Annotated in this window: 185 protein-coding genes, 1 tRNA gene and 1 pseudogene; 86 read left to right on the forward strand and 101 right to left on the reverse strand. The window is 67.3% G+C overall.

Features of this window, described 5'->3' with window-relative positions:
* Positions 1 to 265 precede the first annotated feature (265 nt).
* Positions 266 to 1,003 (reverse strand): outer membrane protein, encoded by a 738-nt coding sequence (locus ACJ4V0_RS14210; RefSeq protein ID WP_448300246.1) that lies wholly within the window; start codon positions 1,001 to 1,003, stop codon positions 266 to 268.
* A gap of 391 nt (positions 1,004 to 1,394) precedes the next feature.
* Here ACJ4V0_RS14210 and ACJ4V0_RS14215 point away from each other — a divergent pair, with 391 nt between their 5' ends.
* Positions 1,395 to 3,017 (forward strand): acyl-CoA synthetase, encoded by a 1,623-nt coding sequence (locus ACJ4V0_RS14215; RefSeq protein WP_448300247.1) that lies wholly within the window; start codon positions 1,395 to 1,397, stop codon positions 3,015 to 3,017.
* 6 nt (positions 3,018 to 3,023) lie between these two features.
* Here the strand turns inward: ACJ4V0_RS14215 and ACJ4V0_RS14220 are convergent, their stop codons facing one another.
* Complete coding sequence (locus ACJ4V0_RS14220) at positions 3,024 to 4,073, reverse strand: CobW family GTP-binding protein (protein WP_448300248.1); 1,050 nt, start codon at positions 4,071 to 4,073, stop codon at positions 3,024 to 3,026.
* Between the two features lie 201 nt (positions 4,074 to 4,274).
* On the opposite strand from ACJ4V0_RS14220, the gene ACJ4V0_RS14225 reads away from it, so the two are divergent.
* From ACJ4V0_RS14225 to ACJ4V0_RS14235, 3 genes are all read left to right on the forward strand, one after another.
* Complete coding sequence (locus ACJ4V0_RS14225) at positions 4,275 to 5,336, forward strand: cyclase family protein (RefSeq protein WP_448300249.1); 1,062 nt, start codon at positions 4,275 to 4,277, stop codon at positions 5,334 to 5,336.
* Positions 5,337 to 5,440: 104 nt separating this feature from the next.
* Positions 5,441 to 7,090, forward strand: coding sequence for an FAD-binding dehydrogenase (locus tag ACJ4V0_RS14230; RefSeq protein WP_448300250.1), 1,650 nt, complete (start codon positions 5,441 to 5,443; stop codon positions 7,088 to 7,090).
* A 39-nt stretch (positions 7,091 to 7,129) separates the two neighbouring features.
* A complete protein-coding gene (locus ACJ4V0_RS14235) occupies positions 7,130 to 7,759 on the forward strand; it encodes a LysE family translocator (protein ID WP_448300251.1) in 630 nt (209 codons plus the stop codon).
* Positions 7,760 to 7,817: 58 nt separating this feature from the next.
* Here the strand turns inward: ACJ4V0_RS14235 and ACJ4V0_RS14240 are convergent, their stop codons facing one another.
* On the reverse strand, positions 7,818 to 9,524 hold the full coding sequence (locus ACJ4V0_RS14240) for a methyl-accepting chemotaxis protein (RefSeq protein ID WP_448300252.1): 1,707 nt from the start codon (positions 9,522 to 9,524) through the stop codon (positions 7,818 to 7,820).
* A 332-nt stretch (positions 9,525 to 9,856) separates the two neighbouring features.
* Between ACJ4V0_RS14240 and ACJ4V0_RS14245 the strand changes: the two genes are divergently transcribed.
* The gene (locus ACJ4V0_RS14245; protein WP_448300253.1) at positions 9,857 to 11,767 is read left to right on the forward strand and encodes a propionyl-CoA synthetase; all 1,911 of its coding nucleotides are present in this window, start codon (positions 9,857 to 9,859) and stop codon (positions 11,765 to 11,767) included.
* A gap of 80 nt (positions 11,768 to 11,847) precedes the next feature.
* Positions 11,848 to 12,489 (forward strand): hypothetical protein, encoded by a 642-nt coding sequence (locus tag ACJ4V0_RS14250; RefSeq protein ID WP_448300254.1) that lies wholly within the window; start codon positions 11,848 to 11,850, stop codon positions 12,487 to 12,489.
* 37 nt (positions 12,490 to 12,526) lie between these two features.
* Here the strand turns inward: ACJ4V0_RS14250 and cysK are convergent, their stop codons facing one another.
* Entirely contained in the window at positions 12,527 to 13,504 is a 978-nt protein-coding gene (cysK, locus tag ACJ4V0_RS14255; protein WP_448300255.1) for a cysteine synthase A, read from the reverse strand.
* A 246-nt stretch (positions 13,505 to 13,750) separates the two neighbouring features.
* Between cysK and ACJ4V0_RS14260 the strand changes: the two genes are divergently transcribed.
* Together ACJ4V0_RS14260 and ACJ4V0_RS14265 are read left to right on the forward strand one after the other, a co-directional pair.
* Entirely contained in the window at positions 13,751 to 14,233 is a 483-nt protein-coding gene (locus ACJ4V0_RS14260) for a cupin domain-containing protein (protein WP_448300256.1), read from the forward strand.
* A gap of 62 nt (positions 14,234 to 14,295) precedes the next feature.
* Positions 14,296 to 15,510, forward strand: coding sequence for a baeRF11 domain-containing protein (locus ACJ4V0_RS14265; RefSeq protein ID WP_448300257.1), 1,215 nt, complete (start codon positions 14,296 to 14,298; stop codon positions 15,508 to 15,510).
* 201 nt (positions 15,511 to 15,711) lie between these two features.
* Here ACJ4V0_RS14265 and ctrA read toward each other — a convergent pair whose 3' ends face one another.
* A complete protein-coding gene (gene ctrA / locus ACJ4V0_RS14270) occupies positions 15,712 to 16,413 on the reverse strand; it encodes a response regulator transcription factor CtrA (protein WP_296577187.1) in 702 nt (233 codons plus the stop codon).
* A 717-nt stretch (positions 16,414 to 17,130) separates the two neighbouring features.
* Between ctrA and fliI the strand changes: the two genes are divergently transcribed.
* On the forward strand, positions 17,131 to 18,447 hold the full coding sequence (gene fliI / locus ACJ4V0_RS14275) for a flagellar protein export ATPase FliI (RefSeq protein WP_448300258.1): 1,317 nt from the start codon (positions 17,131 to 17,133) through the stop codon (positions 18,445 to 18,447).
* 204 nt (positions 18,448 to 18,651) lie between these two features.
* Positions 18,652 to 19,071, forward strand: coding sequence for a flagellar export protein FliJ (gene fliJ, locus ACJ4V0_RS14280; protein ID WP_448300259.1), 420 nt, complete (start codon positions 18,652 to 18,654; stop codon positions 19,069 to 19,071).
* A gap of 65 nt (positions 19,072 to 19,136) precedes the next feature.
* Here the strand turns inward: fliJ and ACJ4V0_RS14285 are convergent, their stop codons facing one another.
* Positions 19,137 to 19,985 (reverse strand): metallophosphoesterase family protein, encoded by an 849-nt coding sequence (locus ACJ4V0_RS14285; RefSeq protein WP_448300260.1) that lies wholly within the window; start codon positions 19,983 to 19,985, stop codon positions 19,137 to 19,139.
* Positions 19,986 to 20,453: 468 nt separating this feature from the next.
* On the opposite strand from ACJ4V0_RS14285, the gene ACJ4V0_RS14290 reads away from it, so the two are divergent.
* Positions 20,454 to 20,930: an NUDIX domain-containing protein gene (locus ACJ4V0_RS14290; RefSeq protein WP_448300261.1), complete on the forward strand. Its 477-nt coding sequence runs from the start codon at positions 20,454 to 20,456 to the stop codon at positions 20,928 to 20,930.
* Between the two features lie 3 nt (positions 20,931 to 20,933).
* Here ACJ4V0_RS14290 and ACJ4V0_RS14295 read toward each other — a convergent pair whose 3' ends face one another.
* Positions 20,934 to 22,172 carry an MFS transporter gene (locus ACJ4V0_RS14295; RefSeq protein WP_448300262.1) on the reverse strand — a complete coding sequence of 413 codons (1,239 nt, stop codon included), beginning with the start codon at positions 22,170 to 22,172 and terminating at the stop codon, positions 20,934 to 20,936.
* A 257-nt stretch (positions 22,173 to 22,429) separates the two neighbouring features.
* Here ACJ4V0_RS14295 and ACJ4V0_RS14300 point away from each other — a divergent pair, with 257 nt between their 5' ends.
* On the forward strand, positions 22,430 to 22,942 hold the full coding sequence (locus ACJ4V0_RS14300) for a GNAT family N-acetyltransferase (RefSeq protein ID WP_448300263.1): 513 nt from the start codon (positions 22,430 to 22,432) through the stop codon (positions 22,940 to 22,942).
* 84 nt (positions 22,943 to 23,026) lie between these two features.
* On the forward strand, positions 23,027 to 23,311 hold the full coding sequence (locus ACJ4V0_RS14305; RefSeq protein ID WP_448300264.1) for a peptide-binding protein: 285 nt from the start codon (positions 23,027 to 23,029) through the stop codon (positions 23,309 to 23,311).
* Between the two features lie 485 nt (positions 23,312 to 23,796).
* On the opposite strand, the gene ACJ4V0_RS14310 is transcribed toward ACJ4V0_RS14305, so the two are convergent.
* The 4 genes from ACJ4V0_RS14310 to ACJ4V0_RS14325 are packed head-to-tail and all read right to left on the reverse strand — an operon-like array spanning position 23,797 to position 30,672.
* A complete protein-coding gene (locus ACJ4V0_RS14310) occupies positions 23,797 to 25,878 on the reverse strand; it encodes a hypothetical protein (protein WP_448300265.1) in 2,082 nt (693 codons plus the stop codon).
* A gap of 3 nt (positions 25,879 to 25,881) precedes the next feature.
* Positions 25,882 to 28,734 carry a DUF4159 domain-containing protein gene (locus ACJ4V0_RS14315; protein ID WP_448300266.1) on the reverse strand — a complete coding sequence of 951 codons (2,853 nt, stop codon included), beginning with the start codon at positions 28,732 to 28,734 and terminating at the stop codon, positions 25,882 to 25,884.
* Positions 28,731 to 29,663, reverse strand: a complete 933-nt coding sequence (locus ACJ4V0_RS14320; RefSeq protein ID WP_448300267.1) for a DUF58 domain-containing protein — start codon at positions 29,661 to 29,663, stop codon at positions 28,731 to 28,733. The genes ACJ4V0_RS14315 and ACJ4V0_RS14320 overlap by 4 nt, the downstream gene beginning before the upstream one ends.
* A 7-nt stretch (positions 29,664 to 29,670) precedes the next feature.
* Positions 29,671 to 30,672, reverse strand: a complete 1,002-nt coding sequence (locus tag ACJ4V0_RS14325) for an AAA family ATPase (protein WP_448300268.1) — start codon at positions 30,670 to 30,672, stop codon at positions 29,671 to 29,673.
* 152 nt (positions 30,673 to 30,824) lie between these two features.
* Between ACJ4V0_RS14325 and ACJ4V0_RS14330 the strand changes: the two genes are divergently transcribed.
* From ACJ4V0_RS14330 to ACJ4V0_RS14360, 7 genes are all read left to right on the forward strand, one after another.
* Positions 30,825 to 31,412, forward strand: a complete 588-nt coding sequence (locus tag ACJ4V0_RS14330) for a DUF1285 domain-containing protein (protein WP_448300269.1) — start codon at positions 30,825 to 30,827, stop codon at positions 31,410 to 31,412.
* A gap of 65 nt (positions 31,413 to 31,477) precedes the next feature.
* Positions 31,478 to 32,071, forward strand: coding sequence for a CoA pyrophosphatase (locus ACJ4V0_RS14335; RefSeq protein WP_448300423.1), 594 nt, complete (start codon positions 31,478 to 31,480; stop codon positions 32,069 to 32,071).
* Positions 32,068 to 32,349, forward strand: a complete 282-nt coding sequence (locus ACJ4V0_RS14340; protein ID WP_448300270.1) for a DUF6111 family protein — start codon at positions 32,068 to 32,070, stop codon at positions 32,347 to 32,349. Before ACJ4V0_RS14335 ends, ACJ4V0_RS14340 begins: the two co-directional genes overlap by 4 nt.
* A complete protein-coding gene (locus ACJ4V0_RS14345; RefSeq protein ID WP_448300271.1) occupies positions 32,346 to 33,602 on the forward strand; it encodes a CCA tRNA nucleotidyltransferase in 1,257 nt (418 codons plus the stop codon). Before ACJ4V0_RS14340 ends, ACJ4V0_RS14345 begins: the two co-directional genes overlap by 4 nt.
* Positions 33,603 to 33,781: 179 nt before the next feature.
* Positions 33,782 to 36,025 (forward strand): putative bifunctional diguanylate cyclase/phosphodiesterase, encoded by a 2,244-nt coding sequence (locus ACJ4V0_RS14350; RefSeq protein WP_448300272.1) that lies wholly within the window; start codon positions 33,782 to 33,784, stop codon positions 36,023 to 36,025.
* A gap of 450 nt (positions 36,026 to 36,475) precedes the next feature.
* Positions 36,476 to 37,210, forward strand: a complete 735-nt coding sequence (locus ACJ4V0_RS14355) for an N-acyl amino acid synthase FeeM domain-containing protein (protein ID WP_448300273.1) — start codon at positions 36,476 to 36,478, stop codon at positions 37,208 to 37,210.
* Between the two features lie 19 nt (positions 37,211 to 37,229).
* On the forward strand, positions 37,230 to 37,472 hold the full coding sequence (locus ACJ4V0_RS14360) for a hypothetical protein (protein ID WP_448300274.1): 243 nt from the start codon (positions 37,230 to 37,232) through the stop codon (positions 37,470 to 37,472).
* 7 nt (positions 37,473 to 37,479) lie between these two features.
* Here the strand turns inward: ACJ4V0_RS14360 and ACJ4V0_RS14365 are convergent, their stop codons facing one another.
* From ACJ4V0_RS14365 to ACJ4V0_RS14385, 5 genes are all read right to left on the reverse strand, one after another.
* Complete coding sequence (locus ACJ4V0_RS14365; protein WP_448300275.1) at positions 37,480 to 37,719, reverse strand: YodC family protein; 240 nt, start codon at positions 37,717 to 37,719, stop codon at positions 37,480 to 37,482.
* 126 nt (positions 37,720 to 37,845) lie between these two features.
* Positions 37,846 to 39,018, reverse strand: coding sequence for a fumarylacetoacetate hydrolase family protein (locus ACJ4V0_RS14370; protein WP_448300276.1), 1,173 nt, complete (start codon positions 39,016 to 39,018; stop codon positions 37,846 to 37,848).
* Positions 39,015 to 39,761: an SDR family oxidoreductase gene (locus tag ACJ4V0_RS14375; protein WP_448300277.1), complete on the reverse strand. Its 747-nt coding sequence runs from the start codon at positions 39,759 to 39,761 to the stop codon at positions 39,015 to 39,017. The genes ACJ4V0_RS14370 and ACJ4V0_RS14375 overlap by 4 nt, the downstream gene beginning before the upstream one ends.
* Before the next feature lie 96 nt (positions 39,762 to 39,857).
* Positions 39,858 to 41,336 carry an aldehyde dehydrogenase family protein gene (locus ACJ4V0_RS14380; RefSeq protein ID WP_448300278.1) on the reverse strand — a complete coding sequence of 493 codons (1,479 nt, stop codon included), beginning with the start codon at positions 41,334 to 41,336 and terminating at the stop codon, positions 39,858 to 39,860.
* 144 nt (positions 41,337 to 41,480) lie between these two features.
* Positions 41,481 to 42,152, reverse strand: a complete 672-nt coding sequence (locus tag ACJ4V0_RS14385; RefSeq protein ID WP_448300279.1) for a hypothetical protein — start codon at positions 42,150 to 42,152, stop codon at positions 41,481 to 41,483.
* Between the two features lie 364 nt (positions 42,153 to 42,516).
* Between ACJ4V0_RS14385 and ACJ4V0_RS14390 the strand changes: the two genes are divergently transcribed.
* The 3 genes from ACJ4V0_RS14390 (at position 42,517) to ACJ4V0_RS14400 (ending at position 45,243) form a co-directional block, all read left to right on the forward strand.
* Positions 42,517 to 43,239, forward strand: a complete 723-nt coding sequence (locus ACJ4V0_RS14390) for an outer membrane protein (RefSeq protein ID WP_448300280.1) — start codon at positions 42,517 to 42,519, stop codon at positions 43,237 to 43,239.
* Positions 43,240 to 43,508: 269 nt separating this feature from the next.
* Positions 43,509 to 44,186 (forward strand): outer membrane protein, encoded by a 678-nt coding sequence (locus ACJ4V0_RS14395; RefSeq protein WP_448300281.1) that lies wholly within the window; start codon positions 43,509 to 43,511, stop codon positions 44,184 to 44,186.
* A 364-nt stretch (positions 44,187 to 44,550) separates the two neighbouring features.
* Positions 44,551 to 45,243 carry an outer membrane protein gene (locus ACJ4V0_RS14400; RefSeq protein WP_448300282.1) on the forward strand — a complete coding sequence of 231 codons (693 nt, stop codon included), beginning with the start codon at positions 44,551 to 44,553 and terminating at the stop codon, positions 45,241 to 45,243.
* A gap of 66 nt (positions 45,244 to 45,309) precedes the next feature.
* On the opposite strand, the gene ACJ4V0_RS14405 is transcribed toward ACJ4V0_RS14400, so the two are convergent.
* Positions 45,310 to 45,777 (reverse strand): tRNA (cytidine(34)-2'-O)-methyltransferase, encoded by a 468-nt coding sequence (locus ACJ4V0_RS14405; protein WP_448300283.1) that lies wholly within the window; start codon positions 45,775 to 45,777, stop codon positions 45,310 to 45,312.
* A gap of 314 nt (positions 45,778 to 46,091) precedes the next feature.
* Here ACJ4V0_RS14405 and petA point away from each other — a divergent pair, with 314 nt between their 5' ends.
* The 4 genes from petA (at position 46,092) to ACJ4V0_RS14425 (ending at position 49,857) form a co-directional block, all read left to right on the forward strand.
* Positions 46,092 to 46,637 carry a ubiquinol-cytochrome c reductase iron-sulfur subunit gene (gene petA, locus ACJ4V0_RS14410; protein ID WP_448300284.1) on the forward strand — a complete coding sequence of 182 codons (546 nt, stop codon included), beginning with the start codon at positions 46,092 to 46,094 and terminating at the stop codon, positions 46,635 to 46,637.
* Between the two features lie 26 nt (positions 46,638 to 46,663).
* A complete protein-coding gene (locus tag ACJ4V0_RS14415; protein ID WP_448300285.1) occupies positions 46,664 to 47,980 on the forward strand; it encodes a cytochrome b in 1,317 nt (438 codons plus the stop codon).
* 27 nt (positions 47,981 to 48,007) lie between these two features.
* Complete coding sequence (locus tag ACJ4V0_RS14420; RefSeq protein ID WP_448300286.1) at positions 48,008 to 48,844, forward strand: cytochrome c1; 837 nt, start codon at positions 48,008 to 48,010, stop codon at positions 48,842 to 48,844.
* Between the two features lie 137 nt (positions 48,845 to 48,981).
* Positions 48,982 to 49,857: an S-methyl-5'-thioadenosine phosphorylase gene (locus tag ACJ4V0_RS14425; protein ID WP_448300287.1), complete on the forward strand. Its 876-nt coding sequence runs from the start codon at positions 48,982 to 48,984 to the stop codon at positions 49,855 to 49,857.
* Positions 49,858 to 49,861: 4 nt separating this feature from the next.
* On the opposite strand, the gene ACJ4V0_RS14430 is transcribed toward ACJ4V0_RS14425, so the two are convergent.
* Complete coding sequence (locus ACJ4V0_RS14430) at positions 49,862 to 50,098, reverse strand: hypothetical protein (protein WP_448300288.1); 237 nt, start codon at positions 50,096 to 50,098, stop codon at positions 49,862 to 49,864.
* A 146-nt stretch (positions 50,099 to 50,244) separates the two neighbouring features.
* Here ACJ4V0_RS14430 and ACJ4V0_RS14435 point away from each other — a divergent pair, with 146 nt between their 5' ends.
* On the forward strand, positions 50,245 to 50,784 hold the full coding sequence (locus tag ACJ4V0_RS14435; protein WP_448300289.1) for an adenine phosphoribosyltransferase: 540 nt from the start codon (positions 50,245 to 50,247) through the stop codon (positions 50,782 to 50,784).
* A gap of 114 nt (positions 50,785 to 50,898) precedes the next feature.
* Here ACJ4V0_RS14435 and ACJ4V0_RS14440 read toward each other — a convergent pair whose 3' ends face one another.
* The 7 genes from ACJ4V0_RS14440 to ACJ4V0_RS14470 all read right to left on the reverse strand — a co-directional run bounded on the left by ACJ4V0_RS14440 (position 50,899) and on the right by ACJ4V0_RS14470 (position 56,202).
* Complete coding sequence (locus ACJ4V0_RS14440) at positions 50,899 to 51,801, reverse strand: LysR family transcriptional regulator (RefSeq protein WP_448300290.1); 903 nt, start codon at positions 51,799 to 51,801, stop codon at positions 50,899 to 50,901.
* A 250-nt stretch (positions 51,802 to 52,051) separates the two neighbouring features.
* A complete protein-coding gene (locus ACJ4V0_RS14445; RefSeq protein ID WP_448300291.1) occupies positions 52,052 to 52,519 on the reverse strand; it encodes a MaoC family dehydratase in 468 nt (155 codons plus the stop codon).
* Between the two features lie 2 nt (positions 52,520 to 52,521).
* The gene (locus tag ACJ4V0_RS14450; protein ID WP_448300292.1) at positions 52,522 to 52,992 is read right to left on the reverse strand and encodes a MaoC family dehydratase; all 471 of its coding nucleotides are present in this window, start codon (positions 52,990 to 52,992) and stop codon (positions 52,522 to 52,524) included.
* Positions 52,993 to 53,091: 99 nt separating this feature from the next.
* Positions 53,092 to 54,189 carry a redox-regulated ATPase YchF gene (gene ychF / locus ACJ4V0_RS14455; RefSeq protein WP_448300293.1) on the reverse strand — a complete coding sequence of 366 codons (1,098 nt, stop codon included), beginning with the start codon at positions 54,187 to 54,189 and terminating at the stop codon, positions 53,092 to 53,094.
* A gap of 64 nt (positions 54,190 to 54,253) precedes the next feature.
* The gene (pth, locus tag ACJ4V0_RS14460; protein WP_448300294.1) at positions 54,254 to 54,877 is read right to left on the reverse strand and encodes an aminoacyl-tRNA hydrolase; all 624 of its coding nucleotides are present in this window, start codon (positions 54,875 to 54,877) and stop codon (positions 54,254 to 54,256) included.
* Between the two features lie 107 nt (positions 54,878 to 54,984).
* Positions 54,985 to 55,608 carry a 50S ribosomal protein L25/general stress protein Ctc gene (locus tag ACJ4V0_RS14465; RefSeq protein ID WP_448300295.1) on the reverse strand — a complete coding sequence of 208 codons (624 nt, stop codon included), beginning with the start codon at positions 55,606 to 55,608 and terminating at the stop codon, positions 54,985 to 54,987.
* 180 nt (positions 55,609 to 55,788) lie between these two features.
* Positions 55,789 to 56,202, reverse strand: coding sequence for a YybH family protein (locus tag ACJ4V0_RS14470; protein ID WP_448300296.1), 414 nt, complete (start codon positions 56,200 to 56,202; stop codon positions 55,789 to 55,791).
* A 168-nt stretch (positions 56,203 to 56,370) separates the two neighbouring features.
* On the opposite strand from ACJ4V0_RS14470, the gene ACJ4V0_RS14475 reads away from it, so the two are divergent.
* Positions 56,371 to 56,862 (forward strand): hypothetical protein, encoded by a 492-nt coding sequence (locus tag ACJ4V0_RS14475; RefSeq protein WP_448300297.1) that lies wholly within the window; start codon positions 56,371 to 56,373, stop codon positions 56,860 to 56,862.
* 6 nt (positions 56,863 to 56,868) lie between these two features.
* Here the strand turns inward: ACJ4V0_RS14475 and ACJ4V0_RS14480 are convergent, their stop codons facing one another.
* Positions 56,869 to 59,262, reverse strand: coding sequence for a YfhO family protein (locus ACJ4V0_RS14480; RefSeq protein WP_448300298.1), 2,394 nt, complete (start codon positions 59,260 to 59,262; stop codon positions 56,869 to 56,871).
* A 340-nt stretch (positions 59,263 to 59,602) separates the two neighbouring features.
* On the opposite strand from ACJ4V0_RS14480, the gene ACJ4V0_RS14485 reads away from it, so the two are divergent.
* A complete protein-coding gene (locus ACJ4V0_RS14485; protein WP_448300424.1) occupies positions 59,603 to 60,964 on the forward strand; it encodes an ATP-binding protein in 1,362 nt (453 codons plus the stop codon).
* Positions 60,965 to 60,979: 15 nt separating this feature from the next.
* Here the strand turns inward: ACJ4V0_RS14485 and ACJ4V0_RS14490 are convergent, their stop codons facing one another.
* Positions 60,980 to 61,525 carry a hypothetical protein gene (locus tag ACJ4V0_RS14490; RefSeq protein ID WP_448300299.1) on the reverse strand — a complete coding sequence of 182 codons (546 nt, stop codon included), beginning with the start codon at positions 61,523 to 61,525 and terminating at the stop codon, positions 60,980 to 60,982.
* A gap of 162 nt (positions 61,526 to 61,687) precedes the next feature.
* Here ACJ4V0_RS14490 and ACJ4V0_RS14495 point away from each other — a divergent pair, with 162 nt between their 5' ends.
* Positions 61,688 to 62,092, forward strand: a complete 405-nt coding sequence (locus tag ACJ4V0_RS14495; RefSeq protein WP_448300300.1) for a nuclear transport factor 2 family protein — start codon at positions 61,688 to 61,690, stop codon at positions 62,090 to 62,092.
* Between the two features lie 302 nt (positions 62,093 to 62,394).
* Positions 62,395 to 63,060, forward strand: coding sequence for an outer membrane protein (locus ACJ4V0_RS14500; protein WP_448300301.1), 666 nt, complete (start codon positions 62,395 to 62,397; stop codon positions 63,058 to 63,060).
* A gap of 103 nt (positions 63,061 to 63,163) precedes the next feature.
* On the opposite strand, the gene ACJ4V0_RS14505 is transcribed toward ACJ4V0_RS14500, so the two are convergent.
* From ACJ4V0_RS14505 to ACJ4V0_RS14520, 4 genes are all read right to left on the reverse strand, one after another.
* A complete protein-coding gene (locus ACJ4V0_RS14505) occupies positions 63,164 to 63,454 on the reverse strand; it encodes an ArsR/SmtB family transcription factor (protein WP_448300302.1) in 291 nt (96 codons plus the stop codon).
* A 138-nt stretch (positions 63,455 to 63,592) separates the two neighbouring features.
* A complete protein-coding gene (locus ACJ4V0_RS14510) occupies positions 63,593 to 63,859 on the reverse strand; it encodes a hypothetical protein (RefSeq protein WP_448300303.1) in 267 nt (88 codons plus the stop codon).
* Between the two features lie 102 nt (positions 63,860 to 63,961).
* Complete coding sequence (locus ACJ4V0_RS14515) at positions 63,962 to 64,231, reverse strand: hypothetical protein (protein WP_448300304.1); 270 nt, start codon at positions 64,229 to 64,231, stop codon at positions 63,962 to 63,964.
* Positions 64,232 to 64,462: 231 nt separating this feature from the next.
* Complete coding sequence (locus tag ACJ4V0_RS14520; RefSeq protein ID WP_448300305.1) at positions 64,463 to 65,665, reverse strand: pyridoxal phosphate-dependent aminotransferase; 1,203 nt, start codon at positions 65,663 to 65,665, stop codon at positions 64,463 to 64,465.
* 158 nt (positions 65,666 to 65,823) lie between these two features.
* Between ACJ4V0_RS14520 and ACJ4V0_RS14525 the strand changes: the two genes are divergently transcribed.
* The 6 genes from ACJ4V0_RS14525 to rpoD all read left to right on the forward strand — a co-directional run bounded on the left by ACJ4V0_RS14525 (position 65,824) and on the right by rpoD (position 73,306).
* Positions 65,824 to 66,825, forward strand: coding sequence for a Bug family tripartite tricarboxylate transporter substrate binding protein (locus tag ACJ4V0_RS14525; RefSeq protein ID WP_448300306.1), 1,002 nt, complete (start codon positions 65,824 to 65,826; stop codon positions 66,823 to 66,825).
* Positions 66,826 to 66,923: 98 nt separating this feature from the next.
* Complete coding sequence (locus ACJ4V0_RS14530; protein WP_448300307.1) at positions 66,924 to 67,928, forward strand: phosphatase PAP2 family protein; 1,005 nt, start codon at positions 66,924 to 66,926, stop codon at positions 67,926 to 67,928.
* 32 nt (positions 67,929 to 67,960) lie between these two features.
* Entirely contained in the window at positions 67,961 to 68,590 is a 630-nt protein-coding gene (locus tag ACJ4V0_RS14535) for a glutathione S-transferase family protein (protein ID WP_448300308.1), read from the forward strand.
* A gap of 9 nt (positions 68,591 to 68,599) precedes the next feature.
* Complete coding sequence (locus ACJ4V0_RS14540) at positions 68,600 to 69,058, forward strand: molybdenum cofactor biosynthesis protein MoaE (protein ID WP_448300309.1); 459 nt, start codon at positions 68,600 to 68,602, stop codon at positions 69,056 to 69,058.
* A gap of 117 nt (positions 69,059 to 69,175) precedes the next feature.
* Complete coding sequence (dnaG, locus tag ACJ4V0_RS14545) at positions 69,176 to 71,083, forward strand: DNA primase (protein WP_448300310.1); 1,908 nt, start codon at positions 69,176 to 69,178, stop codon at positions 71,081 to 71,083.
* 228 nt (positions 71,084 to 71,311) lie between these two features.
* A complete protein-coding gene (rpoD, locus tag ACJ4V0_RS14550; RefSeq protein WP_448300311.1) occupies positions 71,312 to 73,306 on the forward strand; it encodes an RNA polymerase sigma factor RpoD in 1,995 nt (664 codons plus the stop codon).
* 79 nt (positions 73,307 to 73,385) lie between these two features.
* Here the strand turns inward: rpoD and ACJ4V0_RS14555 are convergent, their stop codons facing one another.
* The 3 genes from ACJ4V0_RS14555 to ACJ4V0_RS14565 form a co-directional block, all read right to left on the reverse strand.
* Positions 73,386 to 74,294 carry a hypothetical protein gene (locus ACJ4V0_RS14555; RefSeq protein WP_448300312.1) on the reverse strand — a complete coding sequence of 303 codons (909 nt, stop codon included), beginning with the start codon at positions 74,292 to 74,294 and terminating at the stop codon, positions 73,386 to 73,388.
* Between the two features lie 132 nt (positions 74,295 to 74,426).
* A complete protein-coding gene (locus ACJ4V0_RS14560) occupies positions 74,427 to 74,909 on the reverse strand; it encodes an SRPBCC family protein (protein ID WP_448300313.1) in 483 nt (160 codons plus the stop codon).
* On the reverse strand, positions 74,906 to 75,286 hold the full coding sequence (locus ACJ4V0_RS14565) for an ArsR/SmtB family transcription factor (protein ID WP_448300314.1): 381 nt from the start codon (positions 75,284 to 75,286) through the stop codon (positions 74,906 to 74,908). The genes ACJ4V0_RS14560 and ACJ4V0_RS14565 overlap by 4 nt, the downstream gene beginning before the upstream one ends.
* A 123-nt stretch (positions 75,287 to 75,409) precedes the next feature.
* Between ACJ4V0_RS14565 and ACJ4V0_RS14570 the strand changes: the two genes are divergently transcribed.
* Complete coding sequence (locus ACJ4V0_RS14570; RefSeq protein ID WP_448300315.1) at positions 75,410 to 76,021, forward strand: LysE family translocator; 612 nt, start codon at positions 75,410 to 75,412, stop codon at positions 76,019 to 76,021.
* A gap of 72 nt (positions 76,022 to 76,093) precedes the next feature.
* Here the strand turns inward: ACJ4V0_RS14570 and ACJ4V0_RS14575 are convergent, their stop codons facing one another.
* Positions 76,094 to 76,723, reverse strand: coding sequence for an SH3 domain-containing protein (locus ACJ4V0_RS14575; RefSeq protein ID WP_448300316.1), 630 nt, complete (start codon positions 76,721 to 76,723; stop codon positions 76,094 to 76,096).
* 278 nt (positions 76,724 to 77,001) lie between these two features.
* Here ACJ4V0_RS14575 and ACJ4V0_RS14580 point away from each other — a divergent pair, with 278 nt between their 5' ends.
* Positions 77,002 to 77,292, forward strand: a complete 291-nt coding sequence (locus ACJ4V0_RS14580) for an HlyU family transcriptional regulator (RefSeq protein ID WP_448300317.1) — start codon at positions 77,002 to 77,004, stop codon at positions 77,290 to 77,292.
* 102 nt (positions 77,293 to 77,394) lie between these two features.
* A complete protein-coding gene (locus ACJ4V0_RS14585; RefSeq protein ID WP_448300318.1) occupies positions 77,395 to 78,090 on the forward strand; it encodes a hypothetical protein in 696 nt (231 codons plus the stop codon).
* 78 nt (positions 78,091 to 78,168) lie between these two features.
* Here ACJ4V0_RS14585 and rpsU read toward each other — a convergent pair whose 3' ends face one another.
* The 3 genes from rpsU to ACJ4V0_RS14600 form a co-directional block, all read right to left on the reverse strand.
* The gene (rpsU, locus tag ACJ4V0_RS14590) at positions 78,169 to 78,486 is read right to left on the reverse strand and encodes a 30S ribosomal protein S21 (protein WP_448300319.1); all 318 of its coding nucleotides are present in this window, start codon (positions 78,484 to 78,486) and stop codon (positions 78,169 to 78,171) included.
* A 35-nt stretch (positions 78,487 to 78,521) separates the two neighbouring features.
* Positions 78,522 to 78,740 carry a hypothetical protein gene (locus ACJ4V0_RS14595; RefSeq protein WP_448300320.1) on the reverse strand — a complete coding sequence of 73 codons (219 nt, stop codon included), beginning with the start codon at positions 78,738 to 78,740 and terminating at the stop codon, positions 78,522 to 78,524.
* Between the two features lie 227 nt (positions 78,741 to 78,967).
* The gene (locus ACJ4V0_RS14600; RefSeq protein WP_448300321.1) at positions 78,968 to 79,180 is read right to left on the reverse strand and encodes a cold-shock protein; all 213 of its coding nucleotides are present in this window, start codon (positions 79,178 to 79,180) and stop codon (positions 78,968 to 78,970) included.
* A gap of 373 nt (positions 79,181 to 79,553) precedes the next feature.
* Here ACJ4V0_RS14600 and ACJ4V0_RS14605 point away from each other — a divergent pair, with 373 nt between their 5' ends.
* The gene (locus tag ACJ4V0_RS14605; RefSeq protein ID WP_448300322.1) at positions 79,554 to 79,961 is read left to right on the forward strand and encodes an acyl-CoA thioesterase; all 408 of its coding nucleotides are present in this window, start codon (positions 79,554 to 79,556) and stop codon (positions 79,959 to 79,961) included.
* A gap of 11 nt (positions 79,962 to 79,972) precedes the next feature.
* Here the strand turns inward: ACJ4V0_RS14605 and ACJ4V0_RS14610 are convergent, their stop codons facing one another.
* The gene (locus ACJ4V0_RS14610; RefSeq protein WP_448300323.1) at positions 79,973 to 80,587 is read right to left on the reverse strand and encodes a TIGR02466 family protein; all 615 of its coding nucleotides are present in this window, start codon (positions 80,585 to 80,587) and stop codon (positions 79,973 to 79,975) included.
* Between the two features lie 154 nt (positions 80,588 to 80,741).
* On the opposite strand from ACJ4V0_RS14610, the gene ACJ4V0_RS14615 reads away from it, so the two are divergent.
* Positions 80,742 to 82,526 carry an ABC transporter ATP-binding protein gene (locus ACJ4V0_RS14615; RefSeq protein WP_448300324.1) on the forward strand — a complete coding sequence of 595 codons (1,785 nt, stop codon included), beginning with the start codon at positions 80,742 to 80,744 and terminating at the stop codon, positions 82,524 to 82,526.
* 27 nt (positions 82,527 to 82,553) lie between these two features.
* Here ACJ4V0_RS14615 and ACJ4V0_RS14620 read toward each other — a convergent pair whose 3' ends face one another.
* Positions 82,554 to 83,363 carry an SIMPL domain-containing protein gene (locus ACJ4V0_RS14620; RefSeq protein WP_448300325.1) on the reverse strand — a complete coding sequence of 270 codons (810 nt, stop codon included), beginning with the start codon at positions 83,361 to 83,363 and terminating at the stop codon, positions 82,554 to 82,556.
* A 134-nt stretch (positions 83,364 to 83,497) separates the two neighbouring features.
* Here ACJ4V0_RS14620 and ACJ4V0_RS14625 point away from each other — a divergent pair.
* The 7 genes from ACJ4V0_RS14625 (at position 83,498) to ACJ4V0_RS14655 (ending at position 89,796) form a co-directional block, all read left to right on the forward strand.
* Positions 83,498 to 83,573, forward strand: a tRNA-Ile gene (locus tag ACJ4V0_RS14625).
* Between the two features lie 152 nt (positions 83,574 to 83,725).
* A complete protein-coding gene (phnF, locus tag ACJ4V0_RS14630) occupies positions 83,726 to 84,442 on the forward strand; it encodes a phosphonate metabolism transcriptional regulator PhnF (protein WP_448300326.1) in 717 nt (238 codons plus the stop codon).
* Between the two features lie 112 nt (positions 84,443 to 84,554).
* Positions 84,555 to 85,742 carry an ABC transporter ATP-binding protein gene (locus ACJ4V0_RS14635; protein WP_448300327.1) on the forward strand — a complete coding sequence of 396 codons (1,188 nt, stop codon included), beginning with the start codon at positions 84,555 to 84,557 and terminating at the stop codon, positions 85,740 to 85,742.
* The gene (locus tag ACJ4V0_RS14640; protein ID WP_448300328.1) at positions 85,735 to 86,670 is read left to right on the forward strand and encodes a carbohydrate ABC transporter permease; all 936 of its coding nucleotides are present in this window, start codon (positions 85,735 to 85,737) and stop codon (positions 86,668 to 86,670) included. Before ACJ4V0_RS14635 ends, ACJ4V0_RS14640 begins: the two co-directional genes overlap by 8 nt.
* An 8-nt stretch (positions 86,671 to 86,678) precedes the next feature.
* On the forward strand, positions 86,679 to 87,524 hold the full coding sequence (locus ACJ4V0_RS14645) for a carbohydrate ABC transporter permease (RefSeq protein WP_448300329.1): 846 nt from the start codon (positions 86,679 to 86,681) through the stop codon (positions 87,522 to 87,524).
* Positions 87,525 to 87,561: 37 nt separating this feature from the next.
* Entirely contained in the window at positions 87,562 to 88,845 is a 1,284-nt protein-coding gene (locus ACJ4V0_RS14650) for an ABC transporter substrate-binding protein (RefSeq protein WP_448300330.1), read from the forward strand.
* 81 nt (positions 88,846 to 88,926) lie between these two features.
* Complete coding sequence (locus ACJ4V0_RS14655; RefSeq protein WP_448300331.1) at positions 88,927 to 89,796, forward strand: metallophosphoesterase family protein; 870 nt, start codon at positions 88,927 to 88,929, stop codon at positions 89,794 to 89,796.
* Between the two features lie 37 nt (positions 89,797 to 89,833).
* On the opposite strand, the gene ACJ4V0_RS14660 is transcribed toward ACJ4V0_RS14655, so the two are convergent.
* Positions 89,834 to 90,661 (reverse strand): phosphodiesterase, encoded by an 828-nt coding sequence (locus ACJ4V0_RS14660; RefSeq protein ID WP_448300332.1) that lies wholly within the window; start codon positions 90,659 to 90,661, stop codon positions 89,834 to 89,836.
* A 184-nt stretch (positions 90,662 to 90,845) separates the two neighbouring features.
* Here ACJ4V0_RS14660 and ACJ4V0_RS14665 point away from each other — a divergent pair, with 184 nt between their 5' ends.
* The 5 genes from ACJ4V0_RS14665 (at position 90,846) to ACJ4V0_RS14685 (ending at position 96,497) form a co-directional block, all read left to right on the forward strand.
* The gene (locus ACJ4V0_RS14665; RefSeq protein WP_448300333.1) at positions 90,846 to 92,030 is read left to right on the forward strand and encodes an ABC transporter ATP-binding protein; all 1,185 of its coding nucleotides are present in this window, start codon (positions 90,846 to 90,848) and stop codon (positions 92,028 to 92,030) included.
* Positions 92,023 to 92,955: a carbohydrate ABC transporter permease gene (locus ACJ4V0_RS14670; RefSeq protein WP_448300334.1), complete on the forward strand. Its 933-nt coding sequence runs from the start codon at positions 92,023 to 92,025 to the stop codon at positions 92,953 to 92,955. Before ACJ4V0_RS14665 ends, ACJ4V0_RS14670 begins: the two co-directional genes overlap by 8 nt.
* 7 nt (positions 92,956 to 92,962) lie before the next feature.
* Positions 92,963 to 93,814 carry a carbohydrate ABC transporter permease gene (locus ACJ4V0_RS14675; RefSeq protein ID WP_448300335.1) on the forward strand — a complete coding sequence of 284 codons (852 nt, stop codon included), beginning with the start codon at positions 92,963 to 92,965 and terminating at the stop codon, positions 93,812 to 93,814.
* A 38-nt stretch (positions 93,815 to 93,852) separates the two neighbouring features.
* Positions 93,853 to 95,127 carry an ABC transporter substrate-binding protein gene (locus ACJ4V0_RS14680; RefSeq protein ID WP_448300336.1) on the forward strand — a complete coding sequence of 425 codons (1,275 nt, stop codon included), beginning with the start codon at positions 93,853 to 93,855 and terminating at the stop codon, positions 95,125 to 95,127.
* Between the two features lie 80 nt (positions 95,128 to 95,207).
* Positions 95,208 to 96,497 (forward strand): ABC transporter substrate-binding protein, encoded by a 1,290-nt coding sequence (locus tag ACJ4V0_RS14685; protein WP_448300337.1) that lies wholly within the window; start codon positions 95,208 to 95,210, stop codon positions 96,495 to 96,497.
* A 220-nt stretch (positions 96,498 to 96,717) separates the two neighbouring features.
* On the opposite strand, the gene ACJ4V0_RS14690 is transcribed toward ACJ4V0_RS14685, so the two are convergent.
* Positions 96,718 to 98,502 (reverse strand): ABC transporter ATP-binding protein/permease, encoded by a 1,785-nt coding sequence (locus tag ACJ4V0_RS14690; protein ID WP_448300338.1) that lies wholly within the window; start codon positions 98,500 to 98,502, stop codon positions 96,718 to 96,720.
* 250 nt (positions 98,503 to 98,752) lie between these two features.
* Here ACJ4V0_RS14690 and ACJ4V0_RS14695 point away from each other — a divergent pair, with 250 nt between their 5' ends.
* From ACJ4V0_RS14695 to ACJ4V0_RS14710, 4 genes are all read left to right on the forward strand, one after another.
* A complete protein-coding gene (locus ACJ4V0_RS14695; RefSeq protein WP_448300339.1) occupies positions 98,753 to 98,917 on the forward strand; it encodes a DUF3309 family protein in 165 nt (54 codons plus the stop codon).
* Positions 98,918 to 99,283: 366 nt separating this feature from the next.
* Positions 99,284 to 100,267 (forward strand): glycosyltransferase family 2 protein, encoded by a 984-nt coding sequence (locus ACJ4V0_RS14700; RefSeq protein ID WP_448300340.1) that lies wholly within the window; start codon positions 99,284 to 99,286, stop codon positions 100,265 to 100,267.
* Entirely contained in the window at positions 100,264 to 100,644 is a 381-nt protein-coding gene (locus tag ACJ4V0_RS14705; RefSeq protein WP_448300341.1) for a GtrA family protein, read from the forward strand. Before ACJ4V0_RS14700 ends, ACJ4V0_RS14705 begins: the two co-directional genes overlap by 4 nt.
* Positions 100,645 to 100,744: 100 nt before the next feature.
* Complete coding sequence (locus tag ACJ4V0_RS14710; protein WP_448300342.1) at positions 100,745 to 102,319, forward strand: hypothetical protein; 1,575 nt, start codon at positions 100,745 to 100,747, stop codon at positions 102,317 to 102,319.
* A gap of 41 nt (positions 102,320 to 102,360) precedes the next feature.
* Here ACJ4V0_RS14710 and ACJ4V0_RS14715 read toward each other — a convergent pair whose 3' ends face one another.
* A complete protein-coding gene (locus ACJ4V0_RS14715; RefSeq protein ID WP_448300343.1) occupies positions 102,361 to 103,923 on the reverse strand; it encodes a GMC family oxidoreductase in 1,563 nt (520 codons plus the stop codon).
* Between the two features lie 92 nt (positions 103,924 to 104,015).
* Between ACJ4V0_RS14715 and ACJ4V0_RS14720 the strand changes: the two genes are divergently transcribed.
* Positions 104,016 to 105,530, forward strand: a complete 1,515-nt coding sequence (locus ACJ4V0_RS14720) for a bifunctional aminoglycoside phosphotransferase/ATP-binding protein (protein ID WP_448300344.1) — start codon at positions 104,016 to 104,018, stop codon at positions 105,528 to 105,530.
* Here ACJ4V0_RS14720 and ACJ4V0_RS14725 read toward each other — a convergent pair.
* From ACJ4V0_RS14725 to ACJ4V0_RS14795, 15 genes are all read right to left on the reverse strand, one after another.
* Positions 105,521 to 106,393, reverse strand: a complete 873-nt coding sequence (locus ACJ4V0_RS14725) for an ABC transporter permease (protein ID WP_448300345.1) — start codon at positions 106,391 to 106,393, stop codon at positions 105,521 to 105,523. The genes ACJ4V0_RS14720 and ACJ4V0_RS14725 overlap by 10 nt on opposite strands.
* Positions 106,394 to 106,412: 19 nt before the next feature.
* Positions 106,413 to 107,477, reverse strand: coding sequence for an ABC transporter substrate-binding protein (locus ACJ4V0_RS14730; RefSeq protein WP_448300346.1), 1,065 nt, complete (start codon positions 107,475 to 107,477; stop codon positions 106,413 to 106,415).
* 51 nt (positions 107,478 to 107,528) lie between these two features.
* Positions 107,529 to 108,590, reverse strand: coding sequence for an ABC transporter ATP-binding protein (locus ACJ4V0_RS14735; RefSeq protein ID WP_448300347.1), 1,062 nt, complete (start codon positions 108,588 to 108,590; stop codon positions 107,529 to 107,531).
* 3 nt (positions 108,591 to 108,593) lie between these two features.
* Positions 108,594 to 109,409, reverse strand: coding sequence for an ABC transporter permease (locus ACJ4V0_RS14740; protein WP_448300348.1), 816 nt, complete (start codon positions 109,407 to 109,409; stop codon positions 108,594 to 108,596).
* A 31-nt stretch (positions 109,410 to 109,440) separates the two neighbouring features.
* Positions 109,441 to 110,679 (reverse strand): metal-dependent hydrolase family protein, encoded by a 1,239-nt coding sequence (locus ACJ4V0_RS14745; RefSeq protein WP_448300349.1) that lies wholly within the window; start codon positions 110,677 to 110,679, stop codon positions 109,441 to 109,443.
* A gap of 170 nt (positions 110,680 to 110,849) precedes the next feature.
* The gene (locus ACJ4V0_RS14750; RefSeq protein ID WP_448300350.1) at positions 110,850 to 111,245 is read right to left on the reverse strand and encodes a RidA family protein; all 396 of its coding nucleotides are present in this window, start codon (positions 111,243 to 111,245) and stop codon (positions 110,850 to 110,852) included.
* A 94-nt stretch (positions 111,246 to 111,339) separates the two neighbouring features.
* Positions 111,340 to 112,890 (reverse strand): AMP-binding protein, encoded by a 1,551-nt coding sequence (locus ACJ4V0_RS14755; protein WP_448300351.1) that lies wholly within the window; start codon positions 112,888 to 112,890, stop codon positions 111,340 to 111,342.
* A 75-nt stretch (positions 112,891 to 112,965) separates the two neighbouring features.
* Complete coding sequence (locus ACJ4V0_RS14760; protein ID WP_448300352.1) at positions 112,966 to 114,195, reverse strand: ABC transporter substrate-binding protein; 1,230 nt, start codon at positions 114,193 to 114,195, stop codon at positions 112,966 to 112,968.
* Between the two features lie 90 nt (positions 114,196 to 114,285).
* Entirely contained in the window at positions 114,286 to 115,293 is a 1,008-nt protein-coding gene (locus ACJ4V0_RS14765; protein ID WP_448300425.1) for a branched-chain amino acid ABC transporter permease, read from the reverse strand.
* A 46-nt stretch (positions 115,294 to 115,339) separates the two neighbouring features.
* The gene (locus ACJ4V0_RS14770; protein ID WP_448300353.1) at positions 115,340 to 116,245 is read right to left on the reverse strand and encodes a branched-chain amino acid ABC transporter permease; all 906 of its coding nucleotides are present in this window, start codon (positions 116,243 to 116,245) and stop codon (positions 115,340 to 115,342) included.
* A gap of 31 nt (positions 116,246 to 116,276) precedes the next feature.
* On the reverse strand, positions 116,277 to 116,990 hold the full coding sequence (locus ACJ4V0_RS14775) for an ABC transporter ATP-binding protein (RefSeq protein ID WP_448300354.1): 714 nt from the start codon (positions 116,988 to 116,990) through the stop codon (positions 116,277 to 116,279).
* 3 nt (positions 116,991 to 116,993) lie between these two features.
* Entirely contained in the window at positions 116,994 to 117,803 is an 810-nt protein-coding gene (locus ACJ4V0_RS14780) for an ABC transporter ATP-binding protein (protein ID WP_448300355.1), read from the reverse strand.
* Between the two features lie 304 nt (positions 117,804 to 118,107).
* Positions 118,108 to 119,100, reverse strand: coding sequence for a fumarylacetoacetate hydrolase family protein (locus ACJ4V0_RS14785; protein ID WP_448300356.1), 993 nt, complete (start codon positions 119,098 to 119,100; stop codon positions 118,108 to 118,110).
* 5 nt (positions 119,101 to 119,105) lie between these two features.
* Positions 119,106 to 119,882 carry a cyclase family protein gene (locus ACJ4V0_RS14790; RefSeq protein WP_448300357.1) on the reverse strand — a complete coding sequence of 259 codons (777 nt, stop codon included), beginning with the start codon at positions 119,880 to 119,882 and terminating at the stop codon, positions 119,106 to 119,108.
* A 10-nt stretch (positions 119,883 to 119,892) separates the two neighbouring features.
* Positions 119,893 to 120,582 (reverse strand): TetR/AcrR family transcriptional regulator, encoded by a 690-nt coding sequence (locus ACJ4V0_RS14795; protein WP_448300358.1) that lies wholly within the window; start codon positions 120,580 to 120,582, stop codon positions 119,893 to 119,895.
* 178 nt (positions 120,583 to 120,760) lie between these two features.
* On the opposite strand from ACJ4V0_RS14795, the gene ACJ4V0_RS14800 reads away from it, so the two are divergent.
* Positions 120,761 to 121,744, forward strand: coding sequence for an alpha/beta fold hydrolase (locus ACJ4V0_RS14800; RefSeq protein ID WP_448300359.1), 984 nt, complete (start codon positions 120,761 to 120,763; stop codon positions 121,742 to 121,744).
* A gap of 166 nt (positions 121,745 to 121,910) precedes the next feature.
* On the opposite strand, the gene ACJ4V0_RS14805 is transcribed toward ACJ4V0_RS14800, so the two are convergent.
* On the reverse strand, positions 121,911 to 122,279 hold the full coding sequence (locus tag ACJ4V0_RS14805) for a hypothetical protein (protein WP_448300360.1): 369 nt from the start codon (positions 122,277 to 122,279) through the stop codon (positions 121,911 to 121,913).
* A gap of 220 nt (positions 122,280 to 122,499) precedes the next feature.
* On the opposite strand from ACJ4V0_RS14805, the gene ettA reads away from it, so the two are divergent.
* Complete coding sequence (gene ettA, locus ACJ4V0_RS14810; RefSeq protein ID WP_448300361.1) at positions 122,500 to 124,152, forward strand: energy-dependent translational throttle protein EttA; 1,653 nt, start codon at positions 122,500 to 122,502, stop codon at positions 124,150 to 124,152.
* A 52-nt stretch (positions 124,153 to 124,204) separates the two neighbouring features.
* On the opposite strand, the gene prmB is transcribed toward ettA, so the two are convergent.
* Complete coding sequence (prmB, locus tag ACJ4V0_RS14815; RefSeq protein ID WP_448300362.1) at positions 124,205 to 125,122, reverse strand: 50S ribosomal protein L3 N(5)-glutamine methyltransferase; 918 nt, start codon at positions 125,120 to 125,122, stop codon at positions 124,205 to 124,207.
* Between the two features lie 278 nt (positions 125,123 to 125,400).
* Here prmB and ACJ4V0_RS14820 point away from each other — a divergent pair, with 278 nt between their 5' ends.
* Positions 125,401 to 127,191: a tetratricopeptide repeat protein gene (locus ACJ4V0_RS14820; RefSeq protein WP_448300363.1), complete on the forward strand. Its 1,791-nt coding sequence runs from the start codon at positions 125,401 to 125,403 to the stop codon at positions 127,189 to 127,191.
* A 22-nt stretch (positions 127,192 to 127,213) separates the two neighbouring features.
* Positions 127,214 to 128,098: a 4-(cytidine 5'-diphospho)-2-C-methyl-D-erythritol kinase gene (locus tag ACJ4V0_RS14825; protein ID WP_448300364.1), complete on the forward strand. Its 885-nt coding sequence runs from the start codon at positions 127,214 to 127,216 to the stop codon at positions 128,096 to 128,098.
* A 261-nt stretch (positions 128,099 to 128,359) separates the two neighbouring features.
* On the opposite strand, the gene queC is transcribed toward ACJ4V0_RS14825, so the two are convergent.
* Positions 128,360 to 129,070 carry a 7-cyano-7-deazaguanine synthase QueC gene (queC, locus tag ACJ4V0_RS14830; protein WP_448300365.1) on the reverse strand — a complete coding sequence of 237 codons (711 nt, stop codon included), beginning with the start codon at positions 129,068 to 129,070 and terminating at the stop codon, positions 128,360 to 128,362.
* Positions 129,071 to 129,080: 10 nt separating this feature from the next.
* Positions 129,081 to 130,088 (reverse strand): polyprenyl synthetase family protein, encoded by a 1,008-nt coding sequence (locus tag ACJ4V0_RS14835; RefSeq protein ID WP_448300366.1) that lies wholly within the window; start codon positions 130,086 to 130,088, stop codon positions 129,081 to 129,083.
* Positions 130,089 to 130,223: 135 nt separating this feature from the next.
* Here ACJ4V0_RS14835 and ACJ4V0_RS14840 point away from each other — a divergent pair, with 135 nt between their 5' ends.
* The 3 genes from ACJ4V0_RS14840 (at position 130,224) to ACJ4V0_RS14850 (ending at position 131,718) form a co-directional block, all read left to right on the forward strand.
* The gene (locus tag ACJ4V0_RS14840) at positions 130,224 to 130,454 is read left to right on the forward strand and encodes a putative signal transducing protein (protein WP_448300367.1); all 231 of its coding nucleotides are present in this window, start codon (positions 130,224 to 130,226) and stop codon (positions 130,452 to 130,454) included.
* A 67-nt stretch (positions 130,455 to 130,521) separates the two neighbouring features.
* On the forward strand, positions 130,522 to 131,289 hold the full coding sequence (locus tag ACJ4V0_RS14845; RefSeq protein ID WP_448300368.1) for a tRNA1(Val) (adenine(37)-N6)-methyltransferase: 768 nt from the start codon (positions 130,522 to 130,524) through the stop codon (positions 131,287 to 131,289).
* A gap of 3 nt (positions 131,290 to 131,292) precedes the next feature.
* A complete protein-coding gene (locus tag ACJ4V0_RS14850) occupies positions 131,293 to 131,718 on the forward strand; it encodes an Ivy family c-type lysozyme inhibitor (RefSeq protein ID WP_448300369.1) in 426 nt (141 codons plus the stop codon).
* Positions 131,719 to 131,727: 9 nt separating this feature from the next.
* On the opposite strand, the gene glyS is transcribed toward ACJ4V0_RS14850, so the two are convergent.
* The 7 genes from glyS to ACJ4V0_RS14885 all read right to left on the reverse strand — a co-directional run bounded on the left by glyS (position 131,728) and on the right by ACJ4V0_RS14885 (position 138,036).
* Positions 131,728 to 134,151, reverse strand: coding sequence for a glycine--tRNA ligase subunit beta (glyS, locus tag ACJ4V0_RS14855; RefSeq protein WP_448300370.1), 2,424 nt, complete (start codon positions 134,149 to 134,151; stop codon positions 131,728 to 131,730).
* Position 134,152: 1 nt separating this feature from the next.
* Complete coding sequence (locus tag ACJ4V0_RS14860) at positions 134,153 to 134,629, reverse strand: YqhG/Tai3 family protein (RefSeq protein ID WP_448300371.1); 477 nt, start codon at positions 134,627 to 134,629, stop codon at positions 134,153 to 134,155.
* The gene (locus tag ACJ4V0_RS14865; RefSeq protein WP_448300372.1) at positions 134,626 to 135,558 is read right to left on the reverse strand and encodes a glycine--tRNA ligase subunit alpha; all 933 of its coding nucleotides are present in this window, start codon (positions 135,556 to 135,558) and stop codon (positions 134,626 to 134,628) included. The genes ACJ4V0_RS14860 and ACJ4V0_RS14865 overlap by 4 nt, the downstream gene beginning before the upstream one ends.
* Positions 135,559 to 135,626: 68 nt before the next feature.
* A complete protein-coding gene (locus ACJ4V0_RS14870; protein ID WP_448300373.1) occupies positions 135,627 to 135,788 on the reverse strand; it encodes a hypothetical protein in 162 nt (53 codons plus the stop codon).
* Between the two features lie 84 nt (positions 135,789 to 135,872).
* Entirely contained in the window at positions 135,873 to 136,622 is a 750-nt protein-coding gene (locus ACJ4V0_RS14875) for a hypothetical protein (protein ID WP_448300374.1), read from the reverse strand.
* 162 nt (positions 136,623 to 136,784) lie between these two features.
* A complete protein-coding gene (locus ACJ4V0_RS14880; RefSeq protein WP_448300375.1) occupies positions 136,785 to 137,207 on the reverse strand; it encodes an OsmC family protein in 423 nt (140 codons plus the stop codon).
* A gap of 115 nt (positions 137,208 to 137,322) precedes the next feature.
* Entirely contained in the window at positions 137,323 to 138,036 is a 714-nt protein-coding gene (locus ACJ4V0_RS14885; protein WP_448300376.1) for a B3/B4 domain-containing protein, read from the reverse strand.
* A gap of 146 nt (positions 138,037 to 138,182) precedes the next feature.
* Here ACJ4V0_RS14885 and ACJ4V0_RS14890 point away from each other — a divergent pair, with 146 nt between their 5' ends.
* The gene (locus ACJ4V0_RS14890) at positions 138,183 to 138,599 is read left to right on the forward strand and encodes a hypothetical protein (protein WP_448300377.1); all 417 of its coding nucleotides are present in this window, start codon (positions 138,183 to 138,185) and stop codon (positions 138,597 to 138,599) included.
* A 109-nt stretch (positions 138,600 to 138,708) separates the two neighbouring features.
* Positions 138,709 to 139,119 (forward strand): GFA family protein, encoded by a 411-nt coding sequence (locus ACJ4V0_RS14895; RefSeq protein WP_448300378.1) that lies wholly within the window; start codon positions 138,709 to 138,711, stop codon positions 139,117 to 139,119.
* Between the two features lie 326 nt (positions 139,120 to 139,445).
* On the opposite strand, the gene ACJ4V0_RS14900 is transcribed toward ACJ4V0_RS14895, so the two are convergent.
* Positions 139,446 to 141,122, reverse strand: a complete 1,677-nt coding sequence (locus ACJ4V0_RS14900; protein WP_448300379.1) for an electron transfer flavoprotein-ubiquinone oxidoreductase — start codon at positions 141,120 to 141,122, stop codon at positions 139,446 to 139,448.
* Between the two features lie 244 nt (positions 141,123 to 141,366).
* On the opposite strand from ACJ4V0_RS14900, the gene ACJ4V0_RS14905 reads away from it, so the two are divergent.
* On the forward strand, positions 141,367 to 141,993 hold the full coding sequence (locus tag ACJ4V0_RS14905; RefSeq protein ID WP_448300380.1) for a transglutaminase-like cysteine peptidase: 627 nt from the start codon (positions 141,367 to 141,369) through the stop codon (positions 141,991 to 141,993).
* Between the two features lie 90 nt (positions 141,994 to 142,083).
* The gene (locus ACJ4V0_RS14910; RefSeq protein WP_448300426.1) at positions 142,084 to 142,926 is read left to right on the forward strand and encodes a uracil-DNA glycosylase; all 843 of its coding nucleotides are present in this window, start codon (positions 142,084 to 142,086) and stop codon (positions 142,924 to 142,926) included.
* Positions 142,927 to 143,117: 191 nt separating this feature from the next.
* Here ACJ4V0_RS14910 and rnhB read toward each other — a convergent pair whose 3' ends face one another.
* The 3 genes from rnhB to ACJ4V0_RS14925 form a co-directional block, all read right to left on the reverse strand.
* Positions 143,118 to 143,741: a ribonuclease HII gene (rnhB, locus tag ACJ4V0_RS14915; RefSeq protein WP_448300381.1), complete on the reverse strand. Its 624-nt coding sequence runs from the start codon at positions 143,739 to 143,741 to the stop codon at positions 143,118 to 143,120.
* Between the two features lie 301 nt (positions 143,742 to 144,042).
* Positions 144,043 to 144,486, reverse strand: coding sequence for a VOC family protein (locus ACJ4V0_RS14920; RefSeq protein WP_448300382.1), 444 nt, complete (start codon positions 144,484 to 144,486; stop codon positions 144,043 to 144,045).
* Between the two features lie 49 nt (positions 144,487 to 144,535).
* On the reverse strand, positions 144,536 to 145,744 hold the full coding sequence (locus ACJ4V0_RS14925) for a PA0069 family radical SAM protein (RefSeq protein WP_448300383.1): 1,209 nt from the start codon (positions 145,742 to 145,744) through the stop codon (positions 144,536 to 144,538).
* A gap of 144 nt (positions 145,745 to 145,888) precedes the next feature.
* On the opposite strand from ACJ4V0_RS14925, the gene ACJ4V0_RS14930 reads away from it, so the two are divergent.
* The 5 genes and pseudogenes from ACJ4V0_RS14930 (at position 145,889) to metH (ending at position 152,355) form a co-directional block, all read left to right on the forward strand.
* Positions 145,889 to 146,929 (forward strand): ArsR/SmtB family transcription factor, encoded by a 1,041-nt coding sequence (locus tag ACJ4V0_RS14930; protein ID WP_448300427.1) that lies wholly within the window; start codon positions 145,889 to 145,891, stop codon positions 146,927 to 146,929.
* The gene (gene metF / locus ACJ4V0_RS14935; protein ID WP_448300384.1) at positions 146,929 to 147,843 is read left to right on the forward strand and encodes a methylenetetrahydrofolate reductase [NAD(P)H]; all 915 of its coding nucleotides are present in this window, start codon (positions 146,929 to 146,931) and stop codon (positions 147,841 to 147,843) included. The genes ACJ4V0_RS14930 and metF overlap by 1 nt, the downstream gene beginning before the upstream one ends.
* Before the next feature lie 35 nt (positions 147,844 to 147,878).
* Positions 147,879 to 148,952 (forward strand): annotated as a pseudogene (locus ACJ4V0_RS14940) (homocysteine S-methyltransferase family protein); the annotation flags it as partial.
* Between the two features lie 8 nt (positions 148,953 to 148,960).
* Positions 148,961 to 149,647, forward strand: coding sequence for a class I SAM-dependent methyltransferase (locus tag ACJ4V0_RS14945; protein WP_448300385.1), 687 nt, complete (start codon positions 148,961 to 148,963; stop codon positions 149,645 to 149,647).
* A 2-nt stretch (positions 149,648 to 149,649) separates the two neighbouring features.
* A complete protein-coding gene (metH, locus tag ACJ4V0_RS14950) occupies positions 149,650 to 152,355 on the forward strand; it encodes a methionine synthase (protein WP_448300428.1) in 2,706 nt (901 codons plus the stop codon).
* A gap of 42 nt (positions 152,356 to 152,397) precedes the next feature.
* Here metH and ACJ4V0_RS14955 read toward each other — a convergent pair whose 3' ends face one another.
* Together ACJ4V0_RS14955 and ACJ4V0_RS14960 are read right to left on the reverse strand one after the other, a co-directional pair.
* A complete protein-coding gene (locus tag ACJ4V0_RS14955) occupies positions 152,398 to 154,374 on the reverse strand; it encodes a potassium transporter Kup (protein ID WP_448300386.1) in 1,977 nt (658 codons plus the stop codon).
* Between the two features lie 259 nt (positions 154,375 to 154,633).
* Positions 154,634 to 155,599, reverse strand: coding sequence for a DUF2865 domain-containing protein (locus ACJ4V0_RS14960; protein WP_448300387.1), 966 nt, complete (start codon positions 155,597 to 155,599; stop codon positions 154,634 to 154,636).
* A 689-nt stretch (positions 155,600 to 156,288) separates the two neighbouring features.
* On the opposite strand from ACJ4V0_RS14960, the gene ACJ4V0_RS14965 reads away from it, so the two are divergent.
* Together ACJ4V0_RS14965 and ACJ4V0_RS14970 are read left to right on the forward strand one after the other, a co-directional pair.
* Positions 156,289 to 156,894 (forward strand): TetR/AcrR family transcriptional regulator, encoded by a 606-nt coding sequence (locus ACJ4V0_RS14965; protein WP_448300388.1) that lies wholly within the window; start codon positions 156,289 to 156,291, stop codon positions 156,892 to 156,894.
* A 125-nt stretch (positions 156,895 to 157,019) separates the two neighbouring features.
* Positions 157,020 to 157,439, forward strand: a complete 420-nt coding sequence (locus tag ACJ4V0_RS14970) for a DUF2852 domain-containing protein (RefSeq protein WP_448300389.1) — start codon at positions 157,020 to 157,022, stop codon at positions 157,437 to 157,439.
* Positions 157,440 to 157,442: 3 nt separating this feature from the next.
* On the opposite strand, the gene ACJ4V0_RS14975 is transcribed toward ACJ4V0_RS14970, so the two are convergent.
* The 19 genes from ACJ4V0_RS14975 to ACJ4V0_RS15065 form a co-directional block, all read right to left on the reverse strand.
* Entirely contained in the window at positions 157,443 to 158,021 is a 579-nt protein-coding gene (locus ACJ4V0_RS14975) for a hypothetical protein (protein WP_448300390.1), read from the reverse strand.
* Complete coding sequence (locus tag ACJ4V0_RS14980; RefSeq protein WP_448300391.1) at positions 157,997 to 158,233, reverse strand: DUF2798 domain-containing protein; 237 nt, start codon at positions 158,231 to 158,233, stop codon at positions 157,997 to 157,999. Before ACJ4V0_RS14980 ends, ACJ4V0_RS14975 begins: the two co-directional genes overlap by 25 nt.
* Before the next feature lie 86 nt (positions 158,234 to 158,319).
* The gene (locus ACJ4V0_RS14985) at positions 158,320 to 158,682 is read right to left on the reverse strand and encodes a hypothetical protein (protein ID WP_448300392.1); all 363 of its coding nucleotides are present in this window, start codon (positions 158,680 to 158,682) and stop codon (positions 158,320 to 158,322) included.
* Between the two features lie 53 nt (positions 158,683 to 158,735).
* Entirely contained in the window at positions 158,736 to 159,473 is a 738-nt protein-coding gene (locus ACJ4V0_RS14990) for an aspartate/glutamate racemase family protein (RefSeq protein WP_448300393.1), read from the reverse strand.
* Between the two features lie 17 nt (positions 159,474 to 159,490).
* Positions 159,491 to 159,850, reverse strand: coding sequence for a type II toxin-antitoxin system RelB family anti-toxin transcriptional regulator (gene relB, locus ACJ4V0_RS14995; protein WP_448300394.1), 360 nt, complete (start codon positions 159,848 to 159,850; stop codon positions 159,491 to 159,493).
* A complete protein-coding gene (locus ACJ4V0_RS15000) occupies positions 159,847 to 160,179 on the reverse strand; it encodes a type II toxin-antitoxin system RelE/ParE family toxin (protein WP_448300395.1) in 333 nt (110 codons plus the stop codon). Before ACJ4V0_RS15000 ends, relB begins: the two co-directional genes overlap by 4 nt.
* Before the next feature lie 60 nt (positions 160,180 to 160,239).
* A complete protein-coding gene (locus ACJ4V0_RS15005; RefSeq protein WP_448300396.1) occupies positions 160,240 to 161,235 on the reverse strand; it encodes an ABC transporter ATP-binding protein in 996 nt (331 codons plus the stop codon).
* A gap of 13 nt (positions 161,236 to 161,248) precedes the next feature.
* Positions 161,249 to 162,256, reverse strand: a complete 1,008-nt coding sequence (locus ACJ4V0_RS15010; RefSeq protein WP_448300397.1) for an ABC transporter ATP-binding protein — start codon at positions 162,254 to 162,256, stop codon at positions 161,249 to 161,251.
* Positions 162,253 to 163,155 (reverse strand): ABC transporter permease, encoded by a 903-nt coding sequence (locus tag ACJ4V0_RS15015; protein WP_448300398.1) that lies wholly within the window; start codon positions 163,153 to 163,155, stop codon positions 162,253 to 162,255. Before ACJ4V0_RS15015 ends, ACJ4V0_RS15010 begins: the two co-directional genes overlap by 4 nt.
* Positions 163,156 to 163,159: 4 nt before the next feature.
* A complete protein-coding gene (locus ACJ4V0_RS15020) occupies positions 163,160 to 164,113 on the reverse strand; it encodes an ABC transporter permease (protein ID WP_448300399.1) in 954 nt (317 codons plus the stop codon).
* Positions 164,114 to 164,135: 22 nt separating this feature from the next.
* The gene (locus ACJ4V0_RS15025; protein ID WP_448300400.1) at positions 164,136 to 165,755 is read right to left on the reverse strand and encodes an ABC transporter substrate-binding protein; all 1,620 of its coding nucleotides are present in this window, start codon (positions 165,753 to 165,755) and stop codon (positions 164,136 to 164,138) included.
* Positions 165,756 to 165,825: 70 nt separating this feature from the next.
* Entirely contained in the window at positions 165,826 to 167,493 is a 1,668-nt protein-coding gene (locus tag ACJ4V0_RS15030; protein ID WP_448300401.1) for an ABC transporter substrate-binding protein, read from the reverse strand.
* A gap of 207 nt (positions 167,494 to 167,700) precedes the next feature.
* The gene (locus tag ACJ4V0_RS15035) at positions 167,701 to 168,654 is read right to left on the reverse strand and encodes a DUF3592 domain-containing protein (RefSeq protein ID WP_448300402.1); all 954 of its coding nucleotides are present in this window, start codon (positions 168,652 to 168,654) and stop codon (positions 167,701 to 167,703) included.
* 68 nt (positions 168,655 to 168,722) lie between these two features.
* Entirely contained in the window at positions 168,723 to 170,126 is a 1,404-nt protein-coding gene (locus ACJ4V0_RS15040) for an amidase (RefSeq protein WP_448300403.1), read from the reverse strand.
* Complete coding sequence (locus ACJ4V0_RS15045) at positions 170,123 to 171,256, reverse strand: NAD(P)/FAD-dependent oxidoreductase (protein WP_448300404.1); 1,134 nt, start codon at positions 171,254 to 171,256, stop codon at positions 170,123 to 170,125. The genes ACJ4V0_RS15040 and ACJ4V0_RS15045 overlap by 4 nt, the downstream gene beginning before the upstream one ends.
* A gap of 112 nt (positions 171,257 to 171,368) precedes the next feature.
* Entirely contained in the window at positions 171,369 to 172,442 is a 1,074-nt protein-coding gene (locus tag ACJ4V0_RS15050) for a TadE/TadG family type IV pilus assembly protein (RefSeq protein WP_448300405.1), read from the reverse strand.
* A gap of 128 nt (positions 172,443 to 172,570) precedes the next feature.
* Entirely contained in the window at positions 172,571 to 172,696 is a 126-nt protein-coding gene (locus ACJ4V0_RS15055) for a hypothetical protein (protein WP_448300406.1), read from the reverse strand.
* Positions 172,697 to 172,831: 135 nt separating this feature from the next.
* On the reverse strand, positions 172,832 to 173,746 hold the full coding sequence (locus ACJ4V0_RS15060) for a lipid A biosynthesis lauroyl acyltransferase (RefSeq protein WP_448300407.1): 915 nt from the start codon (positions 173,744 to 173,746) through the stop codon (positions 172,832 to 172,834).
* 12 nt (positions 173,747 to 173,758) lie between these two features.
* Positions 173,759 to 174,781, reverse strand: a complete 1,023-nt coding sequence (locus tag ACJ4V0_RS15065) for a zinc-binding dehydrogenase (RefSeq protein WP_448300408.1) — start codon at positions 174,779 to 174,781, stop codon at positions 173,759 to 173,761.
* A 332-nt stretch (positions 174,782 to 175,113) separates the two neighbouring features.
* On the opposite strand from ACJ4V0_RS15065, the gene ACJ4V0_RS15070 reads away from it, so the two are divergent.
* The 7 genes from ACJ4V0_RS15070 (at position 175,114) to ACJ4V0_RS15100 (ending at position 182,142) form a co-directional block, all read left to right on the forward strand.
* A complete protein-coding gene (locus ACJ4V0_RS15070; protein ID WP_106748888.1) occupies positions 175,114 to 175,395 on the forward strand; it encodes an acyl carrier protein in 282 nt (93 codons plus the stop codon).
* Between the two features lie 128 nt (positions 175,396 to 175,523).
* Positions 175,524 to 175,997, forward strand: a complete 474-nt coding sequence (locus ACJ4V0_RS15075) for a 3-hydroxyacyl-ACP dehydratase FabZ family protein (protein WP_448300409.1) — start codon at positions 175,524 to 175,526, stop codon at positions 175,995 to 175,997.
* A gap of 9 nt (positions 175,998 to 176,006) precedes the next feature.
* Entirely contained in the window at positions 176,007 to 177,212 is a 1,206-nt protein-coding gene (locus ACJ4V0_RS15080; protein WP_448300410.1) for a beta-ketoacyl-ACP synthase, read from the forward strand.
* A 10-nt stretch (positions 177,213 to 177,222) separates the two neighbouring features.
* Positions 177,223 to 178,497, forward strand: coding sequence for a beta-ketoacyl-ACP synthase (locus tag ACJ4V0_RS15085; RefSeq protein ID WP_448300411.1), 1,275 nt, complete (start codon positions 177,223 to 177,225; stop codon positions 178,495 to 178,497).
* Positions 178,497 to 179,246 carry an SDR family NAD(P)-dependent oxidoreductase gene (locus ACJ4V0_RS15090; protein ID WP_448300412.1) on the forward strand — a complete coding sequence of 250 codons (750 nt, stop codon included), beginning with the start codon at positions 178,497 to 178,499 and terminating at the stop codon, positions 179,244 to 179,246. Before ACJ4V0_RS15085 ends, ACJ4V0_RS15090 begins: the two co-directional genes overlap by 1 nt.
* A 23-nt stretch (positions 179,247 to 179,269) precedes the next feature.
* On the forward strand, positions 179,270 to 180,595 hold the full coding sequence (locus tag ACJ4V0_RS15095) for an O-antigen ligase family protein (protein ID WP_448300413.1): 1,326 nt from the start codon (positions 179,270 to 179,272) through the stop codon (positions 180,593 to 180,595).
* A 107-nt stretch (positions 180,596 to 180,702) separates the two neighbouring features.
* Entirely contained in the window at positions 180,703 to 182,142 is a 1,440-nt protein-coding gene (locus ACJ4V0_RS15100; RefSeq protein ID WP_448300414.1) for a mannose-1-phosphate guanylyltransferase/mannose-6-phosphate isomerase, read from the forward strand.
* Here ACJ4V0_RS15100 and ACJ4V0_RS15105 read toward each other — a convergent pair.
* From ACJ4V0_RS15105 to ACJ4V0_RS15120, 4 genes are all read right to left on the reverse strand, one after another.
* Complete coding sequence (locus ACJ4V0_RS15105; protein ID WP_448300415.1) at positions 182,127 to 183,065, reverse strand: NAD-dependent epimerase/dehydratase family protein; 939 nt, start codon at positions 183,063 to 183,065, stop codon at positions 182,127 to 182,129. The two genes, ACJ4V0_RS15100 and ACJ4V0_RS15105, sit on opposite strands and share 16 nt — an antisense overlap.
* Complete coding sequence (locus ACJ4V0_RS15110) at positions 183,062 to 184,075, reverse strand: MraY family glycosyltransferase (protein WP_448300416.1); 1,014 nt, start codon at positions 184,073 to 184,075, stop codon at positions 183,062 to 183,064. The genes ACJ4V0_RS15105 and ACJ4V0_RS15110 overlap by 4 nt, the downstream gene beginning before the upstream one ends.
* A gap of 83 nt (positions 184,076 to 184,158) precedes the next feature.
* Positions 184,159 to 185,307, reverse strand: coding sequence for a DegT/DnrJ/EryC1/StrS family aminotransferase (locus ACJ4V0_RS15115; RefSeq protein WP_448300417.1), 1,149 nt, complete (start codon positions 185,305 to 185,307; stop codon positions 184,159 to 184,161).
* Between the two features lie 161 nt (positions 185,308 to 185,468).
* A complete protein-coding gene (locus ACJ4V0_RS15120; RefSeq protein WP_448300418.1) occupies positions 185,469 to 185,657 on the reverse strand; it encodes a hypothetical protein in 189 nt (62 codons plus the stop codon).
* 299 nt (positions 185,658 to 185,956) lie between these two features.
* Between ACJ4V0_RS15120 and ACJ4V0_RS15125 the strand changes: the two genes are divergently transcribed.
* Complete coding sequence (locus ACJ4V0_RS15125; RefSeq protein ID WP_448300419.1) at positions 185,957 to 188,356, forward strand: M10 family metallopeptidase; 2,400 nt, start codon at positions 185,957 to 185,959, stop codon at positions 188,354 to 188,356.
* Between the two features lie 146 nt (positions 188,357 to 188,502).
* On the opposite strand, the gene ACJ4V0_RS15130 is transcribed toward ACJ4V0_RS15125, so the two are convergent.
* From ACJ4V0_RS15130 to ACJ4V0_RS15140, 3 genes are all read right to left on the reverse strand, one after another.
* Positions 188,503 to 190,002 carry a hypothetical protein gene (locus ACJ4V0_RS15130; RefSeq protein WP_448300420.1) on the reverse strand — a complete coding sequence of 500 codons (1,500 nt, stop codon included), beginning with the start codon at positions 190,000 to 190,002 and terminating at the stop codon, positions 188,503 to 188,505.
* A gap of 180 nt (positions 190,003 to 190,182) precedes the next feature.
* A complete protein-coding gene (locus tag ACJ4V0_RS15135) occupies positions 190,183 to 191,514 on the reverse strand; it encodes a hypothetical protein (RefSeq protein ID WP_448300421.1) in 1,332 nt (443 codons plus the stop codon).
* Positions 191,515 to 191,564: 50 nt separating this feature from the next.
* On the reverse strand, positions 191,565 to 191,795 hold the full coding sequence (locus ACJ4V0_RS15140; protein WP_448300422.1) for a hypothetical protein: 231 nt from the start codon (positions 191,793 to 191,795) through the stop codon (positions 191,565 to 191,567).
* Positions 191,796 to 191,954 lie beyond the last annotated feature (159 nt).

Raw genomic sequence — 191,954 nt, forward strand, 5'->3', positions numbered from 1 at the left:
CTCCACACCCGTCATCCCTGGACCCTTCCCGAAAACGGAAAGGATCGTGCGCTATGGCCTCAGCAGGGGTGGTTATTGGACGCGAAACCAGCCCAGCAGGGGGTGGTTCTTGCACGCGATTTCACAGGATCATCTATGTGCTGACCTTCATTGTCGGGTGCGTCCTGCTCGTCGGCGCTATTCCCGCGATGCTGTAGCGCCCAACGCAAAAGGGCCGCCCGAAGGCGGCCCTTTCCGTGATCGACCCCGAAGGATCGATGCAAGCTCAGTAGCGGGCGACGACAGCCGACGGACCCGTCGAGAACAGGTAGCTGACGCCAGCGCGCACGGCGTGCGTGGTCGTCTTGAACGTCGTCGAGCCGAGGAAGACCGGGTTGAGGTCGACGTTGCGCGAACCGAAGTCGGTGTAGCGGTACTCGAGGCTCGCAACGAAGTTCGGGGTGAAGGCGTACTCGACGCCGGCGCCGACGGTCCAGCCGAGACGGGTGCCGGTGCTGCCGATGCGGGTCGCCGTGGCGAAGTCGAATGCCGAATGGTTCAGGCCGGCATAGGCCAGACCGCCGGTGGCGTAGACATGGACGCGATCGATCGCGACGCCGAGACGGGCGCGGGTCGAACCCTGCCAGTTCAGGCGGGTGCGATAGTCGTCGCCGTTCGGGAACACGCCCGTGCCGCCGATGCCGGAGGCTTCGATGTCCGTCACGACACCGAGGACGATGTTGTTCATCTGCCAGTTGTAGCCGAGGTGAACACCGCCGGTCACGCCGTTGATGTTGTACGAGCCGCTCGACGCCGGGACGAACAGGCCGCCGTTGTCGAAGAAGCGCGCCTGGGTGGTGCCCCAGCCGTAGCCGACCTGGGCACCGACGAAGACGCCCGACCAGTTGAAGACGGGAGCGTAGACGGCAGCGGCGACCGGAGCGCGCGGGGCGCCGAGGTCGGCAGCCTGGGCGCCGGTGGCGAGGGCGGCAACCGCGGCGCTCGCAAGGAGGAGTTTCTTCATGAGGTACGTCCTTGTTGTATGCGGCTGTGGCCATGCCACCGCCGTGCCTCTCGATGTCCGATCCTGACGATGCCAGGAGACCCCCTCCTTCACCCCGGCACCGTTGGAACGAGGGGCCGGGATACAGGGCGAGGGTTACAAATCAACTCCCAAGAGCGTGAAGGGTCCCGCATTGCCGTGCCACGTCATCACGAAGGCTGGCCGCTGTGTCTGAAGGGCCACAAGTGCCGCAACGGAAGACGGTATCATGGTGCAAGTGATTGAAAATACGACGAAAATGCGGCGGAAACGTGCCAGCGGTAACGGGGTGCCCGAACGGCGGCGTTGAACGGCGAGCGGCGCCCGCCTACCGTTGGCGGCGGAAACGCACCCCCGCAGCAGGGACGCCGCCATGAGCGCCTATGACGCCGACCTCGACAAGAACCCGGCCAACTACCAGCCGCTGACGCCGGTCACCTTTCTTGAGCGTGCGGCCCGCGTCTTTCCCGGCCACCCCGCGATCATCCATGGCAGGATCAGGCGGAGCTATCGGGACTTCTATGCGCGCTCGCGCAAGCTCGCCTCGGCGCTGGCCAGGGCAGGGGTCGGCAAGAACGACACGGTCGCCGTCATCTGCGCCAACACGCCCGCCATGCTCGAGGCGCACTACGGCGTGCCGATGTGCGGCGGCGTGCTGAATACGCTGAACACGCGCCTCGACGCGCCGATCATCGCCTTCTCGCTCGACCATGGCGAGGCCAAGGTCTTCATCGTCGACCGCGAGTTCTCCAGGCTGGCGAAGGAGGCGCTCGCTCTCTGCAAGGCAAAGCCGCTCGTCATCGACTACGACGACCCCGAATATGACGGTCCGGGCGAGCGCATCGGCACGGTCGAGTACGAGGACTTCATCGCGGGGGGAGAGGTCGACTACGCGTGGCAAAGGCCGGGCGACGAGTGGGACGCCATCGCGCTGAACTACACGTCGGGGACGACGGGCAACCCGAAGGGGGTCGTCTATCACCACCGCGGCGCCTATCTGCTGGCGCTCGGCAACGTGGTGACCTGCGGCATGACCAAGCACCCCGTCTATCTGTGGACGCTGCCGATGTTCCACTGCAACGGCTGGTGCTTCCCCTGGTCGGTCTCGGCGGTCGCGGGCACCCATGTCTGCCTGCGCTGGGTCCGGGCCAGGGCCATGTACGACGCCATCGCCGACCATGGAGTCACGCATCTGTGCGGCGCGCCCATCGTCATGAGCCTGCTCTTGAACGCGCCGGCGGAAGAGAAACGCGACATCGGCCGCACCATCTCCTTCTTCACCGCCGCGGCGCCGCCGCCCGAGGCGGTGCTGGCCGCGATGAAGGCCGCCGGCTTCGACGTGACCCATCTCTATGGCCTGACCGAGACCTACGGCCCTTCTGTCATCAACGACTGGAACCGCGACTGGGACAGCCTGTCCAGCGCCGACTATGCGGCAAAGAAGGCGCGCCAGGGCGTGCCCTATGTGGTGCTGGAGGACATGACGGTGCTCGATCCCGAGACCATGGAGCCGGTGCCGGCCGACGGCGTCACCCTCGGCGAGGTGATGATGCGCGGCAACGTGGTGATGAGGGGCTACCTGAAGAACCGCAAGGCCTCCGACGAGGCCTTTGCCGGCGGCTGGTTCCATTCCGGCGACCTGGGCGTGCTCTATCCGGACGGCTACATTCAGTTGAAGGACCGCTCCAAGGACATCATCATCTCCGGCGGCGAGAACATCTCCTCCATCGAGGTGGAGGACGTGCTGTTCAAGCATCCCGCCGTGCAGGCGGCGGCCGTGGTGGCCAAACCAGACGACCGGTGGGGCGAGACACCCTGCGCCTTCGTCGAGCTGAAGCCGGGCACAAGCGCGACGGCCGAGGAGATCATGGCCTGGTGCCGGCAGAACCTCGCCGCCTTCAAGTGCCCGCGCACGGTGGTGTTCACGGAACTGCCGAAGACATCAACGGGCAAGATCCAGAAGTTCGTACTCAGGGAGATGGCGAAGCGGGCGTGAGAGGGATCAGGCCGCCGGGAGAGGCTGGTTCACCGTCTCGTGGAAGCTCGCGACGACGGCCGCCGGATCGACATCCTTGAGGATGAGAACGATGCGCGTGCGATGGTCCGCGTCGGGCCAGTCGGCCAGTTCCACCGGCGGGTGGAAGGTGGTGTGTACGCCATGGACGATCAGCGGTCCGGCCGCCTCCTCGACCGCGATCAGCCCCTTCAGGCGCAGGAGTTCCTCGCCCCAGGTGGCGCGCAGACCGCGGAACCACTGGTTCAGCGAATCCCATGGCAAGGGGCGATCGTGGATGATCGTGACGGTGCGGATGCCGGCGCCGTGGCGCGAGCCGTGGTCGGGATGGCCGCAGGCGGGGTCCTCGCAGCCGGCGGCGTGGCCGGAGGTGGCAGTTTTCTCGACAGTCATCAGCCGATGTGGCGGGCCGCCGAACAGGAGGTCCGGCGAGATCGCCCCCGCGACGGCCCGTTCGCGCCGGGCGCCTGGCGCGAGGCGTGTCAGGCGGGTGTCGAGTTCCGTCACCGCCTCCGCCGCCGCGATGTCCGTCTTGCTCACCACGATCAGGTCGGCGATCGCCACCTGGGCCGATGCCTCGGGCTGTGCTTCGAGCTGGTGCGATCCGTTGACGGCATCGACCAGGGTGATGATCCGGTCCAGCCGGAAATCGTGCATCACCATGGGATTGCTGAAGAACAGGGCGGCGATCGGCGCCGGATCGGCAAGTCCGGTGGTCTCGATCAGCACGCGATCGAACGGCGGCAGTTCTCCTGTCTGGCGTCGTGCGGCCATGTCGCGCAGCGTCAGTTCGAGGTCGCCACGCACGGTGCAGCAGATGCATCCCGACGACAGCATGACGAGGTCGGCGTCGCGGCTCTCGATGAACAGGTGGTCGAGCGCGATGGTGCCGAACTCGTTGACGATGACCAGCGAGCGTTCCATGCCCGGGTGGGCCAGCAAGCGGTTGATGAGCGTCGTCTTGCCGGCGCCGAGGAAGCCGGTGACCAGCGTCACCGGCACGCGTTGGGCAGATTTGTCGGTATCGAAGAGGCTCATCCGTCTTCATTAGTCCGCGTTGCTGCTGCGAGCCAAGTCCATTTTAGGACATCGAGTCTGTCGTTATTGAATTACGTGACGAACGCTGACCTTTATTCGGCCGTTCGGCTATCTGTCGATTGACCGGTGCTTGACTAGACTTGCGCGCGCGGCGCCTGCGACAGCCGCCGAGTCAGAACGATCAGCATGGAGGACACCCCGATGACAGTGCGTGATCCCAAGGACCTTGCTCAACATCCCGAGGCGCCGGAACGCCGCGACTTCCTCAAGGGGGCAGCGGTCGGCGGCGTCGTGGCGGCCGCGACGGCGCATGTGGCGCAGGTCGCCATCTCCCCAGCCCAGGCCCAGACGCCCGCCGTCCAGCCCTGGTGGCCCTCGCGCTGGGGCGCCGAGGATCAGGCCGGTGCCTCCAACCACATCACGCCGGCCAAGGTGCTGGAAGCGGCCAAGTGGATTCGCGACGGAAAGATTCATCGCATCGGGCGGGTCTCGGAATCCGCCATGCCCAAATTCGGCGACCGTGCCTTCACCCTGCGCATTCCCGGCAATCCGACCGGCGGTCCGTTCGCGAGCAACAAGCTCGTCTATAACGACGAATATCTGGCGACCGAGATCGGCCAGACAGGCACGCAGTTCGACGGTCTCGCCCATATCGGACTTCAGGTCGGCAAGGATGGCGATACGACGGAGCACATCTACTACAACGGCGTGCGCGGCTCGGAGATGGTCAGCGGCACCGGCGTCAAGAAACTGGGTGTCGAGAACGTCAAGCCGATCTTCACACGAGGCCATCTCATCGACGTCATGGCCCAGCGCGGCGCCATGATGGATGCCGGCCAGGAGGTGACCATGGCCGACGTGCGCGGCGCGCTCGCCAAACAGAACATGAGCGAGGCCGACGTGCAGCCGGGAGACGCGGTATTCTTCCACACAGGCTGGGGCTCGCTGTGGATGCGCAACAACGAGCGCTATGCCTCCGGCGAGCCGGGGCCGGGCCTGGAAGTCGCACGCTGGCTGATCGAGAAGCAGATCGTCGTCATGGGCGGCGACAGCTGGGGCGTCGAGTGCGTGCCGAACCCGGACCGCAACCTCGCCTTCCCGGTCCATGCCGAACTGCTCACCAAGAACGGCATCTTCATCCACGAGAACCTGCAGTTCGACAGCCTGCTGGCCGATCGCAAGTATCAGTTCGTCTATGTGATGTGCCCGGTCCCGATCAAGGGCGCCACCGGGTCCCCCGGCGGTCCGATCGCCATCACCTGAACCGGCGCACCTGTTGCGCGAACCGGCCGCGGCGGTGACAATCGCCGCGGTCATTGCGTGGCCGCGCCGCAGCCGACGACGCTGCCGCGACAGGGGGACGCGACATGGACGCCGACGTGATCGTCATCGGCGCGGGGCTGGCGGGCCTCGTCGCCACCGTCGAGCTGGCCGAGGCCGGCCGGCGGGTGATCCTCCTCGACCAGGAGGGCGAGCAGACCATCGGCGGCCAGGCCTTCTGGTCCTTCGGCGGTCTGTTCTTCGTCGACAGTCCCGAGCAGCGGCGGATGGGCATCCGCGACAGTTTCGATCTCGCCTGGCAGGACTGGCAGGGCACCGCCGGTTTCGACCGCGCCGAGGACGACTGGGCGCAGCGCTGGGCCGAGGCTTATGTCCACTTTGCCCATGGCGAGAAGCGCGCCTGGCTGCATGAGCGCGGGGTGCGCTGGTTTCCCCTCGTCGGTTGGGCGGAGCGGGGCGGGGGGCTCGCCACGGGGCACGGCAATTCGGTGCCGCGCTTCCACGTCACCTGGGGCACCGGCCCCGGCCTGATCGCGCCATTCGTCGCGCGGGTGAAGGCAGCGGCGGAGCGCGGCCTCGTCTCTTTCCGCTTTCGCCACCGGGTGAACGGCCTGACCACATCGGCCGGAACCATCGACGGCGTCGAGGGCGACATCCTCGAGCCGACGACGGTCGCGCGCGGCGCCGAGAGCTCGCGCATCGCAACCGGTTCCTTCGCGCTGAAGGCGCAGGCGGTGGTTGTCACGTCGGGCGGCATCGGCGGCAATTTCGACCTCGTCCGCAAGAACTGGCCGGAACGTCTCGGCACGCTGCCGGATTTTCTCGTCTCCGGCGTGCCGGCGCATGTCGACGGGCGCATGCAGGTCATCACGGAGGAGGCGGGCGGGCGCGTCGTCAATCGCGACCGCATGTGGCACTACGTCGAGGGCATCCGGAACTTTAATCCGATCTGGCCGCACCACGGCATCCGCATCCTGCCCGGCCCCTCCTCCCTCTGGCTTGACGCGACGGGCAAGCGGCTGCCGGCGCCGAACTTCCCCGGTTTCGACACGCTGTCCAGCCTCGAACACATCGTGAAGTCCGGCCACGGCTATTCGTGGTTCGTTCTCTCGCGCGCCATCATCAAGAAGGAATTCGCGCTGTCGGGCTCGGAGCAGAACCCGGATCTCACCAACAAGTCGATACCCGGCATCCTGTCGCGGCTCGGGAAGGGGCTGCCGCCACCGGTGCAGGCCTTCATGGACAAGGGCGCCGACTTCATCGTCGATACCGACATCCGTTCGCTCGGCCGGCGCATGAACGAACTGGTCGGCACCAGTCTCATCGACCCGTTGGCGCTGGAGCGCGAGGTCGTGGCGCGCGATCGGCAGATCGACAATCCTTTCTGCAAGGACATGCAGATCCTCGCCCTGCGCGCCATGCGCAACTACCGCGGCGACAAGCTCATGCGCACCGCCGCGCCGCACAGGATTCTCGATCCGAAGAACGGGCCGCTGATCGCGGTCAAGCTCAACATCCTGACCCGCAAGACGCTCGGCGGGTTGCAGACCGATCTCGACGGACGGGTGCTGACGGCGGACGGCTCGCCGCTCGCCAATGTCTATGCGGCGGGCGAGGTGGCGGGTTTCGGCGGCGGAGGCCTGCACGGCTACCGCGCGCTGGAAGGCACCTTCCTCGGCGGCTGCATCTTCTCGGGCCGCACGGCGGGGCGCGCGGTCGCGAAGGCGGTCGGATAGGATCGCTCATCCGCTGATTCCTCGCGCCCGGACACGCCCATGCTCGGCATCCACGACTTCTGGCTCTTCGTGCTCGCCGGATTCCTGCTCAACGTCACGCCGGGGCCGGACATGGCGCTGGTGATGGGGCGCGCGATGCGCGACGGCACGCGCGCCGGAGCGGTGGCGGCCTTCGGCATCGGGGCGGGGGCCTTCGTCCACATCGCCGCGGCGGCGGTCGGCCTGTCGGTGCTGATCGCCAGTTCGGCGCTCGCCTTCACTGTCATCAAATGGGTGGGCGCGGCCTATCTCGTCATCGTCGGCTTGCGGCTTCTGCTGGCTCCTGCGGGAGGTGGTGCGGGGGATTGCGCGCCTCTGCCGCCGGCTTCGCTCAGATCGGTCTTCCTCCAGGGCTTCCTGACCAACGTGCTCAATCCGAAGGTTGCCCTGTTCTTCCTCGCCTTCCTGCCGCAGTTCATCGACCCGGCCGCACCGTCCAAGGCCTTGGCCTTCGTCGTCCTCGGGCTCGTCTTCAACCTGACTGGCACGGCGTGGAACCTGATGGTCGCCTGGGCGGCGTCCCGCATGGCGCGGCTTCCGGCCTTCGCCGTGGTCCGCACCTGGCTCGACCGGATATTGGGCGCCCTGTTCCTCGGGCTCGGTATCCGGCTGGCGCTGGCCGAACGCTGACACGAAGAAGGCCCTCCTTGCGGGAGGGCCTCGTCGTTTGCGCCACTCACCGACGGTGTCAGGCGGCGCGGATCGTCGACAGGAATTTGTCGAGTTCGGTGTTGAGCGAGCCGGCCTGGGCGGACAACGTCTCGGCGGAGGCCAGCACCTGCGTCGCGGCGGCGCCCGTCTCGGACACGGCCTGCGAGACCCCGACGATGTTGGTGGAGACCTCGCCGGTGCCGGCGGAGGCCTGCTGGACGTTGCGGGCAATCTCCTGCGTCGCGGCGTTCTGCTCTTCCACCGCGCTGGCAATGCTGGCCGACACCGCGCTGATCTCGCGGATGACCGCGGCAATGCCGTTCATCGCCTCAGCCGACTGGCCGGTGGCCTGCTGGATGCCGCTGATCTGCGAGGCGATCTCGGTGGTCGCCTTGGCGGTCTGGTCGGCGAGGCTCTTCACCTCGGCGGCGACGACGGCAAAGCCCTTGCCGGCCTCGCCCGCCCGTGCCGCCTCGATCGTGGCGTTGAGGGCGAGGAGATTGGTCTGCGAGGCGATGGAGTTGATGAGCTCGACGATCTCGCCGATCTTCTGCGCCTTGGCGGCCAGTTCCTGGATGGTCTGGGCGGAACTGTCGGCCTTGGCGACGGCCTCGTTGGCCATGGCGGCCGACTGCTCGACCCGGCCGCCGATCTCGCGCACCGAGGCGGAGAGCTCCTCGGTGGCGGAGGCGACCGTCTGAACGTTGGTGGAGGCTTCCTCGGACGCTGCCGCCACAGCGCCGGCCTGAACCGAGGCCTCTTCCGCGGCGCTGGACAGGGTCTGGGCCGCGCCCTTGAGCTGGGCCGAGGCCGACGAGACATGGGTGACGATGCCGCCGACCGCACGGTCGAAGTCATCGGCCATGCGGTGCATCAGGGCCTTCTGCTGCTCCGCGCTGCGCGCCTTGGCGGTCTCCTGCTCCTCACGGAGCCGGATGGCCTCAAGACCGTTGGCCTTGAAGGTCTCGGCGGCGCGCGCGATGTCGCCGACCTCGTCGCGGCGCTGGGTGCCGGGAATGGCCACGTCGAAGCGCGCATTGGCGAGATGATCGAGGCAGGCGGTGAGCAGCCGGATCGGCGAGGATATGCCGAGGCGGCCGATGACGAAGCCGAGCACGATGCCGAGCACCAGCGCGCCGGCGGCGAAGCCGATCAGCAGCGTCTGCATGGAGGCGGCCATGGCGTCGGCGGCCTTCGATGTGTCCTCGGCGCGCTTCTGCTGGACCACCGTCAGGTCGCGAAGAGCCATGCGCGCGTCCATGTAGGGACCGGCCGAAGCGAGGGCCGCTCGGGCGATTTCGTCCTGCTGCTCGATGGTCGGCATGCCCGTCACTTTTCTCGCCAGCGCGACGGTCTGCTGCATCAGGGGGAGGTACTTCTGAAGCGCAGCCTCTGACCTTGCGAGTGCCTCCCGCACCTCCGGCACCGCGGTCTGGCGCAAGGCGACGAGGCGACTCTCGATCGCCTTCAGGTCCTCCTCGACGATCGTCAGGTTGGCAGCGATCGTCTCCGGCTTGGGATCGGTCGCCATGATGAACTCGGCACGGGACAGCGCGGCGAGCGCCCGGTTGACCACCACGGCGTCGAAGGCGCGGCTGCTCACGCGCGCCGCCTGCTCGTTCTCGGTCTGTAATTGATCGAGGCCGTAGTATCCGATGCCGCCGATCGCCAATGAGATGACGTTAAGTAACATGACGAGGCCGAGGACTTTGGCCGAAATGCTGAAGCGTCCGAGTAATGACATCGAAATGGTCCCGGGAGGGCAGGGTGATTACATGTTTTCAGTGGGGCCGGCACGGTTAACGAAGGGCTAAGCGATGGTGCGCTGCGGCATGTCGCGCCCGCATGGCTCGATTCCGCAATCGCCGTGACTCAACGTCAGGTTGAGTGCCAAGGGTCCCGAAAGTGATCGCTTCGGGGCCGTCCAACTAAAGTTTCCCGCCGACCGGCCGATTGGTCGAGGCCGGGACGGTTGCACTCCTGCGCTGCAGGGAGACAATGCCGGCCATTGAACAGGCATGCGCCGCAGAGCGCGACGGGTGGGTCGTCCAGGCGAGGCGACCCCGGGGGGACAGGATGACGGATCGGCGCAGCATCTCGCGGTATGATGACGTCTACGGCGCCTGGAAGGCCGACCCGGCCGGCTTCTGGGCTGAGCAGGCGAAGGCGATCGACTGGATCGTGCCGCCCAAGACCGCATTCGATCCTGCCCTGGGGGTCTATGGCCGCTGGTTTCCGGACGGTGTCTGCAACACCTGCTTCAACGCGGTCGACCGGCACGCGGCGTCGCGGCCCGATCAGGCCGCCATCATCTACGATTCCCCCGTCACGGGCGCCAAGCGCACCATCTCCTTCGCCGAATTGAAGGAGGAGGTCGCGACCTTTGCCGCCGTCCTGCAGGGCCTGGGCGTCGGCAAGGGCGACCGGGTCATCGTCTACATGCCGATGGTGCCGGAGGCGGCGATCGCCATGCTCGCCTGCGCCCGCATCGGCGCCATCCATTCGGTGGTCTTCGGCGGCTTCGCAGCCAAGGAACTGGCGACCCGCATCGACGACTGTCATCCGAAGGTCATCGTCTCGGCCTCCTGCGGCATCGAGGGCACCAAGGTGGTGGCCTACAAGCCGCTGCTCGACGGAGCGATCGAGCTGTCGCTGGCCAAGCCCGAGGCCTGCATCGTACTGCAGCGGCCGCAGGCGGAGGCGTCGATGATCGCCGGCCGCGATCACGACTGGGCGGGCCTCGTCGCCCATGCCCGCGCCGAGGGCCGGCAGTCGGAGTGCGTGCCGGTTGCCGCGACCGATCCGCTCTACGTGCTCTACACCTCCGGCACGACCGGCAAGCCCAAGGGCGTGGTGCGCGACAATGGCGGCCACTTGGTCGCGCTCAACTGGTCGATGGCGAACCTCTACGGCGTGAAGCCCGGCGAGGTCTTCTGGGCAGCCTCCGACGTCGGCTGGGTCGTCGGACATTCCTACATCGTCTATGCGCCGCTGATCGCCGGCGTCACCTCGATCCTCTACGAGGGCAAGCCGGTGGGCACCCCGGACCCCGGCGCCTACTGGCGCGTGATCGCGGAGCACGGGGTTGCGGCCCTGTTCACCGCGCCAACCGCCTTTCGCGCCATCAAGAAGGAGGACCCCAACGCCGAGCATCTGAAGCGCTACCAGTTGCCGACATTCCGCACCCTGTTCCTCGCCGGCGAACGCGCCGATCCCGACACCGTGCTCTGGGCCGAGAAAATCCTCGGCGTGCCGGTGGTCGACCACTGGTGGCAGACCGAGACAGGCTGGTGCATCGTCGGAAATCCCGTGGGCCTCGGCATGCTGCCGGTGAAGCCCGGCTCGCCGACCGTGCCGATGCCCGGCTACGACGTCAGGATCGTCGACGAGGCCGGCAAGGACCTGCCGCCCAAGACCATGGGCTCGATCGTGGTGAAGCTGCCGCTGCCGCCGGGCTCGTTCCCGACGCTCTGGCAGCAGGACGACCGGTTCCGCGAGAGCTATCTCGACGCCTTTCCAGGCTTCTACTCGACCTCGGATGCGGGGTTCGTCGACGAGGACGGCTACCTCTACATCATGGGTCGCACCGACGACATCATCAACGTCGCCGGCCACCGCCTGTCCACCGGCGGCATGGAGGAGGTGCTCTCCTCCCATCCGGACGTCGCCGAATGCGCAGTCATCGGCATGGCCGACCAGCTCAAGGGCGAGGTGCCCTGCGGCTTCGTCGTGCTGAAGGCGGGCGTCAACAAGCAGCCCGACGAGGTCGAGAAGGAACTCGTGGCGCTGGTGCGCGAGAAGATCGGACCGGTGGCGGCCTTCAAGCTCGCCATCGCCGTGTCGCGCCTGCCCAAGACGCGGTCGGGCAAGATTCTGCGCGGCACGATGAAGAAGATCGCCGACGGCAGCGAATGGTCGATGCCGGCGACCATCGACGATCCGGCCGTGCTGGCGGAGATCGAGGAGGCGCTGAAGGACAGGCGTTGAGCCCTATCCGGGTAACGCGTTCCGCGTGACAAATACCGGTGGTTGCGGCACGCTTTCCGAATCGGGTCGGGGAGGGCTGGATGGTCGCACCTATGCGCCGGGCGCTTCGCTCCGGCATGCTGAAGACGCTCGTCGCCGTCAGCCTTCTCTCATCGCCTGGTCTCCTCGCTTCGGCCCGTTCGTCGTCGGGCAGCATCGCCTTCGATCGGCTCGACCTCCGGTCGCCGGAGGCGGCGCTGCGGCAGTTCCTGAGCGCCTACCGCCGGGGCGACTACGTCACGGCTTACTGGATCATGACGCCGGCCAGCCAGAGCGCGTTTGCCCGGCACCTGGCGCGGTTCGAGTTCAACCGGATCGCACGCCTGCCGGCCAGCAGCGCCGTGCTGCATGCGGCCGAGATGATGCCCGCCGTCAGCCAGATGGAGCAGACGGATACGAGCTTCTACTTCGCCCATGCCATGACGGTGGCCCATCGGCTCGGCGTCATGCCGCTCAACCTGACCGGCCTGCCCGAGGATGTCTCGCCCGCCAATGTCCCGCGCCTCGGCAGCCGGAACCAGCTCACTGACGGCCGGGTCGAGTTCTCGGTGCCGCTGCGCGCCTACCGGGCGCCCGTCGTCTTCCGCATGGTGGCGGCGCATGGCGGCCGCTGGCGGCTGGAGCAGGTCCTGCCGCCGGGCGGCACGGTCGATTCCGTGCCGTTCGGATTGCCGACCGACTGACCCTGACGCGGAGCCGGCCCGTCCCGTCCGTCTCTGCTCAGAGACCCTCGAACAGGGCGGTCGAGAGATAGCGCTCGGCGAAGCTCGGGATGATGACCACGATGGTCTTGCCGGCGTTTTCCTCGCGCTTGCCCAGTTCCAGCGCCGCATGGACGGCGGCGCCCGCCGAGATGCCTGTGGGGATGCCCTCCGAGCGAGCGAGTTCCCGCGCCAGCGCGAAGGCCTGGTCGTTCGAGACCTGAACGACCTCGTCGATCACCGACCGGTCGAGGATGTCCGGGACGAAGCCCGCGCCGATGCCCTGGATCTTGTGCGGGCCGGGCGCGCCGCCCGACAGGACCGGCGAGTCCGTCGGCTCGACGGCAACGATCTTCACGCCGGGCTTGCGGCTCTTCAGCACCTGGCCGACGCCGGTGATGGTGCCGCCGGTGCCGACGCCGGAGACGAAGATGTCGACCGTGCCGTTCGTGTCGTTCCAGATCTCCTCCGCCGTGGTGTGGCGGTGGATCTCCGGGTTGGCGGGGTTCTTGAACTGCTGCGGGATGATGGCGTTGGGGTTCTCCGCCACCAGTTCTTCCGCCTTGGCCACGGCGCCCTTCATGCCCTTGGGACCTTCGGTCAGCACGAGTTCGGCGCCGAGGAGGGCGAGCATCTTGCGCCGCTCGATCGACATCGTCTCCGGCATGACCAGGATCAGGCGGATGCCGCGCGCGGCGGCGACGAAGGCAAGGGCAATGCCGGTGTTGCCCGAGGTCGGCTCGATGAGAACGGTGTCCGGGGTCAGCTTGCCGGCGGCTTCGATGGCGTCGATCATCGCCACGCCGATGCGGTCCTTCACGCTGGCGATGGGGTTGAAGAACTCGAGCTTGGCGAGGATCGTCGCCTTGGAACCGTGTGCCTTGGCGAGCTTGTCCAGCCTGACCAGGGGCGTGTCGCCGACCGTCTCGGTGATGGAGTCGTAGATCCGGCCGCGACCGGGCTTGCGGGTCTTGTCGGGCGAAACATGTGCGGTCATGGCTGGGTCCTCTCAGTGTCGCGCCAGTCTAGGCGCAATCGGGAGAAAGTTCTACCAATGGCCATCAACTCAAACGAAAAAGTCACAGCATTCTTCCGTAATCAATGAATGAAGAAAAATGTCCTCCTATGTTGGGAGGCAGAGAGAGGCCGCCGCTCCCGCGTCCCGGGATGGGGGGCATCGTTGCGGAGAGCAGTCTGGACCGGCGCGCCATCCGCTCGCATCATCGGCCGCAGGAGAGCGACCATGACCGATTCATCCTCCCGCCCTGCCGCCATCGTCGCGCGGGATGTCGCGCCCCGGGCGAAGGCCTCCAATTATCCCGAGCCTTTCGCCTCACGCATGGCCGCGCGCACGAAGCGCCAGCTCGGCGAGGTGTTCGGCCTGGCCAATTTCGGCGTCAACCTGACCACCATCGACCCCGGCGGCCTGTCGGCGCTTCATCACCGGCACACGACGCAGGACGAGTTCGTCTTCGTGCTGGAGGGGGAACTGGTGCTGGTCACGGATGCCGGAGAGACGGTTCTGACACCCGGCATGTGCGCGGGCTTCCCCAGGGGCGGAACGGCGCATCATCTGCTCAACCGTTCTCCTGCGCCGGCGACCTATCTCGAGATCGGCGACCGCAGCCCGGGTGACAGCGTGACCTATCCCGCCGACGATATCGCGGCGGCGCTCGGACCCGATGGCCGGTGGGTCTTCACCCGCAAGGACGGCACGCCCTACTGACAGTGACGTCGGCGCAACCGCCGCGACGATCTCACGCATTGCGGAATTGATCCCTCGCAACCATGTCGGGCACGGCGGGTGCTATCAGTTATCCGCCAGTTTCAATTCAGGCCGGGTCTTGGATCCGGCGACCAATTTTGGAGAAGATCAGAGCCATGCTGTACGTGGACATTCCGACGCGCCCGGATATTCGCTCGCTGATCGAGGAGCGAGCCGATGCCTGTGTTTCCCTCTACTTGTCCACGACACCGGAAACCCAGCATGTCGGAGCATCCCGGATCGCTTTCGGCAATCTCGTCAAGCAGGCACTGGAGCAGCTCGATGCGGTGGATTTCGACAAGCGGCGGCGTGCGCTTCTGGCGGAACAGTTCGACGATTTGATCGACGACGGCAGCTTCTGGACGTTCCAGGCGCACAGCCTCGCGGTGCTGGCGACGCCGGACTCCATCCGGACCTTCCGCCTTCCCAACCGCCTCCACGACATGGCGCAGGTCTCCGACCGCTTCCACCTGAAGCCGCTGCTGCGCGCCGTGACCTTCCCGCATCGCGCCTTCGTTCTGGCGCTTGCCGAGAAGGGGCCGCGACTGATTGAGGTCTCCGCCGACCTGCCGGCGGCAGAGGTCAACGTCAAGGACATGCCGAAGGATGCGGGCTCCGCAACCGGACGGGCCTCGGTCAACGACCGTTCGCCATCAGGACGCATTCACGGGTCGGAAGGCCAGAAGGTGCTGCTGCGCCAGTATGCCCGCCAGATCGACGCCGTCCTGCGGCCCTTCCTCTCCGGACGCGACGAGCCGCTGATCCTCGCAGCCACCGAGCCGCTTCTGTCCACCTACCGGTCGGTCAATACCTATCCGGGGCTCGCCGGCGATGCCATCTCCGCAAGTCCCGTGGAAAAGACCCCGAGCCAGATCGCCGAGGCGGCCCGGCCGGTCATCGACGGGCTCAATGCGGCCCGGATTGCCGCCTTCGCTGAGCTTTACGAAAGCCGCGCCCAGCAGGGACGCGCGACAAGCGACCTGTCGCAGGCAGCGCGTGCCGCCACGTTCGGCGCCATCGACACCCTGCTGGTCGATATGGACGAGGTTGTGCCCGGCACGGTCGATGAGGCCGACGGCACCGTGCATCTGTCCAAGGACGAAGGCGCGAAGACCTACGGCGTCGTCGACGAAATCGCCGGCCGTGCGCTGGTGGCGGGGGCAACCGTGCTGGCGGTGCGGCGCGACGACATTCCGGGCGGGGCTTCGCTCGCTGCGATCCTGCGCTACGCGCTCTGAACGGGTGAGGGGGCAGCCGGCAGTCGGTGTCGGCTGCCCCCCCGTACGGAAGCAACAAAAAGCCCCGCGCGGTTTCCCGGCGGGGCCCTCGTCGTCTGGCGGCATTTCATCCGTACTCGCCAGACTATTGGAATTCTGTTTGCCAGCCGTCGGTGACGGCCTTGTGACGCGGTTATGGCGGAATTGTTTCCGCCGATCCGGTCAGGCGGGAATGCGCTCCTCGGCCTCGGTCGGCTCGCGCAGCACGTAGCCGCGGCCCCAGACCGTCTCGATGTAGTTCTTGCCGTCGGAGGCGTTGGCGAGCTTCTTGCGCAGCTTGCAGATGAAGACGTCGATGATCTTCAGCTCGGGCTCGTCCATGCCGCCATAGAGGTGGTTCAGGAACATTTCCTTGGTGAGGGTCGTGCCCTTGCGGAGCGAGAGAAGCTCCAGCATCTGGTATTCCTTGCCCGTCAGGTGGACGCGCTGGCCCGAGACCTCGACCGTCTTCTGGTCCAGGTTGACCAGCAGGTCGCCCGTGGTGATGACCGACTGGGCGTGGCCCTTCGAGCGGCGCACGATGGCATGGATGCGGGCGACGAGCTCGTCCTTGTGGAAGGGCTTGGTCAGATAGTCGTCGGCGCCGAAGCCGAGGCCGCGCACCTTGTCCTCGATGCCGGCGAGGCCGGAGAGGATCAGGATCGGCGTCTTGACCTTGGCGACCCGAAGCGACTTCAGCACCTCGTAGCCCGACATGTCGGGCAGGTTCAGGTCAAGAAGAATGATGTCGTAGTCGTAGAGCTTGCCGAGGTCGATGCCTTCCTCGCCCAGGTCCGTCGTATAGACGTTGAAGCTCTCGGACTTGAGCATCAGCTCGATGCTCTTCGCAGTGGCGCTGTCATCTTCGATCAACAGAACGCGCATGCCCATCCCCTTCCGCTGACCCACAACCGGCCATTCCGTCCACACAGACGAAACAGTCGCTCGGCATAGCGATCCCGTGCCTCCGCCGCCGCGCGGAGGGCGCCTGGGATCCGTCCCCGTTCACTGATTCGACGCTACGCCCTAATGGTTAACAAACTGTGATTCGGGGGAGCAAGAGTCTTCGCGAAATATTTCTGCGACTCACTCCAACCCCCTGCCGAATCGACCATTTCGGTCGCCTCGTCGAAGAGCGGTTCCTGCCTGTCCGCGACCAGGGCTCGCAGTGGGTCGTTCCAAACGAACCCCTAACGGCCACGGATGCCTTTAATCGGCTGATAGGGATCATTAACGGGCCGGGTTAAGGAAGGGTTACCCGACCGGGCGCAATGCGGGCGTCCGTTGCCTTTACTTTGAATCGGATTGGCCCAAGCTCGTTAAACTTCGACCGTTTTGGGGGCCCGCCGCGGCGGCAGCGGGCTGAAATCGGCGACCGTCCGGGGAAGGGGTGGGCGCCGCCGATGGGCAGGTTCTACCGGGCTCATGGTTAATGGTGGGTAAACGTTGCCGGCCGTGCCGTGCAAAATGCATCGCTTTGACCTGAAGGGCATGCTGCAGACCGGCAAAATCTGCCGTGTCGCGTTTACCAGGCGCCACGCGTTAACCCTTCGTTGACCATGCCGGCAGGAATGTGGGCCGACAGTTACGGATCCCTCACTCATGCGCGCGCTCGCCGACCAGATTCTCGATATCGATCCCGTCACGATCTACGGTCGTGTCTCGGGGGTCCGGGGCCTGATGATCGAGGCGGCCGGTCCCATCCACGCCATGTCGGTCGGGGCGCGGGTCACGGTGGAGACAGGCGCGCGGCCCATTCCCTGCGAGGTCGTGGGCTTTGCCGGCGACCAGGCGCTGCTCATGCCCTTCGCGGGCCTCTCGGGGGTGCGGCGCGGCTGCAAGGCTCTCGTCTCTCTGGCCCCGGCCGCGGTCAGGCCGACATCGGCCTGGCTCGGGCGCGTGGTCAATGCGCTCGGCGAGCCGATCGACGGCAAGGGACCGCTGCCGCAGGGCGGCGATCCCATGCCGTTCCGGGCCGATCCGCCGGCGGCCCATACCCGTCGCCGTGTCGGCGCGCCGCTCGATCTCGGCGTCCGGACCCTCAACAGCTTCCTCACCTGCTGCCGCGGCCAGCGCATGGGCATCTTCGCAGGATCCGGCGTCGGCAAGTCGGTGCTTCTGTCGATGATCGCCCGGAATGTCGACGCCGATGTCTCGGTCATCGGCCTGATCGGCGAACGCGGCCGCGAGGTTCAGGAGTTCCTGCAGGAGGATCTCGGCGAGGAGGGCCTCGCCCGCTCGGTCGTCGTGGTCGCGACCTCCGACGAACCCGCGCTCATGCGCAAGCAGGCGGCCTATCTCACCCTCTCCATCGCCGAGTATTTCCGCGACCTCGACCAGCAGGTCATGCTGATGATGGATTCCGTCACGCGCTTCGCCATGGCGCAGCGCGAGATCGGCCTGTCCGCCGGCGAGCCGCCGACCGCCAAGGGCTATACGCCGACCGTCTTCTCCGAGCTGCCGCGGCTGCTCGAGCGGGCAGGCCCCGGTCCGGGCGAGGGCGCCATCACCGCGATCTTCACGGTGCTGGTCGACGGAGACGATCATAACGAACCGGTGGCGGACGCCGTCCGCGGCATCCTCGATGGCCATATCGTCATGGAACGGTCGATCGCCGAGCGCGGGCGCTACCCAGCCATCAACGTGCTGAAGAGCGTGTCGCGCACCATGCCGCGCTCGGCCGATCCGCAGTTCTGGCCGGTGATCCAGAAGGCCAAGCAGGTGCTGGCGACCTACTCCGACATGGAGGAACTGATCCGCCTCGGGGCCTATCGCCAGGGCTCGTCGGCGGAAGTGGACGAGGCGATCCGCCTGCAGCCGGCGCTCGAGGCGTTTCTCGGCCAGCGCAAGGACGAGGTCGCGCATATCGGAGAGGGCTACCGGCAGCTCGCCGCGATCCTGGAGGGCGGCGGAGATTGAGAAGCCGCTGAATTCCCCAATGAATGGCGAGACTTATGAACGGCCGTTTACCACGAATCACGCTTTCCGGAAACGGAATCTCAACCTCGTGGGGCTAGGTTCAGCTTTCATTAGGGGTAAGGCTCCCGTGTTTCGGGGGTTGAGGACGACCGCGGGGCGTGTGTGTGCCGCGCGGATCGAGGGGACTTCTGGGAGTACGAGTCGATGAAGTCGCGAGAGACGTTGATCCGCCTGAAGCGCTTTCAGGTCGACGAGAAGCGCCGTCAGGTGGCGCAGATCGAAATGATGATCGCCGAGTTCGAGCGCATGGCGAACGAGCTCGACCGCGAGATCGTGGCCGAGCAGACCCGGGCGAACGTCCATGACCCGGCGCATTATGCCTATCCGACCTATGCCAAGGCGGCGCGCCAGCGGCGCGACAACCTCATGGGCTCGGCCGGTGAACTGAAGGGCCAGCTCGACGATGCCAAGGCGGCATTGGCCGAGGCCTTCGAGGAACTTAAGAAGGTCGAAATTCTCGACGAGCGCGAGAGCGCCCGCGACCGGGCCGCCGATGCGGTGCGCGAGCAGGCTGAAATGGACCGCATCGGTCTTTCTCGACGTGGCGCCTATCTCGGCGTCTGAAGCGTCGGGACAGGGCGCAACCGACCAGGGCGCGGTGAAAGCCGCGCCCTATTCGTTGGGCGGCGTCAGGTGACCGGCCGCCGCTCCACCGCGACACGCCAGGCTCCCGGCTCGCCGTCGACGGTGACGAGGTTCCAGGCCGCGGACTCGTGACGCCCGCCCGGCGCGGCGGACGCCGAGGGCACGCCGATGACCGGAATGGGGCCGTTCGGCCCGCGGATCTCGCGCAGCGTGCCCTTGTGGGTATGGCCGTGCAGCACCGCTTCGGCGCCGACCTTCGCCAGCATCGCCGCGAGTTCCTGATGGTCGCCCAGCCGCTTCTGGAAGCCGATGTCGAAGGGCGGGTGATGGATCAGCACGAGGCGCGCCAGGCCCTGCCGGCCGAACGCCTCCAGTTCATCGGCCAGGGCCGCGATCTGCCGGCTGCCGAGGAAACCGGTGGCGAGGAAGGGGGCGGTCGGCACGCCGCTGTTGAGGCCGATCAGGGCCGCCCGCCCGCGCACGCGCGTGAAGGGGAAGGCATAGCCGCCATCGTTCTCCGCCACTCCGTCGCTGAGGAACCAGGGGCGCCAGTGGTGGACGATGCCCGGCACGGTCTCGCGCATATAGGCATCGTGGTTGCCGGGCACGAAGCTGACGCGGTCGGGCGGACCGACGCGCCAGAGGAAGCTGCGGGCTGCCTTGTACTCGTCGGCGAGGCCGATGTTGATGAGGTCGCCGGTCACCGCGACATGGTCGACCTCGGCGCGGGCGATGTCGTCCAGCAGCCGGTCGAGGACGTCCATGCGATGGTGTTCGGCCCGGCCGCGGCGCCAGTTGAGGTATCCGGTCAGGCGCTTGCCGATCAGGTCGCGCCAGTGCGGGTTCGGCAGCGGACCGAGATGCGGATCGGAGAAATGGGCGATGCGGACCATGGCGTCACGCTATGCGCGAGGTGCGCGGCGGCTGTCCAGCGGGTCGGATGTCGCGCGGAACGAAAAACGGACGCCCGCGACCCGGGAGGGGGTCGGCGGAGCGTCCGTTTCGGCGCGCGGACGGAGTGGAGGGGGACTCGGTCGCGCGTGCAACTCTGTCGCGCGGAAAACTCAGCCGCGCGTATAGATGCCGAGGGCGGCGGCGGTGGCGCCGTCGCGGATTTCGATGGCGGGCTGCCAGCGGAAGGCCGGGCGGCGCTTCAGGAAGGACGTGAACAGGGCGATGAGCATCGGGGCGCTCCTTGATTGGGCGCGCTGCTCAATATTGCAGCGCAACATGACGCTCATTTAGGCTTGCGACGGGTCCGGCGGAAGCACTTGCTTCGCCGGGGCAGCCATGCATTTTTGATCGCCATCGTTCATGAATCCGCAATGTGTCATTCGCGAAGCTGATGAAAGGCGAGCGCCATGATCTTCCTCGGTCCGGACCGCCGGTCCTGGCTCTCGCCGCTGCTCCATCTCTACTGGCGCGTCTCGCGCGGCATGACGCTCGGCGTCAGGGCCTGTGTCGTCGATGCCGACGGACGGATCCTGCTGGTCCGCCACAGCTATACGCCCGGCTGGCATTTCCCCGGCGGCGGTGTCGAGGTCGGGCAGACGCTGGAGGAGGCCCTCGCCGACGAACTCCGGCAGGAGGCCCATGTCGAACTGGCGGCCCCGCCACGCTTCGAGGGCATGTACCTGAATGCCCGCACCTCCCGGCGCGACCATGTGGCGCTCTTCCGCGTCGAGGCCTGGACACAGCCGACGCCCTTCGTGCCGACCCGCGAGATCCTCGAGGCGCGGTTCTTTGCCCGCAGCGAGATGCCCGAAGGAACCACCCGCGGCACGCGCGAGCGCCTCGCCGAACTGTTCGAGGGTCGCCCGCGCAGTCCGCACTGGTAGCGATCAGCGCCGGCCGGTCATGAGCGTGACGATGGCGGCGAGGAAGAACGCGGCCGCCATGGCATGCACGAAGCGCGCATCGCCTGACGCGCCAGCGCGGGGCGCGAGTTCACGCACGAGGCCGAACAGCGCCGGCGCGAAGGCATAGAGCCCCTGTCCCACCGCCACGGTCAGCGCCACCACACGCCCCACGTCGGCCCGGGCGAACTCGATCTGGGCGATCAGCGGCGGCAGATACACGAGGTTGCCGATGCCTAGGCCGAAGAGGACGACGCCGGCCCAGATGAGCGGCAGATCCTCGCCGCGCGACAGGGCCAGCGCCAGGCAACCGAGGATCTGGATCGCGTAGCTGGCCGCCGCGATCAGCCTGCGGTCGGCACGGTCCGGCATGAGCCAGGCGAGCAGCGTCCGGCCTGCGACGGCGGCCAGCGTCGCCGCAGCCATGGCGATGCCCGCCCAGGCCTCTCCCAGGGCCGGAACGATGAGGGAGAACAGATGAGCCAGCAGTCCCGCCTGCGCAAACAGGCCGAGGGCGGTAGCCGCGACGAGGGTGACGAAGCTGCGGTTGCGCCACAGGGCTCCTGCGGGGAGGGACGGAGAGCCCTGAGGATCGGTCGTCGCATCGGGAGAACCTGGCGCGTCGCCGTCGGGCTGCTGGCCGAGCGAGGCGGGCGAATGGGCGAAGACGCGGTCGGCGAGCAGCCACATGCCGATGACGACCGCGATGCCGATGGCCGCCGCGGCGGCCGGAAAGCCGGCGAGGCCAATGGCGAAGACCCAAAGCGGCGACATCAGGATGCCGCCGACGCTGGCCCCGTTATAGGCCCAAGCGAGCGCCGCGGGCCGGCCGCGGACGAACCACGGCGCCACGATGGCGTTGACGGCGGCGGCTCCCAGCGTGACCCAGCCCATGCCACTGATCGCGGCTGCCAGGAACAATTGCCAGGGGGCGGCGGCAAGGCTCCAGCCGAGGACGCCGAGGCTCAGGGCGAGGGCGCCGGCCTTGGTGGCGCGGGCAATGCCCCAGCGCGCATAGATGGCCGGCAAGTTGGCGACCGTCAGCGCGCCGACGAGATAGTGGGTGGTCACCGCCGCCGAGACCAGGGCCAGCGGCCAGCCGCGGGTCTGGTGGATGACGTGGAGGTAGATCGGCGGGCCGTAGAAGCCGAGGCCCCAGCCGCAGACGGCGAGGGCGGAAGCCGCCCACACCACCGTCCATCCGAAGAAGCCTGTTCGTGTCATGCCATGTGCGCCGTTGCTCGCGAGCCCGTCGAGTGGATCATGGTGGCGCTGGGGATGGAATGGTTCGGCGCCGCCCGAACCGTGGCAACCGGGCAAGGTGAGGATGCGCGGGGCGCGGGATGACGCCTGCGGTCCGGCATGCTATGCGCGCTGTCATGTTGGGCAGCGCACCTCTTCGGATCGAGCGACGATGACGGCCGGCCTGATGGCCTGAGCCCCTGATTTCGTACGCCTTCTGCCGATGGACCCCGTGTGCCATGCCTGACCTGACGCTCGACCTGCATCCCGAGAACCCCACTGACCATGCGGCGATCGAGCGCCTGCACGAACGCGCCTTCGGTCCCGGCCGCTTCTCGCGCACCGCCTTCCGCTTGCGAGAAGGGGTCGCGCCCTATGCCGCGCTCTGCTTCACCGCCCGCGTCGGCACGCTGCTGGTCGGCTCCATCCGGCTCTCGCCCGTCGATATCGGTCCCGGCACGCCCGCGGTGCTGCTCGGTCCCATCACCATCGACCCGGCCTTCCAGAGCAAGGGCATCGGCGGGGCCCTCATGCGCCGGTCGATGGAAGCGGCGCGCGCGCGCGGCCATCGCCTGATCGTGCTGGTGGGCGATGCCCCTTACTACGAACGCTTCGGCTTCAAGGTCGTGCCCCCCGGCCGGCTCGTCCTGCCGGGCCCGGTCGACCCCGGTCGGCTTCTGGTGGCGGAACTGGTGGCGGGCGCCTTCGACGGCGTTTCGGGGCTGGTGCGCGGCGCGCCGGACGTCGCCTGAAACACGGGTCGGGCGAGGGCGACACACGCCCTTGCCTGAAGGACCCTAAGGTTTCCACCTCACAACGTGCGACGGGAGGCGATGATGGTCAGGATTTTCGGGATCGGCCTTGCACTCGGTCTGGCCCTGGTGGCGTCGGGCGCGGATGCCCAGTCGACGCGCTGCCGTGTCATGGACCCGACGGGCACGCCGCTCAACCTGCGGGACAGCCCCAATGGCGTCATCGTCGGCCGGGTGCGCAACGGCACGCTCGTCACCCGTGTCAGGTCGAGCGAGGACGAGCGCGGCCGCCCGTGGTCCTATGTGGTGGACCGCGAGACCGGCGAGCCTCTCGGCTGGGTCTACCGCGAGTTCATCGCCTGCTTCTGACGACGACCGTAGTCAGCGCTGCGCGCCGGCCTCGGCGGTCCAAGGGGCAGGCCTGCACTTGCCTTGTCGCCAAGCTCGGCCCAGGGTCCGCTCTGCAAGGCTCGTGGCCGAATATATCGCTCACGGCCCGTGCTTCATGGGAGGATCGACGGATGATGATGATGCGACGCAGTTTCCTGATGGCTCTTTTCGCGCTGCCGGCCGCGACGCTGGCTGCACCCGCCGAAGCGTCCTGGCTCACGCAGGGCGCTCGCCGGACCGGCCGGGCGGTGACCCGCGCTGGCCGCAGCGCCAACCGGGGTGTGACGCGTGCCGGCCGCAGCATCGGCCTCGGATCGCGTCGGTCACGCCGTAGCGCGGAGCGCGGCGAGCGCGCCGTCGGACGGCGCGTGTTCGGTCGGCCCCGCCGCCGGCGCAACTGACAGGTTTCGCGGCCAGTCGCGTGATGTGAGCGCGGGCATTGTCGCCGGGCATCGCGGGGGGGCTTATCGCCCCTCGCGGACCCAGACCATCGTCAGCGCGCCGAGCAGCAGCACCAGGCCGAGAATGCCGGCGAAGGCCGGCAGGATGCCGATGCCGCGCACGACCGAGGCGTCGCGCTGGCGGATGCCCATCCAGTCCTCGCCGCGGAGCGAACTGGCCGAGCGTGTCGGCACGATGCGCGGGATGCTGAGCGTTCCCTGCTCGGAGATGCGCCACAGGCCGCCGCCGGTGGCGCGCACCAGCGGCTCCAGCAGGCGCAGCGTCGAGGTCACGTCGGTGAACTCACGCGGATTGGGCGGGCCGACATTGATGAGACGGGTCAGGCGGCCGGCCTGGGCGCGCCAGAGGCCGAGCTCGGTGATGTCGACCTGCCCGCGCCACAGACCGGGCTCGGCGTCCTGCATGGTCACCGTCAGCGTGTCGCCGGACGGCCGCGTCAGCGTCACCGTCTCGGGGCGCTCGGCCATGGTCTGGAGTTCGACGGCAAGCTGGCGGCCTCGGACGGCGAGGCGCAGGCTCTCCTCCTCCAGCTCCGGCTCCTTCATCAGCCAGTGCGACAGGCGGCGCAGCAGCTCCAGATGCGGTCCGCCGCCCTCGAAGCCGCGCGCCCACAGCCAGATATGATCCGACAGGAGCAGGGCGACGCGGCCCTCTCCCTGCCGCGACAGCAGCAGCACGGGGCGCCGGTCCGGGCCGTCCATGACGGTCGTCGCCCCTTGCGCCGGCTGGCGGCTCTCGATCAGGCGGAACCAGCGGCTCCACTGCGGATTGCCCTCGGCGGCCATGCCGGGCAGGGCGCGCGTCACCGGATGCCGGCGGCCCTGGTCCGAGACGCGGGCATGGAAGGGCCGCTCCATGACGTCGCCTGTCGGGGCGGCCGGCAGGATGCTCTCCAGCGGCGTGTCGTTGATCGAGGCGGAACTCGCATGTTCGGGGCCGGCCGCAATCAGCAGGGCGCCGCCGCTGCGCACATAGCGGGCGATGTTGTCGAAATAGATCAGCGGCAGCACGCCCTGCTGGGCGTAGCGGTCGAAGATGATGAGGTCGAATTCGCGGATCTTGATCTGGAACAGCTCGCGGGTCGGGAAAGCAATCAGCGACAGTTCGTTGATCGGCGTGCCGTCCTGCTTCTCGGGCGGGCGCAGGATGGTGAAGTGGACGAGGTCGACGCCGGCGTCGGACTTCAGGAGGTTGCGCCAGGTGCGCTCGCCGGCATGCGGCTCGCCGGAGACCAGCAACACGCGCAGCTTCTCGCGGATGCCGTCGATGACGACGACGGCGCGGTTGTTGATGGGCGTCAGCTCGCCCTCGAGGCCATCCACCTCGATCTCGACGATGTTGGCGCCGGCATGGGTGATCTGGACCGGGACGGCGGTGGCGGCGCCGGTGGTCACCGTGCGCCGTTCGATCACCTCGCCGTCGCGGCGGATGGTCACCACGGCCTGTGCCACGGCGCCGCCGGTGCCGTTGTCCTCGACGCGGAAGCCAACCGTCTGGCTCTGCTGGACGATGCCGAAGCGCGGCGTCTGGGTCAGCACGACGCGCCGGTCGCGGTCGGTGGAGCGGCCCGTGATGAGGGCATGCACCGGCGCGGTGAAACCGATGGCGGCGGCCTGCGCCGGGACGTCGTGAACCTGGCCGTCGGTGACGAGGATGGCGCCGCCGACGCGCTCGGCTGGCACGTCCGAGAGCGCGGAGCGCAGCGCCTCGAACAGGTGCGTGCCATCGGTCTGGCCGTCGGATGCCCCGGCGTCGATCCAGCGCACCTCGAAGCCGGGCGAGCGGGCGAAGCTGCGCTCGATGGCGGCCTTCGCCTCGTCGGTGATGCGGGCGCGGTCGGCGAGGCTCTGGCTGGCGGAGCGGTCGATGACGACGGCGACGACCGATTGCAGCGGGTCGCGGTCCTCCTGCGTGAAAACCGGGTTGGCGAGGGCCAGAAGCGCCAGCGTCATGGCGGCGATGCGCCACCAGGAGCCGCGCGTCCGTGACAGGAGCAGCAGGCCGGCGACGAGCGCGGCGGCGAGCGCCGCGAGCGCCAGCGCCCAGAGCGGCAGGATCGGAGACCAGACGACGCCGAGGGTCATCGCTCAGTTCCCCAGCCGTTCGAGCAGGGCCGGAACGTGGACCTGGTCCGTCTTGTAGTTGCCGGTGAGGGCATACATGACGAGGTTGACGCCGAAGCGGAACGACAGCTCGCGCTGGCGCGCCTCGCCCTGGACCGGCAGCGTCGGATTGCCCTGCCGGTCGATGGCCCAGGCGGCGGCGAGATCGTTCGACGTGATGATAATCGGCGAGACCGAATCCGAGGCGCGGGCGGGCCTGGCGGCCTCCTCCTCGGTGGCCGGCGGGATGGCCTCGACCCAGGTGACGCCCTCGGCGTAGCGTCCGGGGAATTCGCGCAGGATGAAGAAGGCGCGGGCCAGCACGTGGTCGCGCGGCACGGCCTCGAGTTCGGGGATGTCGAGGCCTGCGAGGATGCGGCGCAGCGTCGCCTGCGCCGGGCTCTGCTGGCCGGGGCGGGCGGTGAGCGCGTCGCGGGTGTCGAAGATCACCATGCCGCCCTGCTTCATGTAGGCGTCGAGCTTGAGCAGCGCTTGCGGCGAGGGCTCCTCGGCGCCGGCCACCACCGGCCAGTAGAGCAGGGGGAAGAAGGCGAGCTCGTCGCGGGCGATATCGACGCCCTGCGGCTGCGCCGGCTCCAGCGCCGTGCGGGCCGAGAGGAAGCGGGTCAGGCCCTCGAGCCCGGCGCGGCTGACGTCGTCGACGTCGCGCGCTCCGGTGACGACATAGGCGAGGCGCGTCGACTGGGTGGCGCGGATGGCCGCGTCGTCGGCGGCATTGCCGGTGGAGATGACCGGCCGGTCCTGGCTGCGCCGCGTCTGCGCGTCGGCCGTTCCGGGAGTGAGCGCCAGCCCGGCCATCGCTGCGAGCAGCAGGGCGGCCGCGGCGCCGCGTCGCCGGAAGGGCAGGCGGGCGAGGCCCCCGGCGATCAGGAAGACGATGAGGCCGTCGACGAGGAGCAGGATGAGCGCGGCAGCCACCAGGGGGGACCTCAGGTCGACGGGTTCACCCAGACGGTAGCGTTCGATCGTGGCGTTGAGAGGACCGAATTCGGCCGGCTTCAGGCGCTCCGCGGGTCCCAGCACGTTCACCGCGATGGTGCCTTCCTGCGGCCCGTAGAAACCGGGCGGGAAATCGAAGGTCGCGGGCTCGCGCCAGTCGGCGGCGATGGGCTTGGCGGTCGCCGGCGGCCGGACGAAGGCGCCGAAGCCGTCGAGCACGCGCGTCGGCGCGACGCGCTCGGTCGCACGTGGCTGTCCGGGCACCGCGGCGAGGCCCTCGGCCGCCGGCCGGCCGGCTGCCGACAGCCCGGCGATGCGCTTCAGCATGTCGACGAAGGCGCCGGAGATCGGCAGGTCCGACCAGGCGGTGTCGGCGGTGATGTGGAACAGGATCAGCAGGCCCTGGCCGCGTTTCTCGGCGGTGACCAGCGGCGTGCCGTCGGCGAGCTGCGCCCAGGTCTTGTCGGCGAGCAGCCCGTCCGGTTCGGCGAGGACCTGACGCCTGACGCGCACGTCGGCCGGCACGGGAATGTCGGCGAAGGGACTCTCCCGGCTGAAGGGGCTGAGCGCCTGCGGCGTTTCCCATGACAGGGCGCCGCCGAGCTGGCGGCCGCCCCGGCGCAGCCGGACCGGGACGAGGTCGTCGTTCTGCGCGCCTGCGAGGCGGGTGCCGGCGAAGCGCAGCAGGATGCCACCATTGTCGATGAAGCGGTTCAGCGCGTCGCGCGCCACCGGCGTGACGGTGCCGACGTCGGTCAGCACGATCATCGGCACGCGGCCCTCGATGAAGCGCACGATGGCTTCGGAGGGCGAAGCGCCCTCCACCGTGCGGATGTCGGCGAAGGGTTCGAGAGCGCGGCCGAGATAGTAGGTCGGCGAGAGCAGCGGCTGGGCCGTGTCGGCGGTGGCGCCGGAGACAACGCCGATGGTGCGCCGCGCCCAGCGGGCGTCGATCAACTGGACCGCGCCGGCCGAACGCTCCGACAGGATGTCCATCCGGGTGATCTCGTTGCGGATCTCGACCGGCAGCTCGAAGCGAACATCGGCCTCGTTCCTGCCGTCCTCGAAAGCGAAGGCCACTTCGCCGAGTGGCAGGCCGCGGCTGTCGAGCGCCCTGACGCGGCCGGCCATGGCGCGCCCGGCATCGGCGCGCAGCACCTTGGCGGAGAAGCCGCCGGCGCTGTTCGCAGCTCCCGTGAGGGCGAGCGGCGAGGCGGTGCCGCCGTTGAAGATGGTCATGGCGCGGCCGGTGACGAGCGGCGCCATGAGGTCGACGAAGGCCTTGCTACGGCCGGTGTCGACGCCGTCGGTGAGCCAGACGATCTCGGCCTCGGGCTGGGCCGTCAAGAACTTCTGGATCGCCGGCATGATCGCGGCGCGATCCGGCGTATGCGGCATCGGCTCGAGCGAACGCAGCCGCTCGCGGACTGAGGACGGGGTCTCCAGCGGAATATCGATGACCGGCCGCGCCATCGGCACCAGCGCGACGGCGCGACCGGCGCTCTCGGCCGAGGCGACGATGTCGGCAGCCACCCGCAGCCTCTGCTCGAAGGAGGCGGCCGAGGGCCAGCCGTCATCCAGCATCAGCAGGACCGGGCCACGCGATCCGGAGGTGGCGGCCGGCGGGTTCCACATCGGGCCGGCCATGGCGATGATGATGATGGCGGCCAGCAGCAGGCGCAGCAGGGTGAGCCACCACGGGCTGTTGGAGGGCGTCTCCTCCTTCGGCGCGATGTCCATCAGGATGCGCGTCGGCGGGAAGCGCACGCGGCGCGGCCGGGGCGGGACGAGCCGCAGGAGCCACCACAGCGCCGGCAGGGCGGCGAGCGCGAAGAGCACGAGGGGCGAGGCGAAGGCGAGGGGCAGGCCAAGCATCATGCGCCCCCGATCCTGGGGCCGATGTCGCGGGAGCCGGGTCCCATCCGCTGGTGCAGGGCGAGAATCGCGGTGGCCGGCGGGTTGTCGGTGCGGTGAATGCCGAAGCTCCAGCCGCGCCCGTCACATTCCTGGCGCAGCGCCGCACGGTGGGCCGTGAGCCGGGCGACATAATCGTCGCGCCAGGTCTCCGCGCGGCCTGCGGTGATCGTCAGCTTGTCCTCGAGTTCCTCAAACTCGATGCGGCCCTTGTAGGGGAAGGTCTCCTCGATGGGGTCGTTGATCTGCAGCACGTGGCCGCGCGACCCCGCCGAGGCGAGGCTCTTCAACTCCTCGCGGAACTCGTCGACCGGCACCAGGCAGTCGGACAGGATCACCACCTCCGACAGGCGCGACACCGGAGCCTTGGGCGGCAGGCTGGCATCGGCAAGATCGGGGGTCGCCAGCAGCGCCTCGGCCATGCGGTCGATGATGGCGCGGCTCGCCGTCGGCCGCATGATTCCGGGAATGCCGACCCGCTCGCCGCCGCGCACCATGATCTCGGCCAGGGCGAAGGCGAGGACGATGCAGCGGTCCCGCTTGGTCTCCCAGGCGAGCGGCGAGACGAACTGCATGGAGGCCGAGCAGTCGGGCCAGATCCACACCGTGTGGGCGGCCTCCCACTCCCGTTCGCGGACGTAGAGATGCTGGTCGCGGGCCGACCGGCGCCAGTCGACGCGGCTCGCCGGCTCGCCATCCGAGAAGCGGCGGAACTGCCAGAAATTCTCGCCCGAGCCGGCGCGGCGGCGGCCGTGCAGGCCATGGACCACGGTGGATGCGACGCGGCGCGCCTCCAGCACCAGCCGCGGCAGGGCGGCGGCCAGCTGCTCGCTGTCGCGCATCAGCCGTCTGGCCTGGTCCTCGCGACTCTCCGTCTGGGCGAGGTCGAACATGGCGCTCTCAGCCGATCGGCTTGACCAGGGACGCGATCACCGTCTCGACCGTCATGCCGTCGGCGCGGGCCGAGAAGGACAGCGCCATGCGGTGCTTCAGCACGGGTTCGGCGAGGACGACAACATCGTCGATGGAGGGGGCGAGCCGGCCATCGAGCAGGGCGCGGGCGCGAACCGCCAGCATCAGCGCCTGCGAGGCGCGCGGTCCCGGACCCCAGGCGATGGCATTGGCGAGATCCCCCTTGGCCGCGCCGGGCCTTGCCGAGCGCACCAGCGTCAGGATGGCGTCGACAACGGAATCGCCGACGGGCAACCGCCGCACCAGCCGCTGCGCCGCCTGGAGGTCTTCGGCGCTCAGCGCCTGTCGCGCATGGCTTTCCTGGGCTCCGGTCGTGTCGAACAGGATCTTCCGCTCGGCCTCCAGGTCGGGATAGTCGACGTCGATCTGCATCAGGAAGCGATCGAGCTGGGCCTCGGGCAGCGGATAGGTGCCCTCCTGCTCCAGCGGGTTCTGGGTGGCGAGGACGTGGAAGGGCTTCGGAAGCTCGTAGGTCTCGCCGGCCACCGTCACGTGATGCTCCTGCATCGACTGCAGCAGGGCGGACTGGGTGCGCGGCGAGGCGCGGTTGATCTCGTCGGCCATCAGGAGCTGGGCGAAGACCGGCCCCTTGACGAAGCGGAAGGCGCGCCGGCCGTCGGCGGCCTCCTCAAGGACCTCCGAGCCGAGAATGTCGGAAGGCATGAGATCCGGCGTGAACTGGATGCGGCGGGCGTCGAGCCCGAGGACCGTGCCCATGGTCTCGACCAGCTTGGTCTTGGCGAGGCCGGGAAGGCCGACCAGCAGGGCGTGTCCGCCCGACAGCACGGTGATGATCGCCTTGTCGATGACGGGCTGCTGGCCGAAGATCACGGTCGAGATGTTCGCCCGTGCCGACCGCACCTGGGCGGCCGTGGCTTCGGCGGCGCGAACGATCGCGTCTTCCATTCGTTCGGCTGTCTCGGCGGTCATGGGGACTCCCTTCGAGGCTGCGCGTTGCTTCGCAGTGCATCATGGCCCATGCGTTGCGACGCGGATAGTCGAGTCTTACGTTCGTCACAGGCATCGGCCCACCATCCGACCTTTTTTGGGCGGCCGGTTCACCGAAACGTGAGGCATGGAACGTGACTCAGGAAGCGACTGCGCCGGCAGGGCTGGACGGTATTGCGGCGCGGGTGAAATCGGCGGGCGGCGCGCCCGTCCACCTGTGGAACCCGCCCTATTGCGGCGATCTCGACATCCGGATCGCCGCGGACGGCACCTGGTACTACATGAAGTCGCCGATCGGCCGACTGCCGCTCGTGAAGCTGTTTTCCTCGGTTCTGAAGCGGGAAGAGGGCCGTTTTTTCCTCGTCACCCCCGTCGAGAAGATCGGCATCACCGTCGACGACGCGCCCTTCACGGCGGTCGAGATGCGGGTCGAGGGCGAGGGGCGGTCACGGCAGATCGCCTTCCGCACGCAGGTCGAGCAATGGGTCGATGTCGGTCCCGACCACCCCCTGCGGTTCGAAAAGGAGGCGGGCACCGACGGCGTCAAGCCCTATGTCCATGTCCGGCGCGACCTTTGGGCGCGGGTCTCTCGCGCGCTCTTTCACGATCTCGCGAGCCTTGGGGAAATCGCCGCGCAGGATGGCCGTGACTGGTTCGGGGTTTACGTGGCGGGCGTCTTCTACCCCATGGTCGCGGCATCCGAGATCGAGGGCCTGATGTGATTCCCGAGACGTCCGAACAGTTCAGCCTTGCCGTGACGCGCCGGCTCTCCCTCGAAGTGCCGAGCATGCGGCAGGAGATTTTCGGCCGCCGCGGGCGCACCTCTCCCGGCGACGAGGGCGATCACACGATCAACGAGGGGCTGCCGGCCAAGCCCGCCGCCGTGCTGGTGCCGGTGGTGGCCCGCGCGGAGCCGATGGTGCTTCTCACCCTGCGCTCCAGCGACATGCCCGACCATTCCGGCCAGATCGCCTTTCCCGGCGGCAAGATCGAGCCGGGCGACGCCACGCCGCTGGATGCCGCCCTGCGCGAGGCGGAAGAGGAGATCGGCCTTTCGCGCGCCCATGTGCGCCCGCTCGGCTATCTCCTGCCGTTCCTGTCGCGCACCGGCTACCTCATCACGCCGGTCGTCGGCCTGGTGTCGCCGCCGTTCGATCTGACGATCAATCCGCGCGAGGTGAGCGATGCCTTCGAAGTGCCGCTCGCCTTCCTCATGGACCCGCGCAACCACCAGAAGCAGTTTCGCGAGTTCAACGGCGAGCAGCGCCACTTCTACGCCATGCCGTTTGAGAACCGGTACATCTGGGGCATCACCGCGGGGATCATCCGCAACCTGTGGGAACGGCTGACGGATCACGAGATCGTCGAGGAGGTCGGATGAGGATTGCGATCAACCTGGCGCTCTTCGTTCTGCCTTTCGCGCTGTATTTCATCTGGCTGCACGTGAAGGAGAAGAGCCCGTTCCTGAAGGAGCACTGGGACCGCCAGCCCGTCATCTGGCTGGGGCTGTTCGGAATCGTGCTCGGAGGGGGCTATTTCCTCTATCACCTCGCCTATCAGGTTCGTGATCCCAACGTCGTCTACCGGCCGGCGCAGGTGGAGAACGGCGTCTATTCGCCGGCCCGCATGGAGCGCCGCGCTCCGCCGGACCCGCGATGACGCCCGTGCCGCCCCTGCCGCCCCTGCCGGACTGGCTGACCTCGGGTCCTGTTCCGCACCTGATCGCCCTCGTCGGTGTCGATGGCGACGAGGTGCGCCCGATCGGCGGCGCGGTGAGGAACTGGCTGCTGGGCCTGCCGCCCGGCGATGTCGATCTGGCGACGACCGCTGCTCCGGCCGTGGTCGCAGACCGGGCGCGGGCGGCCGGGCTGAAGGTGGTGCCGACCGGCATCGAACATGGCACGGTCACGGTCGTCGCGGAGGGCACGGGATACGAGATCACGACGCTCAGAGAGGACGTCGAGACCGACGGACGCCGGGCGGTCGTGCGCTTCGGCCACGACTGGCGGTCGGACGCCGAGCGGCGCGACTTCACCATCAACGCCATGAGCCTGTCGCGCGACGGGGAGCTGTTCGACTATTTCGGCGGCCGGCAGGATCTCGCCGCGCGCCGGGTCCGCTTCATCGGCGATGCGGCGGCGCGGATCCGCGAGGATCGTCTGCGCATCCTCCGGCTGTTCCGCTTCCACGCGATCTACGGCGCGGGCGAGGTGGACCGGGCGGCGCTCGCAGCCTGCATCGCGGAGCGGGAGGGGATTGCGGAGCTCTCGCGCGAGCGCCTGCGCGCGGAACTGATGAAGCTCGTGGTCGCCCCCGAAGCTGCCGAGACCCTGCAGGTCATGACAGATGCCGGATTGCTCGGGCCGATCCTCGGCGGTGTGCCGCTCTGCCGTGATCTTGGCCGCCTCGCCCGGATCGAGGCGGAGATGGGGCTGCCGGCCGAGCCGGCGCGGCGGCTGGGTGCGCTGGCGGTGCTCGTGCGCGAGGACGCACAGCGCCTGCGCGAGCGGCTCGCGCTCTCCAACGAGGAACTGCGCCGCGTCGACGGCATCGGTCACGGCTGGCATGGAATCGATCCCCTTGCCGGGCTGGTGGCCGCCAAAGGCGTTCTCTATGCGGTGGGCAAGCGCGGCTATCGCGACCGGGTGCTGGTGGCCTTCGCCCGGTCGGGAGCCGGGACCAGCGATGCGGACTGGCGCGACCTCGTCACGCTGCCCGACCGCTGGGCACCGCCATCCTTCCCCCTGACGGGGGATCATCTGACGCGGCGGGGGATCGCGCCGGGGCCGCAGATCGGGGCGATCCTCGCCGAGGTGAGGCGGCGGTGGATGGCGGCCGACTTTCCGACCTCGACACCTGTTCTGGCCGGTCTCGTGGACGCGGTCGTTGCTTCGCCGCCCCGCGCGACGTGACCAATTGTTTGCAACCATCTTCCTGCAATTAATTGATAGGCAAGTTTTTTTTGTTTGTCTCTGGTTGAGAGCGATCTGTTTTGGATCGCCGTCTGTGGTCCTTTGACGGCATGGCGCGTAACCAGGGGCGAAGCCCGAGCGACTCGAAGCGGGAGCTACCCACCGAGATCTACGTCTCGATGGTCGATGCCCTGTACGAGGACGTGCGCTCGCTGCTGCTCGGTGCCGCCGCCGCGCTCGCCGGCAGCGGCTACGTCGCCTATCTGACCAGGCATCCCCTGCTCATGGTCTTTCCCGTCGCCATGTTCCTGATCGCGGCGATCCGGACGGCGCGTATGAAACAGTACCAGCGGGTTCGCTCGCAGGTCGTGACCTACGAGCAGGCCCGTCACTGGGAATGGGAATACACTCTCGGCGCCAATGCGCTGGTCTTCACCATCGGCGTGTGGTGCTTCGCGACCTTTACCCTGTCGACAAGCATGGCTGCGCATCTCTTCTGCATCTCCGTGGCCCTGTCCTACATGGTCGGGGTCACCGGGCGGAATTTCGCCAACGGCCGGTTCGTCGACGACCAGATCGCCCTTCTCTGCACGCCGCTGGTCCTCGGCATGGTCATGACCGGGGTGTGGGACTATCTGATCCTCGCCTGCTTCGCGCTGCCCTTCTTCGGCAGCGTCAGGAACATCGCGCGGCGCCTGCGCGACATCCTCCTCAACGCCATCATCGCGCAGCGCGAAGTCTCGCTGCTGGCGGACCGGTTCGACACGGCGCTGAACAACATGCCGCATGGCCTCGCCATGTTCGACGCCGACGGCCGCCTCGTCGTCGTCAACCGGCGCTGGTTCGAGATCATGCCCATCGACGGCGACAGCATGGCCTCGGGCGCGCGCGCGGAAGCCATCGTCGCCGCCTATGTCGACCTGGACGTGATGAGCGAGCGCGATGCGGGGCGGGTGCTCGACGTGATCGGGCGGCGGGGGCAAGGCCTGTCGACGGAGCAGATGGAGCTTCAGGCCAATGACCGGAATGTCGACCTGACGTTCCAGCCGATGGAATCGGGTGGCCTCGTGGTGGCGATCGAGGACATCACCGAGAAGCGGCGCACGGAGGCCCGTCTGGCGCACATGGCCAGGCACGACGCGCTGACCGGCCTGCCGAACCGGCTGCTTTTCCAGGAAAGGCTGGACGCGGCCCTCGCGATGGTGGGCGGCGACGACCTTCTCGCGGTCCTGTTCGTGGATCTCGACAATTTCCAGCAGATCAACGATACGCTGAGCCACGCGACGGGCGATGCTGTCCTCGTGGAAGTCGCGGATCGCCTGCGCTTCGCGGTCGGCGACAACGACGTCGTGGCGCGCTTCAGCGCCGACGAGTTCGTGGTGCTTCAGAATGGGGGCCGGAATGTCAACGACGTGACGAGCCTCGCGACGCGGATCATCGAGTCCATTGCGGGGATCACGCAGGTCGACGACAAGGCGATCGTCTGCGGCGCGTCGATCGGCATCGCCCTGGCGCCGCGCGATGGCAGCGATTCCGACCAGTTGCTGAAGAGCGCCGACATGGCGCTCGGGCGCGCCAAGGCCGGCGGCAAGGGCATCCTTCATTTCTACGAAGAGGAAATGGACCGCCGGGCCCAGGCGCGCCGCGCCATCGAGATGGACCTGCGTCACGCACTCCAGAACGACGAACTCGCCGTCTATTTCCAGCCGCTGCTCAACCTCAAGACGCTGGCTATCACCACCTGCGAGGCGCTGGTGCGCTGGCCTCATCCCGTCAGGGGCATGGTGTCGCCCGCGGAGTTCATCCCGGTGGCCGAAGAGACGGGCCTGGTCATTGAACTGGGGCGCCAGGTCCTGCGCAAGGCTTGCCTCGCCTGCGCCGGCTGGCCGGACTCGGTGCGCGTCGCGGTCAATCTGTCATCCGTCCAGTTCGAGCGGGACGACGTGGTGAAGCTGGTCGGCGAGACGCTGAAGGCGACGGGTCTTGCTCCCGACCGCCTCGAACTCGAGATCACGGAAACCCTGCTGCTGCAGGATTCGGCCGCCATCCTCGATGTGCTTCATGAACTGCGCGCCATGGGCGTACGTCTGTCGCTCGATGATTTCGGCACCGGCTATTCCAGCCTGAGCTATCTGCACAAGTTCCCGCTGCACAAGGTGAAGATCGATCGTTCCTTCGTCCGCAACATCACCACCGACAAGAAATCCGCGAAGCTCCTGCGCGGTGTGACGCGGCTCGGGGCCGAACTGGGCCTGTCCGTTGTCGTCGAAGGCGTCGAGACACATGAGCAACTCAAGCTGATAGACGCGCCGGGCGTGGTCAGCGAGGTGCAGGGCTTCATTCTGAGCCCGGCCATTCCAAACGATCAGATACGGCTCATGATGGCGCGTTCCGGCAAGGATCTGCTGGCCCACGCGGCCTGAGACTTCCCAATACCTTCCCTAACGGCACACACATCTTTGTGAATGCCAGGCGCTGCCACAGGCCCGGGCCGATTTCCCATGGCCGCGACGGCGTCGGCCGGGGTCCAGGGACCATGGGTCGGCGGGAGAGGGTGGTCAGGCTGTCGAATATTTCAATCAAGAGTTGATCCGAGTCGTGCTTGTTCAATTCATGATAGAGAATATGCGCTCGAATGGGCCTTGCATCGCAATGTTTTCTGGATTGTCATATGCAAAACAACCATGGCAGGCGGCTCGCCAGTAATTGGCTCGCGCAGCGAGAGGTATCTCGGTAACGAGCACCGTATTTAACCAATTTTCACGAGTCGCGTTAACGATGATTTAACCACGTGCTTTCCATCCGTTAAAAAATCATTAACATCATCCCTACTGAGACGGACGAGTAGCGGCGTTCCTCGTGGGGCATTTCAGATGAATTCGGTTAACGTGGTCAGTTCTTTTGCCAGGAATGTTTCCGATCTCGTCGGCCGGATCGAATACCGGCGCGTCGTGTCTTCGGGAGACAGACAAGCGGTTTTCCGGCTTCGCTACGAATGCTATCTGCGTGAGGGAGCCATCACGGCGAATGAAACGGGTGCATTCGAAGACGACTTCGACAGCTCTCCGAATGTGTGGATCTTCGGCGTCTATCTCGACGGTATTCTTGCCAGCTCCATCCGTGTTCACATCGCGAGCCCGCAGCATCCGATCGCGCCGGCCCTGTCGGTCTTCGGTGACATCCTGGGAGCGCGGATCGCCCGTGGCGAGACCATCGTCGACCCGACCCGCTTCGTCGTCGATCAGGAGTTGTCGCGCCAGTATCCGGCTCTGGCCTATGCGACCGTCCGCATGGGCATGCTGGCCGCCGAATGGGCCGAGGCGGACTATGCGCTCGCGACGGTTCGCACCGAACACCGCGCCTTCTATCGCCGATTGCTCTTCATGGAGCCGGTCGGTGAACCCCGGATCTATCCGAGCCTGAAGAACCCGATCAATCTGATGGGGGTGTCCTTCCCGCTGATGCGGCAGAGGGTCTATGATCGCTATCCGTTCATGATGTCGACCCGCGCCGAGCAGGAGAGTCTCTTCGGTCCGCGCGTCGTCGAGCGGACGGCCGAGGAGAATGCACTGGCTCCGGTGGCGGGACGGACTGCCGCCGCGGCCTGAAACCCCGGAAGGGACGCCCATGCGATCGGGCAGCCGCAGGCCCTTCGATGCCTTTCGCCGCGCTCCGGGCGGCGAGGGCCGCACCACCGACAGCTGGAAGCGCGAGACCTTCGTGCTGCCGCGGGAGGCGGCACGGATCAAGGCGCGCGAGATCCTCGACCGGTTTCCCCGCGCCGCCTATCTGACCGAGGTCGAATTCTGGCGTGAACTGGAGGACGGACGCATCGAGTTCACGATGCGCCGTCTTCCGACATCAGACTGAACAGACCTCAGCCGGCCTCTTCCTCGTCTTCACCTTCGTCGGCAGAGGCTTCTTCGTCCTCGCCCTCCTCCTCGTCTTCTTCGTCGAGTTCCACCGCCTCGAGGGCGATGATCGGGATCGTCTCGCGAAAGAGGTCGCCCTCCTCACCGAGCCAGATGCAGTTGGCGTCCTCGGCATCGACCGAGGCGATGGTCAGGGCCTGTCCGCCCGATTTCAGGGTGACGATGTCGCCGGCACGAAAGGTCATGGGAGCCTCCTTTGAGTACCGGGAGAGGCTAGCCAGGACCCGTGACGCGCCGATCACAGGCAGATGTCAGCGGACCGAAGCGACCGGGGCGGCACGGCTGCCGCCCCGGCGGGTGTCGGAACGTGGTCAGCCGCGCCGCGCTGCGAGGCTCGCTATCAGGGCGCGGATTCCCTCCGTCCATGGCGGGCATTCGGTCGACAGGCGGACGCGGTTCGTCAGGCTTCCGAGGCTGTCGCTGGCGATGGTGACGATGTCGCCGAGCTTGTGGGTGAAGCCCTTGCCCTTGTCGCCGCGGTCCTGGATCGGTGCGAACAGCGTGCCGCAATAGAGGACGAGGCCGTCCGGATACTGGTGGTGCGGGCCGATCGCCTGACGGGCGAGGTCCTCGACATCGCGGGAGATGGCCGCCATGTCGCTCCTGCCGTCGAGCACGAAGCCGTCCTCGCCGGTCACCTTCAGCGACACCTTCATTCTCCTGACGGCGTCTATGCCGAAGGTCGCGTCGAAGAGGCGCACGAACGGTCCGAGCGCGGCCGAGGCGTTGTTGTCCTTGGCCTTGCCGAGGAGAAGGGCCGAGCGGCCTTCGACGTCGCGCAGGTTGACGTCGTTGCCGAGGGTCGCCCCGACGATGCGACCGGCCGAGGAGATGACCAGCACCACCTCGGGCTCCGGGTTATTCCATGTCGAGATCGGGTGGATGCCGACATCGGCCCCGGTGCCCACCGAGGAGAGGACGGGCGCCTTGGTGAAAATCTCGGCGTCGGGTCCGATGCCGACCTCGAGGTACTGCGACCAGAGTCCCCGCTCCTGCAGGTGCTTCTTCAGCGCGGCAGCCTCCGGCGAGCCGGGCTTCAGGCCCTTCAGTTCGCCGCCGATGATGGCGCCGATCTCGCCGCGGATGGCGGAGGCGCGCTCCGGCACGCCCTTGGCCTGTTCCTCGATGACCCGCTCCACCATGGAGAGAGCAAAGGTGACGCCGGCCGCCTTCACTGCCTGCAGGTCGATGGGGGACAGGAAGAAGGGCCTTGACGCGTCACGGCCATCCGGCGGGGTATTGGCCAGGATCGCGTCGAGGTCGCCGACATGCTCTCCCCTCACACCCGCGAGAGAGGTTGCGGGCTCGGCGGTGTCGAACAGGTCGGAGGTCGTCGGGAAGGCCGCCGTGACGTCGAAGACGCCATCGGTGCGGATGACGACGACCGATGGGCCAAGGTCCGGCCTGAAGACGCGGCCGACCAGCGTGCCCGCGGTGCCGTCGGCCGGCAGGGTGGAAGCGGAGGCGAGGGCGATGGCGGTCATATGCAGCGCCCTCCATCCACTTCCAGCACCACGCCCGTGAGGAAATCGCCGGGGTCGGCCGCCAGGAACAGCGCCGCGTCGGCGATGTCCTTCGGTGTCGAGAGGCGACCCATGGGAATGGAGGCGATGAACTTCTTGCGCATCTCCGGGGTGTCCTCGCCCATGAAGGTGCCCAGCAGCGGCGTGTCGCCCGCGACGGGCGCGAGCGCGCAGACGCGGATCCGGTCGGGAGCGAGTTCAACGGCCATGGACTTGGTGAGCAGGTTCACCGCGCCTTTGGAGGCGTTGTACCAGGCAAGGCCGGGGCGCGGCCGGATGCCGGCGGTGGAGCCGACATTGATGATGGCGCCGCCGCCGTTCGTCCGCATGACCGGGACGACCGCGTGGGCGAAGTGGAAGATCGACTTCACGTTGACGTCGAAGACGCGGTCGAAGGTCTCCTCGTCGACCTCCAGCATCGGGCGGTTGCGGTGCGAGGTGCCGGCGTTGTTGATGAGCACGTCGACAGTCCCGAAGCGCTCGACGGTCTTTGCCACTGCGCGCTGCACGTCCTTGGCCTTGGAGACGTCGCACTTCATGCCGAAGGCCTTGCGGCCGAAGGGCTTGGCGGCAGCCTTCGCGCCTTCCTCGTTGAGGTCGAGGACGACGACCTTCGCGCCCTCCCTGGCGAAGGTCTCGACGATGCCGAGGCCGAAGCCCTGTGCGCCGCCGGTGACGATGGCGACCTTGTCCTTGAGACGCATGGTTTCCCCCTGATGCGCGGATGTTTGTTGGTTCAGTTCCATCGCATTTTCGTCACGCGAACCGGTATCCACTTCGCCTGAAAATGCGTTCGGCACTCAGCCGTGGTTGATGACGACGGTCTTGGAGGCGGAGAATTCGTAGAGCGCCTCGAAGCCCTTCTCGCGGCCGTGGCCGGATTTCTTGACGCCGCCGAAGGGCAGCTCGATGCCGCCGCCGGCGCCGTAGCCGTTGACGAAGACCTGGCCGCAACGCATGGCGCGGGCGACCCGCATCGAGCGCTTGGCATCGCGGCTCCAGACGCCGGCGACGAGGCCGAAGTCGGTGCCGTTGGCGAGGCGGATGGCGTCATCCTCGTCGTCGAAGGGAATGGCCGAGAGGACGGGGCCGAAGACCTCGTCGCAGGCGAGGCGGTTCGACCGCGGCACGGGGCCGAAGAGGGTCGGCGAGACATAGTAGCCGTTGGGCGGCAGGTTCGGCGCAAGCTGCCCTTCCGCAAGCACCGGGATGCCATCGGCGCGGGCGCGGGCGACGAAGTCCTCGACCCGCTTCTTCTGGCCGGGGGTGATCATCGGGCCGCAGTCGAGGTCCATGTCCCAGGCGCCGACGCGCACGGTCCGGAAGCGCTCGGCGACCCGCTCGACCAGTTCGTCATAGGCGGCGCGCTCGACCAGCATGCGCGAGCCGGCCGAGCAGGTCTGGCCGCCGTTCTGGATGATGGCGTTGACGAGGGAGGGCACCGCCGCGTCGAAATCGGCGTCGGCGAACACCACCTGCGGCGACTTGCCGCCGAGCTCCAGCGTGCAGCCGATGTGGTTCTTCGCCGCCGCCGACTGGATCAGCGTGCCGACCTCCGGCGAACCGGTGAAGGAGATGAAGTCGATGCCGCGATGGGAGGAGAGCGCCGCGCCCGCCTCCTCGCCGAGGCCGGTGACGAGGTTGAGCACACCGGGGGGGAAGCCGACCTCCAGCGCCAGTTCGCAGATGCGGATGAGTGACAGGCAGGCATCCTCTGCCGGCTTCACCACGCAGGTGTTGCCGCAGGCGAGCGAGGCCGCGACCGAACGGCCGAAGATCTGCGCCGGATAGTTCCACGGCACGATATGGCCGGTGACGCCGTGCGGGTCGCGCACCACGGCCACCGTGTAGCCGTTGAGGAAGGGGATGGTCTCGCCGTGCACCTTGTCGGCGGCGGTGCCGTAGAACTCGAAATAACGGGCCGCGGCTGTGATGTCGGCCTTGCCCTGGCGGGCCGGCTTGCCGGTGTCGATGCCCTCGAGGAAGGACAGTTCGTCGTGGTTGGCGAGGATGGCCTCACCGAGCTTGCAGAGGAGGCGTCCGCGCTCTGTTGCAGTCATGCGGCCCCAGGGACCCTCCTCGAAGGCCTTGCGGGCAGCGGAGACCGCCCGATCGATGTCCTCGGCTCCGGAGCGCGGCATATGGGTGAGGATCGCGCCGTCCGACGGGCCGATGACGTCGAGCGTCGCGCCACTCAGCGCCACGGTGGACCTGCCGTCGACGACGTTGAGGAAGGTGTGGGCGATGCCGCGCGGGGCAGCGGTGGTGGCGGTGCTCATGGTCTTCCCTTGGTCGGGCGGTTCTCGGCCTCGGGCCGCGGCAAATCGGGCGCGCACGCTAGCCCCAGACGGCCATCCTCCGAAAGGGGGGACCCGCATGGGAGCCCTTCCGCATGGCGATACGGGAGGGCCGGTGGAGCGGCGTCAGAAGCGCGTGGCGAGATGGGCGAAGGCGATGACGCCGCCGATCCCGACGCCAATGCCGAGCAGGAACAGCACGAAGGCGCCGATGCCGGAGAAGCGGACGCCTCCGCGCGGCGGCGACGCGGCCATCGCGGGCAGGGGGGCGGGAGCGGACGTCGCGACTGATTGCGGCTGCGAAGGCACCTCCGCGGCCGGGGGAACACCGGCGACGGTGAAGACCGGCGGCAGGTCGGCCCGGGGCAGGGCAGTCGCGGGTTCGGTCGCGGCCGGCGGCAGCGCCAGGAGCCGCTCGCGCTCGATCAGCCGGCGGGCGACATAGGCGGTGACGCGATCGGCGACCGCGCCGGCGTCGTCGCTCTCGATCATCACGCGCCGGCCGTTGCGGGTGTCCTGCAGGAAGCGGTAGGTGCGCCGGTCGCGCCCGACCTCGACGAAGGCGATCATGTCGATCCACAGCCGCGGCGTCGCGCCCGGCGTGATCCCCACGTCGAACAGGTCGAGCCCCTGCGGCACCTCGGCGAGAACCGGCTTCAGCCGGTCGTGCAGCATCTCGAGGCGCGCCAGATCAGCCTCGCGCAGGGCGACGACCACGCCGGTGCGCTCGGCCTCGTCGATGCGGATGGCGCGCATGGCGTCTGTCAGCGGCCGCGGCGCCTTGCCGGCATTGTCCATGGTTCGATCCTCGACAGGGCCGCCGCCCGCGGCCTCATGGTGAAGGCATCGTAAATGGAATGGCCCCCAAGCCCAAGCGGAGTCATCCGCCGAGCGATTTCTTGTGCACGGTTTTTGACACAACGTTCAGGTGCCCTGATCATCGGGTCGTTCGAAGACCGGCCCGAGAGGCATGACGTGACGCAGGAGAGTGTTCGTACTGCAACACCTTGCCGCCAACTGGCGTTCCGCTGGGCAAAATCGCTGCTGGAAACATGCCGATACATTGCGTCTGACGCAGAGTCGTGCGCAACGTGTCCGGGAATTCAATCAGCGACGCGTCGAACGGAGTCTTGCTCGCCGCGTAGCAATCAGGATGGTCCCCATGAAGAAGCTGCTTCTCGCCACCACCGCCCTCGTGGCCTTCGCCGCCGGTGCCCATGCCGCCGACCTCGGCTCGCCGCGCATGCCGATTGCTGCGGCTGTCGTCGCGCCGGCCTATAACTGGACCGGCTTCTTCGTCGGCGCTCAGGTCGGCTACGAGTGGGCGCGATTCGCCCGTGTCACCTCCGGCGGCTTCGCCAATGCCTACAACGGTAGCGGGCTGATGGGCGGTCTCCATGCCGGCTATAACTGGCAGGGTGCGTCGCCTCTCGTCGTCGGTGTGATCGCCGACATCGAGGCGGCCGGTGTCAGCGGCAACGACGCGGGCGTCGGCGGCACGTTCGATCGCGGCCGGATCAACTGGCAGGGCTCGCTGCGTGCCCGTCTGGGCTTCGCCGCGGACCGGGCTCTGTTCTACGCCACGGGCGGTCTGGCGTTCGGCGGCCTGTCCTTCACGAACGACGTGGGCGCCCTGGCCAACACGTTCAGCCAGACCCGTGTGGGTTGGACCGCGGGCGCAGGCATCGAATATGCCGTCAATCCCAACTGGTCGGTCGGCCTCGAGTATCGCTACACGGATTTCGGCCGCACCTCGTCACCCGGCTTCCCGGCCGCTCTCCCCAACGGCAATGCCGGTTTCCGGACCACGACGACTTCGCACGCGGTCCGCGCTACCCTGTCCTATCACTTCGTGACCGGTGGCCCGGTCGTCGCGCGCTACTGATCCCGACGCTCAAACGTCGGAGGGACGAACGGGCCGCCTTCGGGCGGCCCGTTTGCGTTCAACGGCGGCGATGTCTCTGGGGAAGCCAAGTATCGACCCTGATGGCGATCCGTGTCCTCTGGGTCACATCCTGTATCGGAATCAGCATATCATGGTCGGGCGAGGGGCGCCGAGTCCGTGAATCACTTCCGCCTTACGCAGAGTCATGCGCAGTCATTGGTTGTGAATGCGCATGTGTCGTTTATCCCGACCGCCCCGAAAGGCTCCCCATGAAAAAGCTCCTCCTCGCCGTTGTCGCTGCTGTGACCCTCGGCACGGGTGCCAAGGCGGCCGATCTCGGTTCGCCGCGCATGCCAATCGCGGCGGCTGTCGTGGCTCAGGCCTTCCCGTGGTCGGGCTTCTATCTCGGCGCCCATGTCGGGTATGGCTTCGGCAACTCCCGCTTCGTCAACGGCATTGCGTTTCCGACGTCGGTGAACGGTCCGCTCGTCGGTGGCCAGATCGGCTTCAACTACCAGATCAACCAGATCGTCCTCGGAGCCGAGGCGGATCTCGCCTTCGCGGCGATCACCGGTCGCGCCAGCAACGTTCCCGCAATCTCGCACCGCACCAGCATGCTCGGGTCGCTTCGCGTCCGCGGCGGCTTTGCCGTTGACCGGGCCCTGTTCTATGTGGCGGGCGGTATGGGTTTCCAGGGCGCTTCGACGAACCAGAACCCCGGCCCGGCCGAAAGGTATAACCGCACCGGATGGACGGTCGGCGCGGGCATTGAATACGCCATGACCCCGAACTGGACGGTCAAGGCCGAGTATTCCTACTACAATTTCGGCACCCGGACCCTCGGCCCCACCTACGTTGGCACGGTTCGATCGGATGTCCACACCGTGAAGCTCGGCGTGAACTACCTCTTCTCGACCGGCCCGTCGGCCGTCGTCGCGCGCTACTGATATCTGACGCTCTTCGCGTCAGGACTACCCACGGGCCGCCTTCGGGCGGCCCGTTTGCGTTCGAGTCGGCTGACGGAGGGAAAGTCGGGCATTGGCGGTGTCGCTGGCCACCGCGGACACCCGATCGTCATCGCGCGGTCGCCCACGCAAACCTCTACGCCGGGATGCGACATGGCTCGTCGCCAAGCGTGCTCTTCGAGCAACAGTTGGTGGCGGTCTCGAGGTCCAGGCGAGACATCACGCCGAAGCGCGCCTCTCAGGACTTGTGCCTTCCGCAGAGTCATGACTTTGGTTTCGTCGCGAAATCATTCAACGTGGATCGCCGGGCACGAACCTGGGTCCTGTTGCCCCAAGGGACGCCGTCATGAAGAAGTTGCTCCTCGCCTCCACCGCGCTCGCGGCCTTCGTTGCCGGCGCCCAGGCTGCGGACCTCGGCTCGCCGCGCATGCCAATCGCCGCGGCGGTTGTCGCGCCTGCCTTCTCATGGACCGGCTTCTACATCGGCGCGCATGTCGGCTACGGCTTCGGCCGGACGACCCCCGTGGACATTGTCTTCGGTGCGTTCCCCATGAACACATCCGGCGGATTGGTCGGCGGCCAGATTGGCTTCAATTATCAGATCAACCAGATCGTTCTCGGCGCCGAGGCTGATCTTGCGTATGCCGGGATTTCCGGCAGCCGTGTGTCGGTTGCACCTCAGGTCGTGTTCGCCCGGACCAATATGCTGGGCTCGGTCCGTGCCCGCGCGGGCTTCGCTGTCGATCGCGCGCTCTTCTACGTGACTGGCGGTCTCGGCATCCAGGGCGGTTCCTTCGCCACCAACACCGGCCCCGGGGCCGAGCGCTACACCCGCACCGGGTGGACGGTTGGTGCCGGCGTCGAATACGCCATGACCCCCAACTGGACGGTCAAGGCCGAGTATTCCTATTACAATTTCGGCACCCGGACCCTCGGTCCCATCTACACTGGAACGATCCGCGCCGACGTTCACACCGTGAAGCTCGGCGTGAACTACCTCTTCTCGACCGGCCCGTCGGCCGTCGTCGCGCGCTACTGATTTCGGCGCACCAGCGTCGGAGGGACGAACGGGCCGCCTTGGGGCGGCCCGTTTGCGTTGGGCGCTTCAGGCGGGATCGGGAAAGGCGCCGAGCTGGCGCAGCGCCTCGCCGGCGACCATGGCGACCGAGACCGCGACGTTGAGCGAGCGCAGGCCGGGGCGCATGGGGATGAGGATGCGGGCATCGGCCGCCGCGTGGACCCCGTCCGGAACGCCGGCCGATTCGCGTCCGGCCATCACCACGTCGCCAGCGCGGAAGGCGTAGCCGGCATAGGGCAGGGCAGCGCGGGTGGTCATCAGCACCAGGCGGCGCCCCTCTGCCGCCCGCCAGCGTTCGAAGGCGGCGAAGTCGTCGTGCCGTTTCCAGGCGACGTGATCGAGATAGTCCATGCCGGAGCGGCGGAACGATTTGTCCGACACCGGGAATCCCGCCGGCTCGACAATGTCGACGGTGAGGCCGAGGCAGGCGGCGAGCCTGAGGATGGTGCCCGTGTTCTGGGCGATGTCAGGCTGGAACAGGGCGATGCGGATCATGGGGCATTCTGAAGCCCCAGGATCAATTTACGGAAGCCCCCCGGCCGCGGTTCATGTGATCCGACGAAGGTGCCATGCGGCGCAATGCCATGTTCACACCGGCGCACTGGACATCACCTTATAACGGTGCGAATAAGCGACGCCGATCAAGGTTTCCGCTTGGATTCCGCAGGGCCCGCACCGGGCCGGTCGGCGCTGCGGCGCCACCCCCGGGCAGCTGCGCGCCGAAGTGGATGTCCTGCGGCTGCGCCCTTTGCGCTGTCGGCGCGATTGGGTCCCTTGCGACGGACTGACGAGCGAAAGGACGACGAGAAGTGGCAAGCGTTCAACATGCCGAGGGCGACCGCCGCGATTTCCTGTTCCTGGCGACGGGGGCGACTGCGGCCGTCGGCGTCGCCGCAGCGGTCTGGCCCTTCATCAGCCAGCTGGCGCCCGACGCGGGCACGGTGGCGGCCGGCGCCCCGGTCGAACTGGATCTCGCCGCGATCCCGGACGGCGGGCAGATCAAGATCCTGTGGCGCGGCAAACCCTATTTCGTGCGCAACCGCACCGAGGCCGAGATCAAGGCGGCCGTCGACGTGGACGTCGCCACGCTGCGCGACCCGCAGCCGGATTCGGCCCGTGTCAAGGAGGGCCACGCCAAGTGGCTGATCACCGCCGCCAACTGCACCCATCTCGGCTGCGTGCCGCTGGGCAACCAGGGTGAGTACGGCGGCTGGTTCTGCCCCTGCCACGGCTCGCATTTCGACACGTCGGGCCGCATCCGCAAGGGGCCTGCCCCGACCAATCTGCCCGTTCCGCAGTACACTTTCCTGAGCGACACGCGCATCCGCATCACGGGTGCGGCGGCGTCCGTCTGACGCCCGGATCCAGAGGTATCTCGACCATGCAGGGTCATTCGCACTACGTACCGAAGTCTGGCATCGGCAAGTGGATGGACGCGCGCCTGCCGCTGCCGCGTCTCGTCTATGACAGCTTCATCGCCTATCCGGTCCCCAAGAACCTCACCTATTTCTGGGCCTTCGGCGGCATTCTCTCCGTCATGCTTGTGGCGCAGATCATCACCGGCGTCGTGCTGGCGATGCACTACACCGCCCATGTCGACCTCGCGTTCAACTCGATCGAGAAGATCATGCGCGACGTCAACTACGGCTGGATGATGCGCTACCTGCACTCCAACGGCGCGTCGATGTTCTTCATCGCGGTCTACATCCACATGTTCCGCGGCCTCTACTACGGGTCCTACAAGGCGCCGCGCGAGGTGCTGTGGATCCTCGGCGTCATCATCTATCTCCTGATGATGGCCACCGCCTTCCTCGGCTACGTGCTGCCCTGGGGCCAGATGTCCCTGTGGGGTGCGGTCGTCATCACCAACCTGTTCTCGGCCGTCCCCGTAGTCGGACCGACGATCGTCGAGTTCCTGTGGGGCGGCTATTCGGTCGACAACCCGACGCTGAACCGCTTCTTCTCGCTGCACTACCTTCTGCCGTTCATGATCGCCGGCGTCGTCGTGCTGCACGTGTGGGCGCTGCATGTCACCGGCCAGAACAACCCGACCGGCGTCGAGGTGAAGGACGTCAAGAAGGACACCGTGCCCTTCACGCCCTACGCGACCATCAAGGATGCAGTCGGGCTGATCTTCTTCTTCATCCTGTTCATGTGGTTCGCCTTCTTCCAGCCGAACTATCTCGGCCATGCCGTGAACTACGTCCCGGCCGACCCGCTGGTGACGCCGCCGCACATCGTGCCGGAGTGGTATTTCCTGCCCTTCTACGCGATCCTCCGCGCCATCACCTTCGACATCAACCTGCTCATCTTCACGATCCCCTCGAAGCTCGGCGGCGTGCTGGCCATGTTCGCGGCCATCGCCGTGCTGGCCTTCCTGCCCTGGCTCGACACCTCCAAGGTGAAGTCCTCGGCCTACCGCCCGCTGCACAAGCAGTTCTTCTGGGCCTTCGTGGTGGTCTGCGTGATCCTCGGCTGGCTTGGTTCGAAGCCCGCCGAGTACCCCTACACGGTGCTGTCGCTGATCTTCACCGGGCTCTACTTCGCCTATTTCCTGATCGTGCTGCCGCTGCTCGGCCTGTTCGAGACGCCAAAGGCGCTGCCGGCATCCATTGCCGACTCCGTCCTGCCCAAGCACAAGAAGGGCGGAGCCCCCGTCACGGCCGGCGCCACCGCCGCGCCGCAGACCCAGGGCTGAGGCGAGAGAAACCAAGGATCCATGACGATGAAGCGTTTCTCTCTCCGCATGGCGACGGCCGGCCTCGCCGGTCTGGTCATGGCCTCGCTCGCCCCGGCGCAGGCCGCCGAGCAGCTCAACCCGCCCCGTGCCGTCTGGTCGTTTTCCGGCATCTTCGGGACCTTCGACCGGGCACAGCTGCAGCGCGGCTTCCAGGTCTACAAGGAAGTCTGCGCGTCCTGCCACGGCCTCAGCCTGATGTCGTTCCGCAACCTGTCGCAGCCCGGAGGGCCGGAGTTTACCGCAGCGCAGGCCGCGGCGATCGCCGCCGACTGGCAGCACAAGGTCCGCGAGATCGGCGACGACGGCCAGCCGGCCGAGCGCGCGCCGCGCCTCGCCGACCGCATTCCCGGTCCGTTCCCGAACCTGAAGGCGGCCGAGGCGGCCAATGGCGGCAAGGCGCCGCCGGACCTGACGCTGATGCCCAAGGCGCGTTCCTACGAGCGCGGCTTCCCCTGGTTCCTCATCGACATCGTCACGCTCTATCAGGAGCATGGCGCCGACTATGTGAAGGCGTTCCTGGTGGGTTACGAGCAGGGTCACGAGACGCCGCCCGGCACGCACTACAACAAGTATTTCCCGGGCAACTTCGTCGGCATGCCGAACATGCTGCAGGACGGTCAGGTCACCTATTCGGACGGCTCGCCGCAAACCGCGCAGCAGTACGCCGCCGACGTGACGGCCTTCCTGATGTGGACGGCCGAGCCGCACATGGAACAGCGCAAGCGCATCGGCTTCCAGGTCATCCTGTTCCTGCTCGTGCTCGGTGGCCTCGCCTACTTCACCAAGAAGAAGGTGTGGAAGAATGTCGAAGGCCACGCCTGAACGGCGGATGCCTGACCGGACTTGACGAAGGGCCGCGCGAGCGGCCCTTTTTCGTGGGAGCGGGCGGTGGTGTCACATCACTGTCGCGGGAATCCGGCGGCTGATCGACCGGAACCTGACGTGGATGGGTGGTGGCGATGATGAAGGCAGTTCTCGGCGTGATGGGCGGATCGGGCATCTACGATCTCCCGGGGCTCGAGGGCCTGGAGGAGGTCGCCGTCGCCTCGCCCTGGGGCGAGCCGTCCGACGTCCTGCGCCGCGGACGCATCGGGTCGACCGAGATTGTCTTCCTGCCGCGGCACGGCCGGGGCCACCGCTACAGTCCCTCGGAGATCAACTATCGCGCCAATATCGACGTGCTGAAGCGGGTGGGGGTCACCGATCTCGTCTCGCTCTCGGCGGTGGGCTCGTTCAAGGGTGAACTGCCACCCGGTCATTTCGTGCTGGCGGACCAGTTTATCGACAAGACCTATCTCCGGCCGTCGAGCTTCTTCGGTCGCGGCTGCGTCGCCCATGTCGCCTTTTCGCATCCCGTCGCGCCGCTGTTGCAGAAGCGGCTGGCGGCGGCCGCCGAGGCGGAGGCGATCCCCCATCAGGTCGGCGGCACCGCTGTCTGCATGGAGGGTCCGGCCTTCTCGACGCTGGCCGAGAGCCTGTTCCACAAGGGACAGGGCTTGGACCTCATCGGCATGACCTCGATGCCGGAGGCCAAGCTCGCCCGCGAGGCCGAGATCTCCTACGCCTTCGTCGGCATGGTGACGGATTTCGACGCCTGGCACGAGGAGGTGGGGCCCGTGGACGTGTCGCAGGTCATCCACCACCTGCATTCCAACGCCGACAAGGCGCGCCGCCTGGTGGCACGGCTCGCGCGCGACTTGCCCGCCACGCACGAGCCCTGTCCGATCCACTCCGACCGGGCGCTGGAACACGCCATCATCACGGCGAAGGAACACCGCGACCCCGAACTCGTGGCGAAGCTCGATGCGGTCGCCGGCCGCGTGATCGGCCGTTGAGGCGTCAGAGCCAGCCGAAGGGGCCGCCCATGTAGCCGTAGCGCCAGGCGCCGACGCCCCAGAACAGCAGGCCGCCGATGATCTTGACGACCAGAGCGACGGCGATGACGGCGGGGATCGCGGCGAGCGCGGCCTTGAAGAAGAAGCCGACCAGCCGGGTGAAGGGCACGTCGATGGCGGTGACGGTGATCGGGGTCGGCTGGTAGGTGGCCGGTGCGGCCGGTGTCTGCGGCATGGTCATGATGTCTCTCCGTGGTGGGGAAGCCTTTCCGCCCGCAGGCGGCGGCTTTCCCTGGTGGTCGCTCCCTCGCTAGAGTTATGCGGCGGCCCGGACGGGCGCCAATGAATTCGCGGTAAGGTTCTGCCGCTTCAACGAAGGCATGACGGATGACGACGGACGAGGATCTGCGGAACGCGGTCAGGACCATCCCGGACTATCCGAAGCCCGGGATCATGTTCCGCGACATCACCACGCTGCTCGGCAATGCGCGGGCTTTCCGCCGCGCAGTCGACCAACTCGTCCACCCCTATGCCGGCGGCAAGATCGACAAGGTCGCGGGGATCGAGGCGCGCGGCTTCATCCTCGGCGGCGCCGTGGCGCATCAGCTCTCCGCTGGCTTCATCCCGATCCGCAAGAAGGGCAAGCTGCCGCACCAGACGGTGCGCATGGCCTATGCGCTGGAATATGGCACCGACGAGATGGAGATCCATGTCGACGCCATCCGGCCGGGCGAGAAGGTCATCCTCGTCGACGACCTCATCGCCACCGGCGGCACGGCGGAGGGCGCGGTGAAGCTCTTGCGCCAGATCGGCGCCGAGGTCGTCGCCGCCTGCTTCATCATCGACCTGCCGGCACTCGGCGGAGCGGCGAAGCTCAGGGCCATGGGCGTGCCGGTGCGGGCGCTGATGGCATTTGACGGGCATTGAGCGGCGCATCCTGAACGGGATCGGATAGCTTCGTTCGACCCTGTCCGCGCTGTGCTGGGCGCGTGACGCGGCTGGCAGGCGCGCCGCGGGAGTTGTTCGTCTGCTGCCGGATCCTCACAACCTCCAGGGGCTTTCGGCGAACCTGGCGCTGACGAAGTCGAGGAAGGCCCGCACTTTGGGAAGCCTCTGGCGTCCTGGCGGAAAGACGAGGTGTATAGGGATCGGATCGTCGACGTGAGTCCCGGCGAGAAGGCGGATCAAGCGACCCGCGTGGATTGCCGGGGCGGCCAGCATGTCGCCGACGCGCGCGATGCCGACATCGGCGAGAGCAAGGGCGAGGGCGCCTTCCGCCGTGCCGATGCGGACCGGTCCCTGGACGGCGATCTGGGTGAGCTGCCCGTCCTCGCGGAAGGGCCATCGCGCCATATCGGGGGTGGTGGTGATCGCCAGGCAGGCATGACGGGCGAGGTCGGCCGGTCTTTTCGGAATACCATGGCGGCCGAGATAGGCGGGGGAGGCGACAATGACGCGGCGAACCTCGGCAAAGCGCCTGGCGGCGAGGCGATCGTCGCCGACCGGACCCGTGCGGATGGCAACGTCCAGTTCCTCGCCGACGACGTCACAGATGCGGTCCTCCACCGTCAGGTCAAGACGGACGTCCGGGTAGGCCTCGCCGAAGGCCACGAGTGCAGGGGCGAGCTGGCGCATCGCGAAGCTGATTCCGGAATTGATGCGGAGCCGGCCCTGGGGACGGCCGCTGCCTTCCATTGCCGTGGCTTCGGCATCGTCGATGGCCCCGAGGATCAGGCGGGAGGCGGCGATGTAATCCTGGCCGGCGGGGGTCGGGACGATGCGCCGGGTCGTGCGTTCCAGAAGGCGGACGCCGAGCCGCTGCTCCAGCCGTGTGACAGCCTTGGAGACGGCCGATGGCGTCACGCCCAGGTGCTCGGCGGCGGCAGTGAAGCCGCCGCGATCGACCGCGGCAACCAGAATTTCCATCGCGGCGGCGCGATCCATTCGTGCCTCCAGTTCCACAAAGAACGGAATTGTAACCAGATTATCGAAAATGCGGAAAAGAATAAACCTTCTCATGTCGACACGACGTCGGCGCGGGAGAGTTCGCCATGGCCCATCATGTCGATCATCGGGATGTCTTCAGCTACGCTGACGTACGGCGCCGGGCAGAGCGCGAGCGCGCGCTGGCCTTGCGCTCCGGATGGCGTCTGCTGATGTCGACTGTCCGGCGATGGACGAAGGGTGACGCCCGTCAGCCCGTCATCGGCACGAAGACCGATCCGTCGAACGAGAACACCAGTTCGCCGTGCTGGTTCTCGCCGGTGTTGAGCGAGAAGGCGATGCCCCAGCCGGGCCGCGAGGCGAGCGGGCGCTTGTCGACGAATTCGGTGTAGTAGGTGACCGAGTCGCCCGCCCGGACCGGCTTCAGCCATTTGAGGTTCCTGAAACCGCCGGAGGGGCCGGTGTTGCGCGGCGGAAGGCCTTTGGCCGCCCGATCGGCGGCGATGCGCTGGAGGCTCTCGACGCGCATGCGCATCCAGACGCTGCCGGTATGCCAGCCGGACGCCACCAGGCCGCCGAAGTGGGTCTTCGCGCCCTCTTCCGCCGAGAGGTGGAAGGGCTGGGGGTCGAACTTGCGGGCGAAGGCGATGATCGCCTCGGCCGTGAAGGTGTAGGAGCCCAGCGTCTGGCGTTCGCCGATGACGATCTCGTCATACATGGTCAGGCCGCTCCCGCCATGCGCCGGGCGAAGAAGATCGGGTTGGTCTGCACCACCACCACCTCGCCCTTCTGGTTCATGAGGTCGAAGCGGAACCGCACCATGCCGCGATCGGGCTTGGAGGCGGAGGGCTTCACCTCAAGGATTTCACAGCGCGCCGAGAGCACGTCGCCTGGAAAGACCGGCTTCAGCCATTTCACCTCGTCGATCCCCGGCGAACCGATGGACGTCGAGCCATGGATGAAGTGGTCGAACATCAGACGCATGAGGATCGAGCAGGTGTGCCATCCCGAGGCCGCGAGGCCACCGAGCAGCGAGGCCTTGCCCGCCTCCTCGTCCAGATGGAACGGCTGCGGGTCGAACTCGGCGGCGAAGGCGATCACATCCTCCCGCGTCACCTCGTAGGCGCCGAAGGTGGTGACCGTGCCGGGGACGAAATCCTCGAAGGCGGGATAGGGCGTCGCTGTCGTCATGGGGGCCGGGCCAGGTGAAAGGGTTTCGCCCTTATGCCGCAAACGGACGGGCTCGTCCGTCCGCCGTTCGGCAGGCTGCCATGCGGACGAGCCCGGTCTTCAGTTGGCGAAGCGGAAATGCAGCACGTCGCCGTCGGCGACCACGTATTCCTTGCCCTCGAGGCGCAGCTTGCCGGCGTCGCGGGCGCCGGCCTCGCCACCGAGCGCCGTGTAGTCGGCGAAGGCGATGGTCTCGGCGCGGATGAAGCCCTTCTCGAAATCGGTATGGATCACGCCTGCCGCCTGGGGAGCCTTGGTGCCCTGGGTGATGGTCCAGGCGCGCGCTTCCTTTGGGCCCACGGTGAAGTAGGTGACGAGGGAGAGCAGTTCGTAGCCGGCGCGGATGACGCGGTTGAGGCCGGGCTCCGCGAGACCGACCGCCTCGAGGAAGTCCTTCTGGTCCTCAATCGCCATGACCGCGATCTCGCTCTCGATCTTGGCCGAGACGACGACGGCCCTGGCGCCCTCTGCCTTCGCCCGCTCGAAGACGCGGGCCGAGAAGGTGTTGCCCTTGTCGGCGGAGGCTTCCTCGACGTTGCAGACGTAGAGCACCGGCTTGGTGGTGAGGAGGTTCAGCATGGCGAAGGCCTTCTCCTCCTCCGCCTTCACCTCTGTCATGCGGGCAGGACGCCCGTCGCGCAGGTGGACCAGGGCGCGGTTGATCAGGTCGACCTGCTCCTTGACCTCCTTGTCGCCGCCCTTGGCCTTCTTCTCGAGGCTGACAACCCGCTTCTCAAGGCTTTCGAGGTCCGCGAGCATCAGTTCGGTCTCGATGGTCTCGATGTCGGCAATCGGGTCGACCTTGCCCTCGACATGGGTGATGTCACCGTCCTCGAAGCAGCGCACGACATGGGCGATGGCGTCCACCTCGCGGATATTGGCGAGGAACTGGTTGCCGAGGCCCTCGCCCTTCGACGCGCCGCGCACGATGCCGGCGATGTCGACGAAGGTGATGCGGGTCGGGATGGTCTGCTGCGACTTGCCGATGGTGGCGAGCTGGTCGAGGCGGGGATCGGGCACCGCGACGTCGCCGACATTCGGTTCGATCGTGCAGAACGGATAGTTCGCCGCCTGCGCCGCAGCCGTCTGCGTCAGGGCGTTGAAGAGGGTCGACTTGCCGACGTTCGGCAGGCCGACGATGCCGCATTTGAAGCCCATGGGAGGTCCGATCTGAAGCTGTGGCGCCTTGTCGAATGCAAGGCGGGGGGTGTCAAGGGCGGGGTCAGGGTTTCGGCGCGTCCTTCGCCTCGCCGGGACGCTTCACCTCGCCCCAGCCGCGGCCCTCCATGGCGAGGTGGATGCGGTTCTGGAAGGCGGCGTCGTCGCCGGCGGCAAGCAGTTCGGCCTGGTCGGCGCATGCGTCGCACAGATCCTCGACCCAGGGCATCTCCGCCTTGGCGAAGTCGTTGAGCACGTAGGCATGGACCAGCGCCTTGTCGCCGGGATGGCCGATGCCCATCCGCACGCGGCGATAATCATTGCCGCACTGGGCTGTGATGGAGCGCAGGCCGTTGTGGCCGGCATTGCCGCCGCCGGTCTTCACGCGCAGCTTGGCAGGCGGCAGGTCGAGTTCGTCGTGGAACACCACGACCTTGTCGAGCGGGATCTTGAAGAAGCGCATGGCCTCCCCGACGGCGCGTCCGCTCTCGTTCATGAAGGTGCCGGGCATCAGCAGAAGCACCTTCTCGCTGCCGATGGCGCCTTCCGCGCACAGTCCCTGGAAGCGCTGGCGCCAGGGCGCAAAGCGGTGGCGGCGATGGATTGCCGCGGCCGCCATGAAGCCGATGTTATGCCGGTTGTTCTGGTATTTCGCCCCGGGATTGCCGAGGCCCGCCATCAGGATCATGGGCCGGGATCCGCCATGTGCCGCGCAAGGGCTTCAAACGACAAGGGGCGCCCCGCTTGAGGGCGCCCCGATGCGGGAAGGCTGCGGGGCGCAAGGACCCCGAAGGCTCACTTCTTGGCGGCAGGGGCCGCGGCGGGAGCCGCCTCGGCGGTCGGCTCGTCCTCGGCTACCGTCGGAGCGACGATCGACAGGATCGTGACGTTCTCCTTGGAGGCGGGGCGCGCACCAGCCGGCAGCTTGATGTCCTCGATGTGGACCGACGAGCCGATCGCCAGCTCCGAGATGTCGATGTCGATGCTCTCCGGAATGCTGTCCGCGTTGCAGAGCAGGGTCAGCGCGTGGAGAACGAGGTTCACCGAACCGCCCAGCTTCACGCCCGGCGACGTCTCGGCGCCCTTCACGTGGATCGGGATGTCGACGCTGATCTCGGCACCCGCGCCAAGGCGCAGGAAGTCGACGTGGAGCGGGGTGTCCCGCACCGGATCGAGCTGGTAGTCGCGCGGAATCACGCGGTGCTTCTGGCCCTCGACCTCGAGGTCGAAGACGGTCGACTTGAAGTGTCCGGCGTAAATGCGCAGGTAAAGGGTCTTGTAGTCGAGCGAAATCAGCACGGGGGGCTTCTTGTCCCCGTAGATGACGCCGGGCACGCGGCCCAGACGACGTTCGGCGCGTGCGGCCCCCTTGCCGCCCTTCGCGCGGACCGTCGCCGACAACGTTTCGTTGGCAGCCATGGTCGTGTTCTCCAAAAGAAAGACCCGTGGCGGGAGCCTCCAGGGGTGCGGAGAATGCCACGGGACGCGCGGCCTATAGCGGAAAAGGGGGGGAGGGGCAAGCGGGAGAGCCCGCGCCTCATCCGGCAGGGACCACCTGGTAGAGGTCGAAGGCGATCTGCCAGCCCGCCGGCGTGTTCTTCAGGTGCAGGAGGGCACGGACGCGGCGGCGGACCGGATCACGGCCCGGCGGGTGATCTCGGCGTTCCAGATCCAGAGGATCACCGCATGGGCCGCGTCGCCGTCGGCGCGGGTCTCGGCCGGAGTCATCCGCACCGTGCCGGAGGCGAAGTTGCGGGCATAGACGGCGCGGATCTGGTCCCGGCCCGCGGCGATGGGGCCTTCGGGCATCAGCAGCAGGGCCCGCTCGCCATAGAGGGCGGCGACGCTGTCGGCGTCGCGCGCCTCCATGGCGGCGTGGAAGCGACGGACGAAATCCTCGATGCCCGGAGGGGCGCCCTGCGCCTCAACCGGGCCGGCGGCTGCGGCCATCATGGCCATGCCGGCGGCGAGAGGGGCCAAACCGCGTCTGGACGTCGATCCTGCAATGTCCATGATGGTGTCTCCCGCAACACGGTGGCCCGTCCCGCGGCGTCGACCGGACAAAGCCAGCCGCGAGACTGTTGCCGGACAAGATCCGGCTATTGTGAACCCGCAGGATGGGGGTGTCATGTTTCGGATCGGCGCCGGCCCCCGCGACCGGCGATGACGAAGGAGAACAGGATGCGTGTGGCAGTTCCCCTTGCTCTGGCCCTGCTGTGGTCGCCGGCCGCCGGGGCCGGTCCCGTGTTCGAGCGGCTCTCGGGTGCGGGTGCCGGCAGCGATCCTTGCTTTGTGCGCGACTATGACGTCGCCCATCTGCGCCGGAACCCGCGGCAGAAGGTCATCCATTTCCACCTCGTGCGGGAGCGGGTGGACGTGGCGGACGAGAACGGACCGCAGCGCTTCACGGTCCGCCTCGGCTTCCGCCTGCGCAACGACCGCGACGTCTATGCGACCAATGCCGTCTGCACCCCGGCGGGGGATGCGGCGGACTGCGCGGGCGAGGGGGACACCGGCGCCTTCCGCATCACGCTCGCGGGGGATGCGCTCCGGCTCGCGGTGGCGCGGCTCGAGGTTGAGGGCAGCCGCGGCTCCAGCCCGGATCTGGCGCGGAGCGATGATCGCGTGTTCCTTCTGCAGCCCGGCCGGGCCGCGGCCTGTGCAGCGCCCTGATCCGGCCTATTCGTCGCGGCCGAGGAGGCCGTCCAGCGCCGCCCGGAGGTTCTCCCGCGACAGCGGGCGATAGGTGAAGACGACCTTGCTCTTTCCGGCCGGCACCTCGACGCCGCGGAACAGCACGTCGGAGCGCAGCATGGGTTTGCGCACGCCGTCGACCTCGACTTCCCATCCCGGGTACCAGGGTTCGTGCAGCGTGAGGACGGTCGAGGTGCGTGCATCCACCGCGATCTCGACGCGGTCCGGTCGCCAGGCGGTGATTTCTGCCTTGCCGGGCGAGCGCACCAGCGCCTGCATGACCGGCGTCAGGACGGCGGGCGATGAGGGCTTTGCGCCCGCTCCGGCGCCCGCCGGCAGTTGGGTCGCCGGACGTTGGGGCGGGGTCGCCCGCGAATAGGACGGGCTGAGGTCGTCATCGTCGTCGATCATGACTTCCGAGGTGCCGTCGAGGCGCGGGAAGTTGCCAGCGTCGACGAAGGCGTCGGCATCTGCGACGCGGACGACGCTGGCCAGCGCGACGCGCGGGGCGGGATCGGGCAGGCGGTAGATCCAGGCCGTGGGTCCGGCCATGATCGTCTCGACCGTCGACCATTGCGCCAGATGCGGCATCAGTTCGATCGGCCGGTCGAGAACGATGTATTCGAGGCCGAGGAGCTTGCCGAGATCGCAGCTATAGCCCGGGAACGAGGACGGGAACCGCCGGTGGAAGACGGTGTAGGGGCTCTCGCCGGGCTGCACGAGCCGGTCATAGGCGCCGATGCGCAGCGGGTTGTAGCCGTTGGTCGCCTCGAGGCCATAGACCATGGCGGCATTCTGCCAGGGGCCGCCGAGGCCGACGATCTCAACGCGCGGACGCACTGCGCCGATGCCGCGCCGCTTCATCTCGCGCGTCAGGGTGGCGATGATGCTGGCGTCGCGGCCGGAGGGCTTCTCGAGGAAGGCGTAGTAGGCGCGCGGCTCGGCATTCATCGAGGAGCCGGCATTGAGGGCGACGAGCTCGCCGGCCGTAAACGCCACCGCGATGCTCGCCGCGGCGAGCCTCACGCGCGGCGTCTTCGGCCAGGCGAGCAACAGGGCCAGCGCGACATAGATCGGCACGACCTTGGCGATGGCGAGGGCGGAGTCCCAGCTCTTACCAAGGATGGACGAGAAGCTGATTGCCCAGGCGAAGACGGCGACGATCATCAGCATCAGCGGAATAGCGATCGCCCAGTGGATGCGGGGCAGCCCCTTCCTGACATAGTCCGTCAGGAGATGGCCGCTGAGATAGGCGAGGGCCAGGACCACGATGAACAGGCCGCCGACTGGACGGCGGAACTGCGAGACCCCAGGCGCATATTTGAACAGAAGCGGGAACAGCGGCGTGTAGCGGCCGAGCGCATAGCACAGGGCGATGAACGCGATGGCGGCGAAGACGCGGCGGCCTGAGGCGACGATGCGCCCGCCGGCGAGACCATGCCACAGGACGATGAGGGCGGTCAGCGAGCCTGCGAAGAGGTAGTTGAAGGCGCGGTCGGTGCTGTCGAGACCTGGACGGGTGCCGTGACCCGGCCCCCAGTCGCCGCGCGAACTCGGCTGCAGCGAGCCCAGCACGTCCGGCGCGATGAAGTTGGCGAAGTTGACCGGATACCAGGACGAGGTCAGCGCATATTCGAGGTCGATGTGCGGGCGGTTGGAGAAGGCGGCGAACTGCGCGGTCAGCAGCAGCGGGACCGCCATCAGCGCGGCGCCGAGCAGCGCCATCAGGATGAGGATGTGCAGGCGGCTGGCGAGGAAGCGCAGCGGCTGCGGCTGGACGACGATCTGGCGGACCGCCATCACAGCGAGGATCGCGCAGAGCAGCATCGGCGTCTGCGTCCGGCCGAGCGCGATGATCACCGCCGTCAGGGTGAAGCCGATGGCGGCGAGGATCGAGCGCCGGTCGAGCGCCACCTCGAGCAGCAGCAAGGCCAGCGGGAACAGTCCGAAGGCCGTGATGATGCCGACATGGTTCATGCGACCGGCGACGACGCCGCCCAGCATGAAGATGCTGGCGGCGAGAACGGAAGCGGCGGCCGGCCAGCCGAGCCGGTGGCCGTGGACGGCGAGCGCAAGTCCGCCGACGAGCAGGTGGGCATAGACGAGGAAGTCGAAGGCGAACATCGTCGGTTCGGCGTCGAACCAGGCCCAGATCAGGAAGGGCGGCGAGAAGATCAGCGACTGCGGGTCGGCGATGCTGGGATGGCCCGCGTAATGGTAGGGGTTCCAGAACGGCGTGGAACTGGAGTGGAGGGACGAGGCGAGGAACCGGAAGAAGGCGTAGAACTGATTCTTGGAATCCCAGGGAACGACAAGGTCGTTCAGCCACCATTGCATCCAGGCCGCCGTCCAGACAGCGGTGACCGCAGCAAGCGCCACGATGAGGCTCGCACGGCGCGAGGCCTGGAGCGAGTGAAGCGTGGATGAGAGACGCGACCAGGGCACACTGGGGGAGTGCGCGCCCGAACCGGTGGCACGAACCGACATTTCCGACGACACTGCAGAACCCCCCGGACCGCTTGCGGCCACGCGAATCACTGAAACGTGATCGATCGCGAGATTCAAGTGATTTGTTCTCGCTTCTCCCTCTTTTGCTCACATCCGACATTTACGGCACATGAACGGCGCCGGCTTGCTGCGAGCGGCTCCGGCCGTGATAGGGTTCGGCATGTCCACCATCGAACGCGCCCGATCGACCCATGGCGGCCTGCGCGGCCTGATGGCCAACGCGCTCGGCCGCCTGTCCGGCTTCGGCGACAGGGCGGGACGCCGGTTCAACGAGCTCATGCCGAAGGGGCTCTACGCCCGCTCGCTGATCATCGTCATCGCGCCGATCGTCATCCTCCAGTCGGTGGTGGCCTATGTCTTCATGGAGCGGCACTGGCAACTGGTGACCCACCGGCTCTCGGCCGCGGTGACGCAGGACATCGCCGCGCTCATCGATGTCCAGCGGACCTACCCGCAGGACCGCGACTTCGCAACGCTGAAGCGCATCGCCCAGGAGCGGCTGACTCTCATGGTCGAGATCCTGCCGCCCGAGCCGCTGCCGCTGCCGGGGCCTCGGCCCTTCTTCGACGTGCTGGATGCCGCTCTGTCCCGCGAACTGGCGCTGCAGGTCGGCCGGCCCTTCTGGGTCGATACGGTCGGCAACTCGGCCCTGATCGAGATCCGCATCCAGCTCGAGGACGGCAAGATCATGAAGGTCTTTGCCCGGCGCGGCATGGCCTACGCCTCCAACAGCCACATCTTCCTCGTCTGGATGGTGATCGCCTCGCTGGTGCTGATCGCTATCGCCATCCTGTTCCTGCGCAACCAAATCCGTCCCATCCAGGCGCTGGCCGCGGCTGCGGAGGATTTCGGCAAGGGCCGCGAGGTTGCGGGTTTTCGGCCGCGCGGAGCGAGCGAGGTGCGGCAGGCGGCGCTCGCCTTCATCGAGATGCGCCGGCGCATCGAGCGGCAGATCGACCAGCGCACCACCATGCTCGCGGGGGTCAGCCACGATCTGAGAACCATCCTGACGCGGTTCAAGCTGGAGCTTGCTCTCCTGCCCGAGGGGCCGGAGACCGAGGCGCTGCGGCGCGATGTCGACGAGATGGGCCGCATGGTGGAGGGCTATCTGTCCTTCGCGCGGGGCGATGCCGGCGAGGCGCCAGCCGTGACCGATATCGACAGCTTTCTGAAGGAGATCGGCGCCGATGCCGAGAGGACAGGCGCCAACACGACGGTCACCTTCCACGGCGAGCCCACGGTGAAGGTGCGGCCCGATGCGTTCCGCCGCTGCATCGCCAATCTCGTCGCCAACGCCGCCCGCTTCGCCGACACCATCGCCATCGCGGGCCATCGCGACCATCGCTGGCTGACCGTGACGGTCGACGACGACGGACCGGGTATTCCCGCCGACCAGCGGGAGGATGTCTTCAAGCCGTTCTTCAGGCTCGATGACGCCCGCAACGTCGACGAGGGAGGATCGGGGCTCGGCCTCGCCATCGCCCGCGACATCGCGCGCTCCCACGGCGGCGAGATCACGCTGGCTGACAGCCCGCTTGGCGGCCTGAGGGCGACGATCCGCGTTCCGGTTTGACGCTGGCAGCCGGCGTCAGGCGGCGGCCGTCAGCTCCTCGCCGAGCCAGCGGCGTTTCGCTACCAGGACGAGGTCGTGCACGAACAGCGACAGATGGCCGGCCGTGATGGCCGCCGACAGCGCCATGCCGAAGAGCCAGTAGCCGGGCATGGAGGAGAGTGACGTCGAGGGCGAGGGAATGCGCGAGGCCTCGTCCAGGATCGGCTGGGCAAGAACCGACAGCAGGACCAGGCCGGCAAGGCCGCCCATGACGATGGCGGTGGAGCGCAGATTGGCGAGGGGCACGCTGGGGCCGACCAGCGGCCTGAGCGCGCCGAGGAGGACCAGCGTCAGGATGACGGCCCAGGAGGCCGCGTGCATGCCGGCATAGACCTGCGCCTCGAAGATGCGGTGGGCTGCCAGCAGGGCTTCGACGCGCGCCGCGAGCGTGTCCGGCGACATCCAGAAGAGCGACAGCCGATAGGCGGGCACGGGTTCGATCAGTCCGTAGCCGGTGGTTGCCGCGGCAAGCGTCGCCGCTGCGAGATAGATCCCGCAGAAGGTGATGACGATCCGTCGCATGCCGTCTCTCCCGATATACCCATTGGACCGTAGGAGGCGAGGCGGCGGGCGGCAACGATAAGGTTAAGAAATGGTTAATTCGGCGTGCCGCACCGGCAGTTCGGGGGAGTTGCGCGGCGGGGGCGCCCGTCTAGGGTCTGGCGTCAAACCGGGAGATCCGCCATGACCGAAGCCATGCCCGCCGCCATCCATCGCTGGCACGACATCGCCGAGGCGCGCGACGTTGAAGGCCTCGACGCGCTGCTGGCGGAGGAGGCGGTGTTCGAGAGCCCGGTCGTGCACACGCCGCAGGTCGGCAAGGCGATCACGACTCGGTATCTGGCCGCCGCCTTCAAGGTGCTGAACAACGAGGCCTTCCACTATCCGAACCAGTGGTTCGGCGAGCGGTCGGCGGTGCTGGAATTCGCCACTGAGATCGACGGGATCACCGTCAACGGCATCGACATGATCACCTGGGACGATCAGGACAGGATCACCCGTTTCAAGGTGATGATCCGGCCGCTGAAGGCGATCAATCTCGTTTACGAGAAGATGCGCGAGACGCTGGCGGCTGCTGGCAAGGTCTAAATGCGTATGCGCTGCTTCAGTCCTATGGTTTGTATTCAAGATGATCCTGCGGTGACATCGCCTTCATGACAGTTTGCAAAATCTAGAACAATTGAAGTGTGGTGGAGTCACAACAACCGCTTGCGATTGTTTCCAGATGTTGCGGTGAATCGTTGCCTGGCTTCGAAGCGCAGGTATAGGAATGCTCCATAGCCACTGGGATTGGGCTGAGGAGGATAATGATGCGTCGGGTTCTGGGTGGAGTTTTCGCTGCGCTGTGCGTCGCCGGTTCGGCGTCCGCAGCCGATCTGGGCAGCCCGCGCATGCCCGTTGCGGCCGTGGCGGTTGCCCCGGCCGGTTTCAACTGGACCGGTTTCTATATCGGCGGCCATCTCGGCGTCGCCTCGGTTTCGAGCGGCTATGATGCCTTCACGCCGTGGAACGCCTTTGCCGGCTTCGACATGCAGCGCATGGGCGGCTCGGCGCTGATGGGCGGCATGCAGATCGGCTATAATTACCAGATCAACAGCTTGGTCCTCGGTCTTGAGGCCGACCTGTCGGCTGTCGGGTTCAAGCGGACGTCGACGACCTCCATCCTGCGCGGCAATACGCCTGCCTTCGACCGTTCGCTGAGCTGGGTGGCGACTGTCGCGCCGCGCCTCGGTTTCACCTTCGGCCGCGCCATGCTCTACGCCAAGGGCGGTCTCGCTCTCGGCGGCTTCTCCGCCGGCCACGACCAGAACAACAACTGGATCTCCGGCTCGGCCACGCGTGTCGGCTGGACCGTCGGTGCCGGTCTCGAATACGCCATCACGCAGAACCTGACCGCCAAGCTCGAGTACAACTATATGAGCTTCGGCCGCTTCCGGATCGATATGACCGGCGCTCCGAACATCTGGGTCACCCAGCGCGGCGACGTCCATGCCGTCAAGGTTGGCGTGAACTACCTGTTCTCGACTGGTCCGTCGGCTGTGGTCGCCCGCTACTGATCGAGCCCGCCACAGACACAATAGAAGGGCCGCCTCACCGGGGCGGCCCTTTTTCTTTGCGTCGTCGGGACCAGCCCGTCGCCCGCGTCATCGGGTTCCGCGTTCACGCGGCGCGCAGGGCGTCCAGCACGCGGGTGGCCTGCACCGATTCGATGGTGTGGACGATCCGACGGCCGGTTCGATGCGACGCGACGAGGCCGGCATTGCGCAGCACACCGAGATGATGGCTCACCGCGGCAAGCCGAAGCCCCGACCGTCTCGCGATGGCTGTCGAGGAATCCTCGCCGTCCCTGAGACAGCACAGCACGGTCAGTCGCTGGGCGTGCGCCATCGCCTTCAGAAGGCTCTCGGCCTGGTCGGCCCGCGCGGACTGGTCTCCGCAAGCAATGTCCATGGTGGGGGATCCCCAGTTCAAGAAGATTCGCATCAATCTGAACAGGATCTGTCCGTTGCGCCTTGCGCTGCCGCAAGCCGGCTTCATTCTGTGAACGGGCTCCGGAACCCGCCTTGTCCGGGCCGGGCGTTCCCTGCCTCAGCGGTTGCAGACGGTGAGTGACGACACCGCCTGACCGGCCGGGCGGAATTTCAGGACCTGGGCGCCGCCAAGCAACTGGCCGTTCGGAACCCAGTCGCCGGAGACGGCCATGGTGGGCGGATTGGTGGTGCAGAGGCACGGCCCGCAATAGGTCACCGGGCGGACCATGGACTGGGCGGGTGACTGGCCGGCGGTCGAGGCCTGGGCGGAAGCGGCGAGGCCGGCGGCAAGGACGAGGCCGGCGAGGGCGGAACGGGCGAACATGGTGGTCTCCCTTTCGGTCGCGGCGCACTGTCGGGGCCGCTGGTGGATGAACTTGACCATGGGTCGCGGCATCGACCGAAAAGGTTCAGGGAGAGTCCGCGTCTATCCGCGCGGTGTTGGCCGGCAGGACGCGGACGCCATGCGGCGGGCCGGGTCGCTGGGCTGGAAGCGCAGGGTCACGCGCGCGCCCATGCGCCCGGAGGGCACCCAGTCGCCGGGCGTCGCCATGGCGGGCCGATCCTCCTGGCAGAGGCAGCCGGTGCAATAGAGGGGGGCGGCCGCCGGCGTGCGTGGCGCATCGCCGGACAGCCCCAGTGTCCCGGCCAGCACGAGAGCTGCGGGGACGAGGCTCGTAACGAGTGTCAGCGGCATGGACAGGTCCGCCTGATTTGCTGGGGCGGCGCCGGCGTCATGCCGGCCCTGACCCTGATATCGATTGGACATCCCGGCGAGAGGCGCCGTGTCGCCCGGGACTGTCACGAAGAGAGGCCCTGAAGCCACCCACTTGAAGATGGGTCGCAGGGGAGGGCGATTCGGTTCAACAAAAAAAGCCCACCCCGGCGAGGGGGCGGGCCTGCGGCCGTAAGGCCGTGTGCCGGTCGCTCAGCGCAGCTCTGCGCAGAACTTCTGGATCTTCTCGCAGGCAGCGGTGAGCGTCTCGGTCGATTCCGCATAGGAGAGGCGGAAGGCCGGTCCCAGGCCGAAGGCCGAGCCGTGGACGATGGCGACGCCCTCGCTGTCGACCAGTTCCATGGCAAAATCCTCGTCGGTGGCAATGGTCTTGCCCGACGGGGCCGTCTTGCCGATCACGCTCTTGAGCGAGGGATAGACGTAGAAGGCGCCTTCCGGCGTCGGGCAGGAGAGGCCCTTGGCCTGGTTCAGCATGGAGACCACGAGGTCGCGGCGCTGCTCGAAGGCCTTGCGGCGCACGGGGATGTAGTCCTGCGTGCCGTTCAGCGCCTCGACGCCTGCCCACTGGGCGATGGAGTTGGCCCCCGAGGTCTGCTGGCCCTGGACGAGGTCCATCGCCTTGATCAGGGCTTCAGGCCCCGCCGCGTAGCCGATGCGCCAGCCGGTCATCGAATAGGCCTTGGACAGACCGTTCATGGTCAGCGTGCGCTCGTAGAGGCCGGGCTCCACCTGCGCCGGGGTGGTGAAGGTGAAGTCGCCATAGACGAGGTGCTCGTACATGTCGTCGGTGAGGATCCAGACGTGCGGATGCTTCATCAGGACGTCGGTGAGCGCCTTCAACTCCGCGCGGGTATAGGCCGCGCCCGTCGGGTTCGACGGCGAGTTGAAGAGGAACCACTTGGTCTTCGGCGTAATCGCCCGGTCGAGGGCTTCCGCGGTCAGCTTGTAGTTCGACTCGGGGCCGGCCGACACGAAGGTCGGGGTGCCGCCGCACAGCGCCACCATTTCCGGATAGCTGACCCAGTAGGGCGCCGGGATCAGCACCTCGTCGCCGGGGTTCAGCGTCGCCATGAAGGCGTTGAACAGCACCTGCTTGCCGCCGGTGCAGACGATGGCCTGCTGCCACTTGTAGTCGAGACCGTTCTCGCGCTTGAACTTGGCGACAATGGCCTGGCGCAGCTCGGTGATGCCCGAGACGGCCGTGTACTTCGTCTTGCCGTCGGCGATCGCCTTGATGGCAGCCATCTTGATGTTGTCGGGCGTGTCGAAGTCGGGCTCGCCGGCAGAGAGCGAGATGACCTTCTTGCCCTGCGCATTCAGATCACGGGCCTTCTGCGCCATGGCGATGGTCGCCGAGGGCTTCACGCGCTTCAGGGCGTCGGCAAGAAAGGCCATGGGTCGACTCCGTCGAGTTTGAAAATCCCCGAAGGCGCGTTATGACCACGGCAATCTTCTCCGCGGCGCCTCGGCGTTCCGGCGGGGACGTTTAGTCGTGCCGCGAGGGGCGAACAAGCGAAAAACATTCATAGAAGCCATCATCCTGGAGGGACCCCATGATCATCAGCAGCACGGCGACACGCCGCAACGTTCTTCTCGGCCTCGGAACGCTCGCCGCAGCGCCGTCGCTCATCCGCAGCGCCTCGGCGCAGGCCTGGGCTCCGTCGCGGCCCGTCAGGCTGATCGTCGCCTATCCGGCAGGCGGGCCCACCGACGGCATCGCCCGCATCGTGGCGCAGGACCTGTCCGGCGTCCTCGGCCAGCAGGTGGTGGTGGAGAATGTCGGCGGTGCCTCTGGCTCCATCGGCACGCGTCAGGTCGCCCGCGCCGAGCCGGACGGCCACACCATCACCTTCGGCAACAACCAGACGCACGGCAACAACATGTTCCTGATGAAGGAGCCCGGCTACGACGCGGTGAAGGATTTCGCCCCGCTCGCCGGCGCCGGCGCCTTCGAGCACATCTTCGTCGTCAAGAACGACCTGCCGGTCAGGACCATTCCGGAGCTCATCGCGCTCGCCAAGTCGAAGCCCGGCGAACTGAACTACGGCTCGACCGGAGTCGGCTCGGGCTCGCACCTGTCGACCGAGCTCTTCATGGTGCGCACCGGCATCAAGATGACGCATGTGCCCTATCGCGGCGCGGCGCCGCTGGTGCAGGACATCGTGGGCAACCGCATCGACGTCGCAAATTCCACCATGGCCAGCGTCTTCGCGCAGATTCAGGGCGGCACGCTGCGCGGCATTGCCATCGGCTCGCCGAAGCGCAATGCGCAGTTGCCGAACGTCGCGACGCTGCGCGAGCAGGGCGTGACCAATGCCGATGCCGAGAGCTGGACCGGCTTCTTCGCGCCCGCCGCGACGCCGCAGGCAGCCCTCGACCGCCTGTCGCGGGAAATCCTCGCCTCGCTCGCCAAGCCGTCCGTTGTGGAGGCCATCACCAAGCTCGGCTTTACCATCACGGCGCGCGATCCGGCGGCCTTCCGCCCCTACCACGCACAGGAAATGCAGACCTGGGCCGAGATCATCCGGGCGGCGAACATCCAGCCCTCGGGCTGAGGCTTCTGTTTCCGAAATCTTCAGACGGCCATGTCTTCATGCGGTCGCGCCCAGGGTCGCGTCCGCATGAAGGCCCTGGGGCCGTTGACGAGGTTTCGGTGAATACCACGCCCGCGCCCGCCTTCTCGTTCTCCACACGCGCCGTCTCTCCCGACTGGCGCGCGCTGGTGCTTGGTCTCGGGCGGCCTGCTCTGGCCATCTGGGCCACCGCTGCCACGCTGGCGCTGCTCGTCGCGGTCACCTATCCGCTGGCCGGTCTGACGCTTTCGTTTCGCGACATTGCCCTGAATGCCGCCCTGTGCGCCGTGCTGCTGGCGGGGACAGCCTGCTATACGTGGCTGAGGCCCGACGAGCGCATCGCCCGGCTCCTGCACGCCGCGCCGCAGTTCGTGCTGATGACCTTTTTCGGCGGCGCGCTGTCCTATTCCGCCATGGCGACCAACCTGCCGCTCTGGGACGCGACATTCGACGCCATGGACAAGGCGCTCGGCTTCGACTGGCCGGCGCTGCTTGCCCTGAAAGGCCGGTATCCGGACGTGGCGGCGCTGCTGAAGCTTGCCTACTTCTCCATGCTGCCGCAGATGGCCGTCGTGATCGTCGCGCTCGTCACGGTGCGCGCCTTCCATGAGCTTGACCGGTTCATCCTCGCCTTTGGTCTGGCTGCGCTGATGACGATGGCCATCTGCGCCGTGACCCCTTCGCTATGCGCCGGCTACTTCTACCGCGACGCCGTCGCGACGCAGCCGCATCTGGGACTGACCTGGAACTCCGTCGCCCATGTGCTGGCGCTCAGGTCGGGCGAGATGACCTTCATCTCCATGGCGACGGCCGAGGGTATCGTCACCATGCCGAGTTTTCACACGGTGAGCGCGATCCTCTTCCTCATCGCCTTCTGGCATGTGCGGTGGCTGCGCTGGCCGGGCCTCGCCCTCAATATCGCGATGCTGGCGGCAACCCCTGTCGTCGGCGGCCACTACCTCGTCGATCTTATCGCCGGCCTCGCGGTGGCCCTTGCAGCGCGCTGGCTCGCGGTGCAGGCGATCGGCCCGCAACCCGCCGGCGACATGGCGTTACCTCTGGCGGATGTTCGCTCCGCCGGCTGACTTCCTCTCATTCGTTCGCTATATCGAACGATATGAGCCTCACCCTCCACGCCATGCAGCGATCGGCCAATTGCTATAAGGTGCGCCTGCTGCTGGCGCATCTGCGAACGCCCTTCGTGCTGAGGGACGTCGACATCCTGCGCGGCGACACCCGGACGCCGGATTTCCTCGCCATGAACCCGCGCGGCCGCGTGCCCGTGCTGCAACTCGGCGACGGCACGATCCTGATCGAGTCCAACGCCATCCTCATGTATCTCGGCGAGGGGACACGCTTCGTGCCGCAGGACAAGGTGGCGCGCGCCGTGATGATGCAGTGGCTGTTCTTCGAGCAGAACTCGCATCACCCCACCATCGGCGAGGCGCGGTTCTGGATGTCGCTCGTTCCGGGCGGCCGCGAACTAAAGCGCGACCTCATCGACGACTGGATGGAGCAGGGCGAGGAGGCGCTCGGCCGGATGGAGGCCCAGCTCGTCATGCAGCCTTTCATCGCCGGGGATACCCTGACGCTCGCCGACATTGCGCTCTACGCAAACACCCATCTCGCCCACGAGGCCGATCTCGACCTCGCGCTGTTCCCGGCGGTGCAGACCTGGGTCGACCGTGTCGCAGCGCTTCCCGGGCATGTCGGCATGGACTGGCGCCCGGAGCCCGGGAACGCTTAGGCTGCGATCATGACGGTACGGGTCCAGCGCGACGATTTCGACCTCGGCGCCGAGGTGAAGCGCCTCACGGCAGGGCGCATCGACGTCGGCGCGGTGGCGACCTTCACCGGCCTCTGCAGGGGCGTGACCGGCGATACGGCCGTCGGCGCCATGACGCTCGAGACCTACGAGGCCATGGCGGTGGCCGAACTTGAGCGGATCGAGGCCGAGGCGCGCCGGCGCTGGCCGCTGCAGGACGTTCTCATCGTGCACCGCTTCGGGCGGATGGAGCCCGGAGACAACATCGTCCTCGTCGTGACGTTGTCCGAGCATCGGCAGGCGGCCTTTGCCGCCGCCGAGTTCATCATGGATTTCCTCAAGACCAAGGCGCCGTTCTGGAAGTTCGAGGAAACGGCGGGTGAGGGCGCTTGGGTGGCGGCCAAGGATGCCGACGATCAGGCGGTCGATCGCTGGACGGATCAGCGCTGACCGATATGACCGGCCGATCTGGCGCGCGCCGTCGCACCTGTCGCCTGAGCGCCGGAGTTCTCAACAGGGCGCCAGCGACCTGTCCCCCTTGAGGCCGGGAGATGCTATGTCTGCGCCATGCGCTTTTCCCCGTCGTTCCTGGACGAGATCCGGCAACGCCTCCCCGTGTCGGAGGTGGTGGGCAAGCGCGTCAAGCTGAAGAAGCAGGGCCGCGAATGGCGGGGACTGTCGCCGTTCAATGCCGAGAAGACGCCGTCCTTCTACGTCAACGACCAGAAGGGCTTCTACCACTGCTTCTCCTCCGGCAAGCACGGCGACCAGTTCCGCTTCCTGATGGAAACGGAGGGGGTGAGCTTCCCCGAGGCCGTGGAGCGGCTGGCGGGCGAGGCGGGCCTTGCCATGCCGAAGGTCTCGGTCGAGGAGGTGCAGCGCGCCGAGAAGGCCAAGACCCTCTACGACGTGATGGAACTGGCCGCGAAGTTCTTCGAGGCGCAATTGCAGGACCGGGCCGGCGCCAAGGCGCGCGGCTATCTCGCGGGACGTGACCTGCGCGCGCCGACGCAGGTGCGGTTCCGCATGGGCTATGCGCCGTCGGAACGCTTCGCGCTGAAGGAGCATCTCGGCGCCAAGGGGGTTTCCGTCGCCGACATGATCGCGGCGGGCCTCCTCGTGCACGGCGACGATATTCCCGTGCCCTATGACCGGTTCCGCGACCGCGTCATGTTCCCGATCACCGACCTCCGGGGCCGGGTGGTCGCCTTCGGCGGCCGGGCGCTGGAGAAGGACGTTCCGGCGAAATACCTGAACTCGCCGGAGACCGACCTCTTCCACAAGGGGTCGCTGCTCTACAACGCCTTCTCCGCGCGCGAGGCCGCGCACAAGGCGAGCCGCGTCATCGCGGTCGAGGGCTATGTCGACGTCATCGCCATGGTCACCGCCGGCTTCGGCGAGACGGTCGCGCCGCTCGGCACCGCGCTGACCGAGGGCCAGCTTGAGCTGCTGTGGCGGATGGCGCCTGACCCGGTACTGCTGTTTGACGGCGACAAGGCGGGACGGCGCGCCGCCTACCGGGCGGTCGACATCGCCCTGCCGTTGCTGAAGCCCGGCCGCAGCCTGATGTTCGCAGCCCTGCCCGAGGGACTGGATCCCGACGACCTCCTGCGCGCATCCGGCCGCGAGGCGATGGATGCGATCCTGGCGCAGGCGCAGCCGCTCGCCAGCATGCTCTGGCAGCGCGAGACGGAGGCCGGCGTCTTCGGCACGCCGGAAAAGCGCGCCGCGCTCGAGGCCCGCTTCGGCGAGGTCGTGGCCACCATCGCCGACGAGAACGTGCGCCGCCACTATCGCGACGACGTGTTCGGCCGCCTGTCCGACCTGTTCCGGCCGATGCAGCGCGAGCGTCGCGGCGGGCAGGGCAGTGCAGGCCGGGGGCAGGGACGCGGCTTCTCGCCCTTCGCCGTACCGGATCACCGCCCGTCGCCGGCGCTGACCGCCAGCGCCCTGGTGCGCGGGCCGAGGGCCGCGCTGCCGATGCGCGAGGCGCTGATCCTGACCGCGCTGCTCAACCATCCCTGGCTGATCGACGGCCGGGAGGAGGAGATCGCCGGGCTCGACCTGCGCCATCCGCAGGCGGAAAACCTGAAGCGCGCGCTGCTGGACGCCCATGCGCAGGGCGTGGACGGCGACGAGGAAGCCTATCGCGCGGTGCTGGCGGCCGACGGCCATGGCGTCCTCGTCGATCAGGTGCGGACCGTCGTGTCCCTCAATTCGGTCTGGGGAGCCATGCCGGGGGCGGCAAAAAGCGACGCCGAAGTGACCTTCAATCAGCTCATGGCCTTGCATCGCAAGAAGCAGGCGCTAATTAAGGAAATCCGGGACGCCGAGCGAGCCTATGGCGAGGACCCGACAGAAGCCAACTGGCAATGGCTTTCCGATGTGAAGCATCGTGAGGCGGAGCTGGTCGGCACCGAGGCCCTCGTCGAGGGGTTCGGTGCGGCTTCCGGTCGGGGCAGTCGCAGTGCATAGGTGTGGGTCGGCATCGAGGACGGGTCAGGACCGCGCAGCGGAGACGAGGCGGCAGGTCATGGTTCATCAGGTCTTAAGGACGAGGGCCTTAGGGCGGACATGTCAGGTTTGACGGGGGCGCGCTGAAGAGCGAGCGCAGCCCCTTTTTTGGCGTTGAGGCGGGCCTTGAACCCGTCGCCGGCGCGTCATTCGGGTCGCTTGCGGTCCGTGAACGATGGACGGGTCTAGATGGCAACGAAGGCAACCGAGAAACCGGAAGGCGCGGATCAGGAGACCGAGGGCCCCGACAGCCCCCTCCTGGACCTCTCCGATGCCGGCGTTCGGGCGATGATCAAGCGCGCGAAGAAGCGTGGCTATGTGACCATCGACGAGATCAATGCCGTAATGCCCGCCGCCTCGTTCACCTCCGACCAGATCGAGGACATGAACTCGATGCTCTCGGAGATGGGCATCAACGTCGTCGACAACGACGATGCCGCCGAGGACGGCGAGACCGAGGAGCAGCCCGAGGCCGACGAGCCCGACGGCGAGCTTCAGGAGGCCACCCCGCGCGCCGTGGTGAAGTCCGAGCGTGCCTCCGAGCCGCTCGACCGCACGGACGACCCCGTGCGCATGTATCTGCGCGAGATGGGCTCGGTGGAGCTTCTGTCCCGCGAGGGCGAGATCGCCATCGCCAAGCGCATCGAGGCCGGTCGCGAGGCGATGATCGCAGGGCTCTGCGAGAGCCCGCTGACCTTCCAGGCCATCATCATCTGGCGCGACGAGCTGAACGAGGGGAAGATCTACCTTCGCGACATCATCGACCTCGAAGCCACCTATGCCGGCCCGGACGCGAAGAACGCGCCGATCGTGACCGAAGGCGAGGCGCCGATCGCGCCGGAGGCCGAGGCCGAAAGCGAGGGCCTGCCGCCGGGCGTCACCGAGAGCGACCTCGACGAGGACGACATGGAGAACGCCGTGTCGCTCGCCGCCATGGAGGCGGAGCTGAAGCCGAAGGTGCTCGAGATCTTCGACACCATCGCCGACGAGTACAAGAAGCTCCGCCGCCTGCAGGACCAGAACGTCGAGAACCGGCTGAACGACACCAAGCTGTCGCCGAGCCAGGAGCGGCGCGCCAAGAAGCTGCGCGAGGATCTCGTCCAGCACGTCAAGTCGCTGTCGCTGAACACCGCCCGCATCGAGGCGCTGGTGGAGCAGCTCTACGACATCAACAAGCGCCTCGTTGGCTACGAGGGGCGCCTGCTGCGCCTCGCCGAGAGCTATGGCGTCGACCGCATGTCGTTCCTGAAGGAATACCAGGGCTCCGAGCTCGATCCGAACTGGATCCGGCGCGTCGCCTCTCTCGGCGCGCGCGGCTGGAAGAGCTTCGTCGCCGAGGAGAAGGAGACGGTGAAGGAGATCCGCGCCGAGATCCAGGCGCTGGCGACCGAAACCGCGCTGGAGATCGGCGAGTTCCGCAAGATCGTCCAGATGGTGCAGAAGGGCGAGCGCGAGGCCCGGCAGGCGAAGAAGGAAATGGTCGAGGCGAACCTGCGCCTCGTCATCTCCATCGCCAAGAAGTACACCAACCGCGGCCTGCAGTTCCTCGATCTCATCCAGGAGGGGAACATCGGCCTGATGAAGGCGGTCGACAAGTTCGAGTACCGCCGCGGCTACAAGTTCTCGACCTATGCCACCTGGTGGATCCGGCAGGCGATCACCCGCTCGATCGCCGACCAGGCGCGCACCATCCGCATCCCCGTGCACATGATCGAGACGATCAACAAGATCGTCCGCACCTCAAGGCAGATGCTGCACGAGATCGGCCGCGAGCCGACCCCGGAGGAGCTCGCCGAGAAGCTCGGCATGCCGCTGGAGAAGGTGCGCAAGGTCCTGAAGATCGCCAAGGAGCCGATCTCCCTCGAGACGCCTATCGGCGACGAGGAGGATTCGCACCTCGGCGACTTCATCGAGGACAAGAACGCCATCCTGCCGATCGACGCGGCGATCCAATCGAACCTGCGCGAGACGACGACCCGCGTGCTGGCGTCCCTCACGCCGCGCGAGGAGCGCGTGCTGCGCATGCGCTTCGGCATCGGCATGAACACCGACCACACGCTGGAAGAGGTTGGCCAGCAGTTCTCGGTGACCCGCGAGCGTATCCGCCAGATCGAGGCCAAGGCGCTTAGGAAGCTGAAGCACCCATCGCGGTCGAGGAAGCTCAGGAGCTTCTTGGACAACTGAGGCAGACGAAGTAGGATTTTCAAATCGGCCCGCCATCATTGTGGTGGCGGGCGCATTTTTGGTTATAAGGCGATATCCATTAGTATTGAACTGTCCGAAGCGGCAGATTTTTTAGCGTATTGACGCGTTTTCTCAATTGGGGAAGGCTTTTTAAGACAATTGCAGATAGAAAAACGACCGGACCGAGGGGCTTTCCTTTCGCATCGACGGCTGTGGCAATGATGCTTTCCTGCGTTCCGGGGAATTTTGCGGAAAAATCTGATTTGGCCGCCTCCAAACTATGGGTGGATTTTTTGGACAATGGTTCAAATTTATCTCTTACCTCTATGTGAATCAAAAAAATCTGCTCCACATATTCGCGGATAGTCGCCTTTATCTTGAATTCACTTTCGTTTTTTTGTATTTCTCCAAGCGTTGCTTTTTTGAATTTTGCCGATCTCTGTATGCTCTTTAAGTCCAGTGTAGGCTCGATTTTCCAGATCATTCGCATTGGTTTGCCGGACAGATCTTTCGAACGACCAATTGTGATTCCGCCAATCGGCAGAGAATCGTGCTGAGAGTAATTCCTCAACGCGTCCATGATTCGGTAGGATAAAGATCTATCGTACGCTCTGCTTGGAGATGATCTAATCCAGTCCAGCGCTTCACCGCAAAAATGTCGCCCTGCGACCTGAGGCAAGGACTCAACATACAGTCGTGCTGCCGTTAACAAATTTATTATTGATCGACTCACGGATATTCTAATTTCTGTTAAATCTTCATGTACGTCGCTGTTGTAAATTAGCGCCTTTAGCGTTGTATCCAGCAGGTACCTCTCAAATTCGAAATAGTTGTCAATTATTACATTGAAATTCTCTTCAATCTTTAAGATGTCGATGAGCGTCGAGATGCTCGATGATAGTTCCTCATACGCCTCTTTTGATATCTCTATGTCGCCACGTTGTCCGATAGCATGCCGCCGAAGGACGTACCGGGCGATCTCGTTCATTCTGCCGGCCCAATGGTGTGAGAGGTGGATCATTATGCAGATGACCTTCCGTGTGGCTAGCGTTCGGTTCAATGGCCAGCGCGCGGCACCGTTGAGCCGCCCAGCGGAGTTCAGTCAGCAGTTGTCTGACCCTCACATCCCCTTCACCAGCGCCACCAACTGATCCAGCGCCGTGCCCCAGCCCTGGTGGAAGCCCATGTCCTCGTGCTGCTTTTTCGCCTCCGGATCCTTGTGCAGGGCGCGGGCGGTGTAGAGCGTGCCTTTCGCCGTCGGCTCGATCGCAATCGAACCGGTCATGAAGCCGCCGCCCGTCGGGCGCCAGCCGGGACCGAGCGCGTCGGTGAAGACCAGCAGCCGCTCGGGGATGACCGCCAGCACGCAGCCGGTGCTGTCGTTCCGCTCGCCGTTCGGGCCTTCCATCACCGTGCGGAACTTGCCGCCGGGTCTCAGATCCAGTTCGCAGGCCGTGGTGCGCCAGGGGGCGGGGGTGAACCATTTCATCAGCAGCGCCGGCTCGGTCCAGGCGCGCCAGACGAGATGCGGCGGCACGTCCACCTCGCGGCGAAGCTCCAGATCGAGGGCGGGATCGAAGACGGAATAGGGTTCTGACGTCATGGGGTTTCCTCTTGTCCTTGGGGGGAAGGGTCGGGGGCCTCGCCCGCCGCGCCTTTGATCGTGGCGAGCAGGGAGTCGAGCTGGTCGAGGCGACGCGTCCAGAGGCTGCGCTGTTCCTCCAGCCAATGGCCTGCGGCGGCGAGCGGTTCCGTCCTGAGGCTGCAGGTGCGCACCCGACCGCGCTTTTCGGTCGCGACGAGACCGCAGTCCTCCAGCAGCCTCAGGTGCTGGAGGAAACTCGGCAGCGCCATGGAGAAGGGGCGGGCGAGCTCGGTGACGGAAGCCGGGCCGCGCCCGAGTGCCTCCACCACCGCCCGACGGGTCGGGTCGGCGAGGGCGCGGAACGTGTCGTCGAGGCGGGTGGGTGCAGCGTGCATGGGGGGAGAGTGCGCCCGAAAAAAACTTAGGTCAATACCTAAGTGTTGGATCAAGGTGCGCCGATGCTTGTCACGCGCCGGCGTCTCGTGCCTGATCGGGGGCGACTGCTGCGGAGAGCGCCCGTGTCCCTCGAATTTCTGCTGACAAACCTGATCATCGTCGCCTCGCCCGGCACGGGCGTCATCTACACCCTCGCGGCCGGCCTCTCGCGCGGGGGAAGGGCCAGCGTGCTCGCCGCCTTCGCCTGCACGCTCGGCATCGTGCCGCATCTGATCGCCGCGATGATGGGCCTCGCCGCGCTGCTGCACACCAGCGCACTCGCCTACAATCTCGTGAAATATGCCGGCGTCGCCTATCTCCTGTGGATGGCCTGGCAGACGCTCCGCGAGGATGGCGCGCTGAAGGTCGAGGCCGGGCCGGACGGGCGCTCGTCCTGGCGCGTCATCGGCGACGGCATCGCCATCAACGTGCTGAACCCCAAGCTGTCGATCTTCTTCGTCGCCTTCCTGCCGCAGTTCATTCCGGCCGGCGAGGCGGCGCCGCTTGCGCGGATGCTGGAGTTATCGGCGGTGTTCATGGCGATGACCTTCGTCATCTTCGCCATCTACGGCCTGTTCGCTGCGGCAATGCGCGACAGGGTCATCTCGCGGCCGGCCGTGATGGCCTGGATGCGGCGGGCCTTCGCCGGGGCCTTCGTGGCGCTCGGTGCGCGGCTGGCGCTGCAGGAGAAATGAGGCCTGTCCCTGACAGACAAAGGGGCGGGCCAATGGCCCGCCCCAGCGTGTGTTCGGTGAAGGCGTCCGGCCTCAGCCGCCGCGGTCCGGGCGACCCATGCCGGGCCGTCCGCCACCGGGGGCGCCCATGCCGGGCCGACCTCCGCCACCGGGCGCAGGACGCGCGACCGGGGGACGGGGCTGCCCGCCGTCGAAGCCGGGGCGCGGACCCTGAGGGCGCATCACGGGAGGACGGGGTTGCCCACCGCCATCCCAGCCGGGGCGCGGACCGGGCGGACGCATCACGGGCGGACGCGGCGGCGGCGGCCTCCAGCCCGGCGGCCGGGGCCGGTGCGGCGGACGGAAGTCCGGACGGTAGGGGGCCCGCCAGCCCGGCCGGTAGCCCGGGTAGATGACAACCGGCGGCTCGACATAGACCGGGGGCGGGACATAGACGGGCGGCGGCGCATAGACGGCGCCGCCATCGTCGTCCAGATAGCTCTGCGACACGAAGCCGACCGCGCCGCGATAGACGACGCGGCACCAGCCGGCGCTGCAGCCCTGAACATCGACCGGGGCGCCGGCCGGCAGGGTGATGACGACGGAATAGCCCGTGCCTGGGCCGGTGCGCATGTTGACGTCGGCGGTGGTGACCGCGTCGTCGGCGAAGGCGCCGGACGAGGCCATGAGGCCCGCGGCCAGGGTGCCCGCGAGGACCGCCATTCGTTTCAATCGCCAGTGCATTGCCGTAAATTCCTTGTCCAGATGGAGCGGCCGGGCCGCGGAGGGTGGCGATAAGCCATCCGCCGACCGCCACGGTCGATCTTCGGCGCCGACCATCGAATGGCGCCCATGAATACCTCATGAACCCGTGGCCGCCGCTGATGTTCCAGTTTGTCGCAGCCGGCTTCAGGGCCGGATCGGTTCCCGCCATTCCGCTGTCCATCGGGACGGGCTAAGAAGGGGCGTCCGGGGCGGCAGCCCCCTGCGCGAGGTGCATCATGTCCTTTCTCAAATCGCTGTTCGGCTGGGGCAAACCGGCGTCGGACGACGGCGCTGTGACAGCGGCCGCCGCGATCGAGCACAAGGGCTTCACAATCACCGCAACCCCGTTCCGCAACGAGGGCCAGTTCCAGACCTCCGGGGTCGTGACGAAGGCGATCGACGGCGTCGTGAGGGAGCACAAGTTCATTCGCGCCGACCGGCATGCCTCGATGGAGGACGCCGTCACCTTCTCGCTCTCCAAGGGCCGGCAGATCGTCGACGAGCAGGGCGACCGGCTTTTCCGCTGACGCGGTTGCCAACCCGGGCTGAAACAGTCGCGTCCGGCATCCGACATCCCGGTGATACGCAGCGGCGGCATTGTCGCAGGGCACTCCCGAAGGAGGCTCGCCGTGGTCCCCCGTCTCGCCGTCCTCACCCTGCTACTCGCAACCGCCGCCGTCGAGGCAGCGCCGCTCCGTCCTTCGACCCGTCTGGAGATGTCCCAGTCGCGTCTTGCCCAGCCGGTGGCGGCGGGAAGCGTGCTGGTGGTGAATCGCGGTTCGAAGCCGGTCTGGGTGCTTCAGGTGACCCCGACGGACGTCGGAACCTGGGGACAGGACCGGCTCGGGAGCGGCTCCCTGCCGCCCGGCGGCAAGGGCGTCCTCCGTCTGGGGCGCGGCCCCGGCTGCCACTATGACCTGCGCGCGACATATGCCCATGGCGGGGAACTGACGCGGTTCGGTCTCGACCTGTGCAGCGGCGGCGAAGTCGTCCTGACCGACGCGGATCTGGCGACGCCGCTGCCGCCGCCGCGCGAGGGTCTGGTGCTCTACCGTGTGACCAACCGGACAGGCAGCGCGATCGTCGCCCTCCATGCCTCACCGGCGGAGGGTCCGCAGCGCGGCGACGTGCTGGGCGCCTGGGTCATGGCCGAGGCCATGCATTATACGGGCCGGATGGCACGCCCGGCCTCCTGCGCCTTCGACCTCAGGAGCGCCTTCTCGCTGCGGCCGAACGACGCCGCCACGCTGTCCGGCGTCAATCTCTGCGATGTCAGGGAGGTGAGCCTGCCGCGGCGTGGCGCTGCTGAAGCGCTGTCGCATTAGGTCGCACGAGCGGCAAGCAAAAGGGGCCACAAGGGCCCCTTTCTTCATTCCGGCAATCCGGTCGTGGACCGAAGGTGGTCAGCGCACCGGGTTCGGATCGGACAAAGGTGCGGTACCTGATGCCGACGGCGCTCCGGGAGCCGCGCCGAACTTCGGCTTGCGGTCGGGGCGGGGCTTCGGCTTCGGTGCGGCGATGAGGCCGTCACGCTGGGCCTGCTTGCGGGCGGCCTTGCGGGCACGGCGAATGGCCTCCGCCTTCTCGCGGTTCTTCCGCTCCGACGGCTTCTCGAACGACTTCCGCTGCTTCATCTCGCGGAAAATGCCTTCGCGCTGCATCTTCTTCTTCAGAACGCGCAAAGCCTGATCGACGTTGTTGTCGCGGACGAGAACCTGCATGTCTTCTCCCGGTCGGGTGATGATGTGATCGACGGTCAGGCCGACTTGGCCGGAGCGTCCTTCTTGCGCCAGAGCTGGAAACCGAATTCGGCGATGCCGTTCTCGATTGCGTTCCGCTTCAGGCCATGGGGTGGCTTCTGGTCACCGCGGATCACGCCAATGCTGGTCCACGGGCCGAATTTCTCGGGCAATTTCCCACCCGAGGCGTCGGATGCAAATCCGTAGAGCGCTTCATTCGCTCCGGACTTGAACATGAAGAGCCTCGGATGTTCGGAATTCATTACGCGCCCTCAACCGCACGGGCATGGCCCATGCTCTGAACAAATGAGCATAGAGCCGCACCCACCGTAGGAAGGTGCGACTCCTTTAAGTCCGGGCCGACATCTGGAAGCGCAAAGCCTCCAGGCACCCAGGCTCTGATCCCGTCCATGCGACGCCGCCGGTACATCCGCGACGGCTCACTGAAACGGGATTCTCTTGATCAGTCGACAGCCTTGAGATTGTCGGCCGACGACTTGCCGGAGCGGCGGTCGGCAACGATCTCGAAGGAAATCTTCTGGCCTTCGTTGAGGCCGTAAAGGCCAGCGCGCTCGACGGCGCTGATGTGGACGAACACGTCAGTGCCGCCGCCATCCGGCTGAATGAAGCCGAAGCCCTTCTGGGAATTGAACCACTTAACGGTTCCGGTCTGCATGGGATATCCTTTCGCGAAGCGAGCTTAGATCGACGACTCGCGTCACGCACGAGTAGTTCGGGGTACGTTTTGGGAGATTTTTTGTCAGCTGTGCGCCGGATTTTACGGCGCCGGGCCAAGAAAGAACGGCCGAAACGTGATTTCTAAATAGTCGGTTCGGCCGGGAAATGCAAGGCAGATAATTCTCCGGCGGCGGCAGAGCCAATTCCGGCATCGCGAGACATCAGGACTGCAGACACTTCAAAGGCCATGCCGTTCCACAGGTCTCGCCACGCTCAAGGCATCGGGTGCCGGCCAGCGCGACGTGTCACATTGCCACGCTGGCGAATTGCTGCATGAATCACAGGCTGAACAGATGCATCCGGAATCGCCCATGCCCCTCGCCATCCGGTCGACCGATTCCGGCCCACGCGGCCAACTCACCGTTCGCATCAGCGCCATGCCTGCCGATACCAATGCCAACGGGGACATCTTCGGCGGCTGGGTGATGGCGCGGATGGACCAGGCCGGCGGCATCGCAGGCGTCGAGCGGGCGCAGGGCCGTGTCGTCACCATCGCCGTCGAGGCGATGACCTTTATCCGCCCGGTGCGGGTGGGCGACGTCCTCGAGGTCTATACGGACGTCTTCCACGTCGGCCGCACCTCGATGAAAATCCTCGTCGAGGCCTGGGCGCAGCGCTTCCGGACCACCGAGCGGGAAAAAGTCACCGAGGCGACCTTCGCCTTCGTCGCCATCGACGAGGACGGCCGGCCGCGCCCGGTGCCGCCGGCTCTTGCCTGAACGGCCGGTCCTCAGCCCCAGCGATAATTGAAGCTGACCGAGATGCGCTCCTCGGCGCTGCGGTTCACGGGCACTTCGTGGCGCACGAAGCTTTCCCACAGCAGCAGTTCGCCGGGCGAGGTCGCCACCGACACGAAGGGCTGCAGTTCGCGCGGCGCCGAGGTTTTGCGCGGCGGATGGGCCATCATCGACGCATGGCGCGGATCCTCGAGCTTCAGCGCCGCGGCGCCCTTGGGCATGGCCACGTAAAGCGTGCCGGAAACGACGCTGTGCGGATGAATGTGCGAGGCGTGTGCGCCGCCCTGCGGGAGGACGTTCACCCACAGCGAATCGAGCACCAGCTTGCGGCCGCCGAGGTCGAAGGCGAGGTCTTTCGCGAAGGCTGCCACGTGCCGGTCCAATTGGCGGGCGAGGGTCTTGAACACCGGAAAGCGCCAAGGCAGGTCGTTGAGCGAAGCGTAGCTGGTGTAGCCGGGATAGCCGTGCCGAGCGCACCAGCGCAGACCTGCGGCGTCATCGACGGCCAGCGACCGGCAGGCCTGTTCAACCTCGTCGAGGAGGCCGTCGTCGCGATCGATTTCACCGCGATAGAGCTTGGTCACGAAGAGCGTGTCGATGGTCGCCATCGGCCTCTCTTGGCACCGGTTTCCGGCGCGGGCAAGAGAGGGGGCAACGGGTGCAATGAAGGGCAGTTTCGCGCCTGGCGGGCGGCTGTCGCCTTGGTCTCATCCGGGAAACCTGTTATGCGGCGCTGACAGATTTCGCGAGTGCCGCAACGTTATGAGGCTTGTCAGCCTACTCCTCAAGTTCGACGCCCAGCGGGGCCAGACCCTCAAGCGTCTGGTCGGCGAGAGCCTGCGCGCCTATGCGCCTCGCTATGCGCTCGCCTTCGTGTTTATGGCGATCGTCGCGGCCTGTACCGCCCTGTCAGCCTGGATCATGCGCGACCTGATCAACGGCGTGTTCCAGAATCGCGACTTCACGCTGGCGGTGTGGTTCGGCGTGACGGTGTTCTCGATCTTCCTGGTCAAGGGAGTTGCCGCCTACGCATCCAACGTCATCCTGTCGCGCATCGGCAACGCCATCGTGGCGGCCCAGCAAACGCGCATCTTCCGGCATCTGCTGGGGCAGGGGGTCGACTTCTACCAGCAGCACGCATCGGCCGATCTCGTGACGCGCGTGACGCACAACGCTCAGGCCGCGCGCGACGTGCTGCAGAACATCGTCACGACGGTCGGTCGCGATCTCCTGACGGTCGCAGGCCTCGTCGTCGTGATGCTCGTGTCCGATCCGTTGATGTTCATTGTGTCCGGCGCGGTCATGCCGGTGGCCGTCTATGGCGTGAACCGCCTGCGCCGCCGGGTGCGCCGGCTGGCGCAGAGCGAGTTCACCTCGCTCTCGTCGATGGTCGGCGTTGTCCAGGAGACGGTCCAGGGCGTGCGCATCGTGAAATCCTTCGGCCTCGAGGACCAGATGCAGACGCGCATGGACGAGACGATTGATTCGGTCCGCCAGCGCGCCGACAAGATCGCCATCCTCGGCGCCCGGACCGCCCCGCTGATGGAAACGCTCGGCGGCCTCGCGATTTCGGCGGCCATCGTCTACGGCGCCTGGCGGGTCATTCACCAGGGTGTCGATGCCGGCTCGTTCTTCGCTTTCGTCACCGCGCTCCTGCTCGCCTATGACCCCGCCAAGCGTCTCGCCCGTCTCGGCGTCGAGGTGGAAAAGGGGCTGGTCGGCGTGCGGCTGATGTACGAACTGCTCGACACCGAGCCGACGCTCAAGGAGAAGCCTGACGCTGCCGCGCTGGCTGTGCGTGACGGCACCGTCGCCTTCGACGCCGTGACCTTCGGCTACCACAGCGAGGATCCGGTGATCCGGGACCTGTCCTTCATCGCGGCAGGGGGCAAGACCACGGCGCTGGTCGGCCCCTCGGGGGGCGGCAAGTCGACCATCATCTCGCTGGTACAGCGCTTCTTCGATGTGCGGGCAGGCGCTATCACGGTGGACGGCCAGGATGTGCGCGACGTCACCTTCGCCTCGCTGCGCGGCGCCATGGCCTTCGTCAGCCAGGATGTCTTTCTGTTCCAGGGTACGGTGCGCGAGAACATCGCCGTCGGCCGTCCGGGGGCGAGCGAGGCCGAGATCGTTGCGGCGGCGCGCGCCGCCTTTGCCCACGACTTCATCCTCGGTCTGCCCGAGGGCTACGAGACGCTGATCGGTGAGCACGGCCAGGGGCTGTCCGGCGGCCAGCGCCAGCGCGTGGCCATTGCCCGGGCCATCCTCAAGGACGCGCCGATCATGCTTCTGGACGAGGCGACCTCGGCACTCGATTCGGAGAGCGAGTTCGAGGTGCAGCGCGCCCTCGACCAGATGCTGGCGGGCCGCACCTCCATCGTCATCGCGCACCGCCTGTCGACGGTCATGCGGGCCGACAGGATCGTGGTGATCGAGGCCGGACGGGTGGTGGAGACGGGCACCCACGCCGAACTGATCGCCCGCAACGGGCTCTACGCCCACTATGTGTCGATCCAGTTCGGCGCGCGCGGCGCCGCCGCCGAGTAGGCCGAGCGGTAGGGGACAGGGTCCCCGTCAGTCGATCAGTTCCCACACCACCGTGACCGCCATCCGGAAGGTCTGGTCGCCGGTGGCGACGGGGACGGGCTCGGCCGAGGACGCAGACTGCGGTGCCATGCGGCGCAGCACGGGCGCGGGAGCAGCCCCGCCCTGCTCGCTGATCGTCATCACCCTGCCGAGGCGGGCGCCTGAGGACTGGGCCAGGATCTCGGCCTTGCGGCGGGCGTCGGCGACGGCGGCGACGCGGGCCTCGTCGACCTTCTTCGACCAGTCCGAGACAGTGAGTTGCAGGCCGTCGATCTGGTTGGCGCCGGCGGAGACCATGCGGTCGAGTACGTCGCCGAGTTTGCTCAGGTCGCGCACACGCACCTGCAGGCGGTGACCGGCCGTGTATCCGACGACCCGGGGCCGATTGCCGGCGGACTGGTAGTCGATGACCGGACGCAGCGAGAGCGCCGAGGTGATGATGTCGCGTTCGGCGATGCCGGTGGCACGCAGCGCCTCCTGGACCTGCCGCATGGTGCGCGAATTGCCGTCCATGGCCTCCCTGGCCGTCCGCGACTGGACCTGCGTGCCGCCGCCGATCATCGCCTCGTCGGGGGCGGCGGCTGCCTGTCCCTCGCCATGAACGGTGACCTGCCGGACCGCGGCCGGAACCTGGGCGGATGCGGGCGGAGCGAGGGCGAGGAGCACCCCCAGCGACAGCGCCATCAGCGAGACTGCCAAGGCCGCACGGCGGCCGGCATCCGCGCCCCGGACAACAATGGCCATCGCCTGCCCGGAACAGGGGCCCTCGATGGAACGGACGGACTTCGGCAGCGACATGTGTTCTCCCATGGGTTCGGGCGGGCGCGCATTGACGCCGCCGGACGGGGATGCGATCACCAGATCATGCCGCGACATGGGTTTCTTTGCAGCCATTTCGCGGCGCGCCGCGCCCGAGCGAGGGCCGGCACGGTGGGCCTGTAGCTCAATGGTTAGAGCCGGCGGCTCATAACCGCTTGGTTGCAGGTTCGAGTCCTGCCGGGCCCACCAAACGCGCTTCCTCAGTTTCCTGAACTCCGCCGCAGTGTTCGATTCCACTGAGGTGACCGGCCCGACGACACGTTGTCGACCGATCGCGGTAGCCATCCCGCCCTGCGCCTGCCATGAACCCTGTCGGACATGTGCAACCCCTTGCGAGCCCGATGGCCAAGAACCGTTTCCCTGTCTGGCGGCTCATCCAGAGCGAGTTGGAGGCCGAGATCCGCTCGGGCCTGATCGGACCGGGCGACCAGTTGCCGTCCGAGAACGATCTCGCCGAGCGCTTTTCCGTCAACCGCCATACGGTGCGCACGGCGCTCGCGAACCTTGCAATTCTCGGGCTGGTGCGCGCGCGCCGCGGCCGCGGCGTCTTCGTCGAGGACCGGCCGCCGGAGTACCGCATCACGCGCGACTCCAAATGGAGCGAGATCGAGCGCCAGATGAACGCCGCGCCGTCGGGCCGGCTGCTGGGGACGAGCGAGAGACCCGCGACCTCGGCCATCGCCGCCATGCTGGCGCTCGACGAGACCACGCCGATCCTGATGGTGGAGACGGTGCGTGGCGCCGCCCCGTCCCTGATCATCTACAGCTACCACATCTTCGCGCGCGACCGCTTCCACGGCATCGACCAGGCGGTGGCGCGGACCGGCAGTTTCACCGAGGCGCTGGCCGAATACGGCGTCGGGAGCTTCTTCCGCGTCTCGACCTGGATCGACTGCCGCATGCCGCGCCCGCGCGAGGCGGAAGCTCTTTCCATTCCGCTCGACGCGCCGGTGCTTGTCATGATGTACGTCGACAGCGACGCGGAGGGGCGGCCCCTGCTGTACGGCAATGCCGTCATCCCCAGCGGCAGCCTCGTGCTGCGCATCGACACGCTCTGACTGCGCTCTACCGCATCGCAGCAAGATCGTCGCGACCGTCACATCCCCGTTAACTTGTCGGCTTAAAGGCGACAAGTGAGCGCGCCATCCTGGCGGCGTCGGACGGGACATCATGGCCGGCATCTCGCTGCAGACCATCCGCAAGACGTTTCGCGACACCCCGGTCCTGCACGGCGTGTCGCTCGACATCGCCGATGGCGAATTCCTGACCCTGGTGGGTCCTTCGGGCTGCGGAAAGACCACGCTCCTGCGCATCATCGCGGGTCTCGAGACCCAGGACGAGGGCGACGTCTTCATCGGTCCGACCATGGTCGATGACCTGCCGCCGAAGGCGCGCGACGTCGCCATGGTGTTCCAGTCCTACGCGCTCTATCCCTACATGACGGTGGCCGAGAATATCGGCCTGCCGCTGGAGATGCGCCGGCTGTCCATGCTGCAGCGCCTGCCGATCATCGGCGGGCTCATGCCCGGAGCCCGGGCCGGGCGCACCGGCATCGCCGCGGACGTCAAGGCCGTCGCCGAGGGGCTCGGCATCGGCCATCTCCTCGCGCGCAAGCCGGCGCAGCTCTCCGGCGGCCAGCGCCAGCGCGTGGCGCTCGCCCGCGCCATGGTGCGGCGGCCCAAGGCCTTCCTCATGGACGAGCCGCTGTCGAACCTCGACGCCAAGATGCGTGTGCAGGCGCGCACCGAAATATCCGAGCTTCACCGCACGCTCGGCTCGACCTTCGTCTATGTCACCCACGATCAGGCCGAGGCGATGACCATGTCGGACCGCGTGGCCGTCATGATGGGCGGCCATCTGCTGCAGGTCGCCGCCCCGCAGGTCATCTACGACGATCCGCAGGATCTGGCGGTCGCGACCTTCATCGGCACGCCGGAAATCAACACTCTGCCGGGTCGGATCGGGACCGGCGGGCGCGTCGAGGTGATCGGGATGCCCTGGCCGGTGGCGGTCGGCGGCCAGCCCGGCACGGAGGTCACGGTCGCCATCCGCCCCGAGGCGCTGATGGTGGCCACGCCTGGCGTCGCCGGCGGGATCGCCCTGTCAGGCACGATCCGGCATCTGGAAATGCTCGGTGCGGAAACCCTGGTCCACATCATCGCCAGCCCGCTAACCCGGCCTCTCGTCACACGCGTCGAGCCGTCGGTGGGGGCGGCTCTCAGGATCGGTGACGCGATCGCCCTGTCGACGGACCCGCGCCGGGTGCTGGTCTTCGGCAAGGACGGCCGGAGGATTGCCGCCCGCGTGCCCGGCGCAGCCACCCCGCACGCCGTCAGGAGCGAGGCGGCTCATGTCTGACGTCGCTCTGCCCGCACCGACAGCCCTTGCCAGGCCGGCCAAGGCGCGAGCCGGCGAGGTGGCCGAACAGTTGGCCGCCTGGATTCTGGCGGGACCTGCCTTCGCGCTCATCTGGATCATGCTGCTCGGGCCGACCGTGGCCGTGTTCGTGCTGTCCTTCACCGACTGGACCTTCGGCATGCCGGAGATCGGCTGGGCGGGGCTCGACAACTACCGCGAGATGGCCGGCGACGCGGTGTTCTGGAAGACGCTGCGCAACACGCTGACCTATGTCGCCTTCGTCGTGCCGCTGTCCGTGTTCCTGGGGCTGGGCGCGGCGATCCTGATCGAAGCGGGGGAGAGCCTGCGCGGCTTCTACCGCGCCGCCTTCTTCCTGCCGGTGGTCTCGACCCTGCTGGCCATGGCGCTGGTCTTCCAGTTCGCCTTCCACCCGACGGTGGGCGCCATCAACCTGACCCTCGCCTTCGTCGGCATTCCGACCACCGACTGGCTGAAAAACCCCGACACGGCGCTCTTCGCCCTTGGCGTCATCGGCATATGGCAGGCGATCGGCCTGTCGATGGTGCTCTTCATCGCCGGGCTGAAGGCGATCCCGAAGGACCTCTACGAGGCCGCTGCCGTGGACGGCGCCGACGGCGCCTTCGAGCGCTTCCGGCGGGTGACCTGGCCGATGCTCGGCCCCGCCATGCTCTTCGTCGTGACGATCACGGCGATCCGCGCCTTCCAGGTCTTCGACACGGTGCAGGTTCTGACCGACGGCGGGCCGAACAAGGCAACCAACGTGCTCCTCTACCAGATGTACCAGGAGGGTTTCTCCTTCCTGCGCTCGGCCTATGCGGCGGCCCTCACCGTCGTCTTCCTCGGTTTCGTCCTGCTGGTCACCGTCATTCAGGTGCGCCTGCAGGAGCGCAACACCCATTACGGGTGAGGGGCCTCATGCGCACCCGTTCCATTGCCGCGACAGGCCTCGGCTTCCAGCTCTTCCGCCATGCCGTGCTGGGCCTCGGCGCCTTCCTGATGCTGGCTCCTTTCGTGATCATGGTCTCGGTCAGCCTGAAGCCGTCGGGTGAGATCTTCTCGCCGGAATTCTCCCTGCTGCCGAAGCAGTGGCACGCCTGGCAGAACTATTCCGACGCCTTCACCCGCCAGCCGCTGGCCCGCTACATCCTCAACGGCTTCATCGTCACCGGCTCCATCTTCACCTGCCAGCTGCTCACGGCGCTGCCCTGCGCCTATGCGCTGGCCAAGCTGCGCTGGCGCGGCCGCGAGACCATGTTCATGCTGGTGCTGCTGGGCCTCCTGATCCCGCCGCAGGTCACCGCCATCCCGCTCTACATCCTGCTCTGGCAGGTCGGACTCCTGAACACCTATGCGGCGATCATCCTGCCCTCGACCATCTCGGTCTTCGGCATCTTCCTGATGCGGCAGTTCTTCCTGACCGTGCCCGACGACCTCATCAACGCCGCGCGGCTCGACGGGCTCGGCGAGTTCGCCATCGTCTGGCGCATCATGATGCCGACTGCCATGCCGGCCGTCATCGCCTTCGGCGTGCTGTCGCTCGTGTGGAACTGGAACGAGTTCTTCTGGCCCCTCATCGTCGTCCAGTCCGAGCATCTGGCCACTCCGCCGCTCGGCGTCGTGTTCTTCGCCAATGCCGAAGCCGGAACCAACTACGGCCCGCTCATGGCGGCGGCCACCGCCATCACCGCACCCCTCGTCATCGCCTTCCTCGCTGCCCAGCGCTGGTTCATCGACGGCGTCACCATGACCGCCGTCAAGTGAGTGCAGTCCCTCGAACGAACACCACCCGGAGCCTTCCATGACCACGACCCGCCGCATATTTCTCGCCAGCGCCGCCGCAACGGTCGCCCTGCCCTCCTACCTGCGCGCCCAGTCGACCCCCGTCGAACTGCAGGTGCAGTATTCCATCCCGGTCCTGTTCAAGGACCTGATGGAGAAGATCGCGGCCGACTTCCAGAAGGCCAATCCGACCATCAAGATCACGTTGCGCGCCCCCGAGCAGGGTTATGAGGAAATCCTCCAGCGCAACCTGCGCGACGTCGTTACCAACACTCTGCCGGACGTCGCCTTCCATGGTCTCAACCGCCAGCGCACCCTCGACGAGCGCCGCATTCCGGTCGATCTGAAGCCGTTCATGGACGCCGATCCCGAGACCGCCGCCCTCGGCTTCTCGCCGTCGCTCCTGTCGCTCGGCCAGACCGGACCGAAGCAGACCGGCATCGGCTTCGCCATGTCCACCCCGATCATGTACTACAACGCCGACCTGCTGAAGGCCGCCGGTGGCGATCCCGACAAGCTGCCGACGACCTGGGACGAGGTGATCCGTCTCGCCGCCGCCATCTCCGCACCGGCGCAGAACCGCACCGGCCTGTTCTACGACTGGACCATCACCGGCAACTGGGCCTGGCAGGCGCTTGTCATGTCGCATGGCGGCACCATGCTCAACGCCGACGAAACCCGCGTCGCCTTCGCCGAAGAGCCCGGCCAGAAGGCCATCCGCGTGCTGCGCAAGATGGTCGATGAGGGCAAGATGCCGGACATCCGCCCCGACACGGCCTTCCAGGACTTCTTCTCCGGCCGCCTCGGCATGTCAATGCAGTCGACCGCCCAGCTTGGACGCTACAACCGCGAGATCGGCGGACGTTTCAAGCTGGTCTGCGGCCGCTATCCGCTGTCGGCGGCCAACCCGCGCCTGCCAGCCGGCGGCAACGTCGCCATGATGTTCACCAAGGATCGCGCCAGGCAGGAAGCGGCCTGGAAATTCATCAAGTACGCGACCGGCCCGATCGGCGCGACGGCCATGGTCAACGCCACCGGCTACATGCCGGGCACGACCATTCCGGCGCAGCGCGAGGACCTGCTCGGCAAGTTCTACCGCGACAACCCGAACCACATGGTCGCCATCCGCCAGCAGGACGTGATCAACGGCTGGTATGCCTTCCCCGGCCAGAACGCTCTGCGCATCACCGACGTGATCAACGACCATCTGCAGTCGGTGGTGAACAAGTCCAAGGGTGCCGACGATGCGCTGAAGGCGATGGCCGCCGCCGTGCAGCCGCTGCTGCCGCGCCGCGCCAGCTGAGCCTGATCGATCCTCTCCGGCCCGTCCCGCTCCTGCGGGGCGGGCCTTGCCTTTGCCGCCCCCCAGCCGAGAGATTTCGCTATGTCCCGCGCCGCCTGCCTGTGCATCGTCACCGACCTCCACCATGGCAAGCCGTCCTTCTCGAAGGCGGGACCTGCCGCTCTCGGCGTGATGGAGGAGTTCCGCCGCTTCGTCGCGGAGACGCAGCCCGATCTCGTCCTGGATCTCGGCGACCGCATCTCCGACGAGGCCCGCGACAGCGACCTCGTGCTGGAGCGCGAGGTGGCGGAGGCCTTCGCGCCGATCACCCGGCCGCGCTTTCACCTCGACGGCAATCATGACCGCGATTTCCTTGAGGTTGCCGACAACGACGCCATTCTCGGCCGCATTGCCGGCCACGAGACCGTCGATGTCGGCGACTGGCGGCTGGTGATCTGGCGTGCCGATTCGAAGTTGCACCGGCCGTCCGGCTTTGCCCTTCAGGAGGCCGACCTCGCCTGGCTCGCCGCCACCATCGCGGCCGCCGACCGTCCGCTGGCCATCGTCAGCCACGTGCCGGTGTCAGGGCACTCGCAGGTCGGCAACTTCTGGTTCGAGAATAATGCGCGCTTCTCGACCTATCCGACCGCCGACCGCGTGCGCGCCGTGCTGCGGACCGCCAAGGTCCCGGTCGTGTGGATCTCCGGCCACGTCCACTGGAACACGCTGACCTTGGTCGACGGCATCGCCCATATCACCCTGCAGTCGCTCACCGAGACCTTCACCACGGCGGGCGAGCCGGCCGGCGCCTTCGCCCTGCTCGAGCTGTCCGACGAGGTGCTCTGGCGCGTTCACGGCCGCGATGCTTTCGCCTGGAGTGCGCGGGCCGAGACTCTCTCCCGCCGCTGGCTGGCGCCGCTTCCCGACTTCCGCGAGGTCGTCGGGAGCAAGATGCATCAGGCCGCTGAATAAGCGGCCTGATGGTAGGTTCCTCGGAGGGGCAGGGGACTCAGGCCGCGCCCGGATAGTCGGGATCGCGCAGGAAGGGGAACGGACCCGGCGCCTTCTCGACATAGGCGGTGTGGGTGACAAGACCCGAGGCCTCCGTCCACAGGTGGAGATGGAACGCCGCCGGCTCGAAGTTGAACTGGCCCGGCGGGCGGTCATTGAGGTCGAGCACCACCTGATGGGCGACGCTTGGCGCCACCATGGCGAGCGTCCCGCCGAATAGCGCCTGGATCGGCCGGTGATGGTGGCCGGAGAGGATGCGGACCACCTGCGGGTGGCGCCGGATGATGCCCTCGAACTCGGCCGTGCCGTCGATCATGCTGATCCGATCCATGTGGTGGATGCCGCAGACGAAAGCGGGATGGTGCATGGCAACGATGGTCGGTTTCGCCGTGTCTTCCGCGAGACGCTCCTCCAGCCAGGCGAGCCGCTCGGCGCAGAGGCGGCCGGCGCCGGAGCCCGGCACCACCGTGTCGAGACCGATCAGGCGGACGGGGCCAAGATCGGTCACCCACTGCGCGAAGACCGGATGCTGCGACAGGCCCGGATGGTCGCCGAGGATGCTCTTCAGGTTCTCGCGGCGGTCGTGATTGCCGGGAATGAGCCAGACCGGCATCGGTAGCCGGGAGAGCATGCGCTTCAGGTTCTCGTACTCCGCGGGCAGGCCGTTGTCGGTCAGGTCGCCGGTGAGCAGGACCGCGTCAGGGCGCGGATCGAGGGCGAGGACCGCGTCGAGCGCGCGCTCGGTCAGCATGTTCGTCTCTGCCGTCCGGTAGGCCGGCAGGCCGTGCGGACGGACGTGGAGATCGGTGAGATGGGCGATGAGCATGGCGGGTTTCCCAAGGTTGGTTCGCCGGCTGGGTAGGCACCGTCCATGACATCGCGACGACAGGACCGCGCCTGTCCCGTGTGTCATGGAACCGTCGTTCAGCCGTGTGTGAATCGTCACCGGGGCGTTGCCGTTCTGTCGTCGAAGCCGCGTACCCCGACCTCATCCAGGGAGTTCGGAATTCATGGCCGGCATCGTCCTCGACCGGATCGAGAAATCGTTTGGCGAAACCCGCGTCCTCAAGGGCGTGTCGCTGTCTTTCGACGCGGGATCCTTCATCTCGCTGGTCGGGCCGTCGGGCTGCGGCAAGACCACGCTCCTGCGAATCATCGCGGGGCTCGAGAGGGCCGACCGCGGCTCGGTCTCGATCGCGGGGGCTGATGTCACCGGCCGGCGCGCCGCAGACCGCGACGTCGCCATGGTGTTCCAGAACTACGCGCTCTATCCGCACATGACGGTGGAGCAGAACATGGCGCTGCCGCTGGTCATGCGCCGGCTGTCGGCCGTGGAGCGCGCGCCGCTGCTCGGCCGCTTCGTCTCCGGCACCAGGGGCCGTCGCGCGGCCATTCGCGACGAGGTGAGCGAGGCGGCCCGGCTCCTCTCCATCGACCACCTGATGGAGCGTCGCCCCGGCCAGCTCTCCGGCGGCCAGCGCCAGCGCGTCGCGCTCGGACGCGCCATCGTGCGCCACCCCAAGGCCTTCCTCATGGACGAGCCGCTGTCGAACCTCGATGCGGCACTGCGCCACGACATGCGCCGCGAACTGGTCGACCTGCACCGGCGCGTCGGCGTCACCACGGTCTACGTCACCCATGACCAGGCCGAGGCCATGACCATGTCGGACCGGGTCGCCGTCATGCTCGGCGGCAACGTGCTGCAGTTCGGCACGCCGCGCGAGGTCTATGAGCAGCCGGCCACCATCGACGTCGCGAGGTTCATCGGCTCGCCGCGGATCAACATCCTGCCCGGCGAGGCCGATGGCGACGGGCGTCTCTCCATCGCCGGCGAGATGACGGGCGAGGTGGCGCCGCGCGCCACCGGCAGGCTGGATGTGGGCATCCGCCCCGAGCATCTCACCATCGGCGAAACAGGCGTCGCCGTCGTGGTCCGGCACGTCGAATTCCTCGGGTCCGAAGTACTCGTCTATGCCCGCGAACCCCGACTGGGGACCGAGATCATCCTGCGCCTTACCCCGGAGACCTGGGAGCGCGCACCGTCCCGACAGAATCTCAGGGTCACGCCACTCGCCGGCCGGCTGCTCGCCTTCGATCCGGCCGGCACACGCGTCGGGCTCATCAGCGCCGAAACCGCTGCGCACGTTCAGGCAAGCGAGTCCGCCGTGAGCGTCAGGGTGCCGCGCTATGTCTGACGTCGCCCTCGGCTCCGCCTTTCCTGTCGCCGCCGGGCAAGCGGACCGCATCGAGCGCGGAGAATCCCTCGCCGCCTGGCTGCTGACGCTGCCGGCCATCGCCGCCTTCGTGCTGATGCTGCTGATCCCGACGCTCGCCGTCGTCGTCATCGCCTTCACCGACTACGAGCTCGGCGCGCCGGCGCTGCGCTATGTCGGCCTCGCCAACTTCGCGGAGCTGATGGAGGACCGGGGCTTCCTGACCTCGTTCCGTAACACCGCCTTCTTCGTCGCGGTGACGACGCCGGCCTCCATCATCGGCGGCCTTGGGCTGGCGATGCTGATCGAGAGCGGCACCCGCGGCCGCGCCTTCTTCCGCGCCGTGTTCTTCCTGCCGGTCGTCTCGCTGATGGTCGCGATGGCGACCGCCTTCCAGTACATGTTCCACCCCACCATCGGCCCGGTGAACGCCGCGCTGCGCATGCTCGGCATCGTCGGCCCGAACTGGCTCGGCTCCTCCGACAGCGTCATGTGGACCCTCGCCATCATCGGCGTCTGGGAGCAGATCGGCTTCAACATGGTGCTGTTCCTGGCGGGGCTGACCGCCATTCCGCGCGACCTCTATGCGGCCGCGGAGGTGGACGGCGTGCGCTCGGCCTGGTCGCGCTTCTGGACGGTGACCTGGCCGCTGCTCGGCCCCACCAGCCTCTTCGTCCTGACCATCACCATGATCCGCTCGCTGCGCGTCTTCGACGTCGTCGCAACGCTGACGCAGGGCGGTCCGAACAAGGCCTCCGAGGTGCTGCTCTACACCATGTACACCGAGGGCTTCACCTTCTTCCGCATGGGCTATTCGGCGGCGATCACCGTCGTCTTCCTCGGCGCCGTGGTGATCCTGATGCTGCTCCAGACGCGCGTGCTCGACCGCCGCGTCCACTACGGGTGAGGCGCCGATGACCCCCTCCGCCCCGCACGACAAGAGCCTTGCCGCCGACCTGCCGCGTCTCATCCTGCTGAGCCTTCTCGGCCTGCTCTTCCTGATGCCCTACATCTGGATGATCTCGGTCTCGCTGAAGCCGTTGGACGAGGTCTGGCGCGCCTCGATGTCGCTGATCCCGCAGAACTTCGCCATCGAAAAGAACTACGGGCGCGTGCTGACCGAGGTGCCGATCGGGCGCTATCTGCTCAACGGCGTCATCGTCTGCTGCGGCATCCTCGTCTTCCAACTCGCCTTCGCTTTGCCCGCCGGCTACGCGATGGCCAAGCTCAACTTCCGCGGCCGGGAGACGCTCTTCGCTTTCGTCATGCTGGGGCTCCTGATCCCCGCCCACGTGCCGGCGATCCCGCTCTACATCGCCTTCGCCAAGACCGGCATCCTCAACACCTATGCGGCGCTGATCGCGCCTTCGACCATCTCGGTCTTCGCCATCTTCATGTTCCGCCAGTTCTTCAGGGCGATGCCCGACGAACTGATCCATGCCGCGCGCATGGATGGGCTCGGCGAATGGTCCATCGTCTGGCGGATCATCGTACCGAACGCCTGGCCGGCCGCCACGGCCTTTGCGATCTTCTCGGTGGTGGCGCACTGGAACGACCTGTTCTGGCCGCTCATCGCCGTCTCCGGCAAGGGCGAACTCGCGACCCCGGCGCTCGGCGTCATGTACTTCCGCACCGAGGAGGCCGGCGACGATTTCGGCGCCCTCATGGCCGCTGCGACCATCACGACGATCCCGCTGGTCGCCGCCTTCCTGCTCGCCCAGCGCCGCTTCATCGAAGGCATCACCATGACCGGCCTCAAGGGATGAGGCCGGTTCCGCCGACACACCCCCATTCGGAGACTGCCATGACCGTTCGTCTCTCCCGCCGCACCGCGCTCGCCGGTGCCGTCGCGGCCCTTGCGGCGCCGCGGCTGGCCTTCGCCGCGCCCGTCGAGATCGAAGCCCACTACGCCATGCCGGCGGTCTACAAGGACGTCATGGAGCGGCTCGCGACCGGCTTCATGGCCGCCCATCCCGACGTCAAGGTCAGCTATCGCCAGGCCACCGCCAGCTATGACGATGGCACCCAGCTGGTGCTGCGCGAGGCGGTCACCGGCCGCCAGCCGGACGTCACCTTCCAGGGCCTCAACCGCCTGCGCGTCATCGCAGAGCGCGGCCTCGCTACCGACCTTGGGCCGCTGCTGAAGGCCGAGGGCGACCCGGGCGCCTTCGGCTACACGCCGGAGCTGCTCGGCCTCGGCAAGGCCGGCGGCATCCAGGCCGGCCTCGCCTTCGCCACCTCCAATCCGATCGTCTTCGTCAATGCCGACCTGTTCCGTCGCGCCGGGCTCGATCCGAATAAGGAGCTGACGACCTGGGACGAGATCATCGCGGCCTCCAGGGCGATCTCGGCGCTGGGCGACGGCGTCCACGGCTCCTACTACCGCTGGCAGGGCGACTGGATCTATTCCGCGCTGCTCTTCGGCTTCGGCGGCACGATGATGGACGCCGCCGAGCGCGAGATCGGCTTCGCCGGTCCCGAGGGCCGGGCGTCCCTCACCGTGCTCGACCGCCTGGTCAAGGAAGGCGGCATGCCGGCGCTCTCGGGCGAAGCGGGCGCCCAGGCCTTCGCCGCCGGCAAGGTCGGCATGTACTTCTGGTCCACCGCCTTCCTGCGCCAGGCGATGAATTCGCTCGGCAACAACTTCAAGCTGACCACCTGGGAGTTCCCGCTCGGCGACAAGGCCCGCGGCCGCCTGCCGACCGGCGGCGCCGCCGGCATGATCCTCGCGAAGGACCCGGCGAAGCAGCAGGCCGCCTATCGCTTCCTGCGCCACTGCACCTCGCCCGAGGGCACGACGATCATGGTCAAGGGCACCGGCTACGTGCCGGTGAATGCGCTGGCCGCCGACGATCCGCGCCACCTCGCCGGCTTCTATCGCGACAACCCGCTGTTCATGACCGGCGTCCGCCAGATGCCGATCATGGTGCCATGGTACGCGTTCCCGGGTGCGAACGGCGTGCGCATCTCTTCCGTCATCACCGACAACGTCTCCCGCGTCGTCGAGCAGAAGGCTCCCGTCGACACCGCGCTCGCCGACATGGCGCGCGAGGTCACCCGCCTGCTGCCCCGCGCCTGACCCGTTTCATGCCCCGCCGCGCCGGAAGGGGCCGGCCGGCGGGGTCATTCCTCAAGACCAGCCCCGGAACCGAGGTTGTCATGTCCACGAAGCTCACCCGCCGCTCGACGCTCGGCCTGATGGCCGGCGCCGCCACCATCGCCATGCCGCATGTGGTCCGCGCCCAGACCGTCGAGGTCGTCGCCCACTATTCCATGCCGCCGATCTTCAAGGCCGCCATGGAAGCCGTCGCCGAAGCCTTCAACAAGAAGAGCGACAAGGTGAAGGTCACCTATTCCAATCCGACGCCGACCTATGAGGACGGCGCCCAACTGGTGCTGCGCCAGGCGACAACCGGCGGCATGCCGGACGTCTCCTTCCAGGGCCTCAACCGCCTGCGTCTCTTCGCCGAGCGCGGCATCGCCGCCGACCTGAAGCCCTTCCTCGACCGCGAGGGCGACCTGGCGAAGATCGGCTATTCCAGGCCCATTCTCGGCCTCGGCCACCATGGCGGCGTGCAGTGCGGCCTGCCCTTCGCCACGTCCAACCCGATCAGCTACATGAACGTCGACCTCCTGAAGAAGGTCGGCGCCAGCGCCGAGACCTTCCCGAAGGACTGGGACGGCGTCATCGCCCTGGCGGCCAAGATCAGCGCGCTCGGCGACGGCAACAGCGGCATGTTCTTCCGCTGGCCGGGCGACGACTGGATGTTCTCGGCGCTGCTCTACGGCCATGGCGGCCGCATGCTGACCGAGGACGAGAGCAAGGTCGCCTTCGACGGCGCCGAGGGCCTTGCCGCCCTGCGTCTGCTCGACCGCATGGTGAAGGACGGCAAGATGCCGAACCTGACCGGGAATGCCGACCTGCAGTCCTTCGGCGCCGGCAAGATGGGCATGATGTTCCGCACTACCGCCCAGGTGCGGCAGATTTCCGGCACCGTCGGCAACAGCTTTGAGCTGCGGACGACCACCCTGCCGGTCATCGACCCGGTCAAGGGCCGCCTGCCGACCGGCGGCGCCGGCGCCATGATGACCGCCAAGGATCCGGCCCGCCAGGCTGCGGCCTGGGAGTTCATCAAGTTCGCGACCTCCGCCGAGGGCACGACGCTGATGGCGAAGAACACCGGCTACGTGCCGTGCAACCAGCTCGCCATCGACGATCCGATGTATCTGGGCGAGTTCTACAAGGCGAACCCGCTGTTCCAGGCGGCGACGAAGCAGGTTCACCTGATGATCCCGTGGTACGCCTTCCCGGGCCAGAACTCGGTGCGCGTGACGCAGGTCATGGTCGACAACCTCGCCCGCATCGTCGAGCAGAAGGCCTCCCCCGAGGAGGTGCTGCGCGACATGTCCCGGGAGGTCACGCGCCTCATCCCGCGCCGCCAGGGCTGATCAGCCGGCAGAGAACATGACCGGCGGCTTCGGCCGCCGGTCATTCCGGCAGCGCCGCTTCAGGGGTCGCTTCTCAGCAGAGCCATCTGTGACAGCCGGTGGCTCATAGCCCTGATGCCTGAACAGACAGTGTTGGTGCAGGGCGGGGAACGCATCCCGCTTTGACAAACACTACACCTTCGATTGAGCGCAAGACGAGCTGGCCGGTTCTGCATATCTCTCAAGGGGCCCGCCCGACCGTCGATACGGAGATGCGCCGGTTGAACATGCGACCTGCCATGGCGCGGTGGGTGATGGTGATCAGTGCGGAGCCGGGCAGGGCCTTCGCGATCAATTCGATGAGCATGTCCTCGGCCTCGGGCGATAGCGCGCTCGAGGCATCATGCATCAGGATCCAGTCGGGCCGGTGCAACAGCAGGCGGGCGAAGCCCAGCCGCTGCTGGTCCTCGATACCGAATTCCTGTTCCCACAGCGCGGTCGTGCCGAGGCGCGGCACGACCTGGGCCAATCCGACATCGACCAGAACCCGGGCGACCGCCTCGGGGGCAAAGCTCTCCGGCGGGCGCGGTTCCGCCAGCACTTCGAGCAGGGTCGCCTCCGGCAGATAGGATCGATCAGCCATGAAGAACGGCGCGCTGTCCCGCGGCAGTTCGATCCGTCCCGCTCCCGAGATCGACAGTCCGGCGATTGCCCGAAACAGCGCCGCCGCGGCCTGGGGAGTGGCCTCCACGAGCACCCGCTCCCCGAGGCGGATCTCGGCGCTGAAATGCTCCAGCAGCACCTCGCCTGTGGGGGTCACCACGCTGAGATCGCGAAAGGCCAGCAGGGGTCCTTCCGCCGGCTCGCGTGACAGCAGGCCTGCACCCGTCACGGCGCGGCCTCCCAGGTCTTCGACCGCTTCCTGAAGCGCGAGCACACGCGCTGCCGAGGCTTCCCATTGAGCGATGCTGGAATAGTTGCCCGCCAGCCAGGACAGGGCTGCGGTCACCTGTCCAAAGGCGATGGTCACCTGCATCAGCGTTCCAAGGCTCATCTCGCCGTGCAGGTAGCGCGGCGCGAGGATCAGCAGCGGCAGGATGGTGGTGAGCAGCGCAAGGCCGGAGGAAAAGAAGATGAGGTTGCGGAACGAGGCGGTCTGCACCGCCCAGGCGCCCCTGATCCCCTCGAAGGCGCGCGCCAGCCGGCGCCTCTCGCCGGCCTCCGCCCCGGTCAGTGCGATCGCCGGCGCATGGGCGATTACATTGACCAGACGGGCCCGATAGTTCGCCTCCGCCGCCTGGCGTCGGTCGGTCGCCCTTACAAGCGGGTGCCCGACCAGAGTCACGATGGCGGAACCGATGGCGGCATAGCCGAGCGCCACCCAGACCATGTGCCCAGGAAGGGTGAAGGACGTCCCGCCGACGGCGATCGTCAGCGGCCCGGAATACAGCCAGAGGACGCCGGCAAACAGGGTCAGCTGGATGAAGGCATAGAGCAGCGAGACCAGGAACTCGACCACCATCTCGCAGACCACCCGGATGTCCTCCGCGATCCGGCCGTCCTCGTTGTCGTGCTCGCCGGCGGTCATCCGCAAGCGGTAGTAGCGTCCGTCCGACATCCAGGAGTCGCGGACGATGTGGGTCAGATGGCTCCGCAGCACCATCTGCAATTGCATCTTGGTCTGCAGGCTCAGGCCCTGCAGGACCATCATGCCCGTCACGATAGCCGCCAGAATCCAAATCTGGTTGATCAGGCTGGCGAAGGATTTCGCTTCCAGCACATTGAAGAAATCGGCATTCCAGACCGCGAGGCGCAGCACCACCAGGACTTCCGTCACCGTGACCGCGCCGACAATGAGCGCCAGCGTCAGCGCTCTCCACCGCGCCGGCGTTGCGACGATGGCGCCAAGGAGCCGCAACATGCGGATCGCAGCCGGGCCCGGATGAAGCCGTCCGAGGAATCGCGCACGCACGGCGGCGTCCTCGGCGAGTTGGGCCCTCAGCGCGGCGAGGTCGTGAAGCAACATGTCCGGGGCTCCGATGAGCATGACGGATGCACGACCCTGATGTCAGGAGACATGGTCCCCTTGCAAGCGATGGTCACGCGCGTAAACTCACATGAGTAGAACCTGAATATTCGCGCATTCAAGACTCCCCTTGATGTGCATCAAGTGCAAATATCCGCCTGTCTGATTTGCTTCCGATACTGGGAATTGGATGCCGCGATTGGTCCATCGCATACGCGCTGGGATCGCTTGAAACTATGGAGAAATGTCCATGTCGCTCGGAACCATTCTCGTTATCCTCTTGATTATCTTTCTGCTCGGCGGCTTCAGTGGCCGGTTCGGTGGATACGGCTATGGCTTTGGTCATGGCGGCGTGGGCGTGCTCGGCACGGTCCTGATCATCGTGGTGATCCTGATGCTGCTTGGGCGTCTCTGACCCACATCATCGCGTCAGCGCCCGGGTAGCACTGGGCGCGTATCCAGACGTGCGGGATTCGCGGCGGCCCGCACCGCAACTCTTGGTCTGTCCCGGCCGCGCGGGCCAACGGACAGCTCGACCCGATCGGCGTCCGGGCGCTGCAGGGCCGGCGAGCCGCCCTCTTGTGATCACATGGGATCAGTGGTGGCGTCACCGCGCAATCCCCGTGGAGGCTTGTTAAGGGGCAGGGCTCTGGCATAGGGGTGCAGCGTATGTTTCTCTCGATGGTGCTCTGTCCCGCGGACACCGTTGGCCGAATGCCCCTGGAGACCTGTCATCGTGATCCAAAGCAGCTCCGGAAGCGCGGCCGGGGATCGCCCGCGGGTGTCGATCGTCGCGCCTTGCTTCAACGAGGAAGAGACGATTGGCGAGTTTCATCGCCGGGCGAAAGCGGCCGCTCTGGCGGCTGTCGCCGAGGATTTCGAGATCGTTCTGGTCGATGATGGTTCGACCGACAGGTCCTGGAAGCTGATCTCGCAGCTGGCGGCTCGAGACCCTTGTGTCGTGGCCGTGAGGCTGCGTCGCAACTACGGGCATCAGATGGCCGTGATGGCCGGACTGCAGGCAGCCCGTGGCGAGCGGGTCCTGCTGATCGACGCCGATCTCCAGGACCCTCCGGAACTCCTCGCCGGCATGATGGACCTGATGGATGGGGGCGCCGAGGTCGTCTATGGCAAGCGCGCCGCGCGCGTCGGCGAGACGCTGTTCAAGCGTGCGACCGCGGCGATCTTCTATCGCGTGCTCCGCACCCTCTCATCAGTCGACATTCCGGCCGACTCCGGTGATTTCCGCCTGATGAACCGGCGGGTCGTCGATATCCTTCTGTCGATGCCCGAGCAGCATCGCTTCACGCGCGGACTGGTGAGCTGGATCGGCGGCAGCCAGGTGGCGATCAGCTACGCGCGCGATCCCCGTTTCGCCGGCGAGACGAAGTATCCTCTGTCGAAAATGGTCCGCTTCGCCGTCGACGCGCTGACCTCCTTCTCGATCAAGCCCCTGCGACTCGCGACCTGGACCGGCTTTCTTGCCGTGTTCTTCGCCTTGTGCCTAATGGGCTACAGCGCGGTTCGCTGGGCGATGGGAGAGGTCGTCGACGGCTGGACCAGCCTGATCATGGCGGTCGCGGCCTTTTCCGCGGTCCAGCTCATCGTGCTCGGCATCCTCGGCGAATATGTCGGTCGGCTGGTGCTCGAATCCAAACGCCGGCCGCTCTTCATCATCGATACGATTCTGCGCGGAACGGGCTCGCAGGCTGCGGCTGGAGAGAGCGACGCCCACCCGTCCGGCGACACCCGGCAGGCTCTATGATCCGGCGGCTGGCATCCTTCATCGGCGTCGGCGTGGTGAATTCGCTGATCGATGCCGGCATCTTCGCGCTGCTCGTCAGTGTGGCAGGCGTCGCGCCGCTGCCGGCCCATATCATCGGCTTCCTGGCGGGCGCGCTGAACAGCTTCATCATGAATGGGACCATCACCTTCGGCCGGTCGATGGGGGACATCGTCAATCTCCGGCTGATCGTGCAGTTCGCTCTCACCATTCTGGTGCAGTTCCTGTTCGCAACCGGCGTCTTCTGGGCCGTTCTGCTTGCGTCAGGGTCGCCCTATGCCGCCAAGTTGGTGTCGATCGCTCTGACGACGATCCTGACCTTCCTCCTGCTCGGACGGGTCTTCCGGAGGCCGGGGTGAATGACCGCCACGGACAGCCCATGCGGGCTATGACACTCCCGGGAAACAGATGAAGCGCCTTGTCAATCCAGCGTCGGAACTTGTTCCGCTGGCGCTCGCCGTGGCGCTCGTGGCGGCGGTCCTGCCGTTGCTGTTCATTCGCATGCCGACGCTGTGGGACTATCCGAACCACTTAGTCCGCTACTGGATCTTGCTCGGCCATGCGGAAGGCACACCCGTCGCGAACATGTTCCGTCCCGACTGGTCGCTCGCCCGCACCAACATCGGTTCCGACCTGCTCGCCGTCGGCATCGGCAGCCTCATCTCCCTTGAGGCTGTGACACCCGTCCTCGTCGGCCTCGCCGTCCTGATCCTCCCCCTGGGCGCGATCGTCCTGAACCGGACCATCTTCGGTGTCTGGCACGTCTGGCAGGTGGCGCTGGTGGCGCTCACGTGGAACTTCGTGCTGACGGGCGGCCTTCTCAGCTTCCAGATCGCCCTGGGTCTAGCCATGTTCGGCGCGGCTCTGGACCTGAAGCTGTCCCACATACCTGGCGTTGGCCGCTGGCTGGTGCGTCTCGCCTTTGCCTCCGGGATCCTGATCGTTCATGTCTTCGGGCTGCTGTTCTATCTCGTCCTGCTCGTCGGCATCGACGTTGGGCGCCGACTTCCGGCCATTCGCTTGCCGCAGATACGCTGGCTCCTGGCCCGGCGTGTGGTGCTGGCCGGGCTCGCGTGCTGCATTCCCCTCGTCGTTCTTGTTCTGACGGCTCCCAGGCTGCCTGGAGCGCACGAACAGGTTGCCGATGCCCAGTTGTTCGGGACGGTCTTGAAGTTTCGCTCGCTGTTCTCGCTTGAGCGGCTGGCGATCTTCCTGGCGCCTGTCCGGACCTATTCGGTGATTGCCGATCTGGCGACGCTGTTCGCCCTGGTGGCGACTCCGGCCTATGCGGCGTGGCGCGGGCGGATCGAGTTGCATGCAGGCCTCTTCGGCATGGGAGTTCTGCTGCTCGCGATGTCCCATTTCGTACCGGAGACCGCCTTCGGTACCGGTCTCATCGACATCCGTATCCCGATGATGGCCGGCCTTCTGCTCGCCGGCTCCATCCGGCCGCGCCTTGCCGGGACGGCGGAGAAAGAACGCCTCGTCCTCGCCATCACGCTGGCGCTGGTTCTTATGAAGGCAGCCTTCATCGGTTACACGTGGATGGAGCGGCAGGCCGATATCCGCTCCATCGACGCCGCAACCATCAGCATGCCCGCAGGAGCAGCTGTCCTGGTTGCCGAAAACCGCCCCGACAACGTGACGAAGTGGCTTCGGGCTCCGCTCGGTCGCTACGCCGTTGGCGTTCCCATCTACCGCCATCTCGGGGCGACGGTTGTCATGAGCCGCCTAGGTTTCGTGCCGACGATCTTCACTGCCGCCGGCAAGCAGCCACTGGAAATCCTCCCGCCATGGAAGGACATCTCTGTCCCGGAAGGCGGTACCCCCAGGGTCGACGACCTCGACAATCCGCGGATGGCTGAGCCCGACGAGTATCCGTACCTTCGGAACTGGCGTGCCCGGTTCGACTATGTCCTGCTCATCAATGCCGACCTGCCGAACGCCGGCATGCATGCGGGCGAGGTCCCCGGACTGAGCCTCGTCAGCGACAAGGGCTTCGCACGGCTCTACCGAATCGATCGCCAACCCTGAGGTCGTGGCGGGCGTCGGCCGCAGGTGCCGCTCCCCGCGGCTCAGCCCCTCATCCGGCGGGCGGCCATCTCGCCGATCATCACGCAGGTGAAATGCAGGTTGGCGCGGCAGTCGGTCGGCATAATTGAGGCGTCGGCGACACGCAGTCCGGCAACGCCGCGCACCCTCAGATCGGGGTCGACGACGGCCAGCGGATCGCCCGAGGCGCCCATGCGGCAGGTGCCGGCGGCGTGCTGGATGTCCCAGGCCTCTGTCAGCGTCAGGGCGTCGAGTTCGTCGTCGGGCAGGGCGGCGGCCCTGGCAAAGTCCATGCCGCTGTCGCCGAAGGTGACCGTCGAGGCGATCCCCGTCACTGCGGGATGATCGACGATGGCCGCGAGCCGCCTGACGCCGTCGCGCATGCGCAGCCGGTCGCGCGCGTCGTCGAGCATGTTCTCCTCGACGACGGGGTTGGCGTCGGGATCGACGGAGGCGAGGCGTACCTCGCCGCGCGAAAAGGCGTCGTAGAGCGCCACGCCGATGGCGCCCTGGGAGGAGGGGCGGCCCTCCGACAGTCCCCGGTGATTGAAGCCGATCATGATCATGTCGCGCTTGCCGCCGCCGGCGAGGCGCGAGGAATAGGTCACGCAGCAATTGGTGTGGCGGGCGTCCGGCGATTGCGCCGCCGCCTCCGGGCGGAGAGCCAGCGTCGCCCGCAGGATCGGATGGTCCATGAAGCCGCGTCCGACCGCCGTAACATCGGCGACGACAGGGATGCCCAGCGCGGCGAGATCAGCGGCCGCGCCGATGCCGGAGCGCATGAGGATGGCCGGGCTGTGGATGGCGCCGGCTGAAAGCACGACCTCGCACGCGTGGATGTCCTGCCAGTCGCCGCCGCCGAAGCGCACGCGGACGCCGGTGGCGCGCGCGCCGTCGAACAGCACCCGGTCGACCAGCGCCTCGCCGCGAATCTTGAGGTTCGACCGGCCGCGCGCGGGCTCAAGGTAGCCGTCATTGGTGGTGACGCGCAGGCCGTCGCGGCTGTTGATCGGGTAGCAGGAGACGCCCTCGCCGGACGGGGCGTTGAGGTCCTCCTTCCACGGATAGCCGCTGTCGAGGGCCGCCGCGCGCAGGGCGCGGTCGACGCTGCCCCATTCATCGATCGGCGCGCGATGGACGGGCAGGGGGCCGCCGCGACGCTGGCCGGGGCCCGTCCCCGTCACCGGGTCGTCCTCGATGGCGTCGAAGAGCGGCAGGACGTCGGCCGCCGACCAGCCGGTGCAGCCGAGAGTGGCCCAGGTGTCGAAAGCCTCCGGCACGCCGCGGATGGCGATCTGCGCATTGACCGTGGAACTGCCGCCCATCGTCTTGCCGCGCCAGTAGAACTTGGGCTCCTGCGTGCGCGTGCGGCGGGTCATGAGGCCCGGCCATTGCCACTCCGCCTGATGGCGGGGGTCGTGCATGAAGGGGACGATGTTGGCGCTGCGCAGGACGTGCGGCGCCTCGCTGGCGCGCCAGTCTCGGCCGGCCTCCAGCAGCAGCACGCGCCGGCCGGCATCTTCCGAGAGCCGCGCCGCCAGCGCCGCGCCCGCCGAGCCCGCGCCCACCACGATCACGTCATACATGCCATCGCCTCCGCCTGATCCTCGTCATAGAGCCTGTCGATCATCTCGGCTATGCAGGGGCGCGCGGGGCGGGATTTCGGAGGCGGCGTGGAATGACCGGCGACCATGCCATGGAGGCGCGGGGCGACAATGCGGAGGTTCTCGCCTTTCTCATGCGGGAAGCCGGCGCTGGCGCTGAACGCGTCACGACGCATATCTCCCACGTGGTCATCGGGCGCGACGTCGTGTTCAAGCTGAAGCGGCCGGTGAGGCTCGCCTATCTCGATTTCTCGACGCCCGAGCGGCGGCTGATGTTCTGCGAGCGCGAATACCGCCTGAACCGGCGCACGGACCCCGGGAGCCTGATCTACGAGGGCATCAGCCGCATCACCCGCGCATCCGACGGCGCCCTGGTCTTCGACGCTGACGGCGCCCTGGTGGATGCGGTCGTGCGGATGCGGCCCTTCGATCAGCATGGCCTGCTCGACCGGCTGGCCACCATCGGCCCGCTGGAACCGGAGTTGGTGGAGAGGCTCGCGGCCGAAATCGTCGCGCTGCACGAACAGGCGGAGGTGTCGGGCGACAGCCAGGGGGCCGCCCGCATGGCGCGGGTGCTGGACGTCAATGCGAAGGCCTTCGTCGACAGCGGCCTCCTGGGCGCGGATGCCGCGGGTGCGCTCGATCGCCAGTTCCGCGCAGTGCTCGTTCGGCACGCGGCCCTGCTCGACCGGCGCGCCGGGGAGAGGCAGGTCCGCCGCTGCCATGGCGACCTGCACCTGCGCAACATCTGCGTGATCGGCGGCCGCCCGGTGATCTTCGACTGCCTCGAGTTCGACGAGGATCTCGCCACCACGGACGTGCTCTACGATCTCGCCTTCCTCATCATGGATCTCTGGCACCGGGAACAGAAACCAGCGGCAAACCGGCTGCTGAACCGCTACTGCGACGCCACCGGCGAGGCGGCCGGGCTGGCCCTCGTTCCCTTCCTCGTCGCCGTCCGGGCCGCGGTGAGGGCCCATGTCACCGCGTCGGCCGGCGGAGTCGGGGAGGAGGCTGACGCCTATCTGGCGCTGGCGCGGCAGGCGCTGGCCGGGACGCCTCCGGTGCTGGTGGCCGTCGGCGGCCTCAGCGGCTCGGGCAAGTCGAGCCTTGCCGCCGCACTCGCCCCGCATCTCGGAGCGCTGCCCGGTGCGCGCATCCTGTCGAGCGACCGGCTGCGCAAGGCGCATTTCGGGGTGGCGGCGCAGCATCGCCTCGCGCCCGAGGCCTATAGGCCCGAGGTGTCGCAGACCGTCTATGCGGCGATGAGGGCAGGCGCGGTGGCCGTGCTGGCCGCTGGCAGCGCCGTCATCGCCGACGCGGTCCACGCACGGCCCGGAGAGCGTGATGCTATGGAAGCGCTGGCCGGCGCGTCCGGCGTGCCCTTCTTCGGCGTCTGGCTGGACGTGCCCTCCGACCGGCTCAAGGCGCGCGTGGAGGCCCGGCGCGGTGATCCCTCGGACGCGACGGCTGCGACCGTCGAGACGCAACTGGGTTACGATCTCGGCGTCATCGGCTGGCATCGCTTCGATGCGGCGCGGCCGCAATGCGAACTGGCGGCGGAGATCGCCGCCCTGATTCAGGCGTAGCGGCGGCGGATCAGCAGGCTGGAGGCGACGGTGAGGATCAGCGTCGCCGTCATCAGGATGAACGACACCGCGCCGCCGAACGGCCAGTTGTTCTGCTGGGCGAAGGTGGAGAAGACCAGCGGACCCATGGTCTGGAACTTCGGCCCGCCGAGCAGCACCGGCGTCGCATAGGCGTTCATCGCCAGAATGAAGGTGAGGATGACGCCGGCGAGGATGCCGGGCAGCGCCAGCGGGAAGAGGACCCGCGTCGCCATGGTCATGGGCGGCGCGCCGAGGGAAAAGGCCGCCTCCTCGACATTGCGGTCGATGCCCTCGATGACGCTCTGCAGCGTCAGCACCATGAAGGGCAGGTTCACCGCGATGATGCCGATGACGACCGCCATCTCCGTGTACATGATCTCGATGGGCTCGGAGATGACGCCCATTCCCATCAGCGTCGAGTTGACGAAGCCGCGCGAGCCGAAGGCGACCATCCAGCCGGCGGCGCGCACCGCATTGCCGACGAAGAGCGGCAGCACGATCGCCATCACCAGCAGGTTCTTGAAGCGGGACTGGGAGCGCGCCAGCACATAGGCCAGCGGAAAGCCGAAGAGGAGGCAGAAGATGGTGCAGGCGACCGCGACGCGGATCGTGCGCCACAGCACCTGCAGGTAGAAGGGGTCGGTGAAGAACTTGACGTAGTTGTCGATGGTCAGGGCGTCGACCATCAACTGACCCGGAACGAAGGCGTTCAGGCTGTAGCGGAAGAGGATCGCGATCGGCACCATGAGGCCGATCGCGACGAAAATGGTGGCGGGCACGAGAAGGCCCGCCGCCGTCAGATTGCCGGGCTCGCCGACCGGTCGTTCGGATAGTGCCGCCATGGCGAGCCGATGCCCCCGATCAGGCCTTGAAGACCTTGTCCCACCACTCCTTCATCGCTGAATCGTTTTTGGCGAGGAATTCGTAGTTGAGGTCCTTCATCTTCTTGTTCTCGTCCTCGGTGAAGCCGATGCGCTTCATGAGGTCGGGGGCGACGACCGCATTGGTGACGGTCGGGGCGTAGCCCATGTCGATCGCGAAGTTCTCCTGGGCGCCCTTCTCCAGCATGGCGTCCATGTAGGCGTAGGCGCCGGCCTTGTTCGGCGCGTTCTTCGGGATCATGAAGCCGGAGACATAGGCCATGGTGCCCTCGCTGGGGGCGATGGACTCGACCGTGATGCCGGCGTTCTGCCACTGCACGGCGCGGGCCTTCCACATGAGACCGATGGTGATCTCCTCGGTCTTCAGCGCCTGCGCGAAGGCCTCGTTGGTCGGGTAGATGCGGGCGCCGCCGCGCTTGGCCGCCAGCAGCAGTTCCTTGCCCTTTTCCAGGTTCGTCATGTCGCCCGCGGCGGCGAGGCCGGCGGCAAGCATCACGTACTGGTACTGGATGTCGATGAAGCCGAGCTTGTTGCCGTACTTCGGATCGAAGGCGTCCTTGTAGGCGGTGGGCGCGGCGGTCACCAGCTTCGGGTTATAGACGACGACCTTGCCGGAGATGATGTGGCCGATGCCATAGGGATACTTGGCGATCGGGATGATGTTGCCGGCGTTCTTGAGCTTGGAATAGTCGATCGGCTCGGCGATGCCGGCGGCATTCATCTCGAACATCTGCGCGGCCGAGAGGCCCTGGATGTCGGTGGTGCCACGCGGCAGGCGGCGCTCGGCGACCATCTTGGCGCGACGCGGGGCGTCGGAGGCCTGGTCCTGGACGACCTCGAAGCCCTTGGGTTTGAGGAAGGGCTCCTCGACGTTCTTGCTCAGCAGGCGGGCGTAGTCGCCGCCCCAGGTGCCGACGACGACGCGGCCGGCGGCCTGGGCCGAGGCCGGGGTGAGGGCGCCGGAGGGCAGCAGCCCGCCTGCAGCGGCAAGGCCGAGGCCCTTCAGCGTGGTGCGCCGGTCAATTCCCTTGGTGAATTTGGTCATGTCGACTTCTCCCTTCTGGATTTCCCAGTTGGCGGCGGTGTGCCGCATGGTTCAGGCAGCCTCGCGCGGAAAGACGAGGCAGGCCGAGGCCGGCCAGCCGACCTCGATCGTGTCGCCGACAGCCGGAACGAGGCCATCGGCACGGTTGGGAATCTGGACGACGACGTGATCGGTGTCGTTCAGGTGGACATGCACGTCGAGAAGCGCGCCCAGATAGGACACGAAGCCGACCTTGCCGGAGGCATGGTTGTCGAGGCCCTGGGCCGCCGCCCCAAGCGTCAGGCGCTCCGGGCGCAGCGCGATGGTCGCCGGGCCGGTCGCCTCACCGGCGGCGCATGTCAGCATCAGCCCGCCATCGGAGCGGAATGATCCGGGGCCGGTCACGGCGCCGGAGATCATGGTGGAACGGCCGACGAAATCAGCCACGAAGAGATCGGCGGGCCGCTCGTAGAGGTCGGACTGGGTGCCGACCTGGCGCACCTTGCCGTCGGACATGACCACGAGCCGGTCGGCCATGGTCAGGGCCTCCTCCTGGTCGTGTGTCACCATCACCGTGGTCAGGCCGAGCTGCTGCTGAAGGGCGCGGATCTCGAGCCGCACCTCGAGGCGCAGCTTGGCATCGAGGTTGGAGAGCGGTTCGTCGAGGAGCAGCACGTCGGGGCGGATGACGAGGGCGCGGGCGAGGGCGACGCGCTGCTGCTGGCCGCCGGAGAGCTGGCGGGGGTAACGCTCGCCATAGCCTTCGAGACGGACGAGGCGCAGCGCCTCGGCGACGCGCGGGTCGCGCTCGGCCCTGTCCACCTTCCGCATGTCGAGGCCGAAGGCGACGTTCTCGTTGACCGTCATGTGCGGAAACAGCGCATAGCTCTGGAACACCAGGCCGGCATTGCGCTTCCACGGCGGCAGGGTGGTGATGTCCTTTTCGCCGATCCGGATCGACCCGCCGCTCGGGGGCACGAAGCCGGCGATCATCCTGAGGGTCGTCGTCTTGCCGCAGCCGGAGGGGCCGAGCAGCACGAGGAATTCGCCGTCCCGGACGTCGAGCGACACGGACTTGACCACGGCATTGTCGCCGTAGCGCTTGGTCAGACCGTCGAGGGTAAGGGAGGCCATGGATCAGACGACTCGGGCAAGTTTCACGTAGCGGTCGGTGATGACCATGGCGACCGCGATGAGAAGGATCTGGAGGACGGAGACGGCGGCGACCGTCGGGTCGATCTTCCATTCCAGATACTGGAGGATGGCGATCGGCAGGGTGATGCGGCCGGGTCCGACGAGGAACAGGCTCATCTCCAGATTGCCGAAGGAGGTCACGAAGCCGAACAGCGCCCCGGCAACGATACCGGGCCGGATTGCCGGCAGGGTCACCCGGAAGAAGGTCGTCCACTGGTTGGCGCCGAGGCTCTGGGCAGCCTCTTCCGCCGCCCGGTCGAGCCCGGTGAGGCTCGCCGTAACGAGGCGCACCGTCCACGGGATGACGAGCAGGGTGTGACCGGCAACGAGGCCGCCGACCGAGCCGAGGATGGGCAGGCCGGTGGCGATCTCCGTCTCGATCTGGAAAACGTAGATGGAGGTGCCCATGACGACGCCCGGCACCACCAGCGGCAGCAGCAGAAACTGGCTGAGGGCCGCGCTGCCGGCGAACTGCCGGCGGGCGAGGATGAGGCTCGCCGGCACGGCGATCAGCAGGCCGATGACGGTCGCGGCGACCGCCACCTGCAGGCTGGTCCAGAAGCCGGTGACGAAGTTGCGGTTGTCGGCGATGGCGCCGAACCACTTCACCGAATAGCCCTCCGGCGGAAAGGAGGGGATTTCCTGGGCGAAGAAGGCGAGCCAGGTGACGAAGATCAGCGGCAGCAGGATGAAGCCGAGCGTCAGGTAGGCCACCCCGTAGAGTGCCACCCGTCCCGCGAGGCGTCCGTCCATCGTCATGCCGCCGATCTCCTCATTCGGTGTCCGCCGATCAGTTCAGCTGGTTCTTGTGCATGCGGCCGCCCTGCATGATCAGGGCCAGATGCGCGCCCTGCTGGGTCAGCAGAGACAGGTCCTTCAGCGGATTGCCGTCGACCAGCACTGCGTCGGCATAGGCGCCGGCCTTCAGCGTGCCGATCTTGCCTTCCTTCCGGCAGAGCTTGGCGGCGTGCATCGTCGTCGAGCGGATCACCTCGATGGCGGGAAGGACGCGGCCGCGGATGACGAATTCCTCGGACTGGTGGCGGTGCATCTCGCCGAGCAGGTCGGAGCCGTAGGCCATGGTGAGCTTGGCCTTGTGCATGATCTCCAGGGACTTCATGCCGGCGATCTTCACGGTATCGACCTTGCCGACCGAGATCGGATCGAGGCCAAGGGCCGGCCCCTCGACGCCGAGGTATTCGTATGTGACCAGCGTCGGGCAGGCGATGGCGCCCTTCTCGGCAGCGAACTTGGCCGTCTTGGACTGGATCAGGTTGCAGTGTTCAAGGCTGTGGACGCCGCACTCGACGGCGCGGCGGATGGCCTCGTCCGTATAGAGGTGGGCGGCGACATAGGTGCCGGCGTTGCTCGCCTCCTCGACGGCGGCAATGATCTCATCGCGCGAGTAGCCGAGGAAGTGAATCGGATCGTTCGGCGAGGCGACGCCGCCATTGGCCATGATCTTGATGAAATGGGCGCCCTGCTTGATCTCCTCGCGGCAGGCCTGGCGAACCGCGTCGACACCGTCGGCGAGGCGGCCGAGGGAGCCGAGCGTGCGCGTCCAGGTCTCGGGGTCGCGGCGGTCGTAGCGCGAGCGCGAGTCGCCGTGGCCGCCAGTCTGGGACAGGGCCTTGCCGGGGATGATGAGACGAGGGGCCTCGATCAGGCCCTGCTCCTGCGCCTCGACGAGCGGATGGGTGGCGCCGCCGAGGTCTCGGACGGTGGTGAATCCGCGGTCGAGCATGCCCTTCATGATGCGGGCGGCGCGATAGGCGATCAGCGCGTCCGGCACCAGGGCGTTCTGGCCAATGTTGACCATGGTGGCGATGACATGGACGTGGCAGTCGATGAGGCCCGGCATCAGCGTGCGCTTGCCGCAGTTCACGATGGTGGCCTTGGAGGCCTTGATCGGCTTGTCGGAGAGTTCCCTGACCGTGTCGCCCTCGACGAGCATCTCGTAGCCCTCGACGAGGTCGTCGGAGATCGCCGGGTCGAGAAGGCGGAAGTTGCGGAACAGGGTCAGGCTCATGGTGCGGTCCTCACGCGGCAGGCTGTCCGTTCGCCTCCCTGACCCGCATTCGCAACATCTGTGGCTTGCGGCTGGAGCGACCAGCTTATCCTAAATTCAGCCAGTGCCGGAGCACCAGCGTTCTCTCGGCGCGCATCCGTGCATATTTTATACACATGCGCAAGACGGCGTCACGGAATGACCGCGACGCATTCGATCTCGATGTCGAAGGGCGCCGGCCAGGCCTTGATGCCGGCGCTGGTGCGGGCCGGAAACCCCTCGGGAAAACGCTGGCGATAGATGGCGTTGACCTCGCCCATCAGGGCCGGGTCGGTGATGAAGACGGTGGTCTTCACCGCCTGGGCGAGGGAGGAGCCGGCAAAGGCCAGCGTCACCTCCAGGGCGTCGAGCGCGGCGCGGGTCTGCGTCGCGATGTCGCCCTGGACGATGTCGCCCGTCCGGATGTCGACCGGCGGCATGCCGCAGGTGAAGAGGAGATCGCCGGCGCGCACCAGGGCCGATGTCGGCGCGCCGAGCCGGCGGATCGCCTCGGAGATGACGGGAACCTCGATGACCTGACGCTGCATGGACCTCGTCCGCAGGGGATTCTGGCTCACACAAGCGCGTCGCAACCGGAATGGCAACCGCCGCAGCCGCATCCGGGCGACGCGGCGCGTCGCCTCAGACGATGCGGCCCTTGCGGTCGCCCCAGTAGCGGTCGCGCAGCGCCTTCTTGTAGAGCTTGCCGGTCGGCAGGCGCGGCAGCTGATCCATGAAGTCGATGGAGCGCGGGCACTTCTGGATCGACAGGTGCTCCCGGCAGAAGGCGATCAGCTCGGCCTCCAGCACCGGACCCGGCTCGTGGCCCGGCATCGGCTGGACCACTGCCTTCACCTCCTCGCCGAAGTCGTCGTTGGGGACGCCGAAGACGGCCGCATCCGAGACCTTCGGATGGGTGATCAGCAGGTTCTCGCACTCCTGCGGATAGATGTTCACGCCGCCCGAGATGATCATGAAGGTCGAGCGGTCGGTGAGGTAGAGATAGCCCTCGTCGTCGACATAGCCGACGTCGCCGACGGTCGACATGGTGCCATCCGGCGAGCGCGAGGCCGCTGTGCGCTCCGGGTCGTTGAAATAGACGAAGGGATTGGCGGTCTTGAACCAGATTTCGCCCGGCTCGCCCTTCGGCGCCGGGTTCATGTCGGCGTCGAGAATGTGCAGGTCGCCCATCAGCACCTTGCCGACCGTGCCGCGGTGGGAGAGCCACTCATGGGAGTCGCAGGCGGTGAAGCCCATGGCCTCCGTCGCCCCGTAATACTCGTGGATGATCGGCCCCCACCACGCGATCATCTCCTCCTTCACCTGCGGCGGGCAGGGAGCGGCGGCGTGGACGGCGATCTCCAGCGAGGAGAGATCGTAACGGCTGCGCACCTCGATCGGCAGCTTCAGCATGCGGGAGAACATGGTCGGCACAAGCTGGCTGTGCGTGACCTTGTATTTCTCGATGAGGGCGAGATAGGCCTCCGGATCGAAGTGCTCCATGACGATCACGGTGGCGCCGCGCCGGATGGCGAGGCCGACGGCGGCCTGCGGCGCCGAATGGTAGAGCGGCGCCGGCGACAGGTAGATCATGTCGTCGCGGTACCGCCACAACTGGTCGAGGAACTTGTAGAGCGGCAGCGGCTCGGAGGGCGGGTTCTCCGGCAGCGGGCGGAGGATGCCCTTCGGGCGCCCCGTCGTACCGGAGGAATAGAGCATCGGCGTGCCGAGGCCCTCGTCGGCGATGGGCGTGGCCGGGAACGCGGCAACGGCGGTTGCGAAATCGGGGTGGGCCTTGTCCGCCGGATCGCCGTCGACGACGAGGCACAGCGTCACGTTCGGACACTGCTTCAGCGCCTGGAGTGCCACCTCCTTCTTGGACCGCGAGGTGATCAGCAGTTTCGATTCACTGTTGTTGAGGATGTAGGCGAGTTCGTCCGCCAGCAGGTAGGAGTTGATGCAGGTGTAGTAGAGACCCGTCCGTTCGCCGGCCGCGCAGGCCTCGAGATAGCGGGCGTTGTTCTCCATGAAGATGGCGAAGTGGTCGAGCCGCTGGAGGCCCTGGGCGCGGAGCAGATGGGCGAGGCGGTTCGCCCGCTCCTCGAACACCCGGTAGGGGACTGTCTCTCCGGTTCCCGCCATGATGAAGGCGGCGCGCGCTGGATGTGCTGCTGCGTGATGACCGGGATACATGCGCCTTGCCTGTCCGCGTGACGTTCAGTCCAGGAAGTGGGCGGCGCGGGTTTCCCCGCGCCGCCGGTTGCCTTCTCAGGAGGTGCTCTCGTTGGACAGCACGCCCCCGAACAGCTCGAAGCTGTTGCCCTTGACGCGCGCCATCTGGACGGACTGGATCGGATAGAAGTCCGTCGGGCTGGTGTTGACCTTGATGCCCGGCAGCAGCAGCGGCGCCTCGAAGTTCTTCAGGTTGGCCGCTTCCTTCATGACGTTCTCGCGCGTCAGGTTGTCGCCGGCCTGGCGCAGCGCCTGCAGGAGGGTGTGCGAGCACGAATACCCGTAGTTGTGGACGTCGTCCTTGAGGTTGGCGTTCGGCATGTACTTGGCCATGAAGGCCTTGAAGGCGACCACGTCCGGCGCCGCGTCCCACTGGGGATCGTTGACGTCCTTGCGGTAGAGCGCGAGGAGGATGCCCTGCGAGTTGTCGATGCCGGCGGGACCGAAGACGGTGCCGAAGGACGACGACACGTTGTTGAGGTAGTGAACCGGCTTCCAGGCGATCTCCGCCGCCTTCTTGATCGCCTGCGCCGCGAACTTCGGCGTGGTGATGTTGAAGAACACGTCGGCACCGGAGTTCTTCAGCTGGATCATCTGGCTGTCGACCGTCGGGTCGGTGACCTCGTAGGTCGAGAGCTGGACGATCTTGCGCTCGTTGGCCGCGCCGAGGCCCTGCTTGAAGCCGTTGAAGTAGTCCTTGCCGTAGTCGTCGTTCTGCATCAGCACGCCGATCTTGGCGTCCGGCTTGGTCGCCAGGATGTGCTTGGCGTAGATCGCGCCCTCCGTCACGTAGTCCGGCTGCCAGCCCATGGTCCAGGGGAACTGGCGCGGCTGGCCCCACTTCGAGGCGCCGGTGGCCACGAAGAGCTGCGGCACCTTGCGCTGGTTGAGGTAGCGCTGGATGGCCGTGTTGGACGGCGTGCCGAGCGGATTGAAGATGAAGAGGACCTTGTCCTCCTCGACCAGCTTGCGAACCATTTCCACCGCCTTGGGCGGCGAGTAGCCGTCGTCATAGGTGATGAAGTTGATCTTGCGGCCGTTGAGACCGCCGGCATCGTTGACCATCTTCATCACGGCCTCGTGGGTGCGGCCGATATTGCCGTAGGCCGAGGCGTTGCCCGAATAGGGCATGATGTTGCCGATCTTGATCTCGCTGTCGTTGGCGCCCTCGTCATAGCGCTTCTGGGCGATGGCGGGTGCGAAGACCGGGGTCACGGCCAGCGCGCCGAGGCCGGCGATCACTGTTCTGCGCTTCAGGTCAGTCATGGGTCTTTCCTCCGGGGTGGGTTGCGGCCTTTGGCGGCCGCCTGCTTGACCAGTGTCTGGATGCACTGTTTTCGTGTGGCGACAGGGCGATCATCCGCCCTGCCTTCGTTTGAGCCTCGCCCACAGTGCGGCGAGGCCCCCGGCGATGCCGCCGGGCATGACGTAAATCAGCACGATGAGCGTAATGCCGTAGAGCGTCCAGGGCTGCAGTTCGAGCGGCAGGTGGATCGCCTGCGTCAGCTTCTTCGTCATCGCGTCGGCATATTTCTCGATGAATTGGACAAAAATGCCGCCGATGACGGCGCCGGGCAGCGAGGCGACGCCGCCCACCACCGCCCCGACCAGGATCGCAATGGACAACTCGAAGCGGAAGCTGTCGGGTGAGACGAACTCGAAGATGATGGCGTGCAGCGCGCCGGCGACGCCGACATAGAGCGCCGAGATGCCGAACACCGTCGCCTTGTAGCGCGAGGTGTCGATGCCCATCGTGCCGGCGGCGAGCGTGTGGTCGCGGATCGCCACCATGGCGCGGCCCGGACGCGAGTTCAGCAGGTTGCGCGCCATCCAGAACATCGCCACGGCGACGATGAGGACGACCAGATACATCCACTGGTCGCCGGACAAAGGCAGGCCGAACGGCGCGTCCGGCTTCAGAAGATTGATGCCCATCACGCCGTTGGTCAGCGGCTCAAGGTGCTTGTACTTCAGCATCTGCGGCACGGCGATGGCGAGACCGAAGGTGGCGAGCGCCAGATAGTGGCCCTCCAGCCTGAGCGCCGGCAGGCCGAAGAGATAGCCGATGACGAAGCACATCAGCGCCGCCGCGGGCAGGGTCAGCCAGTAGTTGACCCCGTAGTGCTCGATCAGGATCGCCGCCGTATAGGCGCCGACGGCGAAGAAGGCGCCGTGACCGAGGGAGATCTGGCCGTTGAAGCCGGTCAGCAGGTTCAGGCCGAGCACCGCGATCGCATAGACGATCATCAGGCTGAGCTGGAGGAAGGTGAAGTTCGAGATGAAGCCCGACTTGCCGACGAGGAAGGGCAGGGCGGCGGCCAGCACCAGCAGGCCGGTGAGCAGGTAGCGCGTCAGGTTGCGCATGGGGTCCGCGGCGACGGGGCCGGTCGAGGTGATGGCGGTCACGGAGCTACACCCTCTTGACGGTGGTGCGGCCGAACAGGCCGGCGGGCTTCAGGGTGAGGATGGTGATGACGATGATGAGGGCCACCGTCAGCTTCTCGCCGTTGCCGACGATGTAGATGCCGAAGGTCTTCTCGGTGAGGTTGCCGAAATAGGCGACGAGGTTCTCCAGCACCCCGACCAGGAACCCGCCGAAGACCGCGCCTGCCGGATTGGAGATGCCGCCGACCAGCGCCCCGGCGAAGCCGTAGAGCAGGATGGAGGCCATCATGTTGGGCTCGAGATAGACGACCGGGGCGACCATAGCGCCGGCGACCGCGCCGACGGAGGCTGCCAGGCCCCAGCCGAGCGCCAGCATCCAGTCGACCTTGACGCCGACGAGCCGGGCGGAGACCGGGTTCTGCGCCGCCGCCCGCATGGCGAGGCCGAGCGGCGTGAAGCGGAAGAAGGCGAACAGCGCGAACAGCATCAGCAGGGAGACGACGATCATGCCGATCTGGTGCGACCCGATATAGCCGGAGCCGGCGAAGGTCACGGCCGGGAAGGGCGAGGGGAAGTTCTTGATCGTGTGGCTCCAGATGCCGCCCGCCAGCGAGTGGAAGATGGCCAGCAGCCCGATGAAGACGACGACGATCGACAGCACCGAGGCATTGTGCAGCGGTCTCAGGATGATCCTCTCGATCATCACCCCGAGGATGAAGGAGAAGAGGATGGTGAAGCCGAGCGCCGGCCAGAACGGCAAGCCCCACTGGATCAACTGCCAGCAGACATAGGTGGAGAACATCGCCATTTCGCCCTGGGCGAAGTTCAGGTGGTCGGTGGCGGTGAAGATCATCACCAGCGCCAGCGCCACCAGCGCGTAGATGGCGCCTGATGCGAGCCCCGATGCGATCTGCTGGATCAACTGTTCCATGCGTCGTCCTCTGTCCCCTGCTTCTTGGGCCTCAGTAGCCGAGGTAGGATTTGCGGATGCCCTCGTCGTTCTTCAGATCGGCCGACGGGCCGGCCATGACGACGGTGCCGGTCTCCAGCACGTAGGCGTTTTCGGCGAGGTTCAGGGCGAGGGCGGCGTTCTGCTCGACGAGCAGCATGGAGACGCCAGCCTCCTCGTTGATCCGCCGCATGATGTGGAAGATCTCCTGGACGATCAGCGGCGCAAGGCCGAAGGAGGGCTCGTCGAGGAGCATCAGGCGCGGCCCCAGCATCAGGGCGCGCGAGATGGCGAGCATCTGCTGCTCGCCGCCGGAGAGCGTGCCGGCCTGCTGGGCGAGGCGCTCCCGCAGCCGTGGAAAATAGGTGAAGACGAGTTCGAGGTCGCGCTTGACGCCCGACTTGTCGCGCCGGCCGTAGCTGGCGATCTTGAGGTTCTCCTCCACGGAGAGGCCGATGAAGGTGCCGCGCCCTTCGGGAACGTGGGCGACGCCGAGGCGGGTGATGTCCTCGGTCGCCATCCTGTCGATCGGCTGGCCGTCGAAGACGATGCTGCCCTCGCGGCGGACAAGGCCGCTGATGGCCCTCAGCGTCGTCGTCTTGCCGGCGCCATTGGCGCCGAGCAGCGTGGTGATACCGCCCTTGGCGAGGCTGAAGCTGAGCCCGTGCAGGGCCTCCGTCGCACCGTAATAGGCCCTGAGGCCGCTGATCTCCAGAAGAGGCGCCATGCGTCAGGCCCCCGTCCCGAGATAGGCGCGGATGACCTCGGGGTCGCGCTGGACCTCGGCCGGCGTCCCGTCGGCGATCTTCTTACCGAAGTCGATGGCGACCACCTTGTCCGACACGGACATGACCAGGCTCATGTGATGCTCCACCAGCAGCGTGGTGACCTTCTGGATCTCGACGACGCGGCGGATCTGCTCCTTCAGCACCTCGATCTCCTCGTGATTGAGACCGGCGGCGGGTTCGTCGAGGAGGAGAAGCTTCGGCCTTGCGGCCAGCGCGCGGGCAAGTTCGACGCGCTTGCGGATGGGAAAGGGCAGGGGGCCGGCGGGCAGGGCCGCGAAGGCCTCGAGACCCATGAAGGCGACGAGTTCGCGCGCCCGGTCCTCGATCGCCTTTTCCTCCGCCGCGACGCCGCTTGCCCGCAGCACCGAGCGCAGGAAGCCGGCATGGGTCTGGCTGTGGCAGCCGACCTTGACGTTGTCGAGCACCGACATGCGGTCGAACAGCGCGACGTTCTGGAAGGTGCGGCCCATGCCGATCGCGGCGATGGCATGCCGGGGCGCGTTCATGATCGAACGGCCCTGGAACAGGATGTCGCCCTCGTTGGGAATGTAGAGGCGGCTGAGGCAGTTGAAGAGCGTCGTCTTGCCGGCGCCGTTGGGGCCGATCAGGCCCACGACGTCACCGGCCATGACATCGAACGAGATGCCGTTCAGCGCGATAATGCCACCGAAGCGGACGGAAATGTCGCGCACCGCCAGGAGCGGTGTCTGGACGGATTCCGGATGTGCGTCGGCAAAGCCAACGGATGTCATTGGCCGTCATCCTCCCTGGAAGGCCGGCGCTTTTTGCGCTGCCATTATTGGCGTGGCCGTTATCGTTGACGACAGTGTGATCAGATATGCGGGGCGGCCGCAATGCCTGCCGCGGCGCTTTCTCGCCGTGCCGCGCCGCGGGACGTCGAGGCGCCGACCTCACCGGCAAGATACCCGGTAGGATAAAAAGAATGAAATCTCATTCCATTAGCCGAAATCGGCGGGCGAGATTTCGCCGCCACCCTCTTTCCAAAGACGGAGGCCATTTTCGACCATTCTGGATGCGTTTTCGCCCCGGTCCGCCTCATGTGGCGGCGGCCAGGACCCGGTTTCTGAGCGTCCCCAGCCCCGCGACCTCCAGTTCGATCACGTCGCCATGAGCCATGAAGCGGTCGTGCTCCAGGCCGCAGCCGCCATTGACCGTTCCCGAGCCGAAGACCTCTCCGGCATGCAGGGTCTCGGAGCGCGAGACATAGGCGATCATGTCCTCGAAGGAATGCAGCATCCCGGCGGTGCTGCTGTCGGTCCACACCTCGCCGTTGATACGGGCGACAGCCTTCAGGCCATAGGGATCGGGCATCTCGTCGGCGGTGAGGATGTAGGGGCCGAGGGCGTTGCCGGCGTCGAAGCTCTTGCCCTTGGCCGGCCCCAGCATGCCCTGCATCTCCGCAAGCTGCGCGTCGCGGGCGGAGAAGTCGTTGAAGATCGTATAGCCGAAGATGTGCCGGCCGGCCTCCGCGAGCGGGATGTTGGAGCCGCCGCCCCAGAGCACGGCGGCGAACTCCAGCTCGTAGTCCATCAGCTTCGAATAGGCCGGCCAGGTCACCTCGGCGTCCGGTCCGACGATGGAGAAGCGGTTGGTGAAATAGTAGATCGGACGGTCGAGATAGACCTGCGGTATCGCCTCCGCCGGCTTCAGGGCGCGGGCCGCGGCCTCGTCGCCCTTCGAGCGCGCGATGATCCGGCGCATGCCGACCGGGGCGTCGAGGATATGGCGGGGATAGACCGAGAAGTCGCGCACCTGCGGCGGGACCGGGATCGGCGCCCTGAGCCGGACGCGGGCCAGCGGCCGGGCGATGTCCTCGTCGATGCCGTGCCGGGCGATGAGCTCTCGCGCGCTGTCGAGCGCGCGCGGGCCGGCTTCGATCAGCGCCAGCATCGAACGGAAGGCCGTCGCCGGTACGTGGTCGCGATGGGCCGCGGTGGCCAGGTCGAGGACATGCTCGTCGCCCTCCGGCCCGACGATGGCGCCGAGGCGGTCGCGTCCGTGCGAGCCGACGAAAGTGACGAGTTTCATGGCCCTTACTCCTCGAAGATGGCGACCGCCCGGCAGAAGCCGGCAGAGGCCTTGTGAATCTTGAAGGGGAAGCAGGCGATGGTGAAGCCGGTCGCCGGCAACTGGTCGAGGTTGGTCATCTTCTCGATGTGGCCATAGGCGCGCACCATGCCGGCGCGGTGCCCCTCCCAGATGAGGGCGGCATCACCCGTCTCGGCATATTTGCGCGCCGTGTGGACGAAGGGCGCGTCCCAGCTCCAGGCATCGGTGCCGGTGATCCGGACGCCGCGGTCGGTGAGGTAGAGGGTCGCCTCGCGGCCCATGCCGCAGCCGCGGCCGACATAGTCCGGCTCGCCGTAGCGGGCGCCGGCCGCCGTGTTGACCACCACGATGTCGAGCGGCTGGAGCGTCACGCCGGTGCGCGCGAGTTCCGCCTCGACATCGGCAACGGTGGCGACGTAGCCGTCGGGGAAATGTCGGAAGTCGAGCTTCACGCCCCGCTGGAAGCACCAGTCGAGCGGCATCTCGTCGATGGTCCAGGCCGGCTTGCCGCCATCCGTCGTCGAGTGGAAGTGGTAGGGCGCGTCGAGATGGGTGCCGTTGTGGGTGGAGACGTTGAGCTGCTCCACGGCCCAACCTTCGCCGCCCGGCAGGTCGTCCTGCGTCAGGCCGGGAAAGAAGGGCAGGATTTGCGCCACAGACTGCTTGTGGTCGACATAGGTGATGGAGGGCAGGGCCGAGGGCGGGTCGGAGGCGATGTCGGCGCGCAGCGCCACGGACAGGTCGATGATGCGGCGTGGCATGGATGTCTCCTCAAGTCTCGGTATCGTGGGGCCAGAGGCCGGGTCCGCGTCGGGCGGCGAGGACCCTCAGGCCTGCCGCGGCGAAGGTGACGGCCCGCGATAGCATGGCGTCGGTGTCGTGATCGCTGGTCTGTCCGCCCGACAGCCGGTCGGCGCGCCCGGTCGGCGCCATCTGGGTCAGCGCCGCCCCGACGATGAAGAGATAGCCCCAGGTCGCATTGGCGCGGTCAAGGCCTGGAAGGGCCGTCATGAGGGCACCGATGAAACGCTCCGCCATGGCGTCATAGCTTCTGGCGACCAGGCCCTTCTGCCAGTCGCCCTCGGCGGCGCTGGTGGCGAGGATTAGGCTGGCGAAACGGCCGCCGCCGAGGTTCGGGTCATGGCCCGCCTCGACGGTCGGGCGCAGCAGCGCCTCGACGATGTCCTCCACTGCTGCCTGTCCGCGCGCCAGCATGGCGTCGAGACGCGCCAGCCTGATGCGGTTGATGGCGCTGGAGCGACGCGTGAACATGGCCTCGAACAGGCCTTCCTTGCTCTTGAAGTGGTAGTGCAGGAGCGCCTGGGCGACGCCTGCGGCCTCCGCGATGCCCCGCATCGAGGCTCCCTCGAAGCCCCGCCGGGCGAACTGGGCCTCGGCCGCGTCGAGAATGTCCTCGCGCGACGAGGGTCTGGCGGGTGGGCGAGATGCGGTTGCGGTCATGGGGTCCTAATCGTTCGATCAGTCAAGACCACCTGCTTCCTCCACTCAATATCCGCCGATCGGGGGAAGACGTCGTGAGCCAGTCGCTGCGCGGCACCGCCGCCTCCTGTTCGGGGGAATGTTCAAGGGCCAACCGCTGGGGCAGGCTCCTGTTCCTCAACGCTCACCCGGAGCCCCCATGTCCGTGCCCGACGCTTCGCCGATCCCGCTCAGAATGGTGAAGGCCAGCGGCATCGCCATGCGCATCGCCGAACTGGGCGACGGGCCGCTCGTTCTCTTCTGCCATGGCTGGCCGGAGGGCTGGGCCTCCTGGCGGCACCAGATGCGCGCGGTGGCGGCCGCCGGCTATCGCGCGGTAGCGCCCGACTTGCGTGGCTACGGCCACACCGACGCGCCGGCCGAGATCGAGCGCTATTCGATCCTCGACCTCGTCGCCGACCAGGTGGAACTGGTGAAGGTGCTCGGAGCGGGCAGCGCCGTCATCGTCGGCCACGACTGGGGTGCGCCGGTCGCCTGGCACTGTGCACTGTTGCGCCCGGACATCTTTCGCGCCGTGGTCGGCATGAGCGTGCCGTGGACGCCGCCGGCCTACACGGACCTGCTGACGGCGCTGGAGAAGCTCGGCATCCGCGACTTCTACATGCAGTATTTCCAGGCGCCGGGCGTCGCCGATGCCGAACTCGACCGCGACCCCGAGGAGAGCCTGAAGCGCATCTATTTCGACGGGTTCGGTGACCGCGCGGGTCGACGCAAGTCGATGATCCGGCTGAAAACGCCCGGTGGCATCTACGCCAACACCGATCCGCCCGGCGATCTGCCGCACTGGCTGCCCCCGGAGCACATGGCCTATCTCGCGGGGCAGTTCGCCCATTCGGGTTTTCGCGGCGGGCTCAACTGGTATCGCAACCTCAGGCGCAACGCCGCGCTGATGGCGCCATGGCGCGGCCAGCCGATCCGCCAGCCCTCGCTGTTCATTGCCGGGACGCAGGACGGGGTGATGCATTTCCCCGCCTCGAAGGCGCAGATCGACGCCTATCCGACGACCCTTCCGGGGTGCCGGGGCGTCCACCTCATCGACGGTGCGGGGCACTGGATCCAGCAGGAGCGCGCCGACGAGGTCAGCGCGCTTCTCCTGCGGTTCCTTGCAGGGCTTGGTCGGTAGATCTTGGCGGCGCCAAAGCGCACTTGGGAAACTATCGTCATGCCCGGGCTTGTCCCGGGCATCCACGAATTCTCGAAGGGCGGTGGTCAAGCCGTGGATGCCCGGGACAAGCCCGGGCATGACGGTTGAGGCGGTGCAGTTGGCGACGGAGCCTTCCTCGCGGCCGTCAGCGCTGCGGCACCAGCCGTTCCTTGCCGACGCCTTCCTGGCCCGCGATGGTCCAGGTGCCGTTCAGCGTGCCGTCCTCCTCGATGCGATAGACGACGAGGCCGATGGCGTTGCCGAGGCGATAGGCGGCGGAGAGCACGTTGCCCTGCCGCATGCAGAACCCTTGCGTCGGCGGCGTGTTGGGGATGGCCCAGCGGATGCCGCAGTTGCCGCCGGCGGTGCCGGTGATCTCGGCGACACCGCGATAGCCCGAGCCGTTGGCGTTGTCGCCGATGACCTGGTAGCGGCCGGTGAGCTGCTGCGCGCCGGCGCTGGCGACAGTGGCGGCGAGAAGGGCCGCGGCGGCGGCGAAGCGTAAGATCGTCATGGTCGGATCCCCCTGAGTGCATCGAGGCCCTGCGGCCTTCGCGGGCACATTCCGCGATCATTATCGCGCGACTGTGTCGTAACGTCACCTCGGGAAATTTCCGCGTCTCGGCTTGCGGCGAAGCCCCCGGCCGGCTATCTCGCCGCTATTCCATCGACATCCACTGCGATGCGGCGCTGCGCCTGCCGGCGCGCCCGAGACCACAAGGACGCCGTCCACCATGGCCCGCCAGTTCGCCTATCACATGTCCGGCCTGACCAAGGCTTACCCGAACGGCAAGAAGGTGCTGGAGAACGTCCACCTGTCCTTCTACCCGGACGCCAAGATCGGCGTTCTCGGCGTCAACGGCGCCGGCAAGTCGACGCTGCTGCGCATCATGGCCGGGATGGACACGGAATATACCGGCGAGGCCTGGGCCGCCGAGGGCGTGCGCGTCGGCTACCTGCCGCAGGAGCCGCAGCTCGATACCAGCCTCAATGTCCGCGAGAACGTCATGCTCGGCGTCGCCAAGAAGAAGGCGATCCTCGACCGCTACAACGAACTCGCCATGAACTACTCCGACGAGAGCGCCGACGAGATGGCGAAGCTCCAGGACGAGATCGAGGCGCAGGGCCTGTGGGACCTCGACAGCCAGGTCGACCAGGCCATGGACGCGCTCATCTGCCCGCCGGATGACTGGGCCGTGGACAAGCTCTCGGGCGGCGAGAAGCGCCGCGTGGCGCTCTGCCGTCTGCTGCTCGACCAGCCGGAAGTGCTGCTGCTCGACGAGCCGACCAACCACCTCGACGCCGAGACCACCGCCTGGCTCGAAGGACATCTGCGCAGCTATCCCGGCGCCATCCTGATCGTCACCCACGACCGCTACTTCCTCGACAACGTCACCGGCTGGATTCTCGAGCTCGACCGCGGCAAGGGCATTCCCTACGAGGGAAATTATTCGTCCTGGCTGCAGCAGAAGCAGAAGCGCCTCGTGCAGGAAGGCCGCGAGGAGGAGACGCGCCTCAAGGCGCTGCAGCGCGAGGCCGAGTGGATGGGCTCCTCCCCCAAGGCGCGCCAGGCCAAGAACAAGGCGCGCATCCAGCGCTACGACGATCTGGTCAAGAAGGCCGCCGAGGCCGGCCCGACCACGGCGCAGATCATCATCCCGATCGCCGAGCGCCTCGGCAACAACGTCATCGAGTTCAAGAACCTGTCGAAGGCCTTCGGCGACAAGCTGCTGATCGACGACCTGTCGTTCCGCCTGCCGCCGGGCGGCATCGTCGGCGTCATCGGCCCGAACGGCGCCGGCAAGACGACCCTGTTCCGCATGATCGCCGGCCAGGAACAGCCCGATGCCGGCGAGATCATCATCGCCGACAACGTCAAGCTCGGCTATGTCGACCAGTCGCGCGACACGCTCGCCGATGGCAAGACCGTCTATGAGGAAATCTCCGGCGGCAACGAGATCCTCTATCTCGGTAAGCGCGAGATCAACGCGCGCGCCTATTGCGGCGCCTTCAACTTCAAGGGCGGCGACCAGCAGAAGAAGGTCGGGCAGCTCTCCGGCGGCGAGCGCAACCGCGTGCATCTCGCCAAGATCCTGCAGCGCGGCGCCAACGTGCTCATGCTCGACGAGCCGACCAACGACCTCGACGTCGATACGCTGCGCGCGCTCGAGGAGGCGCTGGAGGATTATGCCGGCTGCGCCGTCATCATCAGCCATGACCGCATGTTCCTCGACCGCATCGCGACCCACATCCTCGCCTTCGAGGGCGACAGCCACGTCGAGTGGTTCGAGGGCAACTTCCAGGACTACGAGGAGGACAAGAAGCGCCGCCTCGGCACGGATTCGACCATTCCGAAGCGCATCCAGTACAAGAAGTTCGCGCGGTAGGGGCACACGGGGCGAACCCCGTACGCAAGCGATCAGGCGGGAGGAGAAGCCCTCACTCCTCCACCAGATCCGCGGCGGCGAGCCAGAACACCTCGCCCTCGCTCTCCTCCGAATCGAGCCAGAGGAAGGGCAGGTCGTACTCTTCTTCCAGGATGTCGCGTCCGGTGCCGATCTCGCAGAGGAGTCCGCCCTCGGTGGTGAGATGATCGCCCGCTTCGGCGAGGATGCGGCGGACGATGTCGAGCCCGTCCGCCCCGCCGAGATGGGCCATGACCGGCTCGGCCCGGTATTCGGCCGGGAAGGCGTCGACCTCGGCCTGAGCCACATAGGGCGGGTTGGCGACAATGAGGTCGTAGCGGCGGCCGGCGACGGGCTTGAACAGGTCGCCGGCGAGAAGGCGAACGCGGTCGGCCATGTCGTGGTCGGCGACGTTCAGCTTCGCCACCTCCAGCGCCTCCTTCGACAGGTCGACCGCATCGACGGCGGCGTTCGGATAGGCCATGGCGGCGAGGATGGCGAGGCAGCCGGAGCCGGTGCAGAGGTCCAGCACGTGCGAGACCTCGAACGGATCGGGAATGGGGCCGGAGCCCCCCTGCGCCAGCGCGCCGGTCATCATCATCTCGCCCAGATAGGAGCGCGGTACGATGACGCGTTCGTCGACGCGGAAGGCGATGCCCTGAATATAGGCCTTGCCGACGAGATAGGGGGCCGGCTTGCGGGTGGCGATGCGCGCCTCGATGAGCCCGAGCAGCCGCTCGCGCTCGGGTCGCGTCAGGCGCGCCTCCAGCCAAGGGGCGAGTTCGTCGATCGGCAGCGACAGGCCTTCCAGCATCAGGAAGGCCGCCTCGTCCAGCGCCGTGGTTGTCCCGTGGCCGTAGGTGAGCCTGGCCTGGGCGAAGCGCGAGACGGCGTAGCGGACGAAATCGCGCAGCGTCAGCAGTTCGTCGACGGGGGAAGGCGGCTGGGCCATGGGGTGCGTCATCCGTAAAAGGCGAGGCGGGCGGCCCCCGGCCGTGCTAGCGGCTCACCGGGGACGGTTCAAGCCCGGGCGGTCAAGGGCCATGCCGCAATGCCGAAAAGTTGCGCCGGAGCGCGTCCGGCCTGCCTTGGCATTGCCCAAGTCCGGGGCGATGGTCGCCTTGCGGATCAACGGGTTCGCAGGCATTGTGCCGCCATGTTCGCCGGCCCGGAAGGCGCGGATCGCGCCGCGGTGCCGATTTTCCCTCACGGGATGACGAGAGAGCGATTGTGACCTTCAGGACCTCGTTTCGCGCGCTTGCGCTTGCCGTCGGCCTCGCCGCCGGCTTCGTTCCGGTCGCTCAGGCGCAGGGGCGCGCCGTCACCTTCGAGCCGCTCGGCGCGACGCCGGCCTACCGCGATGCGCTGCGCGTGTCGGTCTATGGCAACGTTCTGGCCGCGCGGCTGGCTTCAAACGTGCGTGATACCGCGGCGGCCTCGGTCTTCTGGCGCGCCGCCCTGCGCCAGGACCCGCGCAACAACGAGATCCTCGAGCGCGCCTTCGTCACCACCCTCGCCGACGGCAATGTCGACGAGGCCGTGCCGCTCGCCGAGCGCCTGATCCAGATCGACCGCGGTCACCGACTGGCGCGCCTGGCGCTCGCCATGCGCGCGCTGAAGAGCCGCCAGTTCCAGATGGCGCGGACGCATCTGACCGCCGCGCCGCGGGCCAATGCCGACCTCACCTCCGCACTGCTCATCGCCTGGACCCATCTTGGCTCCGGCGACCCGCAGGCCGGCATCGCCGCCCTCGACCGGCTGACCGGCGCCGACTGGTACAATCTGTTCAAGAATTTCCATGCCGGCCTCATCCTCGATGCCGCCGGCCGCCGCGCCGATGCCGGCAAGCGGCTCGAAGAGGCCTATAAGCAGGATCCGACCATCCTCAGGATCGTCGACGCCTATGGCCGCTGGGCCTCCCGCGCCAAGTCCGCGGCCGATGCGCAGCAGATCTTCGCCGCCTATGACAAGGTCATCCCGAACCACCCGATCATCGCCGCGGCCCAGCAGCGCCTGAACGAGCCGGGCGCCAGCCTGCCGGTGCTGGTGCGCACCTCGCAGGGCGGCGCGGCGGAGGTGCTCTACGGGCTCGGCTCCGCCCTGTCGCGGCAGGGCGGCGAGGACCTGGCGATGATCTATCTCCAGCTCGCCCGCTGGCTCGACCCCCAGCTCGACATGGCGGTGCTGTCGCTCGCCGACCTCTACGAGTACATGAAGCTGCCGCGCCGGGCGATCACCGTCTTCGAGGCCATGCCGGAGAGTTCGCCGCTCTACCGCAACGCCCAGATCCAGCGCGCCCTGAACCTCGAGCAGATCGACAAGACCGACGAGGCCCGCAAGGCCCTCGGCGATCTCATCGCCAAGAACCCCCAGGACCTCGAGGCCCTGCAGGCGCTCGGCAACATCCAGCGCTCCCGCAAATTGTTTGCGGAAGCCGCCGAGACTTATTCGAAGGCGCTCGCCCTCGTCCGCGATCCCGGTCCCCAGCACTGGATCTACTTCTACTTCCGCGGCATCGCCTATGAGCGCACCAAGCAGTGGCCGAAGGCGGAAGCGGACCTGAAGAAGGCGCTCGAACTGATCCCCGAGAACAATGCGCGGGGCCGGGCGCAGGTGCTGAACTATCTCGGCTATTCCTGGGTCGACCAGGGCATCAACCTCGAGGAAGGCCTTGCCCATGTCCGCAAGGCGGTCGAGCTGACGCCCGAGGACGGCTACATCGTCGACAGCCTCGGCTGGGCCTATTTCCGCATGGGCCGCTTCGAGGAAGCCGTGGTGGAGCTGGAGCGGGCCATCGAGCTCAAGCCCGAGGACCCGGTGATCAACGATCACCTGGGCGATGCCTACTGGCGCGCCGGCCGGCAGCTGGAAGCCCGCTTCCAGTGGAACCATGCCCGCGACCTGAAGCCGGAGCCGGACGACCTGCCGCGCATCCTCGACAAGATCGCCAACGGCCTGACCGACAACCCGGTGCAGACCACCCGCAACACCGGCGAGCCGCCGGCTCCGAAGCCCAACTGACGCTGGTGCCGGCCCTCTCGTGATGCCTGCTCACGTCGCGCGGGCCCCCGCCAAGGTCAACCTGACGCTCGCCGTCCGCGGACGGCGGGACGACGGCTATCATGACCTCGAGAGCCTCGTCGTCTTCGCCGCCGCTGGCGACGAGGTCCGCTTCGCGCCGGGCGGGGAGGGCTATCGCCTCGACGTCCGGGGTGCGACCGCGACCGCGGCCGGGCCGGTGGCCGATAATCTCATCCTCAAGGCTGCGCGCCTGCTGGCGGCACGGGTTCCGGGGCTGCCCGGAGGCACCTTCACGCTGGTGAAGCGCCTGCCTGTCGCGGCCGGGCTCGGCGGCGGGTCGTCGGATGCCGCTGCGGCGCTACGTCTTCTCGGCCATGCAGGCGGCCTTGCCCCGGACGATCCGCGGCTGATGGAGGCCGCGCGCCTGACGGGGTCCGACGTGCCCGTCTGCCTCGCGCCGCAGAGCCGCTTCATGCGCGGCACGGGCCATGACCTCGGCGCGCCGCTCAAGCTGCCGCGTCTTCCCGCCCTGCTGGTCAATCCGGGTGTGGCGGTGACGACCCCGGAGGTCTTCCGCAGGCTCGGCCTCAAGGCCGGCGCGGGCATCGGCGGCGATCCGGCCGCGGTCATCGAGGCCATGGGCCCGCCGCGCCGGGACGATCTCGTCGCGCTGCTCGCGACCTCCCGCAACGATCTGGAGGCTCCCGCGCTTGCGCTCGCGCCGGTCATCGGCGCGGTCTTGGCCGAACTCAGGGCCGAGCCAGCCTGCCGCCTTGCGCGCATGTCGGGTTCAGGCGCGACGGTGTTCGGCCTGTTCGACACATGCCGCGCCGCAGCCGCGGCGGGGAAGAGGCTCGCCGGCCGCCATCCGGACTGGTGGGTGAAGCCGACCATGCTGGGGGCCTGACGAGGCGCCCTGCATCCGGCAACTGCGTCCTTCGAGGCTCGCCTCCGGACGATGCTGGCGCATCGCCGGGGGCTCGCACCTCAGGATGAGGAGGTTGGTGATTGGCACTCCGGTATTGCGGGAGCCGCAACCTCGGCGCTTCATCCGACCCTGATGCGGGCCTCCCAATTCCCTCTTCCTGAGGTGCGAGCCTGAAAGGCGAGCCTCGAAGGACGCACTTCCGTCGTGCAACTCGCCTCGAGGGCACCAGAACGCCGGCGCTCACCCCTCCCGGTAGCGCCGCCAGCCTGCCGCCCGGAGTTCGCAGGCCGGGCAGGCGCCGCAGCCGAAGCCCCAGTCGTGGTCGTGCGTGCGGTCGCCGAGATAGCAGGAGTGCGAGTCCCGCCGGATCAGCTCCACCAGCGGCGCGCCGCCGAGCCGTTCCGCCATCGCCCAGGTCTCGGCCTTGTCGATGAACATGAGCGGCGTGTGCAGCACGAAGCGGCGGTCCATGCCGAGGTTCAGCGCCACCTGCAGCGCCTTGATCGTGTCGTCGCGGCAGTCGGGATAGCCGGAATAGTCGGTCTCGCACATGCCGGCGACGATGTGCCTGAGGCCGCGGCGATAGGCCAACGCCGCGGCGAAGGTGAGGAAGACCAGGTTGCGGCCCGGCACGAAGGTGTTGGGCAGGCCTTCCGCGGTCATGGCGATGGCGACATCGCGCGTCAGCGCCGTGTCAGACACCTCGCCGAGAACGCCGAGGTCGAGCGTGTGGTCCGGCCCGAGGCGGGTGGCCCAATTGGCGTTCTGCGCGGCGAGCCCGCTGCGGATGGTCTCCCGGCAGGCCAGCTCGACGGCATGGCGCTGGCCGTAATCGAAGCCGAGCGTCTCCACCTGCGGGAAGCGGTCGAGCGCCCAGGCGAGGCAGGTGGCCGAATCCTGGCCGCCCGAGAACAGGACGAGCGCGCCGTCACCGGCTGTCGACGGCTCCATGACCGGTTCCTCAGTGGGCGCGGGCGATGCAGAAATCGACCGCCTGGACGAGGGCGTCCTTCAGGGCGCAGTCGGGGAACAGGCCGAGGGCGTCCTTGGCCATGTCGCCATAGTGGCGGGCGCGCTCGATGGTGTCTGCCAGCGCACCGTGGCGGGCCATGAGGCCGATGGCGGTCTCGAGGTCGCCCTCGGCGATGGCGCCGTCGACCAGCACCTTCTTCCAGAAGGCGCGCTCGGCCTCGGTGCCGCGCCGGAAGGCCAGCACCACCGGCAGGGTGATCTTGCCCTCGCGGAAGTCGTCGCCGGTATTCTTGCCGAGCTTCTGCGCCTTGCCGCCGTAGTCGAGGGCGTCGTCGACGAGCTGGAAGGCGATGCCGAGATTCATGCCGTAGGCGCGGGCGGCGGCCTGTTCGGCCTTCGGGCGGTCGGCGATGACCGGGCCGACCTCGCAGGCCGCGGCGAAGAGCTCGGCCGTCTTGCCGCGGATGACCGCGAGGTACTCGTCCTCGGTGGTCGCGGTGTTCTTGGCGGCGGCGAGCTGCATCACCTCGCCCTCGGCGATGACGGCGGCGGCCGTGGACAGGATGTCGAGGGCGCGCAGCGAGCCGACCTCCACCATCATCTTGAAGGCCTGTCCGAGCAGGAAGTCGCCGACCAGCACGGACGCCTCGTTGCCCCAGACCATGCGGGCGGCCGGCTTGCCGCGGCGCATGTCGCTCTCGTCGACGACGTCGTCATGCAGCAGCGTCGCCGTGTGCATGAACTCCACCGCCGCGGCGAGCTTCACGTGGCCCTCGCCCTGGTAGCCGGAGAGGGCGGCGGTCGACAGGGTGAGCATGGGGCGCAGGCGCTTGCCGCCGGAGGAGATGAGATGGTTCGCCACCTCCGGGATCATCGTGACTTCCGAGCCGGTGCGCGACAGGATCATGGCGTTGACCCGTTCCATGTCGGACCGGGTGGCATTGACCAGGGCCTCGATCGAAGCGCGATCCTTCTCGAAAGGGACGACGACTGCCACGCCATGCTCCACTGCCGCTCCGCCGGATGCGGCGGAAAGTCGGGGCGACCATAAGGGCATGGCGTGGTCTTCTCAAGCAGAGCCGGATTCGCGAAAGGTCGCAGCCGGCGTCATCCGACGACCAGAGGAGATGTCGTGGACGAGATCATCCGCACCCACGATCCCGTGCTGGTCAGCGCCGTCGAGGCGCTGCTGGAGGGGGAGGGCGTCACCGTATTCGTTGCCGACCGGCACGTCTCCGCCATCGAGGCGCGGATCGCCGCCTTTCCGCTGCGCGTGCTGGTGCCCTCCGACGAGGCGGATCGCGCCCGCCGGCTGATTCGCGAGGCCGGCTGGGGCGCCGATCTCCGCGCGACTGATCCATGACAAACGCGCCTTCCGGAACGGAACTTGCGGGTTTCGCTCGTCACCCGAACCATGCAACAAGTTGCATATGACCGTTCTCGCTCCTCCCTCTCTCGACGTGACCGCCGACACCGTCCTCGGCGGACGGGTGCATCTGGCCCAGCCGCGCATCGGCCACCGGGCCGGCCACGACGCCGTGCTGCTGGCCGCCGCCGTGCCGGCCGCGGCAGGCGACCGGGTGCTCGATCTCGGCTCGGGCGTCGGCACGGCGGCCTTCTGCCTCGCGGCGCGCGTGCCGGTCGGCTATCTCACCCTCGTCGAGATCGATCCGGAACTTGCCGCGCTCGCCGAGCAAAACGCCGCGGCCAACGGCCTCGGCAACCGCACCCGCGTCCTCGTCATGGATGCGCTGACGCGCGGGGCGCCGCGCGAAAAGGCGGGCCTCATCGTCGGCGCCATCGACCGGGTGATGACCAATCCGCCGTTCCACGACGCGCCGCGCCATCGCGGCTCTCCGGGCGCGGCCCGGCGCCTCGCCCATTCCGGCGGCGACGACATGCTCGCCGGCTTCCTGCGCACAGCGGTGGCGGTGCTGCGTCCGGGCGGCACGGTGACGCTGATCCATCGCGCCGACCGGCCCGAGGCGCTGATCGCCGCCATGAAGGGCCGCTTCGGCGGCATCACCCTGCGCCCCATCCATCCGAAGCCCGGCGCACCCGCCGTGCGGCTCATCGCCACCGGCACCAAGGGCTCGCGCGCGCCGACCGCCATCCTGCCCGGCCTCGTGCTGCAGGACGTCGAGGGAAGGCCGACCCCGGAGGCGGAGGCGGTGCTGCGCGAGGGGCAGGGGCTGTAGCGGATGAAATGGCGCGCGCTGCTGATTGCCGTCGTGGCCCTGGCCGTCATTCTGCCGAACCGGCCGGCTCGGGTCTTCGCCCAGCCGGCGCAGCCCTATCTCCATGACATACTGCGACGGCCGGTGTTCAAGGAAAGCTGGGACCGGCTCTTCCGCCGCAACCGCAACATCGACCGGTGGGTGCATGTGTTCAGCGGAGGCGGTCCGGGTGTTGCCGGCCCCGCCGAGCCGGTGACGGCAGGGGGCCGGTCCTATCTGTCGACCGATGTCTGCAAGCCGCATGACTGTGCTGACAATCAGCTCTTCGTTCTCTTCACGGTAGATGGCACGCAAGCCTGGGCGGCGTTGCGCCACAAGGATTTCGTCCAGTGGCTCGGAAATCCCGGCCCGGCCGAGCGCGGCCTGCTGGAGCGACGCCTCGCCCGCTGATCGAGGGCTTCAGCCCTCGATCTTCGAGAAGTCGGCCACCGTGGCGGTGGCGGCGCGCAACTCATTGAGAATCTTCAGCCGGTTCTCGCGCAGCGCGGGGTCCTCGGCATTGACCGTCACCTTGTCGAAGAAGGCGTCGACCGCAGGCCGCAGCTCGGCGAGGGCCATCATCGCGCCGGCATAGTCCTCACGCGCCACGTGGTCGCGGGCGTGGGCGCTGGCCGACTGCAGCAGGGCGAAGAGCGCCCGCTCCTCCGGTTCGCCCCTGTCGTGGACGAGGGCGGCGTCGGGTGCGCCGTCAAAGGCGCGGCCGTCCTTCTTCTCCTCGATGCGCAGGATGTTCATGGCGCGCTTGGTGCCGGCGAGGAGGTTCCTGCCATCCTCGGTGCCGAGCAGGGCGGCGAGCGCCTCGACGCGACGGACGACGAGCAGCAGGTCGTCATTGCCCTCGCCGGAGGCCAGCACGGCATCGACGAGGTCGTGGCGCTGGCCCTGGTCGCGGAGCAGGACCTTCAGGCGGTCGTGGAAGAAGGAGAGGAGGTCGGCGGGCAAACCTTGAGCGATTGGAGCGATCTCGATCTCGTCAAACTTCTCTTGCAGCTCGCCTTCCCGGTCGGGGACACCCCATGCCAACTGCTTCTTATCCCCATACCGGAAATTAATCTCGATAGTGAGCCCGGAATCGAAAAGGCCATTATTGATTGCGCTTTCGACGACCCATGCATATGGATTGTCTTGAATAAAAGGGAAATTGAACGGGACGATTTTGGTCTCCCCATCAATAATCCGAGGATGCTTTATTGCAATTTCTCGCTCTTCAGTGCCGACAATGCGTTTGACTTCGATCTTTTTCAGTTCAATCTGTGCCTCGCGTATTAGCGCAGTTAGCGGCAGCATCACTCGATTTGCTTCCGCCAACCTGATCACGCCAAGCGCCGCGCGCCTCAGCGCGAACGGGTCCTTCGACCCTGTCGGCTTCTCGTCGATCGCCCAGAAGCCCACCAGCGTGTCCAGCTTGTCGGCCAGCGCCACGGCCACGGCCACCCTGTCGGTCGGCACGCGGTCGCTCGGCCCCTGCGGCTTGTAGTGGTCCTCGATGGCCGCCGCGACGCTTTCATGCTCGCCCTGGAGCAGCGCGTATTTCCGGCCCATCAGGCCCTGCACCTCCGGAAACTCGCCGACGACCTCGGTCATCAGGTCGGCTTTCGCCAGTTCCGCCGCGCGCTCGGCGAGGTCCGGGTCGGCTGACACCAGCGGCGCGATGTGGCGGGCGAGGGCCTTGATCCGCTCGACCCGCTCGCCTTGCGTGCCGAGCTTCTCGTGGAAGACGACGTTGAGGGCGCGCAGCTTCGCCATGCGCTGGTCGAGCGGCTTGTCCGCCGCCGTCTCGAAATCCGGCAGCGGCTTCTGGTCGGTCTCCCAGAAATAGAGCGCGTCCGACAGGCGGGCGCGTATGACGCGCTCGTTGCCGGCGACGATGGCCTTGCCGCCGTCGCTCGCCTCGAGGTTCGCGGTGAGCACGAAGCGGTTGGCGAGGCGCCCGGTCTTCGGGTCGCGGACCACGAAGCACTTCTGGTTGGCGCGGATGGTGGCGCGGATCACCTCGTCGGGGATGGCGAGAAAGGCCTCCTCGAAGGAGCCCATCAGCACGACCGGCCATTCGACGAGCCCGGCCACCTCGTTCGCCAGGCCCTCGTCCTCCACCAGCTCGAACCCTCGAGCGAAGCAGAGGTTACGGGCGTCCGCGAGGATGCGGCGCTTGCGCTCCTCGGGGTCGGCGACGACGAAGGCTTTTTCCAGGCTCGTCAGGTAGTCGTCCATGCGCCTGACGCGGAAGGTCGCCGGCGCCATGAAGCGGTGGCCGCGCGTGGTGTCGCCGGAGACGATGCCATCGACGGCGAAAGGGATGACCTCGGGGTCCTCGGTCTCGGGACCGAAGGTGCAGAGGATCGACTGCAGCGGGCGCACCCAGCGCAGCGACGCCGTCGAGACGGAAGCTTCGCCCCAGCGCATCGACTTCGGCCAGGGGAAGGCGCGGATGATCTCCGGCACGATCTCGGCGATGACCTCCGGCGTCGGGCGTCCCGGCCGGTTGATCACTGCGATGTAGCTGTCGCCCTTCTTCGGGTCCGACTGGATGGTGGCCTCGTCGATGGAGGCAAGGCCGGCGCTCTTCAGGAAGCCCTGGATGGCGGCCTCCGGCGCGCCGACGCGCGGGCCCTTGCGCTCTTCCCTGACGTCGGGCGAGGCGGCGGGCAGACCATGCACGGACAAGGCGATGCGGCGCGGCGTGACGACGGTGCGGGCGCCCTCGTAGAGGCAGCCCTTCGCCACGAGGGCGTCGGTCACTGCCTTCTTCAGATGGGCGGCGGCGTCCGCCTGCATGCGGGCGGGGATCTCTTCGGAGAGCAGTTCGAGGAGAAGGTCGGGCATGTCACTCACGCATCTGGAAGAGCTGCGACAGCACCCAGGCGATGTCGCCGCTCGCCCCGGAGACGTCGTCGATGAGCCAGCGGCCGTTCACCAGCGCGAGGTCGTAGGTGATGTCCTGCGTCTCCGGCTGGTCGGCGAAGATCTTCAGCGTGACCGTCACCTTCGCCTTGCTCTCGCCGCGCGAGACGAGCCGATAGCGGTTGCGGGACTGGTAGTTGTCGTCATGGTCCTGGCAGCCGCAGGCGAAGGCGAAGTCGAGGCCGGGCATCGGCCCCTCGGCAGTGGCGCCGCGGCGCTTCTGCGCTTCGTAGAGACGGCGCAGGCGCGGCGACATGAAGGGCTCCACCGGGGCGCGTTCCGGCTTGGCGTAGAAGGCGCGCAGTGCCGCGACCGGGTCGGGGCCGGGCGCCTGCTGGGCCATGGCGGGCGCTGCGGCGAGGATCAGCGCGGCGGCAAGGGTGCGACGGGTGAGGGTCATGCGGCAGCGCCTCCGGCCTCGGTCTTCAGCCAGGCCGCGCCGCAGGCTTTCGCCAGCTCGCGCACCCGCAGGATGTAGCTCTGCCGCTCGGTGACGGAGATGACGCCGCGGGCATCGAGCAGGTTGAAGGCGTGGCCGGCTTTCAGGCACTGGTCATAGGCCGGCTGGACCATCAGGTGGCGCTCGCCGCTCTCGCCCTTGCCGAGGAGCGACCGGCACTCGGCCTCGGCCTCGGCGAAGCGGCGGAACAGCGCGGCGGTGTCGGCGTGCTCGAAATTGTAGCGGGAATATTCCTGTTCGGCCTGCAGGAAGACCTCGCGGTAGGTGACCTTTTCTGCGCCCTCGCGGCCGTTGAAGTTGAGCTCCATGATGCTCTCGACGTTCTGCAGGTAGCAGGCGAGGCGCTCGAGCCCGTAGGTCAGTTCGCCCGAGACGGGCGCGCATTCGATGCCGGCGACCTGCTGGAAGTAGGTGAACTGGCTCACCTCCATGCCGTCGCACCAGCATTCCCAGCCGAGGCCCCAGGCGCCGAGCGTCGGGTTCTCCCAATCGTCCTCGACGAAGCGGATGTCATGGACCCTGTGGTCGAGGCCGATGGCGTCCAGCGAACCGAGATAGAGCTCCTGCAGGTTCGGTGGATTGGGCTTCAGGATGACCTGAAACTGGTAATAGTGCTGCAGCCGGTTGGGATTTTCGCCATAGCGGCCGTCCTTCGGGCGGCGCGAGGGCTGGACATAGGCGGCCTTCCACGGCTTCGGGCCGAGCGAGCGCAGCATGGTGCCGGGATGCGACGTGCCGGCTCCGACCTCCATGTCGTAGGGCTGAAGAATGACGCAGCCCTTGTCGGCCCAGAAGCCCTGCAACGCCAGGATCAGGCCCTGGAACGAGCGGTCGGGCCGCATGTGCGGAGGAAGATCGGAGAGGGACATTGCGGAACGGCCTGTCGCGACGAGCGGTGCCGACCCTTAATGACCGGGTGCGAGGGGGTCAACCGCCGTCAGAACGGCCGGTACTCGCCTGTCACCGGGTCACGGCGCAGGCGCCTGACCGGGGCCTCGGCGCGCACGGGCCTGAGGGCCGGCGCGAACTGCCTGCGCACGAAGACGTAGGTAGCGATCATGACGGCCGCGACCGCGGCTCCCATCAGGACTGGCGGCATGAGTCTCTCCCGCGGCCTCAATGATGCAATGCACTATGTCACGCCGCGATTCCGGCGAAAAGGGGGCAGTTCGCAAAGAGCCCCTCAGCCGCAGGCCGGCCGGCCCGGCGTGATGCCCTCGAACAGTCCGCGCGCCTGCGGCGAGGCGTCGATGCCGAAGTCGGCCGGGCCGAGGGCGCCCTTCTCGGCGAGAATGAGCACCGCGCGCCGCACGGCGCCCGCCTCGGGCTTGCGCCAGAAGGCCGTATCGGCCGCCGCCCGCGGGTCGATGGGCGTGCGCGGCGCCATGAAGCCGCCGATGAAGAGGTTGATGTTGGCCGCCGCCTGATAGCGCAGGTGGCTGTCGCAAGGCGTGTAGGCGAGGGGGCCGAGAGCCGTCGCGAGCCGCGCGCCATGGTCGAAGACCGCCTGGCTCGACCGGCGCGGACCGATGGGGGGCGGGATAAGGCCGGGGCCGTCGATCTCAACATAGCCGTCGCGCTTGCGGATCACCACGGGCCCGACCGGCGAATAGACCTGCGCCAGCGAGGCCGTGCCGACGATCGGCAGGCCTATGGCGCCGCCGCCGACCTCGCGCACGCCGGGGACGACCGAGGCCTGCCGCGGGCTGCTGTCCACCGTCGCGGGGCGTGCGACAGGCGTCTGACCGCGCCACAGCCACGGGACCGATGGCAGCGAGAGGTTCGTCGGGGCGAAGCTGTAGCCGGCGAAGCCGATCGCCATCGCGCCGACGACCAGAACGAGGGTCGACACGCCGCCCCGCGCCGGGGCTTCGGCCGCCTCGTCGCTCCGGCCGCGGTTCTTGCGGAAATTCACTGCCACGTCGTTGGCCATGGACCCTCTCTCGGGCAAGCGCATGTCCAACCAGCATGACGCAGAGTCATGAGGACGGATTTAACGCCAGCCCGGCCTTTGACGAAAAAGCGCCCCGGGAGGGTAACCGGGGCGCAACCTTTGCGAGGCGAGCGGGTGTTGCGGCGTGAACGGGAGGACCCGTCAGGCCAGCGACCAGTCGAGCGTGATCTCGGCGTTCAGGAGCTTCGAGATCGGGCAGCCTTCCTTGGCGCCCTTGGCGATCTCGCCGAACTTCTCCTTGTCGATGCCCGGCACGTCTGCGGCAAGTGTGAGGGCGGACTTCGTCACCTTGAAGCCGGCGCCGTCCTTGTCGAGGGTCACCACAGCCTCGGTCTTGAGTTCGTTCGGGGTCAGGTTCTCGCGCTGCAGGGCGAAGGCCAGCGCCATGGTGAAGCAGCCGGCATGGGCGGCGGCGATCAGCTCTTCCGGATTGGTGCCCTTCTCGTTCTCGAAGCGGGTGGTGAAGGCATAGGCGGCGCCGTCGAGCACGCCGGACTGGGTGGTGAGCGTGCCTTTGCCGTCGCGGCCGGTGCCACGCCAGACGGCGCTTGCGGAACGATTCATGGTGTCCTCCTTCGGGGGGATGGGCTCGGCGGGCGATGGATGCCCATCGGCCGCGTCCCATCATATGGGGTGACCGCGGGCTGCTGCGACCCCGTCCGATGGTTGCCCGTCCCGATCAAACCAGTGTGACGGAGGGATTGTTCCGGTCGGCGATGCCCAGGACGATCCGTCCGCCGCAAAAGCGGCCGATCAGGTCCCGCGCATCGGCCACAGCGGCGTCGAGATCGCCCCAGCCATTGCTCTGGATGGTGAGGATCGCGCGAGAGGTTGCGGGCGTGATGATGGAACGGGCGTCCTGCCGCCAGTTCCAGCGGCGGCACAGCACGTGGCTGGCGCCGGCATAGACCACCTCGCCCTCCTTCGGCGGGTCGTTGGGGTCTTCGCCCGCCTCCGCCGCCATGTCGATGAAGGTGTCTGAGGTCCTGGCGAAGCGGAAGGCGAAGGGGCCTGCGGCCCTGTCGAGGTCGTCGGCGCCGATGCAGGTGACGGCGGAAAGCGAGACGGCGTTGTAGGCGTCGACGAAGCCGTTGATGGCGGGCAGGGGCCGTTCGGCGAGGGCGTTCTTCATCAGACGCTCGACCGAGCAGCGGTAGCTGGTCTTTTTGATGCCGAAGCCCTTGTAGGCGGCGCGCCAGGCGGCGATGCCCGGAATCTCGGAGAGTTCGTTGCCACCCCACGCCGCGCGGGCCGCCGCCTCCCGTTCCGCGATGATGGCGGCGAGGGCGGCGGGCCGCTCGACCGGGACAGTGATGTCCTCGCAGACGAGCACCGCGACCCGGAAGTCCGGAAAGCGTTCGGTGAGTTCGGCAATGGTCAGCTCGACAGTCATGCGGCAGGCCTCCGGCGACAGCGGTAGCCGGGAGGGTGCGGCGCGGCAACCGGCTCCATCGAACGCCTGCCGGCCATCGCCGGACAGGGGTGCAGGCTGTAGTCTCCCGTCATGGATTCGCCGCAAGCCTCCGGGCAGGATGAGACATGACGACGCGCACAACCCTTCTCGCCCTGGCGGCCCTCATCGCCTTCCCCCTGGCCGCTGCAGCGCAGGCGCCCGCGCCGGGCCGCGGCGCCCCGCAGGGGGATCGCCTGAGGGGCGCCGACTTCGCCGGCTTCTGGGCGGCGCAGCCGGGTGGCCGCGCCGGCGTCGAGATCCGCGTGCAGGGCGCCCGCATCACCGCGCGCGAACTGTTCAACACCCGCGCTGCCGGGCGCTGCGGCACGGAAGGGCGCGGGCGGCTGACCGGCTTCACCTCGCGGCTCAATTTCCGGGGACGCTGCTCCGACGGCAGCCGCACCTCGGAGACCTGGTGCTCGGTGACGCTGGAGACGCGCGACCGCATCTCGTCGCGCTGCGGCAACGGCCATACGACGACGCTGCACCGGGTGAGGGGCTGAAGGCCCGCGACAACCGCCTTTCGCCCGATCTCGCCAGACACCCTGTCCCGGTCTAGCCTCTCGTCCGATGCGGGCCGTGGGGCCTTCGATCCTGGAGCAGGAGCAGGTCATGCTGACGGGCGGATGCTATTGCGGCGCGGTGCGCTACGAGGTCGATGGCGAGCCGATGTTCCGGGGCCAGTGCCATTGCCGGGAATGCCAGACGATCGCCGGCGGCGCCGAGAACTATTTCATGGCGGTGCCGGTGGAGGGCTATCGCTATGTGAAGGGCGAGCCGGCGCGCTACACCCGCCCCGATCTTGAGAATCCCGTGACGCGCGAGTTCTGCGCCACCTGCGGCACGCATCTGGCCACCCGCACGCCGCGGCGGAAGAACGCCGTCATCCTCAAGGTCGGCGGACTGGACGATCCGTCCGTCTATGGCGGGCCGCAGGTGGTCTTCTACACCTCCGAGGCGCAGCCGTTTCACCTCTTTCCCGAGGGCGTCCCGGCCTTCGAGAAGTTCCCGCCGCCGCGGTGAGGGCGGGGGCAGCGGCAGCCGGTCCACTATCGGTTGAAAGGTCGTGAAGGGCGGTGTCCTGCACAGAGCAACTGCGTCCTTCGAGGCTCGCTTCGCTCGCGCCTCAGGATGAGACGGGTGGTGATCGGCATTGATGTCGAATGAAGCTCTTCCGCCGCGCTCCAACTGACCGGGGTGCAATGCGTGACCTTCCTCATCCTGAGGCGCGAGCGAAGCGAGCCTCGAAGGACGCACTTCCCGGGTGCAGGGCAGCACGCTTCGCGTCTCGAAGACCCGCCGGTTCACGGCGCGCTCGCGACAAGGGCGCCCGCGGGCGCCCTCGCTCGTTACATCCCCGGATAGTTCGGCCCGCCGCCGCCCTCGGGCGTCACCCAGTTGATGTTCTGGGCGGGATCCTTGATGTCGCAGGTCTTGCAGTGGACGCAGTTCTGCGCGTTGATCACGAACTTCGGGTCGGTCTTCGCCTCGGGGTCGGCATAGACCACCTCATAGACGCCCGCCGGGCAGTAGAGCCGCGCCGGCTCGCCATATTTCGGCAGGTTCTCGCGGATCGGGATCGACGGATCCTTCAGCGTGAGGTGGACCGGCTGGTCCTCCTCGTGGTTGGTGTTCGAGATGAAGACGCTCGACAGCTTGTCGAAGGAGATGACGCCGTCGGGCTTGGGATAGACGATGGGCTTGACCTGATCGATCGGCTTCAGCGTGGCGAAATCCGCCTTGCCGTGCTTCAGCGTGCCGAAGGGCGAGACGCCGATCAGCGCGTTGATCCACATGTCGATGCCGCCGAGGACGACGCCGCCGATGGTGCCGAACTTCGACCACAGCGGCTTGACGTTGCGGACCGTCCACAGATCCTTGCCGATGGCGCTGGAGCGCCAGGCGGCCTCGTAGGAGGCGAGTTCGTCATGGGCGCGGCCGGCCTTCAGCGCCTCCGCGAGGTGCTCGGCCGCCAGCATGCCGGAATGGACCGCGTTGTGTGAGCCCTTGATGCGCGGCACGTTGACGAGGCCCGCCGCGCAGCCGATCAGCGCGCCGCCGGCAAAAGAGAGCTTCGGCACCGACTGCCAGCCGCCCTCGGTGATGGCGCGCGCGCCATAGGAGATGCGCTTGCCGCCCTCCAGCACCGGGCGGACCATGGGATGCTGCTTGAAGCGCTGGAACTCGTCGAAGGGGGAGAGCGTCGGGTTCTCGTAGTTCAGGTGAACCACGAAGCCGACGTAAACGAGGTTGTCCTCGGCGTGGTAGAGGAACGAGCCGCCGCCGGTCTTCATGTCGAGCGGCCAGCCGAAGGAATGCTGGACGAGGCCCGGCTTGTGGTTCTCCGGCCTGACCTGCCAGATTTCCTTCAGGCCGATGCCGTACTTGCCGGGCTCGCGCCCCTCGTCGAGCTTGAAGCGGCGGATGAGCTGCTTGGTCAGGTGGCCGCGGGCACCTTCCGCAAACAGCGTGTACTTGCCGCGCAGCTCCATGCCGCGGGTGAAGCGGTCGGTGATCTCGCCGTTGCGGTCGACGCCCATGTCGCCGGTGGCGATGCCCGTCACCGCGCCCTTGTCGTCGAACAGCACTTCGGCGGCGGCAAATCCCGGATAGATCTCGACGCCGAGCGCCTCGGCGCGCGCCGCCAGCCACTTGGTGACATTGCCCAGCGAACCGATGAAGTTGCCGTGGTTGTTCATCAGTTTCGGCATGCCGAAGTTCGGCAGCCTGAGCGCACCGGCGGGGCCGAGGAAATAGAAGCGGTCGTCGGTGACCTGCAGCTTCAGCGGGCGGTCCGGATCCTCGCGCCAGTCGGGGATCAGCCGGTCGAGGCCGGCGGGGTCGATCACCGCGCCGGAGAGGATGTGGGCGCCGACCTCGGAGCCCTTTTCCACCACGACGACGGTCAGGCTCTCGTCGAGCTGTTTGAGGCGGATAGCCGCCGACAGGCCGGCCGGGCCGGCGCCGACGATGACGACGTCATAGTCCATGCCCTCGCGCTCGGGCAGGTCCATCGCTTCGGCCATTGACATCCCTCGTCATCCGCGGGGCCGGGGCGCCCCATGCAACTTTGGTCGATTTCTAAAGCACGGCTTTCCGCCGATGACAACGCGCCGAGCGGCTGAGGCGTTGCATTCGCGCATCGGTCGTTAACCATTTGGTAACGTCCGTTAACGATGTCTTAACATCTCACTTGAGCCGCAATGATTAACAGGAGATTAATGACGCCGGGTCGCAGGGCAGTCATCGTTGGTTCAAGGGTTTCCCCCTATGCGTCGCTTTGCGTCCTGTTTGTTGTTCGTCGCTCTCGGCATTCTCGGCGTTTGCGAGGGTGCTTCCGCCCAGCAGGGCGTCCGCCGCGTCGCCGCCCTTGCGGCGGGGGCCGCCACCTCGGCGCCCATCGGCTGGGTTCAGTTCTGTGGCGAAAATCCGGCGGATTGCGCCCAGCGCTCGCCCGTCGCCCGCTCGGTGAACCTCACCTCGGCCGCCTTCGCCCAACTCGCCCGCGTCAATCTCCAGGTCAACCGGGAGATCGAGCAGGTGACCGACATGGACCATTTCGGCGTCGAGGAATACTGGACCTATCCGGTCAACGGCAAAGGCGACTGCGAGGATCTGGTGCTCGAGAAGAAGCGCCGCCTGATCGCCCTCGGCGTGCCGCGCGAGGCCATGCTGATCACCGTGGTGCGCGATCTCAACGGAGACGGCCACGCGATCCTCACCGTCGTCACCGACCGCGGCGACTATATCCTCGACAACTTTACCAACGAGGTGAAGCTCTGGCACGAGACCGGCTACCGCTTCATCAAGCGCCAGTCGCAGACCGACCCCAACCAGTGGGTCTCGCTGAACGGCGGCGCCGCCGGCCCGCAGCTGGTCGCCAATCCGCGCCGCTGAACCGCACGCATCCCATCGCCTCCCCGGCGTCGCAGCGGGTGGAGGCCTGAAGGCCGGAGCGGGTCGCAGCGCTCCGGCCTTTCGCATATGATGGTCGTCATGACCTATCCCCTGAGCCCTGAGGCCGTCGAGGCGCTGCTCGTCTTCTACCGCGATGCCGGCGTCGACATCGCCGTGGGCGAGGAGCCCGTCGACCGCTTCGCCGAGGCGGATGCGGCCCTCGCGCGCCGCCGCCTGCCGCCGGCCGGAGAGGATGACCGGTGCGAGCGGGTGCAGGCGCCGGCAACCGTCCGTCCGCAGCCGGTGAGCGCCGCGGGCGCGCCGCCGGCCCCGGAGTCGGCCGTGGCGGCGGCCCGCGAGGCGGCCCGCTCCGCCGCGAGCCTCGACGCGTTGCGCGCCATCGTGGAGAGCTTCGAGGGCTGCGCGCTGAAGGCCACCGCCTCGCGCACCGTGTTCGAGGACGGCGCGCGCGACGCCCGGGTGATGTTCGTCGGCGAGGCGCCGGGACGCGAGGAGGACCTCGAGGGCAAGCCCTTCGTCGGCCGGTCCGGGCAACTGCTCGACCGGATGCTGGCCGCGGTCGGCCTCGACCGGAAGACCAATGCCTATATCGCCAACATTCTGCCGTGGCGGCCGCCGGGCAACCGCACGCCGACGCCGCAGGAGATCGCCATCTGCGAGCCCTTCATCCGGCGGCAGATCGAGCTGAAGGCGCCCGATCTGCTGGTCTGTGTCGGCGCGCCATCGACCGAGACGCTGCTCGGCCTCAAGGGCATCATGAAGGCGCGCGGCCGGCTGGTGGGCTTCGAGACCGGCGGGCGCACGATCCAGGCCATCGCCACCCTGCACCCGGCCTATCTGCTGCGCAGCCCCATCGCCAAGCGGCACGCCTGGCGCGACATGCTGACGATCCGCAGGACGCTGGGGCTGTAGGGAGCCTTCCGAACGCGCACCCCTCCGCGTCACGCGCGGGCTTGTCCCGGGCATCGACGGCTTCTTGCTGCCGTCGTGCTCAAGCCCTGGTTGGCCGGGACAAGCCCGGCCATGACGCGCTGGAGGAGGTCTGCTTCTTGTCGCGCGCACGTCCCCGATACGCCGCGCGCCGATCATCGGCTGCGTGAGGTTCAGCCTCGATACGACTTGAGTACGCCGAAGCTCATGCGGTGATGCTCGCACGGGCCTTTGACGGCGATGGCCTCGCGGTGCGCCTTCGTCCCGTAACCCTTGTGGATCGCGAAGCCGTAGCCCGGATGGGCGAAGTCGACATGGCGCATCAGCCGGTCGCGATGGACCTTGGCGAGGACCGAGGCGGCGGCGATCGAGAGCACCAGCGCGTCGCCGTCGACGATGGCCTCGCCGGTGATGCCGAGCGGCAGGGGCGGCACGTCGCGCCCATCGACGAGCACGTGCCGGGCGGGAAGAGAGAGGGCTGCGACCGCCCTCGACATGGCGTGCAGCGTCGCCTTGCGGATGTCCGTCGCGTCGATCCGGATGGCTGAGGCGGAGGCGATGGCGCAGGCGAGGGCACTCGCCGAGATAGCATCGTAGAGAGACTCGCGGCTGGCCTCGTCCAGCATCTTGGAATCGGCGAGGCCCGCGGGAACCGCCCTTGGGTCGAGGATGACCGCGGCGGCGACGACCGGGCCGGCGAGCGGCCCGCGGCCGGCCTCGTCGACCCCGGCGACCGGGGTGAAGCCCTGCGCGATGGCGCGGGCTTCGACGGCGAAGGTGGGAATCGGCTGGGCCATGCCGCTGTCTCGCCGAAACGCGCTGCACGGGCAAGGGATGGTATCGGGATGGCAGGTGGCGGGCCTTTTGTTCCGATTCAAGTGAGGGATGAAATGGCGAGCAGGATCAGTGACTTGTGCTTGACGGCTTAGGGCCTGATTCCGCCGGTCGACAATCCGATTCAACGCCTTCATGTGCCGATTCAAGGCGGGCGCCGTGGCGCCGCCCCCGCGACTTCCGCTCCCCACCCCTTCGCCACCCGTGACCGCGGCCCGCCCGGACCACGGCCGGGCCGAGACCCCCGCCCGCTGTCGGGGCCATCTACATCGGCAGGTCGATCGATCCATCCTCGCGCAGCGGGAAGAAGGGGTTCCAGGCCAGTTCGATGGGGTGGCCGTCGGGGTCGGCGACATAGCCGGAATAGCCGCCCCAGAAGACATCCTGTGGAGGCTTGAGTGCCGTGGCGCCGGCCGCGAGCGCGTCGGCGAAGGCGGTGTCGACGGCCGCCTTCGACGGAAGGTTGCGGGCGAGCGTGATGCCGCCGAACGGCCCCCGCGGTGTGTCGCCGAGTTGGGCATCCTCAGCCAGCGCCGCCCGGCCGAAGAGGGCGAGCACCACGCCGCCGGCGCGGAAGAAGCTGACGCTTGTCTGGCTCTGCGAGCGCGACAGGGCGAAGCCGAGCGCCTGATAGAACCGGGTGGCGCGGGGAAGGTCGGCGACGCCGAGCGTGACGAGGGCAATGGCGGCAGGGTGGGTCGCGGTCATGGGATCTCCTGTGAGGGTGGCCCGCGGCCGCCACCCAAGATGCCGTTTCCTAGAACAGGCTCAGCTGCTCGGCGGCGGCGCCCTTGCGCGCCGGCGGGGTGAAGTGCCGCGTCTCCAGTCGCAGCGTCCGCTTGTTGAAGCCGAGGCGTTCGCGCGCCACCTCGAACCGGCGGCCGATCATCCAGGCGAAGGGGCCGGTGCCCTTCTGCCTGAGGTGGAAGGTCGCGTCATAGTCCTTGCCGCCGCGGGTCTGCTGGACGAGCGAGAGGACGTGCCGGGCAGCGTCCGGCCGGTTCGCCACCAGCCATTCGCGGAACAGGTCGCGGATCTCGTGCGGCAGGCGGAGCAGCACATAGCCCGCCTCCCGCGCCCCCATGTGCCAGGCCGCGTCGAGGATGCGTTCGATCTCGGCATCGTTCACCGCGGGGATGATCGGGGCCACCAGAACGGCGGCTGGAATGCCGGCTGCCGAGAGGAGCCGGATCGCCTCAAGCCGCTTCGTCGGGGTGGAGGCGCGCGGCTCGAGCGACCGCGCCAGCTTGCGGTCGAGGGTGGTCACCGACAGCGCCACCTTGGCGAGGCCTTTCGCCGCCATGCGGGAGAGGATGTCGATGTCGCGGGTGACCAAGTGGTTCTTGGTGACGATGCCGACGGGATGGTTCGCCGCCTCCAGCACCTCCAGGATGCGCCGCGTCAGCATCCACTGCTTCTCGATCGGCTGGTAGGGGTCGGTATTGGTGCCGAGCGCGATGGTGCGCGGCAGGTAGCCGGGCGCGGCGAGTTCCTTTTCGAGCAACTCCGGCGCATTGGGCTTGGCGAACAGGCGCGTCTCGAAGTCGAGGCCGGGCGACAGCCCCATATAGGCGTGGGTCGGGCGGGCGAAGCAGTAGGCGCAGCCGTGCTCGCAGCCGCGATAGGGGTTGATGGAGCGATCGAAGGAGAGATCCGGCGAGTCGTTGCGGGTGATGATCCGCTTGGCCTTTTCCTCCGTCACCGTGGTGGCGAGCGGCGGCAACTCCTCCAGCGAGCCCCAGCCGTCGTCAACCGCCTCGCGGATCTCGGTCTCATACCGGCCCGAGGCGTTGGTGAGCGTGCCGCGGCCGCGCCGCCGCTCGTCCCCGACGCCGGGACCGGAGGAAAAGTCCAGCGCCCGGGCCGTCCGTGTGGCGAAGATCCGCGCTGCGGCCGCCTCCAGTCCGCCGGCGTTCAGCCGGTCGGCGAGATCGTCGATGGGCTTGGTGGCGAGGGAACGGGGCATGCTAGGCAAAATAGCTCAAGGGAGCGTTACGGTCAAGAACAAAAAGAGAACATCTGGCTTTGTCGCAGGAGGCCGAACCTGCCCCTTGCCTTGGGCGCCGAACGGGCATAAAGATATCTTTATATGTGAGTGGGGCCTGTGACGATCTCCTTCGCCAAACCTTCGAGGACGCCTCTGGCGGCCTATGCCTTCGACGACGCGGTCGCTGTGCTGCGCGCCGTCGGGGAGCCGACGCGCCTGCGTCTGCTGGCGCTGCTGGCCGAGGCCGAACTGACCGTCACCGACATGGTCGATATTCTCGGCCAATCGCAGCCGCGAATCTCCCGCCACCTGAAACTGCTGCTGGAGGCCGGCCTCGTCGAGCGGGTCAAGGAGGGCTCCTGGGCCTTTTTCCGGGCCGCCGGGGAGGGCGCCGGATCCCGCACGGTCGGGGCTCTCGTGGCGCTCGTCGACCCGACCGACGCCATCCTCGCCAGCGACCGCGAGCGGCTCGCCGAGGTGCGCGCCAAGCGCTCGGCGGAAGCGCAGGCCTTCTTCCGCCGCCACGCCGCCGACTGGGACCGCCTGCGCGCCCTCCACGTTCCCGAGGAGCGGGTGGAGAAGGCTGTCCGGGATGCGCTGTCCGGCGCGCCGCTGCGGTCGCTGCTCGACCTTGGCACCGGCACGGGGCGCATGCTGGAGCTCTTTGCCCCCGAGATCGACCGCGGCCTCGGCATCGACGCCAGCCCCGAGATGCTGACGCTGGCCCGCGCCGCCCTCGATCGCGCCGGCATCCGCCACTGTTCGGTGCGCACCGGCGACATCTACTCGCTGGCTCTGCCGCGCGATGCCTATGACGCCGTGATCATCCACCAGGTCCTGCATTTTCTCGACGACGGCGCCCGCGCCATCCGCGAGGCCGCAAGGGTGCTGCGTCCCGGTGGCCGGCTGGTCGTCGTCGACTTCGCGCCGCACGAGCAGGAATTCCTGCGCGAGGCGCAGGCCCACCGCCGTCTCGGCTTCTCGCGCGACATCGTCGAGGGCTGGATGGCCGCCGCCGGGCTGACCCCCGTCCGCTTCCAGAACCTCGCGCCGGAGACGTCCGGCGGCGACAAGCTCACCGTTTCCATCTGGGTCGGCCGCGACCCGCGCATCATCACCGACGCCCCGGCCCTGCCGGCGGCAGAAGCCATCGAGGTCGCCTGATGTCCTCCGCCTACAAGCCCAGCCGCTACGTTTCGCGCTCGCGCCTCAAGGTCTCGTTCGAGTTCTTCCCGCCGAAGACCGACGAGATGGAGGCGACGCTGTGGGACTCGATCGAGCGCCTCGCGCCGCTCGAGCCCTCCTTCGTCTCGGTGACCTATGGGGCCGGCGGCTCCACCCGAGAGCGGACCCATGCCACAGTCGCCCGCATCATCAAGGAAACCGCCCTGAAGCCTGCGGCGCATCTGACCTGCGTCGCCGCCACCAGGGACCAGGTCAACGAGGTCATCCGCGACTACTGGTCTGCGGGCGTGCGCCACATCGTGGCGCTGCGCGGCGACCCGGTCGGCGGCGTCGGTACGCGTTACGAAGGTCATCCCGGTGGCTATGAGGGATCGCCCGAGCTCGTCGCCGGCATCAAGGCGATCGCCGATTTCGAGGTCTCCGTCTCGGCCTATCCCGAGCGGCATCCCGAGAGCCCCTCGCTCGACACCGACATCGACATGCTGAAGCGCAAGGTGGATGCCGGGGCGACGCGCGCCATCACCCAGTTCTTCTTCGACAACGACGTGTACCTGCGCTACCTCGACCGCGTCCGCGCGGCGGGCATCACCATCCCGATCGTGCCGGGCATCGTGCCGGTGCAGAACTTCAAGCAGACGGCGGGCTTTGCGGCGCGGACCGGCGCCAGCGTTCCGGACTGGCTCGCCCGCCGCTTCGAAGGGCTGGAGAACGACCCGGCGACGCGCAAGCTGATCGCCGCGGCGGTGGCGGCGGAACAGGCGCTCGATCTCGTCGACCGCGGCGTCACCGAGTTCCACTTCTACACGATGAACCGCGCCGATCTCGTCTATGCGGTCTGCCACCTGCTCGGCATGCGGCCGAAGGATGCGGTCGCCAGCGCGGTTGCTGCCTGAACCTTTCAGCCTTTCCTCCGTCAGGAGAACGTCCGATGAGCCAGTTCCCACACCGCCACGCCGATGGCGCCGATGTCCTCGCCGCGCTGACCAAGGCCGCCAAGGAGCGCATCCTGGTGCTCGACGGCGCCATGGGCACCATGATCCAGCGCTACAAGTTCTCGGAGGCTGATTTCCGCGGCGACCGCTTCGCGAACTGGAGCCATGACCTGAAGGGCAATAACGACCTTCTGATCCTCACCCGTCCCGACGTGGTGGAGGCGATCCATCTCGAATATTTCGAGGCCGGCTCCGACATGGTCGAGACCAACACCTTCTCGTCCACCTCCATCGCCCAGGCCGACTACGGCATGGAGGAACTCGCCTACGAGCTCAACTACGAGGGCGCGCGCCTGGCCAAGAACGCCGCCAGGACGGCCGAGGCGAAGGACGGCCGCCGCCGCTTCGTCGCCGGCGCCTTCGGCCCGACCAACCGCACCGCCTCCATTTCCCCTGACGTCAACAATCCGGGCTTCCGGGCGATCACCTTCGACCAGTTGCGCGAGGCCTATACCGAGGAGGCGCGCGGCCTCATCGACGGCGGCGCCGACGTCATGCTGGTGGAGACGATCTTCGACACGCTCAACGCCAAGGCGGCGCTGGTAGCGATCGAGGAGGTCTTCGAGGAGCGCAAGGTTCGCCTGCCGGTGATGATCTCCGGCACGATCACCGACCTCTCGGGCCGCACGCTGTCGGGCCAGACGCCGGAGGCCTTCTGGTATTCGGTGATGCACGCCCGGCCCTTCTCGATCGGGCTCAACTGCGCGCTCGGCGCCAAGGAGATGCGCGGCCATATCGCCGCCATCGCCAAGGTGGCAGACACCTTCGTCTGCGCCTATCCGAACGCCGGCCTGCCCAACGAGTTCGGCCTCTACGACGAGAGTCCCGAGGCCATGGCGGCCATGGTCGGGGAATTCGCCACCAGCGGCCTCGTCAACATCGTCGGCGGCTGCTGCGGCTCGACCCCGGATCATATCGCCGCCATCGCCAGGGCGGTGAAGGGCGTGACGCCGCGCGCCATCCCCGCGATCGAGACCAAGCTGAGGTTGTCCGGCCTCGAAGCCTTCGAGTTCGCAGCGTGAACAACCAGTTCTTCGACGATCCGGAAAAGGTCGCGGCCTACGAGCAGGGCCCGCGCTGGTTCGTGCCCGCCTACGAGGCGAGCCACGACATGGCGGCCGTCCTGCTGCAGGAGTTCGTGCCGGATACCGGGCACATCCTTGTGGTCGGAGCCGGGGGCGGTATCGAACTGGCGGCGCTGGCCAAGGCCGGTGCGCAATGGCGCTTCACCGGCGTCGATCCCGCCGAGCCGATGCTCGCCATGGCCCGTGGCCGGCTTTCCGGCCTCGGCATGCTCGATCGGGTCGATCTCATCCAGGGCTTCGCATCGGATGCGCCGGCAGGACCTTTCGATGCGGCAACCTGTTTCCTGACGCTGCATTTCGTGCCGGACGACGGCGCGCGCCTCGCCACGCTCCGCGACATCCACCAGCGGCTGAAGCCCGGCGCGCCGTTTTTGCTGATCAACGGCTGTCTCGACAAGACGGCGGCGCGGTTCGGCCGTGACATGGCGCGCTACAGCGCCTTCGCGCGGTTCAAGGGTGCGCCGGCCGAGATGACCGTCATGGCCGCGACCACCGTCGCGGAACAGGTCCACCTTCTTCCCGCGGCTCGCGACGAGGCGCTCCTCGCCGAAGCCGGGTTCCATTCCGTCGAGCCGTTCTACCGGGGCCTCTGGGTCCACGGTTGGCTCGCTCACGCCTGAAAGTGTCTCTGATGACCACCCCCGTCGCCTCCTTCATCAATATCGGCGAGCGAACGAACGTCACCGGTTCGGCGAAGTTCAGGAAGCTGATCACCAACGGCGACTACTCCGCCGCCCTCGACGTCGCCCGCGAGCAGGTCGAGAACGGCGCGCAGGTGCTGGACGTCAACATGGACGAGGGCCTGCTCGATTCCGAGAAGGCCATGGTGACCTTCCTCAACCTGATGGCGGCCGAGCCGGACATCGCCCGCGTGCCGGTGATGGTCGACAGCTCCAAGTGGGAGGTGATCGAGGCCGGCCTGAAATGCGTGCAGGGCAAGGCCATCGTCAACTCGATCTCCATGAAGGAGGGCGAGGAGAAGTTCATCGAGCAGGCGAGGAAGGTCCGCCGCTACGGCGCCGCCGTGGTCGTCATGGCCTTCGACGAGGTCGGCCAGGCCGACACCTTCGCCCGCAAGACCGAGATCTGCGCCCGCGCCTACAAGATCCTGACCGAGAAGGTCGGCTTCCCGCCCGAGGACATCATCTTCGACCCCAACGTCTTCGCGGTCGCGACAGGCATCGACGAGCACAACAACTACGGCGTCGACTTCATCGAGGCGACGAAATGGATCCGGCAGAACCTGCCGCACGCCCATGTCTCCGGCGGCGTGTCGAACCTGTCCTTCGCCTTCCGGGGCAACGAGCCGGTGCGCGCCGCCATGCATTCGGTCTTCCTCTACCATGCCATCAAGGTCGGCATGGACATGGGCATCGTGAATGCCGGCGCGCTGCCGGTCTATGACCAGATCGATCCCGAACTGCGCGAACTCTGCGAGGACGTCATCCTCAACCGCCGCCCGGATTCGACCGAGCGGATGGTGGATGCGGCGGCCCGCTTCAAGGGCGATGGCGTCGCCCAGCAGGACAACAAGAAGGACATGTCCTGGCGTGAGAAGCCGGTCGGCGAGCGCCTGACCCATTCCCTCGTCCACGGCATCACCGAGTTCATCGAGCAGGACACCGAGGAGGCGCGCCAGCAGGCGGTGCGTCCGCTGCATGTCATCGAAGGTCCGCTGATGGACGGCATGAACCATGTCGGCGACCTGTTCGGCGCCGGCAAGATGTTCCTGCCGCAGGTGGTGAAGTCGGCCCGCGTGATGAAGCAGGCGGTGGCCTATCTCCAGCCCTTCCTCGAGCAGGAAAAGCGCGACATGGGCCTCGTGGACAAGCCGGCCGCCGGCAAGATCCTGATGGCGACGGTGAAGGGCGATGTCCATGACATCGGCAAGAACATCGTCGGCGTCGTGCTCCAGTGCAACAATTACGAGGTCATCGATCTCGGCGTGATGGTGTCGGCGCAGCGCATCCTCGACGAGGCGCGCAAGCATGAGGTCGACATCATCGGCCTGTCGGGCCTCATCACCCCCTCGCTGGACGAGATGGTGCATGTCGCCTCCGAGATGGAGCGCGAGGGCTTCTCCGTGCCGCTGCTGATCGGCGGCGCCACCACCTCGCGCGTCCACACCGCGGTGAAGATCCATCCGAACTACAGCCGCGGCCAGACGGTCTATGTGCTCGATGCCTCGCGCGCCGTGGGCGTCGCCTCGGCGCTGCTCTCCGAGGAGCAGAAGCCGGCCTATGTCGCCGACATCAAGGCCGATTACGCCAAGATCGCCGAGGCGCACCTGCGCGGCGAGCAGAACAAGCTGCGCATGAAGCTGGCCGATGCCCGCGCCAACAGCCTGAAACTCGACTGGGCCGGCTATACGCCGCCGAAGCCCGGCTTCATCGGCGCCCGCGTCTTCGAGGACTTCGACCTTGCCGATCTCGTCAGCGCCATCGACTGGACGCCGTTTTTCCAGACCTGGGAGTTGAAGGGGCGCTACCCCGCCATCCTCGACGACGACAAGTACGGCGAAGCCGCGCGCAACCTGTTCAAGGACGCGCAGGTGATGCTGCAGCGGATCGTCGGGGAGAAATGGCTGACCGCGAAGGCCGTGGTGGGCTTCTGGCCGGCCAACGCCGTCGGCGACGACATCGCGCTCTATGCCGACGAGGAGCGCACCCAGGAGATCGGCCGGCTGCATACGCTGCGCCAGCAGATCTCCCGCCGCGAGGGCCGCGACCGCGCCCATATCGCGCTGTCGGACTATATCGCCCCGACCGGCACCAAGCCGGACTGGATCGGCGGCTTCGTCGTCACCGCCGGTATCGGCGAGGAGGCGCTGTCGAAGCGCTTCGAGGCGGCCAAGGACGACTATTCCTCGATCCTCGCAAAGGCGCTGGCCGACAGGCTGGCCGAGGCCTTCGCCGAGCGCATGCACCAGATCGTGCGCAAGCAGCTCTGGGGCTATGCGCCCGACGAGACGACCTCGAACGAGGAACTGATCCTCGAACAGTATCGCGGCATCCGTCCGGCCCCGGGCTATCCTGCCCAGCCCGACCATACCGAGAAGGATACGCTGTTCCGCCTGCTCGACGCCGAGCATGCGATCGGCGTGAAGCTCACCGAGAGCCGCGCCATGTGGCCGGGCTCCTCGGTCTCAGGCCTCTACTTCGCCCATCCGGACAGCGCCTATTTCGGCGTCGGCAAGGTCGAGCGCGACCAGGTGGAGGACTATGCCCGGCGCAAGGGCTGGACGGTGGAGGAGGCCGAGCGCTGGCTCGCGCCGGTACTCAACTACGATGCGGCGCTGCTGCGCACCATGAGCGAGGCGGCGGAATAGCCATCGGGCGCTGACGCCTGCCGCAGGCGGCGCGGGCGCAGGTCAGATGGTGACCTGCGTGCCGACCTCCACGACGCGGCCGGTCGGCAGGTGGAAATAGTCCGAGGCCGAGTTGGCGTTCACCGCCATGCCGATGAAGATGTAGTCCTGCCATAGCGGCATGCCGAGCTTGCCGGAGGCCTTGAGGTGCCGGCGCGACAGGAAGAACGAGGTCGACATCATGTCGAACTTCAGCCCGTACTTCTTGCAGGCGATGAGCGCCTTCGGGACGTGCGGCGTCTCCATGTAGCCGAAGCGCACGGTGAGCCGCGAGAAGCGGTCGTTGATCTTCTCGAAGCTGACGCGCTCGCCGTCGGGCAGCCGCGGCGTGTCGACGCTCTTCACCGCGAGGAAGACGTTGTGCTCGTGCAGCACCTTGTTGTGCTTGAGGTTGTGCAGGAGCGAGGCCGGCGCATAGGCCTGGTCCGAGGTCAGGAACACCGCCGTGCCCGTGACCTGATGCGGCGGGCGCTTGTCGAAGCTCTTCAGAAGATCGGCCAGCGGCACCTCGATCCGGCGGGTCTTGTCGGCGAGGATCGCGGAGCCCTTCCGCCAGGTCATCATGAGGAACATGATGACCGCGCCGATGACCAGCGGCACCCAGCCGCCGTCGACCAGCTTCAGGAGATTCGCACCGAAGAAAATAAGGTGGATGAGGATCAGCGGCGCCATGACGGCGAGCGCAAGAACGATGTTCCATTTCCACAGGCGGCGCACCACGAACCAGGCCAGCACGGCCGTGATGAACATGGTCGCGGTGACCGCGATGCCATAGGCCGAGGCGAGGCTGGAGGAGTTCTTGAACATCAGCACCAGCACCAGGACGCTGATGAGCAGGCCCCAGTTCACGGCCGGCATGTAGATCTGGCCGGAATGCTCCTCGGAGGTGTGGCGGATGGCCATGCGCGGCAGGAGGCCAAGCTGGATCGCCTGACGCGACAGCGAGAAGGCCCCCGTGATCACCGCCTGGCTGGCAATGATGGTGGCCATTGTCGCGAGAACCACCATCGGCAGCAGCGCCCAGGAGGGGGCCAGCAGATAGAACGGGTTGGCGAGCTTCGAGGGATCGGCGAGCACCATGGCGCCCTGGCCGAGATAGTTCAGCGTCAGGGCGGGAAAGACGAGGCAGAACCAGGCCCACTGGATCGGCTTGCGGCCGAAATGACCCATGTCCGTGTAGAGCGCCTCGCCGCCGGTAACGGCCAGGAACACCGCGCCGAGCGCAAGCAGGCCGATGGTGCCGTTATTGGCGAGGAAGACGAGACCGTAATAGGGATTGAAGGCATGGAACACGCCGAGGTCGTCGGCGATATGGATGCCGCCGATCAGCGCCATTGCCAGGAACCAGACGATGCAGATCGGACCGAAATAACGGGCGACGCTGGCCGTGCCATGGCTCTGCACGGCAAAGAGCCCGACGATGATGACCACGGTCAACGGCAGGATGTAGGGCTCGAAGACCGGCGTCACCAGCTTCAGGCCCTCAAGCGCGGACAGCACGGAGATCGCCGGCGTGATGGCCGCGTCGCCGTAGAACAGCGCGGCTCCCGCCATGCCGAGCAGGCCTACCAGATAGCTCGGCTTGCCGAGCGCGCGCTGGGCCAGCGCCAGCAGCGTCAGGATGCCGCCTTCCCCCTTGTCGTCGGCGCGCAGCAGCAGGAGGACATACTTGCCGGTGATGATGAGGATCAGCGACCACAGGATCAGCGAGAGCACGCCGAGGACGATGTCGCGGCTGGGCGCGCCTGTGGCGCCATGGCCTGTGGCCGCCACAACGGCTTCACGGAAGGCGTAGAGCGGGCTTGTACCGATGTCGCCGTAGACGACGCCGACGGACCCGACGAACAGTCCCCAGAAGCTCGCCTGCGAGTGACCGTGGCCTGACTCGCCGAGGGCGGCCCGCGGGGCGCCGCCATCGGCTGCGGCCGCTCCTTCGACATCGGACGGGTTCGGAGAACCGGCCGCCGTATCATGTGCCATCGGATGGGAACCTTTAGGACGGTCGGGTTGAGCCGGCTCCCCTGAGGAGGGCAAGCCCGAAACGGTACGCTGCACCTTCCCCGTGCCAGCGGCAATCGGGAAGCATCTCCGGCTAGTTCAATCGAGGGCGACACTGCCGCCCCGCACTGCGTCTTCTCGACGCCGCGTGGGGCAAGAGCCCTCCGGGGGCAGGCTCATACTCCATCACGCCATGTCTGATCAATGGGGCGACATCAACCACGCTGACGCAGGGGCGTCCTCAGTGCATTGCCGTGTCGCGGCGCTGGGTGATGTCGATGACCCGCACGGTCCGGCCGTCCGCGGAACCGGCCGTCACGGGGATCGAGACGGCGGCGGGCGGCACGACGGTCTCGGTGGCGGCTCGCGCGGCCCGCGCGCGGACCGCCTGCGGCAGGCGTCCGACCGGTGCGGCCGTGCCGTCGTCACGCGCCTGGATGCCGGCCTGGATCTCGTCGACCCGGCGTCGCACATCGGCCGGAAGGCGTCCGTAGGCGCGGGCGGCGACAAAGTCCTGGGAGCGATAGGGGAAGCGGGGGGCGCCGCGGAAGACCTGAACCCCGGTCTCGGTCACCACCACGTCCCCGGCGCGCAGGGTCACGTCGTGGGTGATGGGCAGGCGGGCGAGGCCAGCCGTCGCAAGCCCCTGGCAGGAGCAGGTGCGCTCAAGGCCCTGGCGGAAGCGGAAGGCGGTTCTGAGGGCCGCGTAGGTCTGGCCGCGGGCGTTGACGGCGTCCTCGATGGAGCCGCGGTTGCCGACGGAGTAAACCGCAACTTCCGCCCCCGGGCACATGGCCGAGCAACTCGACTGCTGGGCGACACGCGCCGCGCCGGAGGTCGACGGGCCGGCAGGAAAAAAGTACCCGTCGCAGGTGCGCACGCAGAAGGCGCGGGCGCCGCCGACGTTCTCCCCCGAGGCGCTGCGGCTCTGTTCGGTATCGGAGCGGGAGCGATCCCGCGTATTTTCGGGCGGGCGCACGGTGATTTCAGGTAGATCGCGCGAGCGGCGGCCGAACAGCGAAAAGAAGCCGAATCCACGACCGGTCGACTGCGGCTCGGCCGCACGCCGTCCGCTTTCGCCGCGGGCAATGGCGTAGAACTCGGCCTGATCCTGCGCTGCGGCGGGTTGTGGTGACAGCACGGCCGCACCTCCGGCCAGGACAATGGCCGCGGCGAGGACAGACAGGGTGGTCTGACGCGGAATCATGGGACGAACCTTGTTGAACGCGCGACTGGGTGCCGGTGGCGCAACGGCGATGCCCGCCGCCGCGGTGTCCGGGCGAAATTCGAGAGTGCGAGGATGGAGGATGTTTGTTGCGCCGGAATGTCGTTCATCCGCCTGCATGACGCATGGTCATGTAACGAAACGATGATCGTTTCGCGGGATCGAGAATTCGCCAGCACAAGCGCGAACGCCGGGCGCATAGCCCGGCGTTGCGGCCGTCGAAAGGGACTTGGAACAGGATGCTGCGCGGCGGTTGCCGCGACTGTCAGAACGCGCCGAAGAGAATAGCCCCCACAAAGGCAAAAGCGGCGCACGCGGCAACAATGTTGACGTGACGCGAAATGACCACGGCTGACCTCCCTTGCAGGAACCGGGACCATGAATCTATGCCGGCTCATGGAAGCGCGCAAAGCGGATTCTGGCAATCCACAGGTCGACTCGTGCGCTTTTTTTGGCATGCTCCCGATCCCGATTGACAAGACTGCGGAAATTCGAGCGATCAACGCGCGGCGTTAGGTGAGGGTTCCTGACCCGTCGACTCGCGCCCCGCGGTTTGGCGTCGGCACCGCCGCCGGCCCGCATAGCGTCGCGGATCATTGATTCCCCGAGGGGCTGCTGTGCCATGGCTCGGCTTGACGGCCGGTGTCGCAGATGTCACGAATTTTAACATCATGGCGCGACAACCCGATTCCGCATTGTCAGAACGGCGTGGCTATCATCACGGCAATCTGCGTGAGGTGCTTCTCGAGGCCGCCCGCCGCCTGATCGCCGAACGCGGGCCTGCGGGTTTCACGCTGTCAGATGCGGCGAAGCTCGCCGGCGTATCTCCGGCCGCGCCCTACCGGCATTTCAAGGACCGTCAGGCCCTCCTCAAGGAGATCGCGGTGCAGGGCTTCCAGGCGCTCGGCGGGCGCCTTGGGGCTGCGGCCCGCTCCGGGGGCCCCGAAGGCTTTCTCGCGATGGGCCGCGCTTACCTCGCCTTCGCGCGCGAGGAGCCGGCCTATTACGCGGCTATGTTCAATACCGGACATACAGGGGACGAAGGCCCGAAGGACGATCCGGGTTTTGCGGCACTGCAGCAGGCGGTCGGCAGAGCCATCGGCAGCGACGACCCCGACAAGGTGAAGGCGGCGGCCACACTCGTCTTCGCCTTGACCCACGGACTGGCCTCGCTGTCGGCTCCAGGTTCGATCGCCATGCCCGGGGGGCTGTCCGATCCGGAACACCTGCTCGACATTGGCGTCGGCGCGCTGCTGACCGGGTTGAAAGCCAACTGATCCCACTCCGGTCGCCACCGCGGGCCGGCCATCGGTGAGTTCACCTCCCGGCGTGAAGTGAATGGGATTGACATCTTCAGTGTGAATGATAATATGTTTTACATTCACACTGAAGGAGAGTGGATATGACCTGTCTTCACCATTCCGCGGATCGCTTCGACCGTTCGACGCCGTTCCGCGGCGGCTGGCGCGGAGCGTTGGACCGGCGCTGGCATCCGGTCGAACTCACCGCGATGATCGTCGGCTTCGTGTTGTTCTGGCCCATCGGCCTTGCCATCCTCGCGTGGAAGAAGTGGATGCGTCCGGCTGACGGCGGCCGGCAGTCGATGCGTCCGCTGATTGGCCCCGGCGATACCGGCAACAGCGCGTTCGAGGACTACAAGACCGCCGAACTGGCGCGTCTCGAGCAGGAGCGTCGCCGGTTGTTCGAGGCGCAGGAGCAGTTCGCCGCCCATCTCGACCGCCTGAAGCGGGCGCGCGACCGGGCCGAGTTCGACCAGTTCATGGCGGAGCGCGCAGCCCCCGCCCAGAACCCGGTTGGCTGACGGTCAGGCGAGAGCCCGCATCAGGCCGAGGATCAGGCTGACGGCACCGCTGGCGACGGCGGTGCCGAATTTCAGCGCCGAGGCCCAGGGCACCAGCAGGGACACATCGGCCATGCCGGAATAGGCAAGGGCCAGCAGGGCGTTTTCCGTCAGATCGCTCGCAGCATAGGCGAGCGGCATGATCACCAGAAGCCGCCGGGTCCGATCGCCGAGCGGCAGTCCCGGTGCGGCAAGCCCTGCGGCGAGCAGGAGCGCCGCGGTCACCGCCGCCATCAGCGGGAGGTCCACAGCGAGTCCGAGAAGCGCCCGGCCGCGCAGTCCCCAGACGGTATCGAGATAGACGCGAAAATCGGCCGCCCCATAGCCGCCAAAGCGCGTGTCCGGGCGTTGCGACCTGAGGCAGGCCAGCCCGTCGCAGGGCGTCGCCGTCAAGGCCGCCTCGATCGGCGCATGGACGAAGGCAACGGCGAGGTAGCACGCCAGCACCGCCGCCAGTGCCAGAGCGAGTCGCTGCGGCGTCGCCTCCGCTGCCAGGGTCTCGGCGGCGGCAAGCGGCGTCACAGTCCCTTCGCCTCCATCCATGCGACGATGCGGATCGTCAGGCTGCGGGCGATGGGAATGGCGATATAGGCAGCGATCGCTGCCGCCGGCCAGGCGATGGCGAAAGCGGTCAACCAGCGCCGGAAATAGTCCGGGGGAAATCCGAGGTTCAGCCAGGTGATGAGCGCCGTCATCAGGAAGGCCATGACGGCGGCCATGAGGATGGGCTGGATGATGGCGGCTTTCGGCGGCATGGCAGGCTCCGGATGGTGGCCGGATCACTGCCGATTGCAGCGCGAAGCGCAAGGGCGTGATGCTCCTCGCATGGCAGGCCGGCGGTTCAGCCGGAATCGCGCTCGTTGAGGCGTCGCATGAGGCGGCGGTTCTGCAGTTCGAGCGTCTTCAGCTTGTCCGACAGCGAATCGGCCGCCGATGTCTCTGCCACGACGAAGGCGACGCCGATTTCCGGCAGGTGACGCCAAACGACGGTGCAGTCGAAGGTCTCGCCCTTCTGCGGGATCTTCAACGCGAAGTGATCGGGAAGGTCGTTCACACCGCCGCAGTCGAGGCGCGCGCCCTGGGGGGTGAAGTTCCTGACCGTGCATTCGGTAGAGCGCAGGCCCCCGGGGAACAGGATCGTTCCCTTCCAGAAGGTGCGCGAGCGCTGGATCGCGCGGCGCTCGGTGGCTGCGGTGGTTGTCACGGCGTGCAACCCGGGTCTGACGGAAGCGTCGCGCTCAGCCTAAGGCCGAGCCGTTAACCGTCCGTTGATACCGCGGCTGATGCAAATTGCCCCAAATAGGCCTTGGGGCGCGGCGGAGCGTAGCCGCCGACCTTCGATGTGCGAAGGCCGAGCGCGTGCAGGCTCTCGGCGAGCTTCACGGCGGCGGCGACCCCGTCGATGACCGGAAGGCCGTGCTCCTGCGACAGGGCCGCGGCGAGATCCGCCATGCCGGCACAGCCCAGCACGATGGCCTCGGCCCGGTCATCGGTCTTCGCCCGGGCGATCTCGTCGGAAATCCGGGCACGTGCATCGGAGGCGGGGTTCTCCAGTTCCAGCACCGGCACCTCGCAGGCGCGTACCCGCGCGCAGCGATGGGCGAAGCCGTACTTGTGGACATTGTGCTCGAGGGCCGGAACGGAGACGGCGAGCGTCGTGACGACGGAGAACTTCGTCGCCAGCAGCGCCGCCATGTGCATGGCGGCCTCGCCGATGCCGACCACCGGCACCGGCATCAGCGAGCGGGCGGCGTCGAGGCCGGTATCGTCGAAACAGGCGATGACGAAGGCATCCGCATGGGGCCTTGCGCGCATCTCCGCCAGCATGCCGGGGATGGAATAGACCTCGTCATAGTAGCCCTCGATCGAGACCGGCCCGCTGTCGGGGTTGACGGCCTCGACCACGGTGCCGGGGCCTGCGACGGCGCGCGCAGCCTCCCCGATGGTGCGGGTCATGGAGGCGGTGGTGTTCGGGTTGACGATGGTCAGGTGCATGGCGGAGACTGGCAACTCTATCGGGCCTTGCGACGCGGTTTGGAGCGGCGTCGGCCTGCGGGGGCGTTCTCAGCCGGCGTCGTCCAACCGGCCGCCTTCAAAACGATGTCCGGGTCGGCGTGCATGATCCGCACAAGCGTCCTCGCTGCGCCTGAGGGCTGGCGCTCGCCGCGTTCCCATTTGCGGACCGTACCGAGCGAAGCGCCGAGGACCGTCGCCATTTCAGCCTGGGTCAGACCGGCGCGCTCACGGGCCTCCGAGACCAGGCTGCTCGCGACCTGGTGTTCGCGCAAACCGGGGACGGCGCGCCCCCGGGCGTGGTCGAGCGCCTGTTCCAGGCCTTCGATGATTCCGTCAAACACATTTCCCATGATCATCGTCCATATTGCGCGCGGATGGCGTCCGTCAGAGTCCTCGCCTGCCGCCTCTGCTCGGCTGTCAGGTCGTCCTGTTCGCTCTTCCCGTAGATGGTGATGAGGAACACCGGCATCGCCAGGTCGTGGAAGAATGTTATCAGGCGCGCTCCTCCGCTCTTGCCGCGGCCGGACAGTGCAATCCGGACCTTCCGCAAGCCGCCCGTGCCCTGAATCAGATCACCTGCGGCGGGTGACGCGGCCACCATATCGATGACCTTCGCCCGTTCGTCCGCATCCAGAAGTCCTTCCGCACGGCGCAGGTAGCCGGGCGTCTCGACCACCGTCAGCATGATCTGATCTGGCACAATTTAATGTACCCCATTGGGGTATATAGAACAAGGGCTACCCTCTCACGCCGCCACCGGCGCGGTCGCCTCCGTCCGGAAGCAGCGCGCCTCGTGGCCCGCGCCGACCGCCACCGGCTCGGGCGTCGCCTCGGTGCAGGACGGCAGCGCCAGCTTGCAGCGCGGCGCGAAGGAGCAGCCGGGCGGCAGGTTGGCGAGGTCGGGCGGTGAGCCGGGAATGGCGTCGAGGCGGGTGCCCTTGGTCATGGCGTCGTGGGCCCGGCTCTTCATCAGGCCGATCGTATAGGGGTGGCGGGGGCTGCGCAGGATGTCGCGGATCGGCCCGGTCTCGACGATGCGCCCGCCATACATGACGGCGACGCGGTCGGCGACCTCGACGGCCACGCCGATGTCGTGGGTGACGAAGATCACCGCGATGCCGAATTCGCGCTGCAACTCTCGGATCAGCAGGAGGATCTGGATCTGCACGGTGGCGTCGAGCGCGGTGGTCGGCTCGTCGGCGAGCAGCACCTTGGGATTGCAGGCGAGGGCGAGGGCGATCATCGCCCGCTGCCGCATGCCGCCGGACATCTCGTGGGGGTAGTTGCCGAGGCGACGCTCGGGCGAGGGAATTCGGACCCGCTCGAAGAGGTCGAGCGCCCGCTTCATCGCGTCGTCCCACGAGCCGCCGTCATGCTTGACGATGGTCTCGGCGATCTGGTGGCCGAGGGTATAGACGGGATCGAGGGCGAGGGCCGGCTCCTGGAAGATCATCGAGACATCGCGGCCGCGGAAGGCCTGCAGGTCCTTCGGTCCCAGCGCCAGCACGTCCTTGCCGGCGACGGTGATGGCGCCCTCGATCTTCGTGCGCTTTTCCGGATTGAGGCGGAGCATAGCGCGCAGCGTCACCGACTTGCCGGAGCCGGATTCACCGAGGATGGCGAGGGTTTCGCCGCGGTCGAGCGAGAGGTCGACGCCGTTGATGGCGCAGATCGGCTTCGGACCGCCGGTAAAGGTGACCTTGAGATTGCGGATATCGACGAGCGGTGGGGCTGTCAGCATCTGTCCGTCCTCCTCACGCCGCAGCCGCGGAGGCGGGCGCCATGCTGTGGCCGGAGCCGGGCTCGGACCTCAGGCAGGCGACGTCATGCAGGGCCGCGGCGCGCGTCAGCACCGGCTCCCGCTGGGAGCAGACACCCTCGGCGAAGGTGCAGCGGGTGTGGAAGCGACAGCCGGGCGGCGGGTCGATGGGGTTCGGCGGATCGCCGAAGAGCGGCGCCTGCTCGGTCCGGTTGTCCGGGTCCATGGTCGGCATGGAGCGGGTGAGGGCGCCGGAATAGGGGTGGAACGGATCGTCGAAGATCGCCTCCGACGGGCCGATCTCGGCGACCTTGCCGAGATACATGACCATGACCCGGTCCGACACGTAGCGGACGACGTGCAGGTCGTGGGAAATGAAGACGTAGGTGAGCTTGAACTCTTCCTTGAGGTCGAGGAGGAGATTCAGCACCTGCGCCTCCACCGACTTGTCGAGGGCGGAGACCGCCTCGTCAAGGATGACGACCTTGGGCTGGAGGGCCAGCGCCCGGGCGATGTTGATGCGCTGGCGCTGGCCGCCGGAGAGTTCGTGCGGATAGCGGCCGGCGAAGCGCGAGGGTTCCAGACCGACCTTGGCGAGCAGGTCGCGGGCGCGTTCGATCGCCTCGCCCTGCGGCACCCCATGCACCTGCGGGCCGAAGGCGACGGAGCTTTCGATGGTGAGGCGCGGGTTGAGCGACGCGTAGCTGTCCTGGAACACCATCTGGACCTGGCGGCGATACTCGCTCAGCGACAGGTCGGGCGAACCGACCTTGGCGCCGTCGAAGAGGATCTCGCCCTTCGTCGGGTCCATCAGGTGCATGAGCAGGCGCGCGGTGGTCGACTTGCCGCAGCCGGATTCGCCGACGATGCCGAGCGTTTCGCCGTCCATGACATCGAAGTCGATGCCGTCGACGGCGCGCACCACCTTCTTCGGCCCGAACAGGCCTCCGGCGATGGGGAAGTGCTTGACGAGCCCCCGGACGGTGAGAAGCGGCTGGCTCATATCTTCACATCCATGGCGTTGCGCAGGCCGTCGGCCAGGACGTTGAAGGAGATCGAGGTGATGAAGATCATCACGCCGGGCAGGGCGGCGACCAGCGGCTGGTTGTAGATCGCGGTGCGCAGGGTGTTGAGCATCAGGCCCCATTCGGGCTCGGGCGGGCGCACGCCGAGGCCGAGGAAGGACAGGCCCGAGGCGAGGATCATCGACACCGAGATGAGACCCGTCGCATAGACGAAGATCGGTCCCAGCACGTTGCCGAGCACATGGACGCGGATGATGGTGAAGCCGCCGGCCCCGGAGGCGCGGGCCGCCTCGACATAGTCGCGGTTGCGGACCTGCGTCGTCACGGCCTCGGCGACGCGGGCGATCGGCGGAATGAAGACGACGGTGAGCGAGACGAGGGCGTTCTGGATGCCGGCGCCGAGAGCCCCCGAAAGCGCCACGGCCAGCAGCACCGAGGGGAAGGCGTAGAACACGTCGATGGTGCGCATCATCACCGTGTTGGTCTTGCCGCCGACATAGCCTGCGACGATGCCGATGAAGCTGCCGATGCCGAAGGCCATGATCACCGGCGTCACGCCCATCATCAGCGAATAGCGGGCGCCATAGATGAGGCGCGAGAGCATGTCGCGGCCGAGTTCGTCAGTGCCGAGCGGGAAGCCCGCCGTGCCGACGGGGCGGAGCCTGCGGATGGTGCGCCCGAGATAGGGGTCCATCGGCGCGACGAGCGGCGCCAGCAAAGCCATCAGGAAGAGCAGCAACACCAGGATGCCGGCGGCGATCGCCAGCTTGTCCTTGCCGAAGCGCCTGGCGACGCCCGCCCAGTATCCGGGCGATTTCTCGATCGGGGCGATGGTCTTGGCGGGGTCCTGCGGCAGGAGCGAGGCGACGGAGGCCATCGGGTCAGCTCCTCTGGATGCGCGGGTCGATGGTGGTCTGCACCACATCGACCATGAGGTTGAGGAGGACGAAGAACAGCGCGAGGACAAGGATGGTGCCCTGAAGGAGCGGCAGGTCGCGCTGGAAGATCGCGGCGTTCAGGAGGAACCCTGTTCCCGGCCAGGAGAAGACCGTCTCGATCAGGATCGAGCCGCCGAGCAGGTAGCCTAGCTGCAGGCCCATGACGGCGAGGGCGGTGGGCGCCGCATTCTTCACGACATGGCCGAAGATGCCGAATTCCGACAGGCCTTTGGCCCTCAGCGCCGGCACGAAATCCTGGGACAGAATGTCGGCGACGAGGGCGCGGATGGTGCGCGCGACGATGCCCATGGGGATGACGCTCATGGTGACGGCGGGCAGGATGAGGTGGCGGAAATGGGCCCAGTCGGGCTGCCAGTCGGACGACCCGCCCGGCCCGGCGCCGGTGGGCGGCAGCCAGTTGAGCTGCACCGCGAAGATGATGACCAGCACCATGCCCAGCCAGTAGTGCGGCACGGACACGCCGATCACCGAGAGGATGGAGGCGATCTTGTCGACCGGGCTGTTGCGGAAATAGCCGGCGACGAAGCCGAACAGCAGGCCGAAGAAGAAGCCGATGAAGGTGGCGACCACCGAGAGCAGCAGCGTGTTCTTCACCGCCCGGAATACCTCGCTCGAGACCGAGCGGCCGGTGGCGATGGAGGTTCCGAGGTCGCCTTGCAGGGCGCGCCAGCACCACAGGAAGAACTGCTCGTAGTACGGCCGGTCGAAGCCGTAGGCCTTCATCATCTGCTGCTTGAGTTCCTCGGACGCGTCCGGAGGCAGGACAGAGACGAGCGGGTCCCCGGGCGCGATGTGGACGAGGGCGAAGCAGACGACGGAGACGCCGATCACGATGGGGATCGTGTAGACGAGGCGTTTGCCCAGATAGACTAGCATTCACGGCGCCCCATGCTGCACTTCATCCGACGGTGACAGGACAGATGTCCTGGTACCAGTTCTGGGCCTGAACGAAGCCCTTGACCCGCGGCGACAGGGCGCGTGGCGCAACGTCGTGCGCGACGAAGAGGAACAGCGCGTCGTCGACGAACTTCTCGTGCGCGCGCTGGATCGCCGCCAGCTGCTCGGCCGTGTCGAAGGACGAGCGGATCTTCGCCAGCCGCGCATCCATGTCGGCGTCCTGGAAATAGCCCCAGTTGGTGCCGCGCGGCGGGAACAGGCTGCTGTCGAGATGGCGGATGAGCGCGGTGAACGGGTCCTGGCTGAAATAGGAGGAGTTGGTCGAATGGGCGCCGCGCGACGAGGGGTCCCGCGCTCCCGCCCGCCAGGAACTGGTCAGCGCGCTCCAGTCCATCACTTCGAACTCGACCTTGATGCCGATCTCGCCGAGATTTTGCTGGATGAGTTCGTTCATCACCAGCGGCTGCATCTGGCCGGACCCGGAGGGCGAGATGATCGCCTTGACGGTCAGCGGTTTTGCGGGACCGTAGCCGGCCTCGGCCATCAGCTTCAGGGCCGCGGGAACATCGGTCTTGACCTCGAAGGACGGCTTGCCGAACCAGGGGCTCGTCGGCGGCACCATGCCCCGGGCCGGCAGCATCATGCCCCCGAGAAGCTCCACCATGCCGGCGCGGTCGACGGCGAGGTTCGCCGCCTTGCGGATGCGGATGTCGTTCCAGGGCGAGCCTTCCACGCGGGAGAAGTGCCAGGTCCAGTTGTGCGGATAGACGTTGGAGGTGATCTGCATCCCGCGCGCGCGCATCTGGGGAATGCTGTCCGTCGCGGGCGCCTCGATCCAGTCGACCTGACCGGACAGCAATGCTGCCGTGCGCGATGTCGCCTCCGGCATGGGAACGAGGACGACGCGCGCGAGCCTTGGCCGGCGTGCCGGGTTCCAGTAGGCGGCGTTGGGGATGAGCTCCAGGCGTTCGCGCGGGGTGTAGCGGTCCACCTTCCAGGGGCCGGTTCCGGAGGGGCTCTTCAGGAAATTGTCCCAGTTGCGCCCGGTCTTCTCCCACTGGGCGGGCGAGGACATGAGGATCCAGGAAATCTCGTAGGGGAAGAGGGCGTTCGCAGAGTTCGCAATGAACTCGACCGTCATCGGATCGATGGCCCGGTAGCTCTTCACGGACGGAATGCGCGTGCGGCCCTGGCCGGCCTGGCGCGGGTCGTACTGGGGCGCGTCGTTCTTGAGGATCTTGTCGAAGTTCCAGACAACCGCCGCGGCGTCGAAGGGGGCCCCGTCGTGGAAGGTGACGCCGGGCCGCAACACGAAGGTCCAGCGCGTCGGGTCGGCGGGGTCGACCTGCCATGAGGTCGCCAGGCCGGGAACGAGGCCGCCCGGAGCGTCCGCCTTGCTGAGATCCCAGAGGATGAGGCTGTCGAAGACGTTGTAGCCGACGAACCGCATGCCTTCGGCACCTTGATCGGTCTGGCCGTTCGGCAGGGGAATGTCCGACGCCGTCATGGCGATGCGCAGCGTGCCCGAGCCCTGCGCGTGAACCTCGGCGATGTCGAGGAACGAGGCCGCGGCAGTACCGAGGCCCGCGGCCAGGATCTGGCGGCGATCTGGGGCAATCATGTCAGCCTCACGCGGCGGGGGGAGGGACCGGGCGGCCCTGCGGCCGCCCGGTCGAACCTGTGTGCGGACGTCAGGAGCCCGGACGGATGTCCATCGGCGCGATGTCGATGAACCAGGAGCGGGGCTGGACGACGCCGGTCACCCTGGCCGACATGGCGCGCGGACCGACGTCATGGGCGACCCAGAGGAACGGCGCCTCCTCGACGATGCGCTTGTGGAGCGCGGCGAGAGCGCGGTCGCGGCCGGCATCGTCGAAGGTCGAGCGGGCGGTCGCGGCGAGCTGGTCGAACTCGTCGGAGTTGAAGAAGCCCCAGTTGTTTGAGGCCGGCGGGTTGGTCTGCCGCGTCACGAAGCGGATCATGGCGAAGAACGGGTCCATGGCCGCGAAGGTGACGTTGGTCGCGTTGGCGCCGCGGGCGTTGGGATGGCCCGCACCCTCACGCCAGTTGGTGAAGACCGCGTTCCATTCGGCGACTTCCAGCTCGACGTTGAAGAAGCATTCCTTCAGCGCCTGCTGCAGCCACTCGTTCATGACGATCGGCTGCATCTGGCCGGAGCCCGAGGCCGAGGTCAGAACCTTCACCGTCAGGGGGCGGGACGCCGAGAAACCGGCCTCCTGCATCAGCTTCTGCGCGGCGGGCAGGTCGTACTTGATGGCGAAGGTCGGGTTGCCCCACCAGGGATGACCGGGCGGCACCGTGCCGACGGGAACCTCCATCAGGCCGCCGAGAAGCTCCTTCAGCTCGGCGCGGTTGATGCAGAGGTTGGCGGCATGGCGGACGCGGCGGTCGAGCCAGGGCGAGCCCTCGCGGAACGAGAACTGCCAGGGCCAGACGTGCGGCTGGGCGTTGGTGTAGAGCGTGAAGCCGCGCTGCTTGATCTGCGGCACGGAATCCGGGGCCGGCGCCTCGATCCAGTCGACCTGACCGGAAAGGAGAGCGGCGGTGCGGGCGTTCGGCTCGGGCAGCGGCAGGAGGACGACGCGGTCGACCTTCGGCCGGCGGGCGGCGTCCCAGTAGTCCTTGTTGGCGACCATTTCGAAGCGCTCGCGCGGCACGAGGCGCACGCCGCGGAACGGGCCGGTGCCCGAGGGGTTGCTGGCGAAGGCGGTCCAGGCGGCCGCGGCCCGCGCCTTCGGATCGGCGACGGAGGCGGGAACCTCGGACAGGAGCTTCTGCCAGTGGGCCGGCGAGGCCATGAAGAGGTTGGTCAGATTGATCGGCAGGAACGAGTCCGGCGCCTTGGTGGTCAGCTCGACGGTGAGATCATCGATGGCGCGGGCCGAGGCGAGGTTCGGCATGCGCGAGACGGTGACGCCGACCTGGCTCTGGTCGAAATGCGGGGCAGCCTGATCGAGGACCTTCTGGACGTTCCAGACCACGGCCGCCGCGTTGAAGGGCGAGCCGTCGTGGAACTTCACACCGGGACGCAGGCGGAAGGTCCACTTGTTCTTGTCGGCGGCATCGACCGACCACGACAGGGCGAGGCCCGGGATGATCACGGAGGCGGCGTCGGCCTTCGACAGGTCCCAGTGGACGAGCGCGTCGTACATGGGAATGCCGGTGAAGCGGTTGCCCTCGAAGCCCTGGTCGGGCTGGCCATGGGTGCGCGGAATATCCGCGGCGGTCATGCCGATGCGCAGGACCTTTTCCTGCGCCATGACAGAGGCAGAGGTCACAAGCGCGCCCGCAAGGGCAATAGCGCCGGCGATCAAAGCCGGACGGAACGTGGTTCGCATACGAAGTCTCCCTGATGCTTCCTCGGGACAGGCTGGCAAGGCACATGCCAGCCTTCGCAAAGAGCCGGTTGATCCGGCTTCTCGTCACCTGACCTACCGTCACCGGCCGGCGGTTGCCGGACAGGGTGGCAGAATGCCTAATCCTTCAGCAGATCGATTTAGGTGGCAAGCGCATTTCATCACCGGCCGCTGCCAGCGACGTCGGCCTCAGATGAATCCCGCAACTCGGGCCGCGCCGGCGAGCAGGGCGCCGGCCAGAACCCAGAGCACCACGAGCCCCGACGCGCGGCGCTCCAGCACGGATTCGGCGGGGTTGTCGGGGTTGTAGTAGACGGTGACCTGCGATCCCGCGGGATAGCGGTCGGCGGCGCCCGAGATCAGGCCGGCGACGGTCGACGAGGCGTTGGCGCCGAAGGCGACGCGATCGCCGCCATAGGTCTGGCCATCCACCTTGAAGCTGTAGATGACGCGGGAGCGGAAGCCGCGCCGCCCCGTCCATGACGGATCGCGCGGCGTCATCTCGACCTCCTCGATTCCGGACGTCCCGATCCGGCCCCGCGCCTCGTGCCAGCGCAGGGAAGCGGCGACCTGCCCCCGCAGCATGAAGCCCATGCGCAGGGCGATGAGGCCCATCGCGGCGAGGACGACGGCCATGCCGGCCTGGCCCGGCTCCGGCATATGGGGGCGGAGCCATCGGACGATGTCGGTCGTGCCGAAGACGAGCGCGGCGGCCCCGACGACGATCAGGGCCGCGACGAGGGAGAGTGCCTGGAAGGCGCCCTCCGGCATGTCGCGCTCGATCACGGCCTGGCTCGGATCGTCGGGATCGTAGAAGACGGTGACCTCAGCACCCTTCCTGAACTTCGCCAGGGTCTCGGTCACGTCGGTGTTTCCGAGGTTCTCGCGGATGCTGTAGCGGTCGCTCCGGTAGGTGCGGTTGCCGACCTTGTAGGTGAAGGTGATGGCGGGGAAGTTGCGCATCTCCATGCGCCCCTCTCCCGCACTCACCTCGCGCTGCACGACGCGTGAGGAGACGATTCGCCCCGGTGCCGGCAGCCAGCGGCTGGCCTTGCGCACCTCCCACCACTTGACGGCGATCGCCAGGGCCAGCACCGCGGCGACGACGCAGGCAAAGCCGATGAGGAGATACCTGACTTCCATACGCCCCTCCCTCCTGGCCTTCTATCGGACCGGAATTGCGCTGCGACGTCGAGAGGTGGGCGCGCCCGTCAGGCGGGCAGGGGAAGCGGGCCGCCTGCCGACGTCTCGACGGCCTGGGCGATGCGCAGGGCCATGGCGTCGTGGAACCGCGGGGTGACCACCTGGAAGCCGATGGGCAGGCCGGAGGCCGTGAGGCCGACCGGCACGGAGACGCCGCACCACTCCAGATAATTGACGAAGCGGGTGAAAATGCCCGGCAGCCCGGCCTCGTCGACCTGCGTCAGGGGCACGGCCGGGCTCGGCGTGGTCGGCAGGACCAGCGCATCGATGCCGCTGCCGGCGAGCCGGCCATGGGCCGCCGCCATGCGCGCCTGGCGTGTTTCCACCGCGGCGAAATAGCGCGTCGCCGGGATGTCGAAACCGCCGCCGATGCGCCGCGCCGCCCAGCTGCCGAGCCGGCACGGCGTCTCCCGCGCGAGCGCGCCATGGTGATGCGCGCCCTCGACCATCATCAGTTCGCCGCAGGACGACGTGTAGGTCATCAGCGTCTCGGGCAGCGAGACGGGCACGATCCGCGCCCCGGCGGCCTCCAGCGCCCGGACCGTCGCCTCGAAGCGAGCCGCGACCTCGCCGTCGACGGCAAGGCCGGCATCGATGGCAAGGACGCCGAGGGTCAGGCCCTTCACGCCGCCGTCGATGCCGCCGACGAGGTCGAGGCCAGAGGCGCCGGTGGTCGACCCGTCGGCCGGGTCCGAGCCGAGCATGACCTGGCTCATCACGGCGGCGTCGCGGACGGTACGCGCTAATGGGCCGATCGTGTCGAAGTGCAGCGCCAGGGGCACGACCCCGGCGCGGCTGACGAGGCCCATCGAGGTCTTGTGGCCGACCGTGCCGCACCAGGCGGCGGGCAGGCGCACCGATCCGCCGGTATCCGTGCCGAAGCCGATGGGCACGAGCCCGGCGCCGACCGCAACGCCGGTTCCCGACGACGATCCGCCGGGCACGCGATGGGTGACGGGATCGTGCGGGTTCACCGGCGTTCCGGTGATCGGATTGGTGCCCCAGCCGCCAAAGGCATATTCGACCGTGTGGGTCTTGCCGACGACGATGGCGCCGGCCGCCCTCAAGCGCGACACGCACCAGGCGTCTGAGGCTGCTGCCGGCAGGTGGTCGCGGGTCACAGAGCCGGCGCGTGTCTTCTGGCCGGAGACATCGACGATGTCCTTGACCGCCACGGGGACGCCGTGGAGCGGGCCACGCCGGTGACCGTGCGCCATCAGGGTGTCGAGCATGTCGGCCTCGGCCCGCGCCTCGTCGGCCATGACGGCGATGAAGGCGTGCAGGCGCTCGTTCGACGCGGCGATCCGGGCGAGAGATGTCTCGACGACGGCGCGCGCGCTGGTCTCGCCAGCGGCGATGGCCTCCGCGGTGGCGACGGCCCCTTGGGCGAGGACGGCGGCTGCATCGGTCATGGGACGGTCTCCAGTGCGGGCAGGCCCAGGCGGGCCGCGACGAGATCGGCGATTGCGAGGGAGGCGGTCAGGCCCGGGCTTTCGATGCCCAGCAGATTGACGAGGTTGGGCACGCCATGGACCTCGGGTCCGTCGACGCGGAAATCCGGCATGGGCGTGCCCGGCCCGTGCAGCTTGGGGCGGATGCCGGAATAGTCGGGCTGCAGCGCGCCGTCCGGCAGGTCCGGCCAGTAGGCGCGGATGGCGGCATAGAAACTCTCGGAGCGGGCCGGGTTCACGACGAGGTCGTTCTCGCTCTCCACCCATTCGACGTCCGGTCCGAAGCGGCAGCGCCCCTGCAGATCGACGGTGGCGTGGACGCCGAGGCCGGCGCCGTCGGGCATCGGATAGACGAGGCGGGAGAAGGGCTGGCGGCCGACGAGGGAAAAGTAGTTGCCCTTCGCATACCACTGGCGCGGAGCGTGCTCCTGCGGGAATCCGGCAAGGGCGTTGAGGAATTTCGGCGCGAAATGGCCTGCCGCATTGACGACGATGCGGGCGGTGATCTCGGCTGCCTCGGCGCCTCCGGTTTGGAGCAGGATACCCTCAGATGTGATGGCGGCCGAGACGATGGGCGTCTCGAAGGCGATCATGCCGCCCGCAGTCTCCAGGTCACCCTGCAGGGCGAGCATGAATCCGTGGCTGTCGACGATGCCCGTGGTGGCCGAGAAGAAGGCCTTCACGCAGGAGACGGCCGGCTCCGTGGCGCGGACCTCGTCCGCCGTCTTCCACGACAGGCCGGCAACGCCGTTGGCATGGGCCTGGTCCCAGATCGCCTGCAGCTTCGGCAACTGGTCTTCGGCGGTCGCCACCATCAGCTTGCCGCAGTTGACCGTCGTCACGCCGCGATCGGCGCAGTAGCGGTAGAGCAGTTCCTTGCCCCGCAGGCAGGCCGTCGCCTTGATCGATCCGGAGGGGTAGTAGAGCGCGGCGTGGATGACCTCGCTGTTGCGCGACGAGGTGCCGGTGCCGATGGCGTCGGCCGCCTCGACAACGAGAGTGTCGAGCCCCGCGAGGGCGAGGCGGCGGGCGGCGGCGAGGCCCACGACCCCGGCGCCGATCACCACGGCATCGATGGACCAGGCTGTCATGCGGTGCGGCCGAGGGGGCGGGAGCGAGCGGTCATGCTCCCTTCTTAGGGCGCGGTTGACGTTCGGAAAAGCGCTCCGCCCGCGCGGCTGGTCCCCGGCGACCGATGCCGGGTCACTCGATCAGCCGGACCACGGTCGTCGTCGTGGTGCTGACCTTCGGGCATTCGACGATGACGCGGATGTCGTCGTAGTCGCCGTCCGTCCAGCCATAGCCGGGCGGGCGATCCTCCCAGCCGAAATACATAAACTTGCCGGGCTCGCAGGCCTTCGTCGCCTGCTGCGGCGTGCGGTTCCGGCCCTCGGGGATGATGCCGCCCTTGCCCTTGGCCTTGCACTGGCCGAGCGTGTCGCAGATCACCGTCTCGAGAATCGGCACAGCGTTGGTGAAGTTGTGGGTCGGCACGCCTGCGGTCAGCGTCGTGTCGGAATAGTAGTTGTAGGACAGGTTGTTGGACCAGGGACTGGCCCAATCGGCAGGGTTGTTCGGGATGAGCGTGCCGAGCGCTGCGGTGTCCCAGAGGTGCGGCTGGGTGCGGGCGTTGCGGACGTTGTAGAGGCGATAGGAGAAGGTCTCGCCCTCCTTGCAGACCGGCATGTTGAAATTGTACTTCGTGCCGGCATTGTCGGCGATGGCCGTCATCTGCGAGCGGCCGAAATCCGCGTGATGCTGGCGGCTCTTGTCGAAGCAATAGACATACATGCGGTTGTAGTCGCCGGCCTCCGGATCGAGTTCGGCGACGACCGGCTTGGCGCTGGTCACCGTGTGGTGTGAGGTCGCGGTGGCGCCGGACCTCGCGACGACGTTGAGGGTCGTCATGCCGATGACGCCGAGGATGGCGGTCGGCATGGTGGCGCCATCGGTCATGATGCGCACCGTCCGCCCGCCGTCGGAGGTCTCGATCCTGACCGGATAGGCCTTGAGATGGCCGGCGAGATGACCGTCGAGATGGTTCCGGGCGATGGTCTTCACGGCAGCCTCGCCGAGCGCGTGCTGGCGCGCGGCGGCGAGGGCTGCCGCGTCGAAAGCGCCCTGCAGTTCGGCGGCATCGCGGGAGGCGCGATGGAAATCCACCGCCCCGCCGACCGTCCCGAACAGCGGGATCGCGGCCAGCGCAAAGGTGACGGCGATATTGCCGCGCTTGTCCTGACGAAAACCCGCCAGAATATTCCGACCGTTGAACGCCATGGCGGCCTCCCGGGACAGTTCCTGGAGCCAGACAATAGCGGGCAGGGATTGCCGTCAGGTTTTCGTAAAATGCGAACAATCGGAAACGGGCGTTAACCATCGATGCCGGCGGATCCGCTGGCGGCTCCTCAGGGAGCGAGAAGAATGCCGATGGCGGAGCCGATGAGCACCCACAAGCCGACACTGGCGGCAAGCGCCACGCGCCACCGCCCCGAGACCGGCATCGTCTCAGGACCGGAGATCAGGGGCGCCACCCGGGCCGTCTGCCGTATGCGGGGGATGTGCATAAGCGTCGAGACTCTCTGTTCCCGATGAAGTCTAGAGGACCCCCGGGAAGATTCGCCACGACGAAACCGCTGATTATCACAGAAAGTTCCCGGGATATCCGGCTACCGCCAGCGACGGTGCAGCCAGAGCCATTGCTCCGGATGCTCGCGCACCCAGCCCTCGACGATATTATTCATCATCTGCATCGCGGCCTGCACATCGACGCGGCCTTCGGCGTCACGGGGCAGGGCAAGTTGCTCGGTCGCCTCCAGCCGGAAGCGGTTGCCGGGCAGGCGGATGACGCGGGCGCCGTGGACCGGGCAGTCGAACTCACGGGCGAGGCGCGCCGCGGTCGGATTGGCCTTGGCCGGCCGGCCGAAGAAGGTCACGTCGACGCCGCGATGGAGATGCTGGTCGATCAGCATGCCGACATGGTTGTTCGCTTCCAGTTCGCGGGCGAGTTTCAGCACGCCGCCACCACCGGAGGCGACCATCTTGCCCATGGTCTTGCCGCGGATCTTCTGGATGGCGCGGGCGACGAAGCGGTTGTTCGGCATGCGGTAGAGCGCCGTCATGTCGAGGCCGTGGGCGGCGGCGGCGACCGCCGGCATCTCCCAGTTGGCGAGGTGCGCGGCAAAGAAGATGGCCGGCTTGCCGTCATCGCGCAGGCGCTCGTAGAGCCCGACGTCCTCGGTGATGATCCGACCCTCGTTCGGGCGGGCGGGATCATAGTCCCAGAGGTCGTCCATGCAGGCATATTCGAAGGCGGTGCGGCCGAGGTTCTCCCAGACGCCCCGCAGGATCGCCAGGATCTCCTCCTCCGACTTCTCCGGGAAGGCCGCCTTCAGGTTGCCGTAGCCGGTCCGGTTGGCCGAGATCAGCGGCGCGAGGCGCGGCAGGATCCAGCCGCCGATATTGCTCGCCCGGTCGGGGCCGAGCGCGCGGATCGCCGCCATGGCGCCGAGCACGAGGATGCCGACGACCCAGTCGAAGGGGAGCATCACCCAGGGGTGCCTGTGGCGGAGCCAGCGGACCAAGGCCGGCGGCCTTCAGATCTGGACGAGGATCTTGCCGAAGACCTTGCGGCCTTCCAGCCGGTCGAGGGCCTCGGAGAACCTGTCCATCGGCAGTTCGGTGTCGATGACCGGCGTGACGCCGGCCTCGATGCGCTTCAACCCGTCGGCGATGGCCCGCATCGGCGCGCCGAAGGAGCCGAAGATCTTGTACTGCTGCTGGAACAGTTGCATCAGGTTGAAGGTGATGGTTGCCCCCGAGGTTGCGCCGCAGGTGGCGAGACGGCCGCCGCGCCGCAGGCAGAACAGCGACTGGTTGAAGGTGTCGGCGCCGGTGTGCTCGAAGGCGACATCGACACCCTTCTTTTTCGTAATCTTGCGCACGACGCCCTCGAAGCGCTCGGTGCGATAGTTGATGGCGTGGTCGGCGCCGATCGCCAGCGCCTTCGCCGCCTTGTCGTCGTCGCCCACCGTGGTGATGACGGCGCAGCCGAGCGCCTTCGCCACCTTGATTGCCACGGTGCCGATGCCGGAGCCGCCGGCCTGGACGAGCACCGTCTCGCCGGGCTGGAGCCTGCAATTGTCGAACAGCATGTGCTCGACGGTGGAGAAGGTGATCGGGGCCGTGGCGGCGTCGCGCAGCGAAACGCCGGCGGGAACCTTCAGGACGTGGCGCGCCTCCATCGTGACCATCTCGGAGGCGAAGCCGTCGATGTGGAAGCCCATGATGCCCTGCACGTCGGTGCACAGGTTGTCCTGGCCCGCCTTGCAGAACCGGCAGGCACCGCAGGTCTTGGCGCCGAACATGACGACCTTGTCGCCGGGGACGAAGGCCGTGACCCCGTCGCCGACGCTCTCGATGGTGCCGGAGGCCTCGGCCCCGACCACTAGCGGCATCTTGCGCTTGGCAAACGCCATGCCTCGGAAGCCCCAGACGTCGATGTGGTTGAGGGCGACGGCGGCAATCTTGATGCGGACCTCGCCCTCGGCCGGGGCGGGGGCATCCGCGATCTCTTCGATGCGAAGGTCACGGTCACCGTGGAGGCGCAGGGCGCGCATGGGCATGATCCTCTCGAGGGCGGAAGGGCCCGCGGCGCGGCGATGATGGTCGCGCGCCCGCAATGCATGGGAAGCGCCGGTGCCTAATGGCCCGGACCCGTGGCGTCAACCGACGGGCACACTACGCCGGCGGCGGAGCCATGGATCGCCGCCGGGAAGGCGGCGCCCGCCGGTGGGATCGGCACGACCGGGTGCAGTGCGAGGAAGGGTTGATGCGACAGGCCGCCTCATCTATAGCAGCACCAACCCATTCGAGGCGCCCCGAGCGGGCGAATGCCTTGTTTCGTGCCGCTTGATCACCATCTGACGGCCGCCACGGAGATTGCAGCACCATGTCGTCCACCTTCGAAACCGTCTCGAAGATCATTTCGGAAACCTGTGACATTCCGCTCGAGAAGATCACGCCCGAGAGCCACGCGATCGACGATCTCGGCATCGATTCGCTGGATTTTCTCGATATCGCCTTCGCCATCGACAAGGCCTTCGGCATCAAGCTGCCGCTGGAGAAGTGGACGCAGGAAGTGAACGAGGGCAAGGCCAAGACCGAGGACTACTTCGTGCTCGGCGCGCTCTGCGGCAAGATCGACGAACTCGTCGCCGCCAAGGGCGCCTGATTCTCCGGGCGCCGGCCCGCCGCAGAGGCGCTGGCCGCGTTCCGTGCATGACCGGCCGGACCCTCCGGCCGGTTTCGTCTTCCAACACCAGCCCTGACGCCTCCCGGCGGGGGAGATCAAAGCCTCCCATGCGGCTCGAATACTTCCAGATGATCACGCGCGTCCTGTCCTTCGACGCGCAGGCGAAGACGCTCACCGCCGCCGCCGACGTGCCGGCGGAAAGCCCGGTCTTCGAAGGCCATTTCCCGGGCTATCCGCTGTTGCCGGGCGTCCTGATGATCGAGGCGATGGCGCAGGCCTCCGGCTGGCTGATCCTCGGCCTCAACGGCCTCACCGCCATGCCGTTTCTGGTCGGTACCAACACCACCAAGATGCGCGACTTCGTGCAGCCCTCGACGCCGCTCGTTGTCCACGCCGAAATGGTGGGCGACGGCTCCGGCTATGCCGTGACGAAGGCCTTCATCACCCGCGAGGGCAGGAAGGTCGCCGAGGCCGAGATCAAGTTCGCGGTGAAGACCTTCCCCGATCCGAAATTCGCCGCGATGATCCGCGAGTGGGGGGAACGTCTCCAGTTCCCGTTCGAGAAGCTGGAAACAGCCTGAAGGGAGTGCATGATGGCGATTGCCCCGGAACGTGAAGCCTGGATCACGGGGATCGGTCTCGTCTCCGCCCTGGGCGAGGGGCTCGATGCGCACTGGCAGGCGCTGAACGGCGGCCAGGACGACTGGCTGAAGCTCGACACCTCGACCTATGCGCCCTACCAGGTCCACCCGGCCGTGGCGCTGGACCTCGTCAATCAGATCCCCGATCGCGGCGACCGCCGGCAGATGGAGGCCTGGCAGCGCCTCGGCACCTATGCGGCGGGCCTTGCCCTCGACAATGCCGGGGCGAAGGGCGATGCCGATCTCCTGAAGCGCATGCACATGATCGTCGCGGCCGGCGGCGGCGAGCGCGACTATGCGGTCGACGGACAGATCCTGTCGGGGCTCGAGGCATCGAACGAGCCGGGCAAGTTCCTCAACGAGCGGCTGATGAACGATCTGAGGCCGACGCTCTTCCTCGCGCAGCTCTCCAACCTTCTCGCCGGAAACATCTCCATCGTTCATGGGGCGGTCGGTTCCTCGCGCACCTTCATGGGCGAGGAGATGGCGGGCGTCGACGCGGTGCGCGTCGCTCTCGGCCGCTGCCATGCCGGGCAGGGCGATATCTTCCTCGTCGGTGGCGCCTACTCGGCCGAGCGGCCGGACACGATCCTGCACTTCGAGCTCGGCCACATGAACTGGACGAAGCCCTGGGCGCCGGTCTGGGAGCGCCCGAAGGACGGCGGCGGCACCATTCTCGGTTCGGTCGGCGCCTTCCTCGTGATCGAGGCGCGCGAGCATGCCGAAAAGCGCGGCGCCAAGCCGATCGCGAAGTTGACGAAGGTCGCCTCCGATCGCACCCGCCGCAAGGACGGCGATGCGGAGCACTCCATGGCGGTGCAGTGGAACGAGATTTCGCCGGGCCTCATTCCCGGCGCGACGGTCGTCGTCTCCGGCGCGACCGGCGTGAGCGAGCCGGTCGCCATCGAGCGCGATCTTCTCGACCAGCGCCGCGTGCCGACGCGGGCGACGGGCTCGGTCATCGGCCACAGCGTCGAGGCGACATTCCCGGCCAATGTGGCGCTGGCCGCCATGATGGTGCAGCGCGGCGAGGCCGTGCCGCCGGTCGGCGCGTCGAAGGACGAGGCGCGCATGACCCGCAAGGTGAAGCAGGCCGTGGTCACCTCGGTGGGCCACTGGCGCGGCGAGGGCATGGCCCTCGTCGAAGCGGTTTGAGGAGGGGACGATGGCTGCCATGAAAGACAAGCACGGCCGTCCGGTCGTCGTCGTCACCGGCATGGGCGTCGTCACCTCGCTCGGCAAGGGCAAGGACGAGAACTGGGCGAAGCTCACGGCGGGCGAGTCGGGGATCCACACCATCACCCGTTTCCCGATCGAGGGCCTGCGCACGACGATCGCCGGCACCGTCGATTTCGTGCCCTTCGAGAACGCGCCTGACCTCACCACCAAGATGGCGGCGCTGGCGGGCGAAGAGGCCGTGGCCGAGGCGAAGATCGGCGAGGCCGGCGCCTTTCCCGGCCCGCTGTTCGTCGGCATGCCGCCGGTCGAGCTTGAATGGCCGCAGCGCCAGGATATCGCGAAGGCCTCCGGCAAGACCGCCGACATCACCTATTCCGACATTCTGAAGGGCGCGGCGGCGAAGGACTTCTCCGCCATGCAGACGCGCTTCCTGTTCGGCTCGGTGGGCGATCAACTCGCCGACCGCTTCGGCACAAAGGGCGCTCCCATTTCGATCTCGACCGCCTGCGCCACGGGCGCGACCGCCATCCAGCTCGCCGTCGAGGCCATCCGCCGCGGCGAGACCGAGGCGGCCCTGGTCATCGGCGCCGACGGTTCGGCCAACCAGGAATCGCTGGTGCGCTTCTCGCTCCTCTCGGCGCTCTCCACCCGCAACGACGATCCGAAGGCCGCCGCCCGGCCCTTCGCCAGGGATCGCGAGGGCTTCGTCATGGCGGAAGGGGCGGGGGCTCTCGTCCTCGAATCCTACGAACACGCGACGGCGCGCGGCGCGACGATCCTCGGCGTGGTCGAGGGTTGCGGCGAGATGGCCGATTCGTTCCACCGCACGCGCTCGAGCCCGGATGGCGCGCCGATCATCGGCTGCATCAGGAACGCGCTCGAGGATGCCGGCGTGACGCCGGCGGACGTTCAGTACGTCAACGCCCACGGCACCTCAACGCCCGAGAACGACAAGATGGAGTATGTCGGCCTGTCGGCGGTGTTCGGGGATCACCTCGCCAACATCGCCGTCTCCTCCAACAAGTCGATGATCGGCCATACGCTCTCGGCCGCCGGCGCCATCGAGGCGGTGTTCACGCTGATGACGATCCGCAACGGCGTCATCCCGCCGACGATCAACCAGACCGAGGCCGATCCGACGATCAAGCTCGATCTCGTGCCGAATGTGGCGCGCAAGGCCAAGGTGACACGCGCTATCTCCAACTCCTTCGGCTTCGGTGGACAGAACGTCTGCCTGGTGCTCGCCGCGGAGCCTGTCTGATGGGACGCGTTCTCGTCACCGGCGGCGCCAAGGGCATGGGCGCGGCCATCGTCCGGGCGCTGGTGGCTTCCGGCCATGACGTCACCTTCACCGTGCGGTCGTCCGGCGAGGCGGCCGAGGCGCTCGCCGCCGAATTGAAGACAGCGCATCCCTACCGCGATATCGCCATCGCCACCCTGGACCTTGCCGACAAGGCGGCGGTCGAGGCCTTCTGCAGCGAGCTGGAAAAGGGCGAGGCGTTCTACGGTCTCGTCCACAATGCCGGCCAGCCCTATGACCAGCTCGCCGCGGTCATGGACCAGGCGAAGGCCGAGGCGGTTATGCAGATCAACTTCTTCGCCTTCACGCGCCTGGTGAACGCCGTGGTGCGGCCGATGATGCGCGCGCGCTCCGGGCGCATCGTCGCCATCGGTTCGGTGACGGCCGAACGCTCGAACCAGGGCAATGCGGCCTACGGCGCCTCCAAGGCGGCGCTCGCCGCCTATTGCCGCACGCTGGCGATCGAGAGCGCCAAGCGCGGCGTCTCCGTCAACGTCGTCGCCCCGGGCTTCGTCGATACCGACATGATGGCGAAATATGCCGACTACCGGGAGAAGATGGAAAGCCAGATTCCGGCCGGCCGCTTCGCGCGGCCGGAGGAGGTCGGCGGGCTCGTCGCCTATCTCATCTCGCCGCTCGCCGGCTACCTCACCGGTGCCACCATCACCCTCGACGGCGGGTTGACGGCCTCGATGGGGCTGCAGCGCTGAAGGGCGGTATCGGGGTGACGCGCATGGCTCCCGCAGATCCGGAAGCGAAGCGACACACTGTCCTCACCGCCGCCTGGGCGTGGCTCCGGGCGACGATCGACGATCCCAACCGCATCGCCTGGCTCTATATCCCCGTCCTCGGCTTCCTGCCGCTGACCTTCGGGAGCACCGCGACCTTCTTCTATTTCGGCGCCTGCATCTATGTCGGCCTGATTTTCCTCGCCCGCCGCATCACCTGGGTCTGGCCACCGACGACCACCTTCGGCTGCCTCGTGACGCTCGGCTATTTCGCGGTGACCCTGATCTCGCCGCTGGTCTTCCCCCACCGGGCCGAGGGCTGGATGGATGTCGGCACGGCGTTGCACTACCTGACGCTCGTCATGCTGGTCGGAACGCTGGTCCAGACACCGAAGGTCGACGTCTTCGACCTGTTTCTGAACGGCGTGCGGGCCGCCGCCATCGTCTCCTTCGGTCATGCGCTCGTGCAGGTGTTTGCTTTCGGCGCCTCGCGCGCCACGGCCGGCATGGCCAACGCGATTCCCTTCGGAGACACGGCGGCGCTGGCGGCGGGGCTGTCGATGGTCGGCTTCACGCGCCTGTCGCCGCGCATGCGGCTGTTCGCGCTCGCAGCGCTCCTGTGCGGCATTGGTGGCACCTTCCTGTCGCAGACGCGCGGCGCCCTGCTGGCGCTGCCGCTGATCGCGGTGGTGATCGCGGTCCACCTCTGGCCGATGATCCGGGTCCGGCTCTGGCAGGCCGGGCTTCTGGCGGCGGCTGTCGCCGCTTCCCTCGTCGCCTTCGCCATCGCCATCAAGGTGCCGGAGCGGATCGACGAGGTGCGCCAGGCGCTGGAGAGCGAAACGCTGGCCCCCCACCGCGACCCCTCGACCGCCCATCGGGTCGTGCTCTGGACCTATGGACTGGATGCCTTCCTGGAGAGCCCGCTGCTCGGCTACGGCAGCCAGAACGCCGTCGATGTGGTGCGTGAGCGGGCGGCCCGCGATGGCTTAGATATTCCGCGCTACACGCATTTGCACAATGAGTTCATCTCGACCGCGGTCGGGCGCGGGGTGGTCGGCCTCGTCGCTCTGGTCCTCCTGCTGCTGGCGCCGGTCATCATCGCGGCCGACGCTGCTCGCGATGGCCGCTATCGGGACAGGGTGGCCTTCGCGATATTGCTGTCGGGCGGCTATGCCATCTTCGGCCTGACCAACCTCCTGTTCAGCCACGACCAGACCAACACGGTTTTTGCGTCCTGCTACCTCGTGCTGCTGGTCGCCGCCCATCAGTCGCGGGTCGGGCTCACGACATTCCAGAGGCCGTTCCTCGGCGTGCCGCCGCGGCGCTGAGGACGCCCCGGCGTTGACCATTCCGAGCGATGCTTGTGGCGCCCCGCGTGGCCAGCGGCTAGGTCATGGGCGACCATGCTGAGCAAGAAGTGAAGGATTTGCGTCCAATGTCGAAGCACGCGCGGATCGTTCCCGTCATCCTGTCCGGCGGCGCCGGCACGCGGCTCTGGCCCGCCTCGCGGGAGGCCTATCCGAAACAGTTCCTGCCGCTGCTCGGCGAGCGCTCCACCTTCGAGGAGACGCTCGCCCGCGTCTCCTACCGGGAGGTCTTCACCGATCCCGTCATCGTCACGGGCGAGGACTTCCGCTTCCTGGTCGCCGACCAGCTCGCGCGCGCGGGCGCGCCCGGACGCATCATCCTCGAACCCATGCGCCGCGACTCCGGACCGGCCATCGCGGTCGCCGCCGAACTGGTGTCGAAGGCCGATCCCGATGCCGTCATGCTGGTGCTCGCAGCCGACCATCTCGTCACCGATCCGGGCGCCTTCGCATCGACCGCGCAGGCGGGGCTGGCGGCTGCGGAGGCCGGGGCCCTCGTCACCTTCGGCATCCTCCCGACCCATCCCGCCACCGGCTACGGCTATATCAGACCCGGCGACATGATGGACGGCCGTGTGCGCATGGTCGCCGCCTTCGTCGAGAAGCCGGACGAGGAGAAGGCCAAGTCCTTCCTCGACCAGGGCTATCTGTGGAACTCCGGCAACTTCCTTTTCCGCGCCGATGTCTTCCTCACCGAGCTTGCGCGCTTCGAGCCGGAGATCGCCAGCGCGGCCAAGGCCGTCGCGGGCTCCATGACCGTGGACCAGACGGGCAACGTCACCTTCGAGCGCATCGACCGCGAAGCCTTCGCTGCCTCTCCGGCGAAATCGGTCGACTATGCGGTGATGGAGCGCACCGACCGCGCTGCCGTGATCGAGGCCGACTACGCCTGGTCGGACCTCGGTTCGTGGGAATCGCTCTGGGAGATGTCGGCCAAGGACGATGCCGGCAACGCGGTGCGCGGCGCCGTGTCGCTCGCCGGCACCCGCAACTCCTATGTCGCCAGTGATGACATCCACACCGCCGTGATCGGGCTCGAGGACGTCGCCGTCATCGCCACCAAGGACGCGGTGCTGGTCGCCCATCGCTCGGTCGCGGGCGAACTCAAGACCCTTGTTGCCGACCTGCGCGGCGGCGGCGCCGAGACGCGCCGTCTCGCGGACGAACATCGCCAAGTCCTGCGCCCCTGGGGCTCCTACGAGAGCATCGACCGGGGCGACCGCTTCCAGGTGAAGCGCATCGTGGTGAAGCCGGGCGCCCGGCTGTCGCTGCAGAAGCACTTCCACCGCGCCGAGCACTGGATCGTGGTCAAGGGCACCGCCACCGTCGAGGTCGACGAGACGACGAAGATCGTGCGCGAGAACGAGAACGTCTACATCCCGCTCGGCGCCTGGCACCGGCTCACCAACGAGGGGAAGATCCCGCTGGAACTGATCGAGGTGCAGTCGGGCAGCTACCTCGGCGAGGACGACATCGTCCGCTCCCAGGACGACTACAAGCGCGTCTGAGCCAGGCCCGCTGCCGCGCGCACCATGCGCGCGAGCCCCGCCGAGGAAGGCTCGACCGGCCGCCAGCCGAGGGCGCGGATCGCTGAATCGTCCACGACGAGGTCGCCGAGCAGCTGGTCCAGGAGATCCGGCGCGAGCATCGACAGGCCTCCCACTGTCAGTTTCGTTGGTAGCGAGAACATTCCGGGCTTGCGGCCCAGTCCCGCCCGCATCATGGCGATCATCTGACCCACCGTCTGAGGATGGCCGTCGGAGATGTGCAGGGTTCTCCCGCGTGCCCCTTGGCAGGTCAGCAGGAAGGTGACGGCCTCCGCCAGATTGAGATCGGAGAGAACCGAACGCCGGCCGGTCAGCCCTCCGAATGGCAACGGCAGGCGAAGGCGGGCAAGATCGGCGAGCCTCGCCATGTTGGCCTTGGCGCCGGCGCCGTGAATGACCGGCGGCCGCAGGATGATCGCAGACGGCAGGGCCTCGGCGACCGCCAGCTCTCCAGCCTGTTTCGAACGGCCATAGGCGTCGCTCGGCGAAGGCGAGGCATTCTCGCCGAGGGGGAGGGCACTGGCCGGTCCGCTGATCGCCCGGATCGAGGATACCAGCAGGAACCGCTCGACGCCCTGCGCGGCAGCGGCAGAGGCGAGACGCCTGGCCGCCGCAGCATTGATGGCATGGAGACGAGCCTCGTCGACGCCCCGGGGCTGGTGGGCGAGCCCTGCCGTATGGACCACCGCATCCATGCCGGCCACCAGTGGGGCGAGGTCGTCTGTCTCCGCGAGATCGGGCAGCCAGGCCGGCTCGATGCCCGGGTGCCTTCCGTCTGGCAGTGGGGTGCGGGCCGCGGCCCTGACGCGGTGCCCTGACGCGGCGAGGCGACCGACAATTGCCGCTCCGACGAAACCAGTCGCGCCCGTGACAAGGATGTTCATGGGGATGGCGCCGGGCGCCGCAGCCAGCCGATGATCGGGGTGAAAACCCACACGGCACCGACGATCAGTGCCCCGGTCGAGATCAAGGCATTGCTTGCGAGGATCGTCGTCGCCGCGAGTACGCCGCAAGCCAGCGACACTAGCAGGACCGTGCGCGAAACCTGCGTCACCGTGAGACCCGTGTCGACGGCCCGCTGGTAGGCGTGGTCGCGATGCGGCTCGGTGAGGCGCTTGCCGGCGAGGGTGCGTCGCAGCAGTGTCGACCCACCGTCAGCCAGGGGGTAGGCGAGGACGAGGAGGGCCGCTGCCCCATGGCCCCGGCCCGCGAGCAGGAGACTCAGCCATCCCAGCAGAAGCCCGACAGGAAGGCTCCCCGCATCGCCGAGGAAGGTCTGTGCCGGATGCCGGTTCCACCACCAGAAGCCGATCATCGCCCCGAGTGCCGCTGCCGAGACGAGACCCGCGGCCGCGGACAGGACGCCCATCGAGGCAGCGAGAGCCACGACCGCAAAGACCGGAACGGAATGGGCGGCGGTGATCCCGTCTATTCCGTCGATGAAGTTGACGATGTTCATGATCGCCACCAGCACCAGGGCGGCGATGGCGGCGTCTGCCAGGGGGAGCCCCGTCGACAACGCCCCTGGCCATTCGGGTGGAAGCGCCATGGCCGCCACCGCAGCGCAAAGCCCCTGCGCCGCAAGCTTGAGCCGCCACGGCTGCGGCCTGGTGTCGTCGACGAAGCCCACGACCATTGCCCCAGCGAGCGCAATGACAAGGACCATGGCTTTCGAGTCAATAGCGCCAGAGATGGCGAGCGAACCGACCCATACAAGACCGATGGCGCCGGTCACGGCGAGCCCGGCGCCCTGCGGCGTCGGCACCCGGTGCGATGATCGCGCCTCGGGGCGGGCGCTGGCGACGCGCTGCAGCCATGGCAGAAGCAATGCGATCGCGATCCACGACAGCGCTGCCGCCATCAGGGCGGATAGGGCGAGAGGCGCGGCTGTCACAGGACCTAGAATGGCCGTTACCCCATCAGGACATGGTGCAACGGCACCTAGCGCGGTCGCGCCCCGTCCGGCAAGGCCGATGCTCAGGCCAGCGCCGCGCGCACGCTCTCGATCACGCGGGTCTGCAGCGTCTCGTCGAGGTAGGGATGCATCGGCAGGCTGATCACGTCGCCGGCGAGACGGTCGGACACGGGCAGGCCGTTTCCTGCGACCGGGTAGCGCCGATAGGCCGTCTGCTGGTGCAGGGGGCGCGGGTAATAGATCGCCGTCGGGATGCCCTGCGCCTTCAGACGCGCGGCGAACTCGGCGCGGTCCCGGCCGCGCAAGCGGATTGTGTACTGGGCCCAGACGGAGACCAGCCCTTCGGGCACGACCGGCACATCGACGAGGTCGGCGAGGGCGGCGTTGTAGCGGGCGGCGACGAGGTTCCGGGCGTCGATCTCGTCGGCGAAGATCTTCAGCTTCTCGATCAGGACGGCGGCCTGGATCGTGTCCAGGCGGCCGGTCATGCCGATGCGCTGGTTGTCGTATTTGTCCTCGTTGTTCTGGCCGTGGATGCGCAACGAGCGGATCACGTCGGCGAGGCCGCCGTCATCGGTGAAGACCGCACCGCCGTCGCCATAGCAGCCGAGGGGCTTGGCCGGGAAGAAGGAGGTGGCGGTCGCCATGCCGATGGTGCCGATCTTCCGCCCCTTGTAGCTGCCGCCGAAGGACTGGGCGGCATCGTCGAGCAGCCAGAGACCGTTCTCGGCGCAGAAGGGCTCGATGTCGTCGTAGTCGGCCGATTGGCCGAAGAGGTCCACGGCGATGACGCCGACGGGATTGAGGCCGGCGGCCTTGGCCGTGGCGAGGCCCTGCACCAGCGAAGCGCGGTCGATGTTGAAGGTGTCGGCATGGACATCGACGAAGACGGGGCTTGCGCCGAGCCAGGCGACGACCTCGGCGGTGGCGGCGAAGGTGAAGGACGGGCAGAGGACCGCATCGCCCGGCTTGACGCCCTTCGCCATCAGGATGAGGGCGAGGGCATCGGTGCCGGAGGAGCAGGAGAGGGCGTGCCTGGCGCCACAGAACTCCGACAGCGCCTTCTCCAGAGCGAAGACCTCCGGCCCCATGATATAGGCGCCGTGATTCACGACCTTCATGATGGCCTCGTCCACCGTCCCGCCGAGGCGCCGACGCTGGGCGCCGAGGTCGATGAAGGGGATCGGGGCGAGGGGAACTGCCTGGGTCACGTCTGTTAACTCTCGGATCGGGCGGCAAGGGCCGGGGCGGCGCGAATCACGCGGGTGAACCGGCCGGCAATGTCGGGCACAGCCATAGGCATCCCGGCGGCGGGACCGAAATCACTTTGTCTTCCAAACCATGACGATGTGGAGGTGAACGGGGCGCGACGTCAACGCTGGCCTGGCGCGCGGAGGCGCTCCCGGGCCTCGTCCGCAAGAGGGTGCCCGGGGTGGCGCTCGATGAAGAGGCGCAGTGCTTCCGCCGTCGTGGCGGCCTGAAATTCCTGTCGGATGGCGATGTCGCCATCGCGCGCACGTGGCGGATCGGTGCGGTCGGGGGCCTGCGGACGATCGGTCATGACAACTCCAGTCTGTGCAGGAAGGGCGCCACAAACTCCGAGCAAAGCCAGCAACATGGCCATTGTCGACAGGCAGAAGCGCCGGGCCGACGGCCGGCGCGCAGCACAGGCGACAGGCGCAACGATCTTCCTCATGCGCTTCAGCGTGCCCGGCGCGCAAGGCCGGATTGTGTCATCGGCGTCCATAGGGCGCGCGGACACCGTGAAGTCTTAATGAATATCGTTAATGGCATCTTCACCCGCATCGCATCCAATCCCGTCACGCATTTTCCCACACCACCTCGCGCAGGAGGTCGAACATGTGCTTCGTCTGCTCGGCAATGTCCCAGAAGTTCTGGGAATCCGGTTTCACGCATGGTGGCCTGACGAACTCCGTCGGCCAGGGCGGTGACTTCCAGACCGGCGGGCCATCGGGGAATGTCGGCGCGGCCTTCCTGACGGGCGGACTGTCCAATCCGGGGACGAACGACGCGGTGGCAGGAGCCGACTTCTCCACCGGCGGCCTGGCGCAGGCCGGGTCCGGTGGTCCCACGCCGCAGGAAGCGACCGCGACGACGCAGGGCTCCACCGGGGTGCAGAATGTCGATGCGCTGCTCAGCGGGCTGAAGTGGGCCGGCTCGGCGCTCACCTTCATGTTCCCGAACACGACGACCTATTTCGGCGCCGGCTATTACGACCAGAACGCCCCGCAGGGCTTCGCCGTGGCGACGGCGGCGCAGCAGACTTCGGCCAAGGCAGCCTTCGCAGCCATTGCCGGCTTCACCAACATGAACTTCTCGGAGGTGCTGGCCTCGGCAATCACCGGCCCCTACGCGCCGCAGGTCGACATCACGATCGCCCGGTCGAGCTATCCGGGCACCGCCTATGCCTATTACCCCTATTCGGACCAGGTTGGCGGCGACGTGTGGATGGGCACCAACGGAGGCAACAGCAACCCGGTCAAGGGAAACTACGGCTGGCACACCATGTGGCACGAACTCGGCCATGCGCTGGGCCTGAAGCATGGTCACGACAGCACGAGTGGCGTGACCAATCAGGCGCTGACGTCGGACCGCGACGGTATGGAATTCTCGGTGATGACCTACCGGTCCTATATCGGTTCCTCGACGTCGGGCGGATACGGCAACGAGACCTGGGGCTATGCGCAGTCGTTCATGATGTACGACATCGCCGCGCTGCAGACGATGTACGGCGCCGATTTCACCACCAATTCCGGCAACACGACCTATACGTTCTCGCCGACCACCGGCGAGATGTTCATCAACGGCGTGGGGCAGGGCGCACCCGGCGGCAACCGCGTCTTCCTGACGATCTGGGACGGCGGCGGCGTCGATACCTACGACTTCTCGAACTACACGACCAACCAGACCATCGACCTGACGCCGGGCTCCTGGTCGCTGATGTCGGCGGCACAGCGGGCGAACCTTGGCGACGGCAACTATGCGCGCGCCAATGTCTACAACGCGCTGCAATATGGCAGCGACACGCGCTCGCTGATCGAGAACGCCATCGGCGGGTCGGGCAACGACACCATCACGGGCAATGCGGCCAACAACGTGCTCTCCGGCGGTGCGGGCAACGACATCCTGATCGGGGGAGGGGGCAGCGATGTCCTCTGGGGCGACGGCGGTGCCGATCAACTCTACGGGGGCGACGGAGACGACTACCTGTTCGCCGATGGGCTCGACACGGTTCTGAACGGAGGTGCCGGCTTCGATCGCCTGACCCTGTTCGGGCTGATCGGTGCTACCGTGGACCTCGGTGCCGGTTCGATCGAGGTGACGTGGGGAACCAACAGCGCAGATACTCTCAACGCCGCCAGCGCCACCGAGACGGTGACAATCTTCGGTCTCGGAGGGAACGACATCATCCGCGGCGGGTCCGGCAATGATCAGCTCTATGGTCAGGACGGGGCCGACGAGATCTACGGTGGCGACGGCGACGACTGGCTCTACGTCGACAGCCTGGACACGGTAATCAATGGGGGTGCGGGCTCGGACCGTCTGACCTCTCTCGACGGTTCGGCACTCAATCTCGATCTCGGGGCGTCCAGCATCGAATGGGTCTGGGGTTCCAACAACGGCGATATTCTTGACGGGTCAACGAGTTCGGAGGTACTCCGCCTCTTTGGGCTTGGCGGAAACGATATCATTCGCGGCGGCTCGAATAACGATTCGATCTACGGCCAGGAGGGCGCCGATGAACTCTATGGCGGCGACGGCAATGACTGGATCTATTTCGACGCGCTCGACACCGTCGTCGATGGCGGCAACGGCATCGACAATGCGCTCGTCCTCGACACGACCGGGACCGGTGTGACGCTGAACATGACCATCGGGTCCATCGAGGCCGTCTATGCGTCGAACTATGCGGACACGATCACCGCAGAGGGCTCCTCAGTCGGAGTGTTCATGAACGGGTTCAATGGCAATGACATTCTGATCGGCGGCAATGCCGACGACACCATCTATGGGGGCGGCAACGACGACACCATCACCGGCAATGGCGGCAACGATCAGATATTCGGAAATTCGGGCTTTGACACCGCTGTCTATTCCGGAAACTGGGCCAATTACTCCATCGTCAATCAGGGCGGTGGTGTGTGGACAGTCCAGCACCTGTCCGGAGGCGCCGATGGTTGGGACACTCTCACCGGAATCGAGCGCCTCCAGTTCGCTGACACCTTCGTTTTGCTCTGAGGGCGGGCGCACGAACGGGCGCAGGCCGCAGACATCAGCTTCCGGACGCAGGACGGGTCCTTCGCGGGTCCCTCTTCCTGCTGGGAACGACCATGGGCGCGAGGGCAGAGTTCGTCGTGGGCGCCAGCGCATGGAGAATAGTCAGCCTAGTCCCAGCGTAGAATCGATTGAAAACGAGGATCGCTCACGAGCGGAGCGAGCCTATCTGCTGCACTCTGGTGCTGAGTCAGGAAGAATGCTCCGCCCTCCAGTGGCCCGATGATCGTCTTTGGCGCGTGAAATCGTACCGCGGCAACTGCATCTTCAAGGTGCAAGGACCCGTGCAGCAAGAACATCAAACTCGGTGTGTCTGAAATTTCCTCAGGGACTATTCTTTCTTTCCCCTTGTCGTCATTCAGCAATGATAGGTCCGGAGATTCGTACCCCAAGTGTGTGGTGAGTTCTGGAATCCCCTCATCTTGAATGATGTCGACGATATCGCCGCTCAGATACCGTTGCCACTTCCCTGCGCCCGGCTTCCAGCGATGTCCCGGCAAGGAGAGGTCCATATCCAACAGTTCAGGCTGAATAAGTGTTGCATCAAGTGTCTCTGACCGAGCGCGCCCGGCAAAATCAGTCAAATCCCTGGCCGCGATTGAGAAATCAGAAATGATACTCTCGTATCGCGAGTAAAATACTCGATCCGAGGGAAGTTCATCAAAAGACGAAAAATATGCGCGTATTTGAGCCAGTACCCGTCGCAGCAAGATTGCATCGTGAAGCAGATCGATGCCGCCTCCGGCGCATTTGTTGGCGACGGACACCAGTATATCGAGGGGGTGTCGGATCGCGAGAACAACATGAGCGCCATGCGCGACAAGGTTCTTGATGTGCGATCCACAAGCCTCATGGGTCTTGAACAAGTGTTCGTGGAAGGCATTCGCAATCGGAATTCCGAAGATATCAACCGTGTGATCCTTGCCTTCGCCAATGTCGGAGTACATGCTGAGCGAAGCGGTAGAATTCTGAAAGGTGGCGATCCCGCAGCGGTTGTATCCATAGTCTGTCGACAACTTTGCGGCATCTTCGATCAGAGCGGTTGTTCTTACTGCCGCAGCGTCGCGAAGAACGCTCATCATGGCGTTCGCGGGCGGTGGCGGGTCGGGTAAAAGGCGCTCAAGCATTGCCGCCGCAATGCCATTGCCGCTTCCCCAATAGCCGCAGCAAATGAGAGTCCGGCTCAAGTCCAAGGGCTGAGGGGTTGGCGATCGGAACTGACCCGCAGTCAGCAACCGCAAGGCGGGGGACAGGAGCGCGGCTGTTGCCGATAACTGACACCGCAACAGGTCTCGTTCCTGATAGATGGCGTCCCGGTCGTCAACAAGGCGGTCTCTCTCCTCGATGAGCACGTCTCTTGCGCGCATGAGTGCATCGCGTTGATGCATTGCTTCATCGCGTGCCTGCATCAGGTCATTGCGCTGAGCCTCCTGGTCATTGCGCTCGGCGCCCAGGTGATTGCATTGGGCCGCCAGTGCGTCGCGCTGCTTCATAAGATCGTTGCGCTCGTGGATCAGCGCGTCGCGCTGGTTCATCAGGTCGTTGCGCTCATGGATCAGTTGGTCGCGCTCAGCGACAAGCCGGACCAGTTCGCTCACTTGCTCTTCCACGGCGTCCCTCCGGGCGGCGAGCGCCCGAATCCCGAGGATTGGTGCGCTGGCCCCATGATGACAGTACACGAACCGTCCCGGCGGCCCGATCGGTAAAGCTGGCGGATTGGCATCAGGGGCTGTGGGCGGAGCCGCGCTACCGCGAACGGTCCTGAGGGGCAGTCAGGGTCTGCCGGGCTGTCAGCGCCAGGAGACGATGTCGCCGAGACGGGGGTCGCCGAGCACCGCGGCGAACCGTTCCGCCGTATCCTGATCGGGTGCCAGCCAGAATGCTGAACCCGGCAGCGAACCCGCGACCATGCCCGGCGCATGTTGTGCGATCCATGACCGGACCGCGTCGTGATCGACCGCGCTCGAAAGCAGGAAGGAGAGGTTCTTGCTCTGTCCCTGCGTTCGGAGAGGCAGGGCGACCGCCTCGTCGCGGCGAGCCAGAAGACGGGCGTCGAAGGGTTCATAGCCAAGGTCTTCGATCAGGCGGTCGATGCCCGAACTCCGGATCGCGTCTTCATGCCCTTCGTGGAGAAACTGGCGCCACTTCCCGGCCCCCGGTCGCCAGCGGTGTCCCTTTGCGGCTACAGCCACACCCAGTATCGAGTGATCAACCCGCGACGGGTCTAGGTTCTGGCGCCGGGCCTTCCCGGAGAACAGCGCAATGCCCGTGATGGCCCCGTCGAAATTGTCGAAAAGGTCCTCATAGCGCGCATGGAACATGCGCTCCGGTTCGATGCGGCCGAAGGATCGATAGTAGGCGACCATGCCGGACAGGAACGTCGGCAGGAGCACGTCGTCCCCGAGCAGATCGACGCCGTCTCCGCTGGCTTTGTTGGCAACCGAGACGAGGATATCGAGTGGGTGGCGGGTCGAAAGAATGATGCGTGCACCCTGATCGACCAGGGTCGCGATGAAATCGCTGCACGCTTCATGGGTCTTGAACAGTTCCTCATGGAAGGCGTTGGCCAGCGGCACGCCAAAAATGATGACGCGCTGCGGCACCGGTAGATCGCGTCTGGACTTGAAAGAGATCGTCGCCATGGATCGATGATAGGCGGCCACGCCGGTTTCCTCGAACCCGTGCGACCTGCCGATCTCTTCTGCTGTCACTGCCAAAAGGGTTGACCGCCGCGCAGCACACGCCCGGACGATGTCCATGCCGTGGGCGCTCGGGTGCGGCAAAGCCGCGACGAGCGTCTGCAGGATCGCCGACGTGATGCCGTTGCCGCTTCCCTGGAAGCCCGCGCAGATCAGAGTCCCTGTCAGGTCAATGCCTGCGACCCTCTGCCCGGCGACCAATTCACCTGCCATGGCACGAACCGCCGGTGCCGCCAAATCGGCGGCCTGCTGCAACTGCGCGGCAAGCCCGTCGCGTTCGTGGATCAGGGCGTCTCGTTCACGCGTCAGGCCATCGCGCGCGACCATCAGGGCGTTGCGCTGAATCATCAGGTCGTTGCGCTCATGGATCAGCGCGTTGCGCTCAGCTGCGAGCCGTGCCAGTTCGTTCTCTTGGTCTTCCACGGCTTCGTCTCCGGGCGAGCGGGCTTATCCCAGGAATTCCCCCGCAAGCCTCATGATGAGAGCACAAGAACTGTTGCTGCGATCCGATCAAGTAAAGCCTGCGGAATGGCGTTACCGGCCCGCACCTGCTGGTCGGCAGTGAACACGTCGCGCCATTCGTCGGTGCGACCGGTCCGGAAATTCCTCTCGCGTGTGGGTTTCACCTTGGCGACCTCCTGCGGGGAGACATCGGCCCCATAGAAGCGCAGCAGCGCTCCAAAACAGGCATCCTCGTTCGCCATCAGCGCCTCGTATGAGCTGATCAGGATTCTGTTGTGAAATCGCGTGCAAGAACCACCCCCTGCTGGGCTGGTTTCGCGTCCAATAACCACCCCTGCTGAGGCCATAGCGCACGATCCTTTCCGTTTTCGGGAAGGGTCCAGGGATGACGGGTGTGGAGA

The sequence above is a fragment of the Phreatobacter aquiterrae genome, assembly GCF_053471285.1.

Coding starts and splice junctions, on each gene's coding strand:
- ACJ4V0_RS14965 (WP_448300388.1), top strand. CDS start 156,289: ATGGCGCGACAACCCGATTCCGCATTGTCAGAACGGCGTGGCTATCAT.
- ACJ4V0_RS15050 (WP_448300405.1), bottom strand. CDS start 172,442: ATGGCGTTCAACGGTCGGAATATTCTGGCGGGTTTTCGTCAGGACAAG.
- ACJ4V0_RS14490 (WP_448300299.1), bottom strand. CDS start 61,525: ATGCGACGGATCGTCATCACCTTCTGCGGGATCTATCTCGCAGCGGCG.
- ACJ4V0_RS14320 (WP_448300267.1), bottom strand. CDS start 29,663: ATGTTCGACCTCGCCCAGACGGAGAGTCGCGAGGACCAGGCCAGACGG.
- ACJ4V0_RS14400 (WP_448300282.1), top strand. CDS start 44,551: ATGAAGAAGTTGCTCCTCGCCTCCACCGCGCTCGCGGCCTTCGTTGCC.
- ACJ4V0_RS14960 (WP_448300387.1), bottom strand. CDS start 155,599: ATGATTCCGCGTCAGACCACCCTGTCTGTCCTCGCCGCGGCCATTGTC.
- prmB (WP_448300362.1), bottom strand. CDS start 125,122: ATGGCCCAGCCGCCTTCCCCCGTCGACGAACTGCTGACGCTGCGCGAT.
- ACJ4V0_RS14215 (WP_448300247.1), top strand. CDS start 1,395: ATGAGCGCCTATGACGCCGACCTCGACAAGAACCCGGCCAACTACCAG.
- ACJ4V0_RS14745 (WP_448300349.1), bottom strand. CDS start 110,679: ATGAGCCTGACCCTGTTCCGCAACTTCCGCCTTCTCGACCCGGCGATC.
- ACJ4V0_RS15095 (WP_448300413.1), top strand. CDS start 179,270: ATGGCTCCCGCAGATCCGGAAGCGAAGCGACACACTGTCCTCACCGCC.
- ychF (WP_448300293.1), bottom strand. CDS start 54,189: ATGGGCTTCAAATGCGGCATCGTCGGCCTGCCGAACGTCGGCAAGTCG.
- ACJ4V0_RS14260 (WP_448300256.1), top strand. CDS start 13,751: ATGACCGATTCATCCTCCCGCCCTGCCGCCATCGTCGCGCGGGATGTC.
- ACJ4V0_RS14795 (WP_448300358.1), bottom strand. CDS start 120,582: ATGACCGCAACCGCATCTCGCCCACCCGCCAGACCCTCGTCGCGCGAG.
- ACJ4V0_RS14500 (WP_448300301.1), top strand. CDS start 62,395: ATGCCCGTTGCGGCCGTGGCGGTTGCCCCGGCCGGTTTCAACTGGACC.
- ACJ4V0_RS14425 (WP_448300287.1), top strand. CDS start 48,982: ATGATGAAGGCAGTTCTCGGCGTGATGGGCGGATCGGGCATCTACGAT.
- ACJ4V0_RS15025 (WP_448300400.1), bottom strand. CDS start 165,755: ATGATTGCCCCAGATCGCCGCCAGATCCTGGCCGCGGGCCTCGGTACT.
- ACJ4V0_RS14925 (WP_448300383.1), bottom strand. CDS start 145,744: ATGCCCCGTTCCCTCGCCACCAAGCCCATCGACGATCTCGCCGACCGG.
- ACJ4V0_RS15125 (WP_448300419.1), top strand. CDS start 185,957: ATGTGCTTCGTCTGCTCGGCAATGTCCCAGAAGTTCTGGGAATCCGGT.
- ACJ4V0_RS14800 (WP_448300359.1), top strand. CDS start 120,761: ATGTCCGTGCCCGACGCTTCGCCGATCCCGCTCAGAATGGTGAAGGCC.
- ACJ4V0_RS14505 (WP_448300302.1), bottom strand. CDS start 63,454: ATGGACATTGCTTGCGGAGACCAGTCCGCGCGGGCCGACCAGGCCGAG.
- ACJ4V0_RS14655 (WP_448300331.1), top strand. CDS start 88,927: ATGTCCCGCGCCGCCTGCCTGTGCATCGTCACCGACCTCCACCATGGC.
- ACJ4V0_RS14715 (WP_448300343.1), bottom strand. CDS start 103,923: ATGTATGACGTGATCGTGGTGGGCGCGGGCTCGGCGGGCGCGGCGCTG.
- ACJ4V0_RS14890 (WP_448300377.1), top strand. CDS start 138,183: ATGACGACGCGCACAACCCTTCTCGCCCTGGCGGCCCTCATCGCCTTC.
- ACJ4V0_RS14485 (WP_448300424.1), top strand. CDS start 59,603: ATGGCCAACGCGCTCGGCCGCCTGTCCGGCTTCGGCGACAGGGCGGGA.
- ACJ4V0_RS14870 (WP_448300373.1), bottom strand. CDS start 135,788: ATGCCGCCAGTCCTGATGGGAGCCGCGGTCGCGGCCGTCATGATCGCT.
- ACJ4V0_RS14365 (WP_448300275.1), bottom strand. CDS start 37,719: ATGACCTTTCGTGCCGGCGACATCGTCACCCTGAAATCGGGCGGACAG.
- ACJ4V0_RS14470 (WP_448300296.1), bottom strand. CDS start 56,202: ATGGACATTGCAGGATCGACGTCCAGACGCGGTTTGGCCCCTCTCGCC.
- ACJ4V0_RS14640 (WP_448300328.1), top strand. CDS start 85,735: ATGTCTGACGTCGCTCTGCCCGCACCGACAGCCCTTGCCAGGCCGGCC.
- ACJ4V0_RS14665 (WP_448300333.1), top strand. CDS start 90,846: ATGGCCGGCATCGTCCTCGACCGGATCGAGAAATCGTTTGGCGAAACC.
- ACJ4V0_RS14475 (WP_448300297.1), top strand. CDS start 56,371: ATGCGTGTGGCAGTTCCCCTTGCTCTGGCCCTGCTGTGGTCGCCGGCC.
- ACJ4V0_RS14325 (WP_448300268.1), bottom strand. CDS start 30,672: ATGACCGCCGAGACAGCCGAACGAATGGAAGACGCGATCGTTCGCGCC.
- ACJ4V0_RS14235 (WP_448300251.1), top strand. CDS start 7,130: ATGCTCGGCATCCACGACTTCTGGCTCTTCGTGCTCGCCGGATTCCTG.
- ACJ4V0_RS14535 (WP_448300308.1), top strand. CDS start 67,961: ATGAGCCTCACCCTCCACGCCATGCAGCGATCGGCCAATTGCTATAAG.
- ACJ4V0_RS14755 (WP_448300351.1), bottom strand. CDS start 112,890: ATGTATCCCGGTCATCACGCAGCAGCACATCCAGCGCGCGCCGCCTTC.
- ACJ4V0_RS14970 (WP_448300389.1), top strand. CDS start 157,020: ATGACCTGTCTTCACCATTCCGCGGATCGCTTCGACCGTTCGACGCCG.
- pth (WP_448300294.1), bottom strand. CDS start 54,877: ATGATCCTGATGGCGGGCCTCGGCAATCCCGGGGCGAAATACCAGAAC.
- ACJ4V0_RS14525 (WP_448300306.1), top strand. CDS start 65,824: ATGATCATCAGCAGCACGGCGACACGCCGCAACGTTCTTCTCGGCCTC.
- rpsU (WP_448300319.1), bottom strand. CDS start 78,486: ATGCAGGTTCTCGTCCGCGACAACAACGTCGATCAGGCTTTGCGCGTT.
- ACJ4V0_RS14610 (WP_448300323.1), bottom strand. CDS start 80,587: ATGGCGACCATCGACACGCTCTTCGTGACCAAGCTCTATCGCGGTGAA.
- ACJ4V0_RS14975 (WP_448300390.1), bottom strand. CDS start 158,021: ATGGATGGAGGCGAAGGGACTGTGACGCCGCTTGCCGCCGCCGAGACC.
- ACJ4V0_RS14210 (WP_448300246.1), bottom strand. CDS start 1,003: ATGAAGAAACTCCTCCTTGCGAGCGCCGCGGTTGCCGCCCTCGCCACC.
- ACJ4V0_RS14450 (WP_448300292.1), bottom strand. CDS start 52,992: ATGACGACAGCGACGCCCTATCCCGCCTTCGAGGATTTCGTCCCCGGC.
- ACJ4V0_RS14495 (WP_448300300.1), top strand. CDS start 61,688: ATGACCGAAGCCATGCCCGCCGCCATCCATCGCTGGCACGACATCGCC.
- ACJ4V0_RS14555 (WP_448300312.1), bottom strand. CDS start 74,294: ATGAACGAGATCGCCCGGTACGTCCTTCGGCGGCATGCTATCGGACAA.
- ACJ4V0_RS14765 (WP_448300425.1), bottom strand. CDS start 115,293: ATGCGCAACCTGACGCGCTACCTGCTCACCGGCCTGCTGGTGCTGGCC.
- metF (WP_448300384.1), top strand. CDS start 146,929: ATGTCCTCCGCCTACAAGCCCAGCCGCTACGTTTCGCGCTCGCGCCTC.
- ACJ4V0_RS14415 (WP_448300285.1), top strand. CDS start 46,664: ATGCAGGGTCATTCGCACTACGTACCGAAGTCTGGCATCGGCAAGTGG.
- ACJ4V0_RS14360 (WP_448300274.1), top strand. CDS start 37,230: ATGCGATCGGGCAGCCGCAGGCCCTTCGATGCCTTTCGCCGCGCTCCG.
- ACJ4V0_RS14905 (WP_448300380.1), top strand. CDS start 141,367: ATGCGTCGCTTTGCGTCCTGTTTGTTGTTCGTCGCTCTCGGCATTCTC.
- ACJ4V0_RS14910 (WP_448300426.1), top strand. CDS start 142,084: ATGGTCGTCATGACCTATCCCCTGAGCCCTGAGGCCGTCGAGGCGCTG.
- phnF (WP_448300326.1), top strand. CDS start 83,726: ATGGCCAAGAACCGTTTCCCTGTCTGGCGGCTCATCCAGAGCGAGTTG.
- ACJ4V0_RS14670 (WP_448300334.1), top strand. CDS start 92,023: ATGTCTGACGTCGCCCTCGGCTCCGCCTTTCCTGTCGCCGCCGGGCAA.
- ACJ4V0_RS15015 (WP_448300398.1), bottom strand. CDS start 163,155: ATGGCCTCCGTCGCCTCGCTCCTGCCGCAGGACCCCGCCAAGACCATC.
- ACJ4V0_RS14690 (WP_448300338.1), bottom strand. CDS start 98,502: ATGTTGCTTCACGACCTCGCCGCGCTGAGGGCCCAACTCGCCGAGGAC.
- ACJ4V0_RS14600 (WP_448300321.1), bottom strand. CDS start 79,180: ATGCAGACCGGAACCGTTAAGTGGTTCAATTCCCAGAAGGGCTTCGGC.
- ACJ4V0_RS14695 (WP_448300339.1), top strand. CDS start 98,753: ATGTCGCTCGGAACCATTCTCGTTATCCTCTTGATTATCTTTCTGCTC.
- ACJ4V0_RS14290 (WP_448300261.1), top strand. CDS start 20,454: ATGATCTTCCTCGGTCCGGACCGCCGGTCCTGGCTCTCGCCGCTGCTC.
- ACJ4V0_RS14760 (WP_448300352.1), bottom strand. CDS start 114,195: ATGACTGACCTGAAGCGCAGAACAGTGATCGCCGGCCTCGGCGCGCTG.
- ACJ4V0_RS14850 (WP_448300369.1), top strand. CDS start 131,293: ATGAAATGGCGCGCGCTGCTGATTGCCGTCGTGGCCCTGGCCGTCATT.
- ACJ4V0_RS15075 (WP_448300409.1), top strand. CDS start 175,524: ATGCGGCTCGAATACTTCCAGATGATCACGCGCGTCCTGTCCTTCGAC.
- ACJ4V0_RS14445 (WP_448300291.1), bottom strand. CDS start 52,519: ATGTATGACGAGATCGTCATCGGCGAACGCCAGACGCTGGGCTCCTAC.
- fliI (WP_448300258.1), top strand. CDS start 17,131: ATGCGCGCGCTCGCCGACCAGATTCTCGATATCGATCCCGTCACGATC.
- ACJ4V0_RS14420 (WP_448300286.1), top strand. CDS start 48,008: ATGAAGCGTTTCTCTCTCCGCATGGCGACGGCCGGCCTCGCCGGTCTG.
- ACJ4V0_RS14775 (WP_448300354.1), bottom strand. CDS start 116,990: ATGGCGCCTCTTCTGGAGATCAGCGGCCTCAGGGCCTATTACGGTGCG.
- ACJ4V0_RS14790 (WP_448300357.1), bottom strand. CDS start 119,882: ATGCCACGCCGCATCATCGACCTGTCCGTGGCGCTGCGCGCCGACATC.
- ACJ4V0_RS14920 (WP_448300382.1), bottom strand. CDS start 144,486: ATGACCGCGACCCACCCTGCCGCCATTGCCCTCGTCACGCTCGGCGTC.
- ACJ4V0_RS14750 (WP_448300350.1), bottom strand. CDS start 111,245: ATGCAGCGTCAGGTCATCGAGGTTCCCGTCATCTCCGAGGCGATCCGC.
- ACJ4V0_RS14245 (WP_448300253.1), top strand. CDS start 9,857: ATGACGGATCGGCGCAGCATCTCGCGGTATGATGACGTCTACGGCGCC.
- ACJ4V0_RS14430 (WP_448300288.1), bottom strand. CDS start 50,098: ATGACCATGCCGCAGACACCGGCCGCACCGGCCACCTACCAGCCGACC.
- ACJ4V0_RS14980 (WP_448300391.1), bottom strand. CDS start 158,233: ATGCCGCCGAAAGCCGCCATCATCCAGCCCATCCTCATGGCCGCCGTC.
- ACJ4V0_RS14720 (WP_448300344.1), top strand. CDS start 104,016: ATGACCGGCGACCATGCCATGGAGGCGCGGGGCGACAATGCGGAGGTT.
- ACJ4V0_RS14315 (WP_448300266.1), bottom strand. CDS start 28,734: ATGATGCTTGGCCTGCCCCTCGCCTTCGCCTCGCCCCTCGTGCTCTTC.
- ACJ4V0_RS14520 (WP_448300305.1), bottom strand. CDS start 65,665: ATGGCCTTTCTTGCCGACGCCCTGAAGCGCGTGAAGCCCTCGGCGACC.
- ACJ4V0_RS15105 (WP_448300415.1), bottom strand. CDS start 183,065: ATGAACATCCTTGTCACGGGCGCGACTGGTTTCGTCGGAGCGGCAATT.
- ACJ4V0_RS14955 (WP_448300386.1), bottom strand. CDS start 154,374: ATGGCACATGATACGGCGGCCGGTTCTCCGAACCCGTCCGATGTCGAA.
- ACJ4V0_RS14770 (WP_448300353.1), bottom strand. CDS start 116,245: ATGGAACAGTTGATCCAGCAGATCGCATCGGGGCTCGCATCAGGCGCC.
- ACJ4V0_RS14540 (WP_448300309.1), top strand. CDS start 68,600: ATGACGGTACGGGTCCAGCGCGACGATTTCGACCTCGGCGCCGAGGTG.
- ACJ4V0_RS14780 (WP_448300355.1), bottom strand. CDS start 117,803: ATGACATCCGTTGGCTTTGCCGACGCACATCCGGAATCCGTCCAGACA.
- ACJ4V0_RS15070 (WP_106748888.1), top strand. CDS start 175,114: ATGTCGTCCACCTTCGAAACCGTCTCGAAGATCATTTCGGAAACCTGT.
- ACJ4V0_RS14580 (WP_448300317.1), top strand. CDS start 77,002: ATGTCCTTTCTCAAATCGCTGTTCGGCTGGGGCAAACCGGCGTCGGAC.
- ACJ4V0_RS14390 (WP_448300280.1), top strand. CDS start 42,517: ATGAAGAAGCTGCTTCTCGCCACCACCGCCCTCGTGGCCTTCGCCGCC.
- ACJ4V0_RS14705 (WP_448300341.1), top strand. CDS start 100,264: ATGATCCGGCGGCTGGCATCCTTCATCGGCGTCGGCGTGGTGAATTCG.
- ACJ4V0_RS14680 (WP_448300336.1), top strand. CDS start 93,853: ATGACCGTTCGTCTCTCCCGCCGCACCGCGCTCGCCGGTGCCGTCGCG.
- ACJ4V0_RS14305 (WP_448300264.1), top strand. CDS start 23,027: ATGGTCAGGATTTTCGGGATCGGCCTTGCACTCGGTCTGGCCCTGGTG.
- ACJ4V0_RS14595 (WP_448300320.1), bottom strand. CDS start 78,740: ATGTTCAAGTCCGGAGCGAATGAAGCGCTCTACGGATTTGCATCCGAC.
- ACJ4V0_RS14565 (WP_448300314.1), bottom strand. CDS start 75,286: ATGCACGCTGCACCCACCCGCCTCGACGACACGTTCCGCGCCCTCGCC.
- ACJ4V0_RS14635 (WP_448300327.1), top strand. CDS start 84,555: ATGGCCGGCATCTCGCTGCAGACCATCCGCAAGACGTTTCGCGACACC.
- ACJ4V0_RS14285 (WP_448300260.1), bottom strand. CDS start 19,985: ATGGTCCGCATCGCCCATTTCTCCGATCCGCATCTCGGTCCGCTGCCG.
- ACJ4V0_RS14645 (WP_448300329.1), top strand. CDS start 86,679: ATGCGCACCCGTTCCATTGCCGCGACAGGCCTCGGCTTCCAGCTCTTC.
- ACJ4V0_RS14405 (WP_448300283.1), bottom strand. CDS start 45,777: ATGATCCGCATCGCCCTGTTCCAGCCTGACATCGCCCAGAACACGGGC.
- ACJ4V0_RS14895 (WP_448300378.1), top strand. CDS start 138,709: ATGCTGACGGGCGGATGCTATTGCGGCGCGGTGCGCTACGAGGTCGAT.
- ACJ4V0_RS15140 (WP_448300422.1), bottom strand. CDS start 191,795: ATGGCGAACGAGGATGCCTGTTTTGGAGCGCTGCTGCGCTTCTATGGG.
- ACJ4V0_RS15100 (WP_448300414.1), top strand. CDS start 180,703: ATGTCGAAGCACGCGCGGATCGTTCCCGTCATCCTGTCCGGCGGCGCC.
- ACJ4V0_RS15090 (WP_448300412.1), top strand. CDS start 178,497: ATGGGACGCGTTCTCGTCACCGGCGGCGCCAAGGGCATGGGCGCGGCC.
- ACJ4V0_RS15045 (WP_448300404.1), bottom strand. CDS start 171,256: ATGACAGCCTGGTCCATCGATGCCGTGGTGATCGGCGCCGGGGTCGTG.
- ACJ4V0_RS14355 (WP_448300273.1), top strand. CDS start 36,476: ATGAATTCGGTTAACGTGGTCAGTTCTTTTGCCAGGAATGTTTCCGAT.
- ACJ4V0_RS14675 (WP_448300335.1), top strand. CDS start 92,963: ATGACCCCCTCCGCCCCGCACGACAAGAGCCTTGCCGCCGACCTGCCG.
- rnhB (WP_448300381.1), bottom strand. CDS start 143,741: ATGGCCCAGCCGATTCCCACCTTCGCCGTCGAAGCCCGCGCCATCGCG.
- ACJ4V0_RS14845 (WP_448300368.1), top strand. CDS start 130,522: ATGACCGTTCTCGCTCCTCCCTCTCTCGACGTGACCGCCGACACCGTC.
- ACJ4V0_RS14230 (WP_448300250.1), top strand. CDS start 5,441: ATGGACGCCGACGTGATCGTCATCGGCGCGGGGCTGGCGGGCCTCGTC.
- ACJ4V0_RS14650 (WP_448300330.1), top strand. CDS start 87,562: ATGACCACGACCCGCCGCATATTTCTCGCCAGCGCCGCCGCAACGGTC.
- ACJ4V0_RS14805 (WP_448300360.1), bottom strand. CDS start 122,279: ATGACGATCTTACGCTTCGCCGCCGCCGCGGCCCTTCTCGCCGCCACT.
- ACJ4V0_RS14730 (WP_448300346.1), bottom strand. CDS start 107,477: ATGACCAAATTCACCAAGGGAATTGACCGGCGCACCACGCTGAAGGGC.
- relB (WP_448300394.1), bottom strand. CDS start 159,850: ATGATCATGGGAAATGTGTTTGACGGAATCATCGAAGGCCTGGAACAG.
- ACJ4V0_RS14220 (WP_448300248.1), bottom strand. CDS start 4,073: ATGAGCCTCTTCGATACCGACAAATCTGCCCAACGCGTGCCGGTGACG.
- ACJ4V0_RS14900 (WP_448300379.1), bottom strand. CDS start 141,122: ATGGCCGAAGCGATGGACCTGCCCGAGCGCGAGGGCATGGACTATGAC.
- ACJ4V0_RS14335 (WP_448300423.1), top strand. CDS start 31,478: ATGCGGCAGGAGATTTTCGGCCGCCGCGGGCGCACCTCTCCCGGCGAC.
- ACJ4V0_RS14250 (WP_448300254.1), top strand. CDS start 11,848: ATGGTCGCACCTATGCGCCGGGCGCTTCGCTCCGGCATGCTGAAGACG.
- ACJ4V0_RS15120 (WP_448300418.1), bottom strand. CDS start 185,657: ATGACCGATCGTCCGCAGGCCCCCGACCGCACCGATCCGCCACGTGCG.
- ACJ4V0_RS15065 (WP_448300408.1), bottom strand. CDS start 174,781: ATGCGCGCCCTGCGCCTCCACGGTGACCGTGACCTTCGCATCGAAGAG.
- ACJ4V0_RS14440 (WP_448300290.1), bottom strand. CDS start 51,801: ATGGATCGCGCCGCCGCGATGGAAATTCTGGTTGCCGCGGTCGATCGC.
- ACJ4V0_RS14265 (WP_448300257.1), top strand. CDS start 14,296: ATGTCGGGCACGGCGGGTGCTATCAGTTATCCGCCAGTTTCAATTCAG.
- ettA (WP_448300361.1), top strand. CDS start 122,500: ATGGCCCGCCAGTTCGCCTATCACATGTCCGGCCTGACCAAGGCTTAC.
- ACJ4V0_RS14240 (WP_448300252.1), bottom strand. CDS start 9,524: ATGTCATTACTCGGACGCTTCAGCATTTCGGCCAAAGTCCTCGGCCTC.
- ACJ4V0_RS14685 (WP_448300337.1), top strand. CDS start 95,208: ATGTCCACGAAGCTCACCCGCCGCTCGACGCTCGGCCTGATGGCCGGC.
- ACJ4V0_RS14615 (WP_448300324.1), top strand. CDS start 80,742: ATGAGGCTTGTCAGCCTACTCCTCAAGTTCGACGCCCAGCGGGGCCAG.
- ACJ4V0_RS14825 (WP_448300364.1), top strand. CDS start 127,214: ATGCCTGCTCACGTCGCGCGGGCCCCCGCCAAGGTCAACCTGACGCTC.
- dnaG (WP_448300310.1), top strand. CDS start 69,176: ATGCGCTTTTCCCCGTCGTTCCTGGACGAGATCCGGCAACGCCTCCCC.
- ctrA (WP_296577187.1), bottom strand. CDS start 16,413: ATGCGCGTTCTGTTGATCGAAGATGACAGCGCCACTGCGAAGAGCATC.
- ACJ4V0_RS14380 (WP_448300278.1), bottom strand. CDS start 41,336: ATGAGCACCGCCACCACCGCTGCCCCGCGCGGCATCGCCCACACCTTC.
- ACJ4V0_RS14885 (WP_448300376.1), bottom strand. CDS start 138,036: ATGACTGTCGAGCTGACCATTGCCGAACTCACCGAACGCTTTCCGGAC.
- ACJ4V0_RS14740 (WP_448300348.1), bottom strand. CDS start 109,409: ATGACGATGGACGGACGCCTCGCGGGACGGGTGGCACTCTACGGGGTG.
- ACJ4V0_RS15020 (WP_448300399.1), bottom strand. CDS start 164,113: ATGCTAGTCTATCTGGGCAAACGCCTCGTCTACACGATCCCCATCGTG.
- glyS (WP_448300370.1), bottom strand. CDS start 134,151: ATGCCCGACCTTCTCCTCGAACTGCTCTCCGAAGAGATCCCCGCCCGC.
- ACJ4V0_RS14385 (WP_448300279.1), bottom strand. CDS start 42,152: ATGGACAATGCCGGCAAGGCGCCGCGGCCGCTGACAGACGCCATGCGC.
- fliJ (WP_448300259.1), top strand. CDS start 18,652: ATGAAGTCGCGAGAGACGTTGATCCGCCTGAAGCGCTTTCAGGTCGAC.
- ACJ4V0_RS14875 (WP_448300374.1), bottom strand. CDS start 136,622: ATGGCCAACGACGTGGCAGTGAATTTCCGCAAGAACCGCGGCCGGAGC.
- ACJ4V0_RS14865 (WP_448300372.1), bottom strand. CDS start 135,558: ATGTCCCTCTCCGATCTTCCTCCGCACATGCGGCCCGACCGCTCGTTC.
- ACJ4V0_RS14560 (WP_448300313.1), bottom strand. CDS start 74,909: ATGACGTCAGAACCCTATTCCGTCTTCGATCCCGCCCTCGATCTGGAG.
- ACJ4V0_RS14575 (WP_448300316.1), bottom strand. CDS start 76,723: ATGGCGGTCCTCGCGGGCACCCTGGCCGCGGGCCTCATGGCCTCGTCC.
- ACJ4V0_RS14295 (WP_448300262.1), bottom strand. CDS start 22,172: ATGACACGAACAGGCTTCTTCGGATGGACGGTGGTGTGGGCGGCTTCC.
- ACJ4V0_RS15000 (WP_448300395.1), bottom strand. CDS start 160,179: ATGCTGACGGTGGTCGAGACGCCCGGCTACCTGCGCCGTGCGGAAGGA.
- ACJ4V0_RS14435 (WP_448300289.1), top strand. CDS start 50,245: ATGACGACGGACGAGGATCTGCGGAACGCGGTCAGGACCATCCCGGAC.
- ACJ4V0_RS14225 (WP_448300249.1), top strand. CDS start 4,275: ATGACAGTGCGTGATCCCAAGGACCTTGCTCAACATCCCGAGGCGCCG.
- ACJ4V0_RS15040 (WP_448300403.1), bottom strand. CDS start 170,126: ATGACCGATGCAGCCGCCGTCCTCGCCCAAGGGGCCGTCGCCACCGCG.
- ACJ4V0_RS15005 (WP_448300396.1), bottom strand. CDS start 161,235: ATGCTGACAGCCCCACCGCTCGTCGATATCCGCAATCTCAAGGTCACC.
- ACJ4V0_RS14310 (WP_448300265.1), bottom strand. CDS start 25,878: ATGACCCTCGGCGTCGTCTGGTCTCCGATCCTGCCGCTCTGGGCGCTG.
- ACJ4V0_RS14880 (WP_448300375.1), bottom strand. CDS start 137,207: ATGAATCGTTCCGCAAGCGCCGTCTGGCGTGGCACCGGCCGCGACGGC.
- ACJ4V0_RS14860 (WP_448300371.1), bottom strand. CDS start 134,629: ATGACCCTCACCCGTCGCACCCTTGCCGCCGCGCTGATCCTCGCCGCA.
- ACJ4V0_RS14300 (WP_448300263.1), top strand. CDS start 22,430: ATGCCTGACCTGACGCTCGACCTGCATCCCGAGAACCCCACTGACCAT.
- ACJ4V0_RS14620 (WP_448300325.1), bottom strand. CDS start 83,363: ATGTCGCTGCCGAAGTCCGTCCGTTCCATCGAGGGCCCCTGTTCCGGG.
- ACJ4V0_RS14340 (WP_448300270.1), top strand. CDS start 32,068: ATGAGGATTGCGATCAACCTGGCGCTCTTCGTTCTGCCTTTCGCGCTG.
- ACJ4V0_RS14660 (WP_448300332.1), bottom strand. CDS start 90,661: ATGCTCATCGCCCATCTCACCGATCTCCACGTCCGTCCGCACGGCCTG.
- ACJ4V0_RS14370 (WP_448300276.1), bottom strand. CDS start 39,018: ATGACCGCCATCGCCCTCGCCTCCGCTTCCACCCTGCCGGCCGACGGC.
- ACJ4V0_RS15010 (WP_448300397.1), bottom strand. CDS start 162,256: ATGAGCCAGCCGCTTCTCACCGTCCGGGGGCTCGTCAAGCACTTCCCC.
- ACJ4V0_RS14465 (WP_448300295.1), bottom strand. CDS start 55,608: ATGGCTGCCAACGAAACGTTGTCGGCGACGGTCCGCGCGAAGGGCGGC.
- ACJ4V0_RS14735 (WP_448300347.1), bottom strand. CDS start 108,590: ATGGCCTCCCTTACCCTCGACGGTCTGACCAAGCGCTACGGCGACAAT.
- ACJ4V0_RS14990 (WP_448300393.1), bottom strand. CDS start 159,473: ATGCACCTGACCATCGTCAACCCGAACACCACCGCCTCCATGACCCGC.
- ACJ4V0_RS15085 (WP_448300411.1), top strand. CDS start 177,223: ATGGCTGCCATGAAAGACAAGCACGGCCGTCCGGTCGTCGTCGTCACC.
- ACJ4V0_RS14510 (WP_448300303.1), bottom strand. CDS start 63,859: ATGTTCGCCCGTTCCGCCCTCGCCGGCCTCGTCCTTGCCGCCGGCCTC.
- ACJ4V0_RS14345 (WP_448300271.1), top strand. CDS start 32,346: ATGACGCCCGTGCCGCCCCTGCCGCCCCTGCCGGACTGGCTGACCTCG.
- ACJ4V0_RS14725 (WP_448300345.1), bottom strand. CDS start 106,393: ATGGCGGCACTATCCGAACGACCGGTCGGCGAGCCCGGCAATCTGACG.
- ACJ4V0_RS14375 (WP_448300277.1), bottom strand. CDS start 39,761: ATGCGTCTCAAGGACAAGGTCGCCATCGTCACCGGCGGCGCACAGGGC.
- ACJ4V0_RS14605 (WP_448300322.1), top strand. CDS start 79,554: ATGCCCCTCGCCATCCGGTCGACCGATTCCGGCCCACGCGGCCAACTC.
- cysK (WP_448300255.1), bottom strand. CDS start 13,504: ATGACCGCACATGTTTCGCCCGACAAGACCCGCAAGCCCGGTCGCGGC.
- ACJ4V0_RS14515 (WP_448300304.1), bottom strand. CDS start 64,231: ATGCCGCTGACACTCGTTACGAGCCTCGTCCCCGCAGCTCTCGTGCTG.
- ACJ4V0_RS15030 (WP_448300401.1), bottom strand. CDS start 167,493: ATGCGAACCACGTTCCGTCCGGCTTTGATCGCCGGCGCTATTGCCCTT.
- ACJ4V0_RS15035 (WP_448300402.1), bottom strand. CDS start 168,654: ATGGAAGTCAGGTATCTCCTCATCGGCTTTGCCTGCGTCGTCGCCGCG.
- ACJ4V0_RS14785 (WP_448300356.1), bottom strand. CDS start 119,100: ATGAAACTCGTCACTTTCGTCGGCTCGCACGGACGCGACCGCCTCGGC.
- queC (WP_448300365.1), bottom strand. CDS start 129,070: ATGGAGCCGTCGACAGCCGGTGACGGCGCGCTCGTCCTGTTCTCGGGC.
- ACJ4V0_RS15080 (WP_448300410.1), top strand. CDS start 176,007: ATGATGGCGATTGCCCCGGAACGTGAAGCCTGGATCACGGGGATCGGT.
- ACJ4V0_RS14395 (WP_448300281.1), top strand. CDS start 43,509: ATGAAAAAGCTCCTCCTCGCCGTTGTCGCTGCTGTGACCCTCGGCACG.
- ACJ4V0_RS14350 (WP_448300272.1), top strand. CDS start 33,782: ATGGTCGATGCCCTGTACGAGGACGTGCGCTCGCTGCTGCTCGGTGCC.
- rpoD (WP_448300311.1), top strand. CDS start 71,312: ATGGCAACGAAGGCAACCGAGAAACCGGAAGGCGCGGATCAGGAGACC.